This window comes from Streptomyces sp. NPDC030165 (genome assembly GCF_055573595.1).
The window spans coordinates 1-230,686 of record NZ_JBVIBD010000005.1; the positions used below are offsets into that span (position 1 = coordinate 1).

General features: G+C 72.5%; 159 protein-coding genes, 1 tRNA gene and 4 pseudogenes. 100 read left to right on the forward strand and 64 right to left on the reverse strand.

Annotated features, from left to right (window positions below; all coding sequences use genetic code 11):
* Window positions 1–270 precede the first annotated feature (270 nt).
* From ACZ4Z1_RS11250 to ACZ4Z1_RS11265, 4 genes are all read left to right on the forward strand, one after another.
* Window positions 271–1,542: an extracellular solute-binding protein gene (locus ACZ4Z1_RS11250; protein WP_468486325.1), complete on the forward strand. Its 1,272-nt coding sequence runs from the start codon at window positions 271–273 to the stop codon at window positions 1,540–1,542.
* A 185-nt stretch (window positions 1,543–1,727) separates the two neighbouring features.
* Entirely contained in the window at window positions 1,728–2,711 is a 984-nt protein-coding gene (locus ACZ4Z1_RS11255; protein ID WP_468486326.1) for a carbohydrate ABC transporter permease, read from the forward strand.
* Entirely contained in the window at window positions 2,708–3,538 is an 831-nt protein-coding gene (locus ACZ4Z1_RS11260; protein ID WP_468486327.1) for a carbohydrate ABC transporter permease, read from the forward strand. Before ACZ4Z1_RS11255 ends, ACZ4Z1_RS11260 begins: the two co-directional genes overlap by 4 nt.
* A gap of 8 nt (window positions 3,539–3,546) precedes the next feature.
* Window positions 3,547–5,166 carry a glycoside hydrolase family 3 protein gene (locus ACZ4Z1_RS11265; protein ID WP_468486328.1) on the forward strand — a complete coding sequence of 540 codons (1,620 nt, stop codon included), beginning with the start codon at window positions 3,547–3,549 and terminating at the stop codon, window positions 5,164–5,166.
* 160 nt (window positions 5,167–5,326) lie between these two features.
* On the opposite strand, the gene nagB is transcribed toward ACZ4Z1_RS11265, so the two are convergent.
* Window positions 5,327–6,109 (reverse strand): glucosamine-6-phosphate deaminase, encoded by a 783-nt coding sequence (gene nagB, locus ACZ4Z1_RS11270; protein WP_468486329.1) that lies wholly within the window; start codon window positions 6,107–6,109, stop codon window positions 5,327–5,329.
* Between the two features lie 314 nt (window positions 6,110–6,423).
* Between nagB and ACZ4Z1_RS11275 the strand changes: the two genes are divergently transcribed.
* Together ACZ4Z1_RS11275 and ACZ4Z1_RS11280 are read left to right on the forward strand one after the other, a co-directional pair.
* Complete coding sequence (locus ACZ4Z1_RS11275) at window positions 6,424–7,536, forward strand: SIS domain-containing protein (protein ID WP_468486330.1); 1,113 nt, start codon at window positions 6,424–6,426, stop codon at window positions 7,534–7,536.
* Window positions 7,537–7,915: 379 nt separating this feature from the next.
* Window positions 7,916–8,317 carry a hypothetical protein gene (locus tag ACZ4Z1_RS11280; protein WP_468486331.1) on the forward strand — a complete coding sequence of 134 codons (402 nt, stop codon included), beginning with the start codon at window positions 7,916–7,918 and terminating at the stop codon, window positions 8,315–8,317.
* A gap of 430 nt (window positions 8,318–8,747) precedes the next feature.
* On the opposite strand, the gene ACZ4Z1_RS11285 is transcribed toward ACZ4Z1_RS11280, so the two are convergent.
* Window positions 8,748–9,503, reverse strand: a complete 756-nt coding sequence (locus ACZ4Z1_RS11285; RefSeq protein WP_468486332.1) for an SDR family oxidoreductase — start codon at window positions 9,501–9,503, stop codon at window positions 8,748–8,750.
* Between the two features lie 84 nt (window positions 9,504–9,587).
* Here ACZ4Z1_RS11285 and ACZ4Z1_RS11290 point away from each other — a divergent pair, with 84 nt between their 5' ends.
* Together ACZ4Z1_RS11290 and ACZ4Z1_RS11295 are read left to right on the forward strand one after the other, a co-directional pair.
* A complete protein-coding gene (locus ACZ4Z1_RS11290; RefSeq protein ID WP_468486333.1) occupies window positions 9,588–10,226 on the forward strand; it encodes a TetR/AcrR family transcriptional regulator in 639 nt (212 codons plus the stop codon).
* 394 nt (window positions 10,227–10,620) lie between these two features.
* Window positions 10,621–12,090 (forward strand): sensor histidine kinase, encoded by a 1,470-nt coding sequence (locus ACZ4Z1_RS11295; protein WP_468486660.1) that lies wholly within the window; start codon window positions 10,621–10,623, stop codon window positions 12,088–12,090.
* Between the two features lie 553 nt (window positions 12,091–12,643).
* Here the strand turns inward: ACZ4Z1_RS11295 and ACZ4Z1_RS11300 are convergent.
* Entirely contained in the window at window positions 12,644–12,901 is a 258-nt protein-coding gene (locus ACZ4Z1_RS11300; RefSeq protein WP_003983230.1) for a WhiB family transcriptional regulator, read from the reverse strand.
* A gap of 321 nt (window positions 12,902–13,222) precedes the next feature.
* Complete coding sequence (locus ACZ4Z1_RS11305) at window positions 13,223–14,191, reverse strand: diacylglycerol/lipid kinase family protein (protein ID WP_468486334.1); 969 nt, start codon at window positions 14,189–14,191, stop codon at window positions 13,223–13,225.
* Window positions 14,192–14,417: 226 nt separating this feature from the next.
* On the opposite strand from ACZ4Z1_RS11305, the gene ACZ4Z1_RS11310 reads away from it, so the two are divergent.
* Complete coding sequence (locus ACZ4Z1_RS11310) at window positions 14,418–14,870, forward strand: hypothetical protein (protein ID WP_468486661.1); 453 nt, start codon at window positions 14,418–14,420, stop codon at window positions 14,868–14,870.
* Between the two features lie 175 nt (window positions 14,871–15,045).
* Here ACZ4Z1_RS11310 and ACZ4Z1_RS11315 read toward each other — a convergent pair whose 3' ends face one another.
* The 4 genes from ACZ4Z1_RS11315 to ACZ4Z1_RS11330 form a co-directional block, all read right to left on the reverse strand.
* Window positions 15,046–15,987, reverse strand: coding sequence for an RNA polymerase sigma factor SigF (locus ACZ4Z1_RS11315; RefSeq protein ID WP_468486662.1), 942 nt, complete (start codon window positions 15,985–15,987; stop codon window positions 15,046–15,048).
* Between the two features lie 43 nt (window positions 15,988–16,030).
* Window positions 16,031–16,444: an ATP-binding protein gene (locus ACZ4Z1_RS11320; protein ID WP_003985353.1), complete on the reverse strand. Its 414-nt coding sequence runs from the start codon at window positions 16,442–16,444 to the stop codon at window positions 16,031–16,033.
* A gap of 270 nt (window positions 16,445–16,714) precedes the next feature.
* Window positions 16,715–17,203, reverse strand: coding sequence for a GNAT family N-acetyltransferase (locus ACZ4Z1_RS11325; RefSeq protein ID WP_468486335.1), 489 nt, complete (start codon window positions 17,201–17,203; stop codon window positions 16,715–16,717).
* A gap of 74 nt (window positions 17,204–17,277) precedes the next feature.
* On the reverse strand, window positions 17,278–17,538 hold the full coding sequence (locus ACZ4Z1_RS11330) for a UBP-type zinc finger domain-containing protein (protein ID WP_365836090.1): 261 nt from the start codon (window positions 17,536–17,538) through the stop codon (window positions 17,278–17,280).
* 108 nt (window positions 17,539–17,646) lie between these two features.
* Between ACZ4Z1_RS11330 and ACZ4Z1_RS11335 the strand changes: the two genes are divergently transcribed.
* Window positions 17,647–19,251 (forward strand): Na+/H+ antiporter, encoded by a 1,605-nt coding sequence (locus ACZ4Z1_RS11335; RefSeq protein ID WP_468486336.1) that lies wholly within the window; start codon window positions 17,647–17,649, stop codon window positions 19,249–19,251.
* Between the two features lie 132 nt (window positions 19,252–19,383).
* On the opposite strand, the gene ACZ4Z1_RS11340 is transcribed toward ACZ4Z1_RS11335, so the two are convergent.
* The 3 genes from ACZ4Z1_RS11340 to ACZ4Z1_RS11350 all read right to left on the reverse strand — a co-directional run bounded on the left by ACZ4Z1_RS11340 (window position 19,384) and on the right by ACZ4Z1_RS11350 (window position 21,368).
* Window positions 19,384–20,301, reverse strand: a complete 918-nt coding sequence (locus ACZ4Z1_RS11340; RefSeq protein WP_468486337.1) for a 1-aminocyclopropane-1-carboxylate deaminase/D-cysteine desulfhydrase — start codon at window positions 20,299–20,301, stop codon at window positions 19,384–19,386.
* Window positions 20,302–20,350: 49 nt separating this feature from the next.
* On the reverse strand, window positions 20,351–20,944 hold the full coding sequence (locus tag ACZ4Z1_RS11345; protein WP_468486338.1) for a peptidoglycan recognition protein family protein: 594 nt from the start codon (window positions 20,942–20,944) through the stop codon (window positions 20,351–20,353).
* Between the two features lie 190 nt (window positions 20,945–21,134).
* Window positions 21,135–21,368: a hypothetical protein gene (locus ACZ4Z1_RS11350; protein ID WP_003985347.1), complete on the reverse strand. Its 234-nt coding sequence runs from the start codon at window positions 21,366–21,368 to the stop codon at window positions 21,135–21,137.
* 110 nt (window positions 21,369–21,478) lie between these two features.
* Here ACZ4Z1_RS11350 and ACZ4Z1_RS11355 point away from each other — a divergent pair, with 110 nt between their 5' ends.
* Together ACZ4Z1_RS11355 and ACZ4Z1_RS11360 are read left to right on the forward strand one after the other, a co-directional pair.
* A complete protein-coding gene (locus ACZ4Z1_RS11355; protein ID WP_468486339.1) occupies window positions 21,479–22,246 on the forward strand; it encodes a helix-turn-helix domain-containing protein in 768 nt (255 codons plus the stop codon).
* A 10-nt stretch (window positions 22,247–22,256) separates the two neighbouring features.
* Window positions 22,257–23,168 (forward strand): glutaminase, encoded by a 912-nt coding sequence (locus ACZ4Z1_RS11360; protein WP_468486340.1) that lies wholly within the window; start codon window positions 22,257–22,259, stop codon window positions 23,166–23,168.
* 103 nt (window positions 23,169–23,271) lie between these two features.
* Here ACZ4Z1_RS11360 and ACZ4Z1_RS11365 read toward each other — a convergent pair whose 3' ends face one another.
* The 5 genes from ACZ4Z1_RS11365 to ACZ4Z1_RS11385 all read right to left on the reverse strand — a co-directional run bounded on the left by ACZ4Z1_RS11365 (window position 23,272) and on the right by ACZ4Z1_RS11385 (window position 29,289).
* Window positions 23,272–23,715 (reverse strand): VOC family protein, encoded by a 444-nt coding sequence (locus ACZ4Z1_RS11365; protein WP_468486341.1) that lies wholly within the window; start codon window positions 23,713–23,715, stop codon window positions 23,272–23,274.
* Window positions 23,716–23,795: 80 nt separating this feature from the next.
* On the reverse strand, window positions 23,796–24,734 hold the full coding sequence (locus tag ACZ4Z1_RS11370; protein ID WP_468486342.1) for a beta-ketoacyl-ACP synthase III: 939 nt from the start codon (window positions 24,732–24,734) through the stop codon (window positions 23,796–23,798).
* A gap of 269 nt (window positions 24,735–25,003) precedes the next feature.
* Window positions 25,004–27,280 carry a heavy metal translocating P-type ATPase gene (locus ACZ4Z1_RS11375; RefSeq protein ID WP_468486343.1) on the reverse strand — a complete coding sequence of 759 codons (2,277 nt, stop codon included), beginning with the start codon at window positions 27,278–27,280 and terminating at the stop codon, window positions 25,004–25,006.
* An 89-nt stretch (window positions 27,281–27,369) separates the two neighbouring features.
* On the reverse strand, window positions 27,370–28,431 hold the full coding sequence (locus tag ACZ4Z1_RS11380) for a helix-turn-helix transcriptional regulator (RefSeq protein WP_468486344.1): 1,062 nt from the start codon (window positions 28,429–28,431) through the stop codon (window positions 27,370–27,372).
* A gap of 273 nt (window positions 28,432–28,704) precedes the next feature.
* Window positions 28,705–29,289 (reverse strand): TetR/AcrR family transcriptional regulator, encoded by a 585-nt coding sequence (locus ACZ4Z1_RS11385; protein WP_468486345.1) that lies wholly within the window; start codon window positions 29,287–29,289, stop codon window positions 28,705–28,707.
* 76 nt (window positions 29,290–29,365) lie between these two features.
* Between ACZ4Z1_RS11385 and ACZ4Z1_RS11390 the strand changes: the two genes are divergently transcribed.
* Window positions 29,366–30,769: an FAD-dependent monooxygenase gene (locus ACZ4Z1_RS11390; RefSeq protein ID WP_468486346.1), complete on the forward strand. Its 1,404-nt coding sequence runs from the start codon at window positions 29,366–29,368 to the stop codon at window positions 30,767–30,769.
* A gap of 200 nt (window positions 30,770–30,969) precedes the next feature.
* On the opposite strand, the gene ACZ4Z1_RS11395 is transcribed toward ACZ4Z1_RS11390, so the two are convergent.
* The 3 genes from ACZ4Z1_RS11395 to ACZ4Z1_RS11405 all read right to left on the reverse strand — a co-directional run bounded on the left by ACZ4Z1_RS11395 (window position 30,970) and on the right by ACZ4Z1_RS11405 (window position 34,308).
* Entirely contained in the window at window positions 30,970–32,103 is a 1,134-nt protein-coding gene (locus ACZ4Z1_RS11395; protein ID WP_468486663.1) for a magnesium and cobalt transport protein CorA, read from the reverse strand.
* A gap of 125 nt (window positions 32,104–32,228) precedes the next feature.
* Window positions 32,229–33,554 (reverse strand): CynX/NimT family MFS transporter, encoded by a 1,326-nt coding sequence (locus tag ACZ4Z1_RS11400; RefSeq protein WP_468486347.1) that lies wholly within the window; start codon window positions 33,552–33,554, stop codon window positions 32,229–32,231.
* The gene (locus ACZ4Z1_RS11405; RefSeq protein WP_468486348.1) at window positions 33,547–34,308 is read right to left on the reverse strand and encodes a FadR/GntR family transcriptional regulator; all 762 of its coding nucleotides are present in this window, start codon (window positions 34,306–34,308) and stop codon (window positions 33,547–33,549) included. Before ACZ4Z1_RS11405 ends, ACZ4Z1_RS11400 begins: the two co-directional genes overlap by 8 nt.
* A gap of 214 nt (window positions 34,309–34,522) precedes the next feature.
* On the opposite strand from ACZ4Z1_RS11405, the gene crcB (ACZ4Z1_RS11410) reads away from it, so the two are divergent.
* The 5 genes from crcB (ACZ4Z1_RS11410) (at window position 34,523) to ACZ4Z1_RS11430 (ending at window position 37,379) form a co-directional block, all read left to right on the forward strand.
* On the forward strand, window positions 34,523–34,951 hold the full coding sequence (gene crcB, locus ACZ4Z1_RS11410) for a fluoride efflux transporter CrcB (protein ID WP_468486349.1): 429 nt from the start codon (window positions 34,523–34,525) through the stop codon (window positions 34,949–34,951).
* On the forward strand, window positions 34,948–35,322 hold the full coding sequence (gene crcB, locus ACZ4Z1_RS11415) for a fluoride efflux transporter CrcB (RefSeq protein ID WP_468486350.1): 375 nt from the start codon (window positions 34,948–34,950) through the stop codon (window positions 35,320–35,322). Before crcB (ACZ4Z1_RS11410) ends, crcB (ACZ4Z1_RS11415) begins: the two co-directional genes overlap by 4 nt.
* 212 nt (window positions 35,323–35,534) lie before the next feature.
* Entirely contained in the window at window positions 35,535–35,897 is a 363-nt protein-coding gene (locus ACZ4Z1_RS11420) for an STAS domain-containing protein (protein ID WP_468486351.1), read from the forward strand.
* Window positions 35,898–36,064: 167 nt separating this feature from the next.
* Complete coding sequence (locus ACZ4Z1_RS11425) at window positions 36,065–36,808, forward strand: GAF and ANTAR domain-containing protein (protein WP_468486352.1); 744 nt, start codon at window positions 36,065–36,067, stop codon at window positions 36,806–36,808.
* Between the two features lie 25 nt (window positions 36,809–36,833).
* Window positions 36,834–37,379: a GNAT family N-acetyltransferase gene (locus ACZ4Z1_RS11430; RefSeq protein ID WP_468486353.1), complete on the forward strand. Its 546-nt coding sequence runs from the start codon at window positions 36,834–36,836 to the stop codon at window positions 37,377–37,379.
* A gap of 180 nt (window positions 37,380–37,559) precedes the next feature.
* On the opposite strand, the gene snpA is transcribed toward ACZ4Z1_RS11430, so the two are convergent.
* A complete protein-coding gene (gene snpA, locus ACZ4Z1_RS11435) occupies window positions 37,560–38,207 on the reverse strand; it encodes a snapalysin (RefSeq protein ID WP_468486354.1) in 648 nt (215 codons plus the stop codon).
* Between the two features lie 221 nt (window positions 38,208–38,428).
* Between snpA and ACZ4Z1_RS11440 the strand changes: the two genes are divergently transcribed.
* On the forward strand, window positions 38,429–39,388 hold the full coding sequence (locus ACZ4Z1_RS11440; protein WP_468486355.1) for a LysR family transcriptional regulator: 960 nt from the start codon (window positions 38,429–38,431) through the stop codon (window positions 39,386–39,388).
* 336 nt (window positions 39,389–39,724) lie between these two features.
* On the opposite strand, the gene ACZ4Z1_RS11445 is transcribed toward ACZ4Z1_RS11440, so the two are convergent.
* A complete protein-coding gene (locus ACZ4Z1_RS11445) occupies window positions 39,725–42,892 on the reverse strand; it encodes an AfsR/SARP family transcriptional regulator (RefSeq protein ID WP_468486356.1) in 3,168 nt (1,055 codons plus the stop codon).
* A 225-nt stretch (window positions 42,893–43,117) separates the two neighbouring features.
* Here ACZ4Z1_RS11445 and ACZ4Z1_RS11450 point away from each other — a divergent pair, with 225 nt between their 5' ends.
* On the forward strand, window positions 43,118–45,544 hold the full coding sequence (locus tag ACZ4Z1_RS11450; protein ID WP_468486357.1) for an ATP-binding protein: 2,427 nt from the start codon (window positions 43,118–43,120) through the stop codon (window positions 45,542–45,544).
* On the opposite strand, the gene ACZ4Z1_RS11455 is transcribed toward ACZ4Z1_RS11450, so the two are convergent.
* The 7 genes from ACZ4Z1_RS11455 to sodN all read right to left on the reverse strand — a co-directional run bounded on the left by ACZ4Z1_RS11455 (window position 45,463) and on the right by sodN (window position 52,242).
* Window positions 45,463–46,065 (reverse strand): hypothetical protein, encoded by a 603-nt coding sequence (locus tag ACZ4Z1_RS11455; RefSeq protein ID WP_468486358.1) that lies wholly within the window; start codon window positions 46,063–46,065, stop codon window positions 45,463–45,465. The genes ACZ4Z1_RS11450 and ACZ4Z1_RS11455 overlap by 82 nt on opposite strands.
* Window positions 46,062–47,408, reverse strand: coding sequence for a hypothetical protein (locus ACZ4Z1_RS11460; protein ID WP_468486359.1), 1,347 nt, complete (start codon window positions 47,406–47,408; stop codon window positions 46,062–46,064). Before ACZ4Z1_RS11460 ends, ACZ4Z1_RS11455 begins: the two co-directional genes overlap by 4 nt.
* Before the next feature lie 150 nt (window positions 47,409–47,558).
* Window positions 47,559–48,290, reverse strand: coding sequence for a GAF and ANTAR domain-containing protein (locus ACZ4Z1_RS11465; RefSeq protein WP_468486360.1), 732 nt, complete (start codon window positions 48,288–48,290; stop codon window positions 47,559–47,561).
* A 22-nt stretch (window positions 48,291–48,312) separates the two neighbouring features.
* On the reverse strand, window positions 48,313–49,170 hold the full coding sequence (locus tag ACZ4Z1_RS11470; protein ID WP_468486361.1) for a GAF domain-containing protein: 858 nt from the start codon (window positions 49,168–49,170) through the stop codon (window positions 48,313–48,315).
* 27 nt (window positions 49,171–49,197) lie between these two features.
* Complete coding sequence (locus ACZ4Z1_RS11475; RefSeq protein ID WP_468486362.1) at window positions 49,198–51,060, reverse strand: CheR family methyltransferase; 1,863 nt, start codon at window positions 51,058–51,060, stop codon at window positions 49,198–49,200.
* On the reverse strand, window positions 51,060–51,659 hold the full coding sequence (locus tag ACZ4Z1_RS11480) for a chemotaxis protein CheB (RefSeq protein ID WP_468486363.1): 600 nt from the start codon (window positions 51,657–51,659) through the stop codon (window positions 51,060–51,062). The genes ACZ4Z1_RS11475 and ACZ4Z1_RS11480 overlap by 1 nt, the downstream gene beginning before the upstream one ends.
* A 187-nt stretch (window positions 51,660–51,846) precedes the next feature.
* Window positions 51,847–52,242, reverse strand: coding sequence for a superoxide dismutase, Ni (gene sodN / locus ACZ4Z1_RS11485; protein WP_468486364.1), 396 nt, complete (start codon window positions 52,240–52,242; stop codon window positions 51,847–51,849).
* 186 nt (window positions 52,243–52,428) lie between these two features.
* Here sodN and sodX point away from each other — a divergent pair, with 186 nt between their 5' ends.
* Window positions 52,429–52,893, forward strand: coding sequence for a nickel-type superoxide dismutase maturation protease (gene sodX / locus ACZ4Z1_RS11490; protein ID WP_468486664.1), 465 nt, complete (start codon window positions 52,429–52,431; stop codon window positions 52,891–52,893).
* Here sodX and ACZ4Z1_RS11495 read toward each other — a convergent pair.
* On the reverse strand, window positions 52,797–53,426 hold the full coding sequence (locus ACZ4Z1_RS11495) for a CGNR zinc finger domain-containing protein (RefSeq protein WP_468486365.1): 630 nt from the start codon (window positions 53,424–53,426) through the stop codon (window positions 52,797–52,799). The genes sodX and ACZ4Z1_RS11495 overlap by 97 nt on opposite strands.
* Before the next feature lie 79 nt (window positions 53,427–53,505).
* Here ACZ4Z1_RS11495 and ACZ4Z1_RS11500 point away from each other — a divergent pair, with 79 nt between their 5' ends.
* Window positions 53,506–54,267 (forward strand): class I SAM-dependent methyltransferase, encoded by a 762-nt coding sequence (locus tag ACZ4Z1_RS11500; RefSeq protein WP_468486366.1) that lies wholly within the window; start codon window positions 53,506–53,508, stop codon window positions 54,265–54,267.
* A gap of 132 nt (window positions 54,268–54,399) precedes the next feature.
* Here ACZ4Z1_RS11500 and ACZ4Z1_RS11505 read toward each other — a convergent pair whose 3' ends face one another.
* The 3 genes from ACZ4Z1_RS11505 to ACZ4Z1_RS11515 form a co-directional block, all read right to left on the reverse strand.
* Window positions 54,400–55,152: an amino acid ABC transporter ATP-binding protein gene (locus tag ACZ4Z1_RS11505; RefSeq protein ID WP_468486665.1), complete on the reverse strand. Its 753-nt coding sequence runs from the start codon at window positions 55,150–55,152 to the stop codon at window positions 54,400–54,402.
* Between the two features lie 17 nt (window positions 55,153–55,169).
* The gene (locus ACZ4Z1_RS11510) at window positions 55,170–56,114 is read right to left on the reverse strand and encodes an amino acid ABC transporter permease (RefSeq protein WP_468486367.1); all 945 of its coding nucleotides are present in this window, start codon (window positions 56,112–56,114) and stop codon (window positions 55,170–55,172) included.
* Between the two features lie 85 nt (window positions 56,115–56,199).
* Entirely contained in the window at window positions 56,200–57,174 is a 975-nt protein-coding gene (locus ACZ4Z1_RS11515; protein WP_468486368.1) for an ABC transporter substrate-binding protein, read from the reverse strand.
* A gap of 526 nt (window positions 57,175–57,700) precedes the next feature.
* On the opposite strand from ACZ4Z1_RS11515, the gene ACZ4Z1_RS11520 reads away from it, so the two are divergent.
* The 4 genes and pseudogenes from ACZ4Z1_RS11520 to ACZ4Z1_RS11535 all read left to right on the forward strand — a co-directional run bounded on the left by ACZ4Z1_RS11520 (window position 57,701) and on the right by ACZ4Z1_RS11535 (window position 61,498).
* Window positions 57,701–58,969 (forward strand): NAD(P)-dependent malic enzyme, encoded by a 1,269-nt coding sequence (locus ACZ4Z1_RS11520; protein ID WP_468486369.1) that lies wholly within the window; start codon window positions 57,701–57,703, stop codon window positions 58,967–58,969.
* 248 nt (window positions 58,970–59,217) lie between these two features.
* Window positions 59,218–60,180 carry a zinc-binding dehydrogenase gene (locus ACZ4Z1_RS11525; RefSeq protein WP_468486370.1) on the forward strand — a complete coding sequence of 321 codons (963 nt, stop codon included), beginning with the start codon at window positions 59,218–59,220 and terminating at the stop codon, window positions 60,178–60,180.
* Window positions 60,181–60,271: 91 nt separating this feature from the next.
* Window positions 60,272–60,840, forward strand: a pseudogene (locus ACZ4Z1_RS11530) (HutD/Ves family protein).
* A complete protein-coding gene (locus tag ACZ4Z1_RS11535; protein ID WP_468486371.1) occupies window positions 60,824–61,498 on the forward strand; it encodes a hypothetical protein in 675 nt (224 codons plus the stop codon). Before ACZ4Z1_RS11530 ends, ACZ4Z1_RS11535 begins: the two are co-directional and overlap by 17 nt.
* On the opposite strand, the gene ACZ4Z1_RS11540 is transcribed toward ACZ4Z1_RS11535, so the two are convergent.
* The gene (locus ACZ4Z1_RS11540; RefSeq protein ID WP_468486372.1) at window positions 61,431–62,375 is read right to left on the reverse strand and encodes a LysR family transcriptional regulator; all 945 of its coding nucleotides are present in this window, start codon (window positions 62,373–62,375) and stop codon (window positions 61,431–61,433) included. The two genes, ACZ4Z1_RS11535 and ACZ4Z1_RS11540, sit on opposite strands and share 68 nt — an antisense overlap.
* Window positions 62,376–62,504: 129 nt before the next feature.
* On the opposite strand from ACZ4Z1_RS11540, the gene ACZ4Z1_RS11545 reads away from it, so the two are divergent.
* Entirely contained in the window at window positions 62,505–63,116 is a 612-nt protein-coding gene (locus tag ACZ4Z1_RS11545) for a short chain dehydrogenase (protein ID WP_468486373.1), read from the forward strand.
* A gap of 24 nt (window positions 63,117–63,140) precedes the next feature.
* Here the strand turns inward: ACZ4Z1_RS11545 and ACZ4Z1_RS11550 are convergent, their stop codons facing one another.
* Window positions 63,141–63,410 carry a hypothetical protein gene (locus ACZ4Z1_RS11550; protein WP_468486374.1) on the reverse strand — a complete coding sequence of 90 codons (270 nt, stop codon included), beginning with the start codon at window positions 63,408–63,410 and terminating at the stop codon, window positions 63,141–63,143.
* 133 nt (window positions 63,411–63,543) lie between these two features.
* Here ACZ4Z1_RS11550 and ACZ4Z1_RS11555 point away from each other — a divergent pair, with 133 nt between their 5' ends.
* Window positions 63,544–64,395, forward strand: coding sequence for a TetR/AcrR family transcriptional regulator (locus ACZ4Z1_RS11555; protein ID WP_468486375.1), 852 nt, complete (start codon window positions 63,544–63,546; stop codon window positions 64,393–64,395).
* Window positions 64,396–64,420: 25 nt separating this feature from the next.
* Here the strand turns inward: ACZ4Z1_RS11555 and ACZ4Z1_RS11560 are convergent, their stop codons facing one another.
* A complete protein-coding gene (locus ACZ4Z1_RS11560) occupies window positions 64,421–65,131 on the reverse strand; it encodes an antibiotic biosynthesis monooxygenase (protein WP_468486376.1) in 711 nt (236 codons plus the stop codon).
* Window positions 65,132–65,266: 135 nt separating this feature from the next.
* Between ACZ4Z1_RS11560 and ACZ4Z1_RS11565 the strand changes: the two genes are divergently transcribed.
* Together ACZ4Z1_RS11565 and ACZ4Z1_RS11570 are read left to right on the forward strand one after the other, a co-directional pair.
* A complete protein-coding gene (locus ACZ4Z1_RS11565) occupies window positions 65,267–65,476 on the forward strand; it encodes a helix-turn-helix domain-containing protein (RefSeq protein WP_385226248.1) in 210 nt (69 codons plus the stop codon).
* Window positions 65,476–66,039 (forward strand): Clp protease N-terminal domain-containing protein, encoded by a 564-nt coding sequence (locus tag ACZ4Z1_RS11570; protein ID WP_468486377.1) that lies wholly within the window; start codon window positions 65,476–65,478, stop codon window positions 66,037–66,039. The genes ACZ4Z1_RS11565 and ACZ4Z1_RS11570 overlap by 1 nt, the downstream gene beginning before the upstream one ends.
* 7 nt (window positions 66,040–66,046) lie before the next feature.
* Here the strand turns inward: ACZ4Z1_RS11570 and ACZ4Z1_RS11575 are convergent, their stop codons facing one another.
* The 4 genes from ACZ4Z1_RS11575 to ACZ4Z1_RS11590 form a co-directional block, all read right to left on the reverse strand.
* A complete protein-coding gene (locus tag ACZ4Z1_RS11575; protein ID WP_468486378.1) occupies window positions 66,047–66,931 on the reverse strand; it encodes an SCO6745 family protein in 885 nt (294 codons plus the stop codon).
* A 204-nt stretch (window positions 66,932–67,135) separates the two neighbouring features.
* A complete protein-coding gene (locus tag ACZ4Z1_RS11580) occupies window positions 67,136–68,200 on the reverse strand; it encodes a PadR family transcriptional regulator (RefSeq protein ID WP_468486379.1) in 1,065 nt (354 codons plus the stop codon).
* 5 nt (window positions 68,201–68,205) lie between these two features.
* On the reverse strand, window positions 68,206–69,066 hold the full coding sequence (locus ACZ4Z1_RS11585; protein ID WP_468486380.1) for a DUF4097 family beta strand repeat-containing protein: 861 nt from the start codon (window positions 69,064–69,066) through the stop codon (window positions 68,206–68,208).
* 412 nt (window positions 69,067–69,478) lie between these two features.
* On the reverse strand, window positions 69,479–69,658 hold the full coding sequence (locus ACZ4Z1_RS11590) for a DUF6104 family protein (protein ID WP_468486381.1): 180 nt from the start codon (window positions 69,656–69,658) through the stop codon (window positions 69,479–69,481).
* A 151-nt stretch (window positions 69,659–69,809) separates the two neighbouring features.
* Here ACZ4Z1_RS11590 and ACZ4Z1_RS11595 point away from each other — a divergent pair, with 151 nt between their 5' ends.
* The 9 genes from ACZ4Z1_RS11595 (at window position 69,810) to ACZ4Z1_RS11635 (ending at window position 85,096) form a co-directional block, all read left to right on the forward strand.
* The gene (locus ACZ4Z1_RS11595; RefSeq protein ID WP_468486382.1) at window positions 69,810–70,262 is read left to right on the forward strand and encodes a CU044_2847 family protein; all 453 of its coding nucleotides are present in this window, start codon (window positions 69,810–69,812) and stop codon (window positions 70,260–70,262) included.
* On the forward strand, window positions 70,262–72,463 hold the full coding sequence (locus ACZ4Z1_RS11600) for a VMAP-C domain-containing protein (RefSeq protein WP_468486383.1): 2,202 nt from the start codon (window positions 70,262–70,264) through the stop codon (window positions 72,461–72,463). Before ACZ4Z1_RS11595 ends, ACZ4Z1_RS11600 begins: the two co-directional genes overlap by 1 nt.
* A gap of 188 nt (window positions 72,464–72,651) precedes the next feature.
* The gene (locus ACZ4Z1_RS11605) at window positions 72,652–73,710 is read left to right on the forward strand and encodes an AAA family ATPase (RefSeq protein ID WP_468486384.1); all 1,059 of its coding nucleotides are present in this window, start codon (window positions 72,652–72,654) and stop codon (window positions 73,708–73,710) included.
* A gap of 6 nt (window positions 73,711–73,716) precedes the next feature.
* On the forward strand, window positions 73,717–77,025 hold the full coding sequence (locus ACZ4Z1_RS11610; protein WP_468486385.1) for an SAV_2336 N-terminal domain-related protein: 3,309 nt from the start codon (window positions 73,717–73,719) through the stop codon (window positions 77,023–77,025).
* An 81-nt stretch (window positions 77,026–77,106) separates the two neighbouring features.
* Window positions 77,107–77,334, forward strand: a complete 228-nt coding sequence (locus ACZ4Z1_RS11615; protein WP_468486386.1) for a YxD-tail cyclophane-containing RiPP peptide — start codon at window positions 77,107–77,109, stop codon at window positions 77,332–77,334.
* A gap of 167 nt (window positions 77,335–77,501) precedes the next feature.
* Window positions 77,502–78,719: an FxsB family cyclophane-forming radical SAM/SPASM peptide maturase gene (locus ACZ4Z1_RS11620; RefSeq protein WP_468486387.1), complete on the forward strand. Its 1,218-nt coding sequence runs from the start codon at window positions 77,502–77,504 to the stop codon at window positions 78,717–78,719.
* A gap of 93 nt (window positions 78,720–78,812) precedes the next feature.
* Window positions 78,813–81,818, forward strand: a complete 3,006-nt coding sequence (gene fxsT / locus ACZ4Z1_RS11625; RefSeq protein WP_468486388.1) for an FxSxx-COOH system tetratricopeptide repeat protein — start codon at window positions 78,813–78,815, stop codon at window positions 81,816–81,818.
* A 386-nt stretch (window positions 81,819–82,204) separates the two neighbouring features.
* Window positions 82,205–83,548: a cytochrome P450 gene (locus ACZ4Z1_RS11630; RefSeq protein WP_468486389.1), complete on the forward strand. Its 1,344-nt coding sequence runs from the start codon at window positions 82,205–82,207 to the stop codon at window positions 83,546–83,548.
* Window positions 83,549–83,758: 210 nt separating this feature from the next.
* Window positions 83,759–85,096 carry a cytochrome P450 gene (locus tag ACZ4Z1_RS11635; RefSeq protein ID WP_468486390.1) on the forward strand — a complete coding sequence of 446 codons (1,338 nt, stop codon included), beginning with the start codon at window positions 83,759–83,761 and terminating at the stop codon, window positions 85,094–85,096.
* A 108-nt stretch (window positions 85,097–85,204) separates the two neighbouring features.
* Here the strand turns inward: ACZ4Z1_RS11635 and ACZ4Z1_RS11640 are convergent, their stop codons facing one another.
* From ACZ4Z1_RS11640 to ACZ4Z1_RS11655, 4 genes are all read right to left on the reverse strand, one after another.
* A complete protein-coding gene (locus ACZ4Z1_RS11640; RefSeq protein WP_468486391.1) occupies window positions 85,205–89,020 on the reverse strand; it encodes a multifunctional oxoglutarate decarboxylase/oxoglutarate dehydrogenase thiamine pyrophosphate-binding subunit/dihydrolipoyllysine-residue succinyltransferase subunit in 3,816 nt (1,271 codons plus the stop codon).
* Between the two features lie 237 nt (window positions 89,021–89,257).
* Entirely contained in the window at window positions 89,258–90,439 is a 1,182-nt protein-coding gene (locus ACZ4Z1_RS11645) for a sensor histidine kinase (protein ID WP_468486392.1), read from the reverse strand.
* The gene (locus ACZ4Z1_RS11650) at window positions 90,436–91,176 is read right to left on the reverse strand and encodes a response regulator transcription factor (protein WP_468486393.1); all 741 of its coding nucleotides are present in this window, start codon (window positions 91,174–91,176) and stop codon (window positions 90,436–90,438) included. The genes ACZ4Z1_RS11645 and ACZ4Z1_RS11650 overlap by 4 nt, the downstream gene beginning before the upstream one ends.
* Before the next feature lie 78 nt (window positions 91,177–91,254).
* Window positions 91,255–91,971, reverse strand: coding sequence for a spermidine synthase family protein (locus ACZ4Z1_RS11655; protein WP_468486394.1), 717 nt, complete (start codon window positions 91,969–91,971; stop codon window positions 91,255–91,257).
* A gap of 304 nt (window positions 91,972–92,275) precedes the next feature.
* On the opposite strand from ACZ4Z1_RS11655, the gene ACZ4Z1_RS11660 reads away from it, so the two are divergent.
* The 4 genes from ACZ4Z1_RS11660 to ACZ4Z1_RS11675 all read left to right on the forward strand — a co-directional run bounded on the left by ACZ4Z1_RS11660 (window position 92,276) and on the right by ACZ4Z1_RS11675 (window position 97,393).
* Window positions 92,276–93,010 (forward strand): rhomboid-like protein, encoded by a 735-nt coding sequence (locus ACZ4Z1_RS11660; protein ID WP_468486395.1) that lies wholly within the window; start codon window positions 92,276–92,278, stop codon window positions 93,008–93,010.
* Window positions 93,011–93,113: 103 nt separating this feature from the next.
* The gene (locus ACZ4Z1_RS11665) at window positions 93,114–93,503 is read left to right on the forward strand and encodes a VOC family protein (RefSeq protein WP_468486396.1); all 390 of its coding nucleotides are present in this window, start codon (window positions 93,114–93,116) and stop codon (window positions 93,501–93,503) included.
* A 753-nt stretch (window positions 93,504–94,256) separates the two neighbouring features.
* Window positions 94,257–96,665 carry an endopeptidase La gene (gene lon / locus ACZ4Z1_RS11670; RefSeq protein ID WP_468486397.1) on the forward strand — a complete coding sequence of 803 codons (2,409 nt, stop codon included), beginning with the start codon at window positions 94,257–94,259 and terminating at the stop codon, window positions 96,663–96,665.
* A 170-nt stretch (window positions 96,666–96,835) separates the two neighbouring features.
* Window positions 96,836–97,393: a Uma2 family endonuclease gene (locus tag ACZ4Z1_RS11675; protein WP_468486666.1), complete on the forward strand. Its 558-nt coding sequence runs from the start codon at window positions 96,836–96,838 to the stop codon at window positions 97,391–97,393.
* 57 nt (window positions 97,394–97,450) lie between these two features.
* Here the strand turns inward: ACZ4Z1_RS11675 and ACZ4Z1_RS11680 are convergent, their stop codons facing one another.
* Window positions 97,451–98,308, reverse strand: a complete 858-nt coding sequence (locus ACZ4Z1_RS11680) for a lysozyme (RefSeq protein WP_468486398.1) — start codon at window positions 98,306–98,308, stop codon at window positions 97,451–97,453.
* A 319-nt stretch (window positions 98,309–98,627) separates the two neighbouring features.
* Here ACZ4Z1_RS11680 and ACZ4Z1_RS11685 point away from each other — a divergent pair, with 319 nt between their 5' ends.
* Entirely contained in the window at window positions 98,628–99,143 is a 516-nt protein-coding gene (locus ACZ4Z1_RS11685) for a MarR family winged helix-turn-helix transcriptional regulator (protein WP_468486667.1), read from the forward strand.
* Window positions 99,144–99,241: 98 nt separating this feature from the next.
* Here ACZ4Z1_RS11685 and ACZ4Z1_RS11690 read toward each other — a convergent pair whose 3' ends face one another.
* From ACZ4Z1_RS11690 to ACZ4Z1_RS11700, 3 genes are all read right to left on the reverse strand, one after another.
* Window positions 99,242–100,612: a cytochrome P450 family protein gene (locus ACZ4Z1_RS11690; protein ID WP_468486399.1), complete on the reverse strand. Its 1,371-nt coding sequence runs from the start codon at window positions 100,610–100,612 to the stop codon at window positions 99,242–99,244.
* 36 nt (window positions 100,613–100,648) lie between these two features.
* Window positions 100,649–101,359, reverse strand: a complete 711-nt coding sequence (locus tag ACZ4Z1_RS11695; RefSeq protein WP_468486400.1) for a TetR/AcrR family transcriptional regulator — start codon at window positions 101,357–101,359, stop codon at window positions 100,649–100,651.
* Between the two features lie 176 nt (window positions 101,360–101,535).
* On the reverse strand, window positions 101,536–102,381 hold the full coding sequence (locus ACZ4Z1_RS11700; RefSeq protein ID WP_468486401.1) for a hypothetical protein: 846 nt from the start codon (window positions 102,379–102,381) through the stop codon (window positions 101,536–101,538).
* 622 nt (window positions 102,382–103,003) lie between these two features.
* Between ACZ4Z1_RS11700 and ACZ4Z1_RS11705 the strand changes: the two genes are divergently transcribed.
* From ACZ4Z1_RS11705 to ACZ4Z1_RS11725, 5 genes are read left to right on the forward strand one after another with little or no spacing between them, the layout of a single operon-like run.
* Window positions 103,004–105,925 carry a sensor histidine kinase gene (locus tag ACZ4Z1_RS11705; protein ID WP_468486402.1) on the forward strand — a complete coding sequence of 974 codons (2,922 nt, stop codon included), beginning with the start codon at window positions 103,004–103,006 and terminating at the stop codon, window positions 105,923–105,925.
* Window positions 105,922–106,419: a roadblock/LC7 domain-containing protein gene (locus ACZ4Z1_RS11710; RefSeq protein ID WP_468486403.1), complete on the forward strand. Its 498-nt coding sequence runs from the start codon at window positions 105,922–105,924 to the stop codon at window positions 106,417–106,419. Before ACZ4Z1_RS11705 ends, ACZ4Z1_RS11710 begins: the two co-directional genes overlap by 4 nt.
* Window positions 106,416–106,817: a DUF742 domain-containing protein gene (locus ACZ4Z1_RS11715; protein WP_468486404.1), complete on the forward strand. Its 402-nt coding sequence runs from the start codon at window positions 106,416–106,418 to the stop codon at window positions 106,815–106,817. The genes ACZ4Z1_RS11710 and ACZ4Z1_RS11715 overlap by 4 nt, the downstream gene beginning before the upstream one ends.
* Before the next feature lie 4 nt (window positions 106,818–106,821).
* A complete protein-coding gene (locus ACZ4Z1_RS11720; RefSeq protein ID WP_468486405.1) occupies window positions 106,822–107,481 on the forward strand; it encodes a GTP-binding protein in 660 nt (219 codons plus the stop codon).
* Window positions 107,482–107,521: 40 nt separating this feature from the next.
* Window positions 107,522–108,772, forward strand: coding sequence for a styrene monooxygenase/indole monooxygenase family protein (locus tag ACZ4Z1_RS11725; RefSeq protein ID WP_468486406.1), 1,251 nt, complete (start codon window positions 107,522–107,524; stop codon window positions 108,770–108,772).
* Window positions 108,773–108,796: 24 nt separating this feature from the next.
* On the opposite strand, the gene ACZ4Z1_RS11730 is transcribed toward ACZ4Z1_RS11725, so the two are convergent.
* The 6 genes and pseudogenes from ACZ4Z1_RS11730 to ACZ4Z1_RS11755 all read right to left on the reverse strand — a co-directional run bounded on the left by ACZ4Z1_RS11730 (window position 108,797) and on the right by ACZ4Z1_RS11755 (window position 115,640).
* Window positions 108,797–110,299 (reverse strand): alpha/beta hydrolase, encoded by a 1,503-nt coding sequence (locus tag ACZ4Z1_RS11730; RefSeq protein WP_468486407.1) that lies wholly within the window; start codon window positions 110,297–110,299, stop codon window positions 108,797–108,799.
* A 185-nt stretch (window positions 110,300–110,484) separates the two neighbouring features.
* Complete coding sequence (locus ACZ4Z1_RS11735; RefSeq protein ID WP_468486408.1) at window positions 110,485–111,660, reverse strand: C40 family peptidase; 1,176 nt, start codon at window positions 111,658–111,660, stop codon at window positions 110,485–110,487.
* A 254-nt stretch (window positions 111,661–111,914) separates the two neighbouring features.
* Window positions 111,915–112,931 (reverse strand): annotated as a pseudogene (locus tag ACZ4Z1_RS11740) (chitinase); the annotation flags it as partial.
* A 417-nt stretch (window positions 112,932–113,348) separates the two neighbouring features.
* Window positions 113,349–113,612, reverse strand: coding sequence for a hypothetical protein (locus ACZ4Z1_RS11745; RefSeq protein ID WP_468486409.1), 264 nt, complete (start codon window positions 113,610–113,612; stop codon window positions 113,349–113,351).
* 84 nt (window positions 113,613–113,696) lie between these two features.
* A complete protein-coding gene (locus ACZ4Z1_RS11750; protein ID WP_468486410.1) occupies window positions 113,697–114,437 on the reverse strand; it encodes a TetR/AcrR family transcriptional regulator in 741 nt (246 codons plus the stop codon).
* Between the two features lie 255 nt (window positions 114,438–114,692).
* Window positions 114,693–115,640 (reverse strand): AurF N-oxygenase family protein, encoded by a 948-nt coding sequence (locus tag ACZ4Z1_RS11755; protein WP_468486411.1) that lies wholly within the window; start codon window positions 115,638–115,640, stop codon window positions 114,693–114,695.
* A 170-nt stretch (window positions 115,641–115,810) separates the two neighbouring features.
* Between ACZ4Z1_RS11755 and ACZ4Z1_RS11760 the strand changes: the two genes are divergently transcribed.
* Window positions 115,811–116,929 (forward strand): ferritin-like domain-containing protein, encoded by a 1,119-nt coding sequence (locus tag ACZ4Z1_RS11760; protein WP_468486412.1) that lies wholly within the window; start codon window positions 115,811–115,813, stop codon window positions 116,927–116,929.
* Window positions 116,930–116,948: 19 nt separating this feature from the next.
* On the opposite strand, the gene ACZ4Z1_RS11765 is transcribed toward ACZ4Z1_RS11760, so the two are convergent.
* The 4 genes from ACZ4Z1_RS11765 to ACZ4Z1_RS11780 all read right to left on the reverse strand — a co-directional run bounded on the left by ACZ4Z1_RS11765 (window position 116,949) and on the right by ACZ4Z1_RS11780 (window position 121,386).
* Window positions 116,949–117,785: an ABC transporter ATP-binding protein gene (locus tag ACZ4Z1_RS11765; RefSeq protein WP_468486413.1), complete on the reverse strand. Its 837-nt coding sequence runs from the start codon at window positions 117,783–117,785 to the stop codon at window positions 116,949–116,951.
* A 73-nt stretch (window positions 117,786–117,858) separates the two neighbouring features.
* Window positions 117,859–118,338 carry an HD domain-containing protein gene (locus ACZ4Z1_RS11770; RefSeq protein ID WP_468486414.1) on the reverse strand — a complete coding sequence of 160 codons (480 nt, stop codon included), beginning with the start codon at window positions 118,336–118,338 and terminating at the stop codon, window positions 117,859–117,861.
* Between the two features lie 49 nt (window positions 118,339–118,387).
* Window positions 118,388–119,842 carry a penicillin-binding transpeptidase domain-containing protein gene (locus ACZ4Z1_RS11775; RefSeq protein WP_468486415.1) on the reverse strand — a complete coding sequence of 485 codons (1,455 nt, stop codon included), beginning with the start codon at window positions 119,840–119,842 and terminating at the stop codon, window positions 118,388–118,390.
* Window positions 119,839–121,386: an FtsW/RodA/SpoVE family cell cycle protein gene (locus ACZ4Z1_RS11780; RefSeq protein ID WP_468486416.1), complete on the reverse strand. Its 1,548-nt coding sequence runs from the start codon at window positions 121,384–121,386 to the stop codon at window positions 119,839–119,841. Before ACZ4Z1_RS11780 ends, ACZ4Z1_RS11775 begins: the two co-directional genes overlap by 4 nt.
* A gap of 803 nt (window positions 121,387–122,189) precedes the next feature.
* Here ACZ4Z1_RS11780 and ACZ4Z1_RS11785 point away from each other — a divergent pair.
* From ACZ4Z1_RS11785 to ACZ4Z1_RS11795, 3 genes are all read left to right on the forward strand, one after another.
* Entirely contained in the window at window positions 122,190–123,428 is a 1,239-nt protein-coding gene (locus ACZ4Z1_RS11785; RefSeq protein WP_468486668.1) for a cytochrome P450, read from the forward strand.
* 329 nt (window positions 123,429–123,757) lie between these two features.
* Window positions 123,758–124,504 carry a hypothetical protein gene (locus ACZ4Z1_RS11790; RefSeq protein WP_468486417.1) on the forward strand — a complete coding sequence of 249 codons (747 nt, stop codon included), beginning with the start codon at window positions 123,758–123,760 and terminating at the stop codon, window positions 124,502–124,504.
* A 94-nt stretch (window positions 124,505–124,598) separates the two neighbouring features.
* On the forward strand, window positions 124,599–125,219 hold the full coding sequence (locus ACZ4Z1_RS11795; protein ID WP_468486418.1) for a class F sortase: 621 nt from the start codon (window positions 124,599–124,601) through the stop codon (window positions 125,217–125,219).
* Between the two features lie 43 nt (window positions 125,220–125,262).
* On the opposite strand, the gene ACZ4Z1_RS11800 is transcribed toward ACZ4Z1_RS11795, so the two are convergent.
* Window positions 125,263–126,495 (reverse strand): cytochrome P450, encoded by a 1,233-nt coding sequence (locus tag ACZ4Z1_RS11800; RefSeq protein ID WP_468486419.1) that lies wholly within the window; start codon window positions 126,493–126,495, stop codon window positions 125,263–125,265.
* A gap of 1,178 nt (window positions 126,496–127,673) precedes the next feature.
* On the opposite strand from ACZ4Z1_RS11800, the gene ACZ4Z1_RS11805 reads away from it, so the two are divergent.
* The 7 genes from ACZ4Z1_RS11805 (at window position 127,674) to sbnA (ending at window position 169,879) form a co-directional block, all read left to right on the forward strand.
* The gene (locus ACZ4Z1_RS11805) at window positions 127,674–149,765 is read left to right on the forward strand and encodes a non-ribosomal peptide synthase/polyketide synthase (protein WP_468486420.1); all 22,092 of its coding nucleotides are present in this window, start codon (window positions 127,674–127,676) and stop codon (window positions 149,763–149,765) included.
* Between the two features lie 705 nt (window positions 149,766–150,470).
* Complete coding sequence (locus ACZ4Z1_RS11810; RefSeq protein WP_468486421.1) at window positions 150,471–163,712, forward strand: amino acid adenylation domain-containing protein; 13,242 nt, start codon at window positions 150,471–150,473, stop codon at window positions 163,710–163,712.
* Window positions 163,713–163,828: 116 nt separating this feature from the next.
* Entirely contained in the window at window positions 163,829–164,047 is a 219-nt protein-coding gene (locus tag ACZ4Z1_RS11815; protein WP_468486422.1) for an MbtH family protein, read from the forward strand.
* Between the two features lie 88 nt (window positions 164,048–164,135).
* The gene (locus tag ACZ4Z1_RS11820) at window positions 164,136–166,658 is read left to right on the forward strand and encodes a non-ribosomal peptide synthetase (RefSeq protein ID WP_468486423.1); all 2,523 of its coding nucleotides are present in this window, start codon (window positions 164,136–164,138) and stop codon (window positions 166,656–166,658) included.
* Window positions 166,655–167,695, forward strand: coding sequence for a TauD/TfdA family dioxygenase (locus ACZ4Z1_RS11825; RefSeq protein WP_468486424.1), 1,041 nt, complete (start codon window positions 166,655–166,657; stop codon window positions 167,693–167,695). Before ACZ4Z1_RS11820 ends, ACZ4Z1_RS11825 begins: the two co-directional genes overlap by 4 nt.
* Window positions 167,696–167,731: 36 nt before the next feature.
* Window positions 167,732–168,820, forward strand: a complete 1,089-nt coding sequence (sbnB, locus tag ACZ4Z1_RS11830) for a 2,3-diaminopropionate biosynthesis protein SbnB (protein ID WP_468486425.1) — start codon at window positions 167,732–167,734, stop codon at window positions 168,818–168,820.
* 15 nt (window positions 168,821–168,835) lie between these two features.
* Window positions 168,836–169,879 (forward strand): 2,3-diaminopropionate biosynthesis protein SbnA, encoded by a 1,044-nt coding sequence (sbnA, locus tag ACZ4Z1_RS11835; protein WP_468486426.1) that lies wholly within the window; start codon window positions 168,836–168,838, stop codon window positions 169,877–169,879.
* Window positions 169,880–169,922: 43 nt separating this feature from the next.
* Here sbnA and ACZ4Z1_RS11840 read toward each other — a convergent pair whose 3' ends face one another.
* Window positions 169,923–171,449, reverse strand: a complete 1,527-nt coding sequence (locus ACZ4Z1_RS11840) for an amino acid adenylation domain-containing protein (protein ID WP_468486427.1) — start codon at window positions 171,447–171,449, stop codon at window positions 169,923–169,925.
* Window positions 171,450–171,626: 177 nt separating this feature from the next.
* On the opposite strand from ACZ4Z1_RS11840, the gene ACZ4Z1_RS11845 reads away from it, so the two are divergent.
* Window positions 171,627–171,881: an acyl carrier protein gene (locus ACZ4Z1_RS11845; protein ID WP_468486428.1), complete on the forward strand. Its 255-nt coding sequence runs from the start codon at window positions 171,627–171,629 to the stop codon at window positions 171,879–171,881.
* Window positions 171,878–173,179 (forward strand): condensation domain-containing protein, encoded by a 1,302-nt coding sequence (locus ACZ4Z1_RS11850; RefSeq protein ID WP_468486429.1) that lies wholly within the window; start codon window positions 171,878–171,880, stop codon window positions 173,177–173,179. The genes ACZ4Z1_RS11845 and ACZ4Z1_RS11850 overlap by 4 nt, the downstream gene beginning before the upstream one ends.
* Before the next feature lie 45 nt (window positions 173,180–173,224).
* Here ACZ4Z1_RS11850 and ACZ4Z1_RS11855 read toward each other — a convergent pair whose 3' ends face one another.
* Window positions 173,225–174,016, reverse strand: coding sequence for a phytanoyl-CoA dioxygenase family protein (locus ACZ4Z1_RS11855; protein WP_468486430.1), 792 nt, complete (start codon window positions 174,014–174,016; stop codon window positions 173,225–173,227).
* 1,009 nt (window positions 174,017–175,025) lie between these two features.
* Here ACZ4Z1_RS11855 and ACZ4Z1_RS11860 point away from each other — a divergent pair.
* From ACZ4Z1_RS11860 to ACZ4Z1_RS11905, 10 genes are all read left to right on the forward strand, one after another.
* Window positions 175,026–175,859: a sugar phosphate isomerase/epimerase family protein gene (locus tag ACZ4Z1_RS11860; RefSeq protein ID WP_468486431.1), complete on the forward strand. Its 834-nt coding sequence runs from the start codon at window positions 175,026–175,028 to the stop codon at window positions 175,857–175,859.
* A gap of 25 nt (window positions 175,860–175,884) precedes the next feature.
* A complete protein-coding gene (locus ACZ4Z1_RS11865; protein ID WP_468486432.1) occupies window positions 175,885–176,271 on the forward strand; it encodes an acyl carrier protein in 387 nt (128 codons plus the stop codon).
* Window positions 176,268–179,762, forward strand: a complete 3,495-nt coding sequence (locus ACZ4Z1_RS11870; RefSeq protein ID WP_468486433.1) for a thioester reductase domain-containing protein — start codon at window positions 176,268–176,270, stop codon at window positions 179,760–179,762. The genes ACZ4Z1_RS11865 and ACZ4Z1_RS11870 overlap by 4 nt, the downstream gene beginning before the upstream one ends.
* A gap of 37 nt (window positions 179,763–179,799) precedes the next feature.
* Window positions 179,800–180,663 carry a 3-hydroxyacyl-CoA dehydrogenase family protein gene (locus ACZ4Z1_RS11875; protein WP_468486669.1) on the forward strand — a complete coding sequence of 288 codons (864 nt, stop codon included), beginning with the start codon at window positions 179,800–179,802 and terminating at the stop codon, window positions 180,661–180,663.
* A complete protein-coding gene (locus tag ACZ4Z1_RS11880; RefSeq protein ID WP_468486434.1) occupies window positions 180,660–180,950 on the forward strand; it encodes an acyl carrier protein in 291 nt (96 codons plus the stop codon). The genes ACZ4Z1_RS11875 and ACZ4Z1_RS11880 overlap by 4 nt, the downstream gene beginning before the upstream one ends.
* Window positions 180,947–182,059 carry an acyl-CoA dehydrogenase family protein gene (locus ACZ4Z1_RS11885; RefSeq protein ID WP_468486435.1) on the forward strand — a complete coding sequence of 371 codons (1,113 nt, stop codon included), beginning with the start codon at window positions 180,947–180,949 and terminating at the stop codon, window positions 182,057–182,059. The genes ACZ4Z1_RS11880 and ACZ4Z1_RS11885 overlap by 4 nt, the downstream gene beginning before the upstream one ends.
* A complete protein-coding gene (locus ACZ4Z1_RS11890) occupies window positions 182,056–183,060 on the forward strand; it encodes a 3-oxoacyl-[acyl-carrier-protein] synthase III C-terminal domain-containing protein (protein WP_468486436.1) in 1,005 nt (334 codons plus the stop codon). The genes ACZ4Z1_RS11885 and ACZ4Z1_RS11890 overlap by 4 nt, the downstream gene beginning before the upstream one ends.
* Window positions 183,057–184,217, forward strand: coding sequence for an HAD-IIIC family phosphatase (locus ACZ4Z1_RS11895; RefSeq protein ID WP_468486437.1), 1,161 nt, complete (start codon window positions 183,057–183,059; stop codon window positions 184,215–184,217). The genes ACZ4Z1_RS11890 and ACZ4Z1_RS11895 overlap by 4 nt, the downstream gene beginning before the upstream one ends.
* The gene (locus ACZ4Z1_RS11900) at window positions 184,214–185,551 is read left to right on the forward strand and encodes an MFS transporter (RefSeq protein ID WP_468486438.1); all 1,338 of its coding nucleotides are present in this window, start codon (window positions 184,214–184,216) and stop codon (window positions 185,549–185,551) included. The genes ACZ4Z1_RS11895 and ACZ4Z1_RS11900 overlap by 4 nt, the downstream gene beginning before the upstream one ends.
* An 80-nt stretch (window positions 185,552–185,631) precedes the next feature.
* Complete coding sequence (locus ACZ4Z1_RS11905) at window positions 185,632–187,197, forward strand: amino acid adenylation domain-containing protein (RefSeq protein WP_468486439.1); 1,566 nt, start codon at window positions 185,632–185,634, stop codon at window positions 187,195–187,197.
* A 10-nt stretch (window positions 187,198–187,207) separates the two neighbouring features.
* On the opposite strand, the gene ACZ4Z1_RS11910 is transcribed toward ACZ4Z1_RS11905, so the two are convergent.
* Complete coding sequence (locus tag ACZ4Z1_RS11910) at window positions 187,208–187,957, reverse strand: 4'-phosphopantetheinyl transferase family protein (protein ID WP_468486440.1); 750 nt, start codon at window positions 187,955–187,957, stop codon at window positions 187,208–187,210.
* Window positions 187,958–188,137: 180 nt separating this feature from the next.
* Here ACZ4Z1_RS11910 and ACZ4Z1_RS11915 point away from each other — a divergent pair.
* Window positions 188,138–198,781 (forward strand): annotated as a pseudogene (locus tag ACZ4Z1_RS11915) (amino acid adenylation domain-containing protein); the annotation flags it as partial.
* A gap of 69 nt (window positions 198,782–198,850) precedes the next feature.
* Window positions 198,851–199,321, forward strand: coding sequence for an MSMEG_6728 family protein (locus tag ACZ4Z1_RS11920; protein ID WP_468486441.1), 471 nt, complete (start codon window positions 198,851–198,853; stop codon window positions 199,319–199,321).
* 67 nt (window positions 199,322–199,388) lie between these two features.
* Here ACZ4Z1_RS11920 and ACZ4Z1_RS11925 read toward each other — a convergent pair whose 3' ends face one another.
* On the reverse strand, window positions 199,389–199,517 hold the full coding sequence (locus ACZ4Z1_RS11925; protein ID WP_468486442.1) for a hypothetical protein: 129 nt from the start codon (window positions 199,515–199,517) through the stop codon (window positions 199,389–199,391).
* A gap of 300 nt (window positions 199,518–199,817) precedes the next feature.
* Window positions 199,818–200,349, reverse strand: a pseudogene (locus ACZ4Z1_RS11930) (P-loop NTPase family protein); the annotation flags it as partial.
* Window positions 200,350–200,435: 86 nt separating this feature from the next.
* On the opposite strand from ACZ4Z1_RS11930, the gene ACZ4Z1_RS11935 reads away from it, so the two are divergent.
* Complete coding sequence (locus ACZ4Z1_RS11935; protein WP_468486443.1) at window positions 200,436–202,109, forward strand: SWIM zinc finger family protein; 1,674 nt, start codon at window positions 200,436–200,438, stop codon at window positions 202,107–202,109.
* A 1,132-nt stretch (window positions 202,110–203,241) separates the two neighbouring features.
* Here the strand turns inward: ACZ4Z1_RS11935 and ACZ4Z1_RS11940 are convergent.
* Window positions 203,242–203,313: transfer RNA gene (locus tag ACZ4Z1_RS11940), tRNA-Arg, on the reverse strand.
* A 190-nt stretch (window positions 203,314–203,503) separates the two neighbouring features.
* On the opposite strand from ACZ4Z1_RS11940, the gene ACZ4Z1_RS11945 reads away from it, so the two are divergent.
* The 25 genes from ACZ4Z1_RS11945 (at window position 203,504) to ACZ4Z1_RS12065 (ending at window position 230,637) form a co-directional block, all read left to right on the forward strand.
* Window positions 203,504–204,028, forward strand: coding sequence for a response regulator (locus tag ACZ4Z1_RS11945; protein ID WP_468486444.1), 525 nt, complete (start codon window positions 203,504–203,506; stop codon window positions 204,026–204,028).
* Between the two features lie 97 nt (window positions 204,029–204,125).
* Complete coding sequence (gene nrtL / locus ACZ4Z1_RS11950) at window positions 204,126–205,307, forward strand: ArgS-related anticodon-binding protein NrtL (protein WP_468486445.1); 1,182 nt, start codon at window positions 204,126–204,128, stop codon at window positions 205,305–205,307.
* A gap of 169 nt (window positions 205,308–205,476) precedes the next feature.
* Window positions 205,477–206,868, forward strand: coding sequence for a diaminopimelate decarboxylase (lysA, locus tag ACZ4Z1_RS11955; protein WP_468486446.1), 1,392 nt, complete (start codon window positions 205,477–205,479; stop codon window positions 206,866–206,868).
* A gap of 207 nt (window positions 206,869–207,075) precedes the next feature.
* Entirely contained in the window at window positions 207,076–208,404 is a 1,329-nt protein-coding gene (locus ACZ4Z1_RS11960; RefSeq protein ID WP_468486447.1) for a homoserine dehydrogenase, read from the forward strand.
* Window positions 208,405–208,412: 8 nt separating this feature from the next.
* On the forward strand, window positions 208,413–209,489 hold the full coding sequence (gene thrC, locus ACZ4Z1_RS11965) for a threonine synthase (RefSeq protein WP_003981334.1): 1,077 nt from the start codon (window positions 208,413–208,415) through the stop codon (window positions 209,487–209,489).
* A 375-nt stretch (window positions 209,490–209,864) separates the two neighbouring features.
* Window positions 209,865–210,782, forward strand: coding sequence for a homoserine kinase (gene thrB / locus ACZ4Z1_RS11970; protein WP_468486448.1), 918 nt, complete (start codon window positions 209,865–209,867; stop codon window positions 210,780–210,782).
* A 360-nt stretch (window positions 210,783–211,142) separates the two neighbouring features.
* Entirely contained in the window at window positions 211,143–213,194 is a 2,052-nt protein-coding gene (gene rho, locus ACZ4Z1_RS11975) for a transcription termination factor Rho (RefSeq protein ID WP_468486449.1), read from the forward strand.
* Between the two features lie 383 nt (window positions 213,195–213,577).
* Window positions 213,578–214,702, forward strand: a complete 1,125-nt coding sequence (locus ACZ4Z1_RS11980) for an LCP family protein (protein ID WP_468486450.1) — start codon at window positions 213,578–213,580, stop codon at window positions 214,700–214,702.
* Between the two features lie 173 nt (window positions 214,703–214,875).
* Entirely contained in the window at window positions 214,876–215,100 is a 225-nt protein-coding gene (rpmE, locus tag ACZ4Z1_RS11985) for a 50S ribosomal protein L31 (protein WP_030376601.1), read from the forward strand.
* A 177-nt stretch (window positions 215,101–215,277) separates the two neighbouring features.
* Window positions 215,278–216,357 carry a peptide chain release factor 1 gene (gene prfA, locus ACZ4Z1_RS11990; protein WP_398350685.1) on the forward strand — a complete coding sequence of 360 codons (1,080 nt, stop codon included), beginning with the start codon at window positions 215,278–215,280 and terminating at the stop codon, window positions 216,355–216,357.
* Window positions 216,358–216,446: 89 nt separating this feature from the next.
* The gene (prmC, locus tag ACZ4Z1_RS11995; protein ID WP_030017734.1) at window positions 216,447–217,286 is read left to right on the forward strand and encodes a peptide chain release factor N(5)-glutamine methyltransferase; all 840 of its coding nucleotides are present in this window, start codon (window positions 216,447–216,449) and stop codon (window positions 217,284–217,286) included.
* A 53-nt stretch (window positions 217,287–217,339) separates the two neighbouring features.
* Window positions 217,340–217,987 (forward strand): L-threonylcarbamoyladenylate synthase, encoded by a 648-nt coding sequence (locus tag ACZ4Z1_RS12000; RefSeq protein WP_365836305.1) that lies wholly within the window; start codon window positions 217,340–217,342, stop codon window positions 217,985–217,987.
* Window positions 217,984–218,646 (forward strand): arsenate reductase/protein-tyrosine-phosphatase family protein, encoded by a 663-nt coding sequence (locus ACZ4Z1_RS12005; RefSeq protein WP_030017732.1) that lies wholly within the window; start codon window positions 217,984–217,986, stop codon window positions 218,644–218,646. The genes ACZ4Z1_RS12000 and ACZ4Z1_RS12005 overlap by 4 nt, the downstream gene beginning before the upstream one ends.
* Before the next feature lie 401 nt (window positions 218,647–219,047).
* The gene (locus tag ACZ4Z1_RS12010; RefSeq protein WP_468486451.1) at window positions 219,048–220,385 is read left to right on the forward strand and encodes a serine hydroxymethyltransferase; all 1,338 of its coding nucleotides are present in this window, start codon (window positions 219,048–219,050) and stop codon (window positions 220,383–220,385) included.
* Between the two features lie 99 nt (window positions 220,386–220,484).
* Window positions 220,485–221,867, forward strand: a complete 1,383-nt coding sequence (locus ACZ4Z1_RS12015; protein ID WP_468486452.1) for an MraY family glycosyltransferase — start codon at window positions 220,485–220,487, stop codon at window positions 221,865–221,867.
* Between the two features lie 290 nt (window positions 221,868–222,157).
* Entirely contained in the window at window positions 222,158–222,595 is a 438-nt protein-coding gene (locus ACZ4Z1_RS12020; RefSeq protein ID WP_406524537.1) for a hypothetical protein, read from the forward strand.
* A 279-nt stretch (window positions 222,596–222,874) separates the two neighbouring features.
* Window positions 222,875–223,672, forward strand: a complete 798-nt coding sequence (gene atpB, locus ACZ4Z1_RS12025; protein ID WP_468486670.1) for a F0F1 ATP synthase subunit A — start codon at window positions 222,875–222,877, stop codon at window positions 223,670–223,672.
* A gap of 80 nt (window positions 223,673–223,752) precedes the next feature.
* Window positions 223,753–223,992: an ATP synthase F0 subunit C gene (gene atpE / locus ACZ4Z1_RS12030; RefSeq protein ID WP_030022192.1), complete on the forward strand. Its 240-nt coding sequence runs from the start codon at window positions 223,753–223,755 to the stop codon at window positions 223,990–223,992.
* 62 nt (window positions 223,993–224,054) lie between these two features.
* On the forward strand, window positions 224,055–224,603 hold the full coding sequence (locus ACZ4Z1_RS12035) for a F0F1 ATP synthase subunit B (protein ID WP_468486671.1): 549 nt from the start codon (window positions 224,055–224,057) through the stop codon (window positions 224,601–224,603).
* Complete coding sequence (locus ACZ4Z1_RS12040; protein WP_468486453.1) at window positions 224,600–225,415, forward strand: F0F1 ATP synthase subunit delta; 816 nt, start codon at window positions 224,600–224,602, stop codon at window positions 225,413–225,415. Before ACZ4Z1_RS12035 ends, ACZ4Z1_RS12040 begins: the two co-directional genes overlap by 4 nt.
* 149 nt (window positions 225,416–225,564) lie before the next feature.
* Window positions 225,565–227,157: a F0F1 ATP synthase subunit alpha gene (gene atpA / locus ACZ4Z1_RS12045; protein WP_398350675.1), complete on the forward strand. Its 1,593-nt coding sequence runs from the start codon at window positions 225,565–225,567 to the stop codon at window positions 227,155–227,157.
* Between the two features lie 20 nt (window positions 227,158–227,177).
* On the forward strand, window positions 227,178–228,098 hold the full coding sequence (locus tag ACZ4Z1_RS12050; protein WP_468486454.1) for a F0F1 ATP synthase subunit gamma: 921 nt from the start codon (window positions 227,178–227,180) through the stop codon (window positions 228,096–228,098).
* Between the two features lie 5 nt (window positions 228,099–228,103).
* A complete protein-coding gene (gene atpD / locus ACZ4Z1_RS12055) occupies window positions 228,104–229,546 on the forward strand; it encodes a F0F1 ATP synthase subunit beta (protein WP_468486455.1) in 1,443 nt (480 codons plus the stop codon).
* A 108-nt stretch (window positions 229,547–229,654) separates the two neighbouring features.
* Window positions 229,655–230,038, forward strand: coding sequence for a F0F1 ATP synthase subunit epsilon (locus ACZ4Z1_RS12060; RefSeq protein ID WP_468486456.1), 384 nt, complete (start codon window positions 229,655–229,657; stop codon window positions 230,036–230,038).
* A 149-nt stretch (window positions 230,039–230,187) separates the two neighbouring features.
* Window positions 230,188–230,637 carry a DUF2550 domain-containing protein gene (locus ACZ4Z1_RS12065; RefSeq protein WP_468486457.1) on the forward strand — a complete coding sequence of 150 codons (450 nt, stop codon included), beginning with the start codon at window positions 230,188–230,190 and terminating at the stop codon, window positions 230,635–230,637.
* The last annotated feature ends 49 nt before the right edge of the window (window positions 230,638–230,686 follow it).

The window sequence follows — 230,686 nt, forward strand, 5'->3', positions numbered from 1 at the left end:
TTTTTTTTTTTTTCTTCTCGATTTTGGTGCCCGGACACCGCGTGGTTTTGTTTGTTTCTGGGTTTTTTTTTTTTTTTTTTTTTTCTCTTCCCCCCCCCCCCCCCCCCCCCCCCCCCCCCCCCCGCCGCGGCGACAGGCCCCAGATGTCGGTCCGGTAACGGACCTGACAGCGACTCTTATACACCCTTGACACCCCAAAAGGTCTAGGCCAAGCTGCGGGCACTGGTCTAAACCATTAAAGACCACTCACGGTTTTCAGGGGAGAGCGCAATGAAGCGTGGACTCATAGCGGCGACGGCAGTCGCGGGAATGTTGGTGAGTGTCGCTGCCTGTGGGTCCGGCGACAGCAAGACGGCGGGGGCCGCGGACTTCAAGGGCAAGAAGCTCATCGTCTGGGTGATGGACGGCTCCAACCCGGCACAGTGGACCAAGCAGGTCTCCGAGGACTTCAAGAAGAAGACCGGCGCCACGGTCGAGTTCCGCGTCCAGCAGTGGAACGGCATCCAGCAGAAGCTCACCACCGCCCTCTCCGAGGACAGCCCGCCCGACGTCGTCGAGATCGGCAACACGCAGACCGCCGCGTACGCCAAGGCCGGCGCCCTCGCGGACCTGGGCGACCTGAAGAAGGAGATCGGCGCCGACTGGACCGACTCCTTCAACAAGGCCGCCATGGCCGACGGCAAGCAGTACGCCCTCCCCTGGTACGCGGGCAACCGTGTGGTGATGTACAACAAGAAGATCTGGGCCCAGGCCGGCATCAAGGAACTGCCCAAGACCCGCGCCGAGCTCTTCAAGGCGTTCGACACCATCAAGCAGAAGACCGACGCCGAGCCGCTCTACCTCCCCGGCCAGAACTGGTACTTCTTCGACGGCCTGACCATCGGGACCGGCGCCGACCTGGTGAAGAAGCAGGGTGGCAAGTGGGTCTCCAACCTCGGTGACCCCAAGGTCTCCAAGGCCATGGACATCTACAAGCAGTACCAGGCGTTCAGCACCGCCCCGAAGAACAAGGACGAGGCCACCCCGCAGCAGGCCGAGATCTTCTCCAAGGGCAAGACCGGCGCCATCATCGCCATGGGCTACGAAGGCCCCACCGCCGTCAAGGCCAACCCGGCCATCAAGGACGACATCGGCTTCTTCCCCATCCCGGGAGAGACCGCCGACAAGCCCGAGGGCGTCTTCCTCGGCGGCTCCAACCTCGCCGTCGCCGGCGGCGGCCAGAACCAGGAACTGGCCAAGGAATTCCTGAAGGTCGCGCTGTCCAAGAAGAACGACGGACAGATGGTCAAGGAGGTCGGCTGGAGCCCGAAGTCCCCCGACCTCGCGGACGCGGCCAAGGGCAACCCGGCCGCCGAGGCCGCCGCGCCCGGCGCCGCCAAGTCCAGCGGCACCACCCCGCTGATCCCCGAGTGGGCCCAGGTCGAGAACACCCCGAACCCGATCAAGAGCTACATGACCGCGGTGCTCAACGGCAAGGCCCCCGCGGACGCCGCCAAGGACGTCGAAGGCGAGATCAACAAGCGGCTGGCCCAGAAGCAGTGACCGGCGGCGTGCCGTGGTCCGTCCGCACGGAACCGCGCGGCACGCCCCGGCACCAGTGAACGCGGTCCCCGTGGCGGCGCCAGCCGCGGGGACCGCCACCGTACGGGTTCCGTACGGGAGCCGGCCGTCCCGGCCCCCGTACGGAACCACCAGCGTGAGCACGACCAGGTGATGGGGAGCGGGACATGTCAGTGCAGATCGAGGACGCGGTCAAGGACTCCGCGCCGCGGATCGGCAAAGGCGGCGCCCCGCCGCCCCGGCCCGGCCGCGGCACCGGCCGGGCCGCCAGAAGCGCCCCCTACCTGCTGCTGATCCCGGCCCTGGCCGCCACCGCGGTCCTCCTGGGCTGGCCCATGGTGCGGAACCTGATCATCTCGTTCCAGAACCTGAACATGAAGCAGCTGATCCAGCACCTCACCGAGTGGCGCGGATTCGGCAACTACACCGAGATCCTCGGCGGCGAGCAGTTCTGGCGGGTCACCCTCCGCACCATCGTCTTCACCGCCGTCAACGTCACCCTGATCATGGTGCTGGGCGTGCTGATCGGCCTCCTGCTGGCCAAGCTCGGCAAGAAGATGCGCCTGACGCTGTCCGTCGCGCTCGTGCTGACCTGGGCGATGCCCGCCATCGCCGCCACCACCGTCTTCCAGTGGCTCTTCGACGCCCGCTACGGCGTCGTCAACTGGGTGCTGGACGCACTGGGCTGGCACTCCATGGCGCACTACGACTGGGTCGGCAGCCAGCTGTCCACCTTCTTCGTCATCACCGTACTGATCGTGTGGCAGTCGCTGCCGTTCGTCGCCCTGAACCTCTACGCCGCGACCACGACCATCCCCAAGGAACTGTACGAAGCGGCCCGGATGGACGGCGCCGGCACCTGGAAGGTCTTCACCAGCGTCACCTTCCCCTTCCTCAAGCCGTTCTTCCTGGCGACGACGTTCCTTGAGGTCATCTGGGTCTTCAAGGCGTTCCCGCAGATCTTCGCGATCAACGAGGGCGGCCCCGACCGGCTCACCGAGACCCTGCCGATCTACGCCTTCACCGAAGGCGTCGGCAACCTCCACTTCGGCATGGGCGCGGCCATCTCGCTGCTGACCATCGTCGTCCTGCTCGCCATGACCGCGTACTACCTGCGACTGACCCTGAAGCAAGAGGAGGACGAGCTGTGAACCGCGCACTGCTCGGCCGCATCTGGCCCAACGCGACGGCGATCGTGCTCGCCCTCGGATTCGTCTTCCCCGTGTACTGGATGTTCACCACGGCCTTCAAGCCGAACGGCGACATCATCACCGAGGACCCGGTGTGGTTCCCGCTGAACGGCACCTTCGAGCACTTCTCGACCGCCGTGAACGCCCCGAACTTCTGGACCCTGGTGGGCAACTCCGTCACCGTCACCGTGCTGGCGGTCGGACTCTCCCTGCTGATCGCCCTGTGCGGCTCCTTCGCCATCGCCCGGATGCGCTTCAAGGGCCGCAAAGGCATCATCCTGACCTTCATGGTCGCCCAGATGGCGCCCTGGGAGGTCCTGGTCATCTCGGTCTACATGATCGTGCGCGACGCCGACATGCTCAACAGCCTGGTGCCGCTGACCTTCTTCTACATGCTCATGGTGCTGCCCTTCACCCTCCTGACGCTGCGCGGCTACGTCGCCGCCGTACCCAAGGAGCTGGAGGAGTCCGCGATGGTCGACGGCTGCACCCGCCGCCAGGCGTTCGTGAAGATCATCTTCCCGCTGCTGGCGCCCGGCCTGATGGCCACCTCGCTGTTCGGCTTCATCACCGCGTGGAACGAATTCCCGATGGTGCTGGTTCTCAACAAGGAGCCGGACAAGGGCACCCTGCCACTGTGGCTCTCCCAGTTCCAGAGCCAGTTCGGCGACGACTGGGGCGCCACGATGGCCGCCGCCTCCATCTTCGCCGTACCGATCCTGATCCTGTTCCTGTTCCTGCAACGCAAGGCGGTCGGCGGACTGACCGCCGGCGCAGTGAAGGGATGACGCGCGCCATGACGACACTCGTACGCCCGTCCGACACCCTCACCCGCGACGCGCTCACCGTCCTCCAGCCCGGCTTCACCGGCACCTCCGCGCCCGACTGGCTGCTGCGCCGCCTCGGCGAGGGCCTCGCCTCGGTGGGCCTGTTCGGCCGCAACATCGCCTCACCCGACCAGCTCGCCGCGCTCACCGCCCAGCTGCGCGCCGAACGCGAGGACATCCTCGTCGCCATCGACGAGGAAGGCGGCGACGTCACCCGCCTCGAAGTACGCGGCGGCTCCTCCTTCCCCGGCAACCTCGCCCTGGGCGCGGTCGACGACACGCGGCTCACCCACGACGTGGCCCGCGAACTCGGCCGCCGCCTCGCCGAATGCGGCGTCAACCTGAACTGGGCGCCGTCCGCCGACGTCAACTCCAACCCGTCCAACCCGGTCATCGGCGTACGCTCCTTCGGCGCCGACCCGCTCCTCGTGGCCCGGCACACCGCCGCGTACGTCGAAGGACTCCAGTCCGCCGGCGTCGCCGCCTGTGCCAAGCACTTCCCCGGTCACGGCGACACCGCCGTCGACTCCCACCACGACGTACCGCACATCGCCGCCGCACTGCGCACCCTCCAGGAACGCGAACTGGTGCCCTTCCGGGCCGCCATCGCCGCCGGCACCAAGGCCGTGATGAGCGCGCACATCCTGCTCCCGGCCCTGGACGGCACCCTGCCCGCCACCCTGAGCCGCAACGTGCTCACCGGCCTGCTGCGCGCCCCCGCCTCCGAAGGCGGCCTCGGCTTCGACGGCCTGATCGTCACCGACGGCATGGAGATGCAGGCCATCTCCGCGACGTACGGCATCGAACGGGGCAGCGTCCTGGCCATCGCCGCCGGCGCGGACGCCATCTGCGTCGGCGGGGGACTGGCCGACGAGACCACCGTGCTGCGGCTGCGCGACGCCTTGGTGAGGGCGGTACGCGACGGAGAGCTGTCGGAGAAGCGGCTCGCCGACGCGGCGGCACGAGTCCGCGCCCTGGCGCGGTGGACCCGGAGTGCGGGCGCGACGCCGGGGGCCCTCCCCGGGGAGCGAGGGGTCGCGCCCGCACCCGAGGCCGGCCTCGTCGCAGCCCGCCGCGCCCTGCGCATCACCCGCAACGGCCCGTACGAGCCGCTCACCGCCCCCGCCTACGTCGCGGCCTTCACCCCCGTCGCCAACATCGCCGTCGGCGACGAGACCCCCTGGGGCGTGGCCGCTGAACTGACTCGGCTCGTGCCGGGGACCGAGACCGGGACGTATGGGGACGCTGGGGCGTATGGGGGCGCTGGTGGGAGCGGGGGTGTCGGCAGGGGCGGGAACGTCGGTGCGTCCGGTGCGTCCGGGAACGCCGGTGCGTCCGGTGCGTCGGGGCAGATCGCGGAGATTCTGCGGGCGGCGGGGGAGCGGCGGATCGTCGCCGTCGTACGCGACGCCCACCGGCACGCCTGGATGAGCGGCGCCCTCGACGCCCTGCTCGACGCCCGCCCGGACACGGTGGTCGTCGAGATGGGCCTCCCGCAGGCGCCCCCGCGCGGAGCCCTGCACATCGCCACCCACGGCGCGGCCCGCGTCTGCGGCCGCGCCGCCGCGGAGGTCATCGCGGGCGGATGAACTCCCGCCGGGCCGCGGAAGGGGAGCCGCGGCCCGGCGGGGCGTACGGCCGGCGATCGGTCCGGCCCAGCACGAAACGGCCCGGCCGGGGCGCCTTCACGGGGCGCCCCGGCCGGGCCGGCCGCGGCAGCGGGCCGCTGTCAGCGACTCCGCGCTTCGCCTACAGCCCCTGCCACTCCGGCTTGGCGGCGTACGTGGCGCGGAAGTAGTCCGCCAGCTTCAGCTTGGACGCGGCGGCCTCGTCCACCACGACCGTGGCATGCGGGTGCAGCTGGAGCGCGGAGGCCGGCACCAGCGCCGAGACCGGGCCCTCGACGGACTGTGCGACGGCGTCCGCCTTGCCCTCGCCGGTGGCGAGCAGCACCAGGTGGCGGGCCTCCAGGATGGTGCCGATGCCCTGGGTGATGACGTGGTGCGGCACCTCCTCCAGGCTGTCGAAGAACCGGGCGTTGTCCTCCCGGGTCTGCTGCGTCAGCGTCTTGATGCGGGTACGGGACGCGAGCGAGGAGCACGGCTCGTTGAAGCCGATGTGCCCGTCGGTGCCGATGCCCAGCAGCTGGAGGTCCACGCCGCCGGCCTCGGTCAGCGCACGGTCGTACGCCTCGCAGGCCGCCTGCACGTCCTCGGCGGTGCCGTCGGGCCCCATGAACGCGTCCTCGCCGAGCCCCAGCGGCTCGACGACCTCGCGCAGCACCACGGAGCGGTACGACTCGGGGTGCCCGGCCGGCAGCCCGACGTACTCGTCGAGCTGGCAGACACGGGCCCGGGAGACGTCCAGGCCACCGCCGCGGACCGTGTCCGCCAGCGCTTCGTAGACGGGCAGCGGGGTCGATCCAGTGGCCACACCCAACAGCGCCTCGGGCTTGCGGCGCACCAGGGTGGCGATGGCCTCCGCGATCAGCTCGCCGCCTGCCTTGGCGTCCGGGACGATGACAACTTCCACGCTTTGCCTGCCGATCTGGAGAATGGACTCGTGTGGTATAGACCAATCTACCAGAGCTGGCCCCACCATCCCCGGTGGCATCAGGCGGCCCGCGGCTGAACAGCGGGGGAACCATGGGCGGGGTGGGGCCGGCCTCCGCCGCGCGACGGGGTACGCGTCGAGTGGTGCCGAGTGATTGGGTACTCGTGACGGAGGCGCGACAGCGCGCACAGGCACACGGCGCGCACAGACGTACGACGCACACAGACGTTCCGCCGGGCCCGCGATGACGGCAGGCAGGCACGGCGGTCCTCAAAAGTCGGAAGGCGGCCAGAATGCCCGGCTCGGCGAACCGCACACGGAACGACAACCCCGGCGAACGGCGACCCGGCCGCCACATGGCCGCCGAGATGGCCGAACAGCCCGACGTCCTGCGCCGCGTCCTCGCCGAGGGCGCGGCACGCATCCGTACCGTCGCCGAACAGGTCGCCGCCCGCCGGCCACGATTCATCCTGTTCACCGCGCGCGGTACGTCGGACAACGCCGCGCTCTACGCCAAGTACCTGTTCGAAGTACGGCTCGGCAAGCCCTGCGGCCTCACCTCCATGTCCACGACCACCGCCTACGGGGCGCGGCCCGACCTCACGGACTGCCTGGTCGTCACGGTCAGCCAGTCCGGCGGCTCACCCGACCTCGTCGCGTCCACCCAGGCCGCCCGCCAGGCCGGCGCGATCACCCTCGCGGTGACCAACAACGCCACATCGGCACTCGCCGGCGTCAGCGAGTTCCACATCGACGTCCTGGCCGGACCGGAACGCGCCCTGCCCGCCACGAAGACGTACACCGCCGAACTCCTCGCCCTCTACCTCTTCGTCGACGGCCTGCGCGACAGCTGGGGCCACCCCGGCCCGCACGCCGCGGGCGACCTCGCCGCCAAGGCGCTGCCGGACCTCGCCGAGTCCGTCCTCGCCCGCCACGACGAGGTCAAGGCCCTCGCCGCCCGCTACCGCTTCGCGGAGCGCATGGTCCTCACCTCCCGCGGCTACGGCTACCCGACCGCCAAGGAAGCCGCCCTGAAGCTCATGGAGACCAGCTACATCCCGGCTCTCTCCTACTCCGGCGCCGACCTCCTGCACGGCCCGCTCGCCATGGTCGACAACATCTCCCCGGTGATCGCGATCGTCACCGACGGCAAAGGCGGCGAGGCGCTGCAGCCCGTACTGGAGCGCCTGCGCGACCGGGGCGCCGACCTGGTCGTCATCGGCAGCCACACCGAGGTCGACCGGGCCGCGGCCGGTTTCGCGCTGCCCACCGACGGTGTGGCCGAAGAACTCCAGCCGATCCTCGAAATCCTCCCCCTCCAAATGCTCGCCTACGAAGTGACCCTCGCCCGAGGCCAAGACCCCGACGCCCCCCGCTCCCTGGCCAAGATCACAGAGACGCACTGACCCCGGTCCCCGGCAGGCCACCGACCGGCCTGCCCGGTCGCCGGCGGCCCTCTCCTCACCCGCCACCGTGACCCCCTGCACCCCAAGGCCGCAGCTCCGTACATCAGCTGCGCCGAGATCCACTCAGGGCGGGAGGTGACCCAGCTTCTCGTCGGCGAACGCCGGATCGACGCACCCGACCAGCGCAAACTCGTGGTCGTCTGGACGGCCTCCCGCTCCGGCCGGGGAACGCGCCCCCCATCGTGGCTCTCGGACGCGAAGGCACAGAACTCTCCCGCCTCGGCCCCCACGACAGCCTGGACACGCACACCTGGGCCCGGCCGAGAGAGGAAGGGTAGGACTCATCAGACGGGTCATGTACGAAGGACAGACTGGCGTCATGAGCTACAGCCTCTTTCTGCAGCGCTTCGAGTACGGCGAATCGGCATCCATGGATGCCGGGGTGTTCCGGGACCTCGTGACGCCCTGGATCGTGACGGGCGACCCTGACCACGGCTTTGTCCAGCTCCGTATGGAGGACGGCGGTGAGGCCGATGTCCACTTCTCGGTGGCGGAGTCGAAGCTGACGGGCGTCAGTTCCACTCATTTCGCGTCCGGCCCGTTTCTCGATCTTGTGGCTCACCTGGCAGAGAAACTGCAGGCAGTTGTCATCCTTCAGGAAGGCATCACTCTCCTCACCGCCCCCGAGGAGCAGGCCCACCTTCCGGACCAGCTTCAGCACACGGTGCACGTCGGCCCCCTCACCGGCGCCGCGATCCAGGCTGCAATCGAGCACGCATGACGCCGTTCCCATCGGAGCCGGTGGCTCGTGATCCGGTGAGGTGAGCGCTCACCACTCGTGGTGCTGACGGCTGACACGCTGGTTCTCCGGCTCGGGAATGGAGTGGCTGGTCGGGCGTCGGCGCCAGTTATGGCGGGAGCTGGGCGCTTTGTGGTCGTTCGGGCGTGCCGGCCGAGTGCGCGGAGGCTCGCCGTCGGTCGGGGTGCGCGAACTCGATCAGCGGCGGGGCCATCTGCGGGGCGTCGCCCCATTCCCGGCCCCCACTCCCGGCCCTCGGCCCCAGCCCTCGATTTCCCGGCCCCCCGGCCCCCGGCTCCCGCCCCCCGGCCTACGGACGCCGGCTCCAGGACCCGAACAGCGATCCGTGGCGCTCAGCCGCGGACATCCGTTGCTCAATGACCTCCCTCCGCCCGGGCCCCGTCCCGCCCCATCAGAGCAACAAGCCCCCCGCCGCGTCGATCCACTGACCGGTGACCCAGCGGCTGTCGTCCGAGGCGAGGAAGGCGACGATGTCGCCGACGTCGCGGGGTTCGCCGACTCGGCCCAGGGGGGATATGTCCGCGGACGTGCGCCAGGCGTCGGGGTCGTTGCGGAGCCAGCTCGCGTTCATGTCGGTGTCGATGACGCCTGGGGCGACCGCGTTGACTGTGATGCCGCGGGGGCCCAGGTCCTTGGCAAGGGTTGCGGTGAAGACGTCGATGGCGCCCTTGGACATCGAGTAGGCGATCAGCTCGGGGGCGGCGGCGCCGTGGGTGAGGACCGTCGAGATGCTGATGATGCGGCCGCCGTCGCGCAGGCGGTCCAGGCCCAGCTGGGTGACGAAGAAGGGAGCCTTCGTGTTGACGGCGAAGACGCGGTCGAAGTCTTCCTCGGTCACGCCCGGCAGAGGCGCGCGCCGGCCGACCACGCCGGCGTTGTTGACCAGGATGTCCAGGCCGTCCGCCTGCGCGTCGAACGCGGACCACAGAGTGGCCGCGTCGCCCGGCACGCCCAGTTCGGCCTGGATGGCGAAGGCCCGGCCGCCCGCCTCCTCGATCGCCGTCACCGTCCCCTTCGCGGCTGCCTCGTCGCGTCCGTAATGCACCGCGACCCGTGCGCCGTCGCGTCCCAGTCGCTCGGCGATCGCCCGGCCGATGCCCCTGCTGCCGCCCGTGACCAGCGCTGTCCTGCCCGTGAGCACGCCCATGACCGCGCCCCCCTCTTTCTGTAGCGGTTGCTATAGAAAGAACCGTAGCAGGGTTTTCGTAGCGGGCGCTATAGAATTGGTGCCATGGCGACGAAACAGCGCGCACAGCGCGGGCGGCCCCGGTCCTTCGACCGCGAGACGGCCCTGGAGCAGGCGATGCGGGCCTTCTGGGAACACGGCTACGAAGCCGTCTCCATCGCCGACCTCACCGAGACCATGGGCATCAAGGCGCCGAGTCTGTACGCGGCGTTCGGTGACAAGCGGACGCTGTTCGAGGAGGCGGTCGAGGCGTACGTCCGGGACTTCGGCGCCTTCTCCGGCCGGGCCCTCGCCGAAGAGCCGACCGCGCGCCGGGCCGTGGCGCGGATGCTGCACGAGGCGGCGGCTTTCCATACCCTTCCGGGCTATCCGCGCGGGTGCATGGTCATCACGGCCGCCACCAACTGCACGGTCCAGTCCGAGGACGTCATGCACAGTCTTCAGGAGCGCCGGGCCCGGACCGTGGAGTTGCTGGAGGAGCGGGTCCGGGGGGACATCGAGGCCGGTGAGCTGCCTGCCCATACCGATGCGCATGCCCTGGCGGCCTATGGCGCGACCGTGCTCCAGGGCATGTCGCAGCAGGCGAGGGACGGCGCGGACCGTACGACTTTGGAGCGGGTTGCGGAGTTGGCGATGGCTGCCTGGCCCGTCGGCCGGAGCGACGGGGAGCGGGGGCAGGAGTAGGGGCCTCGGCGGGCCGGAGACACCCGCGGGCCGCGGCGCCGGGACAGGACCCTCAACCTGTCCGGCACCGCAGCCCGGAGCTTCATCGGCCGGCCCGGCGGCAGGGGGCGCCCCACGTGCGGTAGGAACACCCGCCCGCCCAGAGGCCGGTCGACCGGAGGCCGTCGCGCAGTCAGGGCAGAGAGCGCTCGGACCTCTGTCCACTCTCCTGTGCGGGGAGAGCGGAGGTATCTGGAGGTTCTCGAAGTCTTGGTGCCGGTGCCGCGGGGCCCGGGGGCCGCCCCTCGCGGGGTGCGGTACCGACTCATTGTGGACTAGACCAATCAGATCTGTCCATGCCCTTGCGAGGACAACACCTACACCGTACGCCGGTAGGCTCCAAGGCGTGCCCTCCATGAACGATCTCGTACGCCAGCACACCGCCCTCAGCGACTCCGACCTGGAGTGGCTGCACCTGCTGGTCTCGGAGTGGCAGCTGCTCTCCGACCTGTCCTTCGCCGACCTGGTGCTGTGGGTCCCCACCCTCGACGGCACGCGGTACGTCTCCGTCGCCCAGATGCGGCCCAACACGGGACCGACCTCCTACCAGGACGACATGGTGGGCCACCTCGTTCCGCGGGGCCGCCGCCCGATGCTCGACTCCGCCCTGGACGAGGGACGGATCGTACGTGAGGGCGACCCCGAGTGGCGCGAGGAAGTGCCGGTACGGGTCGAGTCGATCCCGGTGCGCCGCGAGGGCCGGGTGCTGGGCGTCATCGCACGTAACACCAACCTGCTGACGGTCCGGACGCCGAGCCGGCTGGAGCTCACGTACTTGCAGAGCGCCTCGGACCTCGCCCAGATGATCGCCGCAGGATCCTTTCCCTTCCCCGGCCAGCAGGTCGACATGGATGCCTCGCCGCGGGCCGGCGACGGGCTGATCCGGCTGGACGCCGACGGCGTCGTCCAGTACGCCAGCCCGAACGCCCTGTCGGCCTACCACCGCCTCGGCCTCGCCGCCGACCTCGTGGGCCACCACCTCGGCCAGGCCACCGCCGAACTGGCGCCCGCCCGCGGCCCCGTCGACGAGGCCCTGGTCAAGCTGGCCAGCGGCTGGGCGCCGCGGGAGTTCGAGGTCGAGGGCGAGGACGGGGTGATCCAGCTGCGCGCCATCCCGCTCAAGCCCAAGGGCACGCACATCGGTTCGCTGGTCCTGCTGCGCGACGTCACCGAACTCCGGCGCCGGGAACGGGAACTGATCACCAAGGACGCCACCATCCGGGAGATCCACCACCGGGTGAAGAACAACCTGCAGACCGTGGCCGCCCTGCTGCGCCTCCAGTCCCGCCGGATGGACTCCGAGCAGGGCCGCGAGGCGCTCAACGAGGCGGTACGCAGGGTCGGTTCGATCGCGATCGTGCACGAGACGCTGTCCCAGAACCTCGACGAGCGCGTCGAGTTCGACGAGATCGCCGACCGGGTGCTGGCGATGGTCGCCGAGATCGCGCCGGGTGCGGTGACCGCGCGCCGTACGGGCCGCTTCGGCATACTCGACGCCGAGGTCGCCACGCCGCTTTCCATGGTCCTCACGGAGGTCCTGCAGAACGCCCTCGAACACGCCTTCGTGCCGGGAGACCAGGGGTCCGTCGAGGTGGGCGCGGTACGCGGCGGCAGCCGTACGGAGCCCCGCCTGCTGGTCACGGTCCAGGACAACGGCCGTGGCCTGCCGGACGGGTTCGACCCGCACCGGGCCGGGAATCTCGGGCTGCAGATCGTACGTACGCTCGTGGAAGGCGAGTTGGGCGGAAAGTTCGACATGGTGCCCGGGGCCGAACGGGGGACCCAGGTGATTCTCGACATTCCCGTACGCGCCGAGAAGCACTGATGGGGGAGCGCCGGTGGAAGGGGCGCCGATGGAGGGCACCGATGAAGGGGGCGCTCATCAAGTGAGCGCAGCGCGAGCGGAATTCGGGAATGCCGCAGGAAAGTCCGCGCGGTGTGCCCGGTTCGCCGAATGACCGTACAGCAGAACGAAGTAACGGAAGAGTGACGCCGGGGGCGGCGAATGGACAACGGTGGGGTGGGGTAAGTCACCGGGGGTGTTCGGAGGTGAAGGTCCGTACCTTCGGAGGGGAGGGGGTCGAGGTGCCGGGACGGAGAGCGGTGGGTGGCGTGGCGCCGGACGGCGGCCCCGAAGGCGGCTGGGGGCCAGGCGGCGACCCGGAAGGTGGCGCGGCGCCAGGCGGTGGCCCCGCAAGGGAGTGGGTACCAGGCGGTGGCCCCGCAGGCGGCCGGCCCCGGACAGCAGTAAGCCCCGGACCCATCCGGTCCGGGGCTCAAAGCTCACGTTGCGTGGGGAGCTCCCAGGCGCTCGGGGCGCTGGGGGAGCATCGGGGGTACTGCGCGCTGCGGCTCGGGGGCCACGGGGCGTCCGGCGGTCAGGCGCTGGCGTTGCGCGCCCGGTTGCGAGCTGCACGGCGCTTCATGGCGCGGCGCTCGTCCTCGCTGAGACCACCCCAGACGCCGGAGTCCTGGCCGGACTCAAGCGCCCACTGCAGGCACTGCTCCATGACGGGGCAGCGGCGGCAGACGGCCTTGGCTTCCTCGATCTGCAGCAGCGCAGGACCGGTGTTGCCGATGGGGAAGAAGAGCTCGGGGTCTTCCTCGCGGCAAACGGCGCGGTGACGCCAGTCCATGGCTGCTCCATCTCCTCGTGTGACGGGATCGTTGCTTGTGAATGTGAACGCTTTCACGAATCCCTCCACAAGGGAAGGGCCGAACCCCAGTTGAGAACTGGTGCGGTCCTGAAGAATGAGGAGGAGGATTCGGGCTCTCAAGGGGGCCGGTAGAAACGGCCGTCCCGATCGCCATGAAGAGACTCGCAAACCTCGGCGGCGGATACAACCCCTTCCGGAAACTTTTTTTTGATTCCTTGGTGTCGCCTAGGTCACAGCCGTACTTCTAGGGGGTGGAAGTCAGCCTAAACGTTCGACTGAAAGGACTTTAGGCCCTACTGCTCACACAATCACACGCAGTGCACGGCGAACGCCTGTGAACGTCACGCTCGTACGGAGTCCCAGGTGGTCACCGTCCATCTGGAAGGGCAGTGGCGCCTGCGAATGCAAGGTGAAGTCCGTCAAGTCGTGGAGCGAGACCACATGCTTGCCGCGGGGGCCGCGCTCCGGTGTTGACGCCAGAAGCTGGGTCGCGTAGCGGGTCACCGCGGATGCGGACAGTTTGGACAGGGCGAACACGTCCAGCGCCGTGTCGAAGGATGCCTCCGGGGCCGGGTAGACCGGGCGATTGCCCAGGTAGGTCCAGGGAGCGGTGTTGCAGATTATCGACATGACCAGGTGTTCCACCGGGTCCTCGCCCGGGCGCTCCAGCGTGATCGTGCCGTGCCGGCGGTTCGACTCGCCGACGTACTGGCGCAGCACCTGCCGCATGTAGAGGGCGTGCGTCGAACGCTTGCCGCGCTCCCGCTGCTGTTCGACCCGGCCGACCACACCCGCGTCGAAGCCGAAGCCCGCGCAGAACGTGAACCACCGGGCCGGTACACCCTCGTCCTCCGTCCCCGGCGTGCCGGCGGCCAGGCCCAGGCCGACCGTGCGTTCGCTGCCGTCACGCAGCGCGTCCAGGAGGGCGCCCGTCGCCTCGACCACGTCGTTCGGCAGCCCGAGGGCCCGGGCGAAGACGTTGGTGGAGCCGCCGGGTACGACGGCCAGGCGCGGCAGGGAGTCGGGGGCGGGGCCGTGTGTCAGCAGGCCGTTGACGACCTCGTTGACCGTGCCGTCGCCGCCGAGCGCCACGACCAGCTCGATCTGGCCGCCCTCGGCCGCCTGCCGGGCCAGGTCCCTGGCGTGGCCGCGGTAGCGGGTCTCGGCGACCTCCAGCTTCAGGTCGCTGGCCAGCGCGTGAGTGAGCACTTCACGCGTACGCGCACTGGTGGTGGTAGCTGCGGGATTGACCACGAGAAGTGCGCGCATGTGCAGCAGGGTACCTACTTGCCGGTACCCGACCCACTCCCTGCCCACCGTGCGGAGGAGGCCCCGGGGCTACCCTGCTGGGGTGAGCAGTGAGCAGAAGCGGCCCGCGGCCAAGGCGGCCAAGCCTTCCCGGCCGGCCGGGAGGACGCGGGGCAGCAAGCCGGACGGGAAGAACGTGCAGGCCGGGGCCGCGAAGGCCGGTTCGGGCGGAAAGTCCGGGAAGGCCGTGAAGTCCAGGGAGGACGGGAAGGGCGGAAAGGGCGCCACTGCCGCAGCCCCCGGGCCGAGCGGCCCGCGGCCCGCCCGGCTCAGCGCCGCCGCGGTGCTCACCGCCGTCGAAGGTGTGGCGTTGGCCGCTCTCGGCGTCTACATGCTCATCGAAGGGCTGGCCGGTTCGCCCGACAGTCCGCGCCAGGCGGAGATGGGCGGCCTGACGGTGATCGCGCTGGCGGTGCTGCCGCTGGTCGCCGCGCGCGGACTGTGGCTGCGGCGCCGCTGGAGCCGCGGGCCCTCACTGATCACCCAGATCGTGGCGTTCCCGGTGGCCTGGACGCTGATCAACGGCGGCGGCGCGCTGATCGCCGCCGGTATCGGCCTGGCGGTGGTCGCGATCGCGGTCCTCGGACTGTTGGTGAACCCGACGGCCACCGAGGCGCTGGGGATCACGCCGAGGGACTGAGGCGCGGGAAGCGGTCCGTACGGTCGGCCACGAGCGCGGGGGCGCCCCCGCCCGGCGTAACCGGGCGGCCTGCCGGTCCCGGGTGTCCCGGCCCGGGCCGTCCGACGCACGACGCCCCGGGCTCGGGCAGTGAGGCCGGGGCGGTGGCGTCTGCGGTGGCTGAGGTGCTTCGGGGCTACTCCTCCACCAGGAGCTTCTCGCGGAGCTGGGCCAGGGTGCGGGCCAGCAGGCGGGAGACGTGCATCTGGGAGATGCCGACCTCCTGGGCGATCTGCGACTGGGTCATGTTGCCGAAGAAGCGCAGCAGCAGGATCTTCTTCTCCCGCGGCGGCAGGTCCTCCAGCAGCGGCTTGAGCGACTCGCGGTACTCGACGCCCTCCAGCGCCTCGTCCTCGGCGCCCAGGGTGTCGGCGACGGCCGGCGACTCGTCGTCGGTGTCCGGCACGTCCAGGGACAGCGTGCTGTACGCGTTCGCCGACTCCAGGCCCTCCAGGACCTCCTCCTCGGAGATCCCGAGGTGCTCGGCCAGTTCGTGGACCGTGGGGGAGCGGCCGTGGCGCTGCGAGAGCTCGGCGGTCGCGGTGGTCAGCGACAGCCGCAGCTCCTGGAGGCGGCGGGGCACCCGGACCGCCCAGCCCTTGTCGCGGAAGTGCCGCTTGATCTCGCCGACGACCGTGGGCGTGGCGTATGTGGAGAACTCCACGCCGCGGTCCGGGTCGAAGCGGTCCACGGACTTGATCAGACCGATGGTGGCGACCTGGGTCAGGTCGTCCAGCGGCTCGCCGCGGTTGCGGAAGCGCCGGGCCAGGTGCTCGACGAGCGGCAGGTGCATCCGTACGAGCGTGTTGCGCAGCTCGGCGCGCTCCGCCGATCCGTCGGGCAGCTTGCGGAGCTCGTAGAACATCGCCCGCGCGCCGCTGCGGTCATGGGGGTCGTGAGGGTCATGAGGGTGGTGCGGGGTGTGCGGATCGCGCTCGTTCCGCTTGTTCTCGCTGTGGTCCATGTGGTCCGCCCGCTCTGCCTGCTCCGCCGCGTCCAAACGGCCGCCGTGGTCATCCGCGCCCACCGGTTGCGGCCGGGCCTGATGCTGCTCGGGGATGGCCGTACCGGGCGCCATCCGCGTGCCGCTTTCAAGATCCTTCACGGGGCCCCCTGTTCGGTCATGACGGTCCGGGACCGGCGCCGCGCTCCTTGTACAGGCTGATGGTGACCGTACGGTCCTCCGCGACGGTGGAGTCGACCTTGCCGGCCAGCGCGGAGAGCACCGTCCAGGCGAAGGTGTCGCGCTCGGGGGCACGGCCGTCGGTGGTCGGGGCCGAGACGGTCACCTGCAGCGCGTCGTCGATCAGGCGGAAGACGCAGCTCAGTACGGAGCCGGGCACGGCCTGTTGCAGAAGAATCGCGCACGCCTCGTCCACGGCGATGCGCAGATCCTCGATCTCGTCGAGGGTGAAGTCCAAGCGGGCTGCGAGGCCGGCCGTGGCCGTACGCAGCACCGACAGGTAGGCACCCGCAGCGGGCAGCCGGACTTCCACGAAGTCCTGGGTCCCGGGCTCGCCTGCGATCTGGGACACCCTCACCTCCAAGGTGACACAAGCTGGTTGAGCTGATATTCGCGCCGGTCGCGGCCCTTTCTGGTGACGAGAGGACAACGATCCGGCGCGGCACATGGTTCGCCTGCGACGCTATCGCGATCTGCGGGGCGATGTCGCCCGGAAGAGGCAGCGCCGGCTTCCGGTACGACGGTTGGACTCGCAGCGTCCCGCAGTCCCACGAGTGTCACTCATTGTAAGCCTACGGGTACGGACAGTGGCTAGGGGTCTGCACTGCCAAATCGGAACTAGTTACGCTGCGTTGACGTTCGAGGCGACCGCAAGGTTGTGCAGTGCATCTCCAGTGAGCCGGAAGACGGTCCATCCGTCCATGGGTGCGGCGCCGATCGACCGGTAAAAACCGATGGACGGTTCATTCCAATCCAGGACTGACCACTCGAAACGCTCGTAGCCGCGCTCCACGCAGATCTCCGCGAGGGCCGCCAGGAGCGCCTTGCCGTGGCCGCCGCCGCGCGCCTCGGGGCGGACGTAGAGATCCTCCAGATAGACACCGTGCGTGCCCGCCCACGTCGAGAAGTTGCGGAACCACAGGGCGAACCCGACCGGGCCCCCGGCGTCCTCGGCCATGAGCGCGAACGCCGCCGGATGCTCCCCGAAGAGGGCCTCGCGCAGTTGCGCCTCGGTGGCCTTCGCGGACTCACGGGCGCGCTCGTACTCGGCCAGCTCGCGGATCATCGTGTGGATGACGGGTACGTCGTCGACCGTCGCGGTGCGGATCATGCCTGAAGGCTAGCGGGCGCCACTGACAACCGGCCCGCGGGTCCGGATCACCCGGCCCGGCGCGCGGTGACCGCTCAGACGACGGCCTCGTCCACGAAGCACCAGCGCCAGCTCTCGCCCGGCTCGTAGGACCGCATGACCGCGTGGCCGGTCGCCGCGTAGTGGCCCGTCGCGTGCCGGTACGGCGAGGAGTCGCAGCAGCCGACGTGCCCGCACACCAGGCACAGCCGCAGCTGTACGGGGTGGCTGCCGACGGCCTCGCACTCGGGGCAGGTGGCGCTCAGCGCTGCGGGCTCGGGGCGCGGCAGTTCGGGAACATGCGGGCACTCGCTCATGATTGCCAGGTTAGATCGCCGGAGCGGGCCCGGCACGGGCGCCCGCGGCGGCGACCGGGGGCGGCTACGGGCCGGCCGCGGTGGAACGGGACAGGACGGGCGAGGCCGATGGACGTGATGCCACTACTGCTGCTGGTCGCGGGGAGCGCGGCGGTCGCCGGGGCCGCCCGGCGCACGCCCGTACCCGGGCCGCTGCTGCTCGTCGTGGCAGGGCTGGCCGCTTCGTACATCCCGGGCGTACCGGACTACACGCTCGATCCGCACATCGTGCTGCCGCTGCTGCTGCCCCCGCTGCTGCACACCGCGGCGCTGGAGAGCTCCTACCTCGACCTGCGGGCCAACCTGCGGCCGGTGGCACTGCTGTCGGTCGGCTACGTGCTCTTCGCGACGGTCGCCGTCGGGTACGTCGCCTACCTGGTCGTGCCGGACCTGCCGCTGGCGGCGGCGCTCGTCCTGGGCGCGGTGGTCGCGCCGCCGGACGCCGTGGCCGCCACCGCCATCGCCCGCAGACTGCGCCTGCCGAACCGGATCACGACGATCCTCCAGGGCGAGTCGCTGGTCAACGACGCGACCGCGATCACCGCGTACAAGGTGGCGGTGGCCGCCGCCGCGGGGGTGGGCGCGACCTGGACCGACGGCATCCGCGAGTTCGCGGTCGCGGCGCTCGGCGGTATCGGCGTCGGGGCGGTGCTGATGATCCCGCTGCACTGGCTGCGCTGCCGGCTGCGGGACGCGCCGCTGCTGGAGAACACCCTGTCGCTGCTCATCCCGTTCGTGGCCTACCAGGTCGCCGAGGAGTTCGGGGCGTCCGGTGTGCTGGCGGTCGTCGTGGTCGCGCTCTACCTGGGGCACCGCTCCTGGCAGGTGGACTTCGAGACGCGGCTCCAGGAGGAGGCCGTGTGGAAGATGGTCTCCTTCGTGCTGGAGTCGACGGTGTTCGCGCTGATCGGCCTGCAGCTGCCGGTCGTACTGCGCGGGCTGGGCGAGTACGGCGGCGGGGAGGCGGCCTGGTACGCGCTCGTGGTCTTCCTGATGGTGGTGCTCGCGCGCTTCGTGTGGGTCTTCCCCGCGACGTTCGTGCCGCGGGCGCTGTCGAAGCGCATTCGCGAACGCGAGCCCGGCACGAACTGGAAGGCACCCGTGATCGTCGGGTGGGCCGGGATGCGCGGCGTGGTGTCGCTGGCGATCGCCTTCTCGGTCCCGGTGACCGTCCAGGGCTCCGACGAGGGCTTCCCGGCGCGCAACCTGGTGCTCTTCCTGACCTTCACGACCGTCATCGGCACGCTCGCCGTCCAGGGGCTGACGCTGCCGCCCCTGATCCGCGCGCTGCGGCTGCCGCCTCGCGACGTGCGGGGCGAGACGCTCGCCGAGGCGCAGGCGCAGAACGAGGCGTCGCGGGCCGCCGAGCAGCGGCTGTCCGAACTCCTGGAGGACGAGCGCAACGCGCTGCCGGGGCCGCTGGCCGACCGGCTGCGGACGGTCATGGAGCGGCGGCGCAACGCGGTGTGGGAGCGGCTGGGCACGGTCCACGAGGTGACGGGGGAGTCGGCGGACGACACGTACCGGCGGCTGGCGCGGGAGATGATCGACGCGGAGCGCAAGGTGTTCGTGCGGCTGCGGGACGAGCGGCGGATCGACGACGAGATGATGCGCGTACTGCTCAAGCGGCTGGACCTGGAGGAGGCCGCGGCGTATCGGGAGGCTGCCGATTAGGGCGGCGGCGTCTCGGGGGGCGATCAGGGGGGCGGCGCGTAGCAGGGAGGAGCTGACCGGAGAGGCGGCCGACGGGCCGGCTCACGGAGCCGGACTGCCTACGGAGCCGGACTGCCTACGGAGCCGGACTGCCTACGGAGCCGGAGCCCCCGTCACGACCGCTGTGACGGTGCTGCCGGGCGGGAAGGCGCCCTCCTCGGCCAGGGTGGTCAGGCCCAGGAGGAGCTTGGCCACGTAGAGGCGCTCCAGGGGTATGCCGTGCCGGGCCTCGAAGTCGGCGGCGAAGGCGTCCAGTTCGGGGGTGCGGCGGGCGTATCCGCCGCAGTGGAAGCGGTCGTCCAGGTGCCACGTGCCGCGCCGGGCGCCGAAGGCCGCGTACTGGAGGCGTTCGGTCTCCGCGGCGAGGAAGTGCGGGGTGCCGCCCTTGAGGACGGGGATGCCGAGGGCCCGCTGGTCCGGTGCCAGGCCCGCGGCCAGGCCGGCCAGCGTGCCGCCGGTGCCGCAGGCGACGGCGACGACGTCCGACGCGCCGCGCAGTTCCCGGCCCAGGGCCGTGCAGCCCTGGACGGCGAGGGCGTTGCTGCCGCCTTCCGGTACGGCGAAGTGCGGGCCGAAACGGTCCCGGAGCGCGGCGGCGATCTCCGGTTCGGTCTTGCGCCGGTAGGTGGCGCGGTCGACGAAGTGCAGCCGCATGCCGTCGGCGGCGCAGCGCGCCAGGGACGGGTTCAGCGGCTTGTCCGCCAGCTCCGCGCCGCGTATGACGCCGACCGTGGTGAAGCCCAGGAGGCGGCCGGCCGCGGCGGTGGCGCGCAGATGGTTGGAGTACGCGCCCCCGAACGTGAGCAGCGTGCGCTCCCCGGCCTCGGCCGCCGCCCGCAGGTTCAGCTCCAGCTTGCGCCACTTGTTGCCGGGCAGCTCGGGGTGGATCAGGTCGTCCCGTTTGAGCAGCAGCCGCACACCGCGGCGCGCGAACCGTCCGTCCTCGACGTGCTGGAGGGGGGACGGCAGGCGCGGCCGCAGTGCGGCGAGGTCGGGAACGGGGGAGGTCACCCGGCCATTGTCGCGTGACGGCGGCTGTCACTGCACGTGACGGCGGGTGCTACTTCAGCCGGGCGCCGATGCGGGCGCGCATGTCCTTCATCGTGAAGCCCTTGGGGTCTATCTTGTCCGCGCGCCATTCCAGGTGGCCGATGACCGAGTACTCGTTCCAGCCATGGACCCGGCACAGCGCCGCCGCGGCCTTCTCGACGGCCTCCAGCTGGGCCTCGGGCCAGGGGTCCTTGCCGTCGCCCAGGTTCTCGCACTCGAAGCCGTAGAAGTGGACGTTGCCGTCGGCGTTGTACTGGTTGGTGGGGGGCAGCTGCTGCTTCTCGGCGATCACGGCCTTCAGGACGTCCCGGTCGCCGCTGCCCGCGTGGTTGGTGCGCCCGCAGCCGACCAGGTGCACCCGGCCGTCCTTGGTGATCACGCCGTGGCACAGCGGGCCCGGCAGCGCCGAGGTGCCGTCGTAGCACAGGCGGACGGTGTGCTCGGTCCCGGACGTGACGGTGTGGTGGATCACCACACCGTGCACCGGTCCCCAGTCGCCGTGGCCGTTGCGGTTGTGGGTGCGCCACTCGCCGACCTCGACGATGTCCAGCCCTTCGTCTCTGAGGGCTTTGAGGAAGGTGTTCGCGGACATGGGTGGGGCCATGGCCGACTCCGTTCGGTGCGCGGCGGCCGCCGACCGCGCACCGCCTCATGAAACGCTTGTACTGGAACGTCAGGTCACAGACCAGCCGTTCGTCAGGTGTACGAGCGGGTGAGCGAGCGGTTTCAGCCGCTATCCACTGCTTTGCGCCGCAGGGAGAGCTGCTTTTCGGCCCCGTCTTCCGGCCCGCCTGTCAGCCGCGCAGGAAGCCGTCACCGTGGGTGGCGATGTGCGCCTCCAGCGCGCTCAGCGCCTCCTGGGTGGCCTGGGCGGAGCCGCTGCCGCGGCGCTCCGCGTAGTAGGCCGCGCCCAGCTTCTTCAGCAGGTCGTTGCCCGCCCGCTGCTGCTGGACCTCGTCGACCTTCTGCTTGCCCTGGTTCAGCGCGCTCTGAGCCTGCTCCTTGGCGCGGTCGAGAAAGCCTGCCATTGCTGCCTCCGGTGAGGTTGGGGGAGGGGCGGACGGCCCCGCTGCCGTCGCGGTGCCGTACCGGATCAACGGTCGGGACGTTACCCGCGTTCCCGTGCCAGTCTGGGGAGGTGGACACGGTCAGGTACGGGGACGCGGGGGCGGGCGGGGCCACCGGTGCGGGCGCGGGCACGGGCGGGTACCGGGAGCGGCCTTCGCGGCTGCCCGGCGCGGTCCTCTGGGCGAAGCGGGCGCCCGGCGGCCCGGCGCAGGCGCCGCAGCGGGTGCTGCCCGACGGCTGCACGGACCTGCTGTGGTGGGGCGGCCGGCTGACCGTGGCCGGGCCGGACACCACCGCGCACACGCCTGCCACGCAGCCGGGCGAGACCTGCGTCGGACTGCGCTTCGCCCCTGGTCAGGGGCCCGCCGTCTTCGGTGTGCCGGCGCACGTGCTGCGCGATCGGCGGGTGCCGCTGGAGGAGCTGTGGCCCCGTGACCTGGTGGACCGGCTGACCGGGACGGTGGCCGGGACCGGTTCACCCGGACGGGTGCTGGAGGAGATCGCCGTACGGCGTCTGCGGGAGGCGGCCGGCCCGCCCGACCCGGCGCGCGACGTGATCGCCGCGGCGCTCGGCCGCGGCCGCTCCGTGGCGGAGGTCGCCCGGACCGTGGGCGTCGGCGAGCGGCAGCTGCACCGCCGGTGCCTGGAGGCGTTCGGGTACGGCCCCAAGATGCTGGCCAGGGTGCTGCGCCTGGTCCGCGCGCTGGATCTGGCCCGCGGCGGGATGCCGTACGCGGACGTGGCGGCCCGCGCCGGGTACGCGGACCAGGCGCACCTGGCGCGCGAGGTGAAGGCGCTGGCGGGGGCCCCGCTGGGGGTGGTCGCGGCCCCGGGGTAGCTTGTCCGTCATGGACTACCAGGCCGTTCTTGAGGAGGTAGCGGCCTTTGCGAGGCCGTATGTCGGACATGGGCAGGTTGCGGATTACATACCGGCACTGGAAAAGGTGCCGATGGACCGCTTCGGCATGGCGGTGGCCGACATCAACGGCGAGGTGTACGGGGTGGGGGACTGGGAGGTCCCGTTCTCCGTACAGTCCATATCGAAGACCTTCTCGCTGGCGCTGGTCATGGCCAACGACAACGAGGACATCTGGAAGCGGGTCGGCCGCGAGCCCTCGGGGACACCGTTCAATTCGCTGGTGCAACTGGAGTGGGAGAACGGCGTACCGCGCAACCCTTTCATCAACGCGGGCGCCCTCGTCGTCACCGACCGCCTCCAGACGCTGACCGGCGACGCCAGCACGACGATGCTGCACTTCCTGCGCGCGGAGTCGGGCAACCCGGACCTCGCCTTCGACCAGGCCGTGGCCGACTCCGAGGCCGACCACGGCGACCGCAACGCGGCGCTCGCCCATTTCATGGCCAGCTTCGGCAACCTGGAGAACCCCGTCCCCAGCGTCATCGAGCACTACTTCTGGCAGTGCTCGATCGAGATGAGCTGCCGCGACCTGGCGGCGGCCGGCGGGTTCCTGGCCCGGCACGGACTGCGCGCGGATGGCAGCCGCCTGCTGGAGGCCCGCGAGGCCAAGCGGATCAACGCGGTGATGCTGACCTGCGGTACGTACGACGCGGCCGGGGAGTTCGCCTACCGGGTGGGGCTGCCCGCCAAGAGCGGGGTCGGCGGCGGGATCGTCGCGGTCGTGCCGGGGCGCTGCACGCTGTGCGTGTGGAGCCCGGGCCTGGACAGCCGCGGCAACTCGGTCGCGGGGGCCGCGGCGCTGGACCACTTCACGTCGCTGACCGGCTGGTCGGTGTTCTAGGGCGGGACGGCCGTACGTGACAGCGGTACGGCCGTACGTGACAGCGGTACGGGAGGTCCGCGCGCCTACGGGACGGCCGTACGCCTACGTCAGCGCCGTACGCCTACGTGAGAGCCGCGAACAGGTCGACCCCGTGCCCGTCCGGGTCCAGGACGACCGCGTACCGCTGCCCCCAGGGCGCGTCCCACGGCTTCTTCCCACCGGTGTACCCGGAGGCGGTCAGCTCGGCGTAGACCGTGTCGACCTCCTCCGGGCCCGCGCACTCGAAGGCCAGGCCCGTCGGGGTGCCGCCGGCCGGCGGCGTCCACCCGGGGTCGATGGAGCGCGCGACGTCGTGCGTGTCCCACATCAGGCGCAGACCGCCGGGCAGCGTCGCCTCGGCGTGCGGGGCGGTGTCGGCCTCCTCCGGGACCGTCAGGCCCAGGCGGCGGTAGAAGGCGAGGGAGGCCGCCATGTCGGCGACGACGATGCCGATCGCCGCCAGACGCGGCGTCGTGGTCTCGGGGGCGGGGCGCGTTGCGCTGCCCTTACGGGGATCGTTGCTCATACGGGGAGCGTAGAAAGCGCCGCGCTGCCGGGTCTTGAACGAATCGGACACGAGTACGCGACGGTGGCGCACGCCCCGCCTCACGGACAGCGGATGACCTGTCCCGCGTACGACAGGTTGCCGCCGAAACCGAAGAGCAGCACCGGAGCGCCGGACGGGATCTCGCGCCGCTCCACCAGCTTGGACAGGGCCAGCGGCACGGAGGCGGCCGAGGTGTTGCCGGACTCGACGACATCGCGGGCGATCACGGCGTTGACCGCGCCGATGCGCTCCGCGAGCGGTTCGATCAGCCGCAGGTTGGCCTGGTGGAGCACGACCCCGGCCAGGTCCGCCGGCTCGATGCCGGAACGCTCGCACACCTGGCGGGCGATGGCCGGCAGCCGGGTGGTCGCCCAGCGGTAGACGGCCTGGCCCTCCTGGGAGAAGCGGGCCGGGCTGCCCTCGATGCGGACGGCGTCGCCCATCTCCGGGACCGAGCCCCACAGTACCGGGCCGATCTGCGGTTCCGTCGCCGCCGTGACGACCGCGGCGCCCGCGCCGTCGCCGACGAGTACGCAGGTCGAGCGGTCCGTCCAGTCCACCACGTCGGTGAACTTCTCGGCGCCGACGACCAGCGCGTTGACGGCGGATCCGGCCCGGATGGCGTGGCCGGCGGTGGCCAGGGCGTGGGTGAAGCCCGCGCAGACCACGTTGATGTCCATGGCGGCGGGGGCCGGCAGGCCGAGCCGGGCGGCGACCCGCGCCGCTGTGTTGGGGCTGCGGTCGACGGCCGTGCAGGTGGCCACCAGGACGAGGTCGATGTCCTCGGTGGCCAGGCCGCTGGCGGCGAGCGCCTTGGCCGCAGCGGCGGCGGCCATCGCGTCCACGCTCTCGTCGGGGGCCGCCACGTGCCGGGTGCGGATGCCGACGCGGCTGCTGATCCAGGCGTCGTCGGTGTCGACGATCTTCGCGAGGTCGTCGTTGGTGAGCACCTCGGAGGGCTGGTAGTGGCCGAGAGCCAGGACGCGTGAGCCCGTCATGGGAACCCCTGAGCGTGTGCGGACGGTGTCTGTCCAGTGTTGGGGGTGCGGCTCCTGGGGGCGTTGCGTGAACCGCCAATCTTCGGGAGCGAGAACTGGAGGGAAGCCACGGAACGGCGTGGAACGGGCGCTTCCGCGTCCCCGTGGCCCGGCGCGTGATCCCGCGCACACCACCGCCGATCCCGGCAGTGCACCGCCCGTAGGCCACCGGCCCGGCCCCGGCAGCGGACCGCTGCCGGAACCGGGCCGGTGGGTAACCTGCGAGCCGCTCAGACCAGTGGCTTGAAGCGGCGCAGCCGCAGGCTGTTGGCCACCACGAAGACCGAGGAGAAGGCCATCGCGGCCCCCGCGATCATCGGGTTGAGCAGCCCGGCGGCGGCCAGCGGCAGCGCGGCGACGTTGTAGCCGAAGGCCCAGAAGAGGTTGGTCTTGATGGTGCCGAGGGTGCGGCGGGCGAGGCGGATGGCGTCCGCCGCGGCGCGCAGGTCGCCCCGTACCAGCGTCAGGTCGCCGGCCTCGATGGCGGCGTCCGTGCCGGTGCCCATCGCCAGGCCCAGGTCGGCCTGGGCGAGGGCGGCCGCGTCGTTGACACCGTCGCCGACCATGGCCACCGACTTGCCCTGCGCCTGGAGCGCCTTGACGACCGAGACCTTGTCCTCGGGCAGCACGTCGGCGATGACGTGTTCCGCGTCGATGCCGACCTCGGCGGCGACCGAGCGGGCGACGGCCGCGTTGTCGCCGGTCAGCAGCACCGGGGTGAGGCCGAGGGCGCGCAGCCGCCGGACCGCCTCCGCGCTGGTGGGCTTGACCGCGTCGGCGACGACGAGCACGGCGCGCGCTTCCCCGTCCCAGGCGACGGCGACCGCGGTGTGCCCGGCCTCCTCGGCGGCGGCCCTGGCGTCCGCCAGGGCGGTGGGCGGTTCGATGGCCCATTCCGCGAGGAGCGAGGTACGGCCGACGAGGACGGCGTGGCCCTCGACGACGCCCTGCACGCCGAGCCCGGGTACGTTCGCGAAGTCCTCCGGGGCGGGCAGCTCGCCCGTACGCTCGGCGGCCGCGGTGGCGATGGCACGGGCGATCGGGTGTTCGGAGGAGTGCTCCAGCGCGCCGGCCAGGCGCAGCGCGTCCGCCTCGGACACGCCGTCGGCGAGGTGGACGCCGGTGAGGGTCATCGCGCCGGTGGTGACCGTGCCGGTCTTGTCCAGGACGACGGTGTCGACGCGGCGGGTGGTCTCCAGGACCTCGGGCCCCTTGATCAGGATGCCGAGCTGGGCGCCGCGGCCGGTGCCGACCATGAGCGCGGTCGGGGTGGCCAGGCCCAGGGCGCACGGGCAGGCGATGATCAGTACGGCGACCGCGGCGGTGAACGCGGCGACCGCACCCGCGCCGGTGGCGAGCCAGTAGCCGAGGGTGCCCAGGGCCAGTGCGATGACGACCGGGACGAAGACGGCGGAGATCCGGTCGGCCAGGCGCTGGGCGGCGGCCTTGCCGTTCTGCGCGTCCTCGACCAGCCGCGCCATCCGGGCGAGCTGGGTGTCCGCGCCGACCCGGGTCGCCTCGACGACGATCCGGCCGCCCGCGTTGACGGTGGCGCCGGTGACCTGGACGCCGGGGGAGACCTCGACGGGTACGGACTCGCCGGTGAGCATCGAGGCGTCCACGGCGGAGGATCCGTCCACGACCGTGCCGTCGGTGGCGATCTTCTCGCCGGGGCGGACCACGAAGCGGTCGCCGACCGCCAGTTCACTCACCGGCACGCGTACCTCGCGCCCGTCCCGCAGCACCGCGACGTCCTTGGCGCCCAGCTCCAGCAGCGCCTTCAGCGCGGCACCGGCCCGCCGTTTGGAGCGCGCCTCGAAGTAGCGCCCGGCCAGGATGAAGGCGGTGACCCCGGCCGCGGCCTCCAGGTAGATGTTGCTGCCGCCGTCGCCGCGTTCGACGGTCAGCTCGAACGGGTGGGTCATGCCGGGCATTCCGGCGTGGCCGAAGAACAGGGCCCACAGCGACCAGCCGAGCGCGGCCAGTGTGCCCATGGAGACCAGGGTGTCCATGGTGGCCGTACCGTGCCGCAGGTTGGTCCAGGCGGCCTTGTGGAACGGCCAGGCGCCGTACGCCACGACCGGCGCCGCCAGGGTCAGCGACAGCCACTGCCAGTTGGTGAACTGGAGCGCCGGGACCATCGCCATCAGGATCACCGGTACGGCCAGGAGCACCGAGACGGTCAGCCGCTGCCGCAGCGGGGCGAGGGGGTCGGCGTCCGGCTCCGGCGCCGGAGCCGGGCCGGCGTCCGGTGGCGGCGGGGCGGGGGCCGGGGGTTCCGGGACGGCGGCGGTGTAGCCGGTCTTCTCGACGGTGGCGATCAGGTCGGCGACGTCGATGCCTGCGCCGTCCGCGTACGTGACCTTCGCCCGCTCCGTGGCGTAGTTGACGGTGGCGGTGACGCCTTCCATCCGGTTGAGCTTCTTCTCGACGCGGGCGGCGCAGGAGGCGCAGGTCATGCCGCCGATCTCCAGCTCGATGCGGCGGTCGTCGACGGTGGTGGTCATGGCTGCTCCTTCGGGAGGCGGGGTGCGGCGGGGTGCCGCCGGCGTCCTCTGTCCGGACTGTATACCCCTAGGGGGTATAGCCGCTACCTCTACCGAGTATCCGGCGACGCATCCGGACCGGTGCTCGCGGACCCGCCGCCCGTCACCCCGCTTCCGCCCTCGCCTCCACCCCCGGCGAGCGCGGCCGCATCGTCGCCATCCGCCGCCCGCAGCACCCGCCCGCCCAGCCGCCGCAGGTACTCCGCCAGCTCCGGGGGGTCGTGCACCGTGAACTCGGCGCCGAGCATCGCCAGCCGGAACGCCGTCCACTCCAGGGAGTCCGGCCCGGTACGCACCCGGCACGACCCCTCGCCGAGCGGCTCCACCGAGACCGCCGCGCGTCCCAGCCGGTCGCACACCTCGGCGGCGGGCGCGTGCACCGTGACCACCGCGCGGCAGCCCGGCCCCATGCCCTGCATCCGCTCCGTGACGAACGTGGCGGCGTCCTCGGCGGGCAGCTCGCGCGGCGGCGTGCGTACCCCCGTGGGGTACGGCTCGCCCAGCCGGTCCACGCGGAAGACCCGCCAGTCGTCGCGCTCGTTGTCGTACGCCACCAGGTACCAGCGGCGGCCCGCCGCGACCAGCCGGTGCGGCTCCACCAGCCGCTTGGAGCGGGCGCCGTCGGCCGCCCGGTAGGTGAAGCGCACCCGCTCCCGGTTGGCGACGGCCGCGGCCAGCGCGGTCAGGTGCGCGGGATCGACGGTCGGGCCGTCCCCGGAGGGCATCGGTACGGTGGCGGTGCCCAGCGTGCTCACCCGCCGCCGCAGCCGGGATGGCAGGACCTGTTCCAGCTTGGCCAGGGCGCGTACGGACGCCTCCTCGATGCCGTCGACGGTGTGCCCGGCCGCCGAACGCAGCCCGACGGCGATGGCCACCGCCTCCTCGTCGTCCAGCAGCAGCGGCGGCATCGCGGTGCCCGCCGCCAGCCGGTAGCCGCCTTCCGCGCCCATCGTGGCGTGCACCGGGTACCCCAGGTCGCGCAGCCGCTCGATGTCGCGGCGGATGGTGCGGGTGGTGACCCGCAGGCGGCCGGCCAGTTCGCTGCCGGGCCACTCGCGGGGGGTCTGGAGGAGGGACAGCAGGTTCAGCAGGCGTGCCGAGGTCTCACTCATGCCGTCGATGATGACGGGTGCAGTAGGACCGGAACTGTCCTACACGGCCCTTGAGGTCGAAGTCCGCCTCCGGGACGTCCGTGGGCCTCCATGGACCTCCGTGACCTCCGGACCTTCCGTACGTCCTTACCTACGACGGACCTCCCCCACGACTGCGCACCACCCGCCAGGAGACCTCGCCACGCCCGCCCCTCCCATGACCGCTCCCGGCCCGACCGGTGCCGCCTTCCTCGTCCGGACCCACGGAGCGGCCGGACCACCCGCCGCGGGCGCCTACGTCCGCGGCGGGTAGTCCCTGCCGTTCAACGCGCGGTAGAGGAACCGGGTGGTCGCCTCGACGGCCTCCTCCTCGGGCATGTCGGACCAGAGCTGCGCGGGGGCGTCCAGCATCGCGCTCATCAGCGTCAGGGTGTCCTCGCGGGACGCCGGCAGGTTCTCCACGTGGTCCAGGTGGTCGGCCAGGTCGTCGAGCTGCGCGCGGCGGAACCGGTCGAGGGTGCGGGCGAAGTCCTCGTTGACGAGGGCCGCCTGGCGCAGCGCGACCATGGTCGCCGCGTGGTCCCGGTACACGCGCCAGTGGGCGGCCACGTGGAAGCGGATCGCGGCCGGGTCGGTGAAGTCCGACGAGTGTTCCTCGGTGCCCGCATAGGCGTCGCTCGCCGTGGCCAGCTCGTCCAGCAGCGCCTTGAGCAGGTCTTCCTTGCTGGTGAAGTGGCGGTAGAAGGAGCCTGCGGCCCGGCCGGCCGCCGCCGTGATGTCGGTGATCTTGACGTTCAGGTAGCCGCGGTCGGCGAACAGGCGCTTGGCCGCCTCGATCAGTGCCGCCCTCGTCTCGACCGCCTGCTCCGCGCGCTTCACGTCTCCTCCAGCTCCCTTGACAGCGCACGCTAGCAGCCCTCACGATGAATCTAAATTCAGTGAATGGAGATTCATTATGCGTGTCCTCGTGGTGGGTGCCGGCCCGACCGGACTGACGCTGGGCATCGAACTGGCCCGGCGCGGCGTCGCCGTCCGGGTCGTGGACAAGGCGGCCGCGTACTTCGACGGCTCGCGCGGCGACGGCCTCCAGCCGCGCACGCTGGAGGTCTTCGACGACCTCGGCGTGCTGGACGCCGTACGGGCCGCCGGTGCGCCGCCGGCGCCGCTCCGCGTGCACGTCGACGGCCGGTTCGTGGGCGAGCACTGGATGAGCGAGCCGCGCGAGCCCAGCCCCGGCGTGCCGTATCCGAACGGGTGGGTGCTGGGCCAGTCGCAGACCGAGGAGATCCTGCGCGCGCGGCTGCTGGAGTCCGGCGTACGCGTCGAGCTGGGCACCGGGCTGGTCGGCCTGGAGCAGGACGCGGACGACGTGACCGCGCGGCTCACCACCGGTGAGGAGGCCCGGATCGACTACCTCGTCGGCGCCGACGGCGGCGCCGGCTTCGTCCGCAAGGCGATCGGCGTGGCCTTCCCAGGCACCACCGACGTGACCTTCCGGGTGCTGGTCGGCGACGTGTCCGCACCCGGCCTCGACCCCACGGTCGGCCACTGGTTCGCCGGGCCGGACAACCCGGTGTTCGGCACCGCGCTGACCCCGCTGCCCGGCACCGGGCGGTTCCAGTTCATCTCACCCCTGGGCGAGGGCGACGACGCCTCCCTGGAGACGATGCAGGCCGCCCTCGACCGCTTCTCGGCCGGGGTGCGCCTGACCGGGCACGGCTGGTCGACGGTGTGGCGGCCGAACGTACGACTGGCCGAGCGGTACCGGGTGGGACGCGTCTTCCTGGCCGGCGACGCCGCGCACGTCCACCCGCCGACCGGCGGCCAGGGCCTGAACACGGGCGTCCAGGACGCCTACAACCTGGGCTGGAAGCTGGCCGCCGAGACCGCGCTCGACAGTTACGAGACAGAGCGGCGGGCGGTCGCCGCCCGCGTCCTCGGGGTCAGCACCAACCTGCTGGCAAAGTACGTCGAGGGCAGGGAGGAGGCCCACAAGCGCGGCGAGGAGTGCTTCGGCCTCGACATCACCTACCGGGCCCCGGACGCCACCGGCCCCCTCGTCACCGGCGACCGCGCCCCGGACGCCCCGCTGCTCGACGCGGACGGCAAGCACGTCCGCCTCTTCGACCTCTTCCGGGGACCGCACTTCACCCGGCTGTCCTTCGGCACGCCCGCGCCGGACGAGGAGCACGCCTACACGGTGCTGCGCCCCGGTGAGGAGCCCGGCGGCGGACGGTCCGGTGCCGGACACCCGGCCGGCGGACGGTACGTCGTCGACGCCGAGGGCCACGCGTTCGCGGGCTACGCGGCGGCGCCGGGCGACACGTTCCTGATCCGTCCGGACGGCTACCTGGCCTGAGCCCCGAAGAGCCCCGCGACCTGCCTCGAAGCGCTAGGGCGTTTCTGATGGATTTCCGTGGAGGGCACCGAGCGGCGTTCGGTGCGTGCGCTCGGGGTGCGGTGTGAAGGGTCATGTGGCGGAGCCACCTGTCCCTTCGCGCCGTGCGGCGAGGGTGCGTGCCGGGCGTCGCGAGGCCACGGAGATCCATCAGAAGCGCCCTAGAGCCACCCGTTCCGCTTGAACCCGCGGTGGATGAGGAAGCAGAGGGTGAGCGTGACGGCCATGACCAGCGGATAGCCGAAGGTCCAGTGCTTCTCCGGCATGTACTCGAAGTTCATGCCGTAGATGCCGCACACCATCGTTGGCACGGCGAGGATCGCGACCCAGGCGCTGATCCGCCGCATGTCCTCGTTCTGCGCCACGGTGACCTGCGCGAGGTGCGCCTGGAGTATGGAGTTGAGCAGTTCGTCGAAGGCGTTGATCTGCTCGGTCACCCGTTCCAGGTGGTCCGACACGTCGCGGAAGTACGTGGTGATGCGCGGGTCCACCAGCGCCATCGGCTGGCCGGCCAGCGCCTGCAGGGGACGGGTCAGCGGCGCCACCGCTCGCTTCAGCTCCAGCAGTTCCCGCTTGAGCTGGTAGATCCGGCCCGCGCCGCCGGTGCCGGAACCCTTGGCGCCGTCCCGCCGTTCCTCACTTCGGGTGCGGCGCGGGCTCGCGGCGAAGACCTCGGTCTCGACGTCGTCGATGTCGTCCTGCACGGCGGCGGTGACGTCCAGGTAGTCGTCCACGACGAGGTCCGCGATGGCGTGCAGCACCGCCGACGGGCCGATGGCCAGCTGCTCCGGGTCCGCCTCCAGCTGTTCGCGCAGCGGGCCGAGCGAGCCGTGGCCGCCGTGCCGGACTGTGATCACGAAGTCGGCGCCGGTGAAGACCATGATCTCGCCGGTGTCGACCACCTCACTGGTGTCGGTGAGCCGGTCGTGGTCCACGTAGCGGACCGTCTTGAACACCGTGAACAGCGAACTGTCGTAGCGCTCCAGCTTCGGCCGCTGGTGCGCGTGCACCGCGTCCTCGACGGCGAGCGGGTGCAGCCCGAACAGCTCGGCGATGCCGGCGAACTCCTTTTCGGAGGGCTCGTGCAGGCCGATCCACACGAAGCCGTCGCCCGACGCGCGGACCCGGCGGACGGCGTCCTCGGCCGGCTGGTCGCCGGGCTGGCGGACGCCGTTCTCGTAGACGGCGCAGTTCACCACGGCGGTGCCCAGCGGCGACCGCGCCGGGTGGCTGAGGTCGACACCACGGCGCCGCTGCTGCGGCAGACGGACCGCTTTACGGAGGTTGCTGATCACCGACACGGCACCAGTATGGCTCGATCGCGAGGCGGGAAGGGAAGCGCGGCGGCAGCTCCGCCCACCTCCCGCCCGTACGGACCGGCCCGCTCCGGCACGTATGTACCGGAGCGGCCGTACCGGGTTCAGCGCCCCGCGACATGCCGTGGACGCGCCGCGCCGAGGCCCGCCACCACCTGCGGGACGAGCAGTACCAGCAGCACGGCCACCGGCACCGCCCAGCCGCCCGAGGCGTCGTGCACGGCGCCCAGTACCGCGGGCCCGGTCGCCGCCAGGATGTAGCCGAAGCACTGGGCCATGCTGGACAGCTGCGCGGTGTGCCGGATGTCCGGGGCGCGCCGGACGATGAACAGCAGGGCCAGGCTGATGGCCGCGCCCTGGCCCAGGCCCAGCAGCGTCATCCACACGTACGCGCCGCCGGCCGGCGCGGCCAGCATCCCGGCGAATCCGGCCGCGCACAGCACCGCGCCGAGCGCGGCCAGCGCGCCCGCCGACAGCCGCCGCCCGACGATCACCGGGGCCAGGAAGGAGCCCGCGATGCCCAGCAGCGAGGAGAAGGACAGCATCCAGCCCGCGTCGCCCGCGCTCATCCCGGCGTCGGTGAGCATGGTCGGCAGCCAGGCGGCCGCCGCGTAGTAGCTGAGCGATTGCAGGCCCATGTACGCGGTGACCTGCCAGGCCAGCGGGGAGCGCCACAGGCCGCGCACCGGGTGCGCCGCCTCGCGGACGGTGGCCGCGGTGGTCCGCGTACGGCTGCGGGTCTGCGGCAGCCACACCACCAGCGCGACGACCGCCAGCGAGCCCCAGCAGGCCAGCGTGGCCTGCCAGCTCAGCCCGGCCGCGCGCTGTACCGGCACGGTGACCCCGGCCGCCAGGGCCGCCCCGCCGAACAGCGACATCGAGTACAGGCCCGTCATCAGCCCGGATCTGGCCGCGAAGTCGCGCTTGATCAGGCCGGGCAGCAGCACGTTGGCGACGGCGATGCCCGCGCCGATGACGACCGTCCCGGCGAACAGCGCGGCCACCGAGTCCAGCAGTCGCAGCGCCGTACCCGCGCAGATCAGCGCCATGGTGCCGAGCAGCGAGCGTTCCATGCCGAAGCGGCGGCCGAGCCGCGGCGCGATCGGGGCGAGCAGACCGAAGCAGAGCAGCGGCAGCGCGGTCAGCAGGCTGGTCGCCGCGGCCGACATGCCGCTCGCGTCGCGGATGGTGCCGGCCAGCGGGGACACGGCGACGAGGGCGGGGCGCAGGTTGAGGGCGAGGAGGATGACGCCGACGCCCAGGCAGAGGGCGCGGCGCCCGGTGGCGCCCGGCGCCGGTGCGGCGTTCGCCGTGCCTTCCGTGGTCCCCGCGTTCCTCGTGTCCCCCGTGTCCCCGGCGGGTGCGTCCGGCCGCGCGGCGCCGCCGGTGCCGGGGACGCTCAGGGTGGCGGCCGGTCCGTCGTCATGCATGGTCTTCTTCTCCTGGGCTTGCTTCACGTGCTCGGGTGTCCGCCTCCGGGACGTCGTCCTCCGGCCGCGCAGCGCGCAGCGCGTCCATGGCCTCGGTCAGGTGCTCCAGCGCGGCGCGTTCGGCGGCGTCCGCGTCCCGGGCCTCGATGGCGTCGACGATGGCGGTGTGCGCGTCGAACTGGTGGCGTACGGAATCGGGCAGCGGCCTGCGGATGACGGCCTGGAGGGTGCCGCGCAGGGCATCGCTGAGATGCTCGTACAGCTCCGCGAGGACGCTGTTGTGCGCGGCCGCGGCGATGGTGCGGTGGAAGTGCACGTCCGCGTCGATGAACGCCCCGACGTCGCTGTTCGACCAGGCCCGGTCCCGCTCGGCGAGCGCGGCCCGCAGGGCGGCCAGGTCCTCGCCGGTGCGGCGCAGCGCCGCGTAGCGGGCCGCGTCGCGTTCCAGCGAGGCGCGGACCTCGTACGCCTCCAGGTCGGCGGCTCTGCGCAGCCTGCGCTGCACCGCGGCGCCGAAGTCGCTGCTGGCCCGTACGTACGTGCCGTCGCCCTGGCGCGGCTCCAGCATCCCGGTGTGCACCAGGGCGCGCACCGCCTCGCGGACGGTGTTGCGGCCCACGTCCAGCGTCTCGACCAGGACCGGCTCGGCGGGGATCTTCTCGCCGACCTCCCACTCGCCCTCGGCGATCAGCCGTTCCATCTGCTCGATGACCAGGTCCACCAGGCTGGTGCGGGCGGTGCTGCGCAGTGGCATGGACGCCGTCCTCCCTCTCGATTCCACCGGTGATGGGAACATCCCATGTTTGGTGGTGTCAAACAGCCGGGGTTAGCCTGGGAGCACCGTCGATCACGTGATCACGGCACGGCGGTGGGGCCCGCCGGACCCGAACCGCGGCCGTCGCAGGCTGCCAACGGTCCCTGCTTGCAGAGCGGACGCAGCACGCACGCACCGCGCGAGTAGGAGACGTATGAACACCGGAGCCCCCCGCCCGCCCCGGCAGGGCCAGTGGCCGGCCGTCGCAGCGGTGGCGCTCGGCGGAGGCCTCGGCGCGGCCGCCCGTTACGGCGCCACCCTGCTGTGGCCCACCGCCCCCGGGACGTTCCCCGCGACCGTCTTCCTGGTCAACGTCGTCGGCTGTGCGCTGATGGGCGTCCTGATGGCCCTGATCGCCGAGCGCCGGTCGCCCCACCCGCTGCTGCGCCCGTTCCTCGGCACCGGCGTCCTCGGCGGGTTCACCACCTTCTCCACGTACGCCGTGGACATCCACCACCTGACGGACACCGGGCAGCTCGCTCCCGGCCTGGCCTACCTGGTGGGCACCGTGCTCGCCGCGCTGGCGGCGGTATGGGCCGCGCACGCGGGCACCCGGTACGCGCTGCGGGGGAACGCCCGGTGAACTGGCTGCTCGTGGTCGTCGGCGGGATGGCCGGCGCGCCGCTGCGGTTTCTGACGGACCGCTTCGTGCAGTCCCGGCACGACGGCGACTTCCCCTGGGGGACGTTCACGGTCAACGTCGCGGGCTCGCTGGTGCTGGGCCTGCTCACCGGCGCGATGGCGGCGGGCGCCGCCTCCTCGGACCTGTACCTCCTGCTCGGGACGGGCCTGTGCGGGGCGCTGACGACGTACTCGACCTTCTCGTACGAGACGCTGCGGCTGGCCTCCGGCGGGGCGCGGTGGCAGGCCGCCGCGAACGTGGCGGGGAGCGTGGCCGCCGGCCTCGGCGCGGTGTTCGCCGGCGTGGCTCTCGCCCGGGCGATGTGGTCCTGAGCGGTACGGGTGTGACCAGGTCGGACGGGTGGGCTCGGACGTACGATCCGACCCCCGTACGAGTGAACGAATGCGGTCGACTTTCGAACGGAACCTTTCTTCACCGCCGCCCGACGCTCCACCGGAATACGCTGATGGCGCGGTGCCCCGGACCCCGGTTCGCACGAAGGACAGTCAGTGCGCGCACGTTTGATTGCAGGGGCGGGATCGCTATGGACCTCCACCACCGGACCGGTGTCAACAACAAGATCAAAGTCGTGCGGCCGGAAGGGGAGCTGGACCTCATGACCGCGCCGCGCCTGCGAGCCCTGCTGCGGCGGGGCCACAGCCGCACCGCCGGGCCTCCCCGGCTGATCGTCGACCTCGGCGCGGTGACCTTCATGGACTGCTCCGCGCTGCGGGAACTGTGCGCCGCCCAGAACTGGGCCGTCGAGCAGGGCGGTTGGCTGCGCGTCGTGCACGCCCACCGCGGTATCGCCATCCTGCTCAGGGCGACCCGGCTGACCAGCCGCTTCCCGCGCTACGCGAGCGTACGCGACGCCCGCTGCGACCAGATGGCGAACTGCTCGCCGTAACAGCCCGCGCGAGAACCCCGCTCTCCCGGCCGGGCACCGGCTGCGAGCCGCGCGATGTCGGCGGTCTCCCGCCGGCGGCTTGCCGGAGGCATAGTAGCCGTGCGGCTTCGATCCGAGAGACGATGGACACGGGCCACGACCGGTCGAAGGCGGAAAGGATGGTTTCCATGGCCCGTGAACAACCCCCGACGCAGGTGTGGGCGGACTTATCCGAGGGACTCCTCGGCGACATCGACTGCGCCGGGCTGCTGCGCCGCCTGTCCGCGCACTGCGCCGGTCTGCTCGGCGCCGACGCGGCCGTCGTGCTCCTCGCCGACGCGCACCACCGGCTGCGGGTGGTCGCCGGGTCCGGTGACACCGCCCGCCTGCTGGGCCCGGACGGATCCGAGGACGCCCGCGACCCGTACGCCGACTGCTACCGCAGCGGCACGGCCGAGACGGACATCGCCCTGACCGACCCGCGCACCGCCGCGCGGTGGCCGCGGTTCACCGCCCTCGCGCGGGAGCGGGGCCACACGACGGCGCACGCCCTGCCGATGCGCCTGCGCTCCCGGACCGTCGGCGTCCTGGCCCTCTTCTCCGGCACCGCCGCACCGCTCGGCGCGCAGGACGCCGCCTTCGCCCGGTCGCTGGCCGACCTGCTGGCCGTCACCGCCGTACAGCACAAGAGCCTGGAGCGCAGCCACGCCGAGCGTACCCAGCTGCAGCACGCGCTCAGCTCCCGCGTCGTCATCGAGCAGGCCAAGGGCATGCTCGCCGAGCGCTGGGGGACGAGCGTGGACGAAGCGTTCACCGTCTTCCGGGCCTATGCGCGCGCCCAGCGCCGGCGGCTGCCCGGCCTGGCCCGCGAGGTCGTCGACGGCACGCTCGACAGCGGCCTCGTCATGGAGTACTTCCTCAACCGAAGGTGATTTCCTGGACCCTGTGGAGGACCGGATGGCAGAAGTCTTCTTACGGCGCCTGACCAGGTGGCAGGCCGAGGCACAACGCGAGGCCGTCGCCGACCTGTACGTCGAGGCGTACCGCGGCCCCTCGGGCGAGGAGTTCCGCGGACGGGGGGCCTTTCTGCAGCGGTTCGCCGAGCACGTCCAGCACCCCGGCTTCGAGATGGTGATCGCCGGCGACCCGGCGCTGGTCGGCTGCGCCTACGGCTTCCCCGCCGAGCGCGACGGCCGGTGGTGGCAGGGCTTGAACGGGCAGTTGCCGCGCGAGCTGGAGGAACTGATCGCCTCCGGCCGGGTGTTCGTCGTGGCCGAGCTGATGGTGCTGCCCGCGCACCGCCGCGGCCACGTCGCCACCCGGCTCCAGGAGACGCTGCTGGTCCGCAGCAACGCCACGGCGGTGGTCACCCTCGTCGAGACGGCGAACGGGGCGGCGCGCTCCGCGGTACAGGCGTGGGGATGGCAGCCGACCGGGCGGCTGCGCCGGTCCGACGGCGGGGAGCCGGAACTGGAGGCGTGGAGCAGAGAGCTGGCGCACTGACGCACGGCGCATCGGTACGAACAGGGCCGGGCGCGCGGCGCGGAACGCGTACGCGCGCGGCAGGGCTCCGGGGAGCTTGCCGCGCGCGTAGAGGCTGTCGGACCACGGCGCCCGCGCGCCGTAGATTTCCGGGCCCGTGGCGTCGTCACGCCTTACCGGACCTGCCGGAGGAGGGGCCCGTCAGAGGCGTACGCCCTTGAGGCCGTTGGCCCAGAGCTGGTCCACCTTGGTCCGCTCGTTCTGGTCCGGCTGGGAGTTCGTGCAGGACGGGCCGGGGCCGCCGCCGGACATCAGCTCGCTGCACGGGCCCTCGTAGTGGTCCGGCAGGCCCAGTACGTGGCCGGTCTCGTGCGTGGTCACCCGGGTCGAGTCGTACTCCTGGTTCTGCTTGTAGTCCAGGAAGACGAAGCCCTTGCCGTGGCCGTCGGTGCTGGCGTAGGAGCCGCGCGCGTCGTCGCCCTCACGGTACTGGAAGTCGCCGCCGCTGCCTTCCTGGAGCTTGACGTTCTGCACCGCGCCGTTCCAGATCTGGGCGCTCTTGGATATCTGGCTCTTGAACGTCGGTGCCGCGCTCGCGTCGTAGGTGACGGTGACGACCTTCAGGCCGGGGTGGGCCGCCCGCTTGGCCTTGACCGACTTCATGACGGCCTCGAAGAACGCCTTGGTGTCGGCCTTCTCGGCGGCCGAACCGGCGTACGCGGCGGCGGTGACCCGGTGGGTCTGGGGGGCGGAGGAGACGGAGGTCGCCGTCGCGGGGGCCGCAGCGGCCAGCGTGGCGACGAGGCCCAGGCCGAGCGCTGCGGACAGCGCCGTCTTGGGAGATCTCATGGGGGGACTCCTTATCGTCCGTGGGGCCGTACGGCCGCCGTGTGGGGCGGCGGCCGGGGCCCTGCGGATGAACTCTTGGTGCCGCAGAGTCTGTTCGAGATCATCCGGGGCGCGGAGATGTCATGAGGCGATAGCACCAGGTGATACCCCCGGGTCGAAAGAGACCCAAGCGTGCCCGAAGAGTCTGGTGTGACGTGCGCAAACGTCGTTATGCTCCGGTCGTGGAGCTCGAAGTGAGGCATCTTCGCGCACTGTGCGCGATCGCCGACGCCGGCAGCGTACGCAAGGCGGCCCGGCAGCTGGGGATGACCCAGCCTTCCCTGACGACCCAGCTCCGCCGCATTGAGAACGCCCTGGGCGGCCAGTTGTTCTTCCGCGAGCGGACCGGCAGCCGGCCGACGCCGCTGGGGCACTCGGTGCTGAGCCGGGCCCGGCCGATAGTGGCCGACATGCGGGCGCTGGTCGACGAGATCGCCTCCGTCTCCCTGCGGTCCGGCGTCGCGCGGCTGCGCATCGGCAGCACCAGCAGCCGGGCGGTGGCGGGCTGGCTGCGGCGGCTGCGGGCCAGACTGCCCGACACGGACACCGCCATACGTATCGACGTGTCCGCCAACGCGCTGCTGCAGATGGTGGCGATGGGCCAGCTCGACGTCGCCTTCGTCCACGAGGTGGAGGGGGCGCCGCTGCGCCGGCCCGACGGGCTGGTCGAACGGGAACTGATCGCCCGGGAGCCGCAGTTCGTCGCGCTGCCGGCCGACCACCCGGCGGCCCGCCGGCCGGTGGTCGACCTCGCCGACCTGGCCGGTGACCAGTGGATGGTCGACCCGTCGGTGGACGGCGAGTGGACCGGGCTGCGCCGGGTCTTCACCGCGGCGGGGCTGGACCCGCGGGTGGTGCACGGGGACTACCTCACGGCGGCCGACCTGGTCGCGGCCGGTGAGGTGGTCACCCCCTGCCAGCCGACCTCCCGGCCCCGGCACGGCATGGCCATCCGCCCGTTGCGCGGTGACCCGCTGGCCGTCCGCCTCTTCATGGCCCACCGTCCCGGCGCCGCCCCGGCCGCCCCCGCCGACGCCCTCTTCGCCGACCTGACCGCCTCGTACATGGAGGTGGCCTGGGAGAGCACGGCGTACCGGGAGTGGCTGGTGCGGCATGACGGGCCGTTGCCGATCGGGACGTGAGGGGCGGCGGGACGGGGGCCGCGAGGTTGGCGGTCAGGCGGAGAAGCTGGGCATGCAGACCCTCCCTGAATACGGTCGGTTCGGGTCATCAGCGAACTCGATGGGCGGCCATATGGACCCGTCGCGGTATTCGCTGGGGTCGTGCTGAGGGGCGTTACGGTGCTCGGCGTACGGCGGCGACTGATGGGTGACGTGATCGGTCGCCAAAGGTTCAAAACTGAACACGTGTGTTCGGACCTCTGCTGTTTGCTGTCGCGATTGCGGAAGAGATGCGCAAGCAAACAACGTGGGGTCGATCTTGTCAACTTCGGTCCAGCGAGCGAGACTTCCCGAAACCTATTCGCGTAGATCGATGCACCCTACCTCGAACACCCGAGCCTCCAAGCGACGGAATTCGAACAAATCGAGCCGCTCGAACGTGTCCATCGCCACGCGCCACAACGCGCCCGCCCTTTCCTTGTCGCCGGCCGCCAGGTGGAGTTCGGCGAGCGCGTCGCAGCAGCGGGCCTCCTCCTCGGGGGAGCCGATCCGGCGGGCGACACTCAGTGCCATTTCCAGGTGTACGGCGGCCTGTTCCGTCCGCCCGGTCCCGAGGCCGGTGACGCCCAGGCCGCGCAGGGCCTGCGCTTCCTCCAGGCCCGCTCCGATGGTGCGGGCCAGTTCCAGCGCGCTCGCGTAACGCTGTGCCGCCGCCGCGAATTCTCCCGAGTCGCGCAAGGCATTCGCGGTGTTGATGAAGGTGATGGTCTCGTTCCGGCGGTCGCCGAGTTGCTGGAAGGAGCGCAGTGCCTCCGCGTAGAGCGCGAGTGCTTCGGCGAGTTCGTCGGGCATACGGAAGGTGGAGGCGAGATTGATCCGGGCGATGGCCTGTTCGGAGCGGCTACCGGATTCCACGGAGATCGCCAGCGCCTGGGCGAAGGACGCCCGTGCGGCTTGCTGTTCGCCCGTGTGCCATTGAGATTCCGCGAGATTGTTCAGTGACTGGGTTTCACCGCGTTTGTCGCCGATCTCGCGGAACATGGTCAGTGCTTGACGGAAATGGTGCGCCGCCGCGGCGTGGTCCCCGAGGTGCAAATGGGCGATGCCGAGATTGTTGGTGCTGCGCGCCTGGTTCCAGCGGTCCCCGGATTCCATCCGTAGTTCCAGTGCCGCGCGCTGCACGGACAGCATCGAGCGGTATTCGCCCCGGTGCCAGTGGAGCACGCCCAGCTGTTGCAGCGCCTCCGCCTCGGTCTCCGTGTCGTGCACCGCGCGGGCCAGTTCCAGGGCCCGCCGCCCGGCCGCCTCGGCCTGCGCGTACCGGGCGGCGTGCGCGTGCGTGGTGCTCAGCTCGGTCTGCGCCCTGGCTTCCGCGCGCCGGTCCCGGCACTGCTGCCAGTGCAGCGCCGCGTGCCGGTGGATGTGCTCGGCCTCGGCCCAGTGGCCCTCGGTGTCCAGGAAGACGGCGAGAACGTGGCCGAACCAGGCGGCACGGTCCGGCGCCCCGTGCGTACGGGCGTGCCGCTCGGCGGCGAACAGCGCCTGGTGCTCCGCCGCCAGCCAATCCCTGGCCTCCTGGGAGCCGTTCCACCGGGGCAGCAGTGCGGGGTCGGCCGGGTACGGCACGTCCAGGCGCGAGCGGCTCGGGTTGACCAGGCGGTCCGCCCGGTCCGCCGCGCTCAGGTAGAACGCGGACAGCCGGTGCAGGGCGGCTTCGCGGACCTCCGGCGGGTCCTGGGCGGCCAGGGTGAGCGCGTACTCGGCGATCAGGTCGTGGTACTGGTAGCGGTCCGCCTCCGGCTCCTGGACGAGGTGTGCGTCCAGCAGTGTCTCGATGACGCGCTCGGCGGCGGGCAGCGGCAGGCCGGTCAGCGCGGCGGCGGCGTGCGGGCCGAACTGCGGGCCCGGGTGCAGGGCCAGCAGCCGGAAGACGGTGCGCTGGTCGTCGTCCAGTGTGTGGTACGACATCTCGAAGACGCGGGCGATGTCCCGGTAGACGTCGCGGATCTCGCCGAGGCGGCCGTGCCGGCGGGACAGCCGCTGGATGAGGTGTCCGGTGGTCCAGGAGGGGCGGGAGACCAGCCGTCCCGCCGCGAGTTCGACCGCCAGCGGCAGGCGTCCGCACAGCCGTACGACGGTGGCGACCTCGTCGGGGGCTCCGGCGCGCTCGGGCCCGACGAGCCGGACGAAGAGCGTGGCGGCGTCCTCGGGCGGCAGCACGTCCAGGAAGACCGGGCGCAGTCCGGGGACGCCCGCCATCCGGCGGCGGCTCGTGACGACCGTCAGCGAAGGGGAGCCGACCGGGAGCAGCGGCCTGACCTGTTCGGGCCCGGCCGCGTCGTCCAGGACGAGCACGGCCCGGCGGCCGCTCAGCAGGGAGCGCCACAGGGACGTCAGCTCGTCCAGGCCGCGCGGGATGCCGTCGGCCGGGACGCCGAGCACGCGCAGCAGCGCGGTCAGGGCGGCCTGCGGGGTGAGGGGCGGGCGGCCGGGGGCGTGGGCGCACAGGTCGAGGTAGATCCGGCCGTCGGGGTAGCGCTGCCGGAGGCGGTGGGCCAGGTGGACGGCGAGCAGTGACTTGCCGATGCCGCCCATGCCGGAGATGGCCTGGAGGGCGATGACCGCGCCGTCCCGTACCGGGGCGGTCAGGATGCGCAGTTCGCCCTCGCGGCCGACGAGTTCGCCGTGGCTGGGCAGGTTGTCGGGCACCGGTGCCGCCGCGGCGCCCGGCGCGGATGCGGTGGCGCACGCCGGTCCGCGGCGGCCGAGCAGCCGGTCGACCGGGGTGCCGTCGAGGATGTGCCGGTGGATCCGGGTCAGTGCCTCGCCCGGGTCGGTGCCCAGTTCGGCGCCGAGCCGGCGACGGGTCGTCTCGTACGCGCGCAGGGCGTCCGCCTGCCGCCCGCAGCCGTAGTTCGCGATCATCAGGTGGGCGACCAGGTCCTCGTCCGTGGGGTGCCGTTCCCACAGCGCGGCCAGTTCGGCGGTGAGTTCGGCGAACCGTCCCTGGTGCAGCTCGATGGCGATCCGGCGCAGGGTGGCGGCCAGGCGGTGTTCGGCGAGCCGGTTCCGTACGCCTTCGGCCCAGAGCCCGTACAGGCCGCAGAGCGGTTCGCCCCGCCAGAGCGCTTCCGCCTCCTCGAACACGGCGAGTGCGCCGGAGTCGTCGCCCGCGTCGGCCAGCGCGCGGGCGTGGGCGGCCAGGTCCCGGAAGCGGTGGCAGTCGACCTGGCCGGGCTCGATGTCGAGGGTGTAGGCGTGGGCCTGCTGGGTGAGCGCGGCACTGCGGCTGCCCGTGCGCAGCCGCCCGCGCAGGCGTGCGGCGTAGGAGTGCAGCCCGGCGCGGGCCTTCGCGGGCGGGTGGTCGTCCCACAGGCGGGCGATGAGCGTGTCGAGCGGCACCGGCCGGCCGGCGTCCACCGACAGCGCGGCGAGCAGGGCGCGTTCCTTGAGTGAGCCCAGCGGGTCGGGCCGGCCGTTCAGGCGGATGTCCACGGGGCCCAGTACGCGGATGTCGACGTGCACGAGCGAACCTTCTCTCCGGTACGCCCCGCTCACTTGGGACAAAGAATGACACGCCGTCACTTCGCCTCACCAGAGACCGTTTCTTGATCCTGTGGGGTGGCCGGAATATGCCGGTCGAGTGCGCCCCGGGCCTGTTTCCCCCATGACGCGGGTAGACCTCCTCCACCGGTCGTTCACCGGTTCCCGGGGACGAGGGTTCGGGAATGCGCGGGGGAGGCGGCGGCAATGGTGCCGATCACGGTCGAGGAACTGGCGGCGGTACTGGCCGGGGCGGCGCACCGGCCGGCGGAATGGCGCGCGGTGACCGCCGGACTCCGCAAGGCGCTCCCGGCGCCGGAAAACACCCTCCCTGACCTGCCGGCCGCAGCCGGCGCGGTGCCGAGCGACCCGGCGCGCATTCGGGAACTGGCGGTCTTGCTCGCCGACCGGGCCCGGGAAAACCCCGCCCTCGCGGAATTCCTGGCCGTATTACGGCACCGCCTGCCCGGCCACGCGGAAGCGGCACCGGATGCCAGACACCTGTCCAACGTCATCCAAGGTTCCGCCGCCGTTTCCGGCCTCGTGCTCCAGGCAGGCACGGTCCACGGCGACATCCACCTCCAGCAGCCGGCCGCCGAACCCCGCCCCGTGCCCCGGCAACTCCTCGGCACCCCGCCCCACTTCACCGACCGCACCGCCGACCTCGCGGCGCTGGACGCCCTGCGGGCCGGCCACGGACCGGCCGGGCCGCTGCTCATCGCCGTCACCGGGCCCGCGGGGGTGGGCAAGACCACCCTCGTCTCCCGCTGGCTGCGGGGCCTGAGCGAGGACTATCCCGACGGCCAGCTGTACGCGGACCTCGGCGGGCACGCGCCCGGCGGCCCGGTGCGGCCGGGCGAGGTCCTCGGGCAGTTCATCCGCGCCCTCGGTGTCGCGCAGGCCCCGGCGGAGACCGCCGAACAGGCGGCGCTGTGGCGCACGCTCACAGCCGGGCTGCGCATCGCGGTCATGCTCGACAACGCGGTCAGCGCCGCCCAGGTCCGTACGCTGCTGCCCGGTGCGGCGGGCAGTCTGGTGGTGGCGGCCGGCCGCAGCAGACTGACCGGGCTGGGCGTGGACGGCGCGGCCTTCCACCAGCTCGGCACCCTCGACACGGGCGCCGCCGTCGAACTGCTCGGCCGCCGGGTCGGCGGCGGCCGCGTCGCCCGGGAACCGGTCGCCGCCCGCGAACTGGTCGCCCTGTGCGCCGGGCTGCCGCTGGCGGTGTGCGTGGCGGCGGCCAGGATGGCCGCCCGCCCCCGGCAGACCGTCGCCGCCCTCGCCGGTGCGATGACCCAGGAGACCGGGCGGCTGGAGGCGCTGCACCTGGGCGGCGAGCGCGCGGTGCGCTCCGCGCTGGACGAGTCGTACCGCTGTCTGCCGCCCGCCACCGCCCGCGCCTACCGCCTGCTCGCGCTGCCCCCGCTGACCGTCCTGACCGGCCCGCTCGCGGCGGCGGCCTGCGCCGTCCCGCCGTCCGACGCCGAACTCCTCCTGGACGAGCTGGCCGAGGCACACCTGCTGGAGGACCTGGGCCCAGACGAGACGGGTGCCGGGCGCTTCCGCTTCCACGACCTCGTACGGCTGCACGCGGCCCAGTGCGCGGAGCGGGAGGAGCCCGCGGCCGTACGCGAGCAGGCCGTGCGGCGCGTCGTGGAGTGGTACCTGGCCACCGCCACGGCCGCCCGCGCGCTCCTGTCGCCGGCCCACCGCGTCCTGCGCCGCGACTACGCGTTCCCCACCGGCCCCCTCGCCTTCCCCGGCGCCGACGCCGCGCTGCGCTGGCTCGATGCCGGGCGCGGCGAGCTGATGGCCGCCGTACGCACCGCCGCCGACCGCTCCTGGCACGCCCTCACCTGGCAGTTGGTCGACTCCCTCCAGCCGCTCTTCCTGCGGCTGCGCCCGTACGACCTGTGGATCGAAGCCCACCGGACCGGTCTGGAGGCCGCCCGGCGCGCCGGGCACCCGGAGGGCGTGAGCCGGATGCTCACCACCGGCGGCAGCGGCCTGTACAACGCCGGGCGGCTGGACGAGGCGGTCGTCTGGTTCACCGAGGCCCTTGCGGACGCGCGGGGCGCGGGGGACCGGCGGGCCGAGGCACAGGCACTGCACGGCCTGGGCCAGACCCACCGGCTGGCCGGCCGCCTGCCGCTGGCGGAGTCGCTGTTCGCCGAGGCCCTGCGGTTACGGGAGGCCATCGGCCACGACCGCGGCGCGGCGCTCTCCCGGCTGTGCCTGGGCGACGTCGCCCTCGCCACCGGCCGCCCGCAGCAGGCCCGCTCCCTGCTCACCAGGGCGCGCGCCGACCTGCTGGCCGTCCCCGACCCGTACGACGCGGCGCGGGCCCTGGCCCACCTCGGCCGGGCCCACGCGCACGAGGGAATAGGGGACCACGCCACCGCCGAACGCCTGCTGGGGGAGGCGCTGGCGGAGTTCCGCGCCACCGGGTCGCTGCACTGGCAGGCCCGGGTGCTGGAGATGCTGGGCCAGACCGCCCAGGACCGGGGCGACGCCGCGGCGGCCCGCGACCGCTACGACGCCGCCCTGGACCGCTATGCCTCGCTCAGCCCGAGCGACGCGCGGCGCCTGGAGGAACGTATCCGGAACCTGGCGTCACCGCCCGACGGCCCCTGACCGGGCCCGCGCCCCGCGCCGAGGAACCGCACCGACCGCAGCGCCTCCACGGGCAGCCCCTCCGCCAGCCAGCCGTGCAGCAGCGCGGCGAGCAGCCGCAGTTCCCGCCGGTCGGCCGGAGCGGCACCGGCCGCGGTCACGGCCATCCTGGTGCCGTCGCGGACCACCGCCTCCGCCGTACGGGCCGTGCGCCGCCGGACGACGACGAGCGCGCCGGGGTGACGGCGCAGCATCAGCACGGCCGGTTCGGTGCCGCTGCCGTGCAACGCGTCGGCGCACGCGAGCCGCCGCTCGTCCGGGCAGCGGTCCAGGTCCACGGCCAGCAGCTCCCCGGAGCCGTCGTCCCCGGAGCCGTCGTCCGGGGCACCGGGCAGTGGGCCGGGCCCCGCCGCGTCGGCGATCACCACCACGTACGTACGCTGCGGTGTCTCCACCAGTGCCACCGCCACCGGGCGCGCCACCGACGCCGGGAGCAGCGCTACGGCGGTCGGCGCGACCCCCGGCCCGCACACCGCCGTCATGCGGACACCTCCGTGCCGCCGTCGCCGAGGTGCCCGGCCACGGCCGCGTCCAGCGGGGCGGGCAGCGGCAGCGGCGGTGTCTCCGGCGGGCAGGCCGGCTGGCCGAGGCCGAGGATGCGGTACATCAGCCGGCGGAAGTTGCGGTGGCAGCGGCCGGGTTCGGAGGTGATGCGCGCCGCGATCCGCGCATAGTCCCCAGGGCGGTACTCCTCGGCCGCGTACCGCAGCTGGGCCTCCAGCGGGTGGGCCGGGGACAGTGCCGGAGCGGTCAGCGCCAGCTCGACGCCGGGCGAGGCCGGGTTGGCGTCCCGGTGCGGGAAGCGGTTGAGCAGGATGGGCGCGCCGGTCATCGCCCCGTACAGCGTCACCGACCCGTAGTCCCCGATGATCCAGTCCGCGGCGATCAGCGGCGGCCGCCAGTCCGCCTCCGGCGGCAGGACGTGCAGGCCCGCCCGACGGCACCCGGCGAGCCAGGCGCGCAGCTGCCAGTGCCCGTACCGCGACCAGACGTTGGGATGCACCAGCAGCGCCGTACGGTAGGTGTCGCGCGGCAGTTCGGACAGCAGCCGGGGCAGCAGGGCGTCCAGCCGGCTGAAGGCCGAGCGCCGCCCCCAGGTGGAGGTCACCAGCACCAGCTTCCGGCCGCGCCGCAGACCCAGCGCCGACCGGTAGCGGCGGCGCAGCGACAGGCTCGCGCGGATCCGGTCGTGGCAGGGGTCGCCCACCACCTCCGCGGCCGGCAGCGCCTCCGGGCACCAGCGTGCCAGCTCCGCCAGATCGTCGCGGTGGGCCAGCGCCACCGCCCTGGGCACCACCCGCCCGCCCCACATCAGGTACCGCCGTCCCGTGATGCCGCCGGGGCCGCGCTCTTCCCCGGGCCGTACCCCGTCGGCCACCCGGGCCAGGGACAGGTGCCCGGCGCCGTGCGAGATCCGGATCAGCGGCGCCCGTACCTGCTCCATGTGCTGCGACCCGGCGGCCAGCGCCAGGTCGAACTCGGTCCGTACGGCCGTCTCCCAGGGGACGACGGTGGCTCCCAGAGCGCGCAGCAGCCGTTCCGCGCCCGCGTTGAAGGCGTGCGGCGGTACGGTGAAGACCACCTCGACCCGCAGTTCGCACTCCAGCAGCGGCAGCAGGTCCAGCAGCCGCCTGCCGTACACCTCGGTGTGCACGATGACCAGCACCCGCTTGGCGTCGGTGACCGTCAGCCACTGGCCCGGGTCGCGCCGTACGGTGTGCTGCCGCGCGGGGCCGGTGCGCGCCGGGCCGCGCCGGTGCGCGGTGCCGCGGTCCGGAGTGTGTGGTGCCGGGCCGGTCGTGGCCGTGAGGTCCGCAACGGACATCTCAACTCCCCCATGGTCGCGTCGGAATCCTCTGTCGGATCCCGTACGCGGGGCAGCTGCCCGGCCGCCGCGGCGGACTCCTTGCGCCGGCCTTGACGAACCCTTGCAGACCAGGTCAGGCGGGGCCGCGCGCGGCGGCTCCGCCCGGCCTCAACCGTGCGGCCGCTTCGGGTCGAGCCGGCCCTCGACCACCTCGCGCGCCACATCGGTCAGCAGCCGCCGGTGGGAGCGGGCGTAGCCGCGCAGCACGGTGAAGGCGGCATCGGGGGTGAGGTCGTGCCGCGCGGTGAGCGCCCCTTTGGCCTGTTCGATGACGACCCGGGTGGTCAGGGCGCGCTCCAGCTGGGCGGCCAGCGCCCGGCCTGCCTCCACCTCGTGTTCCCGCAGCAGCGTCACGGCGGCGAAGTCCGCCAGCGACTGGCCCAGCGCCATCAGGTCGCCGGACAGCGGGGTGCGGCGGTCGGCGAGCAGGACGAGGGCGCCGACCGGGCCTGTGTGACCCCTTATCGGCAGGGCGGCGGCGTGGGTGCAGCCCAGTGCGAGCGCGCGGGGCGCGTAGCGCGGCCATTGCTGCCGGACCACCGCCCCGGTCAGGGCCGTAGCGCCGAGCGCCCTGCCGGTGCGGCGGCAGGCGGGTCCGGGGCCTTCGCGCCAGGCGACCGCGTCCGATTCCAGGCGGCGGGTGCCGGTGTCGGAGGCCGCCACCTGCGGGGTGTCGCGGGCCCCGGGGCAGAAGACGACCGCTGTCGCCCGGACCGCGAGCAGTTCCCTGCTGCGTTCGGTGAGCCGGGTCAGCAGCGCGGGGACGCCGGGTGGTCCCTGTCCTCCGCCGCCCGCCAGCTCCACGAAGACGGACGCGAGATGATGCGGAGCTGTGGTCATGGGTTGAGGTCCCCTCGTGGGTTCAGCTGCCCTGGGCGAGTTTCAGCGTGCCGCGTACGATCTGTCCGGCGACGGCGTCCGGTGGCTGCCCGTCGGCGAACGCGCGCGCCTTGATCATGGCGAGCGCGTCCTGCACTCGGCAGCCCGCCTGCACGGAAAGTATTCCGGCGGCCTGCTGGACGCGGTCCCGGTGGTCGGCGTCGTCGTACAGTTCGGGGTCGGCGTCGGGGCCGAGGAGCACCGTATGGGTCAGCGCGTCGGCGATCGTCGTGAGTGTGCCGGCGGCGGTCACGCCGCTGCCGGGGTCGAAGACCGCGAGCGCGCCGATGCAACTGCCCTCGGTCCGCAGCGGAGCGGTGAACACCTCGTGGATGCCCAGGGAGGTCAGCGCGGGCCCGTAGGCGGGCCAGCGGTTCTCGATGGCCCGCCCGGCCGCCGAGACCGGACAGCCGCTGACCGACGCGTCGTGCGCCGGTCCCTCGCCGAGCATGAACTCCAGGTCCTGCGCCGCCCGGGAGGTCTCGTCCGAGGAGGCGACGGAGAGCTGGCCCTGGTCCGCGTTCATCAGTGTGAGGGCCGCGCTGGAGGTGCCGCACGCTTCCGCGACACCGGTCATGAAGCGCGGGCGGCTGGTCTCGTCCCCGCCCCACGCCGACATCCGCTCGGCGTACGCCTCCTGGAGGCGCGCGGAGGACAGGTGGCACTCCGCAGACCGCCGGTAGGCATCCGCCAGATGCAGATGCAGGTCCCTGCCGGCCGAGGCCGCCAGGATCTCCTGCTGTTCGGCGCAGGCCGTGGCGTGCTCAGCGCGCTGGCGGGCCTTGGCCGCACGGCGACGCGCCAGCTGTGCCTGGACGTCCCTGTGTGAACCCCAAACCATGTTCCCAGCGTACGCTCACGGTGGCGCTCAGTTGCCGCTGTCGCCGCGGTCGGCCTCCAACAGCAGGACGACACCGCCGTGGTGCCGGTCGAACGGGGAGCAGAGCACGTTGCAGGTGATGGCCCGTCCGATCCGGTTGACGGCCGAGACCCGCGAGGGCGCCGTCCGCCTGCCCGAATCCAGGCACTTCTCCACGGCCGGGCGCAGCATCTCGGTGGGCAGTCCGAAGTCCAGCGTGAAGAACGGCTCGTCGATCACCTCGTCCGGGCGCAGGCCCCACATGTCCACCGCGCCGCGGTTCCAGCTCTTTACCCTCAGCTCCTTGTCGAGGACGACCACGCCTGCGGCGATGGAGGTGACGACCCCTTCGAGGAAGGCGCGGGCCTCGTCGAGCTCCTCCGTGCGGGTGCGCATCTCCTCGTTCATCGTCTCCAGTTCCTCGTTGCCCGACTGGAGTTCTTCGTTGGTGGTCTCCAGCTCCTCGTTGGTGGACTGGAGTTCCTCGTTGGTCGTCTCCAGTTCCTCGATGCTCGACTGGAGTTCTTCGTTGGTGGTCTCCAGCTCCTCGTTGGTGGACTGGAGTTCCTCGTACGCCGTCTCCAGGTCCTCGCGGACCCGCTTGTTCTCGGACTTCAGCTGAGTGGCGACGGTGACGTCGGTGAAGGTGATGTTGGTGGCGGCGAGCAGCCCGTTGGAGCCCATCAGCGGCTGGATGAGGATGTCGAAGTACTGGATCTCCTCACCGACCCGCCGCTCGGCACTGTTGACCCGCAGGGTGCGGCGCTCGTGGGCGGCCTGCTCGATCAGCGAGCGCAGCTCGACGGGGCGGTAGGAGATCTCCAGGTCCTGGAAGGGCCGGCCGATGTCGCTGGAGGTCAGGCCGAACTGGGTCCGTGCCTGACTGTTGATCAGTACGGCGGTGCCCTCGCCGTCGACCGCGATGGCCGGGGCGGGCCCGGCGTCCAGGATCAGGTCGCGCAGTTGCCGGCTGCGGGCGGCGGCGGTCAGCTTCTCGGCGCCCACCCGGACCTTCGCGGGCGCCGGATGGTACGGCGGACCGGCGTCCCCGGGGCGCCGCCGGAAGGCGCGCTGGCGCATGCTGAGCACCTCGAACCGCTCGGCGTCGTTGAGCAGCATCTCCGCCTTGCCGAGGACGAGGAAGCCGCGCTCGCGCAGGGCGAAGTGGAACCGGTCGATGATCTGCCGCTGCGCCTCGACGTTGAAGTACATCAGGGCATTGCGGCAGACCAGCAGGTCCAGCCGGGAGATCGGGGCGTCGCGGGTGATGTCGTGCCGTCCGAAGATGACCCGGCGCCGCAGGTCGGTACGGAAGGCGAAGCGGGTGCCGTTCTGCTCGAAGTAGGTGTTGCGCAGCTCCGGGGCGAGCGGCTCCAGCGCCTTCGCCGTGTACAGGCCGGAGCGGGCGTCGCGCAGCGCCTCCTCGTCCACGTCGGTGGCGTAGATCTTGACCCGGTTCAGGGTCTCCTCCATGCCCATCGCCTCGGCGAACATGATGGCGAGGGAGTACGCCTCCTCGCCGCTGGAGCAGCCCGCGCTCCACACCCGGATCTCCTCGTCGGTACCGGTGTCCGCGAGCAGCTCGGGCACCACCTCGCGCTGGAGGAACGTCCAGGCGTCCGGGTCACGGAAGAAGGACGTCACATTGATCAGGATCGTGTTGAAGAGCGCGTTGAACTCGTCGGCACTGGTCTCCAGACGGTCGCGGTAGTCCGCGTAGGTCCCGGTGTCGACATCCGCCATCCGCTTGCGGATGCGCCGGCCCAGCGACGAGCGCTTGTAACCGGTGAAGTCGAATCCGCGGGCATCCCTCAGGAAGGCGAGCAACTGCTCCAGTTCCTCGTCCGCCTCGACATCCCGAGCTCGCCCCATCACTGCCTCTTGGTCTCGACAAGACCGCGGATCACCGCGGCGATCTCTTCCAGGGACAGCACGAAGTCCACCGCTCCCGTACCCACCGCTGCCTCTGGCATTCCCTTGAACTCAGCCGTACGGGGATCCTCCGCGATCACCGTGCCGCCGCGTGACTTGATGGCGTCCACCCCCATGGCGCCATCGCTGCCGGTCCCGGTCAGCACACAGCCGATCGCCTGCGCCCCGTAGGCCTCGGCGACCGACTCGAAGAGCAGATCGGCGGAGGGACGCAGGAAGTGGACCGGCTCGCTCCCGGAGAGCGCCAGCGTACCCCCGGGTCCCACCAGGAGGTGCCGGTCGGGGGGTGCGATGTAGACCCTGCCGGGCCGGGCCTGCTCGTCGGCACGGGCCAGCTCGACCCGCAGCGCGGTGCGGCGGCCGAGCACCTCGGCGATCACGGTGCGGTGCCGTGGGTCGAGATGCTGGACCACCAGTACCGGAACCGGCAGGTCCGGCCCGAGGTCGCCGAGGACCGCAGTCAGGGCCTTGACGCCGCCCGCGGACGACGCCAGGGCCACGACCTCGTAGTGGTCCGCTGCGCTGCGGTCTGCCCTCACCTTCCGAGCCTATCGAAAGCCGGGGCGGGCGGCGGCTGCGCGGACGTGCCAACGTGCGGAAACGGCCGCACCCGGCCCGCGCGGCCGCCGGAGTACGGCGCCCCGCGGACCGGGTGCGGTGGTGAAGCGGGGCCGGGGCGGCCGCGTCTCCGGGTCGGGACGCGCGGCCGCTCCGGCTGCGGGCGGGTCAGCCCTGCTTGGTCTCCCAGAAGATCTTGTCGATCTGGGCGATGTGGTCCAGGGCCTTCTGACCGGTCGCGGGGTCGTTGGACGCCTTCGCGGCGCTCAGCGCCTTGAGGGTGTCGTTGACCAGCTGGTGCAGCTCCGGGTACTTCTCGAAGTGCGGGGGCTTGAAGTAGTCGCTCCACAGCACCGAGACGTGGTGCTTGGCCAGCTCCGCGCGCTGCTCCTTGATCAGGATGGCCCGGGTACGGTAGTCCGCGTCCTCGTTGGCCTGGTACTTCTCCTGGACGGCCTTGACCGACTCGGCCTCGATACGGGCCTGGGCCGGGTCGTACACGCCGCACGGCAGGTCGCAGTGGGCGCTGACCTTCACCTTGGGGGCGAACAGGCGGGAAAGCATGTTCAGTCCTTCCTCGTGATCGTCTTCTCAGGTGCGAGATTACTCGCCACGGGAAGGCTTTTCTCGGGTGGCTCGGGGTCTTAGGGCAAAAGGCCGGTTCCGGGCCGGGACTGATGGAGGATGGGAACGGTGACGGGCGACCGGGCCGTGGCGGTCACCGGACCGGGACCGGGAGGTGTGGCGGGGATGCCGGAGCGGGTGGAAGAACGCGGACCGGAGCAGGGTGAGGAGCACGGGCGGGAGCGCAAGGGGCTGCTGAGGGCCTTCGGCCTCGCCGAGGTCTACAACCCGTCGATGGTGCCGACGCTGCGGCCCGGCGACCAGCTGGTGGTGCAGTACGGGGCGGTGGTGCGGCCGGGTGACGTCGTCGTCCTGCGGCACCCGTTCCGGCAGGACCTGCTGATCGTCAAACGGGCCGTCGAGCGGCGCGACGGCGGCTGGTGGGTGCAGGGGGACAATCCGTTCGTGGAGAACGACAGCCGGGAGTTCGGGGTGGTGCCGGACGAGCTGGTGGTCGCGCGCGCCTGGGTGCGGGTGCGGCCGCCGCGCGGTGTTCAGCGCTCGCTGTCGGGCGCGCTGTCCTGGGCGGTCTCGGCGGTCCGTCCGGTACGGGCCGAGCGCTCGCTGTCCAGGCGCTTGCGGGCCCGGTAGGCGGCGACGTTGGCGCGGGTCGCACAGCGGTCCGAGCAGTAGCGCCGGGAGCGGTTGGTCGAGGTGTCGAGGTAGGCGTTGCGGCACGGGCGTGCCTGGCAGATGCCGAGCCGGTCGACGCCCAGCTCGGTGAGCTGGAAGGCCAGGCCCATGGAGGCGGTGGCGGTGTAGCCGGCGGTGGCGTTGGCCGCGTGGTCGGCGATGTGCAGGTGCCACTTGGGGCGGCCGTCCTCGTCGCGGAACTCGTGCCCGGAGACCTGCGGGCTGACCGGGAACTCCATCATCAGCGCGTTGAGCAGGTCGACGGCCCGTACCTCGTCGCCCTCGTCCGCCGCCTCGAAGACGGCGCGCAGCCGGGCCCGTACCCCGCGCAGGCGCGTCACATCGCTCTCGGTGACCCGGCGGGCCATCTGCTGGGCCGGCCCGAACAGCTCGCGCACGGCCTCGACCGAGGTCAGGGTGTCGCCGCCGCGCTCGGGCTGCTCGGTGTTGACCAGGCGAACGGCGTAGTCCGAGTAATAGGCCAGTTCCACTTGTAGTCCTTACGGGCGCGGTCTAGGGTTCGTAATAGGTGTTGTTGCTACGAGGGTATTACGGCCTGGAGGTAACGGTATGACCGAGACCGTCGTCGGTGCTGACTGGCAGGGGTGGCAGGACAGTTGGGACCGCCAGCAGGAGTGGTACATGCCGGACCGCGAGGAGCGGTTCCGCGTGATGCTGGACATGGTCGAGGCGCTGGTGGGCACCGAGCCCAGGGTGCTGGACCTGGCGTGCGGTACGGGCAGTATCTCCGACCGGCTGCTCAAGCGTTTCCCCAAGGCCGTCAGCGTGGGCGTGGACCTCGACCCGGCGCTGCTGGCCATCGCCCAGGGGTACTTCGGGGGAGACGACCGGGTGACGTTCGTCCGCGCGGACCTCAAGGACCCCCGGTGGACCGACGCCCTGCCCCACGACTCCTACGACGCCGTGCTCACCGCCACCGCCCTGCACTGGATGCACACCGGACCGCTGCGCGGACTCTACGGGCAGCTCGGCGGGCTGGTCCGGGAGGGCGGCGTCTTCATGAACGCCGACCACATGCCCGACGGGGACACCCCGCGCATCGACGCGGCCGAGCGCGCCTTCCGGCACGCGCGGCAGGACGAGGCCAAGGAGTCCGGCGCGCTGGACTGGCGTGCCTGGTGGGAGCGGGCCGCCGCCGACCCGGTGCTCGCCGGCCCGACCGCCGAGCGCTTCGAGATCTACGGTGAGCACGCCGACGGCGACACCCCCTCGGCGGCCTGGCACTGCGAGGTCCTGCGGGAGTCCGGCTTCGGCGAGGCCCGCGCGGTGTGGCGCTCGCCGACGGACGCGTTGGTCCTCGGCCTGAAGTAGCCCCGCACAGACCGCACCGCCCGTCCGGCGGGCCGCGTCCACGACGGGCGGTACGTACGAAGGCGCCCGGCGCGCCCGTACGTACCGCCCGTCGCGCGTCTCCCGCGCCCTGCCGCGCTGTCCCCGGCGGTGTCAGAGCACCTTGGACAGGAAGGACTTCGTCCGCTCGTGCTGCGGCTTGCCCAGCACGTCGCGCGGGTGCCCGGACTCGACCACCACGCCGTCGTCCATGAAGACCAGCGAGTCGCCGACCTCGCGCGCGAAGCCCATCTCGTGCGTGACGACGATCATCGTCATGCCGTCCGCCGCCAGGTCCTTCATCACGTCCAGCACATCGCCGACCAGCTCCGGGTCGAGCGCCGAGGTCGGCTCGTCGAAGAGCATCAGCTTCGGCTCCATGGCCAGCGCGCGGGCGATCGCGACGCGCTGCTGCTGGCCGCCGGAGAGCTGTGAGGGGTAGTTGCCCGCCTTGTCGGCCAGGCCGACCCGGTCCAGCAGCTTGCCCGCGCGCTCCCGGGCGGTCGCCTTGGACTCGCCCTTGACCTGGACCGGCGCCTCCATGATGTTCTCCAGCGCCGTCATGTGCGGGAAGAGGTTGAAGCGCTGGAAGACCATGCCGATGTCACGGCGGCGCGCGGCCACCTCACGGTCGCGCAGCTCGTACAGCTTGCCGTTGGCCTCCCGGTAGCCGACCAGCTCGCCGTCGACCGACAGCCGGCCGGCGTTGATCTTCTCCAGGTGGTTGATGCAGCGCAGGAACGTCGACTTGCCGGAACCGGACGGGCCGATCAGGCAGAACACCTCACGGGGCGCGACCTCCAGGTCGATGCCCTTGAGGATGTGGGCCGCGCCGAAGGACTTGTGGACGCCCTCGGCCTTGACCATGGGGGTGGACTTGCTGGTCATGCGGCACCTCCGGCCGACGAACGGTTGGCGCCGGCGAACCGGGCCCGCAGCCGCTGGACGGGCGTGGGCGGCAGCTGGCGGCTGGCGCCGCGGGCGTAGTAGCGCTCCAGGTAGTACTGGCCGACGCTGAGGACCGAGGTGGCGATCAGGTACCAGACCGCGGCGAGGATGAGCATCTCCACGACGGGACCGGCGTCGCGGCCCACGTTCTGCGCGGACTGCAGCAGGTCGTAGTACTGCACGGCGATGACCAGCGAGGAGGTCTTGAGCATGTTGATGACCTCGTTGCCGGTCGGCGGCACGATCACCCGCATCGCCTGCGGCACGACGATCCGGCGCAGCGTCTTGCCGTGGCTCATGCCCAGCGCGTGCGCCGCCTCGGTCTGGCCCTCGTCGACGGCGAGCAGGCCGCCACGGCAGATCTCCGCCATGTACGCGGCCTCATTGAGCCCGAGGCCCAGCAGCGCGCACAGGAACGGGGTCATGAAGTCCGACCACTCGTCCTTGTAGACCGGCATGAGGTCGATGTACTGGAAGACGAGGCCGAGGTTGAACCAGAGGAACAGCTGGACGTAGACCGGCGTACCGCGGAAGAACCAGACGTAGAACCACGCGACCGTCGAGGTCACCGGGTTCTTCGACTGCCGCATCACGGCCAGGACCACGCCGAGGACGATGCCGATGACCATCGACAGCACCGTGATGATCAGGGTGTTGCGCAGGCCCCGCAGGATGTCCGCGTTGAACATGTACTCGGGTATCGCGCCCCAGTTGACCTTGCCGGCGGCGAAGGCCCGTACGAGCAGGGCGAGCAGCGCGAGGATGACCAGCGCCGCGACCCAGCGCCCGTAGTGCCGGACGGGAATGGCCTTGATCGGCTCGGGAGCGGGTGGCGGGGCGTCCGCCGGCGGCTGGGCCGGCTTGTCGACGTCAACTGACACGGGTGTTGCCTTTCAGCGTTCGGCGGGAGGGACGGTCCGTGCGCGGGCCGGGCGGGCACGCGGCGGGCGGGGCTCGGGCAGGGGCTCAGCTGCCGCCGTTGAGCTCGACTTCCTTGACCGCGGCGTCCGTGACGTTCCACTTCTTGAGCACCTGGGCGTAGCTGCCCTTCTTGACGATGGCCTCCATGGCCGCCTTCAGGGCGTCACGCAGCTTCGCCTTGTCCTTGGGCACCGCGATGCCGTACGGAGCGGCCTTGACCGGCGCGCCGCCGACCAGCTGGAAGTCGTTGCCGCCGCCGGAGGTCTTGACCGCGTACGCCGCGACCGGGTAGTCGCTGGAGACCGCGTCCACGCCCCCGGTGCGCAGCCGGGTCTGGGCCTCGGTGTCGTTGTCGAACGCCTCGATGGAGATCGCGTCCGTGCCGGACTCCTCGCACTTCTTGGACTGGTCCTTGGCCAGGTCGTGCGAGACGGTGCCGCGCTGCACCGCGATCTTCTTGCCGCACAGGGCTTCCCAGCCGTCGATGCCCTGGGTCTTGCCCTTCTGCGTATAGATCGAGACGCCGACGTCGAGGTAGTCGATGAAGTCGACACCGTCGCTGACCTTCTTGCCGGTGGAACTGTCCACGCCCTGCTGGCGGTCCTTGGTGTCGGTCATCGCCGACATGGCGATGTCGTACCGCTTGGACTTCATGCCGCCCATGAGGGTGTCGAAGGTGGCGTTGTTGAAGTTGAGCTTGACGCCCAGCTCCTTGCCCAGGGCATCCGCAAGGTCCGGGTCGATACCGGTGACCTCGCCGCCGGTACGGAACTCCACCGGCTTGTACGTGATGTCCGAGCCGACCTGGATCATCGCCTTGTCCTGGATGTCCTTGGGCAGCAGCTTGAACAGCGGGGCGTCGGGGTTGCGGTTCTTGGCCGCCTCGCGCTTGGCGATCGCCGCGTCGGTCTGGTCGCCGCAGGCGCTCAGCAGCAGCAGCGAGGCCGCGACCGCGGTCGCGGCGGCCACGGCTGAACGAGACCTGCCGGGGGCCGGGCGACGGGTGGGGCTTGCGGTCATGCTGATCCTCCTGCGGATGAGGGAGATGCCGACTGGCAGGGGCCGGGCACACACCTTCGGGCGTCGCGACCTCGTTCGGTGACGGAATCTTGCCATCCGGACACCGGTATCCGGACTGTCGTACAGGTCAAAATCGGATAACGGACGGGGGTGAAGCCGTACATGCCAGGTGCCCCTTGGGGGGCGCCCGCCGCACGGCGGGCCGGGAGGGCGGCCGGACGGGCCCGCGTCTCGTATGACGGACACTTCGCAGGGCACTTCCACCGGTTCGCGGCCTACGCCTCTAATGCCGCGGTTGTGAACCCGGGGGTAACGAATCCGACTCGTCGGGGCCCACGCCCGTCCGGTAGAAAGGTTCGTTACACCCCTCATCCGGGGCTCAGGGCGCGCGTGCGGCGCGCCCGGCGTCCGTACCTCCCCCCGCGGGACGGCCATCCGTCGCGCAGGGCACGGACGCGGTGCCCGCCCACCCCTTGACCAGGGAGTGGACACCCTCAACTGATTGACGAACTAAGGGGTTGAACCAGTGACAGCCAACACCGCCCAGGCCCATGACGGCGGTAACACGCAGACGCCCGCGGGAGCGGATACGGGCGCCAAGGGCGCGCCCGGCTCCGGACCCGGCGGCGGGGAACGGCAGTGCCAGGACCCCGCCTTCCTCCTGCACCGCGGCGGCAAGATGGCGATCCAGGCGACCGTCCCGGTCCGTGACCGCGAGGACCTCTCCCTCGCCTACACGCCCGGCGTCGCCAAGGTGTGCAGCGCCATCGCGGAAGAACCCGAGCTGGTGCACGACTACACCTGGAAGTCCCAGGTCGTGGCCGTCGTCACGGACGGCACCGCGGTGCTGGGCCTCGGTGACATCGGCGCCGAGGCCTCGCTGCCCGTGATGGAGGGCAAGGCCATCCTCTTCAAGCAGTTCGGCGGCGTGGACGCGGTGCCGATCGCGCTCTCGACGACCGACGCCGACGAGATCGTCGAGACCGTCGTGCGGATGGCGCCGTCGTTCGGCGGCGTCAACCTGGAGGACATCTCCGCGCCCCGCTGCTTCGAGATCGAGCGCAAGCTCCAGGAGCGCCTGGACATCCCGGTCTTCCACGACGACCAGCACGGCACCGCCGTGGTCACGCTGGCCGCGCTGCGCAACGCCGCGAAACTGACGAACCGTTCACTCGGCCAGCTGCGGGCCGTCATCTCCGGCGCCGGTGCGGCCGGGGTCGCCATCGCCAAGATCCTCGTCGAGGCGGGCATCGGTGACGTCGCGGTCTGCGACCGCAAGGGCATCGTCACCGCCGACCGCGACGAGCACCTGACCGACGTCAAGCGCGAGCTGGCCTCCTTCACCAACAAGGCCGGGCTGACCGGCTCGCTGGAGACCGCGCTGGACGGCGCGGACGTCTTCATCGGCGTCTCCGGCGGCACGGTGCCGGAGGAGGCGGTCTCCAAGATGGCGAAGGACGCGCTGATCTTCGCCATGGCCAACCCGAACCCGGAGATCCACCCGGACGTCGCGCACAAGTACGCGGCGGTGGTCGCCACCGGCCGCAGCGACTACCCGAACCAGATCAACAACGTGCTGGCGTTCCCCGGCATCTTCGCCGGCGCGCTCCAGGTGCGCGCCTCGCGCATCACCGAGGGCATGAAGCTGGCCGCCGCCGAGGCGCTGGCCTCGGTGGTCGCCGACGACCTGAGCGCCGAGTGCGTCATTCCGTCGCCGTTCGACGAGCGGGTCGCCCCGGCGGTGACCTCGGCCGTCGCGGCCGCCGCCCGCGCGGAGGGCGTCGCGCGCCGCTGACCCGGTGATCACGCAAGGCCCCGCCCTCTCGTGGGCGGGGCCTTTCCGTCGGGCCGCGACACGAGAGCCACGAGAGGGGGCCGTACTGACCGGCTGCGTGGTGGCCGCCGCGGTGCGCGGTACGTCGCCGGGACCGGGCCGGGGAACCGCGGAGGCCCGCGCAGGGGGCCTGACGGAGGCCGGCGGCGCGGCGCGTGTCACACCGCGGCCCGGTACCGCCCGGCCCCCGGGCGCCCTACGTTGGGATCATGTTTGCTGCCTACGCCGCCCGCATCGACCGCGACCAGCCGCTGAACGGCCTCGAACTGGGGGAGCGCCCGGCCCCCGAGGCGCGTCCCGGCTGGACGACCGTCAACGTCAAGGCCGCCTCCCTCAACCACCACGACCTGTGGTCGCTGCGCGGCGTGGGCCTGGGGGAGGAGGCGCTGCCCATGATCCTCGGCTGTGACGCGGCCGGCACCGACCAGGACGGCAACGAGGTCGTCCTGCACTCGGTGATCGGCCAGAGCGGCCACGGCGTCGGCCCGGACGAGCCGCGCTCCATCCTCACCGAGCGCTACCAGGGCACCTTCGCCGAACAGGTCACCGTCCCCGCCTGGAACGTGCTGCCCAAGCCGGAGGAACTGTCCTTCGCCGAGGCCGCGTGCCTGCCGACGGCCTGGCTGACCGCCTACCGGATGCTGTTCACCAACGCCGGGGTGCGGCCCGGCGACAGCGTGCTCGTCCAGGGCGCGGGCGGCGGCGTGGCCACCGCGGCGATCGTGCTGGGCGCGGCGGCCGGCCTGCGGGTCTTCGCCACCAGCCGCAGCGAGGACAAGCGCAAGCGCGCCGTCGAACTGGGCGCCGAGGCCGCCCTGCCCGCCGGCGAGCGGCTGCCGCAGCGGGTGGACGCCGTCATCGAGACGGTCGGCGCCGCCACCTGGTCGCACTCGGTGAAGTCCCTCAAGCCCGGCGGCACGCTCGTCATCTCCGGCGCCACCAGCGGCTTCAACCCCGAGCGCACCGAACTCAACCGCATCTTCTTCCTGGAGCTGAAGGTCGTCGGCTCGACCATGGGCAGCAAGGACGAACTGGCCTCGCTGCTGAACTTCTGCGCGGCGAAGGGCGTGCGGCCCGTCATCGACACCACGCTGCCGCTGGACCGGGCGCGCGAGGGCTTCGCGAAGCTGGCCGAGGGCGAGATGTTCGGCAAGGTCGTCCTGACGGTCTGAGGTACGGAGCACGGGGAGAGGGGGCGCGGTGCGGGTGCGGGTGCTGCGCGCGGCCGGCCGTACGGCGTCGGCCTGGAGCAACGGCGGCGGTGTGACGCGGGAGATCGCCGCCGCGCCGCCCGGTGCGGGCTGGGACGCCTTCGACTGGCGGGTGAGCCTGGCCGAGGTGGGCCGGGACGGCCCGTACTCCGCCCTGCCCGGAGTGGACCGTGTCCTGACGGTGGCCGAGGGGGCCGGGCTGGAGCTGACCGTCGACGGGGCTCGCCACGAACACCGGGCCGCTACCGCCCGTTCGCCTTCCCCGGCGACGCCACGACCGGGTGCCGCCTCCTGGACGGCCCGGTCGTCAACTTCAACGTCATGCTGCGGCGCGGCCGTTCGACGGCGACGGTCGAGATGACGCGGGAGCGGTACGCGGCCGGGCCGTGCCCGGCGGCCGCCCCGCACCATCCGGGCGAGGAACGCACGCGGCTGATCGTCGCGCTCTCTGGCCGTACGACCCTGGACGGCCACGAGCCCACCGCGCCCGCGCTGTCCTTGGAGTGCCACGACGCGGTCCTGCTGCCCGCGGACGACGGGGTCTCGCTGCACACCGACGGCGTCGCAGCCGTCGTCACCCTCACCGTACGGACGGCGGCGGCCGGTGCCCGCACGGTCTGACCCGCCCGCCACCACCGCGCCCGGCGCCGTGACCGCAGGAGTACGTCTCCCGGAACGCCGCCGCACGATGACCAGCGCGGAACGGTACGTCGGGCTGCCGCCGGCCGTCTTCGCGGTCGCCGTCGTCCTCGCGATCGTGCCGGCCACAGGGGCCTACGCGCTGGTGGGCACCGACGCGCCCTTCCTCGTCAACGCCCGGGGGCCGCGCAAGGGCCCCGCCCCGGCCGGCGCGCGGGCCGGCGCCGGGGTGCTGTGCCTGCTCTTCCTCGGCGTGATCGGCGTGTTCATCCGCAGGGTCCTGGTGCGCGCGCTCGCGCGCCCGTGCGTCGCCGTGGACGAGCGTGGCGTGTGGCTGACCCGCGGCCGGTCCGTCCAACAGGGTCTGAGCTGGGACGGGATCGCCGCGGCTGCCGTGGTGGCGGACACGGCGGCGCCGGTGACCGCCGTACCGTACCTGGACCTCTACCCGTCCGGCCGGGCCGCGGACGGCGACGGCCCGCTGGACCGCCGGGTGGTCACCGCCGACCCGGCCGCACCCGGTCTGCGCGGCCGCCGCTACGCGATCGCCCTCACCGGACCGGCGGCGGACCTCACCCGGCTGGACGCGGCACTGCGCCGGCACGGCGCCCGTCGGCCGGGGGAGCCGCACCGTCCGTGACCGGAGCGCCGGTCGCACCGGCGCGGCGCAGGACCCGCCGCGCGTGGTCGGCGAAGGCGCCGGTGGCCGGGTGGGTGGCCGTCCGGGGCCGGGCCAGCAGGACCGTGACCGGCCCGGCGTCGGTGATCGGCAGATAGCGGACGCCCGGGTGCGGATGGCTGTGCACGGTGGCCTCGGCCGTCACCCCGGCCGCCGCACCCGTCGCGATCATGGTCAGCCACTCGTCGACATTGGCGACCTCGAAGGTGCTGCGCGGACGCTGCCCGGCGGGCCACAGCGCGGCGGTGGTCGTGCACGCGGTGGCGCACAGCGCGATGGCGTGCCGCGTCAGGTCGGCGAGCGTGACCGCCGCCTCCCCGGCCAGCGGATCGCTCTCGCACACGGCGGCGATCCGGCGTTCGCGGTACAGCGCCACGGTGTCCAGCACCCCGTCGTCCGTCGGGACCGTACGCAGGAAGGCCAGATCGACGGCGCCCCGGCGCAGCGTGGCCTCGGCGTCGGGGAGCCGGTGCACCTCGACGGGCTCACCGGGATGCTCGCCCCGCCAGTCCCGCAGCAGCGGCACCGTGTGCCGGCCGAGCGCGGCCCAGGCGAAGCCGACGCGCAGCGGGCGCGGCCCGGCCGCCGCCTCCGCCAGCGCGTCGTCGAGCTGGGCGAGGATGCGGTGGGCGTGCCCGTACAGCCGCCGGCCCGCCGCGGTGAGCCGCAGGCTGCGGGTGGTCCGCTCGACCAGCGAGGTGCCCAGACGGCTCTCCAACTGCTCCAGCGTGCGTGACAGCGCGGGCTGGCTGACGTGCAGGACCGCCGCCGCGCCGGTGATCGTGCCCTCGTCCCCGATGGCGGCCAGCGCCCGTAGGTGCCGCAACTCCACGTTCACCGCGCGCCTCCGTCCGAGCCCTGGCGTGGGCGCCCGTACCCGCGCCGCTCACCACTCATGACCCCCGAGCATAAATCCCGTACGAAAGGTATTTCCCTCCCCGGAACGGCCCGGCCTAGCGTCGGCGGCATGAGGATTCTGCTGATCGGCGCGACCGGGAAACTGGGCACCGCCGTGCACGAGACGCTGGCCGCACGCGGCCACGAGATCATCACCGTCGGCCGCCGCGGCGGCGACCTGCGCCTGGACATCTGCGACCCCGCGCAGGTCACCGAGGCGTACGACCGGGCCGCCGAACGGGCCGGAACCCTGGACGCCGTGGTGAGCGCGGCAGGCGACGTCCCGTTCAAGCCGGTCGCCGAGATGACAGCCGAGGACTACGCGGCGGGCTTCCGCGGCAAGGTGCTCAGCCAGATAGAACTGGTCCGCCAGGGCACCACCCGCATCGCCGGGCGCGGCTCCTTCACCCTGATCACCGGGGTGCTCTCCCGCGACCCCATCCCCACCGGCAGCGCCGCGGCGATGGCCAACGGCGCGGTGGAGTCGTTCGTACGGGCCGCCGCCGTCGACATCGCCCCGCAGCGCGTGAACGCCGTGAGTCCGACCGTGGTCACCGAATCCCTCGCGGAACACGGCGCCTTCTTCCCCGGCGTCAAGCCGGTCGGCCTGGCGCAGGTGGCCGCGGCGTACGTGCGGTCGGTCGAGGGCGGGCAGACCGGGCAGGTCTACGAGCCGGTGTGACGCCGGACGGCGCCGGGGCCGCGCTCAGCCCGCGTGGCTGTGGGCGGCCCCGGCGTCCCGCTCGCGGGCGAGCGCCTTCTCGCGCCCCTTGTCCAGTACGGCGAGCAGGGCGACCGTGATCCCGATGACCACGCCCGAGACGACGTAGTTCCAGGGCCCGTCCAGGTAGTTGGCGGCCCGCATGAGGGTGCCGTCGTCGTTGCCGATGATCCGGTACAGGATGGCCGCCGGTCCCTCCCAGAAACCCGCGACGAGCACCAGGATGGACAGCAGCCGGTACCAGCCTTCATTCATGGTCGTCTCCCCGTTCCGTGACGGTATTGCCGTGCTATGGATACGAGCGTATCAAAGGTCTCACCCGGGTGTCTTGACTGGCTTGCGTGATCCTGCTATTCGTCACGCTTCCGTGGCGCGATATCCTGTTCTCGTGCGTGACGAAAATAAGGCCGAGTCGGCCGAGTCGGCCGAGTCGGCCGAGTCGGCCGAGTCGGCCGAGTCGGCCGAGTCGGCCGAGATGACCCGGTGCCGGGTCTGCGGGACCGGGCTGCCCGCGGCGGTACGGGGGCGCCCGCCCGCCTACTGCTCGCGAAGCTGCCAGGCGAAGGCGTACCGACGGCGGAAGAAGGCCCATGAGCGGGCCCCCGGCGAACGCGCCCCGGCCGTACCCGGACAGCAGCCCCCGCCATCCCCGCCACTCCCGGACGGTGCGCGGGAACGGCGCCGCCGTGCGGTCGCCGAGGCCGTCTGGCGGATCGCGGCCGGCCGCGGCCTGGAGTCCGCGAGCATGCGTGAGGTCGCGGCGGAGGCCGGGGTGTCGCTGCGGGTGGTGCAGTACTACTTCGGCAGCAAGCACCGGCTGCTGGTCGAGTCGCTGCGGATGCTGCACGAGGAGAACGACCGCCGCGCCCGCGCGCGTATGGCGGACCTGTACGACGCCGGTGACCTGCGGGCCGTACTGCGCGCCGTGCTGATCGAGTTCCTGCCGCTGGACGAGCAACGCGCCCTGGCGCTGCGCGTGTTCACCGCGTACTTCGTCCGCAGCCTGACCGACCCGGCGATGGCCGAGGTCTTCCTGCACGGCGAGCAGGCGGTGGAGTCCCTGGTCGCCACCCTGATCCGGGAGGCCGGCGGCGCGCGACCCGGCGTCGATGCCGGGCGCGAGGCCGACCTGCTGGTGTCGGGCGTCTCCGGGCTGGGCCTCGACGTGCTGCACGGCCGCCGCACGATGGCCGAGGTCCAGGCCGTCATCGACTACCACCTCGACCGGATCTTCGGCTGAGCGGGCCCGGCCGCGGCCCGGAACCTCAGGGCGCCGGCACGTTCACCAGGCTCCGGTGCAGGCGGTAGTGCGTCACACCGGCGTGCCCCGGAAGCGCGGGTGCGGCCGCCGAGGCCGTCACGCCCTCGACGGCCTCGACGGCCGCCCGCAGACGGCCGGACGCGCCGCCGGCGGCGAAGTCGCGCCAGGCGTCGAAGTGCTCCCACTCGGCGTAGTTCAGGACGCGGCTGCCGTCCTTGGAGAGGTGGAGGTGGGCCCCGAGCAGACCGGGTACCCCTTCCCGCTCCAGCGCGTCGAGCACCGTGTCGGCCAGCGCGCGCTGCGCCGCCGGGCCGGTGGTGGCGAATGTCGGAGTGGCCAGCAGGCCGGGGTGTCGCCCCGGGGTCCCCTCGGATACGTAGCTGCGGTAGCGCGCGTACCGGGTCACCCCGGGCCGGCGGATGCCGGGAATCGACTCGTCGATACGGCCGACAGCGGCGGGCCGCCGATGGCGTACCCATTTCCGGTGCGCGTCGTCGTCCGTCCACTGGGCGTAGTTCAGGACATGACTGCCGTCGTCGCTCAGGAAGGTGCTGAGCGAGAGCATCGCCGCGGGGCGCGGCTGTCGCTCCCACGCGTCGAGCACGGCATCGGCCGCGCGCTGCTGGAGATCCGGCGTGGGCACGATCCAGGGGCTGACGAGGATCGTGCCGGCGTCCGGGCGGCGGGCGTCGGGGTAGGAGGGCGTGCTGGTCATCGGGTTTCCTCGCGTTTCGGGCCGGTTCCTCGGCACGCACCCTCCGGCATGAAGCGCACTTGAGGTCAAGCGGGCCGCACCCCCGGCTGTCAACTGCTATTGACAGCCGCCCACGCGTCAACCTAAATTGACATCATGAGCGAAGCAACGAAGCTCGCCGAACGGGCGGGCGACCAGGACCCCCGGATCGGCCTGCGGGCCGTCGCCGCCCTCCGCCGGCTGCTGGAACAGCTGGAAGCCGTACAGGTGCGCAGCGCCCGCGCGAAGGGCTGGTCATGGCAGGACATCGCCGCCGAGCTGGGCGTCAGCAGGCAGGCGGTCCACAAGAAGCACGGGAGGCGTTGATGTTCGAAAGGTTCACGGCGAGCGCCCGCGACGTGGTGCGGGGTGCCCCCGCCCACGCGGTACGGCCGGGCCCCGGCACGGTCGGCGAGGGCGAACTGCTGCTCGCCCTGCTGGACGGCCGGGAGTCCCCGGGCGCCGACGCGCTCGCCGCCCTCGGGGTACGCGAGCGCCGGGCGTCCGTGGAGCGGTCGCTGGGCGAGGCCCGCCGCCGGGGCGGCCTGACGGCCGCCGACACCGAGGCGCTGGCCGGGCTCGGCATCGACGTGGCGGAGATCGTCACGCGGGTGGAACAGGCACACGGCGCCGGCGCGCTCGATACCGCCGCCACACCGCCCGCGCGCCGCGGACGCTCCCTGCGCAGCCCGTTCACCCCGGAGGCCAAGTCCGTACTGGAACGCTCGCTGCGCGTCGCACTCGGCCGCGGGGACAAGCACATCGGCGACGAACACCTGCTGCTCGCCCTGGTGGCCGGACCGGGCCTCGCCGCGTCCGTACTGGCCGAACACGGGGTCACGCACGCCGACGTCGTACGGGTGCTGGAGGAGCGGGCCGCGGCGGGATAGGGGAAGGTCACGGATACGCGACCTTCACCGCCCCGATCCCCAGCGTCCCGTGCCGCGGCAGCAGCCCGGCCTCCGAGACCGCCCCCAGCAGCGGGTTGAGCAGCTGGGCCAGCCGCTCCGCGCGGGACCGGCCCAGCGCCCGCCAGGGGGCGGCGGCCAGCCGGTCCGTCATGCGCTCCACCTCGTCGCGCCCCTCGCGGGCCCGGTCGGTGGGCCGCCCGGCCGGGTCGATCCAGCCGCGCGCGGCGAGCCGGTCGTGCGCGGCGCTCCACTCCTGCGAAGTCCAGCCGCGCCCCTTGAAGTTGGCCTTCGGCGCGGCACCGATCGCCGCGAACGACACCAGCGCCTCGCACGGTTCCAGGTCGCAGGTCAGCAGTGCCGCCAGATGGCCGTCGCCGCGGTGCTCGCGCAGCACCGTGATGGCGTGCCAGAGTGCCAGGTGCGGGGCGTCCGGCCAGGGCAGGTCGCGGTTGGCGGCGGCCAGCGGACGGGCGGCCGTGGAGGCATTCTCGGCGGCCTGCCGCGCCAATTGGGCCGCCTCGGCGATCTGCGCGGCGGACACCCGGCCGGCTCTCAGCAGGCCGGTCATGATGCGGTCCACCGCCTGCAGCCGGGCGTCCAGCACCTTGCCGGGCGCCGCCGTCGACCAGATCGCCGGCACGTACCGGGCGATCATCCGCGGACTGAAGCTGTAGAACGTCGCGGCCACCAGCTCGGGCCCGGCGGCACCGAGCGGCGCCGAACGCCAGGCGAAGTAGCTGGGCCAGCGGGAATCGGTGTCGTAACCGAGGGCCGCCGCCTCCTCGAACGCCTCCGGTGCGAAGTAGAGCATGGCGTGGACGGGCTCCAGCTGGCGCCACATCCGGCGGGCCACGGCAGGGTATTCCGACATCGCTTACCTCTTGGCCTTCAAGATCCGTTCAGACAAGGAGAGTTGACTGTAAAGGCGGACACGGCCACAGGTCTGCGATTTCTTACGGCAGGACCCGTCGTCGGGCAAAAAGCCGTGCGAGGGTCTGAGTTCCCCGATTACGCGCGGTGAATCCAGGCCCCTGCTGACAACTCTGCGTGACGGACGGGTGATCTGCCGACGAGGTCAGTGCGGCGGTTCCTGCCCGGCCGCATATGCCTCCGGGTCACGCAACAGGGCTCCGACGTGCGCAGCAGTCGAAGACAGACGGCGACGTACGTCTGTCAACTGCTCGGCGGTGACCCCGTGGTCGCGGGCCGCGTCCCGCAGCTCGTCCCGGAAGCGGTCCAGCAGCCGGTCGAAGTCCCGGGCCGGGTCCCCGGAACCGGGCTCGGACGCCCACGCGGGCTCGGTCACCACACGGTCGCCGGCCTCCGGCCGCACCGCCTCCGGGCCGTCCGCCCCACCCGCGGCATCGTCTTTCCCGCCCGGCTCCGCCCCTGCGCCGAACCGGCCCATCTCCCGCGAGACCTCCGACAGCGCCTCGCGCAGCGCCCCCGCCCAGTCCCCGGTACGTACGCGCTCCTGGGCCTGTTCCTGTACGCGCTTGATGGCCTGCTGAAACTCGTCCCGCACGAACGACTGGGCGTCCCGGGCCTGCTTACGGGCCCGCTGGGCGTCCTGCTTCGCCCGCCGGCTCTCCTCCTTGGCCCGCCGGGCCTGCTCCTTCCACTCCTCCTTGGCGCGGCGGAACTCCTCCTTCGCCTGCCGCCAGGCCTCCTTGTCGCCTTTGTCGTCGAAGCGGCCCTCGAAGTGTCCGGCGGCGTCCGGGAAGCCGTGCTCCGCACCGCCCCGCCGGTCCTTGCGTGCCTGCTGGGCCGCCTCGCGCATCTCCCGGCGCAGGTTGCGCGCCGAACCGCTCACGTCCTCCCGGATGTCGGAGGCCAGCGCCGCCACCGACTCCCGGATCTCCATTTCCAGGTCGGCCAGCTCACCACCCCGGTCCGCCAGCTCGGCGCGGCCCGCCGAGGTGATCGCATACACCTTGCGGCCGCCCTCGGTGGTGTGGGTGACCAGACCCTCGGCCTCCAGCTTGGCCAGCCGCGGATAGACCGTCCCGGCGGACGGCGCGTACAGCCCCTGGAAGCGCTCCTCCAGGAGCCGGATGATCTCGTAACCGTGCCGCGGGGCCTCGTCCAGCAACTTCAGGAGGTAGAGGCGGAGGCGGCCGTGGGCGAAGACGGGGGGCATGGCTTTCAGAGCACCTTCTTGTCGGCGGGGGAGTCGAAATGGTCCTCGGACGGCGGGCGGCGCAGCAGGGCCAGGCCCCCGGAGACCGTGGTGACCTTCAAGGTGCCGCTGCCCGAGCCGAGCCGGCCCGTGATCCGCTTGGCCCCCCACCGGCCGCCCACCCGTAGATCCTCGAAGGCGTTGGCGACCGTACCGCTGGTGGTGTTCGCCTCGACCTCCGTGTCACCCGGCGCGGGCAGCCGGATCGCGACCTCACCGGAGACCGTGGTCAGCCGCACATCCGTCCCCTTGGCCGCCGGATCCAGATCCAGCACCATGTCACCGCTGACCGACTCGGCCTTCACGGAACCGCCCGCCGCCTCCAGGAGCGTCAGGTCCCCGGAGACGGAGTGGAAGCTCAGATCCCCCGCGACGGCCTGCCCCTCGACCCGGCCGGACACGGTCTCGGCCCGCACCGGCCCGGTCAGCCCCACGAGGGTGCTGTCGCCGGTCACCCCGCGCAGCTCCGTACGCCCGGAGATTCCCGAGATCACCGCACTCGCACCGACCGTGCCGACCTCGACACGGGCGGCGGCGGGCACGGCGACCGAGACGACCGCCGTACGGTGCCAGGTCCGGTGCCCGATCATCTTCAGCAGGCCCTTCCAGGGCAGGTCCTCATACGTGACGACGAGCGTCCCCGCCTCCCGCCGCACGGTCAGCGGCGGCCCGGACACCTCGCCGACCTCCACCCGCGCCGCCCCGCCGTCCGCCGTGCCGACGACATTGACGGCACCGCCGACCACCCGTACCTCCAGCGCGGTGACGGCCCCCTCGACCTCCAGCGTGCACGGCTCGGAGACCGACCACTCGGTCCGGTCTGACATGTCTGGCCTCCCCTGGACGACGGCGACGCAACATATCGCGTATCGGTGAACACGATATATCGCGCCCCGGCTCCTTTCCAAGGCCCGCACGCGGCACAAGTGGGGCGACGGTTGCCGCGACTGATCCGGAACCGGCCACGACGAAGGGGAAGCCGCGAACGGCGCGGACTCGGGGCCGTACAGGGGCTCCCCGCAGGCAGCCGGGGTGCAGGGTCGATCAATGCATCACCGGGGACTCAGCGGTGCCGTGGGGGGCAGGGGCACTCCGGCCGAAGGCTGGGGGAGGGCGGCCCCTATGCGGCTCCTATGCGGCCCCCAGCCCCCACCCACCGGGCAGAGGCGTGGGACGCGCACCCCCTGCCCAGCGCACCGTGGCACCGACGAACCGCGCGCGCAGCGCGCAGCCGCGGCGTCAGTCCTCGTCCTCGTCATCCAGCCGCGCCAGCCACGTGGCCAGCCGCTCGACCGGAACCTCGAAGTCGGGGTTCAGGTCGACAAAGGTGCGGAGCTGATCGGCCACCCAGCCGAGGGTGACCTCCTCCTCGCCGCGCCGGCTCTCCAGCTCCTCGATACCGCGATCCGTGAAATACACGTGCTCTCCACCAGGTTTTCGGGACGTTCCCGGCCAGGATAGGCAGGCGCCGCGACCCCTCGCGTCACTCGCACCCTGGGGATAACCTGATCACCTGTCAACGGCCCTGGGGCAGTAAGACTCTGCCGCTCAGGGGGAGCAGGAGGCCGTGATGCGCGATCGCGCACATCTCATCGAGCTGCCCGACGGGACGGCGGTCTGGGCCCGGGTCTCCCGGCTGGACGTCGCCGGGGAGCCGGACGGGGAATACGACGACGTGGGGGCGTGGGACGCGCTCGGCGCGCGCGTCGAGGGCCTGCGGGAGCTGGTCGGCGGGGTCGCGGCCAGCCTGCGTGAGGCGACGGAACGGGTGGCGCCGGACGAGACCAGCGTGAGCTTCGGCGTGGAGGTGGCGGCCAAGCCCGGCCGGGCGGTGGCGCTGCTCGCGGACGGCGAGGCCAAGGCGAACCTGTCGGTGACGCTCACCTGGAGAAGAGACACCCCGCCACCGGACAGCGACGCCCCCGCGCCCGACGCCCCCCTCCCCGACGCCCCCGCGCCCGACACCCCCGTGCCCGACGCCGCCCGGCGTGACCGCCGAGGGCCGCACGACGCGGGTGCGTGATGACGCCCCCGGAAGGCGGCCACGGCCCCGGACGGAACGAGCGCGCGGACCGGGAGAGGTACGCGCGCCTCCTCGGCCACGCGGGCCGGGCCACCGTGGCCATCCGCCCGGCGCCCGGTGTGCGTCCGGCGCCGCTGTGGGGCAGCGGCGTGTTCGTCGCCCCCGGGTGGGTGCTGACCTGCGCCCACGTGCTCACCAGCAGTGACGGCCGGCGCCGCGCCACGGGCCCGCAAGGGGAGGTCGGCGTGGCATTCGACGGCCGGGTGGTCGCGGCGCGCCTGGAGTACGACCTGAGCCGCCCGGCCCCCGTACGGACGGCCGCCTCGCCGTGCGTGACGGCCGACGAGCCAGGACCGGACGCCCCCGAGACGCCCGAAAGCACCCCGGCCCCCGCCCCTCACACCCCCCGCGTCGACCTGGCCCTCCTGCGGCTCCTCGACCCCGAGGCCACGCACCCGTGCGCCTGGCTCAGCGACCAGCCGGCCGCGCTCCTGGAGGACGCGTTCATCTTCCGGGGCCACGACCAGGGCGGCGGACGCGGCGAAGCGACCACAACAGAAAGCGGGCCCGGAAACACACCCCCCACCCCGGCCCCCCTGCCCCCCTTCATCGCCGTCCGCTTCGGCGCCCGGGACGCCCGCGGCCTCCAGTTCGGCACCGACGTCCGCGTCACCCCGGGCGCGTCCGGCGGCCCCCTGCTGGACTGCGACCGCGGCGAGGTCGTCGGCATCGTCAAGGGCAGCCACCGCGAGGACCGCCTCGGCCTCGCGGTGCCCCTCACCGAGCTGCGCACGCTCGCCCCGCACCACCTCGTACCGGGCGCCACCGGGCTCGGCGACGACCCGTACCACACGCTGATGAGCCTGCACGACCGCTGGCACTGGGCCGGGCAGGACCTCGGCGGGCCGGGCGAGCCCACCTGGTTCGACGCCCAGCACGCGATCATGTCGGGGCGCGGCCGGCTGTGGGGCGTGCAGGAGCGGCTGCAGGCGCTCGACCTGCTGGCGTCGCTGCCCGCGCCGCGCGACCCGCTGGTGGTGGCCGCCGCGGTCGCCGAGGCGCTGGGCCGCGCGGACCCGGAGGGCCGTACCGGCCGGGCCGGGCCGTGGACGCTGCGTACCTGGCGGGACGGGCACGGCGCGCTCTACCAGGGCAGCGACCCGTACACGGAGCTGTGCGCGTTCGTGCACTACCTGCGCATCGTCGCGCAGCGCACGGCCGACGAGGCGCGTGAGGTCCCCGGCGAGGAGGGCGCCGCGCTGCGCCTGGCGGCCGAGCGGCTGGAACTGTTCGTGACGGCGAAGGCGGTCGTGCTGCTGCCCAGGGACCGCGAGCGGATCGGCCCGGTGCGGCGCCGCCCCGACTCGCTGCTGGTGGAGTTCGAGCCGCTGTTCTACGACGACGCCGGCGGGCGGCAGCTGTTCAACTGGTCGGTCAGCGAGGGGTACGGGCAGGGCCAGTGGCAGCGTGTGGAGGTGCAGGAGTCGCGGACCGGGATGACGTTCGAGCAGGCCTGTGAGCAGGTTCTGCAGCGGCTCGGTCCGCGTCTGCTGCGGGCCGACGACGCGGCGGGCGGCGCCCGGGTGCGCCTGGAGGTCGCGGTGCCGGAGGAGCACTGGCACACGCCGGCGGACCGCTGGCGCGTACCGGCCTCGACGCGCCGGGCCGCGCGGCTGCGCCCGCTGGGCCCGGCGCGCGCGGTGGTGCTGCGCGACCAGGGGCGCCGCCAGGAGGTGGACTCGGCCTGGCTGCGCCGCTGGCAGGGCCTGGCCGCGGCGGGGCGGCTGACCGCGCTGCGGGTGCCGGCCGGCCCCCGCACCTCGGTGGCGGGCCTGTCGCGGCTGCTGGAGGAGGCGGACGAGGGCGCGGTGCCGGCGCTGTGCCGTTCGGTGGCGGACGGTGCGGGCCTGGAGGCGGTCGGCTGGGCGCTGGACACCGGCCATCCGGTCGCCCTGTGGCCGGCCGGCGGCCACGACGAGCGGGACTGCGACCGGACGTGCGACGAGTTCCACCGGGAGGTGCGGCAGCTGCTCGACGCGCCCAAATCGGTCACCGAACTCCCCGAACTGGTGCGGGAGCTGCGCGCCAAGGCCGCGGAGGGCGGCGTCTCCTGGGCCCGCGACCTCGTGCTCCTCTACGACGATCCGTGCAACCCGATCCCCCAACTCTTCTCCAGCACCACACAGTTGTCACCCTCATGACGGCCCCCGAGACCGGAAAACGCCCCGTATCCTTCCGTCCGGCTGGCTACTGTCCTAGCGTCGTGAGAGATTGCTAGGGGGACGGGTTCGGGGAGGGTGGGTGAGCGGATGCCGACGCTTGCCGGGGTTGCTCTTCCGTGGCCCCTTCGCCCCTGCCCGATGGCCGGCCGGCGACGAGGAGTTCCGACGTGAGCGACTGGCTCATCTACCGTGGCGCGGGGGCTCCGCACGACGGCATCGAGCAGTTACCACCGCCCCCTCCCTGGCGGGATTTCGACGGCGGCCCGCTGGTCGCGCCGCCCGCCGCCCTCGACCACGCCTCCGAGCGCAGGCTCGGTGTGCAGCGCCGCGAGGCGAGCTACCACCGGCCGGGCGAGACCGAGCGCGAGCTGGTCAACGCCGCTCTCTACCTGCGCCGCCCGCTGCTGGTCACCGGCGCGCCGGGCAGCGGCAAATCCACCCTCGCGCATTCGGTGGCCTACGAGCTGGGCCTGGGTCGGGTGCTGAACTGGTCCATCGTCAGCCGCAGTTCGCTGCGTGACGGGCTGTACGAGTACGACGCCATCGGCCGCCTCCAGGACCTCCAGATCGCCCGCGCGGCCCAGCCGCGGCCCGGCCCGGGGCCGGCGGAGGGACGGCAGGAGCCGCAGGACGAGCCGGGCGGCGGCATCGGCCGTTACATCCGCCTCGGCCCGCTCGGCACGGCCCTGCTGCCGGCCGCGAAGCCGCGTGTCCTGCTCGTCGACGAGCTGGACAAGAGTGACATCGACCTGCCGAACGACCTGCTCAACGTACTGGAGGAAGGGGAGTTCCGGATTCCGGAGCTGGAGCGGCTGGCCGGATCCGCCCCCGAGGTGCCGGTGCTCAGCGACGACGGCGGCCACGTCACCGTCCGGGACGGCCGGGTGCGCTGTCGTGCCTTCCCGTTCATCGTGCTGACCAGCAACGGCGAGCGGGACTTCCCCGCCCCGCTGCTGCGCCGCTGTATCCACCTGAACATCCCCACGCCGGACAAGGAACGGCTCGCGGACATGGTCAGGGCGCACTTCGGCGAGAGCGCGGCCGCCGACTACGAGTCGCTGATCGACCGCTTCCTGGACCGCGAGCCCGGCGACGTGCGCGCCGTCGACCAGTTGCTCAACGCCATCCACCTGACGCAGAAGGCCGGCTGGGCGGACGAGGACGAGGAGGAGACGCGGCGGCGCCTGACGGCCGAACTGCTGCGGCCTCTGGATCGGACCAGGTGACCCGCGGTGCCGGCCGGCGGACCGGGCTTCGGCCCCCTCGGTGAGATCGTCGCGCGGCTGCGCGCGGCCGGGCTGCCCGCCGACGCCCGCTCCATGGCGGACGCGCTGTGGCTGGCCCGGTGGATCACCCCCGCGCGCGCCGAGGACGACGGGGAGCCGGCCGACGGCACCGTTCCGGCCGCCGGACAGAGGCCAAAACCGGCCACATTCTCCGTGGACCCCCGCAGCCGCGAACCGTCCCGCGACACGCCGTCCCGTACGGAGCCCGCCGCGCGCGACCGCCCCCACCGCCCCGAGATCGACCTGCTGCCCGCGCAGGACGGCCGCACCCTCGGCCCCGGCCAGGGGCGGCTGGGCGAGATCGGCATCCCCGTCGCCTCCGCCTTCCCCGGACTGCTGCCGCTGCAGCGCGCCCTGCGGCCGGTCCAGCGCTACCACCCGCCGGTCGCCCCGGCCCGCCAGGAACTCGACGAGGACGCCACCGCCGACCTCTCCGCACACGCCGAAATGATCATCCCGGTGCTGCGTGGCATCCGCCGCCGCGCGGCCAGCCTGCGCCTGCTGATGGACGGTTCCTCCTCCATGGCCGTGTGGGAGCAGATGCTCCACGACCTGCGGCAGGTCTGCGAACGGGTCGGCGCCTTCCGTGACGTCACGGTGCACTACCTCCACCCGCACGGCGACGAGGTCGGCGTCGCCGCCGGCCCCGGCCGGAACGCCCCGCTGCGCCCCGCCGACCAGCTGCACGACCCCACGGGCCACCACCTCACCCTCGTCATCAGCGACTGCGCCGGCCCGCTGTGGCGCGACGGGCGCCTCCAGCGGCTGCTGTACCGCTGGGCGGCCGACGCCCCGCTCGCCGTGGTGCAGCCGCTGCCGCAGCGGATGTGGGCGCGCACCCTGCTCCCGGCCGTCGCGGGCACCCTCGTACGACGCCAGGGCCCGTACAGCACCCTGGACTTCCGGCCCGCCCGGCGCCGCCGCCGCGCCCCGTCCGAAGCCGGGCGTCCGCAAGGCGCCGTGCGTGAGCGCGCCGTGCCGGTGCTGTCGGCCGCGCCCGCCGCCCTCGGCTCCTGGGCCCGGCTGGCCGCGGCCGAGTCCGGCCTGTCGCTGCGCGGCGCCGCCGCCGTCGTACGCGCCGACCACGGCCTCGGCACGGACCTCACACGCCGCCCCGACCGCCCCGAACCGGACCGGCTGGTACGCGAGTTCGAGCAGACCGCCTCACCGGACGCCCGGCACCTGGCCGTCCACCTGTCGGCCGTACCGCTCGCGCTGCCCGTCATCCAGCTCGTCCAGCGCGCCATGCTGCCCCAGACCGGCCCCGCCGAACTGGCGGAGGTGCTGCTCAGCGGCCTGGTCGAGCAGCTTCCCGACCCGGCGGGCCCGCCGGGCGGCGAGCGCGCGCCCGGCGGCCCCTGGTACGAGTTCGTGCCCGGCGTACGGGACGAACTGCTCAGCCGCCTGAGCGCCGGCGAGGCCGCCCTCGTCCTCAAGCACTGCTCCCTGTACATCGAGCGCACGTTCGGCCGCAGCGCCCGCAACTTCCCGGCCGTGGCGGTCGCCATGCTCTCCGGCAGCGGCCGGGAACCGACCACCGGCCAGCGCGCCGTGCCCGAGCCGTTCGCGCGGATCTCCGAGCGGGTGCTGCGCCGCTTCGAACCGGCCCTCAGGACACCCGTCCAGCTGACGTACGCCCCCGACGGGCCGGCCGCCGAAGGGGCGGCCCTGCTGGAGCGCTACGAACAGGACGGCGCGGTACGCGACTTGATCGAAGCGGTGCGCCTGCTGCGCGCCGCGTCCCGGCAGCTCCCCGCCGCGGGCACCGACCTCGCCCGCGCGCTGCTGCACGGCTGGGCGGAGTGGCGGCAGCCGGACGCCCTGGAGGAGGCGGAACGGGCGGTACGGGCGGCGGCGGAAGCCGCCGGCGGGGACCCGGCGCAGGCACCGGACGGGGACGGCGAGGCACGCGTCAGAGCCCTGATCGTGCTCGCCCGGGTGCGCTACGCCGGGGCGCAGGAACGCGGCGCCGCGGGGTACCCGGACGGTGAACGGGGCGCGCTGGAGGACGCCGCGCGCCACCTGGACACCGCGTGCGGGCTGATGAGCCTGCTGGACCCCCGCGTATTGGAGAGCATGGTGCTGCGTACCGAAGTGCTGCGGCGGCTGGCCGCGCTGCCCCCCGCCACCGGCGCCGGCACCGGCCGCCCCGGCGACCCGCTCGACGAGGCCGAGCACGCCCTGACCATCCTCCTCGAACAGTGGCCCAGCGGCGAGCAGGTCCCCGGCGAGATCTACGCCGCACGCGGCGGCGTCCTGCTGGACCAGGCGCGCCGCGCCGCCGGCGCGCAGACGGGCGCCGAGACACACACCGGAGCGCTGGCCCTGCGCGCCACCGCCGACCTGGACACCGCCACGGTCCTGCTGCGACGCAGGGGCGGCTCCACCGACCGCAAGGTCTGCGAAACGCTCCTCGAACTGGCCCAGGCCCGGTCGCTGCTCGGTGCCGGCTCCGGGCCGGACGCCGTGCTGCCCGTCCTCGAACGGGCCCGGGCGCTCGCCCGCGAACTGCGCGACCCGGCCCTGGAGGCGGAGAGCCTGAGCCGTACGGCTACCGCGCACCGCGCCGTGCACACCCGCACCGGCGACACAGCCGCCCTGGACAAGGCGATCGATGCGCTGGCCGCCGCCCTGCGCCTGACCACCCCCGACTCGCCCGAACACAGCTCCCTGCTCGCCGAACGCGGCGCGGCCCTGCTGCTGCGAGCCCGCCTGGAACCCCCCGGCGAACAGGGCGAACGGCTCGCGAACGAGGCGGTGCACGTACTGCGCGAGGCGCTCGGCCGGGTCGCCCCCAACGACCCCGGACTGGGCGCCCACCGCCTGCTGTTCGGGCGCGCCCTGCGGCTGCGCCACGACCGCCGGCCCTCGCTGGCCGACCTGCACGAGGCCGACTGGGTCCTGGAACTGGCCGCGCGCAGCTCGCTCGACCCGGCCGTCGCCGCGGAGGCCTGGCTGGAGGTCGGCGACGTCCAGCTCGCCCTCGACCGGCGCTTCGGCTCCCGGGAGCGGCACGACCGTGCCGCCGCCTGCTACCGCCGCGCCGCGGCCGACGCCGAGCGCGCGGGCAGCTCCCTGCTGGCGGCGCGTGCCCACCACCGGCGGGCCGAGGTCCTGGAGGACACGGCGGGGCCGCAGGCGGCGCTGGTGGCCTACCGGGAGAGCTGGGAGCAGTGGCAGGGAGCTTCCGAGGAGAACGGCCCCGAGGCCCGGCGTACGAGGGAGCGGATGCGCGCCCTGGACCCTTCCGAATGACCGGCTGACCCGGCCGGTCCGGGGGTTTCCGTGCTCGGGCGCGCGGGAAACACCCGTCCACCCGGCCCAGAGGAGAACAGCGTGGCGACAGTCCCCGTCACCGGTACGGCCCCGGCCGCACCGGCCGAGCCGTCCGGCCCGTCGGCCGAGCCGCTGCCGGACTTCGGCGGTGTCGATGTGGCCGCAGTGGCCGCACGGACGGGCCACCCGGTGCTGGGGGCGACGGCGGCCCTCCTGCTGCGCAACTGGGTCCCCGCCGAGCGGGCGGTGGCGTACTACGACGACGGGCCGGGGCCGGAAGTACACTGAAGGCCGGTACCGGTCCGGACCCGAGCGGCGTTTTTTGGGCAATCGGGCGGTGTATCCGGCCAGTTGTCCTTGCCCTGTGCATGGCTTATGGATGGCCGAGCCATGTATGGCGACAGCGGGCCGTCTTCGGGGTGCCCGGACGTCGGACGCGGGCAGGGGGCGGCGTCGTGGTGTGCCAGAACCTTGACCGGGCGGTGATCCCCTTCCGGCAGTTCGTCCTGAAAACCCACAGCCGCTGCAACCTCGCCTGCACCTACTGCTACATCTACGCGGGCCCCGACCACAGCTGGCGCGACCGCCCGCCGCACGCCCCGCCCGGCACCGTACGCCAGACCGCGCGGCGCATCGCCGAACACGTACGCGCCCACGGCCTCGACGCGATACGCATCGACCTGCACGGCGGCGAACCGCTGCTCACCGGCCCCGGGCCGCTCCTGGACCAGGCGGCCGCGCTGCGCGCCGCGCTCCCCGCCGACTGCCGCGCGCACCTGGGCGTCCAGACCAACGGCACCCTCCTCACCCTGGCGACGCTCGACACACTGGCCGGCGCGGGCTTCCGCGTCGGCCTCAGCCTGGACGGCGGCACCCCCGGCCTCAACCACCGCCGCCTGGACCATGCCGGCCGCCCCTCCTGGCCGGCCGCCTCCCGCGCCGCCCGGCTGCTGGCCCGCCGCCCCGACGTCTTCGCCGGCATCCTGTGCACCATCGACCTCACCTCCGACCCCACCCGGGTCTACCGCTCGCTGCGCGCCCTCGGCCCTCCGATGCTCGACTTCCTCCTCCCGCACGCCAACTGGACGAGCCGCCCGCCGCTGCCGCCCGGCCCGGCGGGCGGCACCCCGTACGGCGACTGGCTGTGCACCGTCTTCGACCTGTGGTGGGCCGAGCGCGAGCCGGCCCCCCGCGTCCGCCTCTTCACCGAGATCATCGGTCTGCTGCTGGGCCGCCCCAGCACCAGCGAAGCGGTCGGCCTGTCACCCGTCGTCGCGCTCGTCGTCGACACCGACGGCGCCATCGAGCAGGTCGACTCCCTCAAATCGGCGTACGAGGGAGCCGCAGCCACCGGCCTGGACATCTTCCGCAACAGCTTCGACGAGGCGCTCCACCACCCCGGGATGACCGCCCGCCGACTCGGCGCGGACGGCCTGTGCGACCGGTGCCGCGCCTGCGCGCTGATGACGGTCTGCGGCGGCGGCAACTACGCCCACCGCTACCGGGCCGGCAGCGGCTTCCGTAACCCGTCCGTGTACTGCGCCGACCTGGAACGGGTGATCCGGCACATCGCCGCCCGGCTCGACGCCGAGGTCGGGGCGGGCCGGCCACCGCGCCCGCCCCGCGGCGAGACCACCGTATCCGTCAACTTGCGTACGCAGAACAAGACCTGACGTGGCGTCGCCGTGCGGGACGATACTTGGGCTATCGTGCCGAACAGCCAGCTCGCGCACGCGCGAACCACCGCATACCGAGGAGACGGTCGCATGGTCGATCAGTCCGGTACCACCGGCTCCGCAGGACACATCACCATCAGCTATGCGGGGTTCAACCGACCGTGGGCGGCCTGGATCGCACACCAGCTGGAACAGCTCGGCCACGGCACCACCATGCTGCGCTGGGACCCCCCGGCCGACAGCCCCCTCACCGAGGAACTGGCCGGCCTGCTCGCGGCCGAGGGCCGCCTGCTGATGGTGCTCGACGACTGGTACTTCAAACTCGGCCCCAAGACGCACGACGAGTGGACGACCGCCCTCCAGGAAGTCGTACCGGACCACGCCGACCGGTTCGCCGCCGTCAGCGTCGCCACCCAGCGGCTGCCCGCCACCGCCTCCGTGCTGCGCCCCGCCGACCTGCGCGACCTGGACGCCGTCGAGGCCAACCGCCGCGTCCTGAACCGCCTCGGCGTACCGGCCGCCGGCCGGCGCCCCGCCGACCCCTCCGCCAACGCGCCGCGCTTCCCCAACGACCCGCCGGAGATCTGGAACATCCCCCGCCGCAACAACCGCTTCACCGGCCGCGACACCGCGCTGGAGGAGCTGCACGGCAAGCTGGCGGGCCCGGTGCCGGGCCTCGGTCAGCCGCTGGAGACCCGGATCGCCCTGTACGGCATCTCCGGCGTCGGCAAGAGCCAGATCGCCGCCGAGTACGCCCACCGCTTCGGCAACGACTACGACGTCGTCTGGTGGATCAGCGCCACCAACCGCGGCGCCGCCCGCGAACAGCTCGCCGAACTGGCCACCCGCCTCGGCCTGCCGGTCGGCCAGGAGCTGGGCGACCGGATCCGCGCCGTCCACGAGGCACTGCGCGTCGGCCGCCCGTACCGCCGCTGGCTGCTGATCTTCGACAGCGCCGACGACATGGAGCAGATCGAGGACCTGGTGCCGGACGGCCGCGGGCACGTCCTGATCACCACCCTCACCCGCGACTGGTCCGGCTCCGGCAGCGCCCAGGAGATCGAGGTGCTGCCCTTCACCCGTATCGAATCCGTCGCCTACGCGCGGCGGCGCGCCCCGCGGCTGACCAACATGGAAGCCGACCTGCTCGCCGACGCCGTGCAGGACCTGCCGCTGCTGCTCGCCCAGACCGCCGCCTGGCTGGACGCCAACCCGATGGCGCCCAAGGAGTACATCGAGCTGATCCGCCGCGGCGAGCCCAGCCTGGTCGGCATCCGCATCTCCACCGACTACCCGATGGCCTTCCAGACCAGCTGGGCCATAACGCTGAACACGCTGCGCGAACGCAGCCCCGCCGCCGTCGAACTGCTCAAACTCTTCGCGTTCTTCGCACCCGACGCGATCCCCGTGCCGATGCTCGCCCGCGCCCGGCGCGGCGACCTGCCCGAATACCTGGCCGACCTCGCCGCCGAGCCCATCGCCTGGAACACCGCCCTGCGCCGGCTGACCGAGTCCACCGCCGTACGCCTGGACTACCAGGTCGCCCAGACCACCACGGACCCCGCCGTGGAGACCGCCCAGATGCACCGGCTCTACCACCGGTTCCTGCGCAGCGACATGGCGGAGGACGAGCGGGACGCGATGTCCGCCACGGCCTGCCGGGTGCTGGCCACCGCCGACCCGCAGAGCCCCTCCGACACCCGCACCTGGGAGCAGTACGCCGCCCTCATCCCGCACCTGGAGCCGGCCGGCGTCCTGGACAGCCCGGAGACCGCCGTCCAGGAACTGCTGCTGAACTGCGTCGAGTACCTGCGCGTCCGCGGCGAGTACCGCATCGGCCTGCGGCTGTGCGAACAGTTCCTGTCCCGCTGGCGTACGCGCATCGCCCCCACCCAGCGCACCATGCTCGTCATCACCCACCAGCACGCCAACATGCTGCGCAGGCTGGGGCGCTACCGCGAGGCCGAGGCGGTCGGCAGCGCCATCGTCGAGGAACTGTCCGCCGAACGGGACCCGGGCGACGGCGCGCTGCTGCGCGCCCAGGACGGCCTCGCCGGCACCCTGATGGCGCTGGGCTCCTACAGCCAGGCACTGAAGATCTTCGAGTCGGTCGTCCGCGGCCGTACGGAACTCCTCGGCCCCGAAGCGCCGCTCACCCTCTCCTCGCGCAGCAACCTCGCCTCCGCGCTCAGCGCCCTCGGCCGCTACCGGGAAGCACTCGACCTCTTCGGCGAGGTGCTGCTCGTCTGGGAGCGCGAACTGCGCGCCCGCCACCACCTCACCCTCGGCGCGGCCTACTCCTACGCCCGGGTGCTGCGCCTGCTCGGCCGCTACACCGACGCCCTGTCCCGCCAGGAACTGAACGTACGGCTCTACCACCAGGTCATGGGCAAGCACACGCCCCTGACCCTGCGGGCCGAACACAACCTCGCGCTGTGCCTGCGCCGCTCCGGCGCCGTCACCCAGGCCGACGCGCTGATGGGCGACGTCGTGGAGCGCTCCCGCCGGGTGCACGGCCCCCGGCACCCGGAGACGCTCATGATGCAGGCCAACTACGCCACGTTCCTGCGCGAGCACGGCGACCTCGCCAAGGCCAGGGCCCTGGGCGAGGAAGCCGCCGAGCGGTACCGCACCCTGGTCGGCGAGGCCCACCCGTACGCGGTCGGCGCCCTCGGCAACACCGGCCTGGTGTGCTGGGAATTCGGCGAACGGGACAACGCGCTGGCCATCGCCGAACAGGCGCTCAGCGGCATGACCCGGGCGGTGGGCCCCGACCACCCCTGGACCCTGGGCTGCGCCCTGAACGCCGCAGGCGCCCGCAACCGCGTCGACGACGAGGAGAGCGCCGCCCGACTGAGCCGGGAGACCCTGGAGCGCGCCAAGCAGGTACTGGGCGAGACCCACCCCCTGACCCTCTCCGCCAAGACGGCGCTCGCCGACGACCTGCGGGCACTGCGACGCGGCCAGGAAGCCTCCAAGCTGGAGCAGCAGGCCGTACAACAGCTCACCGAAACCCTCGGCGCCGAACACCCCCACACCCTCTCCGCCCGCCGCCGGCGCCGCCCCTACTGGGACTTCGAGCCGCAGCCGGTCTGAGGCCGCCTGCTCCTGCCGGGGAGCGTCCGCGCCGGGGTCCGCCACAGGGCGGGCCCCGGCGGCGCCCGTTCCCGGAGGCCGCGCGGCACCCGTGCCGACGGCCCGTCAACTCCGTCGACCCGGCCGTCACTTAGCGCACCCGCCGGGCCCCGGCCTCCTCCCGGGCGGCAGCACGCCGGAGATATGCTGCCTCTGGCCCGGGATCTTGGACCGCGGCAGCACCGCGGCACGCGACCCGGATATTGACGCGTGAGCACGCCACCGGGCCCCCGTCCGTGGCTGCTCCATCGAACAACGGCTTCGGAGGCCCTGTGACCACCCCCCGCCCGGACGCCCCCCGTGATCGCTCCGCACCGGTGCCGCCTCCCGGCTGCCCGGCGCACGGCATGAGTCCCGAGGTACGCCGGCTGTACGGGGCTGACGCGGAGGCGCACCCGCAGGAGCTGTACGAGGAACTGCGCCGCGAGCACGGCCCGGTCGCGCCGGTGCTGCTGCACGGCGACGTCCCCGCCTGGCTGGTGCTGGGGTACCAGGAGAACCTTGAGGTGATGCGGACCCCTTCACGCTTCTCCCGTGACTCGCGGCGCTGGACGGCATGGCGGGAAGGGCGGATCCCGGACGACTCGCCGCTGGTTCCCATGGTGGGCTGGCAGCCCCTGTGCGTGTTCGCCGACGGAGCGGAGCTCCTCCGGCTGCGCAGCGCGGTCACGGACAGCCTCGATCAACTCAACCGGCACGGCGTACGCCGGTACATCGCCCGGTACACCCGGCAACTGGTCTCGGCCTTCGCCGGGAAGGGCGAAGCCGACCTGGTCCGTGACTACGCCGAGCCGCTGCCGATGCTGGTGGTCTCCCAGATCCTGGGGCTGAGCTCCGAGGAGGGGGCGGCCCTCGTGGCCCCCGCCCTCGACCTGGTGAAGGGCACCGCCACGGCCGCCGCCAGCAACGAGGTGGTCACACGGACGCTGCGCGAACTGGTCGACGCGAAGAAGCAGCGGCCGGGACGCGACCTGACCTCGGAGCTGACAGCCCATTCGTCCGCGCTCACCGACGACGAGATCATCGAGCACCTGAGGCTCATCCTCGTCGCCGCCCACCAGGGCACGGTCAACCTGCTCGCCCACACCCTGCGTCTGGTGCTGACCGATCCCCGCTTCCGGGGAAGCCTCTCCGGCGCCCAGATGACCTTGCCCGACGCGCTGGACCAGGTGCTGTGGGACTCCCCGCCCATCGCGGCAGTGCCCGGCCGGTGGGCCACCGGCGACACCCGCATCGGCGGCCAGGAGATCAAGGAGGGAGACATGCTGCTGCTCTGCCCGGCAGCCGGCAACGCGGACCCCGAGGTCCGCGCCGCGGCGGGGCCGATGCACGGCAACCGCTCGCACCTCGCCTTCAGCTTCGGCCCGCACCAGTGCCCCGGGGCGGACATCGGCCGCGCCATGGCGGAAACCGGCATCGACACCCTGCTGAGTCTGCTTCCCGACGTCAGGCTCGCGGTCCCGGCGGAGGAACTGACCATCGAGGCCGCCTGGCTGACCCAGCGTCCGGCCGCCCTGCCCGTGGCGTTCGAGCCGCGGCAGCTCGACACCGCGCGAGGCGGCACGGCAGGCACGCTGCCGGCCGAGACGGTGGCCGAGACGGTGGCCGGCACCCCGGCCGTCGTGACGGCTTCCCGGCCGGCGCGCTTCCGCCGCGGACAGCAGGCGCCGCCGGTCACGCCGCGGCGGTGAACACGGGGAAACCGCGGTAGCGGGAGGGGCAGGCGGGCATTCCTGGGGCGGAAACGGCCCATTGGATCAGGTGTGCGCGGTCGGTACGATGCCTGACGTGATCATTCCGGGTTGCCCACGGCCACAGCGCCGGGCAGCCCCACTCCCCTCCCGCCGGATCGCCTCTGCACGCGGGCCGGCGCGGACGTCGCCTCGGCGAAAGGATCCCCCGTGTTGGAGCTGACGGCCGTCCCCCGTGCCCCTGGCGGGATACCACTGCTGGGGCACGCCCTGCCACTGCAGCGGAACCCGCTGCACTTCCTGCGATCGCTGCGGGACACGGGCGATCTCGTACGGGTCGACATCGGCACCATGCCGATCTACGTGGCCTCCGGCGCCTCCGCGATCAACGACGTCATGGTCACGCACGGCCGGTCGCTGGAGAAGGGCCGGCTCTTCGACCGGGTCCGGCCCCTGGTCGGCAACGGCCTCGCGACGGCCGGCGGCGAGGTCCACCGCCGCCACCGCCGCCTGATACAGCCCATGTTCCACGCGAAGCAGATCGCCCGCTATGCCGAGGTGATGAGCGACCGCGCCCGCGCGCTGGCCGACTCCTGGACCCCCGGCCAACGCGTCGCCGTGGAGCAGGTCATGGGGGAGTACGCCATCGAGACGCTGGCGGCGACCCTGTTCTCCACCGACATCGGCCGGCCGGCGGTGGAGGCGGTGCGCCGGAACCTGCCGGTCATCCTGAAGAACATGCTGCTCAGGGCCGCGTCCCCGAAGATCTTGGACAAGCTGCCGATCTGGCGCCGCTTCGACGACGCCACGGCGAGCATGCGCCGGGTCATCGACGAAGTCGTCGCCACGACACGCGAGTCGGGTCAGACCGGCGCGACCGACCTGCTGTCCGTACTCCTCGCGGCACGGGACGCGGACACCGGTGAGGGCCTGACCGACGAGGAGGTCCGGGACGAACTGGTCACGATCCTGTTCGCCGGCACGGAGACCACGGCCTCCACCCTCGCCTGGACCTTCCACCACCTCGCCGAGCACCCCGAGGTCGAGGAGCAGCTGGTCGCCGAGATCAAGGAGGTCGTGGGCGACCGGCCCGTGACCTTCGACGACGTACCCCGCCTCGCCGGTGTCCGGCGCGTGCTGGACGAAGTCATCCGCCTGCACGGGGTGGTCCTGCTGATGCGGCGTACCACCGAGCCGATCGAGCTCAGCGGCTACCGCGTTCCGGCCGGTGTCGAGGTCGCCTTCAGCCTCTACGCCCTGCACCGCGACCCGGCACACTACCCCGACCCGGACTCCTTCGACCCCGACCGGTGGCTGCCCGAGCGGCGGGAAGCGCTCGAACGCAAGGCGGTCGTGCCCTTCGGCGCCGGCAGCCGGCGGTGCATCGGCGACGGGTTCAGCTGGACGGAGGCCACCATCGCGCTGGCCACCCTCCTGGCCCGCTGGAAGCTGCGCCCGGCTCCCGGGACACCGCGGCCGCAGGAGTCCGCTTCGTCGATGGCCCATCCCGACCACGTCCCGATGGAAGTGCTGCCACGCGACGCGTGAACAGCTGGACGCGCGCACAGCAAGGGGCCCCGCCACGAACGCCGTAACGTTCGTGGCGGGGCCCCGGTGCACCGCTGTCACACCGGCCGGTCGGGCCGGTACGGGCTGCTACGCGTCGAACGCCTCGGCGATCAGCGCGGCCTGCTCGGCCTGGTGGCGCTTGGCGGAACCCACGGCCGGCGACGAGGAGTGCGGCCGCGAGATGCGGCGCAGGCGCTCGCCGTGCGGCACATCGGCACCGACGGACAGGTCCAGGTGGTCGATCAGGTTCAGACCCAGGAACGGCCACGCACCCTGGTTCGCCGGCTCCTCCTGCACCCACAGGTACTTGCCCGCGTTCGGGTACTTGGCGATCTCCGCCTGGAGCTCCTTGCCGGGCAGCGGGTACAGCCGCTCGATACGGACCAGCGCCGTGTCGAACGCGCCGCGCTTGACCCGCTCCGCCTCCAGGTCGTAGTACACCTTGCCGGAGCAGAAGATCACCTTGGTGACGTCCTCGGCCTTCGCCGCGTCGTCCGCGATGACCGGCCGGAAGCCGCCCGTGGTGAACTCCGCCGTCTTCGACGACGCCGCCTTCAGACGCAGCATCGACTTCGGGGTGAAGACGACCAGCGGCTTGTGGTGCGGGTTGTGTACCTGCCAGCGCAGCAGGTGGAAGTAGTTCGACGGGAGCGTCGGCATGGCGACGGTCATGTTGTTCTGCGCGCACAGCTGGAGGAAGCGCTCGATGCGGGCCGAGGAGTGGTCCGGGCCCTGGCCCTCGTAGCCGTGCGGCAGCAGCAGGGTGACGCCGGAGGTCTGGCCCCACTTCTGCTCCGCCGAGGAGATGAACTCGTCGACGACGGTCTGCGCGCCGTTGGCGAAGTCACCGAACTGCGCCTCCCACAGGACCAGCGCCTCGGGGCGGGCCAGCGAGTAGCCGTACTCGAAGCCCATCGCCGCGTACTCGCTCAGCAGCGAGTCGTAGACGTTGAAGCGCGCCTGGTCCTCGGACAGGTAGAGCAGCGGGGTGTAGTCCTCGCCGGTCTCCCGGTCCACCAGCACCGCATGGCGCTGGCCGAAGGTGCCGCGGCGGGAGTCCTGGCCCGACAGGCGGACCGGGGTGCCCTCCATCAGCAGGGAGCCGAAGGCGAGGGTCTCGCCCGTACCCCAGTCGATCGTGTCGTCCTCCACCTGGGCCGCGCGGCGCTGCAGCTGCGGCAGCAGGCGCGGGTGGACGGTGACCCGCTCGGGGATGTTGACCTGGGACTCGGCGATCCGCTTGACGACCTCCTGGGAGATCGCGGTGTCCACGGCGACCGGGAACTCGGCCTGCGGCTCCGGAACCTCGGGGGCGGACGGCGCGGTGGTGGCCTCGCGGACCTCCGTGAAGACCTTCTCCAGCTGGCCCTGGAAGTCCTGGAGGGCCTGCTCGGCCTCCTCCAGCGTGATGTCGCCGCGGCCGATCAGCGACTCGGTGTAGAGCTTGCGCACCGAGCGCTTCTTGTCGATCAGGTCGTACATCAGCGGCTGCGTGAAGCCCGGGTTGTCGGTCTCGTTGTGACCGCGGCGCCGGTAGCAGATCAGGTCGATGACGACGTCCTTGTTGAACGCCTGGCGGAACTCGAAGGCGAGGCGCGCGACACGCACGACGGCCTCCGGGTCGTCACCGTTCACGTGGAAGATCGGCGCCTCGATCATGCGGGCCACGTCCGTGGCGTACATGGAGGAGCGGGCCGACTCCGGCGCGGCGGTGAAGCCGACCTGGTTGTTGATGACGATGTGCACCGTGCCGCCGGTGCGGTAGCCGCGCAGCTGCGACATGTTCAGCGTCTCGGCGACCACACCCTGGCCCGCGAACGCCGCGTCACCGTGCAGCTGGACCGGCAGGACGGTGAAGTCCGTGCCGCCCTTGCCGATGATGTCCTGCTTGGCGCGGGAGATGCCCTCCACGATCGGGTCGACCGCTTCGAGGTGCGAGGGGTTGGCGGCCAGCGAGACCTTGATCTGCTCGCCGTCCAGGCCGGTGAAGGTGCCCTCGGCGCCCAGGTGGTACTTCACGTCGCCGGAGCCGTGCATCGACTTCGGGTCGAGGTTGCCCTCGAACTCGCGGAAGATCTGCGCGTACGACTTGCCGACGATGTTGGCGAGCACGTTCAGGCGGCCGCGGTGGGCCATGCCGATGACGACCTCGTCCAGGCGCGACTCGGCGGCCGAGTCGATGACCGCGTCCAGCAGCGGGATGACGGACTCGCCGCCCTCCAGGGAGAAGCGCTTCTGGCCGACGTACTTCGTCTGCAGGAACGTCTCGAACGCCTCGGCGGAGTTCAGGCGGCGCAGGATGCGCAGCTGCTCCTCGCGCTCCGGCTTGGAGTGCCCGCGCTCGACCCGGTCCTGGATCCACTTGCGCTGCTTGGGGTCCTGGATGTGCATGAACTCGATGCCGGTGGTGCGGCAGTACGAGTCGCGCAGCACGCCCAGGATGTCGCGCAGCTTCATCATGGTCTTGCCGGCGAAGCCGCCGACGGCGAACTCCCGCTCCAGGTCCCACAGCGTCAGCCCGTGCTCGATGATGTCGAGGTCGGGGTGCTTGCGCTGCTCGTACTCCAGCGGGTCGGTGTCGGCCATGACGTGACCGCGCACCCGGTAGGCGTGGATCAGGTCGAAGACCCGGGCCGCCTTGGTGACGTCGTCGTCGTGGCTGACGTCGATGTCACGCAGCCAGCGCACCGGCTCGTAGGGGATGCGCAGCGACTTGAAGATGTCGTCGAAGAAGTCGTTCTCGCCGAGCAGCAGTTGGTTCATGATGCGCAGGAACTCGCCGGAGGCGGCGCCCTGGATCACGCGGTGGTCGTACGTGCTGGTCAGCGTCATGACCTTGGAGATGCCCAGCTTGTTCAGGGTGTCCTGGGAGGTGCCCTGGAACTCCGCCGGGTAGTCCATCGCGCCGACGCCGATGATGAGGCCCTGTCCGGGCATCAGGCGGGGCACGGAGTGGACGGTGCCGATGCCGCCCGGGTTGGTCAGCGACGCGGTGACTCCGGTGAAGTCCTCCATCGTCAGCTTGTTGTTGCGGGCGCGGCGGACGATGTCCTCGTATGCCTGCCAGAACTCGAAGAAGCTGAGCGTCTCCGCCTTCTTGATGGCCGCCACGACGAGCTGGCGGTCACCGTTGGGCTTGACCAGGTCGATGGCCAGACCGAGGTTGACGTGCTCGGGCTTGACCAGCGTCGGCTTGCCGTCCTTCTCCTGGAAGGAGTAGTTCATCGACGGCATGGCCTTGAGGGCCTGCACCATCGCGTACCCGATGAGGTGGGTGAAGGAGACCTTCCCGCCCCGGGCGCGCTTGAGGTGGTTGTTGATGACGATGCGGTTGTCGAACAGCAGCTTCACCGGAACGGCGCGCACGGACGTGGCCGTGGGCAGCTCCAGGGAGGCGTTCATGTTCTTCGCGACGGCGGCGGAGGGGCCACGGAGGGTGACCAGTTCCGGGCCTGCGGGCGCCTCGTCGGCCTTCACATCGTCCTTCTTGACTGCGGGCTTGGCGGTCTTCGCTGGTTCGGCCTTCGCCGGGGCGGCCTTGGCGGGCGCCGGGGCACTCGCGGCCGGCTTCGCCGGTGCGGCGGGCTGCGCGGCTGCGGGCTGCGCGGCCTGCGGCGCGGCGGGGGCCGCGGGCGTGCCCGTGGCCGCAGCCTGGGGCGTTCCGGCGGCCGGAGTGGCGGGGCTGCCGTCACTCGCCGGGGCCGGCGCGGCGGCGCCCGCTCCTGGCTTGTAGTCGGCGAAGAAGTCCCACCAGGCTCGGTCTACCGAGTTCGGGTCCTGGAGGTACTGCTGGTAGATCTCATCGACGAGCCACTCATTCGGACCGAACGCGGCAGCAGGGTTCTTACCCTGCCCCTCTTGGTCAGTCGAAGTGCTCGAGCTGTTGGGGGACTGTGGCGACACGGCGGCAACCGCCCTCTTCCGCTTCCTAAGGTGGTGGACAGCGGGAATAAAGGCTACGCCTCTCCGGACCTTTGGTGCAGTCCGGGGCCGTCAGTCGTCGTGCACGTCACATTCGGCCGGGGGTTTCGGGGCATGACTTGACGGGAAACACCCCAGGTTCCCCTGCACTCGGGTACGCGGCATCGCCGCCGCACCCCGGATTGTGTGCTTCCACCACCGACCCTACGACACCCGGGGTCAACCTCGGACGGAGTCGCTCCCCGGAAGAGTGACGCGGATGCGGCAGCCGCTCGGCGATTCGGCCACCCGGATCCGTCCGCCGTGCAGATCCACCGCCCAGCGCGCGATCGCCAGCCCCAGCCCCGTACCGCCGTCGCTGCCCGGCCCCGACGCCGCCGGGTCGCCCCGGTTGAACCGCTCGAAGACATGGTGCCGCTCGGCCTCCGGGATACCCGGACCCTCGTCCTGCACCTCCAGCTCCAGGCCGCCCGGCGTCTCGCCGCCCCGCGCCCGCACCGTCACCCGGCCGTGCCGCGGGCTGTGCTTGATGGCGTTGTCGATCAGGTTCGCCACCACCTGGTGGAGCCGTTCGGCGTCCGCGTACGCCGTCAGCTCCGGCGGCGAGACGTCCAGGTGCAGATGGACGTCCGTACGGGTGTGGGTGCCGGAACCGGCGAGCCCGGACAGCGTCGAGGCGCCCCGGCTCATGTTGGCTTCCTTGAGCACCCCCGACAGGTACGGCCACACCTCGAAGCGGCGGGCGTGCAGCGGCACCACCCCGTTGTCCAGCCGCGACAGGTCCAGGAGATGCTCCACCAGCCGCCCCAGCCGTTCCGTCTGCTTCAGGGCCGTACGCATCGTCTCCGGGTCGGGCTCGCAGACCCCGTCCACCACGTTCTCCAGGACGGCGCGCAGGGCCGCTATCGGGGTGCGCAGCTCGTGCGAAACGTTGGCGACCAGCTCCTTGCGATGGGTGTCCACCGCCTCCAGATCGGCGGCCATCCGGTTGAACGCGTCCGCCAGGTCACCGAACTCGTCGCGCCGCCCGCCGCGCACCCGGCGGGTGTAGTCGCCGTCCGCCATCGCCCGGGTCACGTCCGTCATGTCGTCCAGCGGCGCGGTCAGGCTCTGCGCGACGAACTGGGTGACCAGCAGCGAGGCGATGATCGAGAAGACCGTGATGACGCGCAGCTCGGTGTCGGAGTGGATCGCGACGAACACCAGCAGCGTCGTGATGATCACCGAGACGATGACCAGCGCGCCGAGCGCCGCCTTGACCGAGCGGTACGGGTCCAGCGGCCGCAGCCCTTCCCAGACCCGCCGCCAGAACGGCACCCAGACCCGCTCCAGCAGCCCGTCCGGCCGACGCTCGCGGTCCCGGCGCCCGGCCCGCTCCTGCTGGCGGGAGAGGCCCGTCATACGGGCGGGGTCTCCAGCGCGTACCCCACCCCGTGCACCGTACGGATACGCTCCGCGCCGATCTTGCGGCGCAGCGCCTTGATGTGGCTGTCGACCGTACGGGTGCCGGACGCGTCCGCCCAGTCCCACACCTCGGCCAGCAGCTGCTCACGGGAGAGCACCGCGCGCGGCGTGTTGGCCAGACACACCAGCAGGTCGAACTCGGTCGGCGTCAGATGCACGTCGGAACCGCGCACCCGCACCCGGCGCTGCGCGTGGTCGATCTCCAGCTCACCCAGACGCAGGATGCCGCTGCGCGGCGTGTGCGCGGCCAGCGCCGCCCGCTCCACCCGCCGCAGCAGCACATGCACCCGGGCCGCCAGCTCCCGCATGGAGAACGGTTTGGTCATGTAGTCGTCCGCACCGACACCGAGACCGACCAGCATGTCCGTCTCGTCGTCGCGCGCGGTGAGCATCATGACGGGCACCGGACGCCGCGCCTGCACCCGGCGGCACACCTCCAGCCCGTCGAAGCCCGGCAGCATCACGTCCAGGACCAGCAGGTCCGGCTGCCACGCCTCGGCGGTGTCCACCGCGGCCGGCCCGTCGGTCGCCGTCTGCACCTGGAAACCCTCGGCGCGCAGCCGGGCCGCGATGGCGTCCACGATCGTCGGGTCGTCCTCCACGACGAGGATCCGGCGCTGGGCGCCGGGCGTGGCCGCGGCGGTGCCGCCCTGGGTGGTCTGCGTCTGATCCATCGCCCGCCCCTGCGTGTCCCCGTGCTGCATGGTCGCGTACTGCTGGGCAGCAGCGTAAGGGCAGGCTATGACCGTCGGCTACGCGCCCTTGCGCGCGAGGTGCACCACGTCCGGGACGCCTCGGACAACGGGGATCTCTTCGGTACGTACGCCGGTGAACCCGGCATTTCGTAGAGCCTCCTCGAACGCGGCCGACGGCTGCGCCGACCACACGGCGAGCACACCACCGGGCGCCAGCCGCGCCCGGCAGGCCGCGAGACCGGCAGGGGAGTAGAGGCCGCCGTTGTCCTCCGTGACGGTCCACTCCGGCCCGTTGTCGATGTCCAGACACAGCGCGTCGAACACGCGTGACCCGGCACCCTCCCGCACATACGCCACCAGGTCGGCCGCCACCACCTCCGTACGGGGATCGGCGAACGCCGCCCCCGACACGGCGGACAGCGGCCCGGCCCGGTGCCAGTCGATGACCGCGGCCTCCCGCTCCACCACCGTCACCCGGCCCCACCGGCTGTCCTCCACCGCCCTGACCAGCGAAAACCCGACCCCCAGCCCGCCGATCAGCACACTGGGCGACACCTCCCGGTCCCCCAGCTCCCCGAGCGCCGCATCCACCAGCAACCGCTCGGACCGTCCGTCCGAGGTGTCCATCAGAAAACACCCGTTGGCGATGATCTCGAAGTGCTCGCCCCGCTGCCGCAGGACGACCTCGCCGTACGGGCCCTCCCGACGGTCGAGGACCCGCGGCCCGGCGGATACGTGCACGGAGACAGGCATGGCGTGCGCGGGATGAGACATGACGGCCATCCTGACCAATCGGACCGGGACGGGTCCAACCGGATTCCCCGCCCGGACCGCGCCACGGCGCGTGACGCACCTCACGGCCACAGCTCACTCATGGGTTGAACGTGCAGGCTGTCCCTCACGTAGATCTCCAGTGGACCACCGGATTACGGACCGGGACGGAAGGGGCCAGGCACCAGTGAGCCGGGTGAACACGGCACAAGCCACCGAAAAGACACCACCCGACGAAGGAGCCGAGCCCACCCGGACAGCCTCTTCCGCGGGAACGGGCACCGCAGAGGCGACTCCCCTCGACGGGGTGCCGAGGCCGCGGACAGGACCGGAGACCGCCGAGGCCGCGGCCCCCGGCCCCGTACAGCCGACCCCGGCACTTCCGCTGACCCGAAGCCGGCGCCCCGCGCCCTGGCGCCTCCTCCCCGGCCCCCTCGGCGCCCCCTTCACCTTCGCCTACACCCTCCTCCTCGTCACCACTTCACTCGTCGCCGAATACGCCGACCCCGACCTCGTCCACCGTCTCCTCCAGGCCTCCAGCACGGACGTCGAGCACCTGGCGCAGGCACCCCTGCTCGTGCTCGCCGCCAGCGCCCTGTGGATCGCCGGCGGCATGACCTCCGCGTACGCCATCGCCTTCCTGCTCGTCCTGACAGCCCTGGAACGCCGAGTGGGCGCCCTGCGGACGGCGGCAGTCTTCTTCGGCGGCCACGCGGTCGCGACGCTCGCCACCGAACTCCCGGTCGGTGCCGCGGTGGCCCTCGGCCACCTCCCCGCCGACTCCCTCCAACGCCTCGACTACGGCATCAGCTTCGGCGTGATGGCCTGCACGGGCGCACTGACCGGCCTGCTGCCCGCCTGGGCCCGGTGGCCGCTCCTGACGGGCGTGACCTGGTTCGCCGTCAACAACCTGCTGACCTCCGGCGACCCCGTCAGCGACTCGGGCCACCTCCTCGCCCTCGTCCTCGGAACACTCACCCGGCCCCTCCTGCGACGCCCCCGCCGACCTCGCCCGAGGGCGATTGTCAGTGGCCGTTGCTAGCTTCTTGGACACGCTTCTCCACGGCACTACGGGGGAGTGGAGCGAGGGTCGTACCCGGCCACGACGACCGGGGCCCCGCTCCGTTCAGGAAGAGGCACCCACCATGCGAATGATCTTCGTCAACCTGCCGGTCAAGGACATCGCCGCGTCCCGCGAGTTCTTCACCCGCCTTGGCTTCACCTTCAACCCGCACTTCTGCGACGAGCACACCCTGTGCATGACCGTCGAGGAGAACATCTCCGTCATGCTCCTCCAGGAAGACCGCTTCCGGGACTTCATCAACGGCGACATCAGCGACGCCACGAAGACCACAGAAGTCCTCACATGCCTGTCCTGCGACAGCCGCGAACAAGTCGACGAGATGCTCGCCAAGGCTCGCGAAGCGGGGGCGGGCGAGTGGAAGCCGGTGATGGAAGCCGGTCCCATGTACGGCGCCAGCTTCCAGGATCTGGACGGGCATGTGTGGGAGCTCATGCATATGGCTCAGGGCTGACGGGCCGCTGGCGCGGCGGGTGGGCCTGGTTCGTAGGTGCGCCCTGGTGGGTGGCTGGGGCTTTGCGCTTCGCGCGAGTTTTGCGCTGTCGCGCGGATCGCATTTGTTTGTGCGGGGGCGGGGGTGCGCAGGGGGCCAACTCCTCGGCACCGTTGAGCCCTACTAATGCGATTCGGTGGCCGGGAACCCGGCTGCCTGCGGGGATGGCCCCCTACGCACCCCCTCAGGCCGGTTTGGCGAGTCCGGGACAGCTGGGGGGAGTCTGTCGATGACCCTGGTGCCCGCTCTCCTGGGGGTGAGGTCCCTGGCGGTGGGGCGGGAAGGCAGCCCGTTGCCCGTCGCCCGGCATTGTCACGTGAGCCTGGTGGGCCGCAGCTACCCCAACACGTTCACCGGATGGGGCTTGGCTTGTGCATGTCCCCAGCCCAGATGCTCGGAAAGCCGCATACGGCGCGGGCTCGGGGACATACAGGGGTCTCCCCGCAGGCAGCCGGGTTCCCGGCTACCGAATCGCATTAGAAGGGCTCAACGGTGCCGAGGAGTGACCCCTGTGTGGCCCCGAGCCCCCCACCACCGGCAGACCGCGTACCAAGCCCGTCCGGCGCTTGAGGACACAGGAACCCCACCCCCGCGGCGGGAAAGCAGAACACCGGTATGTGGGTGATCGCTCACAGCGAACAGGGGTCAGGGAACACCAGGCACTCCCCACGCATTGAGTGGACATAGCTCAACTTGCCTGCCGAAGGGAAGATCATGGCTTCGACGTCCACCCCGCTCACCCTGCCCGTGCTGCCCCTCGACGACGAGGTCGTCCTCCCCGGCATGGTGGTGCCTCTGGACCTGTCAGAGGCGGAGGTGCGGGCCGCCGTGGAGGCCGCGCAGTCCGCCGCGTCTCCGGGTAACAAGCCACGGGTGCTCCTTGTGCCGCGGATCGACGGCGCGTACGCGGCGATCGGTGTGCTGGGCCGGATCGAGCAGGTCGGGCGCCTGTCCGACGGCGATCCCGGCGCGCTGATCCGCGGCCTCGGGCGCGTGAGGATCGGTGCGGGCACTACGGGACCCGGCGCCGCCCTGTGGGTGGAGGGCACCGCCGTCGATGAGACGGTGCCGGACCCCCTGCCGGGTGCGGTGACCGAGCTGGTCAAGGAGTACAAGGCGCTGGCCACCGACTGGCTGAAGAAGCGCGGCGCCTGGCAGGTCGTGGACCGCGTCCAGCAGATCGAGGACGTCTCGCAGCTCGCCGACAATTCCGGTTACTCGCCGTTCCTGAGCACCGAGCAGAAGGTGCGGCTGCTGGAGACCACCGACCCGGTGGCGCGCCTGAAGCAGGCCACCGAGGCGTTGCGTGAGCATCTCGCCGAGCAGGACGTGGCGGAGGCCATCGCCAAGGACGTCCAGGAAGGCGTGGACAAGCAGCAGCGTGAGTTCCTGCTGCGCCGCCAGATGGAGGCCGTCCGCAAGGAGCTGGCCGAGCTGAACGGCGACCCGGAGGACGAGGGCGAGGACTACCGCGCCCGCGTCGAGGCCGCCCAGCTTCCGGAGGACGTCCGCAAGGCGGCCCTCAAGGAGGTCGACAAGCTGGAGCGGTCCAGCGATCAGAGTCCTGAGGGCAGCTGGATCAGGACCTGGCTGGATACGGTGCTGGAGCTGCCGTGGAACGAGCGTACCGAGGACGCGTACGACATTCCCGGCGCCAAGGAGGTCCTGGACGCCGACCACGCGGGCCTGGAGGACGTCAAGGAGCGCATCACCGAGTACCTGGCCGTGCGCAAGCGGCGCGCGGACCGCGGCCTCGGCCTGGTGGGCGGCCGCCGTGGCGGCGCCGTGCTGGCGCTGGTCGGCCCGCCCGGTGTCGGCAAGACCTCGCTGGGTGAGTCCGTGGCCCGCGCGATGGGCCGCAAGTTCGTCCGGGTCGCGCTCGGCGGCGTGCGGGACGAGGCGGAGATCCGCGGGCACCGGCGTACGTATGTCGGCGCGTTGCCCGGCCGTATCGTGCGCGCGATCAAGGAGGCCGGCTCGATGAATCCGGTCGTCCTCCTGGACGAGATCGACAAGGTCGGCTCGGACTTCCGGGGCGATCCGGCGGCCGCCCTCCTCGAAGTCCTCGATCCGGCGCAGAACCACACCTTCCGGGACCATTACCTGGAGGTCGAGCTGGATCTGAGTGACGTGGTCTTCCTGGCCACGGCCAATGTCCTGGAGGCGATACCGGAGCCGCTGCTCGACCGTATGGAGCTGGTCCGGCTGGACGGCTACACCCAGGACGAGAAGGTCGTCATCGCCCGCGACCACCTGCTGCCGCGCCAGCTGGAGCGGGCCGGGCTGGAGTCCGGCGAGGTCACGCTCACGGATGAGGCGCTGCACAAGCTGGCCGGGGAGTACACCCGCGAGGCGGGCGTACGGAACCTGGAGCGGGCCGTCGGGCGGCTGTTGCGCAAGGTCGCGGCCCAGAGCGAACTGGGTGAGCAGGAGCTGCCGTTCACGGTGGGTGTGGGCGAACTGCGCCCGCTGATCGGGCGCCCGCACCACACCCCGGAGTCGGCGCAGGACCCGGCCGAGCGGCGCACGTCCGTACCGGGCGTGGTCACCGGCCTCGCGGTCACCGGCGCGGGCGGCGACGTGCTGTACGTGGAGGCTTCGCTCGCCGACCCGGAGACCGGCGCTTCCGGGCTCCAGCTGACCGGCCAGCTGGGCGACGTGATGAAGGAGTCCGCGCACATCGCGCTGTCCTTCCTGCGCTCGCACGGCGCGGAACTGGAGCTGCCGGTCGGCGACTTGAAGGAGCGCGGCGTCCACCTGCACGTACCGGCGGGCGCGGTCCCGAAGGACGGCCCGAGCGCGGGTGTGACGATGACGACGGCGCTGGCCTCGCTGCTTTCCGGGCGGCAGGTGCGCCCGGACGTGGCGATGACCGGTGAGGTGTCGCTGACCGGGCGGGTACTGCCGATCGGCGGTGTCAAGCAGAAGCTGCTCGCGGCGCACCGGGCGGGGATCACGACGGTGGTCATCCCCAAGCGTAACGAGCCGGACCTGGACGACGTGCCCGCCGAGATCCTGGAGAAGCTGGACGTCCATCCGGTCTCCGACGTCCGCCAGGTCCTCGACCTGGCCCTGACCCCGGCCTCGGCCCCGGCCGCCCCGGAGGTTCCGGTCGCGGCGTGACGGACGCGCCCGGCCACAGCGGCCCGGAGTCCCCTGGTACGGGGGCTCCGGGCCGCGCGTGTCCCGGTCACCGTGCGTATCGTTGTACTGCGCGACTGCCCGCGCTTCGCGGCGGTGGGGAGGAGCGCACGGTGACCATCGAGCTGACCGACAACAGGTTCGATATCGAGATGGCCGACAGCGGCGAGCTCAGCTTGGACGAAATGTTCGACCAGCTGGAGCGGATGCCCGTCCCCGAGGGCTGGAAAGCAGAGATCGTCGAGGGGGCCGTCGTCATGTCGCCGCAACGGGACAACCAGTGGGACGTCATCCTGGGGGTCGTCGAACAACTACGCGCGAAGTACCCGAGGAAGAGCATCAAGTCGGATGTGCGCTTCGACTTCCCCGGCGGCCTCAACGGCTTCGCGTGCGACGTGGTCGCGCTACGGGACGGATCGGAGAAGGACGACAAGGGACGCTGGCGGTACCAGGACGTCGAATTCGTTGCCGAGGTCATCTCCCGGGGCACCTCGCACAACGACTACGGCCCCAAGCTGGATGCCTACGCAGTGGCCGAGGTCCCGGTCTACCTCATCGTCGACCCCTACTCGGGCCGGTGGCATCGCTACACGCTGCCCAAGGACGGGAAGTACCACCAGTACCTGACCCTCGACTTCGGCGACCCGGTCGACCTGACCCACACGGTCGTCGGCCTGACACTCGAAACGGCGGACTTCGACCGGAAGTGACGCCGCACCCCGACCCGGGCCCCGGCACCCCCCCCCGCGCCGGGGCCCGGCCTCGTCTCACCCGTTGGCCAGCGCCTGCAACCGCTCGTACGTCCCGTTGAACCGGTTCCGGTCGCCGACCGTGGTGCCCGACGACGTGTACTGCCAGATGGTGTGGAAGCTCCAGCCGGCCGGGAGTTCGCCGGCTGAGGAGCCGTAGCGGGGGATCCACAGGGGGGTGACGGTGCCGAAGCCGGCGTAGTTGCCGGTGCACTGTTTCCACCAGCTGGTGGAGGTGTAGATGACGGCGTCCCTGCCGGTGCGTGCCTTGTAGGTGGCGAAGAAGTCCTTGATCCAGCTGACCAGGGCGGACGCGCTCTTGCCGTAACAGGTCGGGCCGTAGGGGTTGTACTCCATGTCGAGGGCGCCGGGCAGGGTGCGGCCGTCCTTGGACCAGCCGCCGCCGTGGTCCGCGAAGTAGGTGGCCTGGGCCGCGCCGCTGGAGGTGTCGGGGGTGGCGAAGTGGTAGGCGCCGCGGATCATGCCGGTGTTGTAGGAGCCGTTGTACTGCTGCGCGAAGTACGGGTTGGTGTAGCTGGTGGATTCGGTGGCCTTGACGTACGCGAAGCGGACCCCGGCGTTCCACAGGGTCTGCCACGGGACGTTGCCGTTGTGGCTGCTGACGTCGACGCCTTCGACGGAGGCGAGGGTGGGCGGCGGCGCTTCGCCCGGCGCGTCGCCCTCGTGCCGGGCGACCTGGGAACCGGCCCAGTCCTGGCCGGGGTGGGTGGGTTCGGGGGCCGGGCCGTACGGGGCGGCGCCGGCGGTGCCCGGCAGTCCGAGGAGGAGGGCCAGGACGGTGAGGAGGATGCCTGTCAGGGCCGCCGTCGGGTGCGTGCGGCGGCGGGCGGCGGGTCCGGATCTGTGCACGGGCATACGTGCCTCCGAGGATCTCGGTGAACTGACCTGAGGGGGGCGGCCGGGCAGGCCACGGCGCGCGCCGAGCGGAAGGGAGGGGAGAGAGGGTGAGGGGGTGAGGGGGAGGCCGCACCGGACCGTGTGGTGTGAGCATGCCAAGTTCGTGCCGATGACGGTACGCGCGTAGATGCGGGGGGCAAAGAGGGGAGCCGGGCTTCCGTTGGTCTAATCCTGCGAAATACTGGACAAGCTGCGGCTTCGGCCGCCGCTGGAAGAAACTTTCACGGTCCGGAAAGCGGGAGAGGGCGCCGACGTGCACAACACCAGACCCGACGGCATGGCAGGGGCGGACGAATCCCATGGTGTGGACCAGGTGTTCCTCTCCCTGGAGCGGGAGTTGGCGGTCTTCCTGCGCCGCGCCCGCGCCACGTCCGGCGAGCTGGCGCGGGAGGTGCACCCGGAGCTGGAGTCGGCCGCGTACGGCCTGCTCGTACGCCTCGCCGACGCGGGACAGCAGCGGGCCACCGAACTCGCGAGTTTCTTCGGTGTGGGCAAGGCGACGATGAGCCGGCAGCTGCGCGCCCTGGAGGACCTCGGCCTGATCGCCCGCGAGCCGGATCCGGCCGACGGGCGGGCCGTCCTGGTCCGCCTCACCGACGAGGGGCACGACCGGTTCAGCCGTGTACGCAACAGCCGCCGCGCCCAGTACGCGCGGCGGCTCGCCTCCTGGGACCGCCGCGAGGTCGCGGAACTGGCCCGCCTGCTGCACCGCCTGAACGGCGAGCAGGAAGCGGAGGAGGGCTGCGGGACGGCCGGCAAGGGCGAGCGGGGCGGGAAGGGCGGCAACGGCTGAGAGCCGGCGCGCGGGCCCAGCGGGGGCGGTGCGCCGGCTCTCGGCGGGTCGTCCACGCCGGCCGTCTCCTCCGCGGACGGCCGGCGTCCCGTACGGGGTCAGCTCTCCGCGTGCAGACGCAGCGGCAGCCGCCGCAGTCGCCAGGTGCCGGGCTGCCGCAGGCGTTCCTGCTCCTCCAGTCGCTCGCGGGGCAGGGCGAGCGCCAGGTCCGGGTAGCGGGCGAGCAGCTTGCCGAACGCGACCTCGGCCTCCTGCCGGGCGAGTGAGGCGCCCAGGCAGTAGTGCATCCCGTGCCCGAAGCCGACGTGGTCCTCGGCGCGGCCGGCCGGCTGCCGGGTCAGGTCGAGCCGCTCCGGCTCGGTGTAGTGCCGCGGGTCGTGGTTGGCCGCGACGAGGCTGAACATCAGGGCCTCGCCCTGGCGGACCTGGACGCCGGCCACCTCGGTGTCCTCGGTGGCGTACCGCAGCTGGGTGCCCTGGATCGGCCCGCACCAGCGCATCAGCTCGTGGACGGCGCGCGGCAGCAGGGCCGGGTCCGCGTCGAGCAGCCGCCGCTGGTCGGGGTGGCTGAGCAGGGCGAGTGTGCCGTTGCTGATGAGGTGGGCGGTGGTCTCGTGGCCGGCCAGCACCAGTGTGAGGACCATGGTGACCATCTCGACGTCGCTCAGCCGGCCGCCGTCGTCGTCCTGCGCCCGGATGAGCCCGCTGAGCAGGTCGTCCCGCAGGGCGCCGCGCCGCTCGCGGATCACTTCGTGGATGTGCCCGATCATCGCCGGCATGGTGGCGCCGATGCGCTTGGGGTCCATCGAGGCGAGGTCGGCGCCGAACCCCCGCCACAGCGCCCGGTCCTCCTCGTCGATGCCGACCAGCTCGCAGATGACGGTGATGGGCAGCGGGTACGCGAAGTGCTCGACGAGGTCGACGACGCCGTCCTCGGCGTGGCCGGGCAGCCGCTCCAGCAGCGCGTCGGTGATCTGCTCGACGCGGGGCCGCAGGTCCTGGATACGGCGTGCGGTGAAGGCCCGGGACACCAGGCGGCGCAGCCGGGTGTGGTCCGGCGGGTCGCTGGTGAGGATGGTGTCCGTGATGTACGGGGCCAGGTGCTCGGGGATGCCGAACAGCTCGATCAGCCGGGCGCGCGGGTCCCGGTCCGGGCTGATGCCGGGCACCAGCGTCGGGTTGTTGACGAACCGCTGGTCGCGCATCACCTCGCGGACCACGTCGAAGCGGGTCACGAGCCAGATGGGCGAGTCGTCGACGAACCGGGCGCGGACGAGCGGGGCCTTTTCGCGCAGCTTGCCGTAACCGGTGTACGGGTCGTCCAGCAGCTCCGGCTCCATCACGTTGGGCTCGCCGGGGTGCAGGCCGACGTAGGTGGGCAGGGCGCCGGGCTCGGTGGCGGTGGCCGAGGGAGGGGCGGGGGAGTCCGGCGGGGTGGCCGCTGCGGACTCGGCAGGCGATGTGGTCATCGTGCGTTCTCCTCCTGATCAGGGTGTGACCGGGGGTCACTGGCGGAGCTGACGCCGTACTTCCTGCCGGCTGAGCTCCTCCAGACGCGCGAAGCGCGTGATGATGCCGGGGGCCGCCGCGGCGGTGACCCGCGGGTCGGGCTCGCCGTGCGGCTCCAGCGCGGTGCGGACCGTGTGGCACAGCAGGTCGGCCCGCTCCTCCGCTCGCGCCGGAGCGCGTTCGGGGAACAGCACCTCGGCCTGGAAGAAGCCGGTCGCCGTCGTCATGCAGACGTACATCTGCTGGTCGACGCTGAGGTCTTCGCGCACCAGGCCGTGGGCGCGCAGGGTGGTCAGCTGCGTGCGCAGGGTCTCGGTGCCCGCTTCCACCAGTTCCGCCAGTTCCTTCCTGGCGATGTCGTTCAGGCGCCCGAGGATGTCGGAGTCGTCGAGGTAGAGGGCGCGCAGCACCGGGTCGTCCATGAAGTGCAGGAGGGCTCCGCGCAGCGCGCGGCTGGGCAGGATGTTGCGGCTGTCGGCCCGCATCCGTTCCACCTGCCGGCGGTGCTCGGCCGCCTTGGCGCGGAGCACCACGGCCAGCAGCAGTGCGTCCTTGTTCTTCCAGTGCAGATAGACGGTGCCTTTGCCGACGTCCGCCCGGCGGGCGATCTCGTCCGCGGTCACGCGGCGGTAGCCCCAGGCGAGCAGCAGCTCGCACGCGGCGTCCAGGATGCGTTCGCCCCGTTCCGTACGTTCGTCGGCCTGCACGGTCCCCCCTGACTCCGTGACCAGTTTTCTCATCTGGTCACGAAGCCAACGGTAGGCGGGGGGCAGCCCGTCGGGTAGGGCTGTTTCCAGCCGTACGGCGCGAAGCGGTGTGGCGGCCCGCAACGGGCCTCCGGGGCCGCCGCGTTGCGGTCCCACCGGGCTACGCCCCTGCCGGATCACGGCTCGACCAGCACCACCGTCGCGTCGTCCCGGGACTTGCCGCGCGGGAACCGCGCCCCTCCCGGATCGGCGTCCTCCAGAGCGCGCACCCGGTCGACCAGGGCCTGTGGCCCCTCCTTGCGCACCACCGCGAGGCAGTCCGTCCACGAGCCTTCACGGAAGACCTCGACCCACCGTGACGCGCCGTCACTGAGCGCGGTCAGCGCCCGTACCTCGGCGCGCGGGACGGACCCGGTGACCGCGCGTGCGGCCACCGCCGGGTCCGCCGCCGCGGTGAAGAAGCCGCCCTCGGCGTTGCGCAGCGCCTCGACCGCCACGCCGTACTCGCGGCCTGCGGCGGCGCGTTCGGCGGAGCCGCCCGGCAGGGCCCGTACGGCGTCGCGCAGGGCCTGTACGGAGGGCGGCAGTTCGTCCAGGCGGGTGTCCAGAATGGGGCGGACCGTACCGTCCGGGTGCTCGATGAGCAGGGCGGAATCGGACAGGACGAGGTACTCGACGGCCGACGGCGACCACCGGACGGCCACCGCGGTTGCCTGCGGCGTGCGGGCGTGAGAAAGGTCACAGGTGGAGCGGTGAACTTCAGCCGTCCGGGAGATGGCGGCCGAAAGCGTCTCAGGGAGCGTCATATCCCGGAATGAACCGGACAGTTCGAGCATTGCTCCCCCGAGTCGCGCGGTGTACCACGGCACACCGTGGATACAGCCGGTGTCGTCCGGTGGCGGGGTCACGCCGTCCAGGAGGACCAGGACTCCGCCCTGGCCGGAGGCGGGCAGGGCGACGGACGCGTAGTCCTCGTTCGGGTGTTGGGGGTCTCCCGGCTCGGTGGCCAGTTCGATGCGCATGACGGCAAGTCTGCCGGAGCACGTCCGGTTTCCCGCGGTGTGCGGACTTCGCCGGGCTCGGGGACGTATCAGCAGGTCAGAGGCGTGAGATGGGGCCAAAAAGCGCGGTCCGCCGACGTGCGGGCGCGCATCTTTCCAGGAGCCGCACGGTTCTCCAAACCCGCTCGGGGGTTGCGCGAGGTTGCATCCCGGAGCGGCCTTGATCGGAAGTTGATGGTCAACTTCCGATTGATGTTCACTCATTCGAGTGGCCGGGTGTACGTTGCCGGGCCGCTGCGCGATGCCGGTGGAATGGTCGTGGCCCGGATCATGGGAGGCGCCAGAACACTCGTCGCGACGCGCAGAGCCGGGCTGCTTCCCTCGCGGACGTGTGCATTGCTGCGGTCTTCGCGCAGGTACGCGCCGCGGGCGAGAGCGACCGGGTCCGCGGGACCACACGGTGTGGGCAGGCGAGACAGGAATGCGAGCAGCGGTGCGCAAGAAGCGGCTTCGGGACGGCGCGGCCGGGCCGGGATCACCGGCCGGTTCGTTTTCGGGTACGGCTCCGGGCGCGGGCCCGGGGGCCGGTGACGCCTTCGGGAACACCCCCGTACCCCCCACTCCCGCCGGCCGTCGCGCGCGCGTGCGCAACCGGCTGGTCGGCGCGGTGGCCGTCGCCGCGCTCGCCGTGCTCGGGGCCGGCGCGCCCGCCATCGTCTCGGCCGTGGACGACACCCATGCCTCCCAGCAGCTCGTCGACCTCGCCGGGCTGAACGCGCACGCGGTCACCCTCGCGCACTCCCTCGCCGACGAGCGCGACGCGATGACCGAGTACGTCGCGGGCGGACGCTCCGCCAAGTCGGGCGGCGCCGGAATCCCGGAGTCCCAGCGGGCCCGCGTGGACCGCCAGATCAGCGAACTGCGGGCCGCGGCGCACGGTGCCGCCGGCGCCACCGGGACGTACCGGACGGCCGACAAGCTGCTCGCCGCGCTGCCGCAGACCCGCCAGAAGGCGCTGTCGGGGCCGGGGCAGGTCACCGAGACCTTCGAGGCGTACACGGCCGCCGTACAGGCGCTCGGCGCGCTCTCCGACGCCATCGCCCGCGACCTGCCCGCCCGCGCGAGCGACGCCGCCCCGGACGTACGGGCCCTGCCGCAGCTCGGCCGCGCCACCGACCAGGCGGCCGCGGCCCGCGCCCTGCTCGTCCCGGCCCTCGCCGCCGGCGGCCCGCAGGCCAGACTGACTGCCGCCGCTCAGCAGGCGTACGTACGCGAACAGGCCGCGCTGGCCGCCTTCAAGCAGTCCGCGAGCCCCAAGGCCCGGGACGCCTACGACCGCACCGTCAACGGCGGCGACGTGAACACCGCCGAGAGCTACCTCGCCAAGCTCACCGACCAGCCGCGCCTGGACTCCGACGACCAGCGGCTGAGCAGCGCCCGCGTGAAGACCGCGCTCACCGCGCGGATCGGTCTGATGCGCGGCGTCGAGGCGTCGATGGCCACCGCCGACATCGACCGGCTGGGCGCGCTGCGCGACGACGACGTGACGGCGCTGGAGATCCGTATCGCACTGGTCGGCGTCTGCCTGCTGCTGGCGATCGGCGCCAGCGTCTCCGCGTGGCGCTCGGTGACCCGGCCGCTAGCGGCGCTGCGGCTGGGAGCCGAGCGGGTGGCGGCTGATCCGGCGGGCGAGCCGCCGGTCGCGTTCAAGGGCCGCAACGACGAGTTCGCCGACGCCGTACGGTCCGTCAACGCCCTGCACGCCCAGGTGGGCGAGGTCACGCGCCGGATCACCGGACTGGAGGGCGAGCGCGCCCGGCTGGTCGGCGGGCGCAAGCGGCTGGCCGCCGAGCGTGCGGCGCTCCAGGAGGAGCGCGAGTCGCTGCGCCAGGAGGTCGCCGGTCTCACCGAGCGGATGACGGCGCTGCGTACCGGCGTGCACGGCCGGTTCGTCAACCTGGGGCTGCGGACCCTGAACCTGGTCGAGCGCCAGCTGACCGTCATCGAGTCGCTGGAGCAGAAGGAGCAGGACCCGGAGCGGCTGGAGACCCTTTTCAAGCTGGACCACTTCGCCGCGCGGATGCGGCGCAACAGCGAGAACCTGCTGGTCCTGGCCGGTACGGAGCACAGCGCCGGGCAGCCGGGGCCGGTGCCGCTGCTGGACGTGCTGCGCGCCTCGATCAGCGAGATCGAGCAGTACGAGCGGGTCCGCGTCCAGTCGCTGCCGCCGCACTCCCAGGTCGCCGGGTTCGCCGCCGACGACATCAGCCACCTGGTCGCGGAACTCCTGGAGAACGCCACCGCGTTCTCCCCGCCGGACGCCCATGTCGAGCTGTCCGGCTGGCTGCTGGAGAGCGGCGAGGTCATGCTCTCCGTGCAGGACGAGGGCATAGGGATGACCGCGGACCGGTTGGCGGAGCTGAACGAGCGCCTCCCGGACGGGCCCGGGAGCGGCGACAGTCCGGACACGGCGGACGAGACGCTCGGGCTCGGCCTGTACGTCGTCGTACGGCTCGCCGCCCGGCACGGTGTGCGCGTACAGCTGCGGGACCAGAAGCAGGGCGGGATCACGGCCGTCGTCGTGCTGCCCGCGTCCATCCTGCCCACCCGCCCCGCGCCGGGCTCCGTCGCGCCCCCGCTGCCCGGCGAGAGTGGCATCCAGAACCTGCCCGGCTCGGTCGCCGAGGCCAACTCCAACACGCTCCAGACGCGGCTGCCGCGCCTGGAACAGGGCGGAGCGCGCGCCGGAAGCGGTCACGGTCCCGAGGAACCCCTGACCCCGGCTCCGGCCCCGGATCCGGCCCCGGCCCCGGCCCCGGCCGACGTTCCGTCCGCGGAGCCGGCCACGGAGGGCGCCCCGGAAGCCGGTACGGAGCCCGGGGCGGCTCCCGGCGCGGACGTCCCCGCCCCCGACCCCTTGGTCGAGGCGGCGGAGCGTGCGGTGGAGGCGGCCGGGCCGGAAGCGCCCGGCGATGCCGCGGCGGGGGACGGCCCGGTGGCCGGGGCGAGCCCGTACGGGCCGCGGTCGCCCGGCCCGTACGCCAAGGAGCCGGCCGAGCACGACCGGCCCGCGGAAGCGGCGCCCCAGGCGCCCGGTACGGCAGCTTCCGGTACGGCGATTCCCGGGGCGGGGACGACCACCGGCCTCGGCGCGTCCGGCCCGTACACCGCCGGCACCGGCGAGCCCACCCGGCCGGACGCCGCGAACCCGGACACCGCGACGCCGCCCGCCGGGCGGCACGCCCGGCCGCAGGACGCCGCCGCATCCGCCGGCGGGACCGCCGACGCGCCACGGCCCCGGCTGACCGACCAGGGCCTGCCCAAGCGCACACCCCGGATCGTGGCGCGGAAGCCGCCCGCCGTACCCCGTACGGGCAACGCGGCGGCCAACGCGGAAGCCCTGCGGGCCCGGCTCGGCGGTTTCCAGCAGGGGGCGCGGGACGGCCGGCGCGACGTCGAGGCCGAGATCGCGGAACGTACAGCGGAGCAGACCATCCCACAGACGGACACCGACGGAGCGGGGGCCCCGGGACAGAGCCACGTTGTCGAGGAGGCACGCGATTGAAGGCGCAAGCGCCCACTGCGTACGGATTGAGCAGTGAGGCACGGAATCTGCAGTGGTTGCTGACCAACCTGGTCGACGAGGTACCGGGCATCCGGTCGGTCGCCGTGGTCTCCTCCGACGGGCTGCTGCTGCTCTCGTCCGACCCGGGAGCCGCCGCCGCGGTCTTCACGGCCGGGCAGCCCGGCGTGCCGGCGGGGCCCCGCGGGTCCAGCGCGGACCTCGCCACCATCGTCTCCGGGCTGGGCAGCCTCACCGCGGGTGCCGCCCGGCTGATGGACGGCGGGACGGTCAAGCAGACGATGGTCGCGATGGAGGAGGGCAGCCTGTTCGTCATGTCGGTCAGCGACGGCTCGCTGCTCGGGGTGCACGCCGCTCCGGACTGCGACATGAGCGTCATCGCCTACCACATGGCGCTGTTCGTCGGCCGGGCCGGCCACGTCCTGACCCCCGAACTCCGCAGCGAGCTGCGCAAGTCGATGGAGAGCGCCCAGTGAGCACCGCACCGAAGCTCCCCGTACGCGGCGGGGACAAGAAACCCTCGCGCGTGCGCCCGTACTCGCTCACCGGCGGGCGCACCCGCTTCGGCCACGTGCTGCTCGTGGAGACGTTCGTGGCCGCGCTGGACGCTCCCGAGGAGCGGCGGGAGCTGACCTCCGGCGGCTGGGGCGACCGGGTGATGCCGGAGATGCGGGCGATCGTGGAGCTGTGCCGCCGGATGCGCTCGGTGGCGGAGATCTCCGCGCTGCTCAAAATGCCGCTGGGCGTGGTCCGCGTCCTGCTCAGCGATCTCGCCGACCAAGGAAAGATCCGCGTCTACGGCACCGGGCACGGCACCGGCCGGCCCGACCGCGCGCTGCTCGAAAGGGTGTTGGGTGGACTTCGCAGGCTCTGACACGATGACGGCCGCCGCGACCGGGGTGGCCGGAGCGCCTCACGGGTCCGCCGGCGCCGGGGTGCCGGCGGCCGCCGAGGAGGCGGGGCTGCAGAGCTGGCAGACGGATCGTTCCCGCGCCCCCATCGCGACCAAGATAGTGGTGGCGGGCGGCTTCGGCGTGGGCAAGACGACGTTCGTGGGCTCGGTCTCCGAGATAACGCCCCTGCAGACCGAGGCGGTGATGACGCAGGCCAGCGAGGGCACCGACGACCTGTCCGCCACCCCGGAGAAGACCACCACCACGGTCGCGATGGACTTCGGGCGGATCACCCTCGACTCCGACCTGGTGCTGTACCTGTTCGGTACGCCGGGGCAGCAACGTTTCTGGTTCATGTGGGACGACCTGGTACGCGGCGCGATCGGTGCCGTCGTGATGGCCGACACCCGGCGGCTGGACGACTGCTTCCCGGCGCTGGACTACTTCGAGAGCTGCGGCCTGCCGTACATCGTCGCGGTCAACCACTTCGAGGGGACGGCCGAGTACGCCGTCGAGGACGTACGCGAGGCGCTGACCGTGCCGCCGCACGTGCCCGTCGTGATCATGGACGCGCGCAGGCGGATCACGGTCGTCGAGTCGCTGCTCGCGCTCGTCGCCCACGCCCTCGAAGCCACTCCCGAATAGCCCGAGCCGCCCCCCCCGTACCTGGGAAGAGAGCACCACCATGCGGAAGATACTCATCGTCGGAGCCGGCCAGTCCGGGCTCCAGCTCGCCCTCGGGCTCCAGTCCCAGGGCTATGAGGTCACCCTCATGTCCAACCGCACCGCGGACGAGATCCGCTCCGGCCGGGTCATGTCCACGCAGTGCATGTTCCACACCGCGCTCCAGCACGAGCGCGACCTGGCGCTGAACTTCTGGGAGAGCCAGGCCCCGCGCATCGAGGGCCTGGGCGTCTCCGTCGCCGCCCCCGGGAGCCACGCGGAGCCCGGTGGCACGCAGCGCGCCGTCGACTGGGTCGGCAAGCTGGACGGCCACGCCCAGTCCGTGGACCAGCGACTGAAGATGGCCGGCTGGATGGAGACCTTCGCGCAGCGCGGCGGGCAGCTCGTCATCCACGGCGCCGCCGTCTCCGACCTCGACTTCTTCGCGAGCCGCTACGACCTGACGCTGGTCTCCGCCGGCAAGGGCGAGCTGGTGTCGATGTTCGGCCGGGACGCCTCCCGTTCCCCGTACGACGCCCCGCAGCGCGCGCTGTCCGTCGCGTACGTGCACGGGCTGGACCCGCGCCCCGAGCACCCCGACTTCGACGCGGTGCGCTGCAACCTCGTACCGGGCGTCGGCGAACTGTTCATCATGCCGACGCTGACCAACTCCGGCCGTGCCGACATCCTCTTCTGGGAGGGCATACCCGGCGGCCCGCTGGACGTCTTCGCGGGCATGCGGGACCCCAACGAGCACCTGGCGGCGACCCTGGAGCTCATGGAACGCTTCACCCCCTGGGAGTACGCGCGGGCCACGAAGGTCGAGCTGACCGATGCCAACGGCACCCTGGCCGGACGGTACGCGCCGACCGTGCGCCACCCCGTCGGCCGGCTCCCCTCCGGCGGACTGGTCCTCGGCGTCGCGGACGTCGTCGTCGCCAACGACCCGATCACCGGCCAGGGCTCCAACTCCGCGTCCAAGTGCGCGGCCTCCTACCTCGCCTCGATCACCGAGCACGGTGACCGGCCCTTCGACGCGGAGTGGATGCAGACCGCCTTCGACCGCTACTGGCAGACCGCCCAGCACGTCACGAAGTGGACCAACGCGATGCTGGCGCCGCCGCCCGAGCACGTACTGGACCTGATCGGGGCGGCGGGCCGGTTGCAGCCGGTCGCCGACCGGTTCGCGAACGGGTTCAACGATCCGGCCGACTTCGAGAACTTCTTCTTCGAGCCGGAGAAGGCGCAGAAGTACCTCGCCTCGCTGGCTTGACCGTCAGCCGTCAGCCGTCAGCCGTCAGCCGTCAGCCGGCTTCGGTGCCGGGCAGCTGACGTCCCCCGCCGGGGCCGTGCCCGCGAGCAGGTAGCGGTCGACCAGGGCGTCCACGCACGGGTTCTGGTTCCGGTACTGGCCGTGGTCGCCGCCGCCGACGGTGACCAGGCGGGAGCCGCGCAGGGACCGGTGGGCCCGGAGGGCGCCTTCGTAGTACGTGGCGGGGTCGTGCCGGGAGGCGAGCATGAGCGTCGTCGGCAGGCCCTTGCCGGTGACGTGGACGCGCGGAGCGCGGGAAGCGGGCCAGGCGGCGCAGACCGCTGTGAAGGCCAGGGCCCGCGCCCCGAGCAGCGGATACGTCGCGGTGTAGCCGGCGGTGCGGCGGACCCAGTCGTCCATGTCCCGGCTCCACGGGGTGTCGTTGCAGGTCACCGCGGTGTACTCGGCCAGGAACGCGGGGCTGAGGTAATCGCCGAAGACCTTTTCCGCCATGCCGCGCTCGGCCGGGGTGGCGGTGTCCCAGTGGTCGAGGGCGGCGAGCGCGGTGGCCAGCGGGGCGAAGCCCCCGGCCGCGTTGTAAAGGGCCTGGCCGGTGCCGAAGTCCAGGCGGTTGGGGGTCACCCGCCGCCCGTCGCCCAGGCGGGCCGGCCGGTCGCGCAGGGCCCGGCGCCGCGCCTCCCACTTCGCCTTCGCCGCGGCGGCCGTGCGCCCGTAGTGGTAGGTGGCGTCGCGCGCGGCCAGCCAGGGCAGGAAGTCCTGCTCGAACCGGCGCTGGAAGCTACGCGGCTGGCCCTCCTCGAAGGTCTGCCAGGTGCCGTCGAAGCCGACCGGGCTGTCCAGGACGAGCCGGTCCACGCGGTGCGGGAACTCCGTCGCGTAGTAGGCGCCGATCATGGTCGCGTACGAGGGACCGTAATACGCGATCCTGTGGGCCCGGAGCAGCGCGCGGAACAGGTCCATGTCGCGCACGGTCTGGTCGGTGGTGATGTACGGCGCCAGGCCGCCGCCGCGCTCCTGGCAGGCCCGGGCCAGCTGCCGGGAACGCCGTACGACGTCCCGTACCGCCGCGGGCGAGCGGTCCCGCGAGTCGTCGCCGAAGAACGCGTCGAACTCCGTCCTGGTCTGGCAGGTGAGGGGCGTGCTGAGGGGCAGTCCGCGCTGGTTGAAGCTCACGATGTCGTAGGCGGCGGCCACCGCCGGCGACTTCTCGGCGAAGTCCGCCGGTCTGAGCAGGCCCCGGCCGCCCGGCCCGCCCGCCGCCATCATCAGCACGCCCCGCCGGGCCGCCGGGCCGGCCGCCCGGTGCCGTGACACGGAGACGCTGATGTCCGGGCCGTCCGCGGGGCGGTGCCAGTCGCGCGGCACGGTCATCGTCGCGCACTCCAGCGACGGCGCGCCGTCGCACGGCTGCCAGGCGAGCCGCTGCCCCGTGTAGCGCGCGGGAACGTCCGTGTCGCCCGCGGCCGCAGCGGACCCGGCGGCCGTCGGCAGCAGCGCGGCCGCCACCATGGTCACCAGTCCCGCCACGGAGGCCCTTCGCCACCGCCGTTTCTCGAACACCCGCACCCGTTCCTCCCTGAGGCATGCGTACGGCCGTACCGCCGTACTGCTGCACTGCTGCACTGCTGTACGGGAACGATGCTGCGGTACGGGGCCGGGCGGATCGATCACACAGGTTTCACTTGTGGGGGTGGCAGCAGTGCCACCCCCGCTCAGGCCGGGGCCCCCGATGAGCCGTAGCCCGTGTCCGCGCCCGCCGTCGCGTCGTCCGGCAGCGGCGGCGGGACGTAGGCGCGCAGGGGCGTGGCGTCGCGGTCCGGGCGGACGGCGCCCAGTAGCGGGTTCGCCGCGATGGGGGAGACCTTGACCCGGGCGCCGGGGCGGGGCGCCTGGACCACCATGCCGTCGCCGAGGTACATCGCGACGTGCGTGGCGCCGGGGAAGTAGATCACCAGGTCACCGGGGCGCAGCGCGCGCAGCGGCACGTGCGGCAGCCGCCGCCACTGCTCCTGGCTGGTACGTGGAATGGTCCGTCCGGCGTGCGACCACGCCTGCGAGGTCAGGCCGGAGCAGTCGAAGGAGCCGGGCCCTTGCGCGCCCCAGACGTACGGCTTGCCGACCTGCCGGAGGCCGTACCGGACGGCCCGGTCACCGCTCGCCGTAGGCGCCCGGGACCCGCTCACCTCACCGGATGCCAGCAGACTGCGCTGTGCGTCATCGGTGCCCTGCTGCTCCAGCCGGCCCAGTTCGGCGAGCTGGTCCTCCGAGAGGGTGGAGAGCAGTTCCTCGACCTCCTTGAGGCGGCCCTCCACCGCGTCCCGCTGCTGCCGCCGCCGCTCGGTGAGCACCTGCTGCTCGTCCAGCGCGGCCCGTGCGGCCTTCGCCAGCTCGTCCGCCCGCTTCTCGTCGCCGGTGAGCCGGGCGACGGTGGCGGCCTGGCTGCCGGCCGCCTCTTTGAAGAGGTGGCCCTCCTCCAGTACTTCCCGCGGGTCGGCGGAGAGCAGCATGCGCAGGTAGGCGGAGAGTCCGGCGGCGCCGCCGCCCTGGTACTGCATACGGGCCAGCCGCCCCGCGTCGGCCTGCCCGTCGGCGAGCCGGGTACGGGCCCGGGCGAGCCGGAGGCTGAGGTCCCGGGACTCCTTGCGCTGGGCCTTGAGGTCTTCCTCGGTGGCGTTGTACGCCTCGGTGGCCTGCTCGGTCCGCCGGTACAGGTCCTGGAGCCGGGCCAGCAGACGACGGAGGGAGGCGTCGCCGGACGTGTCCGGTGCCTCCGTCCCCTCCGGCGGCTGGGGCGCCCCGGTCGCGGCCGGGTCCGGCTCCGGTACGGCGTGCACGGGCGCGGCGGGCAGGGTCAGGGTGACCGCGCCCACCAGCGCCGTCGCGCACACCGACCGTACGATCCGCCCCGGCCCGGTCCGACCCGGCGTGCACCGCTGCGACACGAACCCACCTCCGACGGACAGCTGCGGCTCCGGCGGACCCGTGGTCCGCCGCCCGGTTCGTTCGGATCGTGCCACGGTGGTCGTATCTTCGCCGTGGGGGTGGGGCCACCGGAGCGGTACGGTCACCCGATCGGCGGCCGGGGGCGTGTCCCGGCGCCCGGTGGCGGCCCCGGCGTGCTGCCGAGGGGCCTGAGGAGGTGTCAGCTCCCGTAGTAGGCGTCGAAGTTCTTCCGGAACTCCCAGCCGCCGAACCGGTCCCAGTTGACCGACCAGGTCATCAGTCCGCGCATGCCGGGCCAGCGGCCGTGCGTCCGGTAGCCGCCGCAGTCGATGCCCCGGGTGAGGCAGTTGAGCGCCTTGGTGACCTCGGCGGGCGGGGTGTGCCCGTTGCCCGCGTACGGGGAGGCGGGCAGGCCGATGGCGACCTGGGACGGCTTGAGCGCGGGGAAGACGTTGTTCTGGTTGCCGGCGACCGGAAAGCCGGTCAGCAGCATGTCGGTCATCGCGATGTGGAAGTCCGCGCCGCCCATGAAGTGGTACCGGCCGTCCAGTCCCATGACCGGGCCGGAGTTGTAGTCCTGGACGTGCAGCAGGGTCAGGTCGTCGCGCAGCGCGTGGTTGACGGGCAGGTACGCGCCGGCGCGCGGGTCCTGGCCGCCCCAGGGGCCCGATCCGTAGAACTGGTGGCCGAGCTGGACGAAGAACGTCTCCGGCGCCATGGTCAGGGTGAACCCGGCGCCGTACCGGGCCTTGAGGGTCTTCACCGCCGAGATCAGGTTGACGATCGAGGGGGTCTTCGGGTTCTTGAAGTCGGTGTCGCCGGTGGCCAGGGAGAGGGAGTGGCCCTCGAAGTCGATGTCCAGGCCGTCCAGCCCGTACCGGTCGATGATCGCGCCGACGGACTGCACGAACCGGTCGCGGGCGGCCGTGGTGGTGAGCTGCACCTGCCCGTTCTGTCCGCCGATCGAGATCTGCACCTTCTTGCCGGCGGCCTGCTTCGCCTCGACCGCGGCTTTGAACTCGGCCTCGGTCTCCACGCCGGGACACTCCGTCTTCGGGCAGAGCGAGAAGCGGATGTCGCCGGAGGTGACGGAGGCCGGCTCGCCGAAGGCGAGGTTGATGACGTCCCAGCTGTCCGGGACGTCGGCCAGGCGGGTGTGGCCGGAGCCGTTGGCGAAGCTGGTGTGGAGGTATCCGACGAGGGCGTGCTCGGGGAGCGCCCGGGTGCGGGCGGCCGGTGCGCCGTGGGCGGCCTCGGTGGGCGGTGGGCCGGCCTGGGCGGGGGAGGCGGACAGGGCCGTGGCGCCGATGAGGCCGGCGGCCGCGGCGGCCAGGGTGGCGGTCAGGGGTCTTCCGGAGGGGCTGCGTCTGTGTCCGGGAATGCGGCTGCGACTGCGGTGCATGGGGGGTGCTCCTTGTCGACGGCGGTACGGAGGGGGCGTACGCGGGTGCCGAAGGTGGTGGAGGGAGCCGACCCTGCGGGGGTGGGGCCTTGCCAGGGAGGCGCAGGGCGCGGCTCCCCCTGGGCACGCAGCAAACAGGACTAGACCAGTACTGTCAATGGTCCGGACCAAGGTCGGTGAAGAGGGCCGGGGACCGGTTCACCGGATGACGGACGGGTGCCGGCCGGGCGGTCAACGCCGTTTCGCCCAGGGCCACTTCGTCCCGCCCTGCGGCCTGCCCTCCGGGTCGTACTCGTACTTCCACCCCCGGGGCAGCCCCAGCCGCCCCACCCGGCCCGGTGCCCGCCGGTACAGGTGCACCGTCGGCGGGCTGCCGTCGTCGTTCGGTACCGGGATCTCGTACGTCTTCGGCGGCTGGCCGGTCGCGCCGACGAGGACCGGCAGGATCCGCCCGTCCAGCGGGCCGCCGACGAACGGGGTGTTCTCGCTTCTCACCCCACCAGTCTCACATCGATGCACAGCGCGGTGAAAGCGCAGGTCAGGCCAGTCGGCGCGACGGCGTGTCCGGATGGCCCCGGGTCACAGGAGGTGGGACGCGTCGGCCACGATCGGCAGGATGCGCCGGGCCAGTACGCCGACCGGGCCCTCGGCGGTCTCCATCGCCAGCGCCGCCCGCGCCACCCGCCCGGCCTGCTCGTCGGTGGCCGCCGTCGCGGTCAGCAGCGCGACGAAGTGGTCGACGAGCCAGTCCCGCAGTTCGTCCAGCGGCGGCCGCTTGTCCTCGTCCAGCCAGATCAGGGAGGCGGCTTCGACGGCCGTTATCCAGGTGCGGACCGCCATCCGCAGCCGGGGGGACGGGGACGGGGCGCCGAGGTGGTGCAGGATCCGCTCGGCGGCGGTGCGCCGCACCTCGTCGACGATCGCCGACGTACGGGCCGTCTCGACGACACTGCCGCCCTGGAGCAGGGCGCTGAACCCCGCGTCGTGCTCGTCGACGAACGCCAGGTAGCGGTCGAGCGCCCGGCCGAGGCGCTGGGTCAGCGGGCCGTCCTCCGGCTCGTCGAAACAGCCCTCCAGTATGTCGGCCGCGCTGCGCAGGGCGGCCTCGTACAACTGCTGCTTGCCGCCGGGGAAGTAGCGGTAGACCAGCGGCCTGGACACCTGCGCGGCGGCCGCGACGTCGTCCAGCGACACGTCCTCGGGGGCGCGCTGGGCGAACAGTCCCAGGGCGGCGGTCAGGAGTTGGGAGCGGCGCTGCTCGACGCTGAGCCTGCGGTAGGCGGGTCGGGGTACTGCTGGGGCGGTGCCGCTGCCGTTCATCCCAGCAGCGTAACCGGCCCGCAGGGAAAGCGCCGGGGCGGGTTCGGGGGCCCGGGGAGCATGCGCGGGTACGGCCCCCGCGCTGCGCCGGTGCGTCCGGGGCGGGGCCGGGCCGGTGCTTTCCCTGCGGGCCGGACGCCCTGGACCCGCGTCGCCGCTGCCCGTCCGCGCTCCTCGCACCCGCGTCCCGGCCGCTTCCCGTCCCCGCTCCCCGCACCCGCGCTCCGGCCGCTTCCCGCCCGCGCGTTCGGGCCGTTACGCCAGCAGCCCCGAGCTCTTCCAGAGCTTGCGGCCCACGCCGCGCAGGACGCCGATGTCGTCCAGGAACTCCGTCAGCCGGCCCGCGCCGGACTGCATCACCTCGCGGCGGTGGCCGCTGGCCTTCACCTGGGCGACCGCCTCCCGCCGGTCCAGGCCGACGTTCGTGTACACCTGCGGGTTGACGAAGGCGATGGAGAAGACGCGGGCGGCCTCGCCGCAGCTGAGCCGGGTCAGCTCCTGCTCCCAGCGCGGCGCGGTGACCATCTGGCGGCGCAGCTCCTCGCGGGCGTACCGGACGTGCCGGGCCTCCTCGACGACGTGGATGCGGGTGACGCCGCGCACGATCGTCTGGACCCGCTCGTCCGGGAAGGTCAGCCGCTGCATCCAGTCCAGGATCTCCTCGCCGAGCAGCGTGCAGGCGAACGAACCGGGCGTCGTGGAGACCGTCTTGAGGACGCGCGCCAGGTTGTGGTTGAGGCGCGAGACGGGGTACGCGGGCGCCTCGCCCTTGTGGATCATGCGCGCGAACATCTTCGAGTGCCGGCACTCGTCGGCTATCTCGGTCAGGGCGTAGCGGACGTGCGCGCTGGTGACGGACTTGTCGTAGATGTGCCGTACCAGCAGTTGCATCAGGATGATCTCGAACCAGATGCCCAGCGAGGCCAGGGAGGCGGCCTCGTGCCGGGACAGCTCCATCCGCTGCTCCTCGGACATCTTCTTCCACATCGGGGTGTCGTAGAGGGACACCAGCTCCGGCGGCCAGAACCACTTGCCCTCTTCCAGGGGCGCGTCCCAGTCGAGTTCGGTGTCCGGGTCGAAGGAGTGCTTGGCGGAGGAGTCGAGCAGTCGTTCCGCCACCTGCTCGCGGTCCTTGAGCAGCCCGAGGGCGTCCCGGAGGACTCCCGGCTCCGTCACGGTGGTTGCTGGCGTCACGGTGGTCATGGCTGTGGTTACCTCGCTCGTGGGTTACCCGCGGTCACGTCTTATGAGACTGCTTGTCAGCAAGCTCGTCAATCCCCTGCGCGCGAATTGTTGACCCGCCGGTAAGTCCGTGTGAGCCTGCCAACGACCGTCTCCGGTACGGGGGTCGGACGCGAGGCGAGGAGGCGCAGGTGCCGAGCCGTGAGCTGTACACACAGGACCCGGGCGCGTACGCGTGGACCGTACCGGCGGGCAGTCCGGCCCGCTTCAGCTGGGAGTACGACGACGGAAGGGAACGGCTGCTGGCCCTCTACCAGAAGGGCAAGGACAAGCAGTGGGACGCCGGCCTGCGCATCGACTGGGCGCAGGAGGTGGACCCGTACGACCCGCTCGGCACCCCGGACGAATCGGTCTCCCTGTACGGCACACCCCACTGGGACCGGATGTCGGACAAGGAGCGCGGCGAACTGCGGCAGCACTACGCGTCCTGGCAGTTCAGCCAGTTCCTGCACGGCGAGCAGGGCGCGATGGTGTGCGCGGCGCGAATCGTGGAGACCGTCCCCGACCTCGACGCGAAGTTCTACTCCGCGACCCAGACCATGGACGAGGCCCGGCACGCCGAGATCTACAGCCGCTTCCTCAAGGACAAGATCGGGATGCTCTACCCGGTCAACGACAACCTCCGGGCGCTGCTGGGGGACACCCTCAGGGACTCCCGCTGGGACATGCCCTACCTGGGGATGCAGGTACTGATCGAAGGCCTGGCGCTGGCCGCCTTCGGCATGATCCGCGACACCACCACCCAGCCACTGCCTCGGCAGATCCTGACCTACGTGATGCAGGACGAGGCCCGGCACGTCGCCTTCGGACGGCTGGCACTGCGCGACTACTACAAGCAGCTCTCCGACGCCGAACTGCGCGAACGCGAGGACTTCGTCATCGAGGGCTGCTACCTGATGCGCGACCGGCTGCGCGGTCTGGAGGTCCTGGAGAACTTCGGCGTCCCCCGCCAGGAGGCCGCCGAAATAACCGAGAACTCCGAATTCCTCCACCTCTTCCGCAAACTGCTCTTCAGCCGCATCGTCCCCTGCGTGAAGGACATCGGCCTGTGGGGCGAACGCCTCCAGCGCGCGTACGTGGACATGGGCGTCTTCGACCTCGGCGACTCCAGCCTGGACCAGCTGATGGCCCAGGACGAGGAACTGGCCGAACGGCTCGACGCGGAGCGCTTCGCGCAGGAGGAGCGCGAACGGGTCGGCGAGGTGACGGAGACGATCGAGCTGGGGAAGGCGGACGGGGGCCCGGCCTGAGGGCGTGGCCCGGCCCCCGTCAGCGGCGCCCCGAGCGCGCGAGCCAGCGGCCGTCGTGGCGGGACACCTCGATGGGCCGGCCGAAGCAGGCCGTCATGCGCTCGCCGGTGAGGACGTCCGCCACCGGGCCCAGCGCTTGCACACGGCCCTCGCGCAGCAGCAGCGCATGGCCGATGGCGGGGGACAGCTCCTCCAGGTGGTGGGTGACGGTGACCGTCGACAGGCCGGGGCGGCCTTCGGCCAGCCGGTACATGGTGTCGATCAGGTCCTCCCTGGACGGCAGGTCGAGCGCGTTGAACGGCTCGTCCAGGAGGAGCAGCGACGGATCGGCCATCAGCGCGCGGGCGATGAGCAGGCGGGCCCGCTGACCGCCGGAGCACACGCCGTACGGCCGGTCCGCCAGGTCCTTGCACTCCAGCTCGCCCAGAAGTTCGTGCGCGCGCTCGCGGATGGCGTCGTCATACTTCCCCCACAACGGTTGCACGGTGCCGGTCGCGCCGGTCAGCACGACGGTGTGGCCGGTCGCGTCCTGGGGCACCTTCTGCGCGCTGGAGACCAGGCCGATCGCGGCGCGCAGTTCGCGTACGTCGACGGTGCCGAGGCGGTGCCCGAGCACCTCGATCGTGCCGGTCGTGGGGAACATCAGCGCGCCGATCAGCCGCAGGACGGTCGTCTTGCCCGCGCCGTTGGCGCCGAGCAGGGCCCAGTGCTCACCGGTGCGTACGGCCCAGTCGACGCTGTCCAGGATGACCTGCCCGGTGGTGAAGCGGCGGACGCTCGCGTCGTGGAGGGCCGCGATCACGCGGCTTCCGGGGGCCGAGGGGGCGGTGGGGTCCGAGGGCTCCGAGGTCGTCATGGCGGGCAGGTTAGCTGTATGGGGCAGCCTTGTGAGGGGGTGTCCGGGGTGTGGACCGGGGGCCGGAGCCGCCCTACGCCAGCCCCAGTAGCCCGCGGATCCGGGCGTACTTCACCGTCAGCCGCTCCCGCGTCGCCGCGTCCAGCACCGCGAGCCGCGCCGGGTCCGTGTTGTGCGCCAGGTCCGCTTCCTTGATCAGCAGTGCGCCCGGTGTGGCCAGGATGCGTGCCGCGTACGCCTCGACCGGCTCACCCGGACGCTTGCTCACCGCGCGGACCATCGCCTTGGTGGGCGCGGTGAGTGCGGCGCCGTCCAGCCACGCCGCCGTCAGGGCACCGTCCTCGACGGCGTCGTGCAGCCAGGCGGCGGCGATCTGTTCGTCGCTGCCGCCGCGTGCCCGTACCCCCTCGGCGACCGCCGCGAGGTGCTCCGCGTAGGGGCGTCCCGCTTTGTCCGTCTGCCCCTGGTGGGCCCGGCGGGCCAGCGCCTCGACCTCGGTGAGGGGCAGGAGCGCCCGGTCCCCGCTCCGTTCTCCGTGCCCTCGCTGTCCCACGCGTCCCCCTGCGCTTCCTGCCTGTGCCTCATGGCCCGGTCCCCGTCCGTCACCGTAGCGCGGCCTGCATCACTGCGCGGGCGACGGGGGCCGCGCTGCCGCCGCCGCTGATGTCCGCGCGGTCGGCGGCAGCGTCCTCGACGACCACCGCCACGGCCACCGCCGGGTCGGCCGCGCCGTCCTTCCGCGCCCAGGAGATGAACCAGGCGTACGGCGTGCCCTTGTTGTGCACCCCGTGCTGCGCGGTGCCGGTCTTGCCGCCGACGGTGGCGCCGTCGATCGCGGCGCCGGCGCCGGTGCCCCGGGTGACCACGCCGGTCATCATCTCCTGGAGGTGCCGCGCGGTGCCGCGGCTCATGGCCCGGTGCAGGGTCCTGGGCCGGGTGGTGGCGACGGTCTTGCCGTGCGCGTCGGTCAGCTTGTCCACCAGGTAGGGGGACTTGATCTCGCCGTCATTGGCCACGGCCGCGGCGACCATCGCCATCTGGAGCGGGGTGGCGGTGGTGTCGTACTGGCCGATGGCCGAGAGGGCCAGCTGGGCCTGGTTCATGTCGGTGTCGAAGACGCTGCGGGCGGCGGTGGAGGGGACCTTCAGGTTCTCGTCGTTGAAGCCGAAGTTCTCCGCGGTCTCGGCCATGCCGTCCAGGCCGACGTCCACGCCCAGGCGGGCGAAGACGGTGTTGCAGGACACCTCGAAGGCGTGCCGCAGCGACGCGTTCGCGCAGCCGCCGGCCTCGTTGGTGAGCCGGGTGGACGTCCCCGGAAGGGTGTACGGGCTCGGGGTGCCGGTGGCCGCGTCGATGTCGGTGACCTTGCGGCGGTCCAGCGCCGCCGCGGCGGTGACGACCTTGAAGGTGGAGCCCGGCGGGTAGGTCTGCTTCAGGGCGCGGTTGAGCATCGGCCGGCCGCCGCTGCCGTTGAGCCGGCTCCAGGTGTCCGTCACCGGCCGCCCGGTGCCGGCGAGGTCGCCCGGGTCGTACGACGGCGTGCTGACCAGCGCGAGGATCTTGCCGGTCCGCGGCTGCACGGCGGCCACCGCGCCCTTCTTGCCGCCCAGCTCCTCGTACGCGGCCTGCTGCACCGCCGCGTCGACCGTGGTGACCACGTCGCCGCCCGGCTGCTGCTCGCGGCTGATGTCCGTCCACAGCGGGAACGGGGCGAGCCGGGGGTCGGTGCCGGACAGCACGTCGTCCTCGGCGTTCTCCAGCAGCGTGGTGCCGTAGGTCTGCGAGGCGTAGCCGGTGACGGGCGCGTACAGCGGACCTTCGGCGTACGTCCGCTCGAACCGCAGCTGCCCGCCGCTGTCCCGCGATCCGGTGACCGGCTCGCCGCTGACGAGGATGTCGCCGCGCGGCTGGCTGTAACGGGTCATCACGGTGCGCCGGTTGGCGGGGTTGTCGTCGTAACCGTCGGCCTCGAAGACCTGGACGCGGGCGGCGTTCAGGAGCAGTGCGACGAGCAGGACCAGACAGAAGACGCTGGCGCGGCGGATGTAGCGGTTCACCGGTCCCTGCCCTGGTCGTCGCGGTCGGTGGGGGTGGCGGGGGCGACGAGGCCGACGGTTCCGGTGGGGGCGGGGGTGCCGGGGGTGTCGTCGTCGCCCCCGTACCCGTACCCGTACCGGTACGGAAGGTCGTCCTCCGCGTACGGGTACGCCGAGGCCCCGGACCGGGCGCCACCGGTGCCCGCCGCCGCGATCGTCCCGGCCTCCGTGTCGTCCGGGCGGGGGCTGCGGGCGCTGTCGCTGATCCGGATGAGCAGCGCGACGATGACCCAGTTGGTCACGACGGACGAGCCGCCCTGGGCCAGGAAGGGCATCGCCATGCCGGTCAGCGGGATCAGGCCCATCACCCCGCCCGCGATGACGAAGACCTGGACGGCCAGGAGGGAGGCGAGCCCCACGGCCAGCAGCCGGCCGAACGGGTCGCGCAGCGCCAGGCCCGCCCGGTAGCCGCGGGCGACCAGGAGGGCGTACAGGAGGAAGAGGGCGGTGAGGCCGGTCAGGCCCAGTTCCTCACCGTACGTGGCCAGGATGAAGTCCGATTTCATGGCGAAGCCGATGAGGGCGGAGTGGCCCTCGCCCAGGCCGGTGCCGAGCAGGCCGCCGGCGGCGAAGGCGAACAGCGACTGGGCGAGCTGGCCGGCGCCCCGGCCCGCCGTGATGCTCGCGAACGGGTGCAGCCAGTCCGCGACGCGGCTGTGCACGTGCGGTTCGAGGACACCGACGGCGGCGGCGCCGGCCGCGGCGAGCAGCAGGCCCATCGCGATCCAGCCGGTGCGGCCGGTGGCCACGTACAGCAGGACGACGAAGACGCCGAAGAAGAGGAGCGAGGTGCCCAGGTCGCGTTCGAGGACCAGGACGCCGACGCTGACCAGCCAGACGGTGACGACCGGGCCGAGCACCCGGCCGGTGGGGAACTGGAACTTCCACATCCGCTTGCCCGTGTGGGCGAGGGCGTTGCGGTTGGCCGCCAGGTACGCGGCGAAGAAGACCGTGATCAGGATCTTCGCGAACTCGCCTGGCTGGAAGGAGAAGCCCGCCACCCGGATCCAGATCTTGGCCCCGTTCACGGCGGGGAAGAGGATCGGGACGACCATCAGGACGAGACCGGCGGCGACCGACACGTAGGCGTAGCGCTGCAGGATGCGGTGGTCGCGCAGCAGCAGGACGACGGCGGCGAACAGGGCCACGCCGAGGGCGGACCAGACCAGCTGGGTGGGCGCCGCCCGGTCCTCGGGTGTCTCCAGGTCGAGCCGGAAGATCAGCAGCAGCCCGAGCCCGTTCAGGAGGATCGCGATGGGCAGCAGCAGGGGGTCGGCGTAGGGGGCACGGAACCTGACGGCGAGGTGCCCGAGGAGGGCCAGGGCGGCCAGGCCCGCCCCGTAGCTCGCGGCGTCGGCCGGGACGGCGTTCTGCCGGGCGAGGCCGACGTCGATGTACCCGCAGACGCTGATGAGGACGGCGCCGGCGAGGAGGGCCAGCTCGGTGCCCCGGCGCCGGGGCGCCCTCAGGCGCGGTGGGGGAGCGTCCGCCGTGGTTGCGGTCATGACGGGCAACGTAGCAAGTGCTGAGGCATATGTCCTTTATGTCGGCATGGTGGGCGGGGAGTGTGGTGGGCGGCGACGGGCGACGGCCGGGCGCGGTGGGGGCGTACCGGTGTACGGGAGTGCGGGCGCGGCCGTACGCAAGGGCCCCACGGGTGCGGCCGCCGGGCGACCGGGCCGGGCGTCGCTCCGGACCGGAGGGCCGGGTGGGCGCGATCGCGGGGCCGGGCGGGCACGGATTCCGGTGACGGGTGGCGGCGAGCGGGGTCTCGTGGCGTCCCGCCGCGGGCGGGCCGTACGGCGGCCTGGCGAGTGGACGCGGGAAACGGTGTACGGGTTGCCTCGTTCGCCCGTGACGGAACCGGTGGGCCGCACACCCCGCGTACGGTTGGCTTTCACCCATGACGCCCGCCATCTCCGCAGCTCCGGCTGCGCCGCGCGCCACGATGGCCGACCGGCCCGCGAGCGGGCCCGGTTGGCTCCCCCGGAGCCGCGCCACGGCCGCCTCCGGGGGAGCCCCTAGGGGGCGAACAGGGGTTGTTCCGTGATTGCGCGCAATGGCAGTTTGTAAACTCGCCCTCAGACCACGCGCACACATAGGTACAAGGCTGAGCTCGTCACGCTGGACGCGGCCGACCGGTTCATGGCGCACGTCACATCCGCGAACGCCGAGCGGATGTCCCGGCGTTCGGCAGCCCTTACCGGGGCCCGCCGAGGGCGGGTGACCGTCCCCCTCGACGAAAGGCAGTATTAGCGTCATGACGACTCTCCGTTCCCGGATCATCGCCTGGGCCGGCCGCCTGTATATGGCAAGGACACGGAAGAAGGGCTTCGACCTGTCTCGGATGTCTTTCTTGCCCGAGTCTGTGTTGATGCCGTTGCGGCGGGACGGACTGGACCCGGTGGGCGAGCTGGCGACGGTGCGCGAGAAGGAGCCCATCAGCAAACTGCCGGTGCCGATCGCCGCCAATGTGTGGCTGGTCACCGGTTACGACGAGGTCAAAGCCGTCCTGGGCAAGGCCAACGCCTTCAGCTCCGACTTCACCAACCTCATCGGACAGGCCGGCGCCAGCACCGACCAGAACCCCGGCGGCCTCGGCTTCGCCGACCCGCCGGTGCACACCCGGCTGCGCCGTCTGCTGACCCCCGAATTCACCATGCGCCGCCTTGGCCGGCTCACGCCCCGTATCCACGAGATCGTGGAGGAGCGGCTGGACGCCATGGAGAAGGCCGGCTGTTCCGGCGACCCGGTCGACATCGTGGAGCACTTCGCCCTGCCCATTCCGTCGCTGGTCATCTGCGAACTCCTCGGGGTCCCGTACGAGGACCGCGCCGACTTCGAGCGGCTGAGCGCCGCCCGCTTCGACCTTTTCAGCGGCGCCAACGCGTCCTTCGGCGCCATATCGGAATCGCTCCAGTATTTCCGTGAGGTGGTCAAGAAGCAGCGCCGGAACCCCGGCGACGGCCTGCTCGGCATGATCGTCAAGGAGCACGGCGACTCGGTCAGCGACGAGGAGCTGGCGGGCCTGGCCGACGGCGTGCTGACCGGCGGCTTCGAGACGACCGCGAGCATGCTGGCGCTGGGCGCCCTGGTGCTCCTGCAGGACCCCTCGCACTTCGCGGCCCTCAAGGACGACGAGGAGGCGGCCGAACGCTACGTGGAGGAGCTGCTGCGCTACCTCACCGTCGTACAGGTGGCCTTCCCCCGGTTCGCGCGGGAGGACCTGGAGATCGCCGGGGTGCAGATCGCCAAGGGCGACGTGGTCCTGTGCTCGCTCAGCGGCGCCGACCGCGACGGCAAGCTGGGGCCCGACATGGAGCGCTTCGACCCGTCCCGCAACGTGCCCTCGCACCTCGCCTTCGGCTACGGCATCCACCGCTGCGTCGGCGCCGAGCTGGCCAAGATGGAGCTGCGCGCCGCCTACCCCGCGCTGGTGCGGCGCTTCCCGAACATGCGGCTCGCGGTGCGGCCCGAGGAGCTGGCGTTCCGCAAGCTGTCGATCGTGTACGGGATCGAGTCGCTGCCGGTCCGGGTCGACGGCTGAGCCGAGTTTCCCTTCTCCCGTACCGGTGGCACGGAATTCAACCATTCTTCGGTAAGCGGTCGGGGCGGATTCTCTTTCGGCGACCGGGCACCTGGCCGAAAGGCTGAGTGCCCGGTCGTTTCTTTTCCTCCGTACGGACGAGGAGGGCGGAATTCCGCGGGGACCAAAGTCCCGGAAAGCGCGGGAGTTGCGTGGCCGTGTCCTCATCTCCGGCAGGCTGTTACCTTCCCGGAGATTTCTCGTGATGCGGGCTGAATAACTTCATCGGTGTCGCCGACGCACCGAGCGGACAGCGACCTCCACTGATGGAAAACCGCAAAGGAATCCTGATGGCCAGCACCCGTCGCCGTACTCTCGTCCGTACCACCGCCGTCACGGCCGTCGCCGGCTCGGCGCTGCTGCTGCCCGCCGCTGCCGCCTTCGCCGACAGCCCGCAGCCGGCCACCGCCACGAGCCCCGGGGTGGAAAAGCCCTCCGAGGACTCCGGGAAGCCGGTGAACAAGGGGGACGAGAACCAGCAGAAGGACGGTCAGGAAAAGGACGGACAGCAGAAGGACGGGCAGCAGAAGGGCGAGCGCAAGCTGATCCGTACGCAGAGCCTGTCCGGCGGATTCACCGCCAAGGTCTACAAGCTGGGCCCGAACCATTTCCAGGCCGACATGTACGCCAAGGAACCGGCCACCGGCAAGCTCGTCAAGATGGACACGCTGGAGACCAAGGGCGGCAAGCCCGCCTACGGTCAGCACAACGGCGCGCACTTCGTCCTGCGGCCCGACGGTTCCATGACCTCGTGGGTCGAGGGCGGCGACAAGAAGCAGGACGAGAAGCAGGACCGGAAGAAGGACGCGAAGCACGGGGAGCGGAAGAAGGACGCGCGGCAGGACCAGCGGCAGCCGCAGCAGAGCGGCCGGCAGACCCAGGTCACCCCGAAGGGCGGCGTGAAGGCCGGTGCGGAGGGCGTCGGCGGGACACCGGACGCCCCGGCCCTCCTGCTCGCCGGCGGCGGGGCCGCCGCGGCGGCCGCGGGCCTCGGCTTCGCACTGCTGCACCGCCGCAAGGCGGGCCAGGACGCCTGACCCGCGGCGCCGCCCGGGGCGGGCCGCTCCTCCCGCACCGGAGCGGCCCGCCCCCACCCCCTCCACTTACTCCCCGTACGCACCAGGAGCCACCGTGCCCCCGTCCACCACGAACCGCCACGGCCGCATCGGACGTATCGCCGTCCTGAGCGTCCTCGCGCTCGCCGTCAGCGGGGCCCTGACCGCCTGCGGCGGCGGCCCCGGCCCGGACGTGCGGGTGGAGAACGCCGCCACCGGCCCGGCCGGGCAGGCCGTCACGCCGATGAAGCGGTCCGAGCCCACCCGCGTACGGATTCCGTCGGCCGGCGTCGACAGCCGCCCCGTCCTCCCGCTCGGGCTCACCGCGGACGGCGAGCTGGACGTGCCCCCGGTGGACAAGGCGGACCAGGCGGGCTGGTTCACCAAGGGGGTCACCCCGGGGGAGAAGGGGCCGGCCGTCCTGGTCGCCCACTACGACACGGCCGAGGGACCGGCCCTGCTGCGGAACGTCGCCAGGATGAAGGTCGGTGACGTCATCGAGGTCGGCCGCGCCGACGGCACCACCGCCACCTTCAAGATCCGAGAGGTCCAGCAGATCGGCAAGGAGCACTTTCCGACGGACCGGGTGTACGGCGACACCGACCGCCCCGAGCTGCGCCTGATCACCTGCGGCGGCCCGATCGTGGACGGCCACCGCTCGGACAACATCGTCTTCTACGCGGACCTGGTGAAGTGACCGGCGCCGCGCCCCCGGCCGGGGCGCCGCGCCGGGCCCGGACTCACTCCGGCCGCAGGGCGACCGGGAGGCTGGTGACGCCGCTCAGCAGGTTGGAGTAGTTGCGGCGGGTGTCGCCGCGCAGCTCCACCGAGGCGACGATCTCGCGCAGCCCGGTCAGCATGGCGGCGATCTCCGCCCGGCCCAGGTAGGCGCCGAGGCAGAAGTGCGGGCCGTAGCCGAAGGACAGATGCTTGTTGGGGGTGCGGCCGAGCAGGAAGCGCTCCGGGGCCTCGAAGACGTCCTCGTCCATGTTGGCCGAGTCGTTCCACAGTGTGACGATGTCCCCGGCCTTGATCACCTGCCCCTGCCCGCCGACCGGCACGTCCTCCAGCGCCGTACGGCCGAAGTGCAGCGCGGGCGTCGTCCAGCGCAGGATCTCGTCCACGGCGGCGGGGATCTCCACCTCGCCGCTCTTCAGCGCCCGCCACTGCTCGGGGTGTTCGACGAGCGCGAGCACCCCGCCGGTCATCGACATCCGGCTGGTCTCGTCACCGCCGATGATCAGGCTGTAGCAGTTGACCACGATCTCGTCCATGGTCAACGGCCGGCCCTCGATGAGACCGGTGGCCAGCACGCTGACCGCGTCGCTGCCCGGGTTCCTGCGCCGCTCCTCGGCCAGCGTGCCGAAGTACGCCAGGATGTCGTTGCGGGCCTGCCACGCGGCGGCGGGCGACTGGGCGGCGCCGTCGTTGCCGAGGGCGGTCGCGGTCAGCTCCAGCACCTTGGCGCGGTCCGCCTCGGGCACGCCCATCAGGTCGCAGATCGCGGTGAGCGGGATGTCCGCCGCCACGTCCCGGGCGAAGTCGCACTCCTCGCGGGCGACCGCTTCGCGCAGCAGCGCGCGGGTGGACTGCCGGATGTTGTCCACCACGCCTTCCAGCGCGCGCGGCGAGAACGCCTTGAGCAGGATCTTGCGGATGTCGGAGTGCCGTGGCCCGTCCGTCACCGCGGCCATCATGCCCGCCGCGGAATCGCCGCCCATCAGCAGCGTGGTGAGCACATTTCCCTTCTCCGACGTGAACCGTTTGTTGTCCCGGTAGATTTCGGAGACGTCGGCGTGCCGGGAAACGACCCAGAACCCCGGGGACCCGCCGACGGAGGGGTGCCAGTAGAACGGCTGGGTTCTGCGCAGATGACGCCAGACCTCACTCAGGTCGTACTCGGCGTGGGTACGCGGGTCCGTCAGGTCCAGCGTCGCTATGTCACCCGGACTCAGCATGATGCGGCTGGGCATGGATTCAACTGCTCCTTAGGCTCCGTGGCAGGCTCCGGCGGTGTCGCCGTGTTCGCCGCTTTCGGTCTGCGGCCCCGGCGTCGTCCGCCGGTGGCCGGCCATGGTCCCCCGTGGCCCGGTCGGCCGGAGTCGCCCATGCGGCCGCTCCGCATTTTCACAGTAGCAACTCGCCGCGTACCGGCGGAGGTCGCGCCCGGTGCTCCGGGACGGATTCCGCTGCCCGGCACGGTGGACGGCCGGAAAAAGAAGATGCCATTCCGGTTGTGGCCGATTCGGCCCGTCCGGACGCCGTCCCCGCCGGCCGGCCGGCCGGGCGCCCCCGGCCTGGGCAAAGACCGGAACGGGAGCGCCGAAGAGCGTCCCGGACACCCTGGCTGACCAGCCCATATGTAGGTCGCGGCGGTGGAGTTCGCGGTCGCCCGGGCGCCGCGGGTTTCTCCTTGACGCCTTCGCGGGACTGCTGATTAACTCGCGATGGCTTGATCGATGGACCCGGAGCGGGTCCGGATGGTGTGCACTTTCGGGGGTTGTGTATCCATGCCACAAGGCGTACGAGCGAGACCGTGGCCCGGCCACGCCCAGGAGGGCGCGACATCGTGTCGCGCGGATTGTGTCCCGCCGCACCCACTGCGATCGCCCTGATTTCCCGTACGGATCCACCGGAACGCCGGTCCGCGTACGAATGACCGCCCGCGTACCGGCTGTGGACCCCGGTATTTCCCCGAAAGATCGGTAACGACCAGGCCCGGCGCGGCGGTTCGCCGAACGGGTCACCGACAGGGGTGCCCAGGGGAAAATCCGTTCACCCTTGACCTTCGTCCCGGGTGTGTGAGAACACGGCATCAGTCCCCGGCCCCGGCCGGACCTTTCGCCCTTTTCCCTTGCCGATTTCCCGTCCGGACCGACCACCGGAGCCCGGAAACACCGGCCCGTTCCGTGTGGAACAGGCCCGGCACCCTTGCCGGCCCCTCCGGCCCTTTTCGTTCCACCCACTCGGCGCCGCCTTCCCCGCCGGGCGTCACCGCCCTGCTCCGGGCCGCCGTGCGCGGTGTGCCCGCCATGCCGCCCGCCGGACGCCGTCCACCGACGCCGTCCCTCCCCGACGCCGCTCACCGACCCGGCCGACGACCGACCAGTGCCGCATTGCCCTGTGCGGGGCAGGAAGAAGGAAACCCCTCATGATCCCGTTGTCCTTTGCGCAGCGCCGGCTGTGGTTCCTGCACAAGCTGGAGGGGCCGTCGGCGACGTACAACATGCCGCTGACGCTGCGGCTGAAGGGCAAGGTCGACGCGGAGGCGCTGCGTGCGGCGCTGCGGGACGTGACGGCCCGGCACGAGACGCTGCGTACGGTCTTCCCCGAGGTGGACGGCGAGCCGCGCCAGGTCGTCCTGGAGCCCGCCGACGCCGACTTCGGCTGGGAACACCGCCGGATACCGGAGGCGGAGCTGCGCGAGGCGCTGGAACGGGCGGCCCGGCACCCCTTCGACCTGGCCACCGAGGTACCGGTCCGCGTATGGCTGTACGAGACCGGCCCGGACGACCACGTCCTGCTCCTGCTGCTCCATCACATCGCCGGCGACGGCTGGTCGATGGGCCCGCTCGCCCGCGACGTCGTCGAGGCGTACACCGCGCGCACCGAACAGCGCGACCCGGACTGGCCCGAACTCCCGGTGCAGTACGTGGACTACACCCTGTGGCAGCGCGAACTGCTCGGCGACGAGAGCGATCCGGACAGCGTCTTCGCGCAGCAGGTCGCCTACTGGCGCGAGCAGTTGGCCGGCCTGCCCGACCTGGTGAGCTTCCCCACCGACCGGCCGCGCCCCGCGGTGGCCTCCTACGAGGGCGAGCACCTCACCTTCGACCTGGATCCCGCACTGCACCGGCGCCTGGTCGCCCTGGCCCGGCAGTCGAACACGACCGTCTTCATGGTCCTCCAGGCCGCGATGGCCGCGCTGCTCACCCGCCTCGGCGGCGGCCACGACATCCCCCTGGGCAGCGGTGTGGCCGGCCGCACCGACGAGGGCCTGGACGACCTCATCGGCTTCTTCGTCAACACCTTCGTGCTGCGCACGGACACCTCGGGTGACCCGAGCTTCGAGGAACTGCTCGGCCGGGTCCGCGAGACCAGCCTCGCCGCGTACGAGCACCAGGACGTGCCGTTCGAGCACCTGGTGGAACGCCTGAACCCGCGGCGCTCCACCGCCTACCACCCCCTCTTCCAGGTCGCCCTGGTCCTCCAGAACGCACCGAGCGAGGACTTCCAGCTGCCGGGCCTCCAGGTGCAGGCCGAAGTGGTCAGCGCGGGCACCTCGCGCTTCGACATGCTCGTCTCCCTGACCGAGGGCCACGACGCGGCCCACGGCCCGACGGGCATCGAGACCGTCGTCGAGTACGCCACGGAACTCTTCGACCGCGCGACGGTCGAGGGCCTGCTGGCCCGGTGGGTGCGGGTGCTGGAGCAGGTGACGGCCGACCCGTCGCTGCGCATCGGGCGGCTGGAGCTGCTGTCCGGCACCGAGCGCGACCAGGTGGTGGCCGGCTGGAACGCGACGGCCGCCGAGGTGTCCGGCACGACCCTCGCCGGGTTCGTCGCCGGGCACGCCCGCCGGGACGCGGAGGCCACGGCGGTCGTGTGCGGCGCCGAGACGCTGTCGTACGGCGAGCTGGACGCGCGGGCGAACCGGCTGGCGCACTGGCTCATCGGCCGGGGCGTGGGTCCGGAGAAGCTGGTGGGCGTGGTGCTGCCGCGGTCGGTGGAGATGGTGGTCGCCGTCCTCGCCGTACTGAAGGCGGGCGGCGCGTACGTACCCGTCGACCCTGAATACCCGCAGGAACGACGCGAGTTCATCCTCGCCGATGCGGCGCCCGTTCTCGTCCTGGACGAAGCGGCGGTGCGGCAGGACCTGTCCGGGTTCCCGGACACTGACCCGGGTGTGGACGTTGCGCCGGAGCATCCCGCGTACGTGATCTACACATCTGGTTCGACCGGCCGCCCCAAGGGTGTCGTGGTCCCGCACGCGGGCACGGCCAGCTTGGCGTACGCGCAGGTCCAGCGGCTGGGGGTGTCGGCGGGCAGCCGGGTTCTTCAGTTCGCTTCGCCGAGCTTCGATGCGGCGTGGTGGGAGCTGGTGATGGCGTTCGGCTCGGGTGCCACGTTGGTGGTGCCCGAGGGCGGGCGGCTGGTCGGTGAGGCGTTGCAGGAGGTGCTGGCCGGGCAGCGGGTGACCCACCTGACGCTGCCGCCGTCCGTACTGGGCGCGGTCCCGGCAGGCGCCGAGACGGCCCTGCCCGCGCTCACGACGGTGGTGCTGGCGGGCGAGGCCGCGCCGCCGGAGCTGATCGCCCGCTGGGCCGTGGACGGCCGGGAGGTCGTGAACGCGTACGGTCCGACGGAGTCGACGGTCTGCGTCTCGATGAGTGACACGGCCGACGAGCTGGTCGCGCCGATCGGGCGCCCGGTCACCAACACCAAGGCGTATGTGCTGGATGCGGAGCTGCGGCCGGTTCCGGTGGGTGTGATGGGTGAGCTGTATGTGTCGGGTGCGGGGCTGGCGCGTGGTTATGCGGGCCGGGCCGGGCTGACGGCGGAGCGGTTCGTGGCCTCGCCGTTCGAGGCGGGTGTGCGGATGTACCGGACGGGTGACCTGGCGCGGTGGCGTGCCGATGGTCAGCTGGAGTACCTGGGCCGGGCCGATGAGCAGGTCAAGGTCCGCGGTTTCCGTATCGAGCCGGGTGAGATCGAGTCCGCGCTGACGGCCTCCGAGGGTGTGCGGCAGGCCGTCGTCATCGCGCGTGAGGACGCGCCGGGCGATCAGCGGCTGGCCGCGTACGTGGTGCCGGACCTCGACGCGGCGATGCGGGCCGGTACGGAGGCCGACCCGGACGCGCAGGTGGAGGAGTGGCGCGAGATTTATGACTCGGTGTACTCCGGGTCGGGTGGCAGCGAACCGGCGGGCTTCGGTGAGGACTTCTCCGGCTGGGACAGCTCCTATACGGGTGAGCCGATTCCGCTGAGCGAGATGCGCGCGTGGCGGGACGCGGTCGTGGAGCGGGTGCGGGGCTTCGGCGGCCGCCGGGTGCTGGAGATCGGTGTGGGTGCCGGTCTGCTGATGGCGCACCTGGCCGGTGGCGTGGAGGAGTACTGGGGTACGGATCTGTCGGCCGCCGTGATCGAGCGGTTGTCGGCGCAGGTGGCCGAGGCGGGCCTGAGCGATCGTGTACGGCTGCGCAGCCAGGCGGCCGACGACGTGGACGGGCTTCCGGCCGGTCACTTCGACACCGTCCTGATCAACTCGGTGATCCAGTACTTCCCCGACGGCGCTTACCTGGCGAAGGTCATCGACCAACTGCTCGCTCTCGTCGCTCCCGGTGGCCGGCTGGTGATCGGTGACGTGCGGCACGCCGGGTCGCTGCGGGCGCTGCACGCGGCGGTGCACGCCGGTCGTGGCGCCTCGGCGCGTGCGGTGGTCGATCGCGCGGTGCTGCTGGAGAAGGAGCTGGTCACGGCGCCGGAGTTCTTCGCGGAGCTGGCGGCGCGGGACGAGCGGGTGGGTGCGCTGGACATCCGGCTCAAGCCCGGCGCGTACCACAACGAGCTGACCCGGCACCGCTACGAGGTCGTGCTGCACAAGGCCCCCGAGCAGGTCCTCGACGTGTCTTCGGCACGTCAGCTGCCATGGACCGCGGAGCTGGATCTGACCGCGGTGCTGGCCGGCTTCGACGGCGCGCCGCTGCGTGTCACGGGCATTCCCAGCGCGCGGCTGGCCGCCGAGGCGGCCATGGAACGGGCGCTGGACGGCCTGGACGCCGAGGAGTTCGAGGGCGCGGCCGTGGACCCGGAGGATCTGGTCGCGCGGGGCCGGGAACACGGTCTCCGCACCGTCCCCACCTGGTCGTCGCGGTCGGTGGCCCTCTTCGACGCGATAGTCCTTCCGGAGAACACGGAGGACACCGTCCTGTCGGGCGTCTATGTGCCCGCCGCCACCGGCGGCCCCTGGACCAACACCCCGGTCGCCGCCCGAGGCATCGGCGCCGTCGTCAAGGCGGCCCGCGCCCGCCTCGCCGAGCGCCTGCCCGAGTACATGGTCCCGTCGGCAGTGATGGTCCTGGACCGGCTGCCCCTGACACCGAACGGCAAGGTGGACCGCAAGGCCCTGCCCGCCCCCGAGTACACCGCCACCGCCAGCGGCCGGAAGCCGCGTGACGAGCAGGAAGCCACCCTCTGTGCCCTGTTCGCCGAGGTGCTGGGCGTGGACCGGGTCGGCATCGACGACAGCTTCTTCGACCTCGGCGGGCACTCGCTGCTCGCCACCCGCCTGGTGAGCCGCATCCGCAGTGCGCTCGACATCGAGATTCCGATCAAGGACGTGTTCGGTGCGCCGACGGTGGCCGCGCTGGCCGGACGTCTGGCGGCGGCCGCGGGGCAGGCCCGTACGGCACTGGTGCGGATGCCGCGCCCCGAGCGGGTTCCGCTGTCGTTCGCGCAGCGCCGGCTGTGGTTCCTGCACAAGCTGGAGGGGCCGTCGGCGACGTACAACATGCCGCTGGTGCTGCGGCTGACGGGCGGTGTCGACGCGGATGTCCTGCGGGCGGCGCTGGGTGACGTGGTGGCGCGGCACGAGTCGCTGCGGACCGTCTTCCGGGAGGACCACGACGGCGAGCCGTACCAGCTGGTGCTGGACCCGGCCGCGGCGGACTTCGGCTGGGAGCGCCGTACGGTCACCGAGGCGGAACTGCCCGCGGCCCTGGAGGACGAGGCGCGGTACGGCTTCGACCTCGCGACCGAGGTTCCGCTCCGGGCCTGGCTGCACGACATCGACGCCGGCACCAGCGTCCTGCTGCTCCTGCTGCACCACATCGCGGGCGACGGCTGGTCCATGGGCCCGCTGGCCCGCGACGTGATGGCGGCATACGGGGCCCGCGTGCAGGGCGCGGCCCCGCAGTGGGCGGAGCTGCCGGTGCAGTACGCGGACTACACCCTGTGGCAGCGCCAACTCCTCGGCGACGAGGCCGACCCGGACAGCGTCTACGCGAAGCAGGTGGACTACTGGACCGGGCAGCTGGCGGACCTGCCCGACCAGGTGACGTTCCCCGCCGACCGTCCCCGCCCCGCCGTCACGTCGTACGAGGGCGGCCACCTGGCCTTCACCCTCGACGCCGGCCTGCACGGGCGGCTGGTGGAGCTGGCGCGGCGCTCGAACACGACGGTGTTCATGGTGCTCCAGGCCGGTATGGCGGCGCTGCTGACGCGGCTCGGCGCCGGTACGGACATTCCGCTGGGTTCGCCGGTCGCCGGGCGTATGGACGACGCGCTCGACGATCTGGTGGGCTTCTTCGTCAATACGCTCGTGCTGCGGACGGACACGTCCGGCGACCCGAGTTTCGAGGAACTGCTCGCCCGGGTACGGGAGACGAACCTGGCCGCGTACGCGCACCAGGACGTGCCGTTCGAGCACCTGGTGGAACTTCTCAACCCGCGGCGGTCGACCGCCCACCACCCGCTCTTCCAGGTCATCCTGGGCCTCCAGAGCGGTCAGGAAGCGGCCTTCGGGCTCCCCGGCCTCCAGGTCGACGTGGAGGGCGTCGACCTCAGCGTGGCCAGGGCCGACCTGGTCTTCAACGTGGCCGAGGGCTACGACCGGACCGGCGAGCCGACGGGTATCGAGGCGCTGGCCGAGTACGCCACGGCGCTGTACGACCGCGCCACCGTCGAAGGCTTCGCCGCGCGCTGGGTGCGGCTGCTGGAGCAGGCGGTCGCCGACCCGTCGCGGCCGATCGGCCGGGCGGAGCTGCTGACGGCGGCGGAACGCGCCCGGCTGCTCTCCGAGTGGAACGGCACCGACGCCGACGTGCCCGCGCGGACGCTGGCCGGGCTGTTCGAGGACGAGGTGCGGCGTGCCCCGCAGGCCCCGGCCGTGGTGTCCGGCGAACTGGCCCTGTCGTACGGCGAGCTGAACGCGCGGGCGAACCGCCTGGCGCACCGGCTCATCGCTCAGGGCGTGGGGCCGGAGAAGCTGGTGGGCGTGGTGCTGCCGCGCTCGGTGGGGATGGTGGTCGCCGTCCTCGGCATCCTCAAGGCCGGTGGCGCCTACGTGCCCGTCGACCCGGACTACCCGAGGGAGCGCCGGGAGTTCATCCTCCGGGACGCCGCTCCGGTGCTGGTGCTGGACGAGGCGGCGCTGCGCCAGGACCTCTCCGGTTTCCCGGACACCGACCCGGACGTGCCCGTCGCGCCGGAGCACCCGGCGTACGTGATCTACACCTCCGGCTCCACCGGCACCCCCAAGGGCGTCGTCGTCCCGCACACCGGCGTGGCGAGCCTGGCCCGCGCGCAGGGCCGGCCCATGGGGGTCGGTCCGGGCAGCCGGGTCCTGCAGTTCGCGTCGCCCAGTTTCGACGCCGCCTGGGCGGAGCTGGTGATGACGTTCTCCTCGGGCGCCGCACTCGTGGTGCCGGAGAGCGGCCGGCTGGTCGGTGCGGCCCTCACGAGCGTGCTGGCGGAGCACGGTGTGACGCATGTGACGCTGCCGCCGTCCGTGCTGGGCGCGCTGCCGCCCGGCACCGAGGCGCGCCTGCCCGCTCTGCGGACCGTGCTGGTGGCCGGGGAGACGGTGCCGCCCGGGCTGGTGGCGCGCTGGGCCGTGGACGGCCGCCAGGTCGTCAACGCGTACGGCCCGACGGAGTCGACGGTCTGTGTGTCGATGAGCGACCCGGCGGACGCCGCGGACGGCCCGGTCGCGCCGATCGGCCGGCCGGTGCCCAACACGCGTGCGTACGTGCTGGATGCCGGGCTGCGGCCGGTGCCGGTGGGTGTGGTCGGTGAGCTGTATGTGTCGGGTGCGGGGCTGGCGCGTGGTTATGCGGGCCGGGCCGGGCTGACGGCGGAGCGGTTCGTGGCCTCGCCGTTCGAGGCGGGCGTGCGGATGTACCGGACGGGTGACCTGGCGCGGTGGCGTGCCGATGGTCAGCTGGAGTACCTGGGCCGGGCCGATGAGCAGGTCAAGGTCCGCGGTTTCCGTATCGAGCCGGGCGAGATCGAGTCGCTGCTGACCGCCTCCCGGGCCGTCCGGCAGGCGGCGGTCGTCGTCCGCGAGGACACCCCTGGTGACCAGCGGCTCGTCGCGTACGTCGTACCCGAGGACGGCCATGACGCGCCGGCCCGCCCCGCCGGGCTCCTCGCGGGCCTCGCCGAGCGGCTGCCCGCCCACATGGTCCCGTCCGCCGTCGTCCTCCTGGACCGGCTGCCGCTGACACCGAACGGCAAGCTGGACCGCAAGGCCCTGCCCGCTCCCGACTACGCGGCCGGTGCCGAGGGCCGTGCACCGCGCACCCCGCAGGAAGAGGTCCTGTGCGGCCTGTTCGCCGAGGTGCTGGGCGTGGACCGGGTCGGCATCGACGACAGCTTCTTCGACCTCGGCGGGCACTCGCTGCTCGCCACGCGGCTGGTCAGCCGTATCCGCAGCGTCCTCGGCACGGAACTGCCGATCAAGGACGTGTTCGGCGCACCCACGGTCGCCGGGCTGGCCGCGCGGCTGGAGGCGGCCGGCGGGCAGGCCCGTACGGCGCTGGTGCGGACGGAGCGGCCGGAGCGCGTGCCGCTGTCGTTCGCGCAGCGCCGCCTGTGGTTCCTGCACAAGCTGGAGGGCCCGTCCGCCACGTACAACATCCCGCTGGCCCTGCGGCTCGCGGGCGGGGTGGACAAGGAGGCGCTGCACGCGGCCCTGGCGGACGTGATCGGGCGGCACGAGTCGCTGCGTACGGTCTTCCCGGAGACCGACGGCGAGCCGTACCAGCGGGTACTGGGCCCGGCCGAGGCGGACTTCGGCTGGGAGCGGCGCACGGTCACGGAGGACGAGCTGCCCGCCGCCCTCGACGAGGCGGCCCGGCACACCTTCGAGCTGGCCACCGACGTACCCGTACGGGCCTGGCTCTTCGAGACCGGCCCGCAGGACTGCGTGCTGCTGCTCCTGCTGCACCACATCGCGGGTGACGGCTGGTCCATGGGCCCGCTGGCGCGCGACGTGGTCGCCGCGTACACCGCCCGCGGCCGGGGTGAGGCCCCGCAGTGGGCCGAGCTGCCCGTGCAGTACGCGGACTACTCCCTGTGGCAGCGCGAGCTGCTGGGCGACGAGTCGGACGCGGCCAGCGTCTACGCGCAGCAGATCGACTACTGGCGCGGGCAGCTGGCGGGCCTGCCGGAGCAGGTGACGTTCCCGGCCGACCGGCCGCGTCCGGCCGTCGCCTCCTACGAGGGCGCGTCGCTCGTCTTCGAGCTGGACGCGGAGCTGCACGGGCGGCTGGTGGAGCTGGCGCGGCGCTCGAACACGACGGTGTTCATGGTGCTCCAGGCCGGCATGGCGGCGCTGCTGACGCGGCTCGGCGCCGGTACGGACATCCCGCTGGGTTCGCCGGTCGCGGGCCGGATGGACGACGCCCTCGACGAGCTGGTGGGCTTCTTCGTCAACACGCTGGTGCTGCGGACGGACACCTCCGGCGACCCCGGCTTCGCGGAGCTGCTGGGCCGCGTCCGGGAAACGAACCTGGCCGCCTACGCCCACCAGGACGTGCCCTTCGAGCACCTGGTGGAACTCCTCAACCCGGAGCGCTCCACCGCCCACCACCCGCTCTTCCAGGTGATCCTCGGCCTCCAGAACGCCGAGGAGGCCGGCTTCGCGCTGCCGGGCATCGAGGTGGACATCGAGGGCGTCGACCTCAGCATCTCCAAGGCCGACCTCGAACTGAACGTCGTGGAGCGGCACGGCACGGACGGCGCGCCGCAGGGTGTCGTCTCCGCCGTGCAGTACTCCACCGAGCTGTTCGACCGGTCCACGGTCGAGGGCCTGCTGGGCCGGTGGGCGCGGCTGCTGGAGCAGGTGACGGCCGACCCGTCGCTGCGCATCGGCCAGGTCGAACTGCTGACCGGCGCCGAGTACGGCCAGGTCGTGTCCGAGTGGAACCGGACGGCCGCCGAGGTGCCGGCCACCACGCTCGCCGCGCTGTTCGGCGACCATGCGCGGCGGGACGCGGAGGCCGTGGCGGTCGTGTGCGGTGCCGAGACGCTGTCGTACGGGGAACTGGACGCGCGGGCGAACCGGCTGGCGCACTGGCTCATCGGTCGGGGCGTGGGTCCGGAGAAGCTGGTGGGCGTGGTGCTGCCACGGTCGGTGGAGATGGTGGTCGCCGTCCTCGCCGTACTGAAGGCGGGCGGCGCGTACGTACCCGTCGACCCTGAATACCCGCAGGAACGACGCGAGTTCATCCTCGCCGATGCGGCGCCCGTTCTCGTCCTGGACGAAGCGGCGGTGCGGCAGGACCTGTCCGGCTTCCCGGACACCGACCCGGGTGTGCGTGTCGCGTCGGAGCATCCCGCGTACGTGATCTACACCTCTGGTTCGACGGGCCGCCCCAAGGGTGTCGTGGTCTCCCACCGGGGTGTTGCGAGCCTGGCGTACGCGCAGGTCCAGCGGCTGGGGGTGTCGGCGGGCAGCCGGGTTCTTCAGTTCGCTTCGCCGAGCTTCGATGCGGCGTGGTGGGAGCTGGTGATGGCGTTCGGCTCGGGTGCCGCGCTGGTGGTGCCCGAGGGCGGGCGGCTGGTCGGTGAGGCGTTGCAGGAGGTGCTGGCCGGGCAGCGGGTGACCCACCTGACGCTGCCGCCGTCCGTACTGGGCGCGGTCCCGGCAGGCGCCGAGACGGCCCTGCCCGCGCTCACGACGGTGGTGCTGGCGGGCGAGGCCGCGCCGCCGGAGCTGATCGCCCGCTGGGCCGTGGACGGCCGGGAGGTCGTCAACGCGTACGGTCCGACGGAGTCGACGGTCTGCGTCTCGATGAGCGGGACCACCGACGCCACGGCCGCGCCGATCGGGCACCCGATCGCCAACACCTGTACGTACGTGCTGGACGCCGGGCTGCGGCCGGTGCCGGTGGGCGTGACCGGCGAACTGTACGCGGCGGGCGCGGGCCTGGCGCGTGGTTACGCGGGCCGCCCCGGGCTGACGGCGGAGCGGTTCGTCGCTTCGCCGTTCGCGCCGGGGGAACGGATGTACCGCACCGGCGACCTGGCGCGCTGGCGTGCAGATGGCCAGCTGGAATACCTGGGCCGGGCCGACGAGCAGGTCAAGCTGCGCGGCTTCCGCATCGAGCCGGGTGAGATCGAAGCGGTGCTGACCGGCTTCGGCGGAGTACGCCAGGCCGTCGTCATCGTGCGCGAGGACACCCCCGGTGACCAGCGGCTCGTCGCCTACGTCGTGCCGGACGGCACGGCTGCGCCCGAGCCCGCCGCCCTCACCGCCCACCTGGCGGAACGGCTGCCGGAGTACCTGGTCCCGGCCGCCGTACTGGTGCTGGACCGGCTCCCGCTGACCCCCAACGACAAGCTCGACCGCAGGGCCCTGCCCGTACCGGACTACGCGGCCGGTGCCGCGGCCGACGACGGGCGCACCCCGCGCACCCCGCAGGAAGAGACGCTGTGCCGGCTGTTCCGCGAAGTGCTGGACGTGGACCGGGTCGGCCTGGACGACAGCTTCTTCGACCTCGGCGGGCACTCGCTGCTCGCCACCCGGCTCGTCAGCCGGGTACGCGCCGAACTCGGCGTGGAACTGCCCTTCCGGGTGCTGTTCGAGGCACCGACGGTGGCCGGCCTGGTCGAACAGCTCGGCCTCGGCGGCCCGGCCCGCACCTCGCTCGCCCCCATGCCGCGCCCGGACCTGATCCCGCTGTCCTTCGCGCAGCGCCGCCTGTGGTTCCTGCACCAGATGCAGGGCCCGTCGGCGACGTACAACATGCCGCTGCCACTGCGCCTGAAGGGCACCGTGGACCATGAGGCGCTGCGGGTCGCGCTGCACGACGCGGTCGGCCGGCACGACGCGCTGCGCACCGTCTTCCGCGTCACCGACGGCGAGCCGCACCAGGTGGTGCTGGACGCCGCCGACGCGGACTTCGGCTGGGAGCGGCGCACGGTCACCGAGGCGGAGCTGCCCGCCGCCCTCGACACGGCGGCCCGGTACACCTTCGACCTGACCGCCGAACTGCCCTTCCGCGCCGGGCTGTTCGAGCTGGGGCCGGACGACTGCGTCCTGCTGCTGCTCCTGCACCACATCACCGGTGACGGCTGGTCCATGGGGCCGCTCGCCCGCGACGTGGTGACGGCGTACGAGGCGCGCAAGCGCGGTACGGCGCCGCGCTGGGAGCCGCTGCCGGTGCAGTACATCGACTACACGCTGTGGCAGCGCGAACTGCTCGGCGACGAGGACGACCCGGAGAGCATGTACGGACAGCAAGTGGCCTACTGGCGCGAGGCGCTGGCCGGCCTGCCCGATCAGATCAGCCTGCCCGCCGACCGCCCCCGCCCCGCTGTCGCCTCGTACGCGGGTGCCTCGGTACCCTTCGAACTGGACGCGGCGACGCACGCGCGGCTGGCGGAGCTGGCCCGCGACGCGGGCGGCACGGTCTTCATGGCCCTCCAGGCGGCCCTGGCCGCACTGCTGACGCGGCTCGGCGCGGGGACGGACATCCCGGTGGGGTCGCCGGTCGCGGGCCGGATGGACGACGCGCTCAACGACCTGGTGGGCTTCTTCGTCAACACGCTCGTCCTGCGGACGGACACCTCCGGCGACCCCGGCTTCGCGGAACTGCTCGAACGCGTCCGGGACACCAACCTGGCCGCCTACGCCCACCAGGACGTGCCCTTCGACCACCTCGTGGAACTGCTGAACCCGCGGCGCTCCACCTCCCACCACCCGCTCTTCCAGGTGATGCTGGTCCTCCAGGACGACCCGTCCGGCGGATTCACCCTGCCCGGACTGGACGTCAGCGGCGAGGCGGTGGACATCGAGACCGCCAAGGTGGACCTGTCCGTGAACGTGCTGGAGCGGCACGGCGCCGACGGCACGCCGGCCGGTATCGCGGGCACGGTGAAGTACGCGACCGACCTGTTCGACCGGTCCACGGTCGAAGGACTGCTGACACGCTTCCGGCGGCTGCTGGAGCAGATGACGGCCGACCCGGCGCTGCCGCTCGGCCGGGTCCGGCTGCTCGACGAGCAGGAACGCGGACAGATGCTCGCCGCCTGGAACGACACGGCGGTGGAAGTGCCCGAGTTCACCCTCCCCGAGCAGTTCGAGATCCAGGTACGGCGCGCCCCGGACGCGGTCGCCGTGGTGTGCGGCACGCAGACCGTGACGTACGGGGAGCTGAACGCGCGGGCGAACCGGCTGGCGCACTGGCTCATCGAGCAGGGCGTGGCGCCGGAGCAGCGGGTGGCGGTGGTGCTGCCGCGCTCCGTCGGCCTGGTGGTGGCGCTGCTGGCCGTACTGAAGGCGGGCGGTGCGTACGTGCCCGTCGACCCCGAATACCCGCGGGAGCGGCGGGCCTTCGTGCTCGCCGACGCGGCGCCGCTGCTCGTCCTGGACGAGGCGGCGACGGACCGCGACCTGTCCGGCTACTCGGACGACGATCCCGAGACCGACGTCGGGATGGAACACCCCGCGTACGTCATCTACACCTCCGGCTCCACCGGCACCCCCAAGGGCGTGGTGACCGAGCACCGCGCCGTCGTCAACTACCTCAACTGGGCCGCCCACCACTACCCGGCGGCCCGCGGCGCCACCCTCGTCCCCACCTCGATCGCCTTCGACCTGACCGTCACCGGCCTCTACACGACGCTCACCGTCGGCGGCCGGGTCTACCTGGGCAGCCTGGACGACGTGGCCGGGCAGGACAACGCGGTGCCGGTGGCCCTGCTGAAGGCCACCCCGTCGCACCTGCCGCTCCTCGGCGACCTGCCCAAGCGCTGGTCACCCGGCGAGATGCTGATCCTCGGCGGCGAGGCGCTGACCGCCGCGGCCCTCCAGCAGTGGCGCGCCGGCCACCGCCGGGTCACCGTCGTCAACGCCTACGGGCCGACCGAGACGACCGTCAACTGCACCGAGTTCCGCATCGGCCCCAAGCAGAAGCTGCCCGCCGGGCCGGTGCCGATCGGCCGCCCCTTCTGGAACATGCGGGCCTACGTCCTCGACGAACACCTGGAGCCGGTGCCGACCGGCACCGCGGGCGAGCTGTACGTCGCGGGCGCCCAGCTGGCCCGCGGCTACCTCGGCCGCCCGGGGCTGACCGCCGAACGCTTCGTGGCCTGCCCGTTCGAGCCGGGCGTACGGATGTACCGCACCGGCGACCTGGCGCGCTGGCGGCCGGACGGCCAGCTGGAGTACGCGGGCCGGGCCGACGAGCAGATCAAGATCCGCGGCTTCCGCATCGAACCCGGCGAGGTCGCCTCGACGCTGCTGGACCACCCGGACGTCCGGCAGGCCGTCGTCGTGGCCCGCGACGGCGGACAGGGCGACACCCGGCTCGTCGGATACGTCGTACCCGAGAACCGCGCGGACGGGCCCGCCGCCGTGGACACCGCCGCGCTGCGCGCGCACGCCGCCGGGCGGCTGCCCGAGTACATGGTCCCGGCCGCGGTGGTGGTCCTCGACGCCGTACCGCTGACGCCCAACGGCAAGCTCGACCACCGCGCCCTGCCCGCGCCGGACTTCGGTGCCCTGAGTGCCGGGCGCGCACCGCGCACGCCGCGCGAGGAGATGCTGTGCGGCCTGTACGCCGACGTGCTCGGCGTCGAGCGGGTCTCCATCGACGACAGCTTCTTCGACCTGGGCGGCCACTCCCTGCTCGCCACCCGGCTGGTCGGCCGCGTCCGCGCCGTCCTCGGTGTCGAGCTGCCGCTCGGCGCGGTCTTCGAGGCCCCGACGGTCGCCGGGCTGGCCGCCCGGCTGGACGCGGCCGGGGGACAGGTGCGGACGGCCCTCGTGCCGATGCCCCGCCCGCAGGCCGTACCGCTGTCCTTCGCCCAGCGCCGCCTGTGGTTCCTGCACCAGCTGGAGGGCCCGTCCGCGGCCTACAACTGGCCGCTCGCGCTCCGCCTCACCGGGACCGTGGACCGGCAGGCACTGCGCGAGGCGCTGAACGACCTGGTCGCCCGGCACGAGTCGCTGCGCACCGTCTTCCCGGACGTGGACGGCGAACCGCGGCAGGTGGTGCTCGCCCCGGCCGACGCGGTCCTGGACCTGCGGGTCGAGCAGGTGACGGCGGAGCGGCTGCACCGGGCCGTGCAGGAGGCGGCCGGCCACCGCTTCGGGCTGGACAGCGAACCGCCCGTCCGCGCCTGGCTGTTCGAGCGGCCGGACGGCGGCGCGCCGGTCCTCGTCCTGGTGATGCACCACATCATCGGTGACGGCGCTTCCCGCGCCCCGCTGATGCGCGACCTCAGGACCGCCTACGAGGCCCGCCTCGCGGGCGCGGCCCCCGGCTGGAGCCCACTGCCCGTCCAGTACGCGGACTACGCGATCTGGCAGCAGGAACTCCTCGGCCGGGCCGACGAGCCCGACAGCCTGGCCGCACGCCAGCTCGCCTACTGGAAGGACGCGCTCGACGGCATCCCCGCCCAGCTCGAACTGCCCACCGACCGGCCGCGGCCCGCCGTCGCGGACTACCGCGGCGACCTGCTGCCCTTCACCCTGGACGCGGAACTCCACGCCGGGCTCCGCAAGCTCGCGGCGGACACCCACACCACCCTGTTCATGGTGCTCCAGACCGGCTTCGCCGCGCTGCTGTCCCGGCTCGGCGCCGGCCACGACATCCCGGTGGGCGTTCCGATCGCGGGTCGTACCGACGAGGCGCTGACCGACTTGGTGGGCTTCTTCGTCAACACGCTGGTGCTGCGGACGGACACCTCGGGCGACCCCCGGTTCGACGACCTCCTCGGCCGCGCCCGGGACCGCTCCCTGGCCGCCTACGCGCACCAGGACCTGCCGTTCGAGTACCTGGTCGAGGCGGTCAACCCGGTGCGGTCGCTGTCCGGCAACGCGCTGTTCCAGGTCATGTTCGCGCTCCAGAACGTGGACGCGCCGACTCTGACCATGGCCGGCGCCGAGGCCGAGCCGTACCCGCTGGACAGCGAGAACTCCAAGTTCGACCTGTTCCTGAGCATGGGCGAGGCGCTGACGGAGACGGGCGCCCCGGACGGCATCAGCGCCACGCTGGAGTACGCCACCGAGCTGTTCGACCGGAGCACGGCCGAGAAGATCGCCGCCTGGTACACCGGATTCCTGCGCGCGGTGGTGCGCGACCCGGCCGTACGCCTCGCCGACGCCCGGCTGCTCTCCGACGAGGAGCACACCGAACTCCTGCGGACCCGCAACACGACCGCGGGCCGCACGCCCGCCGGGCTGCCGCACGAACGCTTCGAGCAGCAGGCGGCCCGCACCCCCGGCGCCCTCGCCGTGCGCGCGGGCGACCAGGAGACGGACTACGCGGAGCTCAACCGCCGCGCCAACCGGCTCGCCCGCCTGCTCCTGGACAGCGGCATCGGCCGGGACCGCGTGGTGGCGCTGGCGCTGCCCCGCACGGCAGACCTCGTCGTCGCGCTGCTCGCCGTCATGAAGACCGGCGCGGCCTACCTGCCGCTCGACCCGGCCAACCCGGCCGACCGGCTCGCGTACGTCCTGCAGGACGCGCGGCCCGCCGCCGTGATCACCACCACGGACCTGCACGGCGCCCTGCCGGAACCGCTGCCCGGGCAGTGCGTCCGGCTCGGCGACCCGGAGACCGAGGAGCGGCTCGGCGCCCGCCGGGACGACGACGTGAACGACGCCGAACGCGGCACACCGGTCCATCCGGCGGACGCCGCCTACGTCATCTACACCTCCGGCTCCACCGGCCGGCCGAAGGGCGTGGTGATCTCCTACGCGAGCATCGCGCACTTCCTGGACGCGCTCCTGACCCGCGTACCGATGACACCGGACGACCGCATGGTGGCCGCCACCACGATCACCTTCGACATCGCCGCCGTGGAGATCCACGCCCCGCTGCTGTCCGGCGCGAGCGTGGTGCTCGCACCGTCGGAGACGGCCAAGGACCCGCTCGCCCTGCGGCGCCTGGTCGCGGACAGCGGCGCGACCCTCTTCCAGGCCACCCCGTCGGTCTACCGGTCGATGCTGGGCGGCTCCGGTGACGGACCGGACGACGACACGGGCGACCTCTCGGGCGTACGGCTGCTGGTCGGCGGTGAGGCGCTGCCCGCCGCCCTGGCCGAGCGGCTGCACGCCCGGGGCGGCGGCGCCGTCAACCTCTACGGGCCGACGGAGGCCACCGTCTGGGTCACGACCAGCGAGGTCACCGGCCCGGAACGGCCGCCGATGATCGGCACGCCGCTGCCCGGCGTCCAGGTGTACGTCCTGGACGAGAAGCTGCGGCCGGTACCGGACGGAGTCGTCGGCGAGCTGTACGTGGCCGGGCCCTTCCTGGCCCGCGGCTACCTCGACCGCCGCGGCCTGACCGCCGAACGCTTCGTCGCCGGCCCGTACGGCGCCCCCGGAGAGCGGATGTACCGCACCGGCGACCTCGTCAAGTGGCGCGGCGAGCACGGCCTGGAGTTCGTGGGCCGCGCCGACGACCAGGTCAAGGTCCGCGGCTTCCGCATCGAGCTGGGCGAGATCGAGGCCGCCCTCATCCGCCAGGACGGCATCGCCGCCGCCACCGTGCAGGTCCGCGAGGACCACGGCACGCCGCGGCTGGTCGGCTACGTCGTCCCCGACCAGCAGGCCACGGCGGACGGCGAGGACGGCCGCCGGGTGGCCTCCTGGCAGGAGGTGTACGAGGAGGTCTACCGCGGCCAGGCCGGCAGCGGCGGGTTCTGGGAGGACTTCGGCATCTGGACGAGCAGCTACGACGGCTCGCCCCTGCCGCTCACCGAGATGCACCGGTGGCGCGCCGCCGCGGTCGAGTCCATCCGGCGCCTGGCACCCCGCAACGTCCTCGAACTCGGCGTCGGCAACGGCCTGATCCTCTCCCAGGTCGCCCCGCACTGCGCGGCCTACTGGGGCACCGACTTCTCCGCCGCGGCGGTCGCGACCCTGCGGGAGCGGGTGGCGGAACGCGACGACCTGCGCGACCACGTCGAACTGCGGGCCCAGCCCGCGGACGACCTGACCGGGCTGCCCGAGGGCTTCTTCGACACCGTCGTCGTCAACTCCGTCGCCCAGTACTTCCCCGACGCCCGCTACCTGACCGACGTCATCACCAAGGCCCTGTCCCTGCTCGTGCCGGGCGGCTCGCTCTTCCTCGGCGACATCCGCAACCTGCGCCTGCTGCGCACCCTCCAGGCCGGAGTCGCCGCGCAGGCCCTCGGCGCCGACGCCGGCCCGGCCGCCCTGCGGGCCCAGGTCGACCAGCGCACCGCGGCCGAGGAGGAACTGCTCCTCGCGCCCGACTTCTTCACCACGCTGGCCGCCGCCCTCCCGGACGCCGGCGGCGCCGACATCCGCCTCAAGCGCGGCACCTTCGACAACGAACTGTCCCGCTACCGCTACGACGTGGTCATCACCCGGACCCCGGCCGCCCCCGCCCCGGTGGACGCACTGCCCGTCGTCACCTGGCAGCAGGCGGGCGCGGACCTCGACGGGCTGGCCGGGCCGCTCCGCGAGAACCCCGGCGGCCTGCGCCTGACGGACGTCCCCAACGCGCGGCTGGCGGCCGACGCGGCCGTACTGCGCCGCGTCGACGGCGGCACCGGGCCGGGCACCGGAACCGACCCGGAGACCCTGCACCAGTACGTCGAACAGCTCGGCTTCCACGCCGTCGCGACATGGGCGCAGTCCGGGCGCGACGACCGCTTCGACGCCGTCGTCCTGCCCGGCCCCGACGCGCCCGGCGCACTCGTCGCGGCCTACCGCGGCACACCCGGCGACCGGGCACCGGCGGAGTACGCCAACACCCCGGCCCGCCCGGACCGGACCGCCGAACTCAGCCGTGACCTGCGGGCGAAGCTGAGCCGGTGGCTGCCGGAGTACATGGTCCCGTCCGCGTTCGTCGTCCTGGACCGGTTGCCGCTCTCCCCGATCGGCAAACTGGACCGCACGGCCCTGCCCGCACCCGACTACGGGCTGCTCAGCGCAGGCCGGGCGCCCCGCACCCCCCGCGAGGAAGCCCTGTGCGGGCTGTTCGCCGAGGTGCTGGGGCTGGAACGGGTCGGCATCGACGACAGCTTCTTCGAGCTGGGCGGCCACTCGCTGCTCGCGACGCGGCTGGTCAGCCGCATCCGCAGGACGCTGGGCGCCGAGGTGCCGATCGCCGCGGTGTTCGAGGCGCCGACCGTGGCCGGGCTCGCCGACCGGCTGGACGCGGGCGGACGGGCCCGTACGGCGCCGGTGGCCGGACCGCGCCCGGACGCCGTACCGCTGTCGTTCGCCCAGCGCCGCCTGTGGTTCCTGCACAAGCTGGAGGGGCCGTCGGCGACGTACAACATGCCGGTGGCGCTGCGGCTGAAGGGCACGGTCGACCAGGACGCGCTGCGCGGCGCCCTGCACGACGTGATCGCCCGGCACGAGTCGCTGCGCACCGTCTTCCCCGAGGCCGACGGCGAGCCGCGGCAGGCGGTCCTGGAGGCCGCGGCGGTGGACTTCGGCTGGCGGGTACGCGCCGTCACGGCGACGGAACTGCCGGGCGTACTGCGGGACGCGGCGGCCCACCCGTTCGACCTGGCCGCCGAAGCGCCGGTCCGCGCCGAGCTGTTCGAGGAGGCCGGAGCCGACGGCGGACCCAGCCACGTCCTGCTGATCCTGCTGCACCACATCGCGGGCGACGCCTGGTCGGCGGGCCGCCTGATCCGCGACCTGGCCGCCGCCTACACCGCGCGGTGCGAGGGCGGCACGCCCCGCTGGCCCGCGCTGCCGGTGCAGTACATCGACTACGCGCTGTGGCAGCGGGAGGTGCTCGGCGACGAGGACGACCCGGACAGCGCCATCTCCCGGCAGATCGCCTACTGGCAGAAGCTCCTGGACGGCGCGCCCGAGGAACTGGCCCTGCCCGCCGACCGGCCGCGCCCGGCCGAACCGAGCTACGAGGGCGGCGCCGTCACCTTCGAACTGCCGGTCCGCACCCACCGCGGCCTGGCGTCGCTGGCCACCGCCTCCGGCGCGAGCCCCGCGATGGTCATCCAGGCGGCCGTCGCGGCGCTGCTGGCCAAGCACGGCGCCGGTACGGACATCGTGCTCGGCACCCCCGTCGCCGGACGGACCGACGAGGCGCTGGACGACCTGGTCGGCTTCTTCGTCAACACCCTGGTGCTCCGCGCCGACCTGTCCGGCGACCCGTCGTTCGGCGAGCTGATCGACCGGGTGCGGCAGGCCGGGCTGGAGGCGTACGCGCACCAGGACCTGCCGTTCGAGCGACTGGTGGAGATCATCAACCCGTACCGTTCGACGGCCCGGCACCCGCTCTTCCAGGTCATGGTCGACTTCGGGGTGCAGGGCGCCGACGGGCCGGGACTGCCCGGACTGGACGTCGAAGCGGTCGAACTGGAAGCCGGGGCGGCCAAGTTCGACCTGGACTTCACCTTCAACGAGCGCGTCGCGGACGACGGCACGCCCGGCGGCGTCGTGGGCACCCTGCGCTACGCCACCGAGCTGTTCGACCGTACGACGGCCACCGCCCTCGCGGAGCGGCTGGTGGACCTGGTCGCCACGGTGGTGGCCGACCCGCGCCGGAAGGTGTCCCGGCTCGACGTACGCACCGCCGGCGAGCGCCGTCTCATGGCGGAGCAGGCGGCCCGGCGCCCGGCGACCGCCGCCGTACCGGACACCGTCGTCCGCCTGTTCGAGCGGCAGGCGGCGGTCACGCCCGGTGCGCCCGCCGTGACCGCCGACGACGGCACGCTGACGTACGGGCAGCTCAACGGCCGCGCCAACCGGATCGCCCGGCGGCTGGCCGGACTCGGCGCCGGCCCCGGGCAGGTGGTGGCACTGGCAGCGCCGCCGTCCGCGCGGGCGGTCGTCGCGCTGCTGGCCGTCCTCAAGGCGGGCGCGGCGTACGTGGCGCTCGACGGCCCGGGCGATCCCGAGGCCCACCGGGACGCGCTCGACGCTGCCGGTGCGCTGCTGGTCGTCGCCGGGGCGGGCTTCGACACCGCGGTCGCGGGCGGCCGGACCATCGTCCGGCTGGACGCGGTGTACGAGGAGGTCGCGGCCGAGACCGACCTCATCGGCGCCGCCGATCTCACCGCCGCCGATCTCACCGACGCCGAGCGGACGACGCCGCTGCTGCCGGAGCACCCGGCGCGCGCCGCGCACCGCCCCGGCCACCTTCCCGTACCGCATGCGGCGCTCACCGAACTGTTCGCCCACCACCAGCAGCACCTGTTCGCCGACGCCGTAAGCGCGGCGGAGCAGGAGCGGCTGCGCATCGCCCTGACGGTGCCGCTCTCCGCACCAGGCGCCTGGGACGCCCTGACGGGCCTGCTCGCCGGGCACGAGCTGCACCTGCGGGGTGGCGTGCACCCGCGCGAGGACCGGGGCCTGCCGACCCCGGAGGACACCGCCGGGCAGCTCCGCGCGGCCGGCGTCCACCTGGTCGCCACCACCCCGCGGCAGACCGAACAGCTGCTGGACGCGGGCCTCTGCACGCCGGACGGTGGCCGTCCCGCACCCGTCGGACTGGTGCTGTCCGGCGAGCCCGCCGGAACGGCGCTGTGGCACCGGCTGCGGGAACTGCCCGCGACGCGGGCGTACGCCGTGCACCGCCCCTCCGGGTGCGCCGCGGCGACGCTGCCGGGCCGGGTGGCGGACTCGGCCGAGCCCACCCTCGGCACCCCGGCGGCCGGCACCGGGGTGTACGTCCTGGACGCCGGGCTGCGGCCGGTGCCGCCGGGCGTGACGGGCGAGCTGTACGTGCACGTCCCGCAGCGGCACGCGGCGTACGCGAGCGCGGCCGTCCTGACCGCCGAGCGGCTGGTGCCCGACCCGTTCCGGCCGGGCGCCTGGATGTACCGCACGGGCGAGCTGGTGCGCCGCCGCGCCGGCGCGGACGGACCGGCCCTGGAATCCGTCGCGCAGGCGGGGGAGCACGTCGTCCTGCGCGGCCTGCGGATCGAACCGCGCGCCGTCGAGACGGCGTTGACGTCGCACCCGGCCGTCGTCGCGGCCGCGGTGGCGGTCCGCGAGGACGGTGACGGGGCGGAGACCCTGACGGCGTACGCGGTGCCCGCGCGCGCCGCCGGCGCACCCGGACCCGACGCGCTCCGCGCCTACCTCGGGGAGCGGCTGTCGGAACACCTCGTCCCGGCCGCCGTGGTCCTGCTCGACCGGCTGCCGCTGACCGGCCACGGCACCCTCGACCGGGCGGCGCTGCCGCTGCCGCAGGAGGAGCCGGACGGTCCCGGAAGGCCGCCGCGCACGCCCAGGGAAGAGCTGCTGTGCGGCCTGTTCGCGGAAATCCTCCATGTCCCGCACGTGAACGTGGACGACAATTTCTTCGAACTCGGCGGGCACTCCCTCTCGGCGGTCCGGCTGCTCGTGCGGATCCATGCCGTACTGGGCGTGGAATTCCCGGTGAAGGCCATTCTGGAAACCCCCACGGTGGCCGGACTGGCCCGGCGCCTGGACGCCGGCACCGAGGACGGCGCGCTGGATGTCCTGCTGCCGCTGCGTGCGCACGGCAGCAAACCGCCGGTCTTCTGCATCCACGCCGGAAGCGGACTCGGCTGGTCGTATTCGGGACTGCTCCGGCACCTCGACCCGGACGTTCCCGTGTACGCCGTACAAGCGGCCGGTCTCGACGGTTCGGGAAACCTCCCGGATTCCGTCGAGGAAATGGCGGCGCACTACGTCGACCGTATTCTTCAGACGCAGCCGGACGGGCCGTACCACCTTCTCGGCTGGTCGTTCGGTGGAATCGTCGCGCACCGGATGGCGGACCAGCTGGAGAAGCGCGGCAAGCGCGTCGGCCTGCTCACCCTGCTCGACTGCCACCCGGCGAGCACGGTCACCCGGGAGGAGGTGGAGGAGTCCCTGACGAAGGTCAGGACGGCCGACGTGTACCGCGCCATGCTGGGCCTTTTCGACATTGAACTCGACGACGAGGAAGCCGCGCGGCTCACCCACGAAAGCACCGTTGACCTGCTCCGCACGAAGAACACCGCACTGGCCGGCCTCTCGGAGACCGAGGTCCGGGCGATGACCGAGGTCACGATCAACAACGCGCGCATCGGACTGGACGTGGTGCACCACCCCGTCTCCGCACCCGCGCTGATCCTGGCCGCCTCCGAAGAGACCGGACACCAGCTCCTGCCGGGCATGTGGGACCCGTATTTCGAAGGGGACGTCGAATTCCGGGAGATTCCCTGCACGCACACCCACATGATGAATCCCGGGCCGCTGGAGATCATCGGCGCCGCCGTCTCCGAGAAGCTGCGCACCGCCTTCCGGGAAGGGACGGCCGACTGACCTGACAACGGCGCACCGCCGTACCACCAGGACGCCGCAAGGGCCCGGACGTCCGCACCGCGCCGACCGTTCCCGCGGATTTCGGCGCGGCGCGGACGCGATTGTCCGCGCCCGCGGAAAATCCGCCTGCCCGACCGCCGGGCGGCGTACGGGATTTGACCGGACGCGGAGATCCATGACCTTGACGCCGCCCCGGACGGCTGGTTGACTCAAGTGAGATCCAGGCAGGCATCGGCCGGCCGGATCGGATACAGACGGTGTGCATGTCTACGGGGGATTGCGATATGGCACGAGTCATGCGGAGAGGGCCGCGACCACCGGCCTCCGCGCAGCGGAAATCACGTACGGCGCCGCGTTCGTCGAACCGTCCCGGGTGAGCCCGGCCGGGCGCCCGCGTGCGTCCGCCCGAGGGCGCTGACCCGACGCTTCCTTTCCGCGAGCCCACCCGGTGCCTCGCGTGTTTCCCACCGCCGTACGGCTGTTCAGCATCCGTACCTGAACGCATGAACCGGTGTCCCGTGGCGCGCTGCCCGGCCGTCCGGACACCCGACCCTGCACGGACCACCGGGCGGCGGGCCGTCCGGCCGTGCCGTCCGCGTGCGGGTCCCCGCCCCGCAGACCACCGATCGACCCTGCCCTCCGCCGGCCGTGCCGCCGTGCCCGACCGCCGAACGCACTTGAACCGCCAGGAAAGCGAGCGAGAAGTTGGACGCCACGCCATCGTCGACACCGGAACCGACCGCCCCCGGAGCGGCCGGCGGGCCGGCCGGGTCGCGCGAGGAGACGCTGTGCGCGCTCTTCGCCGAGGTGCTGGGCGTGCCGCAGGTCGGCCCGCACGACGACTTCTTCGTGCTCGGCGGCCACTCGCTGTCCGCGATCCGGCTGCTGGTCCGCATCCGCGGTGTACTGGGCGCCGAACCCCCGATCAAGGACGTGTTCGAGCACCCGACGCCCGCCGCGCTGGCCCGGCGCCTCGGCGCGGAGGCCGGCGAGGGTGACCAGCGGGCCGCACTGACCCCGATGGCACGCCCCGAGCGGCTGCCCCTGTCGTTCGCGCAGCGCCGGCTGTGGTTCCTGCACAAGCTGGAGGGGCCGTCGGCGACGTACAACATGCCGCTGACGCTGCGGCTGAAGGGCAAGGTCGACGCGGAGGCGCTGCGTGCGGCGCTGCGGGACGTGACGGCCCGGCACGAGACGCTGCGTACGGTCTTCCCCGAGGTGGACGGCGAGCCGCGCCAGGTCGTCCTGGAGCCCGCCGACGCCGACTTCACCTGGGAACACCGCCGGATCACGGCCGTCCAACTCCCGTCCGTGCTCGACGAGACGGCCCGGTACGGCTTCGACCTCGCCGCCGAGATTCCCGTACGCGCCTGGCTCTTCGAACTGTCCGGCGACGAGAGCGTGCTGCAACTGCTGCTGCACCACATCGCGGGCGACGGCTGGTCCCTCGCCCCCCTAGCCCGGGACGTCCTGGCGGCCTACACCGCCCGCGCGGACGGCACCGCACCCCAGTGGTCCGCCCTGCCCGTCCAGTACGCCGATTACACCCTGTGGCAGCGCGAACTGCTCGGCGACGAGAGCGACCCGGACAGCCTCGTCAGCCGTCAGGTGGACTACTGGCGCGAGCAGTTGGCCGGCCTGCCCGACCTGGTGAGCTTCCCCACCGACCGGCCGCGCCCCGCGGTGGCCTCCTACGACGGCGCCCACCTGGAATTCACCCTCGACGGCACCCTGCACCAGCGCCTCGTCGCCCTGGCCCGGGAGTCGAACACCACCGTCTTCATGGTCCTCCAGGCCGCGATGGCGGCCCTGCTGACCCGCCTCGGCGCCGGCACCGACATCCCGCTCGGCAACGGCGTCGCCGGCCGCGCCGACGAAGCCCTCGAAGACCTCGTCGGCCTCTTCGTCAACACGTTCGTGCTGCGCACGGACACCTCGGGTGACCCGAGCTTCGAGGAACTGCTCGGCCGGGTCCGCGAGACCAGCCTCGCCGCGTACGAGCACCAGGACGTGCCCTTCGAGCACCTGGTGGAACTGCTCAACCCGCACCGCTCCGGCTCCCACCACCCCCTGTTCCAGGTGGCGATGGTCCTCCAGAACACCCCGGAGGAGTCCTTCCGGCTGCCGGACCTCGACGTGCGCAGCGAGTTCGTCTCCACCGCGACCTCCCGCTTCGACATGCTCGTCGAGATGTTCGAACGGCACGAGGACGTGCACGGCACCTCGGGCATCGAGACCGTCGTCGAGTACGCCACGGAACTCTTCGACCGCGCGACGGTCGAGGGCCTGCTGGCCCGGTGGGTGCGGGTGCTGGAGCAGGTGACGGCCGACCCGTCGCTGCGCATCGGCCAGGTCGAGCTGCTGTCCGGCACCGAGCGCGAGACGCTGCTGACCGGCTGGAGCGGCACCACCGCCGAGCTGCCCGCCGCCAGCTTGGCCGAGCAGTTCGCCGCCCATGCGCGTCGCACCCCGGATGCCGTGGCCCTGGACGCGGGCGACCTGACGCTGTCGTACGGCGAGCTGGACGCGCGGGCGAACCGGCTGGCGCACTGGCTGGTCGGTGAGGGTGTGGGTCCGGAGAAGCTGGTGGGGGTGATGCTGCCGCGGTCGGTGGAGATGGTGGTGGCGGTTCTCGCCGTGCACAAGGCGGGTGGCGCGTACGTACCGGTCGACCCCGAGTACCCGCGGGAGCGGCGGGAGTTCATCCTGGGCGACGCGGCGCCGGTGCTGGTGCTGGACGAGGCGGCGCTGCGGCAGGATCTGTCCGGGTTCCCGGACACTGACCCGGGTGTGGACGTTGCGCCGGAGCATCCCGCGTACGTGATCTACACATCTGGTTCGACCGGCCGCCCCAAGGGTGTCGTGGTCCCGCACGCGGGCACGGCCAGCTTGGCGTACGCGCAGGTCCAGCGGCTGGGGGTGGCGGCGGGCAGCCGGGTTCTTCAGTTCGCTTCGCCGAGCTTCGATGCGGCGTGGTGGGAGCTGGTGATGGCCTTCTGGTCGGGGGCCACGTTGGTGGTGCCGGAGGAGGGCCGGCTGGTCGGTGAGGCGTTGCAGGAGGTGCTGGTCGGGCAGCGGGTGACGCATGTGACGCTGCCGCCGTCGGTGCTGGGTGCGTTGCCGTCGGGTGCCGAGGGCCGGTTGCCGGAGTTGCGGGCGGTGGCGTTGGCGGGTGAGGCGGTTCCGCCGGAGTTGATCGCCCGGTGGGCGGTGGACGGCCGGGAGGTCGTGAACGCGTACGGTCCGACGGAGTCGACGGTCTGCGTCTCGATGAGCGGGGCCACGGACGCCACGGTCGCGCCGATCGGCCACCCCGTCGCCAACACGCGTGCGTATGTGCTGGATGCGGAGCTGCGGCCGGTGCCGGTGGGTGTGGTCGGTGAGCTGTATGTGTCGGGTGCGGGGCTGGCGCGTGGTTATGCGGGCCGGGCCGGGCTGACGGCGGAGCGGTTCGTGGCCTCGCCGTTCGAGGCGGGTGTGCGGATGTACCGCACCGGTGATCTGGCGCGGTGGCGCAGTGATGGTCAGCTGGAGTACCTGGGCCGGGCCGACGAGCAGGTCAAGGTCCGCGGTTTCCGTATCGAGCCGGGTGAGATCGAGTCCGCGCTGACGGCCTCCGAGGGTGTGCGGCAGGCCGTGGTCATCGCGCGTGAGGACGCGCCGGGCGATCAGCGGCTGGCCGCGTACGTGGTGCCGGACCTCGACGCGGCGATGCGTGCCGGTACGGAGGCCGACCCGGACGCGCAGGTGGAGGAGTGGCGCGAGATTTATGACTCGGTGTACTCCGAGACGGGCACCAAGGGCATTGGCTTCGGTGAGGACTTCTCCGGCTGGGACAGCTCCTATACGGGTGAGCCGATTCCGCTGAGCGAGATGCGTGCCTGGCGGGACGCGGTCGTGGAGCGGGTGCGGGGCTTCGGCGGCCGCCGGGTGCTGGAGATCGGTGTGGGTGCCGGTCTGCTGATGGCGCACCTCGCCAAGGACGTGGACGAGTACTGGGGGACGGACCTGTCGGCCGCCGTGATCGAGCGGTTGTCGGCGCAGGTGGCCGAGGCGGGGCTGGGCGATCGTGTACGGCTGCGCAGTCAGGCGGCCGACGACGTGGACGGCCTGCCCTCCGGCTACTTCGACACCGTACTGATCAACTCCGTGGTGCAGTACTTCCCCGACGGGGAGTACCTGGCGAAGGTCGTGGGCCAGGCGCTGGGGCTGCTGGCTCCCGGTGGTCGGCTGGTGATCGGTGACGTGCGGCATGCCGGGTCGCTGCGGGCGCTGCACGCGGCGGTGCAGTCCGGGCGTGTCGCTTCCGCGCGGACCGCGGTGGACCGGGCCGTCCTGCTGGAGAAGGAACTGGTCGTGGCGCCCGAGTTCTTCGCGGGGCTCGCGGCGGGCGACGAGCGGGTGGGTGCGCTGGACATCCGGCTCAAGCCCGGCGCGTACCACAACGAGCTGACCCGGCACCGCTACGAGGTCGTGCTGCACAAGGCTCCTGAGCGGGTCACGGACCTGTCCGAGGTGCGGCAGGTGGCCTGGAGCGCAGATCTCGATCTGGGCACGCTCCCCGAGGGTCCGCTGCGTCTCACCGGCATACCCAACGCCCGTCTGGCCGCCGAGGCGGCCATGGAACGGGCGCTGGACGGCCTGGACGCCGAGGAGTTCGAGGGCGCGGCCGTGGACCCGGAGGATCTGGTCGCGCGGGGCCGGGAACACGGTCTCCGCACCGTCCCCACCTGGTCGTCGCGGTCGGTGGCCCTCTTCGACGCGATAGTCCTTCCGGAGAACACGGAGGACACCGTCCTGTCGGGCGTCTATGTGCCCGCCGCCACCGGCGGCCCCTGGACCAACACCCCGGTCGCCGCCCGAGGCATCGGCGCCGTCGTCAAGGCGGCCCGCGCCCGCCTCGCCGAGCGCCTGCCCGAATACATGGTCCCGTCGGCAGTGATGGTCCTGGACCGGCTGCCCCTGACACCGAACGGCAAGGTGGACCGCAAGGCCCTGCCCGTACCCGAGTACGCCGCCACCGCGGACGGCCGCAAGCCCCGTACTCCGCAGGAAGAGGTCCTGTGCGGCCTGTTCGCCGAGGTGCTGGGCGTGGACCGGGTCGGCATCGACGACAGCTTCTTCGACCTCGGCGGGCACTCGCTGCTCGCCACGCGCCTGGTGAGCCGCATCCGCAGCGTCCTCGGCACGGAACTGCCGATCAAGGACGTGTTCGAGGCGCCGACCGTCGCCGAACTGGTGACACGGCTGGCGCCCGGCGGACGGACCCGTACGGCGCCGGTCCGGGTGGCACGCCCCGAGCGGGTTCCGCTGTCGTCCGCCCAGCGCCGCCTGTGGTTCCTGCACAAGCTGGAAGGCCCGTCGGCGACGTACAACATGCCGCTGGCGCTGCGCCTGACCGGCACCGTGGACGCGGAAGCGCTGCACGCGGCCCTGCGGGACGTGATCGGGCGGCACGAGTCGCTGCGTACGGTGTTCCCGGAGCGTGAGGGCGAGCCGTACCAGCTGGTGCTGGACCCGGCCGTGGCGGAATTCGCCTGGGAGCGGCGCACGGTCAGCGAGGCGGAGCTGCCGTCGGTGATGGAGGAAGCCGCACGGTACGGCTTCGACCTGGCCGGCGAGCCGCCGGTACGCGCCTGGCTCTTCGAGACCGGCCCGCAGGACAGTGTGCTGCTGCTCCTGCTGCACCACATCGCGGGTGACGGCTGGTCCATGGGCCCGCTGGCCCGCGACGTGGTCGCCGCGTACACCGCCCGTGTCCAGGACGCGGCCCCGCAGTGGCCCGAACTGCCGGTGCAGTACGCGGACTACACCCTGTGGCAGCGCGAACTCCTCGGCGACGAGGCCGACCCGGACAGCCTGTTCAGCCGCCAGGTCGCCTACTGGCGCACCCAGCTCGCCGGCCTGCCGGAGCAGGTGACGTTCCCCGCCGACCGGCCGCGCCCGGCGGTCGCCTCGTACCAGGGCTCGTACGCGGAGTTCACCATCGACGCCGCGCTGCACCAGCGGCTGGCGGACCTGTCCCGCGCCTCGGGCGCGACGGTCTTCATGGCGCTCCAGGCCGGTATGGCGGCACTGCTGACGCGGCTGGGCGCGGGCACGGACATCGCGCTGGGCAGCGGTGTGGCCGGTCGTACGGACGAGGCACTGGACGACCTGGTGGGGTTGTTCGTGAACACCTTCGTGCTGCGGACCGACACCTCCGGTGACCCGAGCTTCTCGGAACTGCTCGGCCGGGTACGGGAGTCGAGCCTTGCCGCGTACGCCCACCAGGACGTGCCGTTCGAGCATCTGGTGGAGCTGCTGAACCCGCAGCGCTCGACCGCGTACCACCCGCTCTTCCAGGTCGCCCTGGTCCTGCAGAACACCGACCAGGGGGACTTCACCCTGCCCGGCCTGCGGGCCCGGATGGAGGAGGTGGACGCGGGCACCTCGCGCTTCGACATGCTGCTCTCGCTCACCGAGCAGTACGACGCGGCAGGCAACCCGGCCGGCATCGAGACGCTGGTCGAGTACGCCACCGACCTCTTCGACCGGTCCACCGTCGAGACCGTCGTCGCCCGCTGGATCCGCCTGCTGGACCAGGCGCTGACCGCGCCGGAACGGCTGATCAGCCAGGCCGACCTGCTCACCGGTGTGGAGCACCGGCAGCTGCTGGCGGACTGGAACGACACCGCGGCCGACGTCCACCAGGGCACCCTGGTCGACCTGGTCGAAGCGCAGGTGGCGCGGTCGCCCGAGGCCACCGCTGTGCTGTCCGACGGCTCCGCGCTCACGTACGCCGAGCTGAACGCGCGGGCCAACCGGCTCGCCCGGCACCTCGTCGGACTCGGCGTGGGCCCCGAGCGGCTGGTGGCGGTCGCGCTGCCCCGCTCGGCGGAGACCGTCGTGGCCCTCCTCGGTGTCCTCAAGGCGGGCGGCGCCTACCTGCCGCTCGACCCCGACGACCCGGCCGAGCGGCTGCTGTCCACGCTCCGCGACGCCCGGCCCCAACTGGCGCTCGTCACCCGGGACAGCGGCCTGGACACGGCCGCGGCGGACGTCCCAGCCGTCGTCCTGGACGACCCGGAGACGGCCGCGGCCGTCGCGGCGCACGCCGCGGGCAACCTGGCGGACAGCGAGCGCACCATGCCGCTGACCCCCGCCGGCCCCCTGTACGTGATCTACACCTCCGGCTCCACGGGCCGCCCCAAGGGCGTCCTCGTCGAACACCGCGGCCTGGTCAACAACCTCCAGTGGATGCAGGACGCCTACCCGGTGGGCCCGGGCGACGTGCTGCTGTTCCGTACGTCGGTGCGGTTCGACTCGGTGGGCCTGGAGGTCTGGTTCCCGCTGCTGTCCGGTGCGGCGATCAGCGTGGCGCCCGCGGACGTGGTCCGCGACCCGCAGCGGCTGGTCGCCCACATAGCGGAGAACGGCGTCACCGTCGCCCAGTTCCCGCCGTCCCTCCTCGCCAACCTGCCCGAACCGCCCGCCGGGCACCGGGTCAGCCGCATCTGGTCCAGCGGCGAGGCACTGCGCCCCGGCCTGGCCGCGCGCATCAGCACGGCGTGGAACAGCGCACTGTTCAACCTGTACGGCCCCACCGAGATGACCATCCAGGTCGCCTCCGCCGTCTTCACGGGCGAGGACGCCGACGGGCACGCCGTACCGATCGGCCGGCCCATGTGGAACACCCGGGTCTTCGTCCTGGACGCGGGGCTGCGGCCGGTGCCGGTGGGTGTCGTGGGTGAGCTGTACGTGACCGGCGTCCAGGTGGCGCGCGGCTACGTACGGCGCCCCGGACTGACCGCCGAACGGTTCGTCGCCTGCCCGTTCGTACCGGGCGCGCGAATGTACCGCACCGGCGACCTGGTGCGCTGGCGCGCCGACGGGCAGCTGGAGTTCGCCGGCCGGGCCGACGAGCAGGTCAAGCTGCGCGGTTACCGCATCGAGCCGGGTGAGATCGAGTCGCTGCTGACCGCTTCGGAGGGCGTGCGGCAGGCCGTGGTCGTGGCCCGCGAGGACGCGCCGGGCGATCAGCGGCTGGCCGCGTACGTCGTACCGGACCTGGACGCGGCAGCCCGCGCCGGCGCCGGTGTGGACGCACAGGCGCAGGTGGAGGAGTGGCGCGAGATTTATGACTCGGTGTACTCCGGGTCGGGTGGCAGCGAACCGGCGGGCTTCGGTGAGGACTTCTCCGGCTGGGACAGCTCCTATACGGGTGAGCCGATTCCGCTGAGCGAGATGCGCGCGTGGCGGGACGCGGTCGTGGAGCGGGTGCGGGGCTTCGGCGGCCGCCGGGTGCTGGAGATCGGTGTGGGTGCCGGTCTGCTGATGGCGCACCTGGCCGGTGGCGTGGAGGAGTACTGGGGTACGGATCTGTCGGCCGCCGTGATCGAGCGGCTGGCGGGGCAGGTGGCCGAGGCGGGCCTGAGCGGTCGTGTACGGCTGCGCAGCCAGGCGGCGGACGACGTGGACGGGCTTCCGGCCGGTCACTTCGACACCGTACTGATCAACTCCGTCGTGCAGTACTTCCCGGACGGGGAGTACCTGGCACGCGTGGTCGGCCAGGCGCTGGACCTGCTCGCGTCCGGCGGCCGGCTGGTCATCGGCGACGTGCGGCACGCCGGTACGCTGCGCGCCCTGCGGGCCGCGGTGCAGTCCGGGCGGGGCGCCGCGGCGCGGACCGTCGTCGACCGGACCGTCCTGCTGGAGAAGGAACTGGTCGTGGCGCCCGAGTTCTTCGCGGGTCTCGCGGCGGACGACGACCGGATCGGTGCGCTGGACATCCGGCTCAAGCCCGGCGCGTACCACAACGAGCTGACCCGGCACCGCTACGAGGTCGTGCTGCACAAGGCCCCCGAGCGGGTCACGGACCTGTCCGAGGTGCGGCAGGTGGCCTGGAGCGCCGACCTCGACCTGGGCACGCTGCCCGAGGGCCCGCTGCGTCTCACCGGCATACCCAACGCCCGCCTGACCGCCGAGGCGGCGGCCGAACGCGCGCTGGACGGCCTGGACGCGCAGGTTCCCGAGGGCCCGGCCGTCGACCCGCAGGACCTGGTCGCCCGGGGCCGTGAGCACGGCCTGCGCGTGATCCCCACCTGGTCGGCGCGGTCGACGGGCCTCTTCGACGCCGTGGTCCTGCCCGGTGACACGGACGAGGCCGTCCTGTCGGGCCTGTACGTGCCCGCCACCACCGGTGGCCCCTGGACGAACAACCCGGTGGCCGCCAAGGGCATCGGCGCGGTCGTCGAAGCCGCCCGCGAGCACCTGGCGGAGCGCCTGCCCGAGTACATGGTCCCGTCGGCGGTGATGGTCCTGGACCGGCTGCCCCTGACACCGAACGGCAAGCTGGACCGCAAGGCGCTGCCCGTCCCCGAGTACGCGGCCACCCCGGGCGGCCGGGCCCCGCGCACCCCGCAGGAAGAGGTGCTGTGCGGTCTGTTCGCCGAGGTGCTGGCCGTGGGCCGGGTCGGTATCGACGACAGCTTCTTCGACCTGGGCGGCCACTCGCTGCTCACCACCCGCCTGGTCAGCCGCATCCGCAGCAGCCTGGGCGTCGAGGTGCCGATCGCCGCGGTCTTCGAGGCGCCCACCGTCGCCGGGCTGGCGGCCCGCCTCACCGGCAACGGCCGCACCCGTACGGCCCTGGTCCCGATGGCGCGCCCCGAGCGGGTGCCGCTGTCGTTCGCGCAGCGCCGCCTGTGGTTCCTGCACCAGCTGGAAGGCCGCTCGGCGACGTACAACATGCCGCTGGCGCTGCGCCTGACCGGCGACGTGGACGCGGAGGTGCTGCGGGCCGCGCTGCGGGACGTGATCGGGCGGCACGAGACGCTGCGTACGGTCTTCCCGGAGACCGACGGCGAGCCGTACCAGCGGGTACTGGCTCCGGAAGAGGCGGACTTCAGGTGGGAGAGCCGGACCGTCACCGAGGCGGAGCTGCCGGCCGCCCTCGACGCGGCGGCCACGTACGGCTTCGACCTCGCCGGTGAGGTCCCGGTACGGGCCTGGCTCTTCCGCACCGGCCCGCAGGTCGGCGTCCTGCTGCTGCTCGTCCACCACATCGCGGGCGACGGCTGGTCGATGGGCCCGATCGCGCGGGACTTCGTGACCGCGTACACCGCGCGGGCCCGCGGCGCCGTCCCGCAGTGGGCGGAGCTGCCGGTGCAGTACGCGGACTACACCCTGTGGCAGCGCGAACTCCTCGGCGACGAGAGCGACCCGGACAGCCTCTACACCCAGCAGGTCGCCTACTGGCGGCGGCAGTTGGCGGGCGTACCGGAACAGGTGACGTTCCCCGCCGACCGGCCGCGCCCGGCGGTCGCCTCGTACCGGGGCACCCACCTGGACTACGAGCTGTCCGCTGAGCTGCACCAGCGTCTGGTCGCGCTGGCCCGTCGCTCGAACGCGACCGTCTTCATGGTCCTCCAGGCCGGTATGGCGGCACTGCTGACGCGGCTGGGCGCGGGCACGGACATCGCGCTGGGCAGCGGTGTGGCCGGTCGTACGGACGAGGCACTGGACGACCTGGTGGGGTTGTTCGTGAACACCTTCGTGCTGCGGACGGACACCTCCGGTGACCCGAGCTTCGCAGAACTGCTCGGCCGGGTACGGGAGTCGAGCCTCGCCGCGTACGCCCACCAGGACGTGCCGTTCGAACACCTGGTGGAGCTGCTGAACCCGCAGCGCTCGACCGCCCACCACTCCCTCTTCCAGGTCGCCCTGGTCCTCCAGAACACCCCCCGCAGCGACTTCGAACTGCCCGGTGTGCGCGTCAGCCCGGAAGCGGTCGGCATCGGCAGGTCCCGCTTCGACATGCTGCTCAGCCTGGACGAGAGCAGCGGCGAACAGGGCGTCACCGCCACCGTCGAGTACTCGACCGACCTCTTCGACCGGTCCACGGTCGAGGGGCTGCTCGACCGCTGGGTACGGCTGCTGGAGCAGGTCACGGCCGACCCGTCGCGCCCCGTCGGCCAGGTGGAGCTGCTGTCCGGTGCCGAGCGCGTCCAGGTGGTGTCCGGATGGAACCGGACGGCCGCCGAGGTGCCCGGCACCACCCTCGCCGGGTTCGTCGCCGGGCACGCCCGCCGCACCCCGGACGCGGTGGCCCTGGAGGCAGGTGACCTGGCGCTGTCCTACCGGGAGCTGGACGCGCGGGTGAACCGGCTGGCGCACTGGCTGACCGGCCAGGGCGTGGGCCCGGAGAAGCTGGTCGGGGTGGAGCTGCCGCGGTCCGCCGACATGGTGGTGGCGGTCCTCGCCGTACTGAAGGCGGGCGGCGCGTACGTACCGGTCGACCCGGACTACCCGGAGGAGCGCCGCCGCTACATGCTCGCCGACGCCGCACCCGTCCTCGTCCTGGACGAGGCGGCCCTGCGGCAGGACCGGTCCGGCTTCCCGGACACCGACCCGGGCGTGACCGTCGCCCCGGAGAACCCGGCGTACGTGATCTACACCTCGGGCTCCACCGGCCTGCCCAAGGGCGTCGTGGTCTCCCACCGGGGCATGGCGAGCCTGGCACACACCCAGAGGGAACGCCTGGGCGTGTCCGCCGGCAGCCGGGTCCTCCAGTTCGCCTCGCCCAGCTTCGACGCCGCCGTCTGGGAGCTGGTCGTCGCCTTCGCGTCCGGTGCCACGCTGGTGGTGCCGGAGGGCGGACGTCTCGTGGGTGAACCGCTGCACGGCGTGCTCGCCGCCCGGCACATCACCCACGCCCTGATCCCGCCGTCGGTGGTCGCCACGCTGCCCACCGGCGCCAGTGCCGGGCTGCCGGACTTCGCCTGCCTGGTCGTGGGCGCCGAGGCCGCGCCGCCCGAGCTGGTGGCGCACTGGTCGGCCGGCGGCCGCAAGGTGGTCAACGCGTACGGTCCGACGGAGTCGACGGTCTGCGTCTCGATGAGCGACACGTTCAGCGGCGGCGTGGTGCCGATCGGGCGCCCGGTCACCAACACCAAGGCGTACGTGCTGGATGCCGGGCTGCGGCCGGTGCCGGTGGGGGTGACCGGTGAGCTGTACGCGTCGGGTGCGGGGCTGGCGCGTGGTTATGCGGGCCGGGCCGGGCTGACGGCGGAGCGGTTCGTGGCCTCGCCGTTCGAGGCGGGCGTGCGGATGTACCGCACCGGTGACCTGGCGCGCTGGCGTGCCGATGGTCAGCTGGAGTACCTGGGCCGGGCCGACGAGCAGGTCAAGGTCCGCGGCTTCCGTATCGAGCCGGGCGAGATCGAGTCGCTGCTGACCGCCTCCGAAGGCGTACGGCAGGCCGTCGTCCTGGCCCGCGAGGACACCCCCGGCGACCAGCGCCTCGCCGCCTACGTCGTGCCCGACCTGGCCGCCGCCGCGGCGGCGGGCGTCGTCGAGGAGGCCGCGTCCGGCATCGACGCGCAGGTGGGGGAGTGGCGGGAGATCTACGACTCGGTGTACTCCGGGCCGGGCGGCGAGACCTTCGGTTTCGGCGAGGACTTCTCCGGCTGGGACAGTTCCTACACCGGCGAGCCGATCCCGCTGGACGAGATGCGGGCCTGGCGCGACGCGATCGTACAGCGGGTACGGGCCCTCGGCGGCTCCCGCGTGCTGGAGATCGGTGTCGGATCGGGCCTGCTCATGGGGCACTTGGCCCCGCACGTGGACGCGTACTGGGGCACCGACCTGTCCGGCGCCGTCATCGAGCGGCTGACCGGCCAGGTACGGTCCGCGGGCCTCGGGGACCGGGTGCACCTGCGCTGCCAGGCCGCCGACGTGACGGACGGCCTGCCGGCCGGCACGTTCGACACCGTCCTGATCAACTCGGTGATCCAGTACTTCCCGGACGACGCGTACCTGGCGAAGGTCGTGGACCAGGCGCTGGGGCTGCTGGCTCCCGGTGGCCGGCTGGTGATCGGTGACGTGCGGCACGCCGGGTCGCTGCGGGCGCTGCACGCGGCGGTGCACGCCGGTCGTGGCGCGTCGGCGCGTGCGGTGGTCGATCGCGCGGTGCTGCTGGAGAAGGAGCTGGTCACGGCGCCGGAGTTCTTCGCGGAGCTGGCGGCGCGGGACGAGCGGGTGGGTGCGCTGGACATCCGGCTCAAGCCCGGCGCGTACCACAACGAGCTGACCCGGCACCGCTACGAGGTCGTGCTGCACAAGGCCCCCGAGCGCGTCGTTGACGTGACCGGAACGCGGCAGGTGGCCTGGAGCGCCGACCTCGACCTGAGCAGGCTCCCCGAGGGCCCGCTGCGTGTCACGGGCATCCCCAGCGCGCGGCTGGCCGCCGAGGTGGCGGCGGAACGGGCCCTGGACGGCCTGGCCGCCGAGGACTTCGGCGGGACTCCGGTCGATCCGCAGGAGCTGGTGGAACGGGGCCGGGAACTCGGCCTGCTGGTGATCCCCACCTGGTCCGCGCGGTCGGTGGCCCTGTTCGACGCGGTGATCCTCCCGGCGGAGGCGGGCGGGGAAGACGCGGCGCTGTCGGGCGTGTACGTGCCCGCCATCACCGGCGGGCCCTGGACCAACAACCCGGTGGCCGCCCGTGGCATCGGCGCGGTCGTCAAGGCGGCCCGCGCCCGCCTCGCCGAGCGCCTGCCGGAGTACATGGTGCCGTCCGCGGTGATGGTCCTGGACCGGCTGCCGCTCACCCCCAACGGCAAGCTGGACCGCAAGGCCCTCCCGGTGCCCGAGTACGCGGCCACGGCAGGCGGGCGCAAGCCCCGTACCGGGCAAGAGGCCACGTTGTGCGGCCTGTTCGCCGAGGTGCTGGGTGTCGACCGGGTCGGTATCGACGACAGCTTCTTCGACCTCGGCGGGCACTCCCTGCTCGCCACCCGCCTCGTCAGCCGCATCCGCGCCGCACTGGGCACGGAGGTCGCCATCGGTACCGTCTTCGAGGCACCGACCGTCGCGGGACTGGTCGAACGCCTGGCGGCAGCGCCGAAGAAGACGGCCAAGCGGCCCGCCCTGCGCCGGATGCCACGCCCCACCGACCGGACCTGACCGCACGGCGTACGACCCCACCACACACGACCCCACCACGCACCACCGGGCGGCGCCCCTCCCGGCGCCGCCCGGCCACCCAGAACTCGACCACCCGGAAAGAGTGAGGACCCGAGATGACCAACCCGTTCGAGAACCCGGACGCCAGCTACCTCGTGCTCGTCAACGACGAGAAGCAGCACTCCCTGTGGCCCGCCTCCATCGACGTCCCCGACGGCTGGACCGTCGCCAAGACCGCGGACACCCGGGACGCCTGCCTCGCGTACGTCGAGGAGCACTGGACGGACATGCGCCCCGCCAGCCTGGTCGAGGCCATGGCGGCCGCCGGGTCCTGACCCCCGTCCGCAGAGCGCAGCAGCCACGGGGGCGCCCGCCGCACGCGGCGCCCCCGGACACCACCCCTCCGGCGAAGGCACAGAGAACATGGGCACACCGACAGACACCGGCTCCCCCGGCGAGCCCGGAACCGTTTCCGCCATCCCGCGATGGCGCACCGGGCCACGGGCGGACGGCGGACCCGCCACCGTGTACGCGTGCCGGGTCCCCGACGGCCTGGCCCAGGCCCTCACCGGGCACGCCGGGCGGCTCGGTGTGCCGGTCGGCGCCGTCCTGCTCGCGGCGCACGCCAAGGTGCTGTCGGCGCTCACCGGCGAGACGGACGTGCTGACGGGCCGGGCCGCACCCGGCGGCGGTGGCGCCCACCGGCCGTGCCGGGTGCCGGTGGCGGACGGCGACTGGGAGCAGCTGGTCCTGGCGGCCCACCGCGCGGCGGACGACGCGGCGGGCACCGGCGACCCGGACCGGCGGTACGAGGTGCTGTGCGACCTCTCCGCGCTCGGCGACGCCGTCGGGCCGGCCGGCCCCGAGCCCAAGGACCTGGCGGACGCCGGTGCCCACCTCGTGCTGCGCGTCGCCTTCGGCGGGACGCCCGAGGACGGCCTGCACCTGCGGCTGGACGGCCGCGCCGACATCGTCGACCTGCCGTACGCGGAACGGATCGCCGGATACCACCTGGCGGCCCTGGAGCACCTGGCCGCCGATCCGCGCGCCGGCCACCACCGGCAGAGCCTGCTGTCCACGGACGAACTGGCGCACCAGATCGACGGCCTGGCGGGCCCGGAACGCTCGGTGCCCGACCGGCGCGTGCACGAACTGTTCGAGGAGCGGGTACGGCTCCACCCCGACCGGACCGCCGCCGAGCACGACGGCACCTCCTGGACGTACGACGAGCTCAACCGCCGGGCCAACCGCGTCGCCCACGCCCTGCTGCGCCGCGGCCTGGCGGCCGAGGACGTGGTGGCCGTGGTCACCGAACGCAACCTCGACTGGCTGGCCGCGACCCTCGGCGTCTTCAAGGCGGGCGGCGTCTACCTGCCCGTCGAGCCGCACTTCCCGGCCGGCCGTATCGCCGCCATGCTCACCCGCAGCGCCTGCCGCTTCGTGCTCACCGAACCCGGCGCCACCGCCGCCCTCGACGAGGCGCTGACCGGCCACGGCACCACCGCCCGCCTGCTGATCACCGAGGTGGCCGACGCGGCGGCGGACGGCGCGGACGACACCGACCCCGGCGTGCCGGTGGCCGCCGGCCGGCTCGCGTACATCTATTTCACCTCCGGCTCGACCGGCGAGCCCAAAGGCGCGATGTGCGAGCACGCGGGCCTGGTCAACCACCTCTTCGCGAAGATCGACGACCTGGAGATCGGCCCGGAGCAGGTGGTCGCGCAGACCGCGCCGCAGTGCTTCGACATCTCACTGTGGCAACTGGTCAGCGCCCTGCTCGTCGGCGGCCGTACGCGGATCGTCGGACAGCGGGACATCCTCGACGTGCGGCGCTACGTGGACAGCGTCGTCGCGGGAGACGTGGAGGTCCTCCAGGTGGTGCCCTCCTACCTGGAGGTGATGCTCACCTACCTGGAGGAGCACCCGCGGCCCCTGGGCCGGCTGCGCAGCGTCTCGGCGACCGGCGAGGCGCTGAAGAAGGAGCTGGTCGCGCGGTGGTTCGCGGCGTACCCCGGCATCAAGCTGGTCAACGCCTACGGCCTCACGGAGACCTCCGACGACACCAACCACGAGGTCATGGACCGGGTCCCGCAGCAGGAGCGGGTGCCGCTCGGCCCGGCGGTCAACAACGTCCGCGTCTACGTCGTGGACGAGTGGCTCAACCCGGTACCGCTCGGCGCGCCCGGTGAGATCGTCTTCTCCGGCGTCTGCGTCGGCCGGGGCTACATCAACGACCCCGAGCGCACCGCCGCCGCGTTCGGCACCGACCCGCACCGGCCGGGGGAGCGGCTCTACCGCTCCGGCGACATCGGCCGGTGGCTGCCGCACGGCAGCCTGGAATTCCTGGGCCGCCGGGACGCCCAGACCAAGATCCGCGGCTTCCGCATCGAGATCGGCGAGATCGAGAACCGGCTGCTGCGGGTGCCCGGTGTCCGGGACGCCGGGGTCGTGGTGCTGGAGAGCCCCGACCACGGCAAGCACCTCGCCGCCTGCTACGCCGCCGACTCGCCGCTGGACGAGGCGGACATCCGGCGGGTCCTGGGCGACGCCCTGCCCGCGTACATGGTCCCCCAGTACTTCCACCACCTCCCGGCCCTGCCGCTGACCGGGAACGGCAAGACCGACCGCAAGGCCCTGGCCCGGCACGCCGGCGAACTGGCCGCGGCCCGTACCGCGTCCGGTGCCGCTACGGACGCCACCGCACCGCGCACCGGCACCGAGCGCCGGCTGGCCCGGCTGTGGGCGGACGTGCTGCGGATACCCGTCGAGAGCATCGGCCGCGACCAGCACTTCTTCGAGTCCGGCGGCACCTCGCTGTCCGCCGTACGGCTGGGCGTGGCCATCGGGGACGCGGTGGCGCTGGAGGACATCGTCCGGCTCCCCGTCCTGTCCGAACTCGCCGCGGCCATGGATCAGAACGACCAGCAGAAGGACATCAGCGCATGACACAGCCGCCCGCCACCGAAGCCGTACCGCACCTCGCGGACGCCCCGGGCCAGGCCCTGGAGGCCGCTCTCGAACTCGCCCCCGGCAAGCCGCCGGTCCTGCACGTGGACGAAGCGGTCACGTCCGCCGACCTGGGCGACTGGGCCGCCGAGCGCGGCCCGGCGCTGGAGGCCGCACTGCTGCGCCACGGCGCCGTCCTCGTCCGCGGCCTGGGCGTACGCGACGCCACCGCGCTGGGACGGCTGGCCGAGCGGGTCACCGGCCCCACCGTGCCCGAGCGCGAGGCGTTCGCCCGCCGCCGGCCGCTCGGCGGCCCGGTCTTCTCCTCCCTGGAGTGGCCGCCGGACCAGCCCATGTGCATGCACCACGAGCTGAGCTACGCGCGGGAGTTCCCCCGGCTGCTGGCCATCGGCTGCTTCACCCCGCCCGCCACCGGCGGCGTCACCGGCCTCGCCGACGCCCGCCAGGTCCTGGCGGACCTGCCCGCGTCCGTCGTGGAGCGGTTCACCGCGGAGGGCTGGGAGCTGACCCGCTCGTACAACAGCGTGGTCGGCGTGGACTGGACCGAGGCGTTCGGCACCGAGGACCGCGCCGAGGCCGAGGCGTACTGCGCGGCCAACGGCATCACCTTCGCGTGGCAGCCGGACGGCGGCCTGCGCACCCGCCAGCGCCGCTCCGCGGTGATCAGCCACCCGCTGACCGGCGACCGGGTCTGGTTCAACCAGATCGCGTTCCTGAGCGAGTGGACGATGGAACCGGCCATCCGCGACTACCTGGTACGCCAACTCGGGCCCGACAGCCTCGCGTTCAACACCCACTACGGCGACGGCAGCCCCCTCGAACCGGAGACCGTCGCGACCGTCAACGAGGTCTACGAGGCGGCCACCCTGCGCGAGCCCTGGCAGGCCGGTGACGTGCTGCTCGTCGACAACATCCGTATGGCGCACAGCCGCGAGCCGTTCACCGGGCCGCGCGAGGTGGGCATGGTCCTCGGCACCCCGGTACCGCTCGCCGACTGCTCACCCACCCACTCCTGACCCCCGCCCCGCGGAGAAACGGAGCCACGCTCCCTCATGTCCGTCCGGATTCCCCCCTTCGCCGTCGTCCCCGGCTCGCAGGTGCACCAGGTGCTCTCCGGGCAGGAGCGGCGCGTCATCGCGCTGATCGAGGAGGCCTACCGCGTCCACGGCGAGGGCGACACGGTCAACCCGCCGTCGTACTTCCTGCGCTTCCCCGACCGGCCCTCCTCGCGCATCATCGCGCTGCCCGCCTCCATCGGCGGGCAGAGCAAGGTCGACGGGATCAAATGGATCTCCAGTTTCCCGGAGAACATCGACGCGGGCATCCCGCGCGCCTCCGCCGTCGTCGTGCTCAACGACCAGGCCACCGGCTACCCGATCGCCTGCATGGAGAGCTCCATCATCAGTGCCGCGCGCACCGCGGCCTCCGCCGCCCTCGCCGCCGACGTGCTGACGAAGGAGCGCGGCCGGCCGCGCCGCATCGGCTTCTTCGGCACCGGCTTCATCGCCCGCTACATCCACACCTACCTGCACGGCGCGGGCTGGACCTTCGACGAGGTGGGGGTGCACGACCTCGACCTGGCGCACGCGGGCGGCTTCCGCTCGTACCTGGAGCGCAGCGGTGCCACCGGGCAGGTCACCGTGCACGAGCGGGCCGAGGACCTGGTCCGCTCCAGCGACCTGGTGGTGTTCGCGACCGTCGCGGGCACCCCGCACGTCACCGACCCCGGATGGTTCGCCCACCACCCCGTCGTGCTGCACGTGTCGCTGCGCGACCTGGCGCCCGGCATCATCCTGGAGTCGGCCAACATCGTCGACGACATCGAGCACTGCCTGAAGGCCGACACCTCACCGCACCTCGCCGAACAGCGGACCGGCGGCCGGGACTTCATCGACGGCACGCTGTACGACGTGATGGCGGGCCGGGTCGGCCTGCCCGCCGACCGGACCGTGGTGTTCTCGCCGTTCGGGCTGGGCGTCCTGGACCTCGCGGTGAGCAAGTTCGTGTACGACCAGGTGGCCGCGGACGGCACCCTGAACGTCGTCGACGACTTCTTCCACGAGACCAGCCGCTACGGCGACGGCCCGGCGAAGGAGCCCGGCCCGGCGGACGGCGGCCCGTCCGGGGGCGGCCATGCGTGAGGCGGGGTGGCCGCGGTGCCGGTGATCACCTCTCCCCAGGAGTTCAACACCGACGACCTGTACGTCGACCTGCGCCCGGTGCTGGGCACCGCCCTGCACCTGAAGTGCGAGGGCTTCAACTTCGCCGGCTCCGTCAAGCTCAAGGCCGCCGCCGCCATGGTCGAGGCGGCCGAGCGCTCCGGCGCGCTGCGTGAGGGATCGGTCCTGGTGGAGTCGTCGTCCGGGAACCTCGGCGTGGCGCTCGCCATGATCGCCGCGGACAAGGGCTACCGGTTCCTGTGCGTGACCGACGCGCGCTGCAACCTCGGCACCCGGCGGCTGATGGAGGCCATGGGCGCCGAGGTGCACTCGGTCGACCGGCCCGACGAGGACGGCGGTCACCTCGGCGCGCGGCTGCGGCACGTGCGGGAACTGTGCGCCTCCGACGCCCGGTACGTCTGGCTGAACCAGTACACCAACCCGTACAACGCCCTCGCCCACCAGCACACCACCGCCCCCGCGATAGCCCGGCAGTTCCCTGACCTGGACGTGCTCTTCGTCGGCGCGGGCACCACCGGCACGCTGATGGGGTGCGCCCGCTTCTTCCGGCAGTGGACGCGCCCGGTGACCGTGGTGGCCGTGGACGCGGCCGGTTCGGTGACCTTCGGCGGTCCGCCGCGCACCCGCATGATCCCCGGGCTCGGCGCGGGCGTCCGGCCACCACAGCTCGACCACTCCCTGGTGGACGACGTGGTGATCGTGCCCGAGCCGGAGACCGTGCGGACCTGCCACCGGCTGGCCGCGGCCGGCTTCCTGTTCGGCGGGTCCACCGGGACGGTCGTCGCCGGGGCCCGGCGCTGGCTGGCCGCCCACCGTCCCGGCACATCCGGCACGGCCGTGGCCATCTCGCCCGACCTGGGCGAGCGTTACCTGGACACGGTCTACCAGGAGTCGTGGGTACGGAGCGTCTACGGGGACGCCGTGTACGAGGCGGGCGCGGACGGAGCGGACAGCGCGGAGCGCGTCGGCCACCCGGCGGCGGAGCAGTGCACGCTCGGCGCGGGGGCGGCGGCGCGGTGACCGTGCGCCGCCGCACGGCCACCGCGCCCGGCGCCCGCCGCTACTACGCGGGGGCGGGGGCGGCGTCCGCCTCCGCGGCGGCGCGTTCGGTCAGCGCCCGGCGGTCGACCTTGCCGTTGGCGTTGCGCGGCAGGGACGGCAGCCGGTACGCGGTCTCGATGATCGCGTACCGGGGGAGCTGCCGGGCGCAGTGCCGCTTGAGGTCGATGAGCGAGGGATCGTGACCGTCCGCCGCGACCACGTACGCCACGACGGCGGCGTCGATGCCGGTGCCGCGCACCACGGCGGCCGCCTCGGCGACCCCCGGGTGGCTCTGCAGGACGGCCTCCACCTCGCCCAGTTCCACGCGGTTGCCGCGGACCTTGACCATCGCGTCGCGGCGGCCGACGAACTCGAAGGTGCCGTCCTGGAGGACGAGCGCGATGTCCCCGGTGGCGTAGGTCCGGTCGGTGACCGGCGGGCGGCCCCAGTACCCGAGCATCACGCTCGGTCCGGTGACGATCAGCTCGCCCTCCTCGCCGGGCCCGGCCGGCTGCCCGTCGGGCCGTACCGCGACGACGGTGTCCCCGCAGACCGGGCCGCCGATCGGTACGGGCAGCAGCCGGTCGTCCGGAATGTCGCCGACCTCGTGCGCGGTGCAGACGGTGGTCTCCGTCGGCCCGTACAGATTCATGAAACGGACGTCCGGGAAATGCCGCCGGAGCTGCCGCAGCGGGCCGATCGGAAAGGACTCCCCGGCGAACAGCAGACAGCGCAGCGACGCCACCTCGGTTTCCAGCAGGCCGCCGTGCCGCATCATCAGCATCAGGGCTGCCGGCACCGAATACCAGACGGTGATTTCGTGGTCGGTGAGGAACCGCACCAGGGCTTTCGCATTGTATGCCGTCTCCGGCGGTACGAGATGCACGGAACCGCCGACGGAGAACGGGACGTAAACGTCGATGACCGTCATGTCGAAATGAAAGGGAGCGTGATTGGAATGGCGGTCGGCGGCCGTGGCGCCTTCGGCTTTTGCGGCCCATTCGACCCACGCCCAGGCACTGTTGTGACTGTGGCACACGCCCTTGGGCTCGCCGGTGGACCCTGACGTGTACAGGATGAAGGCGAGGTCGTCGTCGGTGATGTCCGGCTCCGGCACGTCCGGGCCGGGCCGCACCGGTCCGGTGGGCAGCTCACCCCAGTCGCTGCCGTCGGGCCAGGCGGTCAGCACCGGGCTCGTGACCCCGTGTTCCGCCAGCTGGGCGGCCCGCCGCGGAGGAGCCGCCACCAGGGCGGGAGTGAAGTCGCCGACCAGCTTGGCCACCCGCGCCGGCGGCGCCTGCGGGTCGAGCGGCACGTACGCGGCACCCAGCCGCAAGGTGGCCTCCATGACGGCGACGGCCGCCACCGACTTGTCGAGCCAGATACCGATCCGGTCGCCGGCCCGCACGCCCCGGGCGGCGAGTTCGCGGGCAAGCCCGTCCGCCCAGGCGTCCAGTTGTGCGTAATGCGCGGACCCGTCCGGACCGGTGACGGCCAGCGCGTCCGGAGTCCGCCGGGCCGCGGCCCGGACGAGATGGTGCAGTTTCACAGTCGGGTCTCCATGTCTTCCTTGCCCAGCCCGCCCGGAAAGCATCAAGTTCCTTGACAGTCAACCCGGCAGAACAGTAGCGTGATTTACCGTCAGGTGCGGCGTGCGGAGCCGCTCGGTGGGAGAATGCGGCGAGAATTGCCGACGGAAACCTGACATCAACTCTGGGGGAGATAAATGAAGGATAGCGAGACCTTTGGCGCTGTCAAGGGATTCATCGAGGAGAACGTCCTCAAGGGCCAGGGTGCGGTCGAAGCCGACACCCCGCTGCTGGAATGGGGGATTCTCGACTCGCTCTCCGTCGCCCGGCTCGGCGCCTTTATCGAGAAGCGCTACGGCGTCGTCATGCCCGGCGACACCCCGCTCGCCGAGAAGTTCCACAGCCTGGACAGCGTCGTGGCGTTCGTCGGCGAGCTGCGGGTCGCCGGATGACCGCCCGGCTGGCCCTGTCCGCGGCCCAGACCGGCGTCTGGGTCGCCCAGCAACTCGACCCGGACGACCGCTCGTTCAACATCGCCGAGTACTGCGACATCGAAGGCCCGGTCGACTCCGGCCTCTTCGAGGCGGCGCTGCGCGAGGTGGTGGCCGCGACTCCGGCCCTGCGCGCCCGCTTCGGCCTCGGCGAGGAAGGGATCTGCCAGGACATCGACGACACGGTGGACGTCCCGCTGCACCACGAGGACGTCAGCGCCGCACCGGACCCGCGCGCCGCCGCCGAGCGCTGGATGCGCCGGGACCTGGCCAAGGCGTACGACCTGGCCACCGGACCGCTGTTCACCTGGGCGCTGTTCAAGGCCGGGCCCGAGCGGTACTTCTGGTACCGCGCCGCCCACCACGTCGTCGTGGACGGCTTCGGCCTCTCGCTCATCGCCGCGCACGTCGCGGACGTCTACACGGCCCTGGCCACCGGCCGCCCCCGCCGCCCCCGCCCGCCCGGCACGCTCGCCGAGGCCGTCGCGGCGGACAGCGCCTACCAGGAGTCGCCGGAGTTCGAGGCGGACCGCCGGTACTGGCTCGCGCGGATGGCGGACCAGACCGAGACCGCGAGCCTCGCCGGCCGGCAGCCGCCGCGTACCCGTTCCTACGTACGGCACAGCGGCCACCTCGGCCCCGGCGACGTGGACGCCCTGCGTGCCGCGGCCCGGCGTCTGGAGGTGACCTGGCCCGAGATCGTCCTGGCCGCCGTCGCCGTGCAGCTGCACCGCGCGACCGGCGTGCGCGACGTGGTCCTGGGCCTGCCGGTCACCGGCCGCACCGCCCCGATGCTGCGCCGCGTGCCGGCCATGCTGACGAACACGGTGCCGCTGCGCGTCACGGTGACACCGGAGCGCACGTTCGCCGAGGTCGTCGCCGACGTCTCGGTACACCTGGAGGAAGCCGTCGCGCACCAGCGCTACCCGCAGGAGCGCCTGGTGCGGGAGCTGCCCTCACTCCCCGAGGGCCGCAAGCAGTTCGGCCCCGACGTCAACATCATGTCCTTCGGCTTCGGCAGCGGGTACGCGGGCCACCCGGCCACGGTCCACAACCTGGCCGCGGGCCCGGTCGAGGACCTGACCGTCAACGTGTACGACCGGCTGGACGGCCAGGGCCTCCAGGTCTCCTTCGACGGCAACGACGGCCTGTACGACCGTACGGAACTGGCCGGGCACCTGGACGCCTTCCTCGGCCTGCTGCGCTCGGTGCCCGGACTGCTGGACGGGCGGCCGCTGGGGCAGGAGGCCACGCGCTGAACGCCCGCAGGCCCGCACCGCGTACGGTGCGGGCCTGCGCCGCGGCTACGCCAGGGCGCCGGCCAGCCGCTCCACCGGCGTGGTGTCCCGGCCGACCAGGAAGTCCGGGCGGCTCGGCCGGACCGGCGCGTTGCGCACCGAGTTGTACGTGATCAGCAGCACCGCCCGCCGGTCGTCCGAGAGGTTGTCGGTGGACGAGTGCACGATGCTCGGGTGGAACGCGGTGATCGCGCCCGCCGGACCGGTCATCCTCACCGCCGGGTGCTCGGCGGCGAGTTCCCGCACCCGCTCGTCGGACACGGTGTGCGTCAGCCGCGCCGAGACGTGCTCGTGCCAGTCGCGGCCGGTGACGGCCCGCGCCGCCTCCGGCGCCTCGATCAGGCCGAGCCGGTGCGAGCCGGTGAGGACCGTCAGCGGACCGTTGTGCTCGTGCACCTCGTCCAGGTTGACCGCGATGTTCACCGCGTCCGCCGCCGGCATGCCGTCCTCGTGCGCCCAGAACGCGAAGTCCTGGTGCCAGGGCCACTGCTGTCCCTCGCGCGGGCTCTTGATGTTCACCTTGAACTGGTACACGTACACCCGGTCACCGACCAGTTCCTCGGCCAGGTCCAGCAGCAGGGGATGCCGTACGAGCTGCGCGCACACGTCGTCGTACCCGTGGCAGCCGTGCAGGGCCCGTACCGTGTCACTGCCCGCTTCCTGCACCACTTCCGGACGGTCGGTGCGGGAAATGGCCGCGATGCTGTCCCGTACCTTTTCCAGCGCCTGCGGGCCGAGCCGGTCCGGAACGGCCAGCCATCCGCTGCGTTCGTATTCCTCGCGTGCATTCTTCGGCACAGCGGTTCCCCGTGACATGTATGTCGTCTCCTCTGTGATGTGCCGCTCCCGGGAAGGTCGGTGGACTTCGGGTCAGCGGCGTGGAATGCGGCGAACGGGCCGCGCAGAGAGGAACGGCGGTGCCGGGCCGCGTCATGCGCCCGCACCGGCAAGGCGGCGGGCCGGACAGGCCGGCCGGCCCCTTTTACAGCCCCCGTTCAACAGGGCCAGTTAACTCCAGTCGTGATCCACCGCGCAAGCGTCTTCGGGCCCGCCGCGGAAACGGAACCGGAGCTTCGGAAGGGGCGCGGAAAAGGCGGCACGGGGTGCGCCCGGCGGCCGGTTCCCGGCGCTGCGCGCGGGTGCCGCCCGCGCACGGACGGCCGCCGCGCCGCGCCTGCCGGGCGTGCGCCGCCGCGGTGTCCACGCGGCCCGCCCGGCCCGTTCGGACCGCCAGCTCCCGCTTTCGGTTGCTTCGTCCAACTACCCCATCTGACCTGCGGTTACGAGATCGGACGCGACGGCATCGGGTGACATTTCGCCATAGAGTGCGCACCGGACCGCGTGCTAGCATCCCGGTGTTCGACAGGGCCGGAACAGGTCGTCAGGATCGTTGGCCGACGGGGGCACGAATGATGGCAATCGACGAGAGAGCGGACGCGGTGGCGAGCACCGCCGACGGCCGCGACGGCGCGATCCGGTGTGCTGCCGGCCGCCGCACCGCACCACCACACCGCCCGGCGGCCGCCGCCTCGTAGCGGGCCCCGGACCGGACTTCTCCCACCGGATCACCGACAGCCGACCATCCCCGTGAGCGGGACCGTGCCCTGCCGGAAACGGCAGCGGACGGCACGCGCACCGGTGCGCGACGCGGCAGGAACACGCCGCCGCGCAACCGCACCGCGCGCCCGTCACGGCACGACCACCCCTGCCGACAACGGAATGTCGCGCCGGGTCTTTTCCGCGGGAGAAGACCGAAGCCCTCCCGGCCCGCGGCCGGGACGCGCACCGACTAGGAGCGGAACAATCCATGACCAGTCAAGTAAGCCTCGGGCTGCTGGTGGACCAGGCGTTCTACGGTTCCCCGTACCAGGGCAAGGACGCGTGGCGGGCCGCCGCGGAACTGGGCGCCGAATGGATCTGCATCGTCGAAGAGGCGATGGAACTGGCGCCGGAACGGCTGCTGCAATTCCGCAACGACGCGGACGCGGTGGGCCTGCCGATCAGCCTGACGGCGTGCCACGCCTTCGGTCTCAGTGATTTCCGCGACGTCGTGAGGGAGTTCCACCTCAAGCGCGCCGAGGCGCACGTCGACCTCACCCGGGAACTCGGCGGCCAGGTCATGAAACTGCTCCTCGGAGACTGGTTCTGGCGCGCCATGTGGCCCGAGGAGGCCCAGTGGCAGATGCTGGCCGCCTCGGTCCGCCGGCTCGCCGATTACGCCGAGGCGCGCGGCATCGCGCTCAGCGTCAAGCCCGAACCGATGGAGACCTCGCTGGTCACCGACGTCGACGACCTCGTGCGGCTGCTCGACGACGTCGGCTCCCCGGCCCTCCAGGCCAACGTCGACGTCTCGCACCTCGTCGTCGCCGGGGTGGCCGCGTCCGAGGTGGGCCGGCTGCCCGGCCGGGTCAACAGCGTGGACTACTCCGACTCCAACGGCACGTACCACGAGCACCTGGTGCCCGGTGAGGGCGTCGCGGACATGGCCGCCTTCACCGAACAGCTGCTCGCCGTCGACGCCGCCTGGATCGGCGTCGAGGTCGGCCCGTTCGCCGACCCGGAGAACGCCTACGACAAGGTCGGCCGGGCGATGGCCCGGTCCCGCGAATTCTTCGACACCGCGGCGGCGCGGCGTGTCTGAACCCGAAACCCTCCCGGAGGCCCCCGTGGCGAACCCCGAAGACAGCGCGTCCATACCCGCGGACCCGCTCCCGCTCGTCCGCCAGGCATGGCAGGACGTCCTCGGCATCGACGAGGCGCCCCTGGACACCGGCTTCTTCGAAGCGGGCGGCAACTCCATGCTGCTGGTGATGCTCAGCGACGAACTCTCCGATCAGACCGGCCGCGAGCTGGAGGTCGCCGAACTGTTCCGGCACGACACGGTGCGCGCCCAGGCCCGGCTGCTGGACCCGTCGTACGAGCCCGAGGCACCGGCCCCCGCGGCGGCGGCCCCGGCCGGCCGCGGCCGGCTGCTCGGCAGCGCCCGCCGCGGCCGTACGGACGCCACGTCCGCCGCCGGTCCGCAGCAGCCGGAAGGGTCCGCCGCGCGATGAACAGCGAGACCGCCGTAGCGGTGGTGGGTGTCGGCTGCCGGTTCCCGGAGGCCGCGACCCCGGAGGAGTTCTGGAGCAACCTCGACAAGGGCGTGGTCTCGCTCCGCGACATCCCCGCCGAGGACCTGCGCCGCTGCGGTGTGTCCCCGGAGACGGCCGCCGCGCCGGGCTTCGTGACCCGGTCCGGCTGGATCGAGGACCCGGAGCTGTTCGCCGCCGAGTTCTTCGGCTACACCCCCGTCGAGGCCGAGCTGATCGACCCGCAGCAGCGCCTCTTCCTGGAGGCGTGCCGGGACGGCCTGGAGCGGGCCGGGCACCTGCCGAACGGTGACCACGGCCCGCAGATCGGCGTGTTCGCCGGGGCGAGCAACAGCACGTACAACACCCTGCTCCAGTACGCCCGCGCCCGTACGGAAGGCCCCGCCGCCTTCGACGACCTGGCCACGCAACTGGGCGGCGGCATCGACTTCATGGCCCCCCGGGTCTCCTACAAGCTCGGCCTGCGCGGCCCGTCCCTGGCCGTGCAGACCGCCTGCTCCTCCTCGCTGACCGCCGTGCACTACGCGGTGCTGAGCCTGCTGTCGGAGGAGTGCGACATCGCCCTGGCGGGCGGCAGCGGACTGTCGTACCCGTCCGTCGGCTACCAGTACCAGCCCGGCGGCGTGCTCTCCGAGGACGGATTCTGCCGCGCCTTCGACATCCGCTCCACCGGCACCGGCGCGGGCTCCGGCATCGGCGTCGTCGTACTGCGCCGCCTCGCCGACGCGCTCGCCGACGGCGACCCGGTCCTCGCGGTGATCGGCGGCAGCGCGGTCGGCAACGACGGCGCCCACCGGCCCGGCTTCACCGCGCCCAGCCCGGACGGCCTGGCCTCGGTCGTCTCCGCCGCGCTCACGGTGGCCGGCACCGACCCGGCCGACCTGCGCTATGCCGAGGCGCACGGCTCCGGCACCCCCCTGGGCGACCAGGTCGAACTGCGCGGCCTCATCGACGGCCTGCGCGCGGCGGGCGCCCGCCCGTCCGACCGCAACCACTGCGCGCTCGGCACGGTCAAGGCCAACATCGGGCACGCCGGATCGGCCGCCGGCATCGCCGGGCTGATCAAGGCGATCCACGTCGTGCGCACCGGCCACCTGGTGCCGCACCCGATGTTCGAGCACGCCCGGGACCCCGGCGTCCTCGCCGACAGCCCCTTCCACGTCCCCACCGAGCTGGAACGGTGCACCGACGCCGGCCGCCGGGTGCTGGTGAACTCGATGGGCCTGGGCGGCGCCAACGCCTCCGTCGTCCTCGCCCCGCCGCCGGAGCCGGTGCGCCCCGCCGCGCCCGCCCGGCCCGTCGTACGGCTCCAGCTCTCCGCCCGGACCCGCACCGAACTCGACGCCCTCTCGCGCGGCCTGGCCGACGAGATCGACCAGGACCGCGCCGCGCCCGGGGACATCGCGCACACCCTGCGCGTCGGGCGGCAGGACTTCACCGAGCGCCGGGTCGTCACCGCGGCCCCCGACCGGCTGGCCGCCGCCCTGCGCCTGCCCCGGCCGCCCGCCGCCCGTACGGTCCGCGCCGGGACACGCCGTCCGGTCCTGGCCGTCACGGCGGCCGGCGAGCGCGCCGAGGAGATGCGTACCGCGCTGCTGGCGGCCCTGGGCCGCCGTACCGAGCAGCACGACACCGTGCCCGCCGCGCTGCCCGCCGACGCCTACCTGCTGATCGTCGGCGACGGCGGGAGCGGCCCCGGCCGGTACGTGCTGCCCGTCGACCCGGCCGAGGACCGCGCCGCCCTGGACGAGCGGATCGCCGCGGCCCTCGCGGACGCCTGGCTGCACGGCGTCCCGGTGGACGCCCGCGCGCTCGACGACGGGACGGGCCGGCGCGTCACCCTGCCCACGTACCCGTACACCCGGCGCCGCTGCTCGGCACTGGACGACTCGGTGTTCACCGTTCCGGGCAGCGCCGCCGCCGCGGAGCCCACGGCCCGGGCCGCCGCGAGCGCGCCCGCCGACGCGCCCACCGGCCTCGAAGGAGAACTGGTCGCCCTCTGGGAAGAACTGTTCGGCATCGACGGCATCGGCCCGCACGACGAGTTCGGCGCCCTCGGCGGCACCTCCCTGCTCGGCCTGCGGATGACGCTCGAAGTGCAGGAGCGGTACGGCACCCTGCTCAACCTCCACCGCACCGGCGGCAGCCGGGCCACCGTCACCCGCGTCGCCGAGGCGATCCGCGGCGCTTCCGGCGGTACGGACACGGAGGGCCCCGGCCGTACGGAACCCGGCACCACCACCGGGGACACGCCCGCCACCCACCCCTCCGACGCCGCCCTCATCGACGCCGACCTCGCCCTCGAACTGCCGCCCCTGGCACCGCGCGACACCCCGCCCGGCACGGACGTGCTGCTCACCGGCGCCACCGGCTTCGTCGGCGCCTTCCTGCTGCACGAACTCCTGCACGACCCCGGCCACCGCGACAGCCGCGTCTACTGCCTGGTCCGCGCCGACGACGAGGAGCACGGCCGCCGGCGCCTGCGCGAGGCCGCCGCCCGCTTCCGGCTCCCCGAACCCGACCCGGCGCGCGTGCACATCGTCCCCGGCGACCTGCGGGACGTCGCCGAGGTGTGCGAGACCTTCCGCGACGGGGAACTGGCCCGCCGCACCGGCCACGTCGTGCACTGCGGCGCCCACGTCGTCTTCACCGAGCCGTACGAGGTGCTGCGCCCGGCCAACACCCTGGCCACGTACCACCTCCTCGGCTGGATGCGCCGCCACGGCATCACCGACATCAGCTACATCTCCACCCTGGCCGCCTGCGGCCAGGCCCTCGGCTCCGAAGGCCGGATGCTGGAGCGCCGCGAACAGCCCCTGGACCCCGAAGCAGGCGGTTACGGCATCTCCAAGTGGGTCAGCGAACGCCTCCTGGACAAGGCCGAACGGGACGGGATGCGGGTACGGGTCTTCCGACCCGGCCTGATCGGCGGCGACACCACCACCGGCGCCTGCAACGACCTCGACATGCTCTGGCGGCTGGTGGCCGCCTGCCTGGCCGTCGGCGCCCACCCGGCGGACGACATGCCGCTGCCGGTGGCGCCCATCGACCTGGTGGCCCGCGCCATAGTCCAGCTCGGCCGGGAGCCCGGATCGGCGGGCCGCGCCTACCACCTGGTCGGCGAGGAGGCCACCACCTTCTCCGCGCTCTTCGCCGAACTGGGCGCGCTGGGCGTGCCGACCCGCGGCGTACCGGTCGCGGAATGGGCGCGCCTGGCGGGCCGGCGGGCCCTGGAGACCGGCGACCCGGTCCTGTCGACCATGGCCCTGTACGAGACCCACGACCTGGACACGCCGCGGGTGGACGTGGAAGGCCGGCTGTGGGGGGAGTGGCTGCGCGAACGCGGCCTGGACCCCCGCCTGGACGGCGCACGGGCCCTGCAGGCCCTGCGCCACCTCGCCGGACACCCCGCCTTCGCGGCCTTGTTGACCGATGTGACGGAAGGCGCCTGACCCAGTGACCACCGACGGGACGACAGACGGGACGACGATGGACGACGGATGGGGCGACGGCCGGCTGGCCGTCGTCGGCGCCGGGGTCATGGGCACCGCGCTGGCCACGCTCGCCGTGGGCCGCGGCCTCCCGGTGCTGCTGATCGACGTGTCCGAGGACCAGCTGGAACGCGCCCTCGGCGCGGTGCGCCAGCAGCTGCGGCACGCCCGGCTGCTGGGCAAGCTGCCCAAGGGGCCGGAGGGCGAGCTGACGCTGAGCACCTCGTACGAGCAGCTCGGCACCGCGGCGGCCGTCATCGAGGCGGTCACCGAGACCACCGACGCCAAGGCCGAGGCGCTGGGCGCCATCTCGGCGGCGGTCCGCCCCGGCACGCTGATCGCCTCCAACACCTCCGCCGTACCGGTCGACGAGCTGGCGGGCTACACCCAGCACCCCGAGGACGTCGTCGGCACCCACTTCATGAATCCGCCCTACCTGATCAGGGCGGTCGAGGTGATCCGCGGCCCGCGCACCGGCGACGCGGCGATGGCGGCACTGGACCGGCTGCTGAGCGCCCTGGACCGGGAGGCCGTCGTCGTCGGCGACGGCCCCGGCTTCGTCTCCAACCGCATCCTGATGCGGGTGATCAACGACGCGGCCAAGCTGGTCGCCGAGGGCCGCGCCTCCGCCGAGAACGTGGACCGCGTCTTCACCGGCTGCTTCGGACACCGTACGGGGCCGCTGGCCACCGCGGACCTGATCGGCCTGGACAACATCGTCGACACCCTCAAGGTGCTGCACGACCGCACCGGCGACGACGGATACCTCGCCTGCGACCTGCTCCTGGACAAGGTGCGGGCCGGCGACTTCGGCCACAAGACCGGCAACGGCTTCTACTCCTACGGAGGAACGCGCGCATGACCACCGTCGACAACCAGGCCGGCCCGGCGGCCGGCACCGAGGACGTCCAGCAGCGCCTGGTGGCGTTCCTGAGCACCCGCACGGGCGGCGAATGGGCCGTGGACCAGGACCTGTTCGCCTCCGGGGCGTTCTCCTCGCTGTTCTCCCTGGAACTGCTCCAGCACGTCGAGCAGGAGTTCCAGGTCACCGTCGAGGGCGACGACCTCACCCTGGACAACTTCCGTACCGTGCCGGCCATCACCGCGCTGGTCCAGCGGCTGCGCGGCGAAGGAGCGGCGGGGCAGTGACGGCGCAGGCCACCGCGGACGCCCGCGCCGCGCTCGGCGACCTCGTCGGCGACCGCGCCGAGGAGTGGGACCTGGCCGGCCGGATCCCCGCGGAGACGGTACGGGAGGCGTCCCGGCGCGGCCTGTTGTGCGCGCAGGTCGCCGCGGAACACGGCGGCCTGGGCCTGGACAGCCGCGCCAACGGCGAACTGACCGCGCACGCCGGTTCCCTGTGCAGCTCCCTGCGGTCCCTGATGACCTCGCAGGGCATGGCCGCCTGGACCGTGCAGCGCTTCGGCACCGCCGCGCAGCGCGGCACGTTCCTGCCCCGGCTCACCGGCGGCGAGACGGCCGGTGTCGCGTTCTCCGAGAGCGACGCGGGCAGCGACCTGTCGGCGATGCGCACGGAGATCCGCCGCGACGGCGACACCGTGCACGTCACCGGCGCGAAGGTCTGGGTGACCGGCGCCGCCTACGCGAGCCTGCTGGTGGTCTTCGGGACGTACGGTTCCGGCGCGGCCGTGGTGGTCGTACCGGCCGACGCGCCGGGCGTACGCATCGAGCGGGTGCCGGACCCGATGGGCTGCCGGGCCGCCGGCCACGCCGACGTACACCTGGACGACGTCCGCGTACCGGCCGGTCACCTGCTGTCCGGCGCCGGTCTGCCGGTCGCCCTGCTCGCCACCGCCGCGCTGACCTACGGGCGGCTCTCGGTCGCCTGGGGCTGCGCGGGCATCCTGCGGGCGTGCGTGGACAGCACGGCGGCACACACCCGCGACCGGGAACAGTTCGGCAAGCCGCTCGCCGACCACCAGCTCATCGCCCGGCACCTGGCCGAACTGGCCGTCGCCGAACAGATCGCGCTGCGCTGCTGCGAGCACGCCAGCGCCTGCTGGGACGAGAACCGGCCGGAGCTGGGCACCCAGGCCGTCGTCGCCAAGTACGTCGCCTCCCGGGAAGCGACGAAGGGCGCCGCCACGGCCGTCCAGGTGCTGGCCTCCCGTGGCGCACGCGACGGCCACCCGGTGGCGCGGGCCTACCGCGACGCCAAACTCATGGAGATCATCGAGGGCAGCACGGAGATCAGCCAGCTGCTCCTCGCGGACCACGTACGGACGGGCCGGGGATGACGAGGACGGACACGGGCAGCAGCACGGACACGGCCGTCGGGATAGGGGCCGTGCACTGCCTCCTGCCCGACGAGCTGGTACCCGTCGAGAAGCTGGACGAGATCGGCGGACTGCCGCGCGAGGAGGCCGAGTTCGCGCGCGACTGCGGCATCCGTACGGTCGGCCGGTTCGACAGTGAGGCCACGGCCGCCGGACTCGCGGCCCGGGCCGTACGCGAACTGCGCGAGCAGGACCCGGCGGCCCCGGAACCCGACGTCCTGGTGGTCGTCGGCGCCCGCGCCCCCGAGGTGCTGCTCGGCTCCACCTCCGGACAGGTCGCGAGCGAGGCCGGGCTCACCTCGGCCTTCTCCTTCGTCCTGGACGGCCTGGGCTGCACGGGCTCCAGCGCGGCCTGGTCCCTGGCCAGGGACCTCCTCGTCGCCGACCCGGCCCGGCAGTCCGTCATGATCGCGCACGCCAGCCGCCCGGTCGCCCTGGACCGGGTGCGCCACCCGGTCACCGTCGTCGGCGACGGCGCCTTCGCCATGACCCTGGTACGCGGCGGCCGCCCGGTGCTGCGCGCCCACCGCCAGCACACCGACGGCAGATTCCACGACCTCCTCCAGGTCGACTACAAGAACGCCCCCTGGTACGAGTGGCGCGAGGAGGTCAACTCCGCCGACCGCTACCGCTTCGACCTGGCCCTGCACAGCCAGCAGCACCTCAAGCGCCTGGTCGGCCGGGTACTGGAGGACGCGGGCGTCGAGCGGCGGCAGGTCACCGCCACCCTCATGCAGAACGTCACCGCGCCGGCCTTCCAGTTCTACGAGACGCTGCTCGGCGTTCCCGTCCACCCGGTGTGCACCGAGCACCTCCAGGCGTACGGCCACACAGGCGCCATGGACGTGGTGCTCAACCTGGACCGGCTGCTGGCCCGCGGTGAACTGGCGCCCGGCGACCTCGTCCTCGTCCTCAACAACAGCCCCGTCGCGGCCTGGGCCGTGACCCTCTGGGAGGTATGACCGGCATGACGGGCACCACGACGGCGGAGACCACGAACACCCCGGACACGGCCGGGACGGCCGCGTTCCCGGCGGTGAAGTGCCTGGTCTGGGACCTGGACAACACCCTGTGGCAGGGGACCCTGCTGGAGAACGACGAACTGGCCCTGCGGCCCGGCGTCCTGAAGACGCTCCAGGCCCTCGACGAGCGCGGCATCCTCCAGTCGGTGGCCAGCCGCAACGAGTACGACGACGCCTGGGCCCGGCTGGAGAGCCTCGGCGTCGCCGAGTACTTCGTCCTGCCGCACATCGGCTGGGGCCGCAAGTCCGACGCCGTACGCACCGTCGCCGAGCAGCTGAACTTCGCGCAGAACACCATCGCGTTCATCGACGACCAGCACACCGAGCGCGCCGAGGTCGCCTACCACCTGCCGGACGTGCGCTGCTACGACGCGCCCGAGGCGGCCGGCCTGCCGGATCTGCCGGACTTCGCGCCCACCGTCACCACCGACGCGCGCCGCCGCCGGGCCATGTACCAGGAGAAGTTCCGGCGCGAGGCCGCGCAGAGCGAGTTCAACGGCCCGGACGAGGACTTCCTGCGCTCCCTGGACATGCGGATGCGCATCGCCCGCGCCGACCGGGACGACCTCGCGCGCGTCGAGGAACTGACCCTGCGCACCAGCCAGATGAACGCCACCGGCGTGCACTACTCCGACGCCGACCTGCGCGCCCTGCTCACCGACCCGGACCACGAGGTGCTGATCACCACCGTCGAGGACCGCTTCGGCTCGCACGGTGCGGTCGGCGTGGTCCTGCTGGAGCGGCAGCCGGGCAGCTGGCGCCTGAAGCTGCTCGCCACCTCCTGCCGGGTGGTCAACTTCGGCATCGGTACCCAGCTGCTGCGCTGGACCGCCGACCAGGCCACCCGGGCCGGGGTGCACCTGGAGGCCGACTTCCGGCGCACCGAACGCAACCGGATCATGGAGGTCGCGTACCGGTTCGCGGGCTTCGACTCCCAGCCGTGCCCCTGCCAGGACGGACGGGCGCAGAACGCGGACGCCCCGGCGGACGTCCAGCGTCTGCACCTGGTCCCGCAGCGGCAGGCAGCCCCCACGACGCTGACCGTGACCGGCCCCGTCCTGTGGACCGGCGACGCCACCGAGAAACCGTGGGCATGACGGACGGCGCCGTGGACGGACCCGGCACGGCGGCGCCGGACGGCCCGGGCCAGGGGCGCCCGGGCCGGGCCGGCGCGCGCTCCGGCGGCCGCCGCTTCGGCCCGTTCGGGCGGCTGTGGGCGTCCACCGCGGTCTCCGCACTGGGCGACGGCGTACGGCTGACCGCCCTGCCGCTGCTCGCCCTCTCGCTCACCACCGACCCGCTGCTGATCTCCCTGGTGACGGTCGCCAACTGGCTGCCGCTGCTGCTGTCGCCACTGGCCGGCGTCTGGGCGGACCTGGCCGACCGGCGCTCGCTGCTGATCTGCATCGACCTGCTGCGGTCCGCCGCGGTGCTGGTCCTCACGCTGACGGTGGTCACCGGCGTGGTCAGCCTGCCGGTGGTGTGCGCGGTGGCGGCGGTGCTCGGGCTGGGCGAGACGGTGCACGTCGTCGCGTCCCAGTCGTACCTGCCGATGGTGGTGGACACCGCCCGGCTGGCCGCTGCCAACGGGCGCCTGCACGTGGCCCAGCTGATCTTCCGCGACTCCGCCGGACAGCCGCTCGGCAGCCTCGCCTTCGTCGCCGGAGCGGGCCTGCCGTTCCTGATCGACGGAGTGTCGTTCCTGCTCGGCGTGGCCCTGCTGGTCACCCTGCCGCGCTTCCCCGGGCCGTCCGCCGGCCCCGCCGAACCGGGCGCCGCGCCGCGCTGGCGCACGATGATCCTGGACGGCGTGCGGCTGCTCCGCACCGACCGGCTGCTGGCCACCCTCGCGGGCATGCTCGGCGCGCTGAACTTCTTCATGGGCGTCACCGGAACACTCGAAGTCCTCTACGTCGTGCGCTGGCTGGGTCTGCCGGAAGCCGCCTTCGGCGTGTTCCTGGCCGTCGGCGCGCTCGGCGGCATCGCCGGCGGACTGCTCAACGCACGGCTGGCCGGCCGGTTCGGCACCTTCCCGGCCGCGCTCGGCGGCATGGCCCTGATGGGCGTCGCGATGCTGCTGACCGGCCTGGTCCGGCACCCGCTCGTCGCGGCCGGCGGCTTCGCCCTGATGGCGCTGGGCGCCGCCGTCTACCAGGCGCTGACCGTCTCCTTCCGCCAGGCCACCACCCCGCCCGACCAGCTCGGCCGGCTCAACGGCGTCTACCGGCTGGTGGGCACCGGCACCATCCCGCTGGGCGCGCTGGCGGGCGGCGCGCTCGCCAAACTGGTCGAGGTCAACGTCCCGTACATGGCCTCCGGAGCCGCTGTGCTGCTGCTGTTCGCGCTGGTCGCGCGCCCGGTCGTACGGATGGGCACGGCGCTGGAGCAGCGCGCCGCGGCCCCGGACGCACCGGCGGGGGCCGCCCCGTGAGCCACCCGCCCGCCACGAGCGGCACCCCCGCACCACACCTCCCACCTTCCCCCGCCGAGCCCGTCCCCGTGGAGCCCGCCTTGGAAGACCGCACCCTCTACCAGTGGTTCGCCGACTCCGCCCGCCGGTGGCCGGACGCCCCGGCCCTCGAACTGGGCGAGCAGACCCTGACCTACGGCGAACTGCACCGCAGGGCGCTGGCCCTGGCGGCCCGCGTCCTGGACGGGCAGCCCGCCACCGAGGGGCCCGCGCGCCCGCCGGCCCGGATCGCGCTGGTCGCCTCCCGGACGGTGGCCGCGTACGTGGCGTACCTGGCCGTGCAGCGCCTCGGCTCCTCCGCCGTCCCGCTCAACGCCGACCACCCGCTGCCCCGCAACCTCGACATCGCGCGCCGCGCCGGAGTCGGCGCCGTCCTCGTCGGCGAGCAGCACCGCGACACGTTCGCCGGGCTGACGGCGGACTTCCGGCCCGCCGTGACCGTCGTACCGACGGACGGCGACGGCCTCCCGGACCCGCCCGCCGACGCGCTGCCCGCCCACCACGGCGACCCGGAGCGCGAGGCGTACCTGCTGTTCACCTCCGGCTCCACCGGCCGCCCCAAGGGCGTGCCGATCCGCCACCGCAACGTCTCCCCGTACGTGGCGTACAACATCGCCCGCTACGAGGCGGGTCCCGGCTGCCGGTTCTCGCAGACCTTCGGCCTGACCTTCGACCCGTCCGTGTACGACCTGTTCGTCGCGTGGGGCTCCGGCGCCACCGTCGTCGTACCGGACCAGGACGAGCTGTACCGGCCCGTGGACTACGTGGTGCGCCGCCGGCTCACCCACTGGTTCTCCGTACCGTCGCTGGTCACCACCGCCGAGCGGTACGGCAACCTGCCGCTCGGCCAGGTCACCACGCTGCGCCACAGCTGCTTCAGCGCGGAACCGGTCACCGTCCAACTCACCGCGCTGTGGCGCGAGGTCGCGCCCGGCAGCCGTATCCACAACCTCTACGGGCCGACCGAACTGACCATCACCTGCACCGACCACGAACTCCCCGACGGAGGGTCCGCCGCGTCGGGCAGCGCCAACGGCACGGTGCCCATCGGGCAGCCGTACCCGCACATGGAAGCCGTCCTCCTGGACGAGGAGGGGCAGCCCTGCGACGACGGTGAACTGTGCGTGCGCGGCGCCCAGCGCTTCGACGGCTACCTGGACCCGGCCGACAACGCCGGACGGTTCGTCCACCACGAGCCGGGCGCGCCCGCCGTCCCGTACGACGGCACCGGACCGCTCACCCGCGCCCACTGGTACCGCACCGGCGACCGGGTCCGCCGGGAGGACGGCCGGCTGGTGCACCGCGGCCGGCTGGACAACCAGGTCAAGATCATGGGGCACCGGGTGGAGCTGGGCGAGGTGGAGGCCGCGATGCGGCGCCACCCCGAGGTGAGCGAGGCGGCCGTGGTGGTCGTCGAGGTCAAGGACGAGGTGCGCCTGCTGGCGGCCTACCTGGGCAAGGAGATGCGGGCACACGAGTTCAGCCACTGGCTGCGGCAGCACGTACCGCTGCACATGGTGCCGCGCCGCATCCGGCGCCTGGAGGAGCTGCCGCACAACGACAACGGCAAGCTGAACCGGCAGCGGCTCGCCGAGCTGCTGGCGTGAGGGGCGGCGGTCAGATGCTCCGGCCCAGGTCAGCAGGGTGTTCCGGACCGGTGTGCGGGACCGCCGCGCCGATCCGGGGCATCGCCGTGCTCACCACGGCGGCGACGGCGTCCCGGCGGGTGTCGGTGTGGTCGAGCACGTACAGGCCGCCGTGGCGGTACGGGGCGTGCTGCGGGCCGTCGGTGCCCGTTCCGCCGGCGCCGGTCGCGTCGGGCAGGCCCGCCAGGTCCACGGCGGCCAGCCCGCCCAGCGTGGCCCTGCCCAGCTTGACGAAGCACTCCTTGCGGACCCACTGGCGCAGGAAGTACGCGTCCGGGTCGGCGTGTCCGCGCATCGCCGCCCGCTCGGCCGCGCTCAGCACCCGGCCCGCCGCACCCCGCACACTGTCCGGCAGCGTCCGCCGCTCCACGTCCACGCCGACCGGCTCGTGGCCCGCCGCCGCGGCCACCACGCCCGTCGTGTGCGACAGGCTCACGGAGACCTGCGGGAGCCCGGCGAGGCCCGGTCTGCCGTGCTCGTCGGAGCCGCAGCCGGGGCACCGCTGTGCCAGTACGAGCGTGTCCGCCGGCCGGTCCAGCAGCCGGGCGGCGCAGAGCCGCACCAGGACGTGCGCGGCGATGAAGTCGGCCCGCGGGCCCGCGGTCAGGAACGCGTCCGCGCGCCGCCGCTCGACGACGGTGAGCAGCCGCTCGTACGCCGGGACCGCCCCCAGTACCTCGTCCGTACCCGCCACCAGCGCCAACGGCTGTCCGCTTGCCACGGAGAGCACCTTTCCAGAGCGGCCACGCACCGGGCAAGGCACCCCGATTCCCGCATCCGTGACCGCTCCCGCACCCGCTTTCGCACCTTTTGAACGGCCCGCTCCAGGCGCCGGCCGACGAGTGGAGGACCAGTGAACGACACGACGCAGGCGGCGTTTTTTGCCGCGCCCTTCCCGGACCTCTTCGCCCGGCAGGTGGCCCGCACCCCGGACGCCACGGCGCTGGTCTTCGAGGACACGACGCTGTCGTACCGGGAGCTGGACGCGCGGGCCAACCGCCTGGCGCACTGGCTCGCCGAGCGGGGCGTCGGCCCGGAGACCCGGGTGGCGCTGGTCCTGCCACGCTCGGTGGAGCTGGCGGTCGCGCTGCTCGCCGTCCTGAAGGCGGGCGGCGCGTACGTCCCCGTCGACCCGGAATACCCGCAGGCGCGCCGCGCCTTCCTCCTCGACGACGCGGCCCCCGTCCTCGTCCTCGACGAGGAGACCCTGCCCCGCGACCTGTCCGGCCGCCCCGCGACCGGCCCCGAAGTGCGCCTCACCCCCGGCCATGCCGCGTACGTCATCTACACCTCCGGCTCGACGGGCGTCCCCAAGGGCGTCGTCGTCCCGCACGCGGGCCTCGCCGGGCTGGCGGCCGCGCACGCCGAGCGGTTCGCGGTGACGGCCGAGAGCCGCGTCCTGCAGTTCGCCTCGCCCAGCTTCGACGCGTCCGTCGCGGAGATCTGCGCCGCCTGGCTGACCGGCGCCGCCCTCGTGATGGCGCCCGCCGCCCGCCTGCTGCCCGGCGCGGGACTCGCGGAACTGGTCGCCGCACAGCGCGTCACCAACGCCACCCTGCCGCCCTCCGTGCTGGCGGCGCTCCCGCCGCACACCACCCTGCCGGAGATCACCGCGCTGGCGGTGGCGGGCGAGGCCTGCCCGCCGGACGTGGTCGAACGCTGGTCGGCCGGTCGGCGCCTGGTCAACGCCTACGGCCCGACGGAGACCACGGTCTGCGCGACGGTGGGCGAACCGCTGTCCGGCCGTGTGGTGCCCGCGCTCGGCACGCCGATCGCCGACGTGTCCCTGTACGTGCTCGACACGGCGCTGCGCCCGGTGCCGGCCGGTGGCACCGGCGAACTCTACGTCACCGGCACCGGCCTGGCCCGCGGCTACCTCGGCCGCTCCGCGCTGACCGCGGAACGCTTCGTCGCGAGCCCCTTCGGACCGTCGGGCGCCCGGATGTACCGCACGGGCGACATGGTGCGCCGCCGGGACGACGGCGAGCTGGAGTTCGTCGGCCGCGCCGACGACCAGGTCAAGGTACGCGGCCACCGCGTCGAGCCGGGCGAGGTCGAGCAGGTGCTCGGCGCACACTCGGCAGTCGGGCAGGCCGTGGTCGCCGCCCGCGAGGACCGGCCCGGCGACGTACGCCTGGTCGGCTACGTCGTGCCGTCCGACAGTCCCGCGCCGGACGCCGGGGCCGACGCGCACCAGGTCGGCGAGTGGCAGGAGATGCACGACCTGGTCTATGCCGACGAGGCCAAGGCACACGACGACGAGCCGCCGTTCGGCGAGGACTTCAGCGGCTGGAACAGCAGCTACGACGGCACCCCGATCCCCGTGGCGCAGATGCGCGACTGGCGCGCCGAGACCGTACGGCGCATCCTCGCGCTCCGGCCCCGCCGGGTCCTGGAGATGGGCGTCGGCAGCGGCCTGCTGCTCTCACAGGTGGCGCCCGCCTGCGAGGCGTACTGGGGCGCGGACTTCTCGGCCCCGGCCGTCGAGCGGCTGCGCCGCCAGGTCGCCGCCGTGCCGGAACTGGCCGGCAAGGTCGAGCTGAGCTGCCGGCCCGCCGATGTGACCGACGGGCTGCCCACCGGCTACTTCGACACCATCGTGATCAACTCGGTCACCCAGTACTTCCCCAACGCCGCCTACTTCCTGCGCGTCCTGCGCCGCGCCGTGGACCTGCTGGCCCCCGGCGGCCGGGTCTTCGTCGGCGACATCCGCAACCGGCGCCTGCTGCGGCTCTTCCGTACCGCCGTCGAGCTGCACCGGGCCGGCGCGGACGCGGAGCCGGCCGCCCTCGCCGCGACGATCGACCAGAGCGTCCGGCTGGAGAAGGAACTCCTGGTCGACCCGGACTTCTTCGCGGCCCTGCCCGCCGAACTCCCGGACGTGACGGGCACCGGCCTCCAGCTCAAGGGCACCCGCCACCACAACGAGCTGACCCGCCACCGCTACGACGCCGTGCTGCACAAGCGGCCCGCCCGTACGGTCTCCTTCGCCGACGTCCCGGCCCTGGCCTGGGGCCGGGACGTGACCGACGAGACCGGCCTCGAACAGGCCCTGCGCGACCGGCCCGGACAGCGGCTGCGCCTGACCGGGGTGCCCAACCCGCGCCTGGCGGGCGAGGCGGCGGCCGAGGCCGCCGTCACGGCGGGCCTGCCGGTGCGCGAGGCCCGCGCCCGGCTGGCCGCCACCGACGCCACCGCCGGAGCCGAACCGGAGGAGATCACCGCACTGGGCGCCCGCCTCGGCCTGTGGACGGCCGTCACCTGGGCGCCGGACAGCCCGGAGGGCCAGTACGACGTGCTCTTCGCGCCGCAGGAGGACCTCGCCTCGGCGGCCCCGGTCGGCCTCTGCCGCCCGGCCGGCGACCTCACCGGCCCCCTCGCCGGCCACACCACCGACCCCGGCACGGCCCTGAACACCGCCGCCCTGGTCACCGACCTCCACCGCTACCTGCGCGACCGGCTGCCCGCCCACCTCGTCCCCTCCGCCCTCGTCGCCCTGGACACCCTGCCGCTGACACCCAACGGCAAGGTCGACCGCGCCGCGCTGCCCGCGCCCGACCTGGCCCACCTCGGCGACGGGGCCGGCGGCCGGGCGCCGCGCACCCCGCGCGAGGGCGTGCTGTGCGAGCTGTACGCCGACATCCTCGGCGTGCCGCGGGTCGGCATCGACGACAACTTCTTCACCCTGGGCGGCCACTCGCTGCTCGCCACCCGTCTGATCGGCCGCATCCGCACCGCCCTGGACGTCGACCTGCCGATCACCGCCGTGTTCGAGGCGCCCACGGTCGCCGGGCTCGCCGAGCACGTCGACGCCGCCGCCTCCGGGGGCCGCCCGGCCCTGCGGCCGCAGCCGCGCCCCGACGTGCTGCCGCTGTCGTACGCCCAGCGCCGCCTGTGGTTCCTGCACCGGCTGGAGGGCCCGAGCGCCACGTACAACGTCCCGACGGCGCTGCACCTGTCCGGCGAGCTGGACCACGACGCGCTGCGCGCCGCGCTGGGCGACCTGCTCGTCCGGCACGAGAGCCTGCGCACGGTCTTCCACGAGACGGCCACCGGCACCCCCCGCCAGGTCGTCCTCGCCCCCGAAGACCTGGACGGTCTGCCGTCCGTCTTCTCCGTGGTGCACACCGACCCCGACGACGTACGGCGCCTGCTGCACGAGGCCACCCGCCACGCCTTCGACATCGCCACCGAACTGCCGCTCCGCGCCACCCTGTTCCGGACCGGCCCCGACGAGCACGTGCTGCTGCTGTTGCTGCACCACATCGCCGGTGACGGCTGGTCGTCGGCGCCGCTCTCGCGCGACCTGGCGGCGGCGTACGACGCGCGGCGCCAGGGCCGGGCCCCGCAGTGGGCCCCGCTGCCGGTCCAGTACGCCGATTACACCCTCTGGCAGCGGGGCTTCCTCGGTGACCCGCAGGACCCGGCCAGTGTCCAAGCGCGGGAACTCGCTTATTGGACGCGGCAGCTGAGCGGCATCCCCGAGGAGATCGCGCTCCCGTACGACCGCCCGCGCCCCCGGCGCGCGACCTACCGGGGCGACGCGTTCGGCCTGGACCTGCCCGCCGGCCTGCACGCGAACCTGCACGCCCTGGCGCGCGACACCGGCACCAGCCTGTTCATGATCGTGCAGGCGGGCCTGGCGGCCCTGCTCACCCGCCTCGGCGCCGGCACCGACATCCCGCTCGGCAGCCCCGTCGCGGGCCGCACCGACCAGGCCCTGGACGACCTGGTGGGCTTCTTCGTCAACACCCTCGTGCTGCGGACGGACACCTCCGGCAACCCGACCTTCCGCGACCTGCTGCGCCGCGTCCGCGACACCGACCTCGCCGCCTGGTCCCACCAGGACCTGCCCTTCGAGCAGCTGGTGGAAGCCCTCAACCCGGTGCGGTCGGCGGGCCGCCAGCCCCTGTTCCAGGTGGTCGCCGCCGTACAGAACGCCCCCGAGGGCGGCTTCGACCGGCTCGGCGTGCGCACCCGCTCCGAACTGCTCAGCACCGGCACCGCCAAGTACGACCTCTTCTTCAGCCTTTGGGAGCGCCAGGGCCCGCAGGGCGAACCGCTCGGCCTGGACGGCTTCGTCGAGTTCAGCACCGACCTCTTCGACCGCTCCACGGTCGCCACGCTCGCCGCCCAGCTCGTCCGCGTCCTGGAGACGGCCGCCGCCACGCCGGACGTGCCCCTCGCCCACCTCGACGTGCTGACCACCGAGGAGCACGAGCGGCTGCGGCGGGACGCGTCGGCCGCCCGTCCCGCGGTCCGGCACAGCACGCTGCCCGAACTCTTCGCGGAGCAGGTGGCCCGTACGCCGGACGCCACGGCGCTGGTCCACGAGGACACCGCACTCTCGTACGCCGAGCTGAACGCGCGCGCCAACCGCCTGGCGCACTGGCTGACCGGCCAGGGCGTGGGCCCGGAGGCACTGGTGGCCGTGGTGCTGCCGCGCTCGGCCGAACTGGCCGTCGCACTGCTCGCCGTCCTGAAGGCGGGCGGCGCGTACGTGCCCGTCGACCCGGACTATCCCGCCGAACGGCGCGAGTTCGTCCTGGCCGACGCCGCACCCGTCCTCGTCCTGGACGCCGAGGCGATGCGCCGCGACCTGTCGGACCTGTCGGCGTATCCGGACACCGACCCCGCGACCGGCCTGCGTCCGGCCCACCCGGCGTACGTGATCCACACCTCCGGCTCGACCGGCACCCCCAAGGGCGTCGTGGTCTCCCACACCGGCCTCGCCGCGCTGGCGGCCTCGCAGGCCGAGCGGTTCGCGGTGACGGGGGAGAGCCGGGTGCTGCAGTTCGCCTCACCCAGCTTCGACGCGTCGGTCTCCGAGATGTGCGTGACCTGGCTGTCGGGCGCCGCCCTGGTCATGGCACCGGGGGAGCGGCTGCTGCCGGGCGCGGGCCTGGAGGACCTGCTCGCCGGGCAGCGCGTCACCCATGCCACCCTGCCGCCGTCGGTCCTGGCCGCCCTGCCGCCGCGGGCGACGCTGCCCGGTGTCACCTCGCTGGTCGTGGCGGGCGAGGCCTGCTCCGCCGACCTGGTGGAGCGCTGGTCGTCCGGCCGCCGCATGGTCAACGCGTACGGCCCGACCGAGGCCACCGTGTGCGCCACGGTCGGCGAACCGCTGGCCGGCCGGACGCTGCCCGCGCTGGGCGCGCCGATCGGCGACGTACGGCTGTTCGTGCTCGACGCGCTGCTGCGGCCGGTGCCGGACGGCGCCGCGGGAGAGCTCTACCTCGCGGGCTCCGGCCTGGCCCGTGGCTACCTCGGGCGCTCCGCGCTGACCGCGGAGCGGTTCGTGGCCTGCCCGTTCGGGCCGTCGGGCGCGCGGATGTACCGTACCGGCGACCTGGTACGGCGCCGCGGCGACGGCGAGCTGGAGTTCGTCGGCCGCGTCGACGACCAGGTCAAGGTACGCGGCCACCGCGTCGAGCTGGGCGAGGTCGAGCAGGCGCTCGCCGCCCACCCGGCGGTACGGCAGGCCGCCGTGGCGGCGCGCCCCGACCGCACCGGCGACCTCCGCCTGACCGGTTACGTCGTGCCCGCCGAGGACGCGGCCCGGCAGACCCTCGCCGACGGCCTCCGCCGCGACCTGCTCGCCCGGCTGCCCGAGTACCTGGTCCCGTCCGTGATCACAGTGCTGGACGCGCTGCCGCTGACCCCGAACGGCAAGGTCGACCGCAAGGCGCTGCCCGCCCCCGACCCGGCCCGCACCGGCGCCGACGCGGGCGGCCGGGCGCCGCGCTCGCCGCAGGAGGAGATCCTGTGCGAGCTGTACGCCGACCTCCTGGGCGTCACCAGCGTGAGCATCGACGACAGCTTCTTCGCCCTCGGCGGCCACTCGCTGCTCGCCACCCGCCTGGTCAGCCGCGTCCGTGCCGTCCTCGGCGTGGAACTGCCCATCGCCGCCCTCTTCGAGGCCCCCACCGTCGAAGCCCTGGTGGAGCGCCTGGGCCTGTCCACCGCGCGTACCCGCAGCGCCCTGCGGCCCATGCCGCGCCCCGACGTGCTGCCGCTGTCGTACGCCCAGCGCCGCCTGTGGTTCCAGTACCGCCTCGAAGGCCCCAGCCCCACCTACAACATCCCCCTCATGCTGCGCATCGCGGGCCCGGTGGACGAGGACGCGCTGCGCGCCGCCCTCGGCGACCTGCTCGCCCGGCACGAGAGCCTGCGCACCGTCTTCCGCGAGACCGGCGGCACCCCGCAGCAGGTGATCCTGGACCCGGCCACCGACCCGGACGCCTTCGACATCCTCAGCGTCACCGAGGACGTGCCCGACGACCCGGAGGCGTTCCGCGCGCTCCTGAAGGAAGCCGCCCGGCACCGCTTCGACCTGACCGCCGACCTGCCGCTGTACGTGAAGCTCTTCCGCGCCGGGCCGGACGACAACGTCCTGCTCCTGCTGCTCCACCACGTCGCCGGTGACGGCTGGTCGATGGCGCCGCTCTCCCGCGACGTGGCGACCGCGTACGACGCGCGCCGCGCCGGACGGGCCCCGCGGTGGACGCCGCTGTCCGTCCAGTACGCGGACTACACCCTCTGGCAGCGGGACTTCCTCGGCGACCCCGAGGACACCGACAGCGTCTACGGACGCCAGATCGCCTACTGGCGCGAGCAGCTGAAGGGCATCCCCGAGGAGATCGCCCTGCCCTTCGACCGCCCGCGGCCGCAGCGCGCCTCCTTCCGCGGCGACTCCATCACCTGGGAGATCCCCGCACGGCTGCACCAGCGCCTGCACGCCCTCGCGGGCGAGACCGGCACCAGCCTCTACATGGTCCTCCAGGCGGGCCTGGCCACCCTGTTCACCCGGCTCGGCGCCGGCACCGACATCCCGCTCGGCAGCCCCGTCGCGGGCCGCACCGACCAGGCCCTCGACGACCACATCGGCTTCTTCGTCAACACCCTCGTGCTGCGGACCGACACCTCCGGCGACCCCACCTTCCGCGAGCTGCTCCAGCGCGTCCGCAGCACCGCCCTCGCCGGCTGGGCCCACCAGGACCTGCCCTTCGAGCAGCTCGTCGAGGCCCTGAACCCGGTCCGCTCGGCGGCCCGCAACTCCCTCTTCCAGACCATGCTCACCCTCGACAACGCGCCCGAAGGGGAGTTCACCCTCGGCGGCCACGCCGCCCACACCGAACCCGTCCACGTCGACGCCTCCCGCTTCGACATGTCGGTCTTCCTGACCGAACGGCGCGGCGCGCGCGGCGAACGCCCCGGCATGGACGGTGCGATCGAGTACAGCACCGACCTCTTCGACCGGCGTACGGTCGAGGCGCTGGCCGCCCGGTTCGTCGCCCTGCTCGACGCGGTGACCGCCGACCCCGACCAGTCGCTCGCCCACCTCGACGTGCTGACCGCCGACGAACGGGCCCTGCTGCTCGGCGAGGTCAACGCCACCGACCGGCCGGTCCTGCGCACCTCCCTCGCCGAGGCGTTCCAGGCCAGGGCGGCCGAAACACCGGACGCGCCCGCCCTCACCTTCGAGGGCACGACCCTTACCTACGCCGAACTGAACGCCCGAGCCAACCGCCTTGCCCGGCACCTGACCAGCGCGTACGGAGTCGGCGCCGAGAGCCGCGTCGCCGTCCTCCTGGACCGCTCCGCCGACCTGGTCGTCGCGATCCTCGCCGTCCTCAAGGCGGGCGGCGTGTACGTACCGCTCGACAAGCGCTACCCGGCCGCCCGGATGCGGCTGATCGCGGCCGAGACCGAGGCCGTCGTCGTCCTCACCCAGCAGGGCCTGCCGGCCTCCGCCTATCTCCCCGGCATCCCCGCCCTGGCCGTCGACGCCTGCGCGGAGACGGTGGCGGACCTGCCGGACAGGGACCCCGCCGGGCCGACGGCGTACGCCGACTCCGTCGCGTACGTCATGTACACCTCCGGCTCGACCGGCACCCCCAAGGGCATCGCCGTCACCCAGGGCGACGTGGTGGCCCTGGCCGCCGACCACTGCTGGGCCGAGGACGGACCGGACGGCGCCCGGCACACCGTGCTCGGCCACGCCTCCACCGCCTTCGACGCCTCCACCTTCGACCTGTGGGTGCCGCTCCTCAACGGCGGCCACCTCGTCATGGCCCCGCCCGGCGACCTCACCCCGGACGACTACCGGGACCTGCTCACCACCCACCGCATCACCGCGGTCCTCCTCACCACCGCCCTGTTCAACCTGCTCGCCGAGGAGTGCCCCGGCGCGCTCGCGGGCGTACGGCAGGTCTGGACGGGCGGCGAGGCGGCCTCCCCGTCCGCCGTACAGAAGATCCTCAACGCCTGCCCGGACACCCGTGTCCTCAATGTCTACGGGCCCACCGAGGTCACCATGTCCGCCACGTACCACGCGATGCGCGCACCGCAGCGGGTCGCCGGGACGGTCCCCATCGGCCGCCCCATGGACAACATGCGCGTCTACGTCCTCGACAGCGCCCTGCGCCCCGTCGCCCCCTCGGTGACCGGCGAACTCTACGTCGGCGGCACCGGACCGGCCCGCGGCTACCTCAACCGCCCCGGCCTCACCGCCGAACGCTTCGTCGCCGACCCCTTCGGCGCCCCCGGCGCCCGGATGTACCGCACCGGAGACCTGGTCCGCTGGACCGCGGACGGACAACTCGACTACATCGGCCGCGCCGACTCCCAGGTCAAGATGCGCGGCTTCCGCATCGAACTCGGCGAGATCGAGACCGTCCTGGACGCCCACCCCGCGGTCGCCCAGGCCACCGTCAACCTGCGCGAGATCACCCCGGGCGACGAACGCCTGGTCGCCCACCTCGTCCCCGTCTCCAAGGAGGCGTTCGACTCGACGGCCCTCCGCCGCCACCTGCGCGACCGGCTGCCCGCCTACATGGTGCCGTCCGCCCTCGTGGCGCTCGACACCATGCCGCTCACCCCGAACGGCAAGGTGGACCGCAAGGCCCTGCCCGCCCCCGACCCCCGCTCCGAACTCGGCGGACGCGGCCCCCGCTCCCCGAAGGAAGAGATCCTCTGCGGGCTGTACGCCGACGTGCTGCGCGTCCCCCGCGTCGGCATCGACGACAGCTTCTTCGTCCTGGGCGGCCACTCCCTGATGGCGACCCGCCTGATCAGCCGCATCCGCACCGCCCTCAACGTCGAACTGCCCATCGGCGCCCTCTTCGAGGCCCCCACCGTCGCGGCCCTCGTCCAGCGCCTGGACTCCACCACCGCCCAGGCCCGCCCGCCGGTGAAACCCGCCGTACGCCCCGACACCATCCCCCTCTCCTACGCCCAGCGTCGGCTCTGGTTCCTGCACCGCCTCGAAGGCCCCAGCCCCACCTACAACATCCCGCTCGCCCTGCGCTTCACCGGCAAGCTCGACCACGACGCGCTACGCGCCGCCATCGGCGACCTCGTCGCCCGGCACGAGAGCCTGCGCACCGTCTTCCCCCGCCGGGCCCGCGCCGCCCAGCAGATCATCCTGCCGCCGGACTCCGGCCGCGACCTCCTCACGGTCGTCGAGGCGGGCCCCGACGGCCTGGCCGCCGCCCTGCACGAAGCCGCCGCCCACTCCTTCGACATCACCACCGAACACCCCCTGCGCGCCACCCTCTTCCCGCTGGGCCCGGACGAGCACGTCCTGCTCCTGCTCCTGCACCACATCGCGGGCGACGGCTGGTCCATGGCGCCGCTCTCCCGCGACCTCGCCGCCGCCTACGACGCGCGCACCGCGGGCGAGGACCCGCAGTGGTCGCCGCTGCCCGTCCAGTACGCCGATTACACCCTGTGGCAGCAGGACTTCCTCGGCGACCCGGCCGACCCCGGAAGCACCTACAACCGGCAACTGGACTTCTGGCGCGATCAACTGGCCGGCCTCCCCGCGGAGATCCCGCTGCCCCTGGACCGGCCCCGCCCGGAGGTCACCACCTACCGCGGCGACATGTTCCCGATCCACCTCCCCGCCGACCTCCACCAGGGCCTGCACGCCCTGGCCGGCGACACCGGAACCAGCCTTTACATGGTCGTCCAGGCCGGCCTGTCGGCCCTGCTCACCCACCTCGGCGCCGGCACCGACATCCCCGTCGGCAGCCCCATCGCCGGCCGCACCGACCAGGCCCTGGACGACCTCGTCGGCTTCTTCGTCAACACCCTGGTCCTGCGGACGGACACCTCGGGCGACCCCACCTTCCGGGACCTCCTCGCCCGCGTCCGCGAGACCGACCTCGCGGCCTGGGCCCACCAGGACCTCCCTTTCGAACAGCTCGTGGAGGCCCTCAACCCGGCCCGCTCCACCGCCCGGCACCCCCTCTTCCAGACCCTCCTCACCCTCGACAACGCCCCCGAACGCCACTTCACCCTCGGCGGCAACCACGCCCGCCCCGAACCCGTGGACCTGGGCGTCGCCCACTTCGACCTGTCCTTCGGCCTCACGGAACAGCGCACGGCCCAGGGCACCCCCGAGGGCCTCGACGGCTTCGTGGAATACAACACGGACCTCTTCGAGCGGGAGACTGTGGAGGGGATGGCGGCGTCGCTGATCAGGCTGCTGACCGCGGCCGTCGCCGCTCCGGACGAACCGCTGTCCAAGCTGCTGCCGTAACGCCCGGCCACTGGGCCGGACGAAGCAACCGCCCCTGCGCCACCCCGGCGCAGGGGCTACACCTGTCCCATGCAGACCTTTCTCCCGTACCCGGACTTCGCCGCCTCCGCCGCCGTCCTCGACGCACGCCGGCTCGGCAAGCAGCGGGTGGAGACCATCCAGGTCCTGCGCGGCCTCACCGTCCCCGGTTACGGCTGGCGGCACCACCCGGCCGTACGCATGTGGACGGGCTACGAGGAGGCCCTGGTCCGCTACGGCCTCGAAATGTGCCGCGAATGGACCGACGCCGGCCGCCAGGACACCTGCGCCACCACCCTCACCCAGGACTTCACCGCCCACCGCCCCCGGGCCCCGGTCCGCTCCTACGCCGAACTGTCCGCGGCCGGCGACCTCCCGAAATGGCTGGGCGACCCGGCCTTCCACCGAAGCCACCAGTCGGCCCTGGTCACCAAAGCCCCTGAGCACTACCGCCCGCTGTTCCCCGACGTCCCGGAAGGCCTGCCGTACGTGTGGCCGTCATCCGACCGGGGGACGGCCTGAGGCGGCCCCCCCCGAGCCGCCGCATCGGAGCCGGTCAGGAGCCTCGGGAGCCGCCGCGCCGAGCCGGTCAGGAAGCCCGGCCGAGCCGCCGCATCGACCCGGCCATGAAGACCACCGCGACCAGCACCGCCGACATCGCGAGCACCACCGCCGGGGGCAGCCCCGCCGGCCGGCCCTCGGTCCGGATGGCGCCCATGAAGTCGAAGAGGGGCAGACCGTTGGCGACCGTGATGGGTACGCCTGAGGGTGCCCAGGGCCAGCGCCGGCGACGGAACGAACAGCGCACAGGCGGCCCAGCAGGAGACCCCCGCGAGGTCATCGGCGATGATCAGCCGGACCAGCGGCCCTGACCCACCACCGCCGTCAGCGTGGCGCCCGCCGTCTCATCGACGCCAGCTTTATCCCAGGATCACGGCCGCGGCCAGGGTCACCACATAGGCGGGCCGTCGTACCCGGTCCTTTAAGTCGGCGACCGCCAGGCCGCGGAGCACACGCGTCACCGGCTCACCCCGCCCGCCCGAGCCCGCAGCGACGGCCGGCCGGGTACGCCGGAACCACCGCCTCCACCAGCCCCGTCGGCAACGTGAAGATAAGCATCCTCAAGATCCGGAACGGCCCGCACCGCGCCTTCGTACGGCTGGGACGGGGCCAGCAACCGGACCTTCACTCCCTGCCCCGTGCGCACCATACGGCTGACGACGAACCGCGCCTGCACCCCCCGGACGGAGGCGGGGCCGACCAGGGCCTCCCACGCCTGCCCGTCCACCTCGTCCAGCAGCGCCTCCGGCGTGCCGCGACGCAGCAATCGCCCGTTCGCACCACCGCGATGTCGGAGGCCACCGACTCCACGTCGGAGACGATGTGGGTGAGAACATCACCACCCTGTCCGAGGCCGGACCGCTGAGCAGGTTACGGAACCGCACCCGCTCCTCCGGGGCGAGACCGGCCGTCGGCTCGTCCACGATGATGACCTGCGGGTCACCGAGCAGCACCTGCGCGATGCCCACCCGGCGCAGCATCCCACCGGCTTCCGGCGGATCGCCGGACCGGGCTGACCGGCGGGCGTAGGCTGACGGTCGTCACGAGCATGGCCGGAGCCGGGGTGGGAAGAGTCGTGGATGGCCTTACCGAGGCGAACCTCAGAGCGCTGGCCGGTGCCCGTTCCTTCGACCGTGGGCTTGGATACCTCGACGCGGTGTCGCGGATCGAGATCGGTGACGCATGGGTCACCGCGACCGTCCACGGTACGCAGCGGTACGAGGTGGAGCTGACCCTGAACGCGCCCGGGGGTGTGGCCGGCGAGTGCGACTGCCCATACGGCCTGGAGGGGAACTTCTGCAAGCACCTGGTCGCACTCGGGCTGGCCGTGCTCGCACAGCGGGAGAATCTGCCGCAGCAGCAGAAGGCGGCTCGGGAACGCGCAAAGGACCTCGGCGCTTGGCTGTTCGGCCTGTCCAGGGAAGAACTGCTCGCCCTCGTACAGGAACAGATCGCCGAGGACCGGCAGTTGCGCCGCGCCCTGGAGATGCGGGCCGCCAGCGCCCGCGGAGACCTGGCCGGGGTCCGGGCCCGCGTCCGTGAGCTGCTCGACATCGGCCCGTTCGCACAGTACGGGTACGTCGAATACGCCGATGCCCCTGCCTACTCCGACCAGGCCGGGCAAGCAGTGTCCGCGATCACGGCGCTGACCGGCTCGGGCCGGGCCGCCAATGCGATCGTCCTGGCACGGGAGGCGATGCGACTGCTGAGCGACGCGGTGGAGAGCGTCGACGACTCGGACGGATGGCTGGGCCAGGTCGGTGCGGAGCTCGCCGACGCCCACCACGAGGCATGCCGTGCGGCGCGCCCCGACCCGGAGGAGCTGGCTCGCTGGTTGGTCGGCCACGTGCTTGGTGACGCCGACGACCTCACCGGTATCGATCCGCTCGACTACGAGGACCTCCTCGGCGAACGGGGGATGACCGCCCTGCGGAATCTGGCGGTCGAGGCATGGCGGGGCAATCGCACCGGCTGGGCCGAGAAGTATCTGATGGAGCGCCTGGCCAAGGCGGGCGGCGATGTCGATGCGGTGATCGCTGTGCGCGCGGCTGACCTCGCACCGGACGGCCACACCCACCTGGTCATCGCCCAAGAACTGGACGCCGCGGGGCGGTCCGATGAGGCTCTGAACTGGGCGGAGCGTGGTATCCGAGAAGCCCGGGACCTCGCCTCCGTCGACTCCGCCCTCGTCGACCATCTCTCTGACCGCTACGCGCAGGCGGGCCGGCTTTCCGAATCCGTCGCCTTGCGCCGCGACCATTTCGGCGCCCGCCGCTCCCTGCTCGCCTACCGGCAACTGCGCGCCGCCGCGCGGGCCGCCGACTGCTGGCAGGCCGAGCGCGAGAGGGCGCTGGCCCTGCTGCGCACCGACGCCGGGCGGTGGCAGGACGGCTGGCACGGTGGCCCCGTCCTGGTCGATGCCTTGCTCGATGACCAGGACGTTGACGCCGCCTGGCGAGCTGCCACCGAAACCGGCGCCCACGAGCAGCAGTGGCGCACCCTCGCCGACCAAGCCCGTGCCGACCGCCCCGCCGCCGCGCTCGGCGTCTATCTGCGCTTGGCCGAGCCGCTCACCCGGCAGACCGGCAACGCGGTCTACGAGCAGCTCGTCAGCCTCCTGCTGAGCATCCGCGACTGTCACCGCCGCCTGGGTACGTTGGACGAGTTCGCCGCGTACGTCACCGCTTTGCGTGCTGCCCAGAAGCGCAAGCGCAATCTGATGCGCCTGATGGACGAACACGGGCTGTGAGTCAGAGCTCAGACGCTGTTCGGGGCGCCTGGCCACTGCCGTCCGGTGGATACAACTCCAGGTCGGGCTCCTCCTGCAAAATGCAGACCGATTCGGATGACATCAAGCACCCGGAAAGGCTCCTCCGCAGGAGGCGCTACGAGCAGGCCAGGGCATTCAGGGACGATCTGCTGACCTTGTGGCGCGACAGGACACGCAGCATCGGCTGATCGCGGCTGGTGAGGGGCTGGCGGCGGCATGCCCTTGGCCGCGTCCCTGGGCTGAGATCAGGTTGGTGGAACTCGCGGAGCGCGCCGAGCAGCAGAGGCGTCGGTCGGCGGGGATCTGCATTCCCCGGGCGCTCGTCGACGGAGCGGCGATCTCCGCCCTGCCCGCACCTGTGTTGACGCCGGATATCGCCTTCGAAGTCTTCGGCAGCGAAGCGTCTGAGGTGCTAGGGAAGGTATGGCGAGCGTGGTGTGCTCGTGCCGGGTGGGACGCCAAGCCGCTTGTCGATAGATACTGCCTCGGCAGCCCTTGAGGGACTGCACGCGGCTCTTGGGCGCCGCAGGAAGGGACGGGGGAGGCCGAGGAGTCGCTGGCGAAGCTGACTGTTGACTGAGCCCAGCGCTCCGGCCTCGCTGCGGTCGAGCAGTCGGCCGGACATCCGCGGCGTCCGATCGCGGTGCGGATACCCGCGCGGGGTCGGGCACCGCACGGAGAGGCCGTGTGCGAGCCGTTGACGCCGTGGGAGTTGCGGTCGTCGCTGACGGGTGCAGCACGGTGTCCTGAGTTGGCCAGTTGGCCGCCCTCCGACAGTTGCGGCGTTAGCGAAAGGCACACGTACCGTGCTCCGTTTGCACCATTTGATAAGTGTGCCAGGAAAGTAGCGGGTCAGCAGAGCCCAAGCTGGGTATTCGCGGGCCCGACGGGGTCGGCACGGTTTCTCGCCCCACGTGTAGCCCGCACATGCTCTCTCTGCCCTGCGTGCGGGACGGAGACTCTGTGGCTCTTCCGGACTGGGCGTAGCAAAGTGCCTGGTCAGCAGCCTGATGGGGGTCAATTGCACATGGCTTGGAAGGCCGTGTGCCTTTTGGTATGAACAAGAAAGGCCCTGACCGGCATTTCTACTGGTCAGGGCCTGGCACCGAAGTGCCCCCGGCAGGATTCGAACCTGCGCACACGGCTCCGGAGGCCGTTGCTCTATCCCCTGAGCTACGGGGGCGTGTCGGCCGTTGTTCGCGGCGACGGGTAGAACACTACCAGCTCTGACGGGGTGTTCATGAACGGGTTGGAGGAGGGGGGCGTAGCGCATGGGGGAGTGGGGGTGGGGGTGGTCGGGGAAAGGTCCCTCGCACGGGGCGGAAGTGGGGAAAACCCGGACGCAGCCGGAGGCGCGCGCCTAGTCTCAAGGTGTGCCTGGCTTGTCCGGCCGGGTCCTTGTGGTCGACGACAACAAGGTCATCCGGCAGTTGATCAGGGTCAACCTTGAGCTTGAGGGCTTCGAGGTCGTGACCGCGGCTGATGGTGCCGAGTGCCTGGAGATCGTGCATCGGGTCGCTCCGGACGTGGTGACGCTCGATGTGGTGATGCCCCGGCTCGACGGGCTGCAGACGGCGGCTCGGCTGCGGGCCGATCCGCTGACGCGGGGGATTCCCCTCGCCGTCGTCTCCGCCTGCACGCAGGCGGAGGTGGAGTGCGGGCAGGCGGTGGGGGTGGACGCGTTCCTGGCGAAGCCGTTCGAGCCCATGGATCTCGTACGTATGGTGCGGCGGCTGATGAGTGGTGGCGGGCAGCCGAGGGGCGAGGGGCCGGCCGGTGTGGATGCGGGCGGGGATGTGGATACGGGTGGGGGCGTGGGGAGCAGTGGGGGTGTGGAGGCGGGGGACTGTGCGGAGGGCGGGGGAGGCTCGGAGTCTGTGGTTCGGCCCGCGGGGTGAGGGTCTGAGGCGGTTACGGAGGGTGCGGGGCCGGCGGGGTGTCCGGTGGGTGAAACCTGGTGGCGGTGGGGGGCTGTTTCTCTCATAGGCTGGGGGCGTGACACCCGCTGAGCTCTCCCGCGCCGTCCTGCGCTCGCTGCGTGGCGCCGTGGCGGACGGCGAACTCTCCGTGACCGTTCCGGAGCGGGTCGTGGTGCGTGCGCCCATGCCGGGCGAGGGCGGGGGCGGTGAGGCGGATCTCGCGTGCAATGTCGCGTTGCAGGTCGCCAAGGAGGCCGGCCGCCCGCCGCGTGAGGTGGCGGGGGCGCTGCGGCAGCGGTTGGTGGGGGTGCCGGGGGTCGGGGGAGTGGAGATCGCCGGGGCCGGCTTCTTGAATGTGACGTTGACGGGGTCCGCCCGCGCCGAGCTCGTGAGGAGCGTTCTGGCGCAGGGGCGGGGGTACGGAGACGCCGGGGGAAGGGAACTGGGGCAGGTGCCGGGGCCCGGGAGTGCGCCGGTGGCCTTGCGGGCCGCGGACGGAGTGCGGGCTGCGGTCGTGGTCGAGGCGTTGGGGCGGATTCTGCCCGCGGGGGGGATGGCGGTCCGGGCCGGGGCCGGGGTGGAGCCGGGGGAGCCGCAGGGGCCGTACGGTCCGGAGGGCCCGGAGAGTCTGGAGGGCCCGCAGGATCAGCACGGTCCGCAGGTCGAGGTGATTCGGCCTAGGCCGGTGCGGATGGTGCCGTGCGAGGGAGGCTCCTCACATGCGGCGGCGCCCCGTTCTTCTTCGGCCGCCTCCCGCGAATGGCAGGACCTCACCGCCCGTCTCGGCCCCGACGAAGCCCGCTGGGTGCTGCTGCGGGCCGCGCAGCAGGATGCTGTGCGGCTTCCTGAGGGGCCGGTGCAGCGGGAGAGCAATGGGCGGTTCCGGGTGCAGTACGCGTATGCGCGTACGTGTGCGATGACGCGGAATGCCCGGGAGCTGGGGTTCGTCGCCGAGCCGGGGGGCGTAGGGGACGCAGGAGGCGGGCGGGAAGCCCGGGAGGTGTGGGCGGCGATCGCCGAGTATCCGGGTGTCGTCGAGGCCGCCGCGCGGCACCGGGCGCCCGACCGGGTCGCGCGGCATCTGGAAGTGACCGCCGACGCCTGGCTGCGCTGCCATGACGTGTGTCCGCCGCTGCCCGTCGGTGAGGAGAAACCCTCGGCCGTGCACCGTGCCCGGCTGGCCCTCGCCGAAGCCGCCGGAACGGTGCTCGCCAACGGCCTGCACCTGCTCGGCATCTCCACGCCGGAACGTCTGTGACCCGTCCGGCATCTCCACGCCCGAACGTCCGTGACCGCGCGACGGTATGCGGTCACCCGACAGTCCGTGACCGCGCGACCGTACGCGGTCACCCGAACGTCTGTGATCCATCCGGCGGCGCCGTACGCGCGGCGACGTCGTACCCGTACATGAGGGGAACCTCCACGCCATGAGCCGCTCCGCACACCCCGCAGGACCCCGTCACGGTGACGTGCTGCCCGAGGGGCACTACACCGCTCCGCCCGCCGACCTGAACGACCTCGATCCCCGGGTGTGGTCCCGTACGGTCCGCCGGGACGAGGACGGGGTGGTCACCGTCGGCGGGGTGGCCGTCACCGCTCTCGCCGAAGAATTCGGGACGCCCGCCTACTTCCTGGACGAGGACGACTTCCGGGCCCGGTGCCGGGCCTGGAAGGAGGCGTTCGGGGAGGGGGCGGACGTCTTCTACGCCGGGAAGGCCTTCCTGTCGCGGGCCGTGGTGCGCTGGCTGGCGGAGGAGGGGATGAATCTCGACGTGTGCAGCGGTGGGGAGCTGGCCACCGCGCTGGCGGCGGGGATGCCGGCCGAGCGGATCGCGCTGCACGGCAACAACAAGAGCGTCGACGAGATCACCCGGGCCGTGGAGGCGGGGGTCGGGCGGATCGTGCTGGACTCGTTCCAGGAGATCGCGCGGGTGGCGCACATCGCGGACCGGCTGGGCAAGCGGCAGCGGGTGCAGATCCGGGTGACGGTGGGCGTGGAGGCCCATACGCACGAGTTCATCGCCACCGCGCACGAGGACCAGAAGTTCGGCATCGCGCTGGCCGGCGGGCAGGCCGCGGAGGCCGTACGGCGGGTGCTGAAGCTGGACGGCCTGGAGCTGACCGGCATCCACTCGCACATCGGGTCGCAGATCTTCGACATGGCCGGGTTCGAGGTGTCGGCGCGCCGCGTGGTGCAGCTGCTGACCGAGGTACGGGACGAGCACGGCGTCGAGCTGCCGGAGATCGACCTGGGGGGCGGGCTCGGCATCGCGTACACCCCGGACGACGACCCGCGCGAGCCGCAGGAGATCGCCAAGGCGCTGGGCGACATCGTGACGCGCGAGTGCGCGGCGGCCGGGCTCGCCGTGCCGCGGCTCTCCGTGGAGCCGGGCCGCGCCATCGTCGGGCCGACCGCCTTCACCCTTTACGAGGTCGGCACGGTCAAGGAGCTGGACGGCCTGCGTACGTACGTCTCCGTCGACGGCGGCATGTCGGACAACATCCGTACGGCGCTGTACGACGCCGAGTACAGCGTGGCACTGGCCTCGCGCGCCTCGGACGCCCCGCCGATGCTCTCGCGGGTGGTCGGCAAGCACTGCGAGAGCGGCGACATCGTCGTACGGGACGCGTTCCTGCCCGCCGACGTGGCCCCCGGCGACCTGCTCGCCGTGCCCGCGACCGGCGCGTACTGCCGGTCGATGGCGAGCAACTACAACCACGCGCTGCGCCCGCCGGTGGTCGCGGTGCGGGAGGGGGCCGGGCGCGTCATCGTGCGGCGGGAGACGGAGGAGGACCTGCTCCGTCTCGACGTCGGGTGAGCGGCGCGGGCCGAGGGTGAGCGGCGAGGAGCGAGGGCGAGGGGCGGGTTCTGTCCGTACGGCCGGTCCGCCCCGCCCGGTGTCCACCACCCCCTCCCGGTGACCGACAATGGTGGAACAGATGTCTCGGCATCCGGACCGGGGCCGGAATTCCCGGTCCGGTGCGTGAGACTGGTGCAGACCGAGCAGGAAAGTGAAAGAGGTCGAATGATGCGTACGCGTCCGCTGAAGGTGGCGCTGCTGGGCTGTGGAGTGGTCGGCTCAGAGGTGGCGCGCATCATGACGACGCACGCCGACGACCTCACGGCCCGCATCGGCGCGCCGGTCGAACTGGCCGGGATCGCGGTCCGCCGCCCGGACCGGGTGCGTGCGGGGGTGCCCGCGGAGCTGATCACCACCGACGCGAAAGAGCTGGTCAAACGGGATGACATCGACGTGGTCGTCGAGGTCATCGGTGGCATCGAGCCCGCCCGTACGCTGATCACCACCGCGTTCGAGCACGGCGCCAGCGTCGTTTCGGCCAACAAGGCGCTCGTCGCGGCGGACGGTGCCGCGCTGCACGCCGCCGCCGAGGCCAACGGCGCCGACCTCTACTACGAGGCCGCCGTGGCCGGCGCGATCCCGCTGGTCCGGCCGCTGCGCGAGTCGCTGGCCGGCGACAAGGTCAACCGGGTGCTCGGCATCGTCAACGGCACGACCAACTTCATCCTGGACAAGATGGACAGCACCGGCGCCGGGTACTCCGAGGCGCTGGACGAGGCCACCGCCCTGGGGTACGCGGAGGCCGACCCTACCGCCGACGTCGAGGGCTTCGACGCCGCGGCCAAGGCCGCCATCCTGGCCGGTATCGCCTTCCACACCCGGGTGACCATCGACGACGTGCACCGCGAGGGGCTGACCGAGGTCACCGCCTCCGACATCGCCTCCGCCAAGCGCATGGGCTGCACGGTCAAGCTCCTCGCGATCTGCGAGCGGGCGGCCGACGGTGCCTCGGTGACGGCGCGCGTGCACCCGGCGATGATTCCGCTGACGCACCCGCTGGCCTCCGTCCGCGAGGCGTACAACGCGGTCTTCGTCGAGTCCGAGGCCGCCGGCCAGCTGATGTTCTACGGCCCCGGCGCGGGCGGCTCGCCGACCGCCTCCGCGGTCCTCGGCGACCTGGTGGCGGTCTGCCGCAACAAGCTGGCCGAGACCACCGGACCGGGCGAGTCCGCGTACACGCAGCTGCCGGTCGGCCCGATGGGTGACGTGGTCACCCGCTACCACATCAGCCTGGACGTGGCCGACAAGCCCGGTGTCCTCGCCCAGGTCGCCACGGTCTTCGCCGAGCACGGCGTGTCCATCGACACGGTCCGCCAGCAGAGCAAGGACGGGGGTGCCGCCCGCTCCGGTGAGACCGCGAACGGGGGAGAGGCGTCCCTCGTCGTCGTCACGCACCGGGCGGCGGACGCCGCCCTGTCGTCGACCGTCGGCGCGCTGCGCGATCTGGACACGGTCCGGGGCGTCGCCAGCATCATGCGGGTCGAAGGGGAGTAGAGGAACCCATGTCTGCCATTTCCACCGCGAGCCGTCAGTGGCGCGGAATCATCGAGGAGTACCGGGACCGGCTGCCGGTCGGCGCGTCGACCGAGGTCGTCACGCTGCGTGAGGGCGGTACGCCGCTGGTGCCCGCCCAGGTGCTCTCCGAGCGCACGGGCTGTGAGGTGCATCTCAAGGTAGAGGGCGCCAACCCCACCGGCTCCTTCAAGGACCGCGGGATGACGATGGCCATCACCCGGGCCAAGGAGGAGGGCGCCAAGGCGGTCATCTGCGCCTCGACCGGCAACACCTCCGCCTCGGCGGCCGCGTACGCCGTACGGGCCGGGATGGTCTGCGCCGTCCTCGTCCCGCAGGGCAAGATCGCGCTCGGCAAGATGGGCCAGGCGCTGGTGCACGGCGCGAAGATCCTCCAGGTCGACGGGAATTTCGACGACTGTCTGACGCTGGCCCGCGGCCTGTCCGAGAAGTACCCCGTCGCACTTGTGAACTCCGTCAACCCGGTACGGATCGAGGGCCAGAAGACCGCCGCCTTCGAGATCGTCGACATGCTGGACGACGCGCCGGACATCCATGTGCTGCCGGTCGGCAACGCGGGCAACATCACCGCGTACTGGAAGGGGTACCAGGAGTACGCCGCCGACGGCATCGCCTCGCGCACCCCGCGTATGTGGGGCTTCCAGGCGTCCGGCAGCGCGCCGATCGTACGTGGCGAAGTCGTCAAGGATCCGCACACGATCGCGACGGCCATCCGGATCGGCAACCCGGCCTCCTGGCAGTTCGCCGAGCGTGCCCGGGACGAGTCCGGCGGCTTCATCGACGAGGTGACGGACCGTCAGATCCTGGCCGCCTACCGCCTGCTGGCCTCCCAGGAGGGCGTCTTCGTGGAGCCCGCCTCGGCCGCCTCGGTGGCCGGCCTGCTCAAGGCCGCCGACGAGGGCAAGGTCGACCCCGGCCAGCGCATCGTCTGCACGGTCACCGGCAACGGCCTCAAGGACCCGGACTGGGCCGTCGCGGGCGCCCCGCAGCCGGTCACGGTCCCGGTCGACGCGGACGCCGCGGCCGAGCGCCTGGGCCTGGCGTAGTACGCCTCCGGCAGGCGCGCCGCACCCGGCCGTTCCCCGCGGCCGGGTGCGCCGCCCCGGACGTGCGAACGTGCGCGAAAAAGGGTTACGGAGCCCGCAGGAACCCCGTAACCTCGGACGCAGCAAACCCTGCAAAGGCTGCAAAGGCGGCTGCCGGCCGCGGGCAGCGCGCGACACGCATCGTGCGCCTCCTGTGCGCCCTATGTCGCCACAGAACCTTCCTTCGATAGGCTGGCAGCCAACTCCCCTCCCCACGGCATGCCGCAGTGGTGTGCAGGGCAGGTCAGAACGGCCCCCACGAGCCGGCCGGGCACCCAGGTGCCGCGGCGCTCCGGGGCAGTGCCGCAGCATCACATCAAGGAGAGTCATCGAGCGATGGCCGGTCCAGCGTTCCGCGCCGCCGCCGTCCGGGTGCGCACCCCCGCGACCAGCGCCAATCTCGGCCCCGGTTTCGACGCCCTCGGGCTGTCCCTGGGCCTGTACGACGACGTCGTGGTGCGGGTGGCCGACTCCGGCCTGCACGTCGACATCGCGGGCGAGGGTGCCGGGACCCTGCCGCGCGACGAGAGCCACCTGCTCGTACGGTCCCTGCGCGCCGCCTTCGACCTGCTCGGCGGGCAGCCGCGCGGCCTGGAGATCGTGTGCGCCAACCGCATCCCGCACGGCCGCGGCCTGGGCTCCTCCTCCGCCGCGATCTGCGCCGGCATCGTCGCCGCCCGCGCGGTGACCATAGGGGCCGAACAGAAGCTGGACGACGCGGCGCTGCTCGAACTGGCCACCGAGATCGAGGGGCATCCGGACAACGTCGCCGCCTGCCTGCTCGGCGGCTTCACCCTGGCCTGGACCGATACCGGATCCGCGCGGGCGATCAGGATGGATCCCGCCGATTCCATCGTTCCGGTGGTCTTCGTACCGGGCAAGCCGGTGCTCACCGAGACCGCCCGGGGCCTGCTGCCGCGGACCGTCCCGCACGTGGACGCCGCGGCCAACGCCGGCCGCGCCGCACTGCTCGTCGAGGCCCTGACCAGGCGCCCCGAGCTGCTGCTGGCCGCGACCGAGGACCGACTTCACCAGGAGTACCGTGCTCCCGCGATGCCCGAGAGCGTGGCCCTGGTGAACCGACTGCGGGCGGACGGCGTCCCCGCGGTCGTCTCCGGCGCGGGCCCCACGGTCCTCGCGCTGGTCCAGGAGGACGCGGCCGACAAGGTCGCCGGCCTCGCGGACGAGGGGTGGGCGGCCAACCGGCTGGCCCTCGACGCGGCGGGCACCTCGGTGCTGCCGCTCGCCGGGTGATCGACGATTGCCGGTCTTCGAGAGGGGGAATGTTTGTTGGATCCGGTAGTGTTAACCTCAAGTGAGTACCTGACGCCTCTGCGGCGCGGTACTCCGTGTCCCCCATCGGGACCACCTTTCTTCCGGGAGCCTCCCAAACTGCTTGGAGCAGTTGCCTGAGCAGAAGCGAGCACGCTCCGGAATCGGCGTGACGGACATGAGTCACAGACATCTCTTCGCGCCGGACCATGAACTGATCTCTCCGCCATTTCCGGCGGGACCACCGCCCCGGCCAGGTCCGCAAGTACGGGACCGCAGCCGGACAGCACAACCGGTCGCCGAGCCAGACAGGCCGACGCCCGCTCCAGGGAAGGACCCTTCGTGAGCGACACCACCGATCTGATGGGCGTACGCACCGATGGCAGTGCCACCGCGCCCGCCACGGACGCTCCCGCCGCGCCTGCGCGGCGCCGCCGTTCCGGCACCGGCCTGGACGGCATGGTCCTGGCAGAGCTGCAGCAGGTCGCCTCCAGCCTCGGTATCAAGGGCACCGCGCGGATGCGCAAGAGCCAGCTGATCGAGGTCATCAAGGAGAAGCAGGCCGCCGGCTCCGGTTCCGGCGCCGCTGCCAAGGGCGACGCGCCCGCAGAGACCGAGACCAAGCCCAAGCGCCGGGCGACCTCCAAGGCCCGTACGGGCGAGGACGGCGACGCCAAGGCCGCGGGCAAGGCGGACGGCAAGGCCGCCGCCGACAAGGGCGCAGGCCAGCAGCAGATCGACATCCCGGGCCAGCCGAGCGACGAGCAGCCGGCCGGCGAGCGCCGCCGGCGCCGCGCCACCGCCGCCGCGGGCAGCCCCGACAGCGCCGGCGAGGCGAAGGCCGAGGGCCGGACCGAGGCGAAGGCCGACACCCGTACGGCACCGCGCGAGGACGCCAAGGCCGAGGCCGCGGCGGACAGCGCCGAGGGCCGTCAGGGCAAGGGCGAGCGCCAGGACCGCGGGGACCGCCAGGACCGCGGCCAGAAGGGCGACCGCCAGGGCCGCGGCGAGCGTGGCGAGCGGGGTCAGCGCGACCGCCGCAGCAAGAACAACGACGGCGGCGACGGCAACCAGCAGGGCGGCGGCAACCGCCAGCGCGACAACCGCGACCGCGACAACCGCCGGGCCGACGAGGACGGGGACGACTTCGAGGGCGGGCGCCGCGGGCGCCGCGGCCGCTACCGGGACCGCCGCGGCCGCCGTGGCCGGGAGGACTTCGGCAACGAGCCGCAGGTCTCCGAGGACGACGTGCTGATCCCCGTCGCGGGCATCCTCGACATCCTCGACAACTACGCGTTCATCCGGACCTCCGGCTACCTGCCCGGTCCGAACGACGTGTACGTCTCGCTCGCCCAGGTCCGCAAGAACGGCCTGCGCAAGGGTGACCACGTCACCGGCGCGGTCCGCCAGCCCCGTGAGGGCGAGCGGCGCGAGAAGTTCAACGCGCTGGTGCGCCTGGACACCGTCAACAGCGTCTCGCCCGAACAGGGCCGCGGGCGCCCGGAGTTCGGCAAGCTGACGCCGCTTTACCCGCAGGAGCGGCTGCGCCTGGAAGGTGAGCCGGGCGCGCTGACGCCGCGGATCATCGACCTGGTCGCGCCGATCGGCAAGGGCCAGCGTGGTCTGATCGTGGCCCCGCCGAAGACCGGCAAGACCATGATCATGCAGGCGATCGCCAACTCGATCACCCGCAACAGCCCCGAGTGCCACCTGATGGTCGTCCTGGTCGACGAGCGTCCCGAAGAGGTCACCGACATGCAGCGGTCGGTCAAGGGTGAGGTCATCTCCTCGACCTTCGACCGCCCCGCCGAGGACCACACCACCGTCGCCGAGCTCGCCATCGAGCGCGCCAAGCGCCTGGTGGAGCTGGGCCACGACGTGGTCGTCCTGCTGGACTCCATCACCCGCCTGGGCCGTGCGTACAACCTCGCGGCCCCCGCCTCCGGACGCATCCTCTCCGGTGGTGTGGACTCCACCGCGCTGTACCCGCCGAAGAAGTTCTTCGGCGCCGCGCGCAACATCGAGGACGGCGGCTCGCTGACCATCCTGGCCACCGCGCTGGTCGAGACCGGCTCGCGGATGGACGAGGTGATCTTCGAGGAGTTCAAGGGCACCGGCAACATGGAGCTCAAGCTCGACCGGAAGCTCTCGGACAAGCGCATCTTCCCGGCGGTGGACGTGGACGCGTCCAGCACCCGCAAGGAAGAGATCCTGATGGGCAGCGACGAGCTCGCCGTCGTCTGGAAGCTGCGCCGGGTGCTGCACGCCCTGGACCAGCAGCAGGCCATCGAGCTGCTGCTGGACAAGATGAAGCAGACGAAGTCCAACGCGGAGTTCCTGCTCCAGATCCAGAAGACGACCCCCGGCATGGGCAACGGCAACGGCAACGACTGACGCCCGTCCCCCGCGCACGGCCCGCCGGCGCCCGTACAGGCGCCGGACGGGGCGGTAGCCGCTCGGCTGAGCCCTCCTGGTCACTTCGGTGGCCGGGAGGGCTTCGTGTTCCCCGTACAAACCCGCAGATTGTTGCCTTGCGCACACGCGCACCGGCTGCGGAGGACGCCACTCCGCTTTCCGTGCCCGGACGAAACTCCAGGTCACCCGGGTAAAAGTCGACTTTTGGCCGGAGTCGGGGCGGGCCCGGTTCTAAGAATGGCTCTCAATCCCGTTGTGCAACCCTTCCGGTCAGCCCCCCGTCTTTCAAGGCGCAACCGAGTCCGGTCGAGCGGTGAACGACGACGGCGTGGGCAGCCGAGAGAACGAGGACTGAGGAGCAGATGGCGGACGACAGCAGGGCCGCGAACACGGCCAAGGGCCGTTCCCGCGGCATACGTGCCACGGGCCGCCGGCGCAAGGGCCCGACCCGGCGCCGCCGCGCCCTGACGATCACCGTGTGCGCGCTGGTCAGCTGCGTACTGCTCGGTGGCGCGGGACTCGGCTACGTCTACTTCAAACTCAACGGCAACCTGAAGGGCGTCGACATCAACGCCGCCCTGGGCAAAGACCGGCCGCAGAACAACGACGACGGATCGATGGACATCCTCGTCATGGGCTCGGACTCCAGGGCGGGCAAGAACAGCGAGTACGGCAGCGACGGGGGCAACGCCCGCTCCGACACCGCGATGATCGTGCACGTCTTCAAGGGCCACAAGAAGGCCAGCGTGGTCAGCGTCCCGCGCGACACCATGGTCGAGCGCCCGGACTGCACCAAGGACGGCAAGAACGTACCGGGCCAGCGCAAGGCGATGTTCAACACCGCCTTCGAGGTCGGCGGGCCGGCCTGTGCGGTCAAGACCGTCGAGGCGATGAGCGGCATCCGCATGGACCACTTCGTCGAGGTCGACTTCACCGGCTTCAAAAAGCTCATCGACGCCCTCGGCGGCGTGGACATCACCACCACCAAGGCCATCCACGACAACAAGAGCCACCTGAACCTGGAGCCCGGCAAGCACACCCTCAACGGTGAGGACGCCCTCGGCCTCGTCCGGACCCGGCACGGCGTGCCCGGCGGCGACGGCAGCGACCTGGGCCGCATCCAGCTCCAGCAGACCTTCATCAAGGCACTGATGAAGCAGGTCAAGAGCATCGGGCTGCTGTCGAATCCGACGAAGCTCTACGGCATCGCCGACACCGCGACCAAGGCCATCACCACCGACACCGACCTGAACTCGGTCAACGCGCTGATGGGCCTCGCCAAGGAGATGGGCGGCATCGGGTCGGACCAGATCGACATGGTGACGCTGCCGGTCACGTACGACCCGAAGAACCCCTCCCGCGTGCTGCCGCTGGAGAAGCAGTCGCGCCAGGTCTGGGACGCGCTGCGCCAGGACCGGGATATCCCGAAGGAAGCGATCAAGGATTCCGCAGGTGACAAGGGCGGAACCGGCAGTTACGTCAAGTAGCGGAACCGTTTCCTTAAGCTCTTTCCCGACACCGGGAAGCCCCCGGGAATACCTCCCGGAGCACCCCGGTTTTGGGAGATGAGGCCAGTCCTGGCAGACTGGACCGTCGGCCCCGGTTCACGTGACGCAATCCGCGGAACGACCCGGAGCCCTCCCGAACCTAGGAGATTCCCTTGAAGCGCGACATCCACCCGGAGTACGTCGAGACCCAGGTCAGCTGCACCTGTGGCGCGTCGTTCACCACCCGTAGCACCGTTGCCGGCGGCACCATCCGTGCCGACATCTGCTCCGAGTGCCACCCGTTCTACACGGGCAAGCAGAAGATCCTCGACACCGGTGGCCGCGTGGCCCGCTTCGAGGCCCGCTTCGGCAAGGGCGCCGGCTCCGCCAAGAAGTAGCGACCCGCAAGGCGCCGGTTCCGTCCCGCCCCCGCGAAGGGGCGGCGGACCGGCGTTTTGTCGTCCAGGCCACGGACCCCGCCGGAGGTCCCGGGGCCCGCGGCGCACGCCGCACACATGCCGGCAACCGGGAACCCCCGGACCCCGGAAGACTCAGCCAGGTGAGGAACCCCCACGATGTTCGAGGCGGTCGAGGAACTGATCGGCGAGCACGCCGACCTTGAGAAGCGACTGGCCGACCCCGCGGTCCACGCCGACCAGCGCGAGGCCAAGCGGCTCAACAAGCGCTATTTCGAACTGACCCCGATCATCGCGGCCTACCGCGCCTGGAAGCAGACCGGCGACGACATCGGCACGGCCCGCGAACTGGCCGCCGACGACCCCGACTTCGCCGACGAGGTCAAGGACCTCGAAGCGCGCCGCGAGGAGCTGACCGAGAAGCTGCGGCTGCTGCTCGTCCCGCGCGACCCCAGCGACGACAAGGACGTCATCCTGGAGGTCAAGGCGGGCGAGGGCGGCGAGGAGTCCGCGCTGTTCGCCGGCGACCTGCTGCGCATGTACCTGCGCTACGCCGAGCGCGTCGGCTGGAAGACCGAGATCCTCGACGCCAACGAGTCCGACCTCGGCGGCTACAAGGACGTCCAGGTCGCCGTGAAGACCAAGGGCGGCAACGGCGCCACCGAGCCCGGCCAGGGCGTATGGGCCCGCCTGAAGTACGAGGGCGGCGTGCACCGCGTCCAGCGGGTGCCCGCCACCGAGTCCCAGGGCCGCATCCACACCTCCGCCGCCGGCGTGCTCGTCACGCCCGAGGCCGAGGAGGTCGAGGTCGAGATCGGCCCGAACGACCTGCGCATCGACGTCTACCGCTCGTCCGGCCCCGGCGGCCAGTCGGTCAACACCACCGACTCCGCCGTCCGCATCACCCACCTGCCCACCGGCATCGTCGTCTCCTGCCAGAACGAGAAGAGCCAGCTCCAGAACAAGGAGCAGGCCCTGCGCATCCTGCGCTCGCGGCTGCTGGCCGCCGCCCAGGAGGAGGCCGAGAAGGAGGCGTCGGACGCCCGGCGCAGCCAGGTCCGCACCGTCGACCGCTCCGAGCGCATCCGGACGTACAACTTCCCGGAGAACCGCATCTCGGACCACCGCGTCGGCTTCAAGGCGTACAACCTGGACCAGGTCCTCGACGGCGAGCTCGACCCGGTCATCCAGGCGTGCGTCGACGCCGACTCGGCCGCCAAGCTGGCAGCCGCACAGTAAGCCCGTAGAAGAGCCGGAGGAACAGCGTGCCGTCGCCTTCCGGGGGTCACGACCCCCAGCGGCCCCGCCGCGGGCCCAACCCCCGCACCGTGCTGCTCGCCGAGGTGGCCCAGGCCACCCAGCGGCTGGCCGACGCCGGCGTACCCTCACCGCGCTTCGACGCTGAGGAGCTCGCCGCGCACGTCCACGGCGTCAAGCGCGGTGAACTGCACCGGGTCCCCGACGCGGACTTCGACGCCCGGTACTGGGAGGCCGTCGCCCGCCGCGAGGCCCGCGAGCCGCTCCAGCACATCACCGGGCGCGCCTTCTTCCGCTACCTGGAGCTGCACGTCGGCCCCGGCGTCTTCGTACCCCGCCCGGAGACCGAGTCGGTCGTCGGCTGGGCGATAGACGCCGTACGGGCCATGGACGTCGTCGAACCGCTCATCGTGGACCTGTGCACCGGCTCCGGCGCCATCGCGCTCGCCCTGGCGCAGGAGGTGCCGCGCTCGCGCGTGCACGCCGTGGAGCTGTCCGACGAGGCCATGCAGTGGGCCCGCAAGAACGTCGAGGGGTCCCGCGTCGTTCTCCAGCAGGGCGACGCGCTGACCGCGCTTCCCGAGCTGGACGGCCAGGTGGACCTGGTCATCTCCAACCCGCCGTACATCCCGCTGACCGAGTGGGAGTACGTCGCACCCGAGGCGCGCGACCACGACCCCGAGCTCGCGCTGTTCTCGGGCCAGGACGGCCTGGACACCATCCGTGGCATCGAGCGGACCGCGCACCGCCTGCTGCGGCCCGGCGGCGTCGTGGTCATCGAGCACGCCGACACCCAGGGCGGCCAGGTTCCGTGGATCTTCACCGAGGAGCGGGGCTGGGCCGACGCGGCCGACCACCCCGACCTGAACAACCGGCCCCGCTTCGCCACCGCGCGCAGGGCGACGCCATGACGAGCCCGGCCCCCATGAGTCATCTGTACGTTCCGCACGAGGAGGTCCGTTAAATGGCACGGCGTTACGACTGCAGCGACGCGACCGACCGCGCGACCGGTCTGCGCGAGGCCGCATCGGCCGTCCGTCGCGGCGAGCTGGTCGTGCTGCCGACCGACACCGTCTACGGCATCGGCGCGGACGCGTTCAGTGCCGAGGCCGTCGGTGACCTGCTGGAGGCCAAGGGGCGCGGGCGCGGTATGCCCTCCCCGGTGCTCGTCGGCTCCCCGAACACCCTCCACGGGCTCGTCACGGACTTCTCCGAGCAGGCCTGGGAACTGGTCGACGCCTTCTGGCCCGGCGCGCTCACCCTGGTCGCCACCCACCAGCCGTCGCTGACCTGGGACCTGGGCGAGACCCGCGGCACGGTCGCGGTCCGCATGCCGCTGCACCCGGTCGCCATCGAGCTGCTGACCGAGTTCGGGCCGATGGCCGTCTCCAGCGCCAACCTCACCGGGCACCCGTCGCCGCAGGACTGCGACGCGGCCCAGGAGATGCTCGGCGACTCCGTCTCCGTCTACCTGGACGGCGGCCCCACCCCCGCCGCCGTGCCGTCCTCCATCGTGGACGTCACCAGGCCGACGCCGCTGCTGCTGCGCGAGGGCGCGATCAGCGCGGAGGAGCTGCGCAAGGTGGCCCCCGGGCTTGAGGTGGCGAATTGATTGCGCCCCTCGGGCGTGGCATAGCGGGACCCGGCGAGGACAGCTACCGCACGTTCCGCATCCTCCACGTCAGCACCGGCAACGTCTGCCGCTCGCCCATCACCGAGCGGCTGCACCGGCACGCCCTCGACCTGCGGCTGGGCGCGGACCGCGGCGGCCTGGTCGTGGAGAGCGCCGGCACCTGGGGCCACGAAGGCGCGCCCATGGAGACCCACGCCGCCACGGTCCTGGCCGACTACGGAGCCGATCCGGCCGACTTCACCGGCCGCGAGCTGCTGGACGAGCACGTCATCCGCGCCGACCTGGTCCTGACCGCCACCCGCGACCACCGTGCCCAGGTCATCTCCATGGGCCACTCGGCGGGGCTGCGCACCTTCACGCTGAAGGAGTTCAACCGGCTGGTCCGGGCCATAGACCCGGCGACGCTGCCCGAGCCCGACCCGGCGCTGCCCGGCGGCGGGCTGGTCGAACGCGCCCGCGCCCTGGTCGGCGCGGCCGCCGCCCTGCGCGGCTGGCTGCTGGCACCGAACCCGGAGGCGGACGAGGTCTACGACCCGTACGGCGCGCCCATCACGTTCTTCCGCTCCATCGGCGACGAGATCAACCAGGCGCTGGACCCCGTCGTGACGGCCCTGACGGGAGTTCCGGCCCGCGCCTGAGGTCTTTGGGCGGCGAGGGCGGGAACGTGGCTCTGGGGGGCTGGAGAGGGCGCTCTGAGGGGCGCGGAGACCCAGCGTGGTGGTGATGGCCCGGGGGCTTCGTCCCGGTGACCGCTGGGTAAGCCCCCGCTGGGGGGATGTCGGCGTTCGATTCGCCCCGTAGGGCGCGCAGCCGCCCCTGGCTCGGCCCCACCCCGCTTCGGTTCACCTCCGGCCCGCCTCACCCCGCCCCGGCCCGCTTCGGCCCACCCGGATCCCGCCCCCGCCCGCGCCCCGGCCCGCCGCGGGCTCTGTCCCACCCCCCCCACCCCGCCAAAACCCCGTCGGCGCCATCCATCGCGCCCGAACGCCGTACCGCGCCTACATTGGGAGCACGTCCCGTACGAGGCCCGGAGCACGCCATGCCCGCCACCACCACGTCATCCCGGAGCGAGACCACGGCTGCCCGCAGGGAGGCGGCCGGACCAGGGGTGGGGCGCGGCGGATATCCGCCGCCCTCCTGGAGTCCCGACTTCGCCGGGCTGCTGGAGCAGGACCCGGAGATCGCCGGGATGCTGCTCGCCGAGGCGGCCCGGCAGGGTGACGGGCTGCAGCTCGTCGCGGCCGAGAACTTCGCCTCCCGGGCCGTGCTGGCCGCCCTCGGGTCCCCGCTCGCCAACAAGTACGCCGAGGGCTACCCGGGTGCCCGGCACCACGGCGGGTGCGAGGTCGTGGACCTCGCCGAGCGGGTTGCGGTGGACCGCGCCAAGGCCCTGTTCGGCGCCGAGCACGCGAATGTACAGCCGCACTCCGGGTCCTCGGCCGTGCTGGCCGCGTACGCCGCCCTGCTGCGGCCCGGCGACACCGTCCTGGCCATGGCGCTGCCGCACGGCGGGCACCTGACCCACGGTTCCCCGGCCAACTTCTCCGGCCGCTGGTTCGACTTCGCCGGATACGGCGTCGACCCGCACACCGGCCTGCTCGATTACGACGAGGTGCGCGCGCTGGCCCGCAGCCACCGCCCCAAGGCCATCGTCTGCGGCTCGATCTGCTATGCCCGCCATCTGGACTACGCCGCCTTCCGGGAGATCGCCGACGAGGTGGGCGCGTACCTCATCGCGGACGCCGCGCACCCCATCGGGCTGGTCGCCGCGGGCCTGGCGCCCAGCCCGGTCCCGTACGCGGACGTGGTGTGCGCGACCACCCACAAGGTGCTGCGCGGCCCCCGCGGCGGCATGATCCTGTGCGGCGCCGAGCTGGCCGAGCGCATCGACCGGGCCGTCTTCCCCTTCACGCAGGGCGGCGCCCAGATGAACGCGGTCGCCGCCAAGGCCGTGGCCTTCGGCGAGGCCGCCACCGACGCCTTCGCCGCTTACGCGCGGCAGGTCGTCGTCAACGCGCGGGCGCTGGCCGGCTCGCTGGCCGCGGAGGGCCTGCCGGTCACCACCGGCGGTACGGACACCCACCTGATCACCGCCGACCCGGCGCCGCTGGGCGCGGACGCCCGTACGGCCAGGGGGCGTTGCGCGGCGGCGGGCATCGTGCTGGACACCTGCGCGCTGCCGTGCCCCGAGGACCCGTCCGGGCGCCGGCCCGGGCTGCGGCTGGGCGCCGCCGCCCTGACCACCCAGGGCATGGGCGAAAGGGAGGCGGTGCAGGTCGGCGCGCTGATCGCGGCGGCCGTACGGGAGGACCCCCAGGCCCGTGCGGCGACCGCGGCATTGGTCCGGCGCTTTCCCCCATATCCCGATCCGCGCTGAGACCTGGAACCATTCACGCGACGGGGTTGTCTTCCCTTACGTTCACGGATAGGGGGCGGACACGCATATGGTGTGTGGCTGTGATGGCCAGCGATACCAATGGGGCAGCCCGTGCGTGAATACCTGCTGACGCTGTGCGTCACGGCCGCGGTCACTTACCTGCTGACCGGGCCGGTACGGAAATTCGCCATCGCGGCCGGCGCGATGCCGGAGATCCGCGCGCGCGACGTGCACCGCGAACCCACCCCGCGCCTCGGCGGCATCGCCATGTTCGGCGGGCTGTGCGCGGGCCTGCTGGTCGCTGCCCATCTCTCCAACCTCAAGTCCGTCTTCGAGCACTCCAACGAGCCGCGCGCGCTGCTGTCCGGCGCCGCGCTGATCTGGGTGTTGGGCGTACTGGACGACAAGTGGGGCGTGGACGCGCTCGTCAAGCTCGGCGGGCAGATGATTGCCGCCGGTGTGATGGTCCTTCAGGGCCTGACGATCCTGTGGATCCCGGTGCCGGGCATCGGCACGGTCTCGCTGAGCCCCTGGCAGGGCACGCTCCTGACGGTGGCTCTGGTCGTCATCACCATCAACGCCGTCAACTTCGTGGACGGCCTGGACGGGTTGGCCTCGGGCATGGTGTGCATCGCCGCCGCGGCCTTCTTCATGTACGCGTACCGCATGTGGTTCGGGTACGGCATCGAGGCGGCCGCGCCCGCGACGCTGTTCTCGGTCGTCCTGATGGGCATGTGCCTGGGCTTTCTGCCGCACAACATGCACCCGGCGCGGATCTTCATGGGCGACTCGGGTTCGATGCTGATCGGTCTGGTCATGGCGGCCGGCGCGGTCTCGGTGACCGGTCAGGTCGACCCCGACCTGCTCAACCTGAAGGCGGGCAGTGTCCGCGAGGCCACCCACGCGATGGTGCCGGTCTACATTCCGCTGCTGCTGCCGCTGACGATCATCGCGGTGCCGGTCGCCGACCTGGTGCTGGCCATCGTGCGCCGTACGTGGAAGGGCCAGTCGCCGTTCGCCGCCGACCGCGGTCACCTGCACCACCGGCTGCTGGAGATCGGCCACTCGCACAGCCGGGCCGTCCTGATCATGTACTTCTGGTCCGCGCTGATCGCCTTCGGCGCCGTGGCGTACTCGGTCAACAACGCCAGCGTGTGGGTCGTGATGGGCATCGTGCTGCTGAGCGCGATCGGCCTGGTGCTCCTGCTGCTGCCGCGCTTCACGCCGCGGGCGCCGCGCTGGATGGAGTGGATGGTTCCGCCGCGGTACCGGCGCAGCGTGCAGGCGGCGGCGGTCGCGGCGGCCGCCGAGGAGAGCGCGGCGGTCGACGAGGCCGGACATCTGGACGAGGCGGGGGCGCCGGGCGCGGAGGGCGCTCCGGAACGGGAGCGGCAGCCGGTGCCGGCGGGCATCAACGGGGCCACCGCGATCGGGGACCGGTCGCGGTTCACGGACCGGCGTAAGGCCGGAAGTCATCGCTGAGGCGGATTTTCGCTCGTACGAGCGATGCTCGAAAATCCCCCCATTGGGCTACATAGCAGACAGAACGCCACCGTGTCGCGCTCCAACGCGCGGATTACTGCTCACGTGTGACGGGTAGCACACCGAGCAGGTAAAGACCTCATCAAATAGTTTGTGATACCGTTCACGAAACCCGGCGGCAGAGCCGAAGGACCGAAGTGCGACGGTCTTTCGGCCTCAGGTTCTCCCTCAGGCCGGGTCTACGCTCGTCCTTGACGACACCACCCCCATTTTCTTGCCGGAGCGCCGCCATGCAGTCCACTGACGCCCGCCTACTTGCCAATGTCTCCGTACCCTCGCTTGCCACCGGCGCCGTCGGCGTCGTGATCAGCGCTGTGGTCGCGGGCGGGCAGGGCGCGATCGGGGCTGCCATCGGGACGGTGCTGGTGCTGCTGCTGATGGGGTCGGGCCTGGTGGTCCTCCAGCAGACCGCGAAGCGCCTCCCGGATCTGTTCCAGATGATGGGACTGCTGCTGTACGCGGTGCAGATCCTGGCCGTCGCGGTCTTCATGATCGTCTTCAAGGACACCACGCTCTTCAACGTCAGGGCGTTCGCCTTCACCCTGCTCGCGACCGTCCTGGTATGGATCGCCTTCCAGGCCCGCAGCTATATGAAGGCAAAGGTTCTCTACGTGAATCCCGAATCCGCCGAGTCCAAGAAGGCGGAAACCACGGGGTCGCGGACGTGAGGCGTAGGGCCGGAATAAAAGCCCACGCGAGAGCCTGCTATCGTCCGGTGCCAACTGCGGCGCAGTCGGCGCAGGCGGCTGAGCTTCCAGGTTCCGCGTCAGGGAACCGGTGGCACGTCCGGCCGACGCCTGTGAACCGATCCGGCCCCGCGCCGATCAGCCGCCCCCCAATCCGTAAGACCAGTCCAGTGCCGCACCGTGGCTCAATGCCGCGCCGACACAACGAGGTTGCCGTACCCATGCGCCACGCTGAAGGAGCTCGCGGTGAGTGCTGAAACGATGCTCGCCCTCGACACGGAGTGCCACCTCTTCATCCCGGGGTGTGGCTTCGAGGCCCCGGGCCTTCATTCGTTCGTCTTCGAGCCCCTTTTCACCATCGGTGGCTACGAGTTCAACAAGCCGATGCTGCTGGCTCTGGTCAGCACGGTCATCATCGTGGCGTTCTTCTGGGCCGCCTTCGGCCGCGCCAAGGTGGTGCCCGGCAAGCTGCAGATGATCGGTGAGGCGGGTTACGACTTCGTGCGCCGCGGGCTCGTCTACGACGCGCTCGGCAAGAAGGAGGGCGAGAAGTTCGTCCCCTTCATGGTCGCGCTGTTCTTCTTCGTGTGGATCATGAACTTGTGGTCGATCATTCCGGTCGCCCAGTTCCCGGTGACGTCGGTCATCGCGTTCCCCATGGGTCTGGCCCTGGTGGTCTACATCACCTGGCTCGTGCTGACGTTCAAGAGGCAGGGCTTCGTCGGCGGTCTGAAGAACCTCACCGGCTACGACAAGTCGCTCGGCTGGGTCCTCCCGCTGATCATGTTCCTGGAACTGCTGCAGCACCTGATCATCCGGCCCTTCACGCACGCGGTCCGGCTGTTCGCGAACATGTTCGCCGGCCACATGCTCATCCTGATGTTCACCGTCGCCAGCTGGTACCTGCTGAACGGCATCGGCATTGCCTACGCGGGCGTCTCGTTCATCATGACCATCGTGATGACGGCCTTCGAGCTCTTCATCCAGGCCATTCAGGCGTACATCTTCGTGCTCCTGGCCTGTAACTACATCCAGGGCGCGCTCGCCGAGCACCACTGAGCCCCCAGGTACTCCAGCAGTCCCACCAGACGTCCGGTGGCCAACCCCCACCGGTCCATGAAAGAGAAGGAAGACACGGCATGTCCGCGACTCTCGAACTCGCCGCCGGCCTCACTGGCAACGTCGCTTCGATCGGCTACGGCCTCGCCGCCATCGGCCCCGGCGTCGGCGTCGGCATCATCTTCGGTAACGGCACCCAGGCCCTGGCCCGTCAGCCCGAGGCCGCCGGCCTGATCCGCACCAACCAGATCATGGGCTTCGCCTTCTGCGAGGCGCTCGCCCTCATCGGCATCGTCATGGGTTACGCGTACCCGTCCTAAGCACGGAACGCACCGACGACGCCACTTAGACGGAAGGCATTGATGTGAGCGCCCTGGTGAACATGGCGGCGGAGGTTCCTGAGAACCCCCTCGTCCCGCCGATTCCAGAGCTGGTCATCGGCCTGATCGCTTTCTTCATCGTCTTCGGCTTCCTCGCGAAGAAGCTCCTCCCGAACATCAACAAGGTTCTGGACGAGCGCCGCGCGAAGATCGAAGGCGGTATCGAGAAGGCGGATGCCCTACAGGCCGAAGCCCAGCAGGTTCTGGAGGACTACCGGTCCCAGCTCGCCGACGCGCGCCACGAGGCCGCCCGGCTGCGCCAGGAGGCGCAGGAGCAGGGAGCGACCCTGATCGCCGAGATGCGTGCCGAGGGCCAGCGGCAGCGCGAGGAGATCATCGCGGCCGGCCACGCCCAGATCGAGGCGGACCGCAAGCAGGCCGCGCAGTCGCTGCGCCAGGACGTGGGCAAGCTCGCCACGGAGCTGGCGGGCAAGCTGGTCGGTGAGTCCCTGGAGGACCACGCCCGCCAGAGCCGGACCATCGACCGCTTCCTCGACGAGCTCGAGGCCAAGGCGGCGTCGGACCCGACGAAGGCAGAGGCCGGCCGATGAATGGAGCGAGCCGCGAGGCACTCGCCTCCGCACGCGAGCAGCTCGACGCGCTGACGGACAACACGACCGTCGACGCCGCGAAGCTCGCCGAGGAGCTGGCTGCCGTCACCGCTCTGCTCGACCGCGAGGTGTCGCTGCGTCGGGTCCTCACCGACCCGGCGCAGGCCGGCGAGGCCAAGGCCGAGCTGGCCGGGCGCCTGCTGGGCGGCCAGGTCGGCGGCGAGACCGTCGACCTGCTCTCCGGCATGGTCCGCTCCCGCTGGTCGCGCTCGCGCGACCTGGCGGACGCGACCGAGGAGCTGGCGTACGCCGCCGACCTCGTCGCGGCGCAGCGGGCGGGCGCCCTCGACGACGTCGAGGACGAGCTGTTCCGGTTCGACCGGATCGTCGCCTCGTCGCACGAGCTGCGCGCGGCACTGACCGACCGCAACGCGCAGGGCCCGGCCAAGACCGAGCTGCTGCGCTCGCTGCTGGGCGGCCGGGCCAACCCGGTCACCGAGCGCATCGTGGTCCGGCTTGTCGCACAGCCGCGGGGCCGTAGCCTGGAAGCAGGACTGAACGCCCTGTCCAAGCTGGCCGCGGCGCGCCGGGACCGCATGGTCGCGGTCGTCACCTCCGCGGTTCCGCTCAGCGACACCCAGCGGCAGCGCCTCGGTGCGGCCCTGGCGTCGGTGTACGGACGGCAGGTCCACCTGAACCTCGACGTGGACCCCGAGGTCCTCGGCGGCGTCCAGGTCCGGATCGGCGACGAGGTCATCAACGGCAGCATCGCGGGACGCCTCGAAGAAGCGTCCCGGCGGATGGCCGGCTGACCCACCCACCAACTCAAGAAGTAGTACGGCGGCCCGAGTTGGGCCGTGGACGCAGTGACATCACGGGGGCAACCGCCCCTGCCTGCGGCGGGGGACGTACAGACCCCCGTAAACGACGACGGGCCCAACAAGGAGAGCAGGGAACCCAGATGGCGGAGCTCACGATCCGGCCGGAGGAGATCCGGGACGCGCTGGAGAACTTCGTCCAGGCGTACAAGCCGGACGCGGCCTCGCGCGAGGAGGTCGGGACGGTCAGCGAGGCCGGTGACGGCATCGCGAAGGTCGAGGGTCTTCCCTCGGCGATGGCGAACGAACTGCTGAAGTTCGAGGACGGCACGCTCGGTCTTGCGCTGAACCTGGAAGAGCGCGAGATCGGCGCGGTGGTCCTCGGTGAGTTCAGCGGTATCGAGGAGGGCCAGCCGGTGCGCCGCACCGGAGAGGTGCTCTCGGTCGCCGTGGGCGAGGGCTACCTCGGCCGCGTCGTCGACCCGCTGGGCAACCCGGTCGACGGCCTCGGCGAGATCGAGTCCGAGGGCCGCCGCGCCCTGGAGCTCCAGGCTCCGGGCGTCATGGTCCGCAAGTCGGTCCACGAGCCGATGCAGACCGGCTACAAGGCCGTCGACTCGATGGTGCCGATCGGCCGCGGCCAGCGTCAGCTGATCATCGGCGACCGCCAGACGGGCAAGACCGCCCTGGCCGTCGACACGATCATCAACCAGCGCGACAACTGGCGCTCCGGCGACCCGAAGAAGCAGGTCCGCTGCATCTACGTCGCCATCGGCCAGAAGGGTTCCACCATCGCGTCCGTGCGCGGCGCGCTGGAGGAGGCCGGCGCCCTGGAGTACACCACCATCGTCGCCGCCCCGGCGTCCGACCCGGCGGGCTTCAAGTACCTGGCGCCCTACACCGGCTCGGCCATCGGCCAGCACTGGATGTACCAGGGCAAGCACGTCCTGATCATCTTCGACGACCTCTCGAAGCAGGCCGACGCCTACCGCGCCGTGTCCCTGCTGCTGCGCCGCCCGCCGGGCCGTGAGGCCTACCCGGGTGACGTCTTCTACCTGCACTCCCGCCTGCTGGAGCGCTGCGCGAAGCTCTCCGACGACCTCGGTGCCGGTTCGATGACGGGCCTGCCGATCGTCGAGACCAAGGCGAACGACGTGTCGGCGTTCATCCCGACCAACGTCATCTCCATCACCGACGGCCAGTGCTTCCTGGAGTCCGACCTGTTCAACGCGGGCCAGCGCCCGGCGCTGAACGTCGGTATCTCCGTCTCCCGCGTCGGTGGCTCCGCCCAGCACAAGGCCATGCGCCAGGTGTCCGGCCGGCTCCGCGTGGACCTCGCCCAGTTCCGTGAGCTGGAGGCGTTCGCCGCCTTCGGTTCCGACCTGGACGCGGCGTCCAAGGCCCAGCTCGCCCGTGGTCAGCGCATGACCGAGCTGCTCAAGCAGGGCCAGTACCAGCCGATGCCCGTCGAGGAGCAGGTCGTCTCCATCTGGGCCGGTACCACCGGCAAGATGGACGACGTTCCGGTCGAGGACATCCGCCGCTTCGAGCGCGAGCTGCTGGATTGGATGGGCCGCGAGAAGAAGGAGCTGCTCACCAGCATCGCCGAGGGCGCCAAGATGTCCGACGACACCATCCAGGCACTCGCCGACACCGTCGCCACCTTCAAGCAGCAGTTCGAGACCTCGGACGGCAAGCTTCTCGGTGAGGACGCTCCGGTCAGCACCAGCAAGTGACGACGGAAGGGACCTGACCAATGGGAGCCAAGCTCCGGGTCTACAAGCGTCGCATCCGCTCCGTCACCGCGACCAAGAAGATCACCAAGGCGATGGAGATGATCGCCGCCTCGCGCATCGTCAAGGCGCAGCGCCAGGTGGCGGCATCGACGCCGTACGCGAGTGAGCTGACCCGCGCGGTGACGGCGGTTGCCACCGGATCGAACACCAAGCACGCCCTGACGACCGAGGTGGAGAACCCCACCCGGGCCGCGGTACTGCTCATCACGAGCGACCGCGGTCTGGCCGGCGGCTACTCCTCCAACGCCATCAAGGCCGCCGAGCAGCTCACCGAGCGGCTCAAGGCCGAGGGCAAGGAGGTCGACACTTACATCGTCGGCCGCAAGGGTGTCTCGTACTACGCCTTCCGCGAGCGCAAGGTCACGGAGTCGTGGACCGGTTTCACCGACAGCCCGACGTACGCGGACGCCAAGGCGGTCGCCGGGCCGCTGATCGCCGCCGTCCAGCAGGACACGGCCGAGGGCGGCGTGGACGAGCTGCACATCGTCTACACCGAGTTCGTCTCGATGATGACGCAGACGCCGGTCGACAACCGGCTGCTGCCGCTCAGCCTTGAGAAGACGGCCGAGGAGGCGCAGGCGTCGTCCAAGGGCGAGATCCTGCCGCTGTTCGACTTCGAGCCGTCGGCCGAGGACGTCCTGGACGCCCTGCTGCCGCGGTACGTCGAGTCGCGCATCTACAACGCGCTGCTCCAGGCCGCCGCCTCCAAGCACGCCGCCACGCGGCGCGCGATGAAGTCGGCGACCGACAACGCGGAAGAACTCATCAAGTCGCTCTCGCGGCTTGCCAACGCGGCCCGCCAGGCCGAAATCACCCAGGAAATCAGCGAGATCGTCGGTGGCGCGAGCGCCCTGGCCGACGCGACCGCGGGGAGTGACTGACAACTATGACCACCACTGTTGAGACGGCCACGGCGACGGGCCGCGTCGCGCGGGTCATCGGCCCGGTCGTCGACGTGGAGTTCCCCGTCGACGCGATGCCGGAAATCTACAACGCGCTGACCGTCGAGGTCCTCGACCCGGCCGAGGCCGGCAAGAAGAAGACGCTGACCCTGGAGGTCGCCCAGCACCTGGGTGACGGTGTGGTCCGCGCGATCTCGATGCAGCCCACCGACGGTCTGGTCCGCCAGGCCGCGGTGACCGACACCGGCGCCGGGATCACCGTGCCCGTCGGTGACGTCACCAAGGGCAAGGTGTTCAACACCCTGGGCGAGATCCTGAACGTGGACCCGTCCACGGTCGAGATCAACGAGCGCTGGCCGATCCACCGCAAGGCCCCCAGCTTCGACCAGCTCGAGTCGAAGACCGAGATGTTCGAGACCGGTGTCAAGGTCATCGACCTGCTGACCCCGTACGTCAAGGGCGGCAAGATCGGTCTGTTCGGCGGCGCGGGCGTCGGCAAGACCGTCCTCATCCAGGAAATGATCTACCGCGTGGCCAACAACCACGACGGTGTGTCGGTGTTCGCCGGTGTCGGTGAGCGCACCCGTGAGGGCAACGACCTCATCGAGGAGATGACGGACTCCGGCGTCATCGACAAGACTGCGCTGGTCTTCGGCCAGATGGACGAGCCCCCGGGCACCCGTCTGCGGGTCGCGCTGGCCGGTCTGACGATGGCGGAGTACTTCCGTGACGTCCAGAAGCAGGACGTCCTCTTCTTCATCGACAACATCTTCCGGTACACCCAGGCGGGTTCCGAGGTGTCCACCCTGCTCGGCCGTATGCCGTCCGCGGTGGGCTACCAGCCGAACCTGGCGGACGAGATGGGCCTCCTCCAGGAGCGCATCACCTCGACCCGTGGTCACTCGATCACCTCGATGCAGGCGATCTACGTCCCCGCGGACGACCTGACCGACCCGGCGCCGGCCACCACCTTCGCCCACCTGGACGCGACCACCGTTCTCTCGCGTCCGATCTCGGAGAAGGGCATCTACCCGGCGGTGGACCCGCTGGACTCGACGTCCCGCATCCTGGACCCGCGCTACATCTCGCAGGACCACTACGCCTGCGCCTCGCGCGTCAAGACGATCCTGCAGAAGTACAAGGACCTCCAGGACATCATCGCGATCCTCGGTATCGACGAGCTGGGCGAGGAGGACAAGCTCACCGTCCACCGCGCCCGCCGCATCGAGCGCTTCCTGTCGCAGAACACCCACGTGGCGAAGCAGTTCACCGGTGTCGACGGCTCGGACGTGTCGCTGGACGAGTCCATCGCGGCGTTCAACGCGATCGCCGACGGTGAGTACGACCACTTCCCCGAGCAGGCGTTCTTCATGTGCGGTGGCCTCGAGGACCTGAAGGCGAACGCCAAGGAGCTGGGCGTCTCCTGAGGCCCGGCCGCGTTCCGGGGGCGGCCCTGGCCGCCCCCGGCCCGTACGACCACTAGTATTTGACCCAACATCTGCCGCACCCGGCAGGTGGAGACCCGAGGAGCCATCGTGGCTGAGCTGCACGTCGAGTTGGTCGCCGCCGACCGTCAGGTCTGGTCGGGCGAGGCCAGCCTGGTCGTCGCGCGCACGTCGTCGGGCGACATCGGCGTCATGCCGGGGCACCAGCCGCTGCTCGGCGTGCTGGAGTCCGGCCCGGTGACGATTCGTACGACCGGCGAGGGCGGGGGCGGCACCGTCGTCGCCGCCGTGCACGGCGGCTTCATCTCGTTCGCCGACAACAAGCTGTCTCTGCTCGCGGAGATCGCCGAGCTGTCCGACGAGATCGATGTCCAGCGCGCGGAGCGGGCCTTGGAGCGGGCGAAGTCGGAGGCCGACGCGGCCGCCGAGCGCCGCGCCGATGTCCGGCTGCGTGCGGTGGCGGGCGCGCACTGAAGCCCTCCACCGACGAGTTCGTCCCTCAGCCGCGGGCTGCGCTGGAATCCTCCAGGGCGGTCCGCGGCTGAGGCAATGCAGGTGCGTTTTCCCCCTCGCGCCCGAACCGGCGCGTGGGTACCCCCATCGAGGCGAGGAGGTCGGTTCGGATGGTCCTCGCTCTGCTCGTGAGCGGCGCGGTCGTCGTACTGGTGCTGCTGGGGCTCTTCGTCTTCGGACTACGGCGACGGCTCATCCAGCGCTCCGGCGGCACGTTCGACTGCAGCCTGCGCTGGAACGTTCCCGACGGGGAGGCCGAGCCCAGCGGCAAAGGCTGGATCTACGGCGTCGCCCGCTACAACGGCGACCGGGTCGAGTGGTTCCGCGTCTTCTCCTACGCGCCCCGCCCGCGCCGCGTCCTGGAACGCTTCGCCATCGAGGTGCTGGAACGCCGCACCCCCCAGGGCGAGGAAGAACTCGCCCTCCTCTCCGACTCCGTCGTGCTCGCCTGCCGCCACCGCGGTACGAGGCTGGAGCTCGCCATGAGCGAGGACGCCCTGACGGGCTTTCTGGCCTGGCTGGAGGCGGCGCCTCCCGGGCAGCGGGTGAACGTCGCGTGAGGCTGTCCTCCGGCTGAACCGGCCGAAGGCCGGGGAGGCGGGGGCGACA

Coding starts and splice junctions, on each gene's coding strand:
- ACZ4Z1_RS11250 (WP_468486325.1), top strand. CDS start 271: ATGAAGCGTGGACTCATAGCGGCGACGGCAGTCGCGGGAATGTTGGTG.
- ACZ4Z1_RS11255 (WP_468486326.1), top strand. CDS start 1,728: ATGTCAGTGCAGATCGAGGACGCGGTCAAGGACTCCGCGCCGCGGATC.
- ACZ4Z1_RS11265 (WP_468486328.1), top strand. CDS start 3,547: ATGACGACACTCGTACGCCCGTCCGACACCCTCACCCGCGACGCGCTC.
- ACZ4Z1_RS11275 (WP_468486330.1), top strand. CDS start 6,424: ATGCCCGGCTCGGCGAACCGCACACGGAACGACAACCCCGGCGAACGG.
- ACZ4Z1_RS11280 (WP_468486331.1), top strand. CDS start 7,916: ATGAGCTACAGCCTCTTTCTGCAGCGCTTCGAGTACGGCGAATCGGCA.
- ACZ4Z1_RS11285 (WP_468486332.1), bottom strand. CDS start 9,503: ATGGGCGTGCTCACGGGCAGGACAGCGCTGGTCACGGGCGGCAGCAGG.
- ACZ4Z1_RS11290 (WP_468486333.1), top strand. CDS start 9,588: ATGGCGACGAAACAGCGCGCACAGCGCGGGCGGCCCCGGTCCTTCGAC.
- ACZ4Z1_RS11295 (WP_468486660.1), top strand. CDS start 10,621: ATGAACGATCTCGTACGCCAGCACACCGCCCTCAGCGACTCCGACCTG.
- ACZ4Z1_RS11300 (WP_003983230.1), bottom strand. CDS start 12,901: ATGGACTGGCGTCACCGCGCCGTTTGCCGCGAGGAAGACCCCGAGCTC.
- ACZ4Z1_RS11305 (WP_468486334.1), bottom strand. CDS start 14,191: ATGCGCGCACTTCTCGTGGTCAATCCCGCAGCTACCACCACCAGTGCG.
- ACZ4Z1_RS11315 (WP_468486662.1), bottom strand. CDS start 15,987: ATGGCGCCCGGTACGGCCATCCCCGAGCAGCATCAGGCCCGGCCGCAA.
- ACZ4Z1_RS11325 (WP_468486335.1), bottom strand. CDS start 17,203: ATGATCCGCACCGCGACGGTCGACGACGTACCCGTCATCCACACGATG.
- ACZ4Z1_RS11330 (WP_365836090.1), bottom strand. CDS start 17,538: ATGAGCGAGTGCCCGCATGTTCCCGAACTGCCGCGCCCCGAGCCCGCA.
- ACZ4Z1_RS11335 (WP_468486336.1), top strand. CDS start 17,647: ATGGACGTGATGCCACTACTGCTGCTGGTCGCGGGGAGCGCGGCGGTC.
- ACZ4Z1_RS11345 (WP_468486338.1), bottom strand. CDS start 20,944: ATGGCCCCACCCATGTCCGCGAACACCTTCCTCAAAGCCCTCAGAGAC.
- ACZ4Z1_RS11350 (WP_003985347.1), bottom strand. CDS start 21,368: ATGGCAGGCTTTCTCGACCGCGCCAAGGAGCAGGCTCAGAGCGCGCTG.
- ACZ4Z1_RS11360 (WP_468486340.1), top strand. CDS start 22,257: ATGGACTACCAGGCCGTTCTTGAGGAGGTAGCGGCCTTTGCGAGGCCG.
- ACZ4Z1_RS11365 (WP_468486341.1), bottom strand. CDS start 23,715: ATGAGCAACGATCCCCGTAAGGGCAGCGCAACGCGCCCCGCCCCCGAG.
- ACZ4Z1_RS11370 (WP_468486342.1), bottom strand. CDS start 24,734: ATGACGGGCTCACGCGTCCTGGCTCTCGGCCACTACCAGCCCTCCGAG.
- ACZ4Z1_RS11375 (WP_468486343.1), bottom strand. CDS start 27,280: ATGACCACCACCGTCGACGACCGCCGCATCGAGCTGGAGATCGGCGGC.
- ACZ4Z1_RS11380 (WP_468486344.1), bottom strand. CDS start 28,431: ATGAGTGAGACCTCGGCACGCCTGCTGAACCTGCTGTCCCTCCTCCAG.
- ACZ4Z1_RS11390 (WP_468486346.1), top strand. CDS start 29,366: ATGCGTGTCCTCGTGGTGGGTGCCGGCCCGACCGGACTGACGCTGGGC.
- ACZ4Z1_RS11400 (WP_468486347.1), bottom strand. CDS start 33,554: ATGCATGACGACGGACCGGCCGCCACCCTGAGCGTCCCCGGCACCGGC.
- ACZ4Z1_RS11405 (WP_468486348.1), bottom strand. CDS start 34,308: ATGCCACTGCGCAGCACCGCCCGCACCAGCCTGGTGGACCTGGTCATC.
- crcB (WP_468486349.1), top strand. CDS start 34,523: ATGAACACCGGAGCCCCCCGCCCGCCCCGGCAGGGCCAGTGGCCGGCC.
- ACZ4Z1_RS11420 (WP_468486351.1), top strand. CDS start 35,535: ATGGACCTCCACCACCGGACCGGTGTCAACAACAAGATCAAAGTCGTG.
- ACZ4Z1_RS11425 (WP_468486352.1), top strand. CDS start 36,065: ATGGCCCGTGAACAACCCCCGACGCAGGTGTGGGCGGACTTATCCGAG.
- ACZ4Z1_RS11430 (WP_468486353.1), top strand. CDS start 36,834: ATGGCAGAAGTCTTCTTACGGCGCCTGACCAGGTGGCAGGCCGAGGCA.
- snpA (WP_468486354.1), bottom strand. CDS start 38,207: ATGAGATCTCCCAAGACGGCGCTGTCCGCAGCGCTCGGCCTGGGCCTC.
- ACZ4Z1_RS11450 (WP_468486357.1), top strand. CDS start 43,118: ATGGTGCCGATCACGGTCGAGGAACTGGCGGCGGTACTGGCCGGGGCG.
- ACZ4Z1_RS11455 (WP_468486358.1), bottom strand. CDS start 46,065: ATGACGGCGGTGTGCGGGCCGGGGGTCGCGCCGACCGCCGTAGCGCTG.
- ACZ4Z1_RS11460 (WP_468486359.1), bottom strand. CDS start 47,408: ATGTCCGTTGCGGACCTCACGGCCACGACCGGCCCGGCACCACACACT.
- ACZ4Z1_RS11465 (WP_468486360.1), bottom strand. CDS start 48,290: ATGACCACAGCTCCGCATCATCTCGCGTCCGTCTTCGTGGAGCTGGCG.
- ACZ4Z1_RS11470 (WP_468486361.1), bottom strand. CDS start 49,170: ATGGTTTGGGGTTCACACAGGGACGTCCAGGCACAGCTGGCGCGTCGC.
- ACZ4Z1_RS11475 (WP_468486362.1), bottom strand. CDS start 51,060: ATGGGGCGAGCTCGGGATGTCGAGGCGGACGAGGAACTGGAGCAGTTG.
- sodN (WP_468486364.1), bottom strand. CDS start 52,242: ATGCTTTCCCGCCTGTTCGCCCCCAAGGTGAAGGTCAGCGCCCACTGC.
- sodX (WP_468486664.1), top strand. CDS start 52,429: ATGCCGGAGCGGGTGGAAGAACGCGGACCGGAGCAGGGTGAGGAGCAC.
- ACZ4Z1_RS11500 (WP_468486366.1), top strand. CDS start 53,506: ATGACCGAGACCGTCGTCGGTGCTGACTGGCAGGGGTGGCAGGACAGT.
- ACZ4Z1_RS11505 (WP_468486665.1), bottom strand. CDS start 55,152: ATGGTCAAGGCCGAGGGCGTCCACAAGTCCTTCGGCGCGGCCCACATC.
- ACZ4Z1_RS11515 (WP_468486368.1), bottom strand. CDS start 57,174: ATGACCGCAAGCCCCACCCGTCGCCCGGCCCCCGGCAGGTCTCGTTCA.
- ACZ4Z1_RS11525 (WP_468486370.1), top strand. CDS start 59,218: ATGTTTGCTGCCTACGCCGCCCGCATCGACCGCGACCAGCCGCTGAAC.
- ACZ4Z1_RS11545 (WP_468486373.1), top strand. CDS start 62,505: ATGAGGATTCTGCTGATCGGCGCGACCGGGAAACTGGGCACCGCCGTG.
- ACZ4Z1_RS11550 (WP_468486374.1), bottom strand. CDS start 63,410: ATGAATGAAGGCTGGTACCGGCTGCTGTCCATCCTGGTGCTCGTCGCG.
- ACZ4Z1_RS11560 (WP_468486376.1), bottom strand. CDS start 65,131: ATGACCAGCACGCCCTCCTACCCCGACGCCCGCCGCCCGGACGCCGGC.
- ACZ4Z1_RS11565 (WP_385226248.1), top strand. CDS start 65,267: ATGAGCGAAGCAACGAAGCTCGCCGAACGGGCGGGCGACCAGGACCCC.
- ACZ4Z1_RS11570 (WP_468486377.1), top strand. CDS start 65,476: ATGTTCGAAAGGTTCACGGCGAGCGCCCGCGACGTGGTGCGGGGTGCC.
- ACZ4Z1_RS11575 (WP_468486378.1), bottom strand. CDS start 66,931: ATGTCGGAATACCCTGCCGTGGCCCGCCGGATGTGGCGCCAGCTGGAG.
- ACZ4Z1_RS11580 (WP_468486379.1), bottom strand. CDS start 68,200: ATGCCCCCCGTCTTCGCCCACGGCCGCCTCCGCCTCTACCTCCTGAAG.
- ACZ4Z1_RS11585 (WP_468486380.1), bottom strand. CDS start 69,066: ATGTCAGACCGGACCGAGTGGTCGGTCTCCGAGCCGTGCACGCTGGAG.
- ACZ4Z1_RS11595 (WP_468486382.1), top strand. CDS start 69,810: ATGCGCGATCGCGCACATCTCATCGAGCTGCCCGACGGGACGGCGGTC.
- ACZ4Z1_RS11600 (WP_468486383.1), top strand. CDS start 70,262: ATGACGCCCCCGGAAGGCGGCCACGGCCCCGGACGGAACGAGCGCGCG.
- fxsT (WP_468486388.1), top strand. CDS start 78,813: ATGGTCGATCAGTCCGGTACCACCGGCTCCGCAGGACACATCACCATC.
- ACZ4Z1_RS11630 (WP_468486389.1), top strand. CDS start 82,205: ATGAGTCCCGAGGTACGCCGGCTGTACGGGGCTGACGCGGAGGCGCAC.
- ACZ4Z1_RS11645 (WP_468486392.1), bottom strand. CDS start 90,439: ATGACGGGCCTCTCCCGCCAGCAGGAGCGGGCCGGGCGCCGGGACCGC.
- ACZ4Z1_RS11650 (WP_468486393.1), bottom strand. CDS start 91,176: ATGGATCAGACGCAGACCACCCAGGGCGGCACCGCCGCGGCCACGCCC.
- ACZ4Z1_RS11655 (WP_468486394.1), bottom strand. CDS start 91,971: ATGTCTCATCCCGCGCACGCCATGCCTGTCTCCGTGCACGTATCCGCC.
- ACZ4Z1_RS11665 (WP_468486396.1), top strand. CDS start 93,114: ATGCGAATGATCTTCGTCAACCTGCCGGTCAAGGACATCGCCGCGTCC.
- lon (WP_468486397.1), top strand. CDS start 94,257: ATGGCTTCGACGTCCACCCCGCTCACCCTGCCCGTGCTGCCCCTCGAC.
- ACZ4Z1_RS11675 (WP_468486666.1), top strand. CDS start 96,836: ATGGCCGACAGCGGCGAGCTCAGCTTGGACGAAATGTTCGACCAGCTG.
- ACZ4Z1_RS11680 (WP_468486398.1), bottom strand. CDS start 98,308: ATGCCCGTGCACAGATCCGGACCCGCCGCCCGCCGCCGCACGCACCCG.
- ACZ4Z1_RS11685 (WP_468486667.1), top strand. CDS start 98,628: ATGGCAGGGGCGGACGAATCCCATGGTGTGGACCAGGTGTTCCTCTCC.
- ACZ4Z1_RS11690 (WP_468486399.1), bottom strand. CDS start 100,612: ATGACCACATCGCCTGCCGAGTCCGCAGCGGCCACCCCGCCGGACTCC.
- ACZ4Z1_RS11700 (WP_468486401.1), bottom strand. CDS start 102,381: ATGCGCATCGAACTGGCCACCGAGCCGGGAGACCCCCAACACCCGAAC.
- ACZ4Z1_RS11720 (WP_468486405.1), top strand. CDS start 106,822: ATGACGGCCGCCGCGACCGGGGTGGCCGGAGCGCCTCACGGGTCCGCC.
- ACZ4Z1_RS11725 (WP_468486406.1), top strand. CDS start 107,522: ATGCGGAAGATACTCATCGTCGGAGCCGGCCAGTCCGGGCTCCAGCTC.
- ACZ4Z1_RS11750 (WP_468486410.1), bottom strand. CDS start 114,437: ATGAACGGCAGCGGCACCGCCCCAGCAGTACCCCGACCCGCCTACCGC.
- ACZ4Z1_RS11755 (WP_468486411.1), bottom strand. CDS start 115,640: ATGACCACCGTGACGCCAGCAACCACCGTGACGGAGCCGGGAGTCCTC.
- ACZ4Z1_RS11765 (WP_468486413.1), bottom strand. CDS start 117,785: ATGACGACCTCGGAGCCCTCGGACCCCACCGCCCCCTCGGCCCCCGGA.
- ACZ4Z1_RS11780 (WP_468486416.1), bottom strand. CDS start 121,386: ATGACCGCAACCACGGCGGACGCTCCCCCACCGCGCCTGAGGGCGCCC.
- ACZ4Z1_RS11785 (WP_468486668.1), top strand. CDS start 122,190: ATGGCAAGGACACGGAAGAAGGGCTTCGACCTGTCTCGGATGTCTTTC.
- ACZ4Z1_RS11790 (WP_468486417.1), top strand. CDS start 123,758: ATGGCCAGCACCCGTCGCCGTACTCTCGTCCGTACCACCGCCGTCACG.
- ACZ4Z1_RS11800 (WP_468486419.1), bottom strand. CDS start 126,495: ATGCCCAGCCGCATCATGCTGAGTCCGGGTGACATAGCGACGCTGGAC.
- ACZ4Z1_RS11805 (WP_468486420.1), top strand. CDS start 127,674: ATGATCCCGTTGTCCTTTGCGCAGCGCCGGCTGTGGTTCCTGCACAAG.
- ACZ4Z1_RS11815 (WP_468486422.1), top strand. CDS start 163,829: ATGACCAACCCGTTCGAGAACCCGGACGCCAGCTACCTCGTGCTCGTC.
- ACZ4Z1_RS11820 (WP_468486423.1), top strand. CDS start 164,136: ATGGGCACACCGACAGACACCGGCTCCCCCGGCGAGCCCGGAACCGTT.
- ACZ4Z1_RS11825 (WP_468486424.1), top strand. CDS start 166,655: ATGACACAGCCGCCCGCCACCGAAGCCGTACCGCACCTCGCGGACGCC.
- sbnB (WP_468486425.1), top strand. CDS start 167,732: ATGTCCGTCCGGATTCCCCCCTTCGCCGTCGTCCCCGGCTCGCAGGTG.
- ACZ4Z1_RS11845 (WP_468486428.1), top strand. CDS start 171,627: ATGAAGGATAGCGAGACCTTTGGCGCTGTCAAGGGATTCATCGAGGAG.
- ACZ4Z1_RS11850 (WP_468486429.1), top strand. CDS start 171,878: ATGACCGCCCGGCTGGCCCTGTCCGCGGCCCAGACCGGCGTCTGGGTC.
- ACZ4Z1_RS11860 (WP_468486431.1), top strand. CDS start 175,026: ATGACCAGTCAAGTAAGCCTCGGGCTGCTGGTGGACCAGGCGTTCTAC.
- ACZ4Z1_RS11870 (WP_468486433.1), top strand. CDS start 176,268: ATGAACAGCGAGACCGCCGTAGCGGTGGTGGGTGTCGGCTGCCGGTTC.
- ACZ4Z1_RS11875 (WP_468486669.1), top strand. CDS start 179,800: ATGGACGACGGATGGGGCGACGGCCGGCTGGCCGTCGTCGGCGCCGGG.
- ACZ4Z1_RS11880 (WP_468486434.1), top strand. CDS start 180,660: ATGACCACCGTCGACAACCAGGCCGGCCCGGCGGCCGGCACCGAGGAC.
- ACZ4Z1_RS11890 (WP_468486436.1), top strand. CDS start 182,056: ATGACGAGGACGGACACGGGCAGCAGCACGGACACGGCCGTCGGGATA.
- ACZ4Z1_RS11895 (WP_468486437.1), top strand. CDS start 183,057: ATGACCGGCATGACGGGCACCACGACGGCGGAGACCACGAACACCCCG.
- ACZ4Z1_RS11900 (WP_468486438.1), top strand. CDS start 184,214: ATGACGGACGGCGCCGTGGACGGACCCGGCACGGCGGCGCCGGACGGC.
- ACZ4Z1_RS11920 (WP_468486441.1), top strand. CDS start 198,851: ATGCAGACCTTTCTCCCGTACCCGGACTTCGCCGCCTCCGCCGCCGTC.
- ACZ4Z1_RS11925 (WP_468486442.1), bottom strand. CDS start 199,517: ATGGGCGCCATCCGGACCGAGGGCCGGCCGGCGGGGCTGCCCCCGGCG.
- lysA (WP_468486446.1), top strand. CDS start 205,477: ATGAGCCGCTCCGCACACCCCGCAGGACCCCGTCACGGTGACGTGCTG.
- ACZ4Z1_RS11960 (WP_468486447.1), top strand. CDS start 207,076: ATGATGCGTACGCGTCCGCTGAAGGTGGCGCTGCTGGGCTGTGGAGTG.
- thrC (WP_003981334.1), top strand. CDS start 208,413: ATGTCTGCCATTTCCACCGCGAGCCGTCAGTGGCGCGGAATCATCGAG.
- thrB (WP_468486448.1), top strand. CDS start 209,865: ATGGCCGGTCCAGCGTTCCGCGCCGCCGCCGTCCGGGTGCGCACCCCC.
- ACZ4Z1_RS11980 (WP_468486450.1), top strand. CDS start 213,578: ATGGCGGACGACAGCAGGGCCGCGAACACGGCCAAGGGCCGTTCCCGC.
- prfA (WP_398350685.1), top strand. CDS start 215,278: ATGTTCGAGGCGGTCGAGGAACTGATCGGCGAGCACGCCGACCTTGAG.
- ACZ4Z1_RS12000 (WP_365836305.1), top strand. CDS start 217,340: ATGGCACGGCGTTACGACTGCAGCGACGCGACCGACCGCGCGACCGGT.
- ACZ4Z1_RS12010 (WP_468486451.1), top strand. CDS start 219,048: ATGCCCGCCACCACCACGTCATCCCGGAGCGAGACCACGGCTGCCCGC.
- ACZ4Z1_RS12015 (WP_468486452.1), top strand. CDS start 220,485: ATGGGGCAGCCCGTGCGTGAATACCTGCTGACGCTGTGCGTCACGGCC.
- ACZ4Z1_RS12020 (WP_406524537.1), top strand. CDS start 222,158: ATGCAGTCCACTGACGCCCGCCTACTTGCCAATGTCTCCGTACCCTCG.
- atpB (WP_468486670.1), top strand. CDS start 222,875: ATGCTCGCCCTCGACACGGAGTGCCACCTCTTCATCCCGGGGTGTGGC.
- atpE (WP_030022192.1), top strand. CDS start 223,753: ATGTCCGCGACTCTCGAACTCGCCGCCGGCCTCACTGGCAACGTCGCT.
- ACZ4Z1_RS12035 (WP_468486671.1), top strand. CDS start 224,055: ATGGCGGCGGAGGTTCCTGAGAACCCCCTCGTCCCGCCGATTCCAGAG.
- ACZ4Z1_RS12040 (WP_468486453.1), top strand. CDS start 224,600: ATGAATGGAGCGAGCCGCGAGGCACTCGCCTCCGCACGCGAGCAGCTC.
- atpA (WP_398350675.1), top strand. CDS start 225,565: ATGGCGGAGCTCACGATCCGGCCGGAGGAGATCCGGGACGCGCTGGAG.
- ACZ4Z1_RS12050 (WP_468486454.1), top strand. CDS start 227,178: ATGGGAGCCAAGCTCCGGGTCTACAAGCGTCGCATCCGCTCCGTCACC.
- atpD (WP_468486455.1), top strand. CDS start 228,104: ATGACCACCACTGTTGAGACGGCCACGGCGACGGGCCGCGTCGCGCGG.
- ACZ4Z1_RS12065 (WP_468486457.1), top strand. CDS start 230,188: ATGGTCCTCGCTCTGCTCGTGAGCGGCGCGGTCGTCGTACTGGTGCTG.